Genomic DNA, 228185 nt, shown 5'->3' with positions numbered 1-228185 from the left:
CCTGGTGAAAAAAGTCGAAGCCGCGCAAGCGAACAAAGACAAAAAGCCGGTCAAAACCTGGTCGCGCCGCTCGACGATCACCCCGGACTTCATCGGTCTGACGATCGCCGTCCACAACGGTAAAGTGCACGTGCCGGTGTACGTGTCCGAGAACATGGTGGGTCACAAGCTGGGCGAATTCGCCCTGACCCGCACGTTCAAGGGCCACGCCGCTGACAAGAAGGCGAAGAAATAATGGAAACTAAAGCTATCCTCAAAGGCGTCCGCCTGTCGGAACAGAAAGGCCGCCTCGTCGCCGATCTGATCCGCGGCAAGAAAGTCGACGCCGCGCTGAACATCCTGCAGTTCAGCCCGAAAAAAGGCGCGACCATCATCAAGAAAGTGCTGGAGTCCGCAATCGCGAACGCCGAGCACAACGATGGTGCCGACATCGACGAACTGAAAGTCGTTCAGATCTATGTCGAAAAGGGCCCGATCCTCAAGCGCTTTACGGCACGTGCCAAAGGCCGCGGTGATCGCATTTCGAAACAATCCTGTCACATCTTCGTGACTGTCGGTAACTAAGGAGTCACACGATGGGTCAGAAAATCCACCCAACCGGCTTCCGCCTGGCGGTCACCCGTAACTGGGCATCGCGCTGGTACGCTGGCAACGGCAACTTCGCCGACATGCTGAAGGAAGACCTGGAAGCCCGCGCTTTCCTGAAGAAGAAACTGAAGAACGCCTCCGTCGGCCGCATCGTCATCGAGCGTCCGGCCAAGAACGCGCGCTTCACGATCTACTCGTCGCGTCCGGGCGTCGTCATCGGCAAGAAGGGCGAAGACATCGAAGTCCTGAAGTCGTCGCTGACGAAGATCATGGGCGTGCCGGTGCACGTCAATATCGAAGAAATCCGCAAGCCGGAAATCGACTCGCAGCTGATCGCCGATTCGATCGCCCAGCAGCTCGAAAAGCGCATCATGTTCCGCCGCGCGATGAAGCGCGCCATGCAGAACGCCATGCGTCTGGGCGCCGTCGGCATCAAGATCATGTCGTCGGGCCGCCTGAACGGCATCGAGATCGCACGTACCGAATGGTACCGCGAAGGCCGTGTGCCCCTGCACACCCTGCGCGCCGACATCGACTACGGCACCAGCGAAGCCTCGACCACGTACGGCATCATCGGCGTGAAAGTCTGGGTTTACAAGGGTGACCGTTCGCCGACCGGCGAAGCACCGGTGATCGACGTTCCGGCCGACGAGAAAAAGCCGCGCGGTCCGCGTCGTGACGACGGCAAACCGGCTGGCCGTGGCCGCCCGGGCGCCAAGCCAGGTACCGCACCCGCAGGCCGCCGTGCTGCCAAGCCGGCCGCTGAGAAAGCAGGAGAATAAGCATGCTGCAGCCATCCCGCAGAAAGTATCGTAAAGAGCAGAAAGGCCGCAACACCGGCATTTCGCACACCCGCGGCACCGCGGTCTCGTTCGGCGAATTCGGTCTGAAGGCAGTTGCCCGCGGCCGTATCACCGCACGCCAGATCGAAGCTGCACGTCGTGCCATGACCCGTCACATCAAGCGTGGCGGCCGTATCTGGATCCGTATCTTCCCGGACAAGCCGATCTCGAACAAGCCGGCTGAAGTCCGTATGGGTAACGGTAAAGGTAATCCGGAGTACTACGTGGCCGAGATCCAGCCGGGCAAGGTCCTGTACGAAATGGACGGCGTCGCTGAAGAACTGGCGCGCGAAGCCTTCCGTCTGGCTGCCGCCAAACTGCCGCTGGCTACGACGTTCGTCGTGCGTCAAGTCGGTCAATAACAGGAGTTAAGAATGAAAGCAACGGAACTCCGCGGCAAGGACCAGGCAGCTCTGCAACAAGAGCTGAATGAGCTGCTGAAGGCACAGTTCGGCCTGCGCATGCAAATCGCTACGCAGCAACTGACGAACACCGCCCAGCTCAAGAAGGTGCGCCGCGATATCGCGCGTGTCAAGACTGTGATGAACCAGAAGGAAGCCAAATGAACGACACCACTAAAACGGCGCTGAAGCGTACGCTGGTCGGCAAAGTCGTGTCCGACAAGATGGACAAGACGGTGACCGTGCTGATCGAACGTCACGTCAAGCACCCGCTGTACGGCAAGATCATCGTGCGCTCGAACAAGTATCACGCGCACGACGAGACCAACCAGGCGAAGATCGGCGACACCGTCGAGATCGCGGAAGGTCGCCCGATCTCGAAGACGAAGGCTTGGACCCTGACCAAAGTTCTGCAGGTCGCTCCGGTTCTGTAATGCCTGAGGGGGTGTTGTTACAACGCCTCTAAAATTTGTCTTGCGTGGCCCGCTGGTATGTGGAATACTAGCGGGCTTCGTTCATGTGTTGCCGCAGTTTGTCCTTCGGTAACTGCGGCCTGCAACGAACATTGGAAAGTCCAATCACCCAAACGTACGCGCTTGCAATGAGTGCGGACGGCGGGACCAAGACTGACCGCAGGCCTACGGTTTTCCGTGGGGTTTCTTCGGCTTAAGTTGGGAAAGAAAATATCATGATTCAAACCGAAAGCCGGCTCGAAGTGGCCGACAATACCGGTGCAAAAGAAGTTCTGTGCATCAAGGTATTGGGCGGCTCCAAGCGCCGTTACGCCAGCATTGGCGACGTGATCAAGGTCACCGTGAAGCAAGCTGCTCCGCGCGGCCGCGTCAAGAAGGGTGAAATCTACAACGCCGTGGTCGTGCGTACCGCTAAAGGTGTGCGCCGCCAGGACGGCTCCCTGGTGAAGTTCGACGGCAATGCCGCCGTCCTGCTGAACAGCAAGCTGGAGCCGATCGGTACCCGCATCTTCGGACCGGTGACGCGCGAACTGCGTACCGAGAAGTTCATGAAGATCGTGTCCCTGGCACCTGAAGTTCTGTAAGGGAGCAGCAATGGATAAGATTCGTAAAAACGACGAAGTCATCGTTCTGGCCGGTAAAGACAAAGGCAAGCGCGGTGTCGTTCAGCAGCGCGTAGATGCTGAGCACGTCATCGTCGAAGGCGTGAACCTGGCCAAGAAGGCCGTCAAGCCGAACCCGATGACCGGCGTAACTGGTGGTATCGTCGACAAGACCATGCCGATTCACGTGTCGAACGTCGCGCTGTTTAACGCAGCGACCGGCAAGGCTGATCGCGTTGGCTTCAAAGAAGTGGATGGCAAAAAAGTCCGCGTCTTCAAGTCGAACGGCGAAGTAGTGAAAGGGTAATGAGAAATGGCCCGTCTCCAACAAGTTTATAAAGACAAAGTCGTTGCCGAACTGACCGAAAAATTCGGTTACAAGTCGGTGATGGAAGTGCCGCGCCTGACCAAGATCACCCTGAACATGGGTCTGTCGGAAGCTGTCGCCGACAAGAAGATCATCGAGCACGCAACCGGCGACCTGACGAAGATCGCTGGCCAGAAGCCGGTCGTGACCAAGGCTCGCAAGGCAATCGCAGGTTTCAAGATCCGCGAAGGCTACCCGATCGGCACGATGGTGACCCTGCGTGGCGCCCGCATGTACGAATTCCTGGACCGTTTCATCACCGTGGCCCTGCCGCGCGTGCGTGACTTCCGTGGCGTCAGCGGCAAATCGTTCGATGGTCGCGGCAACTACAACATCGGCGTCAAAGAGCAGATCATCTTCCCGGAAATCGATTACGACAAGATCGATGCGCTGCGTGGCATGAACATCTCGATCACCACGACCGCTAAGACCGACGAAGAAGCCAAAGCGCTGCTCGCCGCATTCAAATTCCCGTTCCGGAACTAAGAACATGGCAAAACTTGCACTGATTAACCGCGAACAGAAGCGTGCAGACCTGGTGGAGAAATTCGCCGCAAAGCGTGCCGCTCTGAAAGCAATCATCGACGACCAGTCGAAGACCGAAGAAGAGCGTTACGAAGCACGCCTGAAGCTGCAGGCCCTGCCGCGTAACTCGGCGCCGACTCGCCAGCGTAACCGCTGCGCCATGACCGGCCGTCCCCGTGGCACTTTCCGTAAATTCGGTCTGGCCCGTACCAAACTCCGCGAATTCGCCATGAAAGGCGAAATCCCGGGTATGACCAAAGCTAGCTGGTAATAGGAGAACAAGCAATGAGTATGAGCGATCCTATCGCCGATATGCTGACCCGTATTCGCAACGCGCAAGGCGTGCAGAAGACCACCGTCGAAATGCCGTCGTCGAAGCTGAAGGTTGCGATTGCCAACGTCCTGAAGGATGAGGGTTACATCGAAGATTACGCCGTGTCCACCGAAGGTGGCAAGGCTGAACTGAAAATCGGTTTGAAGTACTACGTCGGCCGTCCGGTCATCGAGCGCATCGAGCGCGTCTCCCGTCCTGGCCTGCGCATCTACAAGGGCAAAGACGAGATCCCTCAGGTCATGAACGGCCTGGGCGTGGCGATCGTCTCGACCCCGAAGGGTGTGATGACCGACCGCAAAGCACGCGCTACCGGTGTCGGTGGCGAAGTGATTTGCTACGTGGCTTAAGGAGTAGACGATGTCTCGAGTAGCTAAGATGCCAATCGCCGTCCCGGCCGGTACCGATGTCGCGATCAACGCGTCGTCGATCACCGTCAAGGGCCCGCTGGGCACCCTGACCCAGCCGCTGAACGGTCTGGTCAAAGTGGAAAACAACAACGGCACGCTGTCGTTCGACGTGATCGACGATTCCCGCGAATCGAACGCCATGTCGGGCACCCTGCGTGCTCTGGTGAACAACATGGTGACCGGTGTCACCAAAGGTTTCGAAAAGCGCCTGACCCTGGTCGGCGTGGGTTACAAGGCCGCCGTGCAAGGCAACGCCCTGAACCTGTCGCTGGGCTTCTCGCACCCTGTGCTGCACGCGATGCCGGAAGGCGTCACCGCAGCGACCCCGACCCCGACCGAGATCCTGATCAAGGGTATCGACCGTCAAAAGGTCGGCCAGGTTGCCGCAGAAGTGCGCGCTTACCGCTCGCCTGAGCCGTACAAAGGCAAGGGTGTCCGTTATGCGGACGAAGTGGTGAAGCTTAAAGAAACCAAGAAGAAATAATCGGAGCTGACGATGGACAAGAAAGAATCGCGTCTGCGTCGCGGACGCCAAACCCGCATCAAGATCGCGCAGTTGGGCGTGAACCGCCTGTCGGTGCACCGCACCAACCTGCACATCTATGCGAACCTGATCAGCCCGGATGCGAAGGTCCTGGTTTCGGCTTCGACGCTGGAAGCAGAAGTGCGCGCCGAGCTGGGCGGCAAGTCGGGTGCGGGCGGCAACGCCGCTGCAGCCGCACTGGTTGGCAAGCGCGTCGCAGAAAAAGCACTGAAAGCAGGGATCACCGAAGTCGCATTCGACCGTTCGGGTTTCCGTTACCACGGCCGTGTGAAGGCGCTGGCAGAAGCCGCGCGCGAAGCTGGTCTGAAGTTCTAAGGAAGAATCGTCATGGCAAAAATGCAAGCGAAAATGGCAAGCGACAAGCCGGATGATGGCATGCGCGAGAAAATGATCGCGATCAACCGCGTGACCAAAGTGGTCAAGGGTGGTCGTATCATGGGTTTTGCAGCGCTGACCGTTGTCGGTGACGGCGATGGCCGCATCGGCATGGGCAAAGGCAAGTCGAAGGAAGTTCCGGTCGGCGTGCAGAAAGCGATGGAAGAAGCCCGCCGCAACCTGATCAAGGTGCCCCTCAAGAACGGCACGCTGCAGCACAGCGTCACCGGCCGCCACGGCGCGTCGTACGTGATGATGTCGCCGGCCAAGCCGGGTACCGGCGTGATCGCAGGCGGCGCAATGCGCGCAATCTTCGAAGTCATGGGCGTGACCGACGTCGTCGCCAAGTCGACCGGTTCGTCGAACCCGTACAACCTGGTTCGCGCGACCCTCGACGGTCTGGCAAAAATGAGCACTCCGGCCGACATCGCTGCCAAGCGCGGCAAGTCGGTGGAAGAGATCCTGGGTTAAGGGGAACAATTATGGCAAACACCATCAAAGTCAAGCTGGTCAAAGGCCTGATCGGTACCCGCCAGGATCACCGCGCCACCGTGCGCGGTCTGGGTCTGCGTCGTGTCAACTCGGTTTCCGAGCTGCAGGACACCCCGGCGATCCGCGGCATGATCAACAAGGTCAACTACCTCGTGAAAATTGTCGACTAAGCTGCGGCTTGGTCAACGGAGAAAATAATGCAACTCAATACCATCCAACCCGCTGAAGGCGCGAAACACGCCAAGCGCCGCGTCGGTCGCGGTATCGGCTCGGGCCTGGGCAAGACCGCCGGCCGCGGCCACAAGGGTCAGAAATCGCGTTCGGGCGGCTTCCACAAAGTCGGCTTCGAAGGCGGTCAGATGCCTCTGCAGCGCCGTCTGCCGAAGCGCGGCTTCAAGTCGCTGAACGCTACGTTCAAGGCTGAAGTGCGTCTGTCGGACCTGAACAACCTGGCCGTCGCCGACGTCGACGTCCTGGTGCTCAAGCAAGCCGGCGTGCTGCCGGTCGTCGCTCGCGACGTGCGCGTGATCCTGTCGGGCGAAATCACCAAAGCGGTGAACCTGAAAGGCATCAAGGCAACCGCTGGCGCGAAAGCAGCGATCGAAGCAGCTGGCGGCTCGGTCGCCTAAACGCGACCGCTGCCTGATCGGAGCAAAAATTGGCGACTAATTCACAACTTGGTAAAAGTGCTGCATCCGGTTTCCCCTGGGGCCGGTTGTGGTTCTTGCTTGGCGCATTGGTCGTGTACCGTATCGGAGCTCATATCCCGGTCCCCGGGATTGATCCGGTCGCCATGGCCCAGCTGTTCAAGCAGAACGAGGGCGGCATCCTCGGCATGTTCAACATGTTCTCCGGTGGTGCCCTGTCTCGTTTTGCCGTGTTCGCACTTGGCATCACGCCGTACATTTCGGCTTCGATCATCATGCAGCTGGTGTCGATCGTCTCGCCGCAGATGGAGGCACTGAAGAAAGAGGGCGAGGCCGGCCGCCGCAAGATCACCCAGTACACCCGTTACTTCACGGTCGTGCTGGCTCTGTTCCAGGCGTTCGGTATCGCCGTCGCGCTCGAGGCGCAGCAAGGCCTCGTGCTCGATCCGGGCATCGGCTTCCGCTTCGTGACCGTCGTGACCCTGCTGACCGGCACCATGTTCCTCATGTGGCTGGGCGAGCAGATCACCGAGCGTGGTCTTGGCAACGGTATCTCGATCATCATTTTTGCCGGTATCGCAGCTGGTCTGCCGGGCGCGCTGAGTGGCTTGTTCACTCTGGTGTCGAACGGTTCGATCGGTAGCTTCTCCGCGATCATCATCGTGATTCTGGTAGCCCTGGTGACTTACGCTGTCGTGTTCGTCGAACGCGGCCAGCGCAAGATCCTGGTGAATTACGCGAAACGCCAGGTCGGTAACAAGATTTATGGTGGCCAGACGAGCCACCTGCCGCTGAAGCTGAATATGGCTGGTGTGATCCCGCCGATCTTCGCTTCGTCGATCATCCTGTTCCCGGCCACGATCGTCGACTGGTTTACGCGTGGTAAAGATGTCAATAATCCGTTCGTCGGGTTCTTGAAAGATCTCGCTGCCTCGCTGAGCCCAGGCGAACCGATCCACGCGTTGCTGTATGCGGTGGCCATCGTGTTCTTCTGCTTCTTCTACACGGCGCTGGTATTCAACAGCAAGGAAACGGCGGACAACTTGAAGAAGAGCGGCGCGTTTGTACCGGGCATCCGTCCGGGCGAGCAGACCGCACGCTACATCGACAAGATCCTGATGCGCCTGACCCTGGCCGGTGCGGTCTATATCACGCTGGTTTGCCTGGTGCCGGAGTTCTTCCAGAGCCAGTGGAAAGTTCCTTTCTACTTCGGCGGAACCTCGCTCCTGATCATCGTGGTCGTCACGATGGATTTCATGGCGCAGGTGCAGAACTACGTCATGTCGCAGCAATATGAGTCGCTGCTGCGCAAGGCTAATTTCAAGGGCGGGATGCCGTCGCGTTAAGCGGCGGGCGCCCCCAGGAGTGAATAGACCGAATGGCAAAAGACGACGTCATCCAAATGCAAGGGGAGATTCTCGAGAATCTCCCGAACGCGACCTTTCGCGTGAAGCTGGAAAACGGGCACGTGGTGCTTGGACATATCTCGGGTAAAATGCGAATGAATTACATCCGCATTCTTCCGGGTGACAAGGTAACGGTGGAACTGACCCCTTACGACTTGTCCCGGGCCCGCATCGTGTTCCGCACCAAGTAAAACTAATCAAGTTATCGAATCTGGAAGAGAGTGCAAAATGAAAGTTAACGCTTCAGTCAAGCGGATCTGCCGCAACTGCAAGATCATCAAGCGCAAGGGCGTGGTCCGTGTGATCTGCGTCGAGCCGCGTCACAAGCAGCGTCAAGGTTAATACGAGGAATATCGAATGGCACGTATTGCAGGGGTCAACGTCCCCAATCACCAGCACACCGTCATCGGCCTGACGGCGATCTATGGTATCGGCCGTACCCGCTCGAAGCAGATCTGCGAATCGACCGGCGTTGCGACCAACAAGAAGGTCAAGGACCTGGACGACAACGAGCTGGAAAAGCTGCGTGACGCAGTCGGCAAGTTCGTGGTCGAGGGCGACCTGCGCCGTGAGCTGTCCATGAGCATCAAGCGTCTGATGGACCTGGGCTGCTACCGCGGTATGCGTCACCGCAAGGGCCTGCCGGTCCGCGGTCAACGCACCCGTACCAATGCACGTACCCGCAAGGGCCCGCGCAAGGCAGCTCAATCGCTCAAGAAATAATCTAGGAACTGACCATGGCTAAGCAACAAAGCTCGGCGGCTGCAGCCCGCATCCGCAAGAAAGTCAAAAAGAACGTCGCCGAAGGCATCGCACACGTCCACGCATCGTTCAACAACACCATCATCACGATCACCGATCGTCAGGGCAACGCCCTGTCGTGGGCGACGTCCGGCGGCGCAGGCTTCAAGGGTTCGCGTAAATCGACCCCGTTTGCGGCTCAGGTCGCAGCTGAAGCTGCAGGCAAGGTCGCTCAGGAATACGGCGTGAAGAACCTGGAAGTGCGCATCAAGGGCCCGGGCCCGGGCCGTGAATCGGCTGTGCGCGCGCTGAACAACCTGGGTATCAAGATCACCGAGATCCAGGACGTGACGCCGGTTCCGCACAACGGCTGCCGTCCGCCGAAGCGTCGTCGTATCTAATGTTGCCCGGGCGGTTCGCCGCCTGTCGCAGCATTGATGCGCCACACGCCGTGGTGTAAAGAATCGCCGGTGCAGTTAACCCCGAAATGGGTTATACTGCCCGGCTATTGTCGCCTCGGGCCGTCCTGGCCATGAGGTTTTTGTAAGCCACGTCCGGTCTCATCGAAGAACTGGACTAGCGCCTGTTGTAGCACTGGCTACATCCGGGGTGTGATCATTCAAACAAAGGAAGTTTAACGTGGCACGTTATATCGGACCTAAAGCAAAACTGTCGCGCCGTGAAGGCACCGACCTGTTCCTGAAGAGCGCACGCCGCTCGCTCGACTCCAAGTGCAAACTGGACGTCAAACCTGGCCAGCACGGCGTCAAGTCGGGCCAGCGTACGTCGGACTACGGCAACCAGCTGCGCGAAAAGCAGAAGGTCAAGCGTATCTACGGCGTGCTGGAGCGTCAGTTCCGCCGCTACTTCGCCGAAGCGTCGCGCCGCAAGGGCAACACCGGTGAGACCCTGCTGAAGCTGCTGGAATCGCGTCTGGACAACGTCGTCTACCGCATGGGCTTCGGCTCGACCCGCGCTGAAGCACGTCAGCTGGTCAGCCACAAGGCCCTGACCGTGAACGGCAACGTCGTGAACATCGCGTCGTACCAGGTCAAGACCGGCGACGTCGTCGCTGTCCGCGAAAAGGCCAAGAAGCAGACCCGTATCGTCGAAGCCCTGTCGCTGGCCGAGCAAGTTGGTTTCCCGAGCTGGGTGTCGGTTGACGCCAAGAAGATGGAAGCAACCTTCCGCGCCTATCCGGAGCGTAACGAGATCGCTGCCGACGTCAACGAAGCGCTGATCGTCGAACTGTACTCGCGTTAATCGACTTTGGCGCGGTCATCCCGCGCCGAAGTCGTCCCCGCGAAAGCGGGGATCCATGCTGAGGCTCTCGAGCCGGCGACGTATGGATTCCCGCTTTCGCGGGAATGACGGGCAACACCGAATTCGCCATACCGCCTGCTCGAAGAAGCAGGCGTTTCTACTACTGATGCCATCAGCCTTATCGGTGTAACGAGCCGAGGGTATTGAAGAGGACACTCATGCAAAATAGTTTGTTGAAGCCACGTATTATCGATGTCGAAACGCTCGGCGCCGGCCACGCGAAAGTCGTGATGGAACCGTTCGAACGTGGTTATGGCCACACGCTGGGTAACGCGCTGCGCCGCGTCCTGCTGTCGTCGATGATCGGCTACGCGCCGACCGAAGTGACGATCGCCGGCGTCGTGCACGAGTACTCGTCGCTGGACGGTGTGCAGGAAGACGTTGTCGACCTGCTGCTGAACCTGAAGGGCGTCGTGTTCAAGGTGCACAACCGTGACTCCGTGACGCTGACCCTGAAGAAGGAAGGCGAAGGCCCGGTCCTGGCATCGGACATCGACCTGCCGCATGACGTGGAACTGATCAACCCGGAACACGTGATCGCCCATCTGACCGCCGGCGGCAAGCTGGACATGCAGATCAAGGTCGAAAAAGGCCGCGGCTATGTGCCGGGTAACGTGCGCCGCCTGTCGGAAGACACGAACAAGACCATCGGCCGCATCATCCTGGACGCATCGTTCTCGCCGGTCCGCCGCGTGTCGTACGCCGTGGAATCGGCCCGTGTCGAACAGCGTACCGACCTCGACAAGCTGATCATCAACATCGAGACCAACGGCGTCATCACGCCGGAAGAAGCGATCCGCCAGTCGGCCCGCGTCCTGGTCGACCAGTTGAACGTGTTCGCCGCCCTGGAAGGCACGGAAGCCGCCGCCGAAGCACCGTCGCGTGCTCCGCTGGTCGATCCGATCCTGCTGCGTCCGGTCGACGACCTGGAGCTGACCGTCCGTTCGGCAAACTGCCTGAAGGCCGAGAACATCTACTACATCGGCGACCTGATCCAGCGTTCGGAAAACGAACTGCTGAAGACGCCGAACCTGGGCCGCAAGTCGCTGAACGAGATCAAGGAAGTCCTGGCTTCCCGTGGTCTGACCCTGGGCATGAAGCTGGAAAACTGGCCGCCCGCAGGTCTGGAAAAGTAATCGGGGGGGATCCCGATAAACCTACTGCGCGTGCACATTTTCGTCCTGCGATGCTCGCCGTACCGTAAGTACGGCTGTGCTTCTCGAACGAAACTGAGCCCGCTCGCTACGGTTTCTCGGGACCCTGATGCTGTAGTGGTCTGCTGAAGTTTGTAGTTGCTGTACCGTCTGAGACATGTTGTACCAGACGTTTTCGATCTGAACCGGCCCGCGCCTTAATGAAGGCGATCGAAGAGCTCGGATTTAAACTTAACTCGAAAGGAAATACCATGCGTCACCGTCACGGCCTTCGCAAGCTGAACCGTACCTCGTCCCACCGCCTCGCCATGCTGCGCAACATGACCGTTTCGCTGCTGCGTCACGAAGCGATCAAGACCACCCTGCCGAAAGCCAAGGAACTGCGCAAAGTCGTCGAGCCGATCATCACCCTGGGCAAGAGCGACACCCTGGCCAACAAGCGCCTGGCATTCGCCCGCCTGCGTGACCGCGAAATCGTCCAGAAGCTGTTCGCCGAAATCGGCCCGCGCTACAACGCGCGTCCGGGCGGCTACATCCGCATCCTGAAGATGGGCTTCCGCGTTGGCGACAACGCCCCGATGGCCTTCGTCGAGCTGGTCGACCGTCCGGAAGTCACCTCGGCTGAAGACGCGCCGACCGCCGAGTAATCGCGGTTCAAGCATCATGAAAAACCAGGCTGCGGCCTGGTTTTTTTTCGCCCGCAGCGAACGACGCGCACCCGGTGTACCATGCTGATGCGTTGAACCAATATTCCGACCATGTCCCGATCTTTTTCCCTGTCGATAGCGCGACTGCTGGCCGCATGGCTGTTGGCCTGCCTCGCCTTCGTCCCGCCCGCCCACGCCGACGACGACTTCCTGCCGCCTGAACAGGCATTCAAGTTCTCCGCGCGCATGCTTGATGCGCACACGGTCGTCGTCAATTACGCGATCGCCGACGGCTACTACATGTACCGCGAGCGCTTCCGTTTCAACGCGACAGGCGCGAAGCTGGGCGAGCCCGTCATCCCGCCGGGCAAGATCAAGTACGACGATACGTTCCAGAAGAACGTCGAGACCTATCACAACGGCGTCGAGATCCGCATCCCGGTCGACGCCACCGGCCCGTTCACGCTGACGGCCACTGGCCAGGGCTGCGCCGACAAGGGCCTGTGCTATCCGCCGCAGGATGCATCGGTCCAGCTCACGCCGGGTGCCGGCGGCACCGAACCGCAGATGAGTGTCGCGCCGGGGCAGGGCGGCGGCGGTTTTAATTTCCCTGGACAGGCTGCCCAGCCTGCGCCGCAGGTCGACACCCCGGCCGCGCCCGCACCCAGCGCGCCCGTGAAACCGGCCGCACCGTCCGAACTGTCCGGCATCGCGTCCCTGCTGCAGGGCGGCCGCCTGCTGGCCATCGTCCCCGCGTTCATCCTGCTGGGCCTGGGCCTCGCGTTCACGCCGTGCGTGCTGCCGATGGTGCCGATCCTGTCGTCGATCATCGTGGGTGAAGGAAAAGAAGTGCACCGCACGCGCGGCTTCGTGCTGTCGCTCGCGTACTCGTTCGGGATGGCGATCGTCTACACGGCGCTGGGCGTGGCGGCCGGCCTGCTGGGCGAAGGCCTGGCGGCGGCGCTGCAGAACCCGTGGGTGCTGGGCGGCTTCGCGCTGCTCATCGTCGTGATGGCGTTGTCGATGTTCGACGTCTACCAGTTGCAGGTTCCCGCAGCGCTGCAGACGCGGCTGTCCAGCGCCTCGGGCCGCCAGTCGTCCGGCAAGCTCGCCGGCGTGTTCGTGATGGGCGCCATTTCCGCGCTGATCGTCGGCCCGTGCGTGGCCGCGCCGCTGGCGGGTGCGCTCGTATACATCAGCCAGACGCGCGATGTCGTCATCGGCGGCGCCGCGCTGTTCGCGATGGCGATCGGCATGAGCGTTCCGTTGCTGCTCGTGGGCGTGTCGGCGGGCTCGCTGCTGCCGCGCGCCGGGTTGTGGATGGAATCGGTGAAGCGCTTCTTCGGCGTGCTGATGCTGGCGATGGCCTTGTGGATGGCCGCGCCCGTGTTGCCGGGCATCGTGCAGATGATCCTGTGGGCGGCGCTGCTGCTGGGCTATGGGTTCTATCTGCTGCGCGGCCTGCGCGGACACTGGGCCGGACTCGCGCTCGGCGGCGCGTGCGTCGTGCTGGGCGCCACGCAACTGGTCGGCGTGGCCAGCGGTGCACGCGATCCGCTCGCGCCGCTGGCCCGCTTCACGGGCGGCGCGCCCGCGCAGCCGCTCGCGTTCACGCGTATCAAGACCGTCGACCAGCTCGACGCGGCGCTGGCCGCGACCGGCGGCCGCACGGCGATGCTCGACTTTTACGCGGACTGGTGCGTGTCGTGCAAGGAAATGGAAAAGCTGACCTTCGTCGATCCCGCCGTCAAGGCGCGGCTGGCGAACACGGTGCTGCTGCAGGTGGACGTGACGGCCAACGATGCGGATGACCGGGCGATGCTCAAGCGCTTCGGGCTGTTCGGACCGCCGGGCATCATCCTGTTCGACAAGCAGGGCAAAGAGATTCCTGATAGCCGGGTGATCGGCTATCAGGATGCGAACAAGTTCCTCGGGTCGCTCGGCCGGCTGCAGTAATCAACGTCGCCCCTGGACTGGCCGTCCGCCTTGGCAGGGGCCCAAGTTCGTGGCTCAGCCGGAAACTTGGGTTCCCGCCTGCGCGGGAACGACGGTCTTGAGGGATCAACCCTGCGCGGTGTTGCCGCGCTGCTGCCAGCCACGATGCCCACCGTGGCCGCGGCCAAAATGCGCCGCCTTCTCGTCGAACGTCTTCTTCTGGTCCGCGCTCAGGACCGAGTAGAAGGTGCTCAGCGACGCCTGGCGCTGTTCCAGGGCGGCCGTGCGCTGCTTCTGGCGCTCGATCATCTTCGCCATGCGTTCCGGCGCCGTCAGGTTGGCCCAGGCGGCGCGGTCGTGCTGCTGGCGCGCCGGCGGCTGCATCGAGGTCACGAACGCGTTCCAGGCGTTTTCCTGGGCCGGCGTGATCTTCAGCGCGTCATGCAGCTTGGCGATGCGCTGGGCGCGGAATTGCGCGCGCTGTTCCGGGGTCAGTTTCTGGTGCTGCATGCCGTGGCGGGCCTGCGGTGCGGCCTGGTCCGTCGTCTGTGCATGCGCGCCCAGTGCGGCAGCGCCGAGAGTCAGCGCGGACAGGGCGGCGAGGAGGTGTTTGCGATAGGTTTTCATCTCAGGTTCCTAGTAGGGGTTAAAGTTGGCAAACGGCCAAACGTTGTCATCATGCTCCGATCTGCGTGCATCGCGTCGTCTTCGCACGGTTCCCATCATGGGCGCAAGATGTAAGCGCAGCGTTTCCCGTCTCTCGTTCTTTGTATCAATTTGTTTCCCTGGAAGATCCATATACAAGCCGATACAAAGTCACTGTTCAGGGCCGGGACAAGTCGCGATAATGGCGACATGGACAATCCATCTACCATCCTGATCGTCGACGACGACCGCGATATCCGATCGCTGCTGGCCGATTACCTGGAAGCGAACGGCTACCGCGCGCTTGCCGCGGCCGACGGCACCGCCATGTGGAAACTCCTGGACGAGTCGCGCCCGGACCTGATCGTGCTCGACCTCAACCTGCCGGGCGACGACGGCCTCACGCTGTGCCGCAAGCTGCGCGCGCATTCGACCATGCCCGTCATCATGCTCACGGCCCGCAGCGAGCCGCTGGACCGCATCCTCGGCCTCGAAATGGGCGCGGACGACTACCTGCCGAAGCCGTTCGAGCCGCGCGAACTGCTCGCGCGCATCCGCAGTGTGCTGCGCCGCAGCCACGCGATGCCGCCGAACTCGCAGGCCGAGAACGTGCAGCAGATGAAATTCTCGGGCTGGACGCTCGACCTCACCGCGCGCCACCTCGTCAATCCGCAGGGCGTGATCATCATGCTGTCCGGCGCCGAGTTCCGCCTGCTGCGCGTCTTCCTGGAGCACCCGAACCGCGTGCTGAACCGCGACCAGCTGCTGAACCTCACGCAGGGCCGCGATGCCGACCCGTTCGACCGCTCGATCGACATCCAGATCAGCCGCCTGCGCCAGAAGCTGGGCGAGGATGCGCGCATGCCCCAGATCATCAAGACCGTCCGCAACGGCGGCTACGTGCTGGCCGGCCAGGTCACCGTGGAGCCGGGCGCGTGAGAGCTTTCCTCGGCTCGATGACGGGCCGCGTGTTTGCCACCCTGCTGCTGGGCATCCTGCTCACGGCCGCGCTGACCCAGTTGCTGGCCGACGCCGAGCGCGCGCGCGTCATCGACGAGTTCCGCGACCTGCACAACCTCGACCGGGCCGAGCAGCTCATCATGGCCACCGAGATCGTTCCCGAGTCCGCGCGCAAGGCCTACCTCGACGTGGCCAACCGTCCCGGCATGCAGCTCGCCGACGTCGAGACCCACCCGGCCGCGCTCGCCCCGGCCAATTCCGAATTCACCCAGGCGCTCGCCGCGCGCATGGGCAAAGGCTATGCGATGCGGTCGCTGGCCACGCGTCCGGCCGCGTGCGCGACGGCGCGCGAACAGCCCGTCGTGTTCGGCCTGCTGCGCATGAAGTGGCGCGGCACGTGCGAGAGCATCGCCGTGCGCCTGCGCGACGGCGACGATCTCGTGTTGTCCGTGCTGCCGCCGCGCTCGGCCACGTCGCCGCAACGCACCGACTACACGTGGACGATCTCGATGTTCCTCGTCAGCGTCGCCTTCCTTGCCTACCTCGTGGCGCGCATGACGACGCGGCCGCTGAAGCAGCTGGCGCAGGCGGCGAAAGACCTCGGCAACGACATCAACCACCCGCCGCTCGACCTCACGGGCGCCGACGAGATCCGCCAGGCCAGTGCCGCCTTCAACGCGATGCAGGCGCGCATCCGCCAGTACATCTTCCAGCGCACGCAGATGCTGGCCGCCATCACGCACGACCTGCAGACGCCGCTCACGCGCATGCGCCTGCGCCTGGAAAAGGTCAGCGAGCCCGAGCTGCAGGAGCGCCTGATCGGCGACCTGTCCGCGATGCAGGCGATGGTGCGCGAAGGCCTCGACCTGGCGCGCAGCATGGACACGAACGAAGCCATGCAGATGCTGGATCTCGACTCGCTGCTGGATTCCGTCGTCGCCGACGCGGCCGAGAGCTGCCAGCGCGTGACCCTGACGGGCCACGCCGGCATGGCGCTGCTGGGCCGGCCGATGGACCTGCGCCGCTGCCTCGTCAACCTGATCGACAACGCCGTCAAGTACGGCCACGCGGCCAAGGTGAGCGTCGACCGCATCAATGGCGCGGCGCGCATTCGCATCCGCGACGCCGGCCCCGGCATTCCGGGCGCCGAGCTGGCGCGCGTGTTCGACCCGTTCTACCGGGTGGAAACGTCGCGCTCGCGCGAATCGGGCGGGACCGGGCTCGGTCTCACGATCGCCCGCAACATCGCCGAGCAGCACGGCGGCAGCATCAGCCTCGCCAACCATCCGGAAGGCGGGCTCGAAGCGACTTTGATGTTGCCGGAATTTTATCCCGGCAAATAAGCACGCTGAAAAATCGCACGGGCAGAAACATTGCTGTTACACCCGTGTGGGACAATCTCTGGAGAGGTCCCGGTCTCGCGGCCGGCGTCATCCTCATCGCATAAAAATATTACAAGAGAGAGGCCGCGCCAAGCGGCACAGGGAGTGGAATGAAAACCAAGAATATCGCGATCGTCGTCGGCGTTGTCGTTGCCGTCGGCGCGGGTACATGGATCCTGAACCATGGGTCCGATTCGCATGCCGACGGGGCCGCCGCCCCGGGCGGCAAGGGTAAAGGTGCGCAGCCGCCGGCCGTCGTCAACGTCGTGGCGCCGCAACGCCAGGACGTGGCCGTCGTGCAGCAGGCCAACGGCACCGTGACGCCGATCCGCACCGTCGACCTGCACCCGCAGACGACCGCCACCATCCGGCAAGTCCACATCAAGGAAGGCCAGTTCGTCAAACAGGGCGAACTGATGTTCTCGCTGGACGACCGCGAAGACCGCGCCAACCTCGACAAGGCCCAGGCCCAGGTCGAACGCGACCGCGCGTCGCTGGCCGACCTCGAACGCCAGTTCAAGCGCAGCCAGGACTTGTTCGCCCAGCACTTCATCGCGCAGAGCGCCGTCGACACGCTGCGCGCCCAGGTCGACCAGGCCCGCGCCACGCTGCAGGCCGACATCGCGGCCGCGCGCGCGAGCAGCGTCACGACGAGCTACACCGCGATCCGCGCGCCGATGTCCGGCCGCGTGGGCGGCATCAACGTCTATCCGGGCAGCCTCGTGCAGCCGGCGACGTCGCTGACGACGGTCACCCAGCTCGACCCGATCACCGTCGCGTTCACCTTGCCGGAATCCAGCCTGCCGTCGCTGCTGGCGGCGCAGAAGCGGGGCAAGGTCGAGGTCGAGGCGCTGCCCGGCGCCGACCTGGCGCCCGTGAAGGGCACGCTCAGCTTCGTCGACAACACGGTCGACCCGCAAGCCGGCACGATCAAGGTGAAGGCCGAGTTCGACAACCGCGAGACGACGCTGTGGCCCGGCCAGTACGTGAACACGAAGGTCATCGTGCAGACCTTGAAGGATGCCGTCGTGATCCCGCAGAACGCCATCATCACCAATGCCCAGGGCACGTTCGTGTACGTGCTCGAGAAGGATCATTCGGCCCGCCTCGTGCCGGTGCACCGCGTGTACGGTGCGGGCGTGGATGCGGCCGTCAGCGGCCTCGCGGGCAGCGAGCAGGTCATCACCGACGGCAAGCAGAACGTGCGCCCGGGTGCGAAGGTGCGCCTGGCGTCCGAAATGGGCAAAGGTAAAGACGTCCACGTCGCCGACAAGGGCTGAACACGATGAACCTGTCCGAACTGTGCATCCGCCGGCCCGTGATGGTCGTGCTGCTGTCGATCAGCCTGATCCTGGTCGGCATCCTGGCGTATTCCCACATCCCCGTCGCGGCGCTGCCCAGCTATAACACGCCCGTCATCAACGTCAACGCCAACCTGGACGGCGCCAGCCCCGAGACGATGGCCTCGTCCGTCGCGCTGCCGCTCGAAAAGCAGTTCTCGACGATCGCCGGCATCAACCTGATCACGTCGACGAGCACGCAGGGCAGCACGTCGCTCACGCTGGAATTCGACCCGTCGATCGACGTCAACGCGGCCGCCGTCGACGTCCAGGCCGCGCTGCTCGCCGCCCAGCGCCAGCTGCCGCAGGAAATGACGACGCTGCCGTCGTACCGCAAGGTCAACCCGGCCGACGCGCCCGTGCTGTTCATGACGATGACGTCGCCGTCGATGAATCTGTCGGAGCTGAACGACTACGCGGAAAACCTCGTGTCGCCCGCGATCTCCACGTTGCCGGGCGTGGCCCAGGTGTCCGTCAACGGCGGCAAGCGCTTCGCCGTGCGCGTGCGCGCGAAGACAGACCTCATGAATGCCCGCAATATCACGATGGACGAGCTGGCGACGGCGCTGCGCTCGTCCAACTCGAACTCGGCGCTGGGCATCCTGGACGGCCCGCAGCAGACGCTGACCATCCAGGGCCCCGCCCAGATGATGAAGGCGGCCGACTTCGAGAACCTGATCGTCGCCACGCGCGACGGCCTGCCGGTGCGCCTGCGCGACGTGGCGACCGTCGAGGACAGCTACCAGTCGACCCGGGCCTTCGGCGCCTACAACGGCGAGCGCGCCATCGTGCTGCTCGTGCAGCGCCAGCCGAACGCGAACACGGTCGAAGTGGTGGACGGCGTGCGCCGTCTGCTGCCGCGCTTCCAGTCGCAGCTCCCGAGCTCCATCAAGATCAACCTCGTCAACGACCGCTCCGTCTCGATCCGCGAGGCGATCCACGACGTGAACTTCACGCTGGCGCTGACGGTGGGCCTCGTCGTGCTCGTGATCTTCCTGTTCCTGCACCGCGCGTCGGCCACGTTCATTCCCGCGGTCACGATGCCCATCTCGCTGCTGGGGGCGCTGGCGCTGCTGTTCTGGCTCGGCTACAGCCTCGACAATATTTCTCTGCTGGGCATCACGCTCGCCGTGGGCCTCGTCGTCGACGATGCCATCGTCGTGCTGGAAAACATCGTGCGCCACATCGAGATGGGCAAGAAGCCGATGCGCGCCGCGCTCGACGGCTCGCGCGAGATGGGTTTTACCATCGTCTCGATCTCCGTGTCGCTGATCGCCGTGTTCATCCCGATCTTCTTCATGCCGGGCGTGATCGGCCTGCTGTTCCACGAATTCGCCGTCATCGTCGGCCTCGCGATCCTCGTGTCGGCCGCCGTGTCGCTGACGCTCGTGCCGATGCTGGCGTCGCGCCTTTTGCCGGCGCATGGCCACGACCACACGGAAGAGAAGAGTTTCATCGGCCGCCATTTCGAACGGGGTTTTACCGCGCTGCGCAATGCCTATGAAAAAACGCTCGACGTGGCGCTGAAGCACCGCTTCGTCGTGCTGCTCGTCGCGTTCGGCACGTTCGCGCTGACCGTCGTGCTGTACACGACAATCCCGAAAGGCTTCTTCCCCGAAGAAGACATCGGCCAGCTGCGCGTGACGACCGAGGCCGCCGAGGACATCTCGTCGTCCGCGCTGGTCGTGCTGCAGACGAAGGTGGCGGAAGTGATCCAGGCCGATCCGGCCGTGCAGGACGTCACGTCCTTTACCGGCGGCGGCAACAACGGCCGCATGTTCATCGTGCTGAAACCCCGCGACCAGCGCGACAAGATGCCGCAGGTGGTCGACCGCCTGCGCAAGTCGCTGCGCGGGATCGCCGGCGTCAACGTCTACATGGCGCCCGTGCAGAACCTGCAGCTGGGCGGCCGCCAGAGCAAGAGCCGCTACCAGTACACGTTGCAGAGCGTGTCCGGCGCGGACATCGGCCAGTGGGCCAACGAGTACCAGGAACGCATGCGCAACAACCCGCTGTTCCGCGACGTGACGAGCGATACCCAGGACAAGGGCTTGCAGGCCAAGCTCGACATCGACCGCGACAAGGCGAATCTGCTGGGCGTGCAGCTGGGCGACATCCGCACGGCGCTGTACGCGGCGTTCGGCGAGCGCCAGGTGTCGACGATTTATTCCAGCGCGGCCAGCTATTACGTGATCCTGGAAACGGCCAACGAGGACCGCCAGTTCGAGGACGCGCTGTCGCGCCTGTCGGTGCGCAGCAAGACGGGCCAGCTCGTGCAGCTCTCGAGCGTGGCGACCGTCAAGCGCACGGTCGGCCCCATCGCCGTCAACCACCAGGGTCAGCTGCAGGCGATCACCCTGTCGTTCAACCTCGCGCCGGACGCGCCGCTGGGCGACGCCACGGCCGCCATCGAGCAGATGGGCCGCGACATGAAGCTGCCTGCGTCCATCATCACGAAATACGGCGGCGACGCGGCCGTGTTCCAGGATTCGCAGTCGAGCCAGCTGATCCTGATCGTCGCGGCGGTCGGCGTGATCTACGTGCTGCTGGGCGTGCTGTACGAGAGCTTCATCCACCCGATCACGATCCTGGCCGGCCTGCCGTCCGCTGCGGTGGGCGCGCTGCTGACCCTGCGCCTGTTCAACCTGGACCTGACGATGATCGCCATCATCGGCATCCTGATGCTGATCGGTATCGTGAAGAAGAACGCGATCATGATGATCGACTTCGCCCTCGACGCCCAGCGCAACCACGGTATGGCGCCGGAGCAGGCGATCCGCGAGGCGTGCATCCTGCGCTTCCGCCCGATCATGATGACGACCTTGGCCGCGCTGATGGGCGCGCTGCCGATCGCCCTGGGCCTGGGTGCCGGCGCCGAGCTGCGCCAGCCGCTGGGCCTCGCGGTGTGCGGCGGCCTGATCTTCTCGCAAGTCATCACCCTGTACATCACGCCCGTGATTTATTTGTACCTCGACAAGTACAGCGGCACGGGGCCGATGACGGATGCGCAGCTCGTCGATGTGGAGCAGGGGCGGAAAGTGGTATTGACGAAGGTGGCGTAAAACGTCGCCCCCGCGTAGGCGGGGGTCTTTCTTGAGAGTAAGGTTGATACACACTGTAACAACCATTAAGCTACCCAGCTTGTACTCTCATTACAGAACCTTAACACCGCGTGCGCGGGCTACCCAAACGGGTTAGACTGCGCCTCGTCAATATCTTTTATTTGTCCTCCGACCGGAGGCGTTCATTATCTTGCGTGACCATTCCCATATCCCGCTGGAAGACAGCGATGTCTGTGCACATTGCGGCCAGCCGCTGCCCGGACGGAACGTGGTCGTCTATGGAGAAAAGGGTCCGAACCGCACGGGTATCGCGGTCACGATCGGCCTGCACCTGCTGCTCGTGGCCATCTACCTGCTGCAGCCCAAGACCGAGCATCATGCCCCGCCGAAGTCCGGCGAAGCCGTCGTCTGGCTGCCGCCGGTGAAGCCGAACAAGCCCGCCGCCAAGCCGGCCGAGCAGGCGCCGAAGAAAACCGCCGAGGCGGCACCGCCGAAGTTCACGCCGCGGCAGATCCCGATGCCGCGCCTGCCGAACACGATCACCGTGCCGGACGTCAAGCCGGTCGAGGAAAAACCGGCGCCACAGCCGCCGAAGGAAGAGGCCAAGGCGCCGCCGCAGGAAGTCGACATGCAGGCCTACATCGAGGCCCAGCGCAAGCGCCGCGGCGCCCCGGCGCAGACGGACCAGGCCGAGGAAAGCGAAGCCGCGCGCGGCACGCGCAACGCGCTCGCCAACATCGCCGCCATCAACGGCCGCGGCGGCCAGGATCCGAACGAGACGGGCGGTGTGTTCAGCGTCTCGAACAAGACGTTCAGCAGGGCGGACCTGAAATTCCGCGGCTGGAACCCGAACTTCAAGCGCCGCTGGCTGACGGCCGTGACGGTCGAGCGCGGCAGCGATCCGGATATCGAGACCGCGATCGTCAAGAAGATGATCGAGCTGATCCGCAAGGAAAAGACCGGCGACTTCGAGTGGGATTCGCACCGCCTGAACCGCGTCGTGACCCTGTCGGCGCGGCCGCAGGATACGGACGAACTGATGGCCTTCCTGTACAAGGAAATGTTCCCGGAATACAAACCGCCACGATAGTTCGTAGTGGAAATCCGAGAGACTTCAGCGATTTCCTTATTGCTACACTGAGCCCTGGACTGTCCACGGGGGTGGCATGAGCAATGCGTTGGTGAGCCTGGCGTGCCTGGTCGGCATGTGCGGGCCGGGTTCGACGAGTTTCGATCAATTGCCGTTGGATCAGGCCATTGCCTACAAATTCGGCAACGGCAGCCGGACCGTGGCGATCTTTTCCGACGTCGATTGCGCGCCCTGCCGCACGATGCACCGGGAAATCGAAAAACTGGACGACACGACCGTGTACGTCTTCGTCTACCCGCTGCTGTCCGGCGGGCAGAACCAGGCGTTGCTGGAGCATATCTGGTGCGCGCCCGACCGGCGCGATGCCCTCGATCGCGCGATGACGGGACAAACCGTGGCGGACGCATCCTGCGATGCGCCGGTCAGGAAGAACCTCGGTACCGGACTGGCGCTGGGCATCAAGTCCGTGCCCGCCATGATCGCGCCCAACGGGAAGATCAAGTACGGCGGACAGACGAGCGAGGAGCTGGCGCGCTGGATCGCCGCGAACCAGAAAGCCCGCTGATTTACGCCGCAGCCTTCAGGCGCCGCGCCACGTCCATCGCGAAATAGGTGAGCACCCCATCCGCGCCGGCGCGCTTGAACGACATCATCGTCTCCATGATGACCTTGTCCGGATCGAGCCAGCCGTTCTGGAACGCGGCCTGCAGCATCGCGTACTCGCCGCTGACCTGGTAGGCGAAGGTCGGCACCTTGAACTCGTCCTTCACGCGGCGCACGACGTCCAGGTACGGCATGCCCGGCTTGACCATCACCATGTCCGCGCCTTCCGCGATGTCCAGCGCCACTTCGCGCAGGGCTTCGTCGCTGTTGGCCGGGTCCATCTGGTACGTGTTCTTGTCGGCCTTGCCCAGGTTGGCGGCCGAGCCCACGGCTTCGCGGAACGGGCCGTAGTAGCCGGACGCGTACTTGGCCGAATAGGCCATGATGCGCGTGTGGATCAGTTCCTTTTCTTCCAGCGCCATGCGGATCGCGCCGATGCGGCCGTCCATCATGTCCGACGGGGCGACGACGTCGACGCCGGCCTCGGCCTGGGCCAGCGCCTGGCGCGTCAGCATCGCGATCGTCTTTTCGTTGACGATGTAGCCGTTCTCGTCCGGCAGGCCATCCTGTCCATGGGTCGTGTACGGGTCGAGCGCGACGTCCGTCATGATGCCCAGCTGCGGGAAGTGGCGCTTCAGTTCGCGCACGGCGCGCGGCACGAGGCCGTCCGGGTTCGTCGCTTCGACGCCGTCATAGGTCTTGAGCGACGCCTCGATGACGGGGAACAGCGCGAGCACGGGGATGCCCAGCGCGACCGCTTCCTCGGCCACCTTCAGCAGCAGGTCGACCGACAGGCGCTCCACGCCCGGCATCGACGCGACCTGCTGGCGCTGGTTCTGGCCGTCGAGGATGAACACGGGATAGATCAGGTCGGAGGCGGTGACGACGTTCTCGCGCATCAGGGCGCGCGAGAACGGGTCGCGGCGCATGCGGCGCATGCGCACGGCGGGGTATTGCGAAGGCGTGATGATCGGCATGTCGGTTCCTGAGTCAGTTGTCAGTATCGGCCGGAGGCGTGTCTTCTTCCAGGCCGAGCAGTTCGATGATCTTGTCGTTGGCTTCCTCGATGCCGATGCGCTTCAGGGCCGAGAACAGCTGGACGGTGAACGGAAAGCCGTTGCCTTCCTCGTCGACATAGCTGTCCAGCACTTGTTGCGCCTGGCGCAAGGCGTTGACGGATTCGTTGCGGTTGAGCTTGTCGACCTTTGTGAGGATGCAGTGGATCGGCTTGCCCGTCGGGGCGAACCATTCCAGCATCTGGATGTCGAGGTCGGTGAACGGGCGGCGCGAATCCATGATCAGGACGAGCGCGGCCAGTTGTTCGCGCCGCTGCACGTAGTCGCCCAGGAGCCTTTGCCAGTGCAGCTTGGCATCGCCCGACACTTCCGCGTAGCCGTAGCCCGGCAGGTCGACGAGCAGGCCTTCGATTTCCTCGACCTTGGTCGGATCCTTGCGGTGCATGGCGACGTGCGCCCCGCCGATCGAGAAGAAATTGATATGCTGCGTGCGGCCGGGCGTCTTGGACGCGAAGGCGAGACCCTTCTGGTTTGTCAGGATATTAATCGCCGTCGATTTGCCCGCATTGGACCGGCCGGCGAAGGCGATTTCCGGCACCTGGGTCTTGGGAAGATCCCGCAACTGGTTGACGGTCGTGAAGAAGCGGGCTTGCCAGAGTTTGGACATGAGGGAAGTGGAGCGAAAAAGACAACGAAGGTGAGGGCAGGAAACTAAGGCTATTGTACAATAGGGAGTTACCTGCCGCCGGCGAGCCTGAAGGCTGCACTGTCGGCGCGTGGGGGCACGAGCATGACCGCTGCACTGCAACTGCAAGTTTATCTTTGACTTTTTCAGGGTGCTTGAATGAATCGTGTGTTCCAACCGGCCGCTTGCGCGGCGATCGTGAAGTCCTTGCTGGCCAGTTTCCTCATCGTGGGCAGCGCTCTTGCAGCGGACGCGGCCCACGCGCCCCCGGCCGCCGCCAAGGCCGATCCGGCCAAGGGCGGTTCCCTCTACGACACCGGCGACAATGCCCGCGGCCTGCCGGCCTGCGCGTCGTGCCACGGCGCCGGCGGCAATTCGACCATCAACACGAACCCCAGGCTGGCCGGCCAGGTCGGCGCTTACCTGCACAAGCAACTCGTCGACTTCACGACGCCGGCCCGCAACCAGCCCGTGATGACGACGTACGCCAAGATGCTGAGCGAGGACGAAAAGAAGAATATTGCCGCCTACCTCGCCACGCAGCAGCCCAAACAGGGCGCCGCGCGCAACAAGGACATGCTCGAACTGGGCCGCAAGATCTATCGTGGCGGCATCGCAGACCGCGGCGTGGCCGCCTGCGCGAGCTGCCACGGCGCCACCGGTTCCGGCATCCCGGCCCAGTATCCGCGCGTGGCGGGCCAGTACCAGGATTACACCGTCGCCCAGCTGCAGGCGTTCAAAGCGGGTACGCGCAGCAACAGCCCGCAGATGGCGACCTTGGCCAAGCGGTTGTCGGACGAAGAAATGAAGGCAGTGGCGGACTATATCGCCGGCTTGAAGTGATACCCGGTACAAGCCGGTCAGAGTAAATAGAGCCGAATAATCGGCCTACAATAAAAACAGGAAACAACAGGGAAGGGCGACCGCGCAAGCGGGGCGCCCTTTTGTTGTATCCTCAATGAATGTTGTATCTAGAGTGAAAGTCGATGAGTACCACCGGAATTGAACTGAAGACGCGCCGGCGCGGCGTGGCGGAAGCAGTCGAATTGCTGTCCTCGATGCGTTTCGCAATCACCCTGCTGGTCATGATTGCGATCGCCGCCATCATCGGTACCATCATGCAGCAGGACAAGGCAATGTCGGACTACGTGAACCAGTTCGGTCCGTTCTGGTTTGAGGTGTTCCGCAAGCTCAGCCTGTACACCGTCTATTCAGCTTGGTGGTTCCTGCTGATCCTCGCGTTCCTGATCGTGTCCACGAGCCTGTGCATCGCGCGCAACGCGCCCAAGTTCATCCGCGACATGCGGAGCTGGCGCGATTCCGTGCGCGAAGAATCGCTGCGCAATTTCCACCACCGGGGCGAATGGACGGCGCCGCTGGACATGGTCCCGCTCGCACAGCAGACGGCGTCCCGTCTCGTCGACGCCGGCTACAAGACAAAGATGGTCGACAAGGCGGGCGGCGTGCTCGTCGCTGCGAAAAAGGGCGCCGGCAACAAGTTCGGCTACATCTTCGCGCACACGGCCATCATCGTGATCCTGCTGGGCGGCCTGCTCGATTCGAACTTGCCTATCCGCTTCCAGCAATGGTTCATGGGCAAGACGCCGTATGCCGGCACGGGCCTCATCTCCGCCATCCCGGCGCAGCACCGCCTGGGCCTCGGCAACCCGACCTTCCGCGGCAACACGATGATTCCCGAAGGCCAGGCCAGCGACACCGCGCTGCTCCAGCAGGCCGACGGCGTGCTCGTGCAGGATCTGCCGTTCACCATCGAGCTGCGCAAATTCATCATCGACTTTTACTCGACGGGCATGCCGAAGCTGTTCGCCAGCGAAGTCGTGATCCGCGACCACGAGACGGGCAAGACCTTCCCTGCCACCATCAAGGTCAACCAGCCGCTGATCTACCGCGGCATCGCCGTCTACCAGTCCAGCTTCGAGGATGGCGGCAGCAAGCTCAAGCTGACGGGCTGGCCCATGACGGGCACGGGCAATAAATCGTTCGCCTTCGAGGGCGAAGTCGGCAATGCGACCGAGCTGAAGCAGGGCGCCGATGTTTACTCGGTCGAGTGGTCGGGGTTCCGTCCGTTCAACGTCGAGAACACGAGCCAGAACAACGATGCGCGTGCCGTCACCAAAGGCAAGAGCCTCGAGGAACAGTTCGCCCAGACCTTGTCCCAGCACTCGGGCTCGGCCGCGAAGAACGTGGGCAACAAGGACCTGAAAAACGTCGGCCCCAGCGTGCAATACAAGCTGCGCGACAAGACCGGACAGGCGCGCGAATACCTGAACTACATGCAGCCCGTCACGCTGGAAGGCCATGAAGTATTCCTGGCCGGCGTGCGCAGCAATCCGTCCGACCAGTTCAGTTTCCTGCGCATCCCCGCCGACGACGACCACGGCCTGGGCGAGTGGATGCGCCTGCGTGCCGCGCTCGCGGACCCGTCGCTCCGTGAAGAAGCGGCCCGCCGCTATGCCGCGCGCGCGCTGCCGCCGGGCGACGCGAGCGGGGCGTTGTCGGCGCAGTTGCAGGAATCGGCCGCCAAGACGCTCGCCATCTTCGCGGGCGACGGCAACCAGGGCGGCTATCTGGCCGTCTCAAAATTCCTCGAGCGCATCCCCGCCGCGGAACAGGAAAAGGCGGCCACCGTGTTCATGAAGATGCTCAACGGCGCCATGTGGGAGCTGTGGCAGGCCGCGCGTGCGCGCGACGGCATGGCACCCGCCACGCCGACCGAGGCCCACGGCCGCTTCCTGCAGCAGGCGACGAACGCATTGTCCGACAGCTTTTTCTACGGCGCCCCCGTGTTCCTCGCGCTGGACGATTTCAAGGAAGTGAAGGCGTCCGTGCTGCAGGTGACGCGCTCGCCCGGCAAGAAAGTGGTCTACGTGGGCTGCCTGTTGCTGGTGCTGGGCATCTTCTCGATGTTCTATATCCGCGAGCGCCGCGTCTGGGTCTGGGTGAAACCGGCGCCGGACGGCGGCGCGCACGCGCTGATGGCGATGAGCACGCAGCGCAAGACGCTCGATTTCGAGCGCGAATTCGAAGACTTGAAGACCAAATTGCCGCAATCGGCGTAAGCTAGCAGAGCAAGGAAACAGGAGACACCCATGGACATTTCATCCGCATCGCAAGCGCAGGGCGCGGCGTACACCCGCCCGCCGGGCTTCTTCAAGCGCCTCACGGCCATCGACTGGCTGTTCGGCGCCGGCCTCCTGGCCGCCGCGCTCTACGCTTTGAGCCGCTTCGGCGCCTACATGGACATCTACGAGCAGGCGATTCTTATCCTGGCCGCGCCGGTGTTCGCCTTCGTCGGCTGGACCTTCAAGCCGGTACGCTGGCTGATGCCGCTCGTCGCGCTGCTGGCGCTGTGGGCGGTGCAGCTGTACGGCGGCTCGCTCGATGCGGCCAACCAGAAATTCTTCCTGAAATACATGCTGTCGAGCCAGTCCGCGATCCTGTGGATGAGTGCGCTGTTCGTGTTCTCGACCGTGTTCTACTGGCTCGGTCTGCTCACGCGTTCGCCGTTCGGCGGCAGCGTCGGCTCCAAGCTGTGCTGGGCCGCAGTCGTGCTCGGCTTCACGGGCATGATGGTGCGCTGGTACGAGTCCTACCTGATCGGCACGGACGTCGGCCACATCCCCGTGTCGAACCTGTACGAAGTGTTCATCCTGTTCTCGATGATCACGGCGACGTTCTACCTGTACTACGAACAGCGTTACCAGACGCGCCAGCTGGGCCCGTTCGTGCTGCTCGTGATCTCGGCCGCCGTCGGCTTCCTGCTGTGGTACACGGTCGCGCGCGACGCCGCCGAGATCCAGCCGCTCGTGCCCGCGCTGCAGAGCTGGTGGATGAAGATCCACGTGCCGGCGAACTTCATCGGCTACGGCACGTTCGCGCTGGCCGCGATGGTCGGATCGGCCTATCTGCTGAAGTCGCACGGTATCCTGGCCGACCGCCTGCCGGCGCTGGAAGTGCTGGACGACGTGATGTACAAGGCGATCTCCGTCGGCTTCGCGTTCTTCACCGTTGCCACCATCCTGGGCGCCCTGTGGGCGGCCGAGGCGTGGGGCGGCTACTGGTCGTGGGACCCGAAGGAAACGTGGGCGCTGATCGTCTGGCTGAACTACGCGGCCTGGCTGCACATGCGTTTGATGTCCGGCCTGCGCGGCCGCGCGGCGGCGTGGTGGGCGCTGATCGGCCTCGTCGTGACGACGTTCGCCTTCCTGGGCGTGAACATGTTCCTGTCGGGGCTGCACTCGTACGGCAAGCTGTAATGTGTTCGATTATGTCGGTGGGCGGCAATTGGTAACAAATCGCCGCCCGGACGACCCTGCGGCGGCAGATGGTGTAACGTTGATATGTCGCGAGAAACATTACATACAGCCGGAGCCGCCATGTTGATCAGAAAAAATCCGAACGGCATCGATTTGCCGTTCCCGTCCGAAATCACGCCGCGCGAGGTCTATGAAGGCCGGCGCGCCTTCCTCGCCAAGGTCGCGGCGTCGGCCGTCGTCGGCTCGTCGCTGTGGGAAATGGCCACGCGCGAAGCCTTCGCCCAGGGCACGGTGCAAAAGCTGCCGGCCACGCGCAACCCGGCGTTCTCGACGAACGAGAAGCAGACCTCGTTCGACGACGCGACCCACTACAACAACTTCTACGAATTCGGCACGGACAAGGCCGATCCGGCCGCGAACGCGCACACTTTGAAGACGCGCCCGTGGACCGTGCAGATCGAAGGCGAAGTCAAGAAACCGCAGACGATCGACCTCGACCGCCTGGTAAAACTGGCGCCGCTGGAAGAGCGGATCTACCGCCTGCGCTGCGTCGAGGGCTGGTCGATGGTGATTCCGTGGGTCGGCTATTCGCTGTCGAGCCTGATCCGCCAGGTCGAACCGACGAGCAACGCGAAATACATCGAATTCACGAGCCTGGCCGACCGCAGCCAGATGCCGGGCGTTAAAAGCCGCGTGCTCGAATGGCCGTACGTGGAAGGCTTGCGCATGGACGAAGCCATGCATCCGCTGACGCTCCTCACCGTTGGCATGTACGGCCAGGTGCTGCCGAACCAGAACGGCGCGCCCGTGCGCATCGTCGTGCCGTGGAAATACGGCTTCAAGTCGGCGAAATCCATCGTCAAGATCCGCTTCCTGCGCGAGCAGCCGCGTACGGCGTGGAACGGCATCGCGCCCGACGAATACGGCTTTTATTCGAACGTGAACCCGAACGTCGACCACCCTCGCTGGTCGCAGGCGACGGAGCGCCGCATCGGCGAGGGCGGCCTGTTCACACCCAAGCGCAAGACGCTGCTGTTCAACGGCTATAACGAGGTCGCCTCGCTGTACACGGGCATGGATCTCAAGAAGTTGTATTGAGCGGGGGCTGAGATGGCTTTCAACCCGACGCCGACCCAGTTCAAGGCCCTGAAGGCCGTCCTGTTCATGCTGGCGCTGCTGCCGTTCCTGCGCATGGCGTGGCTGACGGCGGCCGGGGTGCCCGTCGATCCGGTCGAATTCCTCACGCACGGCAGCGGCGACTGGGCCCTGTACCTGCTGTGCGCGACGCTCGCCGTCACGCCGCTGCGCCGCCTGACGGGCTGGAACTGGCTCGTTCGACTGCGGCGCATGGTCGGGCTGTTTACCTTCTTCTACGCCTTCATGCACTTCATGACGTTCCTGTGGTTCGACCATTTCTTCGACGTGGCCGCCATGTGGAAGGATGTGCTGAAGCGCCCGTTCATCACGGTGGGCTTTGCCGCCTTCGTGCTGCTGATCCCGCTCGCGGCGACGAGCACGAACGGGATGATCAAGCGCCTCGGCCGCAACTGGGCCCGGCTGCACAAGGTGATCTACGCGATCGCGCCGCTGGCGATCCTGCACTACTGGTGGATGAAGGCGGGCAAGCACAACTTCGAGCAGCCCATCGTGTGGGGCAGCATCGTCGGCGTGCTCCTGCTGTTGCGCGTCTGGTGGAGCCTCAGCCGTCCGCGCACCGAAAAACGTGTCACCACGGCTTCCGTGCGATCATGACGACATGAAGTGGCCCCTTGCGCTGGTGATCGTCGTGGTACTGGCCCTCGTGCTCGTTTTTGGCATGGGGCGGCCGCGCTATGGCCTGCTCGAACGCTGTCTCGACCTGGGCGGTCGCTGGAACGAGCAGGCTGCCGCGTGTGCGGCGCAGATGTGGCCGGATGACCGGTCAAGAAGACGCGAGTGAGTGATTGATGCCGGGGGCATCAATCCCGAAGCCCGGGGCATCAATCAAACCTCGTCACGGTTACGTGACGATGCTTTCTAACGCGAACAGGTCCGCCGGGTTTTCACGCTTGCGGATCACATGCGCCTGGTCCCCGTCGACGAGCACCTCGGCCGCGCGGCCGCGCGTGTTGTAGTTCGATGCCATCGTGAAGCCGTAGGCACCGGCCGCCATCATGGCCAGCACGTCGCCCGGCTCGACGGCCAGCGCGCGGTCGCGGGCGAGCCAGTCGCCCGATTCGCACACGGGGCCGACGAGGTCATAGGTCACCGCATCGCCGGCGCGCTGCACGACCGGCTTGACGTCCATCCAGGCCTGGTACAGCGTGGGACGGGCCATGTCGTTCATGGCGGCATCGACGACGCAGAAATTCTTTTCCTCGCCCGGCTTCAGGAATTCCACCGACATCAGCAGCACGCCCGTGTTGCCGACGATCGAGCGGCCCGGCTCGAAGATCACCTTGATCGGTTGGCCGCCGTGCTTTTCCGCGCGCCACGCGTCCACGCGCGCGAACACGCGCTCGACGTAGTGCGCGATCGGCACCGGCGAGTCCTCGCCCGTGCCGTAGTCGATGCCCAGGCCGCCGCCCACGTCCAGGTGGTGGATGTGGATGCCTTCGCCCGCGAGCGTGTCGATCAGTTCGATCAGCTTGTCCAGCGCTTCCAGCAGCGGCGCGTCGTCCAGCAGCTGCGAGCCGATGTGGCAGTCGATGCCGACGACGTCCAGGTGCGGCAGCTTCGCCGCGGTGCGGTAGGTGTCCAGCGCGTCCGAGAACGCGACGCCGAACTTGCTGGCCTTCAGGCCGGTGGCGATGTACGGGTGGGTTTTCGGGTCGACGTTCGGGTTCACGCGCAGCGAGATGGGCGCGCGCTTGCCCATGCGGCCCGCGACCTCGTTGATGCGGTGCAGCTCGGGAATCGACTCGACGTTGAAGCACAGGATGCCTTTCTCCAGCGCCAGCGCGATCTCCGCCGCGGTCTTGCCGACGCCCGAGAAGATCACCTTGCCCGGGTCGCCGCCGGCCGCGATCACGCGCAGCAGCTCGCCGCCCGACACGATGTCGAAGCCTGCGCCTTCCCGGGCCAGCAGGTCGAGGATGGCCAGGTTGGAGTTCGCCTTCATCGCATAGCAGACCAGCGCGTCGCGGCCCGCGCACGGGCGCGCGTAGCCGGCGAAGTTTTCCAGCAGCTGGGCTTTCGAGTAGACGTAGGTCGGGGTGCCGTGTTCGGTGGCAATTTGGGACAGGGGAACGCGTTCGGCGTGCAGGACGCCGTCTTGGTAGGTGAAGTGCGACATGGATGTGCTTACTGTTGGCTGGCCGGCGAAGGCTGGTTCGGGGCTTGCGTATTGTTGGCGTTGGAGTCGCCGACGGGCATCGTCACGCCGGCAGCGGGGGCCGGCGGCGTGAGCTGGGTCGCCGCGGCGGGCGTATTCGTCGTGCCGGCCGGTGCCGCGCTGGTGTTCGCGGCAGGGGTACGGGTGGGCGGCTTGGGCATGTAGAGCGGACCGGTCTGGCCGCAGGCCGACAGCGCCATCAGGGTCGCCAGGCTTGTCAGGAGCGCAAATGGGGACTTCACGATTAGAATCACGGTTTGATTAGCAGACCTTGGAGTGTAGCATGACCGAATCCGAATTCTTGGCCCTGGCCGAGTCCACCCTGAACGACATCGAGCAGGCGTTCGACCGCCTGTTCGAGCAGGATATCGTCGACGTCGAGTGCAAGCGCAGCGGCAACGTGCTCGAGATCGAGTTCGTCGACAACGGCTCGAAGATCATCGTCAACAGCCAGGCGCCGTTGCAGGAAATGTGGATCGCGGCCCGCGCCGGCGGCTTCCACTACAAGCGCGTGGGCGACGAGTGGCGCAATACGCGCGACGACACGGAGTTCTTCACGTCGCTGTCGGATTTCGCCACCCAGCAGGGCGGCGCGCCGGTCAAGCTGAAGTAAGGCGGGCGGCGGCGCCCTTCGTCAGAACAACTCGTTGCGCACGGCGTCGCGCGACTTCTGCTCGGCCGCCGGGGCCACCGGCCCCACGTCGAGTGACTGCACGCCCGTGCCCGGCGGATTCTCGGCGTAATAGAACTCGTCGCCGTACTGCACGAGGCCCGGCGGCACCGGACGATCGAGCACCGGTTCGGACTTGAGCGCCTTCTGCATGAAGCCGATCCAGATCGGCAGCGCCAGGCCACCGCCCGTTTCCTTGTTGCCCAGGTTGCGCGGCTGGTCGTAGCCGATCCACGCGATGCCGACCAGGTGCGGCTGGTAGCCCGCGAACCAGGCGTCGATCGAATCGTTCGTCGTCCCCGTCTTGCCGGCGATGTCCGTGCGCTTCAGCACCTGCGACGCCTTGGCGGCCGTGCCGTAGCGGGCCACGTCCTTCAGCATGCTGTCCATCAGCCACGCGTTGCGCTCGTCGATGACGCGGTTGGCGTCGACGCCGGCGCGGTCCGGACGCGCTTCCGACAGCACCTTGCCGTCCGCATCCGTCACCTTCGAGATGATGTAGGGGCTGATGCGGTAGCCGCCGTTGGCGAACACGGAATAGGCGCCGGCCATCTGCAGCGGCGTCGTCGCACCGGCGCCCAGCGCGAGCGTCAGGTACGGCGGGTTCTTGTCCGGATCGAAGCCGAAGCGCGTCGCGTATTCCTGGCCGTAGCGGGCGCCGATCTTGTTCAGGATGCGGATCGAGATCATGTTCTTCGACTTGGTCAGGCCGCGCCGCATCGTCATCGGGCCTTCGTACTTGTTGTCGTAGTTTTTCGGTTCCCACGCCTGGCCGCCCGTCGCACCCGCGTCGAACGAGATCGGCGCGTCGTTGATCAGGGTGGCGGGCGAGAAGCCGCGCTCCAGCGACGCCGAATAGATGAACGGCTTGAACGACGATCCCGGCTGGCGCCACGCCTGCGTCACGTGATTGAACTTGCTGCGGTTGAAGTCGAAGCCGCCCACCAGCGCGCGGATCGCGCCGTCGTCCGGGGTCACCGCGATGAAGGCGGATTCCACTTCCGGCAGCTGCGTGATGTTCCACGACGAGCCGCCGTCCTGCGTCACGCGGATGACGGCGCCGCGGCGCACGCGCCGGGTCTCGGCCGCCTTCGGCGACAGCCAGTCCCTGGCGAACGCCAGGCCGGCGCCCGTGATGGTGATCTCTTCGCCCGACGCCAGCACGGCCTTCACCTGCGTGGGCGACGCCTGCAGCACGATGGCGGCGACGATGTCGTCCGAATCCGGATGCTCGGCCAGTTCCGCCTCGATGGCTTCGTCGGCTTCGCCCTTGGCGGACGGGATCTCGATGTATTTTTCCGGGCCGCGATACGGGTGGCGGCGCTCGTAATCCATCACGCCGCGGCGCAGCGCGAGGTAGGCGGCGTCCTGGTCGGCCTTGGTGATCGTCGTGAACACGTTCAGGCCGCGCGTATAGGTGTCTTCCTTGAACTGTTCGTACACGAGCTGGCGCGCCATCTCGGCCACGTATTCGGCATGCACGCCGAACGCCGTGCTGTCCGTCTTGATCTTGAGTTCCTCGTTCTTCGCCTGTTCGTACTGGGCGTCGGTGATGTAGCGCAGGTCGTGCATGCGCTGCAGGATGTACTGCTGGCGCATGCGCGCGCGCTTCGGATTGACGACCGGGTTGTACGCGGACGGCGCCTTGGGCAGGCCGGCCAGCATCGCCGCTTCCGCGACCGAGATGTCTTTCAGATCCTTGCCGAAGTAGATCTGCGCGGCCGACGAGAAGCCGAACGCGCGCTGGCCCAGGTAGATCTGGTTCATGTAGACCTCGAGGATCTGGTCCTTGGTGAGGTTCTTCTCGATCTTGTACGCCAGGAGCGCCTCGTACGCCTTGCGCTTGAGGGTCTGCTCGGACGACAGGAAGAAGTTGCGGGCCACCTGCTGGGTGATGGTCGACGCGCCCTGGCGCGCGCCGCCGGTCGCGTTGTGCACGGCCGCGCGCAGGATGCCCCAGTAGTCCACGCCGCCGTGTTCATAGAAACGGTCGTCCTCGATGGACAGCACGGCCTTCTTCATCACGTCCGGGATGTCCTTGAAGTGGACGAGGGTGCGGCGCTCCTCGCCGAACTCGCCGATCAGGACGTTATCGGCCGTGAAGATCCGCAACGGCATCTTGGGCCGGTAGTCGGTCAGGGTGTCGAGGGCGGGCAGGTTCGGGTAGGCCATCGCCAGCGCGAACACGACCACCAGCACCCCGCAGACGGCCAAACCGGCCAGGGCGGCGAGGATGGTCAGGAGGATGCGCTTGGGTGTGTGCTTCGGCGTAGGAGACTGCGGGGCGGGGCTGCCCCCGTGTTGGGATGCTTTCATGCGTAATGTCGGTCGCTTTATTGATCCATTTCATTATAAGTCACGCTTGTATCTGAGGCACGGCTAGACAAGTGAACAATAGGTGTGAAAAGAGCGGCAAGATTGATTGATATCAGAGCGAAAACAGTGTCGTTTTCCCGCTGCGCGCTATTATGTTCCCGTGTAGAAATTTCTTGTCCTCATACATCAGTATTGCTACGATTCAATACGGTGCCTGATATATGTGCACTTTATTTCTACCATTTCAATCGTTCCCCAAGCGGGCGTTCAAAGAAGCAGCAGAGAGGGAGTGCGCTCGTGATCAGTCTAGGTTCCTTGTTCGGACAGAAGAGCCCGCCGTTGGTCGGGCTCGATATCAGTACGTCCGGCGTGCGCCTGGTCGAGTTGTCGGACAGCGGCAAGGGTGAGTTGCGGCTGGAGCGCCATGCGGCGGAACCGCTGCCGCGCGGTGCCGTCGTCGACGGCAACATCGAGAACATCGAGGCGGTGTCGGACGCGGTGCGCCGCGTCGTACAGAAGAGCGGCACCCGCATCAAGCACGTGGCGCTCGGCATGCCGCCGGCCGCCGTCATCACCAAGAAGATCATCCTGCCGGCCGGCTTGCCGGAAGACCAGCTCGAAGTGCAGGTCGAGTCCGAGGCCAGCCAGTACATTCCGTTCGCGCTGGACGAGGTCAGCCTCGACTTCGACGTGATCGGCCCGGTCGCCAATTCGGTGGAGGACATGGAAGTCATGCTGGCCGCCGCGCGCCGCGAAAAGGTCGAGGACCGCGTCGCCATCGCCGAGGCGGCCGGCCTCACGGCCACCGTGATGGACATCGAATCGTACGCCGCCCGCGCCGCGCTGCAGCGCCTCCTCGACAACGACAAGGGCCCGAAGGACCGCATCGTCGCGCTGTTCCAGATCGGCGCCAACGCCACCCACGTCTCTGTGCTGCAGAACGGCGAGACCGTCTACGAGCGCGAGCAGCCGTTCGGGGGCGTGCAGCTCACGCAGGACATCGTGCGCGCCTATGGCCTCTCGTTCGAGGATGCGGAAACGCGCAAGAAATCGGGCGACCTGCCGGACAACTATCGCGCCGACCTGCTGGCGCCCTGGCTGGAAAACGCCGCGCTGGAAGTCACGCGCGCGATCCAGTTCTTCTACACGTCGACGCCGTACACGCGCATCGACCAGATCGTCCTGGCCGGCGGCAGCACCCAGTTGCCCGGCCTGCCCGACATCATCGCGGGCCGCACGCGCATTGCAACAAGCGTCGTGGCGCCGTTCTTCGGCATGCAGCTGGGCCCCGCCGTGCGCGAGCAGCAGCTGCGCACGGACGCCCCCGGCTATCTCGTCGCCTGCGGCCTGGCACTGCGGAGGTTCGGCTGATGATCCGCATTAACCTGCTCCCGCACCGGGAAGCGAAGCGCAAGCAGAAACAGACCGCGTTCGTCGCGCTGATGGCGCTGGGTGGCCTGGCCGGCGTCGCGCTCGTGCTGCTCGTGGGCGCGTACAACGCGAGCCGCATCGCGACGCAGAACGAACGCAACCTGGTGCTCAAGAACGCCAACGCGGAACTGGACAAGAAGATCAGCAAGATCGCCAGCCTGAAGGCCGAGATCGAGGCGCTGAAGGCGCGCCAGCAGGCCGTCGAAGACTTGCAGGGCGACCGCAACCAGCCCGTGTACCTGCTCGACGAACTGGTGCGCCAGACGCCGGAAGGCGTGTACCTGAAGAGCTTCAAGCAGGATGGCCAGCGCGTGCTGCTGAATGGCTACGCGCAGTCGCAGGAGCGCGTGGCGGAGCTGCTGCGCAACCTGTCCGGCAGTTCGCCGTGGCTGGAGCGCCCGGACCTGACCGAGGTGCGCGCGGTCCCGCTCGCGCAGAGCAAGACCGGTCGCAAGGTCGTCGAATTCACGTTGAACGTCGCCATCAAGCGCGCCCGTGTGGATGAAGACGATGCCAAGCCGTCGACGACCAAACCAGGCGGCACCAAGTCATGAACATCGATCTGAAACAGTCTTTCGCCGACCTGGCATCCCAGTTCGAGGGCCTGCAGGGACGCCATCCCGGCCTGTGGCCGCTGGCGCCGCGCTTGTTGTGCGCGGCCGGCGTGATGGCGGCCGTCCTCGGCCTCGGCTACTTCTTTTACTGGAGTGGCCAGTTCGAGGAACAGGACGTCCTGGCCGCGCAGGAACTCAAGCTGCGCGACGACTACAAGGCCAAGATGGCGCAGGCGATCAACCTGGACGCGCTGGAAGCCCAGCAGCAGCAGGTGAACCGCTACGTCGAACGTCTCGAGAAGCAGTTGCCGAGCAAGGCCGAGATGGCCGCGCTGCTGTCCGACATCAACCAGGCCGGTATCGGCCGCGGCCTGCAGTTCGAACTGTTCAAGCCGGGCCAGGTCGTCGTCAAGGATTACTACGCCGAGCTGCCGATCGACATCAAGGTCACGGGCCACTACCACGACATCGGCGAATTCGCGGCCGACATGGCCAAGATGCCCCGCATCGTCACCCTGAACAACCTGGCGCTCACCGCCGGCAAGGACGGCACGCTGTCGCTGGACGCCATCGCCAAGACCTTCCGCTACCTCGACCAGGAAGAACTGGACGCGCAGGCCAAGGCCCGCAAGGCGAAGAAGAACGCCAAGAAGGAGAAGGCATGAGCGCGCGCATCGCGATCGGCGCCCTGATGGCGACCACACTGCTGGCCGGCTGCGGCGATTCCGACGTGCGCGAGGTGCGCGACTGGATGGAGCAGGTCAAGCGCGACACGCGGCCCGCCGTGAAGCCACTGCCCGAGCCCAAGGATTTTCTGCCTTACGCGTATGGCGCGAAGGATGCCGTCGACCCGTTCGAACCGAGCAAGCTGCTGGGCGAACTGGCCCGCGCCGCCGCGACCTCGAACAACCCCAACCAGCCCGACCTGCAGCGCCCGCGCGAACTGCTGGAGACCTTCCCGCTCGACACCATGCAAATGGTCGGCATGATGGAGAAGGGCGGCACGCGCTACGCGCTGCTGCAGGTCGAACGCTCGCTGCACCAGGTGAAAGCCGGCCAGCGCATCGGCCAGAACTTCGGCGTCGTGACGCACGTGAGCGAGGACGCCGTCGACATCCGCGAAGTGGTGCAGGACGCGGCCGGCGAATGGACGCAACGCGTGACGAAGCTGGAGCTGCAAACCAAGGAGAACCGTAAATGACCCGATTCCTTTCCGCCGCAGGCGGCATGCTGCTGGCACTGGCCACGGTCTGCGCCTGGGCCCAGGACAACGCGATCGAGTCGATCAGCGCCAACCAGCAGGGCGGCGACGTCGTCATCCGCGTGGGCATGAAGGCGCCGCCGAAGCAGCTGCCGATTGGCTTTTCGATCACCAGTCCGGCCCGCATCGCGCTCGATTTCGGCGCCACCGCCAACGCCACCGGCAAGACTGTCCAGGACATCAACCTGGGCGACGTGCGCGGCGTGAACGTCGTGCAGGCGGGCGAACGCACGCGCCTCGTGCTGAACCTCAAGCGCGTGCTGGGCTACGCCGCCGTCATCGACGGCAAGGACGTCGTCGTCACCGTCGAAGGCTCGGGCGCGCCCGCGCGTGCCGCCGACGCGTCCGGCCAGCCGGTCCGCGCGGCGACCGTCGCACCGGCCAGCGTGCCGCTGCTGCGCGACCTCGATTTCCGCCGCGGCACCAATGGCGAAGGCCGCATCGTCGTCGACCTGCCGAACGGCCAGGTCGCCGTCGACGTGCGCCAGGTCGGCCCCCAGATCCTCGTCGATTTCCTCAAGACCGGCGTGCCGCCCACCCTGCGCCGCCGCCTGGACGTGACCGACTTCGGCACGCCCGTGTCGCGCATCACGACGACGCCGCACGGCGAGAACACGCACATGGTCGTCGAGGCCCACGGCAACTGGGAGCAGACCGTCTACCAGAGCGACACCCAGCTCGTCATCGACGTCAAGCCCGTCAAGGAAGATCCGAACCGGCCGGCCGGCGGCGCAGGCGGCGCGAGCTACCGCGGCGAGAAGCTGTCGTTCAACTTCCAGAACGTCGAGGTGCGCCAGGCATTGCAGGCGATCGCCGACATCTCGGGCCTGAACATCATCACGAGCGACTCCGTCACCGGCAACCTCACGCTGCGCCTGAAGGACGTGCCGTGGGACCAGGCGCTGGACGTCGTCCTGCAGGCCAAGGGCCTCGACATGCGCAAGAACGGCAACGTGTTGTGGATCGCGCCGAAGGAAGAACTGCTGACCAAGGAAAAACTGGAGCTCGAGCAGAAGGCCCAGATCTCCGACCTGGAACCGCTGCGCTCCGAGATCTTCCAGCTGAACTACCAGAAGGCGGACGCGTTCCGCACCGTGTTCGGCCTGGATGCGGGCGGCGGCGGCAGCAGTGACGGCGGCGGCAAGAACCGCGTGCTGTCCAAGCGCGGCAGCGCCATCATCGACCCGCGCACGAACCAGTTGTTCGTGACCGACATCGCGTCGAAGATCGAGGACATCCGCAAGCTGATCCAGAAGACCGACATCGCGACCAAGCAGGTGCTCGTCGAAGCGCGCCTCGTGGAAGCGAACGACGGCTTCTCGCGCAACCTCGGCGCCAAGCTCGGTTTCGCCGACCTGCGCAACCTGCGCGGCGGCGACTCGGGCTACCAGGTCAGCGGCAACCAGCGCGTGGCCATCGGCGGCAACATGACGGGCGTGGGCCAGATCACGGGCCAGACACCGGACAAGGGCGACGGCTACACCAACAGCACCCTCGTGAACCTGCCGGCGTCCGGCATCAACGGCACGAACGCGCCGTCGATCGCGTTCTCGCTGTTCTCGTCGGCCGCGAACCGCTTCCTCAACCTGGAGCTGTCCGCGCTGGAAGCGGACGGCAAGGGCAAGATCATCTCCAGCCCGCGTGTGGTCACCGAGGACAACGTCCCGGCCATCATCGAGCAGGGTGTCGAGCTGCCGTACCAGCAGGCCACGAGCAGCGGCGCCACGTCGGTCACGTTCAAGAAGGCGAACCTGAAGCTGGAAGTCACGCCGCAGATCACGCCGGACGGCAACGTCGTGCTGGACGTGGACGTGGCCAAGGATTCGAAGGGCGAGTCGACCGCGTCGGGCTTCGCCATCAACACGCAGCACGTGAAGACCAAGGTGATGGTCGAGAACGGCGGCACGGTGGTCCTGGGCGGCATCTACCAGATGACCGAGACCCGCAGCGACAACAAGGTGCCGCTGATCGGCGACATCCCGGTCGTGGGCAACCTGTTCAAGTCGACGTCGCGCGAGCACAGCAAGACCGAGCTGCTCGTCTTCATCACGCCGAAGATCGTGGCCGAGCGCCTGCAGAACGGGCATTGACAGAGTAAATAACAAGACAACAAGAAGCAAAGACATGAACCACTTCAAGAATGAATCCGCGGCGCGCCATGGCGTGCGCGTAGCCGGCCTGCTGATGGCCATGGTGCTGACCGCGTGCGGCGGCGGCGGCGGCAATCCGGGCGCGACGACGGGATCGACCGGTTCCGGCGGCAGCGGCACCGGCACCGGCGGTACGACGACGCCCGCGGCGCCGACCGTCTCCGTGGGCTTCACGAACGCGGCCGGCGCGTCGAGCAATGCGCTGACCGGCGCCACGCCGCTGACCGTCAAGGCGACCGTGCTGGACGCGAACAAGAAACCCGTACCGAACGCGATCGTCACCTTCGCCACCGACAACGCGCTGGCCGTGTTCTCGCCGACGGCGGGCACCGCGCTTACCGACGTCAACGGCGTCGCCATGGTCAGCATGCGCGCCGCGAGCCTGGCCGCGGGCGGTGCGGGCACCGTGACCGCCACGTCGGACGTGGCCGGCACGACCGCGAGCGGCACGGCGAACTATTCCGTCGGCGCCACCACGCTGACCTTCGGCACGCTGTCCGCCAGCCCGGCCAATATTCAGGCGTACGGGTCGACCGTGCTGTCGGTCGACGTGCTGAACGGCACCAGCAAGTACACCGAACAGCAGGTCAACGTGAGCTTCAGCTCGGCCTGCGTCACGGCCGGCAAGGCGACGCTGGCCGCGACCGTGCCGACCAATAACGGCACCGTGCAGACGGTCTACCGCGACAAGGGCTGCGCCAACAACGACACCATCACCGTGTCCGCCGCCGGCGTCTCCCGGTCGGCATCGGCCACGCTGACGATCGCGCCGCCGGCCGCCGCGTCGGTGCAGTTCGTGGGCGCGACGCCGACCACCCAGTCGATCGTCGTGCGCGGCAACGGCGGCAACGGCCGCACCGAGACCGCGATCCTGACGTACAAGGTCGTCGACATCTTCGGCAACCCGCTGGCCGGCCAGCGCGTGGATTTCACGCCCGTTCCCGCGGGCGCCGACGTCGTCATCAACAAGGCGAGCGACACGACCGACGCCACCGGCAGCGTGGTCACGACGGTCAACTCGGGCGCGACGCCGATGTCGTTCCGTGTCCAGGCCACGCTGAAGGGCACCGGCACCAACGGCGGTCCGGACATCTCGACCCTGTCCGATTCGATCGTCGTGACGACCGGCCTGCCGGCGCAGCGCGCGTTCTCGCTGAGCTCGGGCTCGTTCAACGTCGAGGGCTGGAGCGTGGACAACCCGGCCGCCACGACCGTGCAGGTGATGGTGGCCGATGCCTTCGGCAATCCGGTCCCGGACGGCACGCCGGTCGTGTTCCAGACGAACATGGGCGCCATCGGCTCGTCCGACAAGGGCGGCTGCAACACCGTCAACGGCGTGTGCTCGGTGGCGTTCCGCACCCAGGCGCCGCGCGTGGCGATCCCGGGCACGCCGCACACGCCGTGCAACGCCGTCACGCCGGACGCGACGCGCCCCGGCCTGGCCACGATCTGCGCCAGCTCGACGGACGGCACCAATACGGTCTACGCCCGCACCGCGATCTTCATGAGCGGCAGCGCCGTCAAATCCGTCTACATGGACGGCAGCGCCACGCCGCTCGCGGGCGGCACGGTCGACCTGGGCACGCTCCCGTCCAGCGCGACCAAGAGCTTCCGGCTGCAGTTCAACGACGTGAACAACAACCCGATGCCGGCCAATTCCACGGTCGCGATCACGAGCATGCTGAACGGCACCGCCGCGCCGGTCGTTCCCGCCACGGTGCCGAACGTCGCGCCGCACACGAACAGTGCCGTCGACGATCCGACCGGCCTGACGGTGGGCAGCATCGCGCAGGGCTACACGCACCTGTTCAGCGTCGGCAGCACGAACCCGACCAATTGCACGGGTCCGTCCACGGCCACCTTCAACGTCACGGTCACGACGCCCGCTGGCTCCGTAACCAGTATTCCGTTTAAACTGTCGTTCACCTGCCCATAAGTTTTCTTAAGGGATGCCCGATTGCAACAAAGCGGCCAGGGATTACCTGGCCGTTTTTATTTGAACGCGTACACGTGTCTGACTGTAAGAACAACAACATCTTCCTCGTCGGCCTGATGGGGGCCGGCAAGACCACCATCGGCCGCCTGCTGGCGCGGCGCCTGGACATGACCTTCATCGATTCCGACCATGAGATCGAAGCGCGTACGGGCGCCACGATTCCATGGATCTTCGAGATCGAGGGCGAGGCCAGCTTCCGCCGCCGCGAAGCCGACGTGATCCGCGAACTCACCGCGCAGAACGGCATCGTGCTGGCGACCGGTGGCGGCGCCGTGCTGAACGCGACCAGCCGCGCGCTGCTGGCGGAGCGGGGCACCGTGATCTACCTGCGCGCGAGCGTCTCCAGCATCCTGGCGCGCACGGCGCACGACAAGAACCGCCCGCTGCTGCAGACGGCCGACCCGCGCAAGAAGCTGGAAGACCTGACCGCGCAGCGCGAGCCGCTGTACCGCGAGATCGCCGACATGGTCATCGACACGGGCCGACCTAACGTACAATCGATGGTTCAGACAATCCTGGACCAGCTCGAGGCGGACAACGCCGCACGCGAGCTGGCCAACGCAAAGACGACAATGAACGAACAGGCATGCATCTCTCTTAACGTCGAGCTGGGCGACCGCAGCTATCCGATCGCGATCGGCCGCGGCCTGCTGGACGATACTTCCCTTTTGAACCGCCACATCGGCGGCAGCGGCAAGGTGGCCATCGTCACCAACACGACGGTCGCGCCGCTGTACCTGGACAAGGTTGCCGCCCCGCTGCGCGCGGCCGGGCGCGAGGTCGTGCCCATCATCCTGCGCGACGGCGAAGAGTTCAAGAACTGGGAGAGCCTGAACGAGGTGTTCGACGCGCTGCTGGCGAATAAATGCGACCGCAAGACGACGCTCGTGGCGCTGGGCGGCGGCGTGATCGGCGACATGACCGGTTTCGCGGCCGCGACCTACATGCGCGGCGTGCCGTTCGTGCAGATCCCGACCACCTTGCTGGCGCAGGTCGATTCCTCCGTGGGCGGCAAGACGGGCATCAACCACCCGCTGGGCAAGAACATGATCGGCGCGTTCTACCAGCCGCGCGCCGTGATCGCGGACACCGCCACGCTCGACACGCTGCCGGACCGCGAACTGTCGGCCGGCCTCGCGGAAGTCATCAAGCACGGCGCCATCCTCGACGCCGGTTTCTTCGACTGGATCGAGGCGAACATCGAGAAACTGGTGGCACGCGACCACGCGGCCCTCGCGCACGCGATCGCGCGCTCGTGCGAGATCAAGGCGGACGTCGTCGCCCGCGACGAGCGCGAAGGCGGCCTGCGCGCGGTGCTGAACTTCGGCCACACGTTCGGCCACGCCATCGAAGCGGGCCTGGGCTATGGCGCCTGGCTGCACGGCGAAGCCGTCGGCTGCGGCATGGTGATGGCGGCCGACCTGTCGCGCCGTTTGAACCTCATCGACGACGCCGCGGTCGACCGCGTGCGCGCGCTGGTGAAGGCGGCCGGGCTGCCGGTCGTCGCGCCGGACCTGGGCAACGAGCGCTGGATCGAGCTGATGGAAGTCGACAAGAAGAACGAGGGCGGCGCCATCAAGTTCATCCTCCTGAAACCGCTGGGCAGCCCGAGCATCACCAATGCCCCGCGCGAGTTGTTGGACGCTACGCTGGAGACCTGTACGAAATGATCGACTTCGACGCCCACCTGGCTCCTTACGCGGCGCAGTCGTCGAAGAGCCGTGGGCGTCGCCATCCGGAACCGTCGCCGGGCTCGCGCAGCGAATTCCAGCGCGACCGCGACCGCATCATCCACTCGACCGCGTTCCGCCGGCTCGAATACAAGACCCAGGTCTTCCTCAATCACGAGGGAGATTTATTCCGCACCCGCCTCACGCACTCGATCGAAGTCGCGCAGATCGCGCGCACCCTGGCGCGCAGCCTGCGCCTGAACGAAGACCTCGTCGAAGCGACCGCGCTCGCGCACGACCTCGGCCACACGCCATTCGGCCACGTCGGCCAGGACGTGCTGAACGACTGCATGAAGGACTACGGCGGCTTCGAGCACAACCTGCAAAGCCTGCGCGTCGTCGACCATCTCGAAGAACACTACGGCGCTTTCGACGGCCTGAACCTCACGTTCGAGACCCGCGAAGGCATCCTGAAACACTGCTCGCTGACGAATGCGCGCCAGCTGGGAGAACTCGGCCAGCGCTTCATCGACAGGACGCAACCGAGCCTGGAAGCGCAGCTGACGAACCTGGCCGACGAAATCGCGTACAACAACCACGACATCGACGACGGCCTGCGTTCGGGCCTGCTCACGATGAAGCAGATGGAAGAGGTGGACCTGTTCGCCCGCCTGCACCGCGAAGTGGTCCAGCAATACCCCGGCCTGCAGGGACGGCGCGAGCTGTACGAGACGATCCGCCTGATGATCACGGCGATGACGGCCGACCTGGCTGCGACGTCGGCCGAGCTGCTGGCCGACGCGGCGCCGCAAAGCATCGAGGACGTGCGCGCCGGTCCGCCTCTGATCCGCTTCTCGCAGAAGATGCGCGAGGAGACGACGGCGCTGAAGCGCTTCCTGCACGCGAATCTGTACCGTCACTACCAGGTGAACCGCATGCGCGTGAAGGCGAGCCGCATCGTGCACGAGCTGTTCGACGCCTTCATGACCGATCCCGTGCTGCTGCCGCCGGATTACCAGGTGGACTCCGGCGACACGATGAAGCAGGCCCGCAAGATTGCGGATTACATTGCGGGGATGACGGACCGGTACGCCATCAAGGAACACCGGCGCATCTATTCGCTCGATACGTTCTGATTCTTATTCTCCGCGCGCGAACACGCGCAGGCGGTGGCCGTCCGGATCGGCCGCGGTGAACGTGTAACCGAAATCCACCTTGGTCGGGGCCTGCAGGATGCGCAGTCCGGCCTCGCGCCACTTGCCGTGCAGCGCATCGACCTGCGCATCGTCGGGCACCCGGAATGCGAGCTCACTGCCGCTGCCGTGGAAGTCGGCGGCCGGCACCGCATCGGACTTCGCCCACAGGCCCAGCATGCGGCCATTCTCCAGCGGAAACAGCACGAACGTGGGCGAGCTCTCGACGTGCTGCGCGTCCAGCAGCTTGCCATACAGGCGCGCGCTGGCCTGCGGATCGGCGACGTAGAGGATGGTGTAGGTCGGGGTCAGCATGGTAGTTCTCCTTCGGTGGTTGACAGTGCGGCCAGTCTAGGCCGGACCACTGTCAATTCCTGTCAGGAGAACAACGACGGCGCCGCCAATTGCCCCAGCAGCTTCTTGATCGGCGCCGGCAGCGGCGCGGCCGCGATGGTCGCCAGGTCCCACCACACGTGGCCCGGCGGCGTCTCGGTGCGCGCGGCCACGGCGATACGGTAGGGCTGGATGTGCAGGCGGTAGTGCGTGAACCCATGCACCAGCGGCAGCAATGCCTCGACTTCCGCCACCGTGCCGAACTCGCCGGCGGCGCCGGCCAGCGTCGCCGTCGACACGTCGTCCGCCTCATCCAGCGCCACGTGGCCGTCGTATTCCGGCAGCGACAGCAGGCCGCCCCAGATGCCGGAATCCGGCCGTTGCTGCAGCAGCACCTGGCCGTTGTCGACGACGGCCAGCATCAGCGCGCGCCGCTCCGGCGTCGCCTTCTTCGGCTTCGGCACGGGCAGCACGGACGTGCGGTCGGTGGCGAAGGCCACGCAGCGATCGCGCAGCGGGCAGCGGTCGCAATCCGGTTTGCCGCGCGTGCACAGCGTGGCGCCCAGGTCCATCAACCCCTGCGTATAGGCTTCGATGCCGTCGCCTTCCGGCAGCAGCGCGTCGGCGCGGCGCCACAGCGCGTCTTCCACCGGCTTGATGCCCGGGTATTCGTCGATGCCGAACACGCGCGCGAACACGCGCTTGACGTTGCCGTCGAGGATGGCCGCGCGCGCGCCGGCTGAAAACGCGGCGATGGCGGCGGCCGTCGAGCGGCCGATGCCGGGCAGGTCGGCCAGCAGCGCCGGGTCGCTGGGGAACACGCCGCCGTAATCCGCGACGACGCGCTTGGCGCACGCGTGCAGGTTGCGTGCCCGCGTGTAGTAACCGAGACCGCTCCAGTGCGCCATCACGTCTTCCGCCGGCGCGGCGGCGAGGTCGTGCACGGTCGGGAAGCGCTCGAGGAAGCGCGCGTAATAGCTCAGCACCGCCGTCACCTGCGTCTGCTGCAGCATGATTTCGGAGAGCCAGATGCGGTAGGCGTCGCGCGTGTTCTGCCAGGGCAGGGCGTGGCGGCCGTGGGCGCGCTGCCAGTCGATGACGGCGCGCGAGAAGCTCGGGTCGGACAGGATTTCGGTGTCGGTGCTGCGTTTCATCTATCAAGCTGCTCGCAATTCGGGCAGGTCGGCGCGCAGCGCGTCGGCGACGACGCCGGACAGGTTCGCGAGTCGCGCCTTGACCTGCTCCAGGTCGTGTTGGGCCGCCTCGAAGGCGGCGATTTTCTGTTCCAGGCTGTCGGTGGCTTCCAGGATGCGCTGGATCGATGCCTGGCGGTGGCGCAGCTGGTCGCGGTGCTGGCGGATCTGCGCTTCCAGCGGCGCCATGATCACCTTCAGCCACGCCTCGGCATCGCCGTTGGCTTCGCGGAACGCGAATTTGATGCGCGACGCGATCGTGTCGAAGAAGCGTTCGAGGAGTGTCCCGCGGCTGGTGATGAGCAGGGTCGCCGTGCCGAACTGCTTCACGTAGATGGCCTCGATGGCGTCGATCTCGCGGCGGTAGCGTTCCAGCGACAGCGCGGCCGGCAGCGCCAGCGCGAGTCCGTGCTCGGTGGAGAAGCGCCGCACCATCGTCTCCATCATCGCCGCGATCTCGGCGATCTTTGCCTCGGCCGCAACCAGGCTCGCGCGCACCTGGTCGAAGAACGTGCGCACCGGCGCGCGCATGCCGGTCGAAAAGCGCGCGGCTTCCATCGCGGCGCGCACGGCGTCGACGCGGTCCTGCACGACGTCCATGCCGATGGTCGAGTACAGCTCCGTCGACAGCGTGGTGAATACGGCGCGCGTGCCCTGCAGCTTGAACAGGCTGGCGTCGAACTCCTTCTTTTCCATCTCGACGCGGCGCACCATGTGGGCGATCACGCCCTGGTTCTTGCCGCGCAGGCTTTGCAGTTCCTGCAGCTGTTCGACGAGGTCGCGCCCGCGCGCGCCGAGCAATGCGGACTGGGCGCCCGTCAACGTCGCGAGGTCGTCCTGCAACTGCCGGCGCAGGATGTCCTGGCGCGCCGGGATCAGTTCGTGGAACAGCGCCGATTCCAGCGCGCCCACGCGGCTCTTTTCGAACAGGCCGAGATCGCCCGTGATCTTGCCGACGAGGGCCTTTTGCGCGGACACCGGGAACACCTGCGTATCCGCCACGCCCAGCAGGCGCGCGGCGTCGTGCTGCTGGCGTGCGATGGCGTCGTCGTTGTCCTGCGGCGTCCTCAGTTCGTCCCACAGCGCATCGATCTTGTTCAGCACGACGATCCGGCCAGCGCCGCCGCCAATATGCGTGCGCCACACGTCGATGTCGCTCTTCGTGACGCCCGTCTCGGCGGCCAGGATGAACAGCACGGCGTGCGCGTTCGGGATCAGGTTCAAGGTGAGTTCAGGCTCCGTGCCGATCGCGTTCAGGCCCGGCGTGTCGAGGATCACGAGGCCCTGCTTGAGCAGCGGATGCGGCACGTTGATCAGCGCATGGCGCCAGCGCGGGATCTCCACGAGGCCGTCCGCGCCGAGGGTCGCCGCAAGATCGGGGTCGTCCGGATCGTACAGGCCGTAGCGCTGCGCTTCGCCCGGCGTGACGCGGCGCGTGAGGCTCACCTGCAGGAAGGTCTCGTGCATGCGCTCCGGCGCGGACAGGTCGAGCGGCAGCACGGTCCAGGCGTCGGGCACGTCGCGGTAATCGCCCGTCGCGAGGCGCTCGGCGCGCGTCTCGATCGGGAGCAGGCGAATGCTCGGGACGATGGCCGGCTCCCACGCGAATTCGGTCGGGCACATCGTCGTACGGCCGGGGCTCGACGGCACGATGCGCTGGCCGTAGTCGGCAAAGAAGATGGCGTTGATCAGCTCGGATTTACCGCGCGAGAACTCGGCCACGAACGCGACCGACAGCCGGTCGTCGCGCAACCGCGCGAGCGCACGCGTGACGCGCTGTTCCGCCGCCCCGTCCAGCAGCTCGGCCTCCTGGGCCCAGCCGCGATACTCTTCCAGCGCCTGGGCGACCTGCGCGCGCCAGTTCGCGTACTGTTGCAAATCCTGCATATCGTATGTCCCGCGCTCGTCGATGACCTTACCGCTGGCAGACCGCGCAGTAGAACGTGGACCGCTGGCCCTGCTTGATCTGGCGGACCGGCGTGCCACAGTTGCGGCAAGGAACTCCTGCACGATCATAGACGAAATATGTCTGCTGGAAATAGCCCGATTGACCATTTACGGCAATAAAGTCACGCAGCGTGCTGCCGCCTTGCACGATGGCGGCGGCGAGGATGTCGCGGATCGCCTCGGCCAGCTTGTCGTAGCGGGCGCGGCTGATCTTGCCGGCGGCCGTCTTCGGGTTGATGCCGGCACGAAACAGGCTCTCGCACGCATAGATATTGCCGACGCCGACGACGATGTCGCCCGCCAGCAGCACCTGCTTGATCGGGGCGCTGCGGTTTCTCGTCGCCTGGTGGAGCAGGGCGCCGGAGAACTTGTCTTCGAGCGGTTCGACACCCAGGCCGCGCAGCAGCACGTGCTGTTCCAGCTCGCCGTCGTCGTGACCATGCCAGAGGACGGCGCCGAAGCGGCGCGGGTCGTGCAGGCGCAGGATCCTCCGGCCTTCCGGGCCGCGTACGACGAGGTCGAAGTGGTCGTGCTTTTTCAAGTCGACGCCTTCCGGCAGCACGCGCAAATGGCCCGACATGCCCAGATGGACGATCAAGGTGCCATGTTCGAATGTCAGCAGCAGGTATTTGCCGCGGCGACCCGTGCCGAGGATGCGGCGGCCCGCGAGCAGCTCGCGCAAATTCGGGGGAAACGGCCAGCGCAGGCCTTCGCGGCGCAGCACGACGTCTTCGACGATGCGGTCTTCTAGATGCGGGGCAACACCCCGCCGGGTGACTTCGACTTCTGGTAATTCAGGCATGAATGATTGACAACGTGAGAGGAATGTAAATTCGTGTTGCAGTGGCGCACGCGCGGCGGGTGCATGGCGTAGAATCGGACAATCTCGACGACGTGGGACTTGCCTTGAAAAACGCTTTCGCCATTGTAACCCTCTCCGCACTGCTGTCGGCCTGCGCTGTGGCTCCCAAGCAGCAGCAACCGGCCCAGGACCTGTCCGACCAGCCGCTCGCCGCCGCCGAAGCCCGGAACCATCCCGACCAGGCCAAGGAAGGCGAACAGGCTGAAAAGCTCCCCAACGTCGAGATGACCCCGGCCATGATGGCCCAGCTCATGCAGGCCGAGATGGCATACAAGAACGGGGACTGGCAAGGCCCGTACCTGACGATGATGAGCCTGGCCCAGCAGACGAAGGACCCGCGCCTGGCCAAACGCGCCGCCGAGATGGCGCTGTCCGCCAAGCAGGCCGACGACGCGCTCGCCGCCGTGAAGCTGTGGCGCCAGTACGCACCGGACTCCGATGAGGCCAGCCAGTACTATCTGGGGTTGGTCATCCTCTCTGACAACCTCGGCGAGGCCGAAAGTATCTTGAAACAGCGTCTGGCGGACGCGACCCCGGCCGCGCGCGGCCTCGTCATGTTCCAGATGCAGCAATTGCTGCTGCGCGCCAAGGACAAGGAAGCCGCCGGCGCCATGCTCGAGCGCCTCGTCGCGCCGTACGGCAACCTGATGGAAACGCACGTCGTGCTGGCCCAGGCCGCGCTGGCGCGCAACGACAAGGCGGCCGCAAAGCGCGAGGCGCAGACCGCCCTGCAACTGAAACCCGATTCCGAGATCGCTGCGCTGACCGCGGCCCAGGTGAGCGAGGACGAAGGCGGTGCCATCAAGGTGCTGAAGGATTTCCTTGCCGCCCACCCGGAGGCGCGCGAAGTCCGTTCGGCGTATGCGCGCCTGCTCGTCAACGAAAAGCAGTACGAGGCCGCGCGCCAGGAATTCCTCACGCTCGACAAGGCCCAGCCCGACAATCCGGGCACCCTGTACGCGCTCGGCATCCTGTCGATGCAGATGAACGACCGTCCGGCCGCCGAAAAATATTTCAGCCGCTTCGTGGACCTGATGGACAAGGCGCCGGAAGACGAGCGTGATCCGTCCAAGGCCGTGATGATCCTGTCCCAGATCGCCGAGGAGCGGGGCGATTACAAGGCCGCGGCCGACTGGCTCGACCGGCTCGACACCGAGGACCCGAAGGTCCAGTTCGGCGCCGAGCTGCGCCGCGCCCAACTGACCGCGAAGCAGGGCGACGTCGCCGGCGCGCGCAAGCTGCTGGGCACCCTGAAAACGGACGACAAGACGGAACAGGCGCAGATCGTGCTCGTCGAAGCGCAAATCCTGCGGGACGCGGGCCAGCCCAAGGAGGCGTTCAAGCTGATGGAGCAGGGCGTCAAGCGCTTCCCGGACAATATGGATTTCCTGTACGACTATGCCCTGATGGCCGAAAAGATGGGCAAGACGGCCGTGATGGAAAAGTCGCTACGTAAAGTGATCGCCAAGTCGCCGGACAATATGCAGGCCTATAACGCACTCGGCTATTCGCTTGCCGACCGCAACGTCCGCCTGAAGGAAGCCCATCAACTGATTGCCAAGGCCCTGAAAATGGCGCCGGGCGACCCGTTCATCCTCGACAGCATGGGCTGGGTGAACTATCGCCTCGGTAAGCTGGACGAGGCCGAAACCCATCTGCGCAAGGCTTATACGCTGCGCAACGATCCGGAAATCGCCGTTCACCTGGGCGAAGTGCTGTGGAAGAAGGGCCAGAAGGAAGATGCCCGCAAGCTGTGGCGCGAAGCGCAGGCGAAGGATCCGAAGAACGATGCGCTCAAGAGCACACTCGCGCGGCTCCATCAGACTCTGTGAAATAATGACAATGACGGACGCTGCGGCGTCCGTCGGTTTATTGACCTGTTCATTCCATGCCGATGCCCGCACTTTCCCGTTTCATTCTCGCCGCCGCCTGCGCCGCTGGCTTTACCTCTTTGCTGGCCGGCTGCGCCACCACCGCCAGCGTCCCGCTGGCCAACCCGACCGCCCAGGTGGGCGCCTATCGCGACACCATCGACCTGAACGGCCGCCTGGCCGCGAATTATCAGAAAGATGGCCAGCCGCAATCGATCAACGGCAATTTCACGTGGGTGCAGCGCCCCGGCCGCATCGACGTGTCCCTGTTCACGCCGCTGGGCCAGACCGCCGCCGAGATTACCGTCACGCCCGACGCCGCGACATTAAAACAGTCCGGCCGCGAGCCGCGCGTGGAAAAGGACATCGATACGCTGACGGCGAAGTCGCTCGGCTGGATCTTGCCCGTGAGCGGCCTGCGCGACTGGCTGCAGGGTTATGCCGTCGATGCGGCCGGCAAGCGTTTTACGGCGTCGCCCGCGCACGACAGCGTCGTCACGAATGATGGTTGGCGCCTGCGCTTCGTGGAATGGCAGAACGGCCCGGGCGGCACCCCGATGCCGCGCCGCATCGATGCCGAGCGCAGCACGACGGCCGTCGGCGATGCGCTGACGATCCGCATCGTCATCGATCCGGTGGCGTGACATGGCAGCGACGTCTCTGCACAACTGCCCGGCGCCGGCCAAGCTGAACCTGTTCCTGCACGTCGTGGGCCGCCGGCCCGACGGCTTTCACCTGCTGCAATCCGTTTTTCAACTGATCGACCGCAGCGACACGCTGCACTTCGACTTGCGCAGCGACGACCGCATCGTGCGCACGACGGATGTGCCCGGTGTGCCGGAAGAGCAGGACCTGATCGTCCGTGCGCTGCGTGCGTTGCAGGCGACATACCAGCGCCGTCACGGCCGCCTGCCGCCGGGTATCGATGTCGCCGTCGAAAAACGCCTGCCGATGGGTGGCGGGCTCGGCGGTGGCTCGTCCGATGCGGCCACGGCGCTGATGGCGGCCAATCATTTATGGCAGGCCGGCCTGACGGATGCCGAGCTGATCACGCTGGGCGTGCCGCTGGGCGCCGACATCCCGTTTTTCCTGTTCGGCGAGACGGCCTTCGCCGAAGGTGTGGGCGAGGCATTGGAGGCCGTGCCGGGGCCGGATTGCTGGTATGTCGTCATCGAACCGGGCGTGTCCGTGCCCACCGTTGCAATTTTTACGGCCCCCGATTTGACAAGAAACACGAAAGCCATCACAATATCGGACTTTTCCAGGCGACATGTCGAGTCGAGTGATTTGATAGGCTTCGGGAAAAATGATTTGCAGGACGTGGCAGCCCGCTTGTTCCCGCCGGTAGCAGAGGCGATCGAATGGTTGGGTGGTTACGGAGCGGCCAGGATGACTGGTTCGGGATCGTGCGTGTTTTGCGCATTTTCCACAGAGCAGGAAGCTGAACAGGTACTGAAGCATGTGCCGACCCGGTGGAGAGCGTGGAAAGCGAAAGCGCTGCAGCGACATCCGATGAAAATCGCTCTTGCAAATCAATGAGTTGTAGAATAAAATTTTGCCTGTCGACGCATTCGGCGATATAATAATCGAGTGCAGCGACAAGCTGTAAGTTTCAGTGTAGGGGAATCGCCAAGCTGGTTAAGGCACCGGATTTTGATTCCGGCATACCAAGGTTCGAATCCTTGTTCCCCTGCCAAAGTTTCTTTGCCTGAGCTGACGATGACGAGTGCTCCAGCAGGCAGATAAAAATGGAGCCGCCAATGAGCGGCTCATTTTTTTTTGTGGTTCAGCGTTAATCATCCGACGATTAGCTGCTTTTCAAGTTCTTTCAACGCTTCTTACATCTCTGGGACTCCCATGGCTTACGAAAACCTGATGGTTTTTACCGGCAATGCCAATCCGGCGCTAGCAGAAGGGGTCGCAAAAAACCTCGGCATTCCTCTCGGCAAAGCCGTGGTCTCGAAGTTCTCCGACGGCGAAGTCATGGTCGAAATCAACGAGAACGTTCGTGGCAAGGACGTCTTCGTTCTGCAATCGACCTGCGCTCCCACCAATGACAGCCTGATGGAAATCATGCTGATGGTCGACGCTCTCAAGCGCGCATCGGCAGGCCGCATCACCGCGGCGATTCCTTATTTCGGCTATGCCCGCCAGGATCGCCGTCCGCGTTCCGCGCGTGTCGCGATCTCGGCCAAGGTCGTCGCGAACATGCTGCAGGAAGCCGGCGTCGAGCGCGTCCTGATCATGGACCTGCACGCCGACCAGATCCAGGGCTTCTTCGACATCCCGGTCGACAACATCTACGCGTCGCCGCTGCTGCTGGGTGACCTGCAGAAGCGCAACTACGACGACCTGCTCGTCGTGTCGCCGGACGTCGGCGGCGTGGTGCGTGCCCGTGCGCTGGCCAAGCGCCTCGGCTGCGACCTGGCGATCATCGACAAGCGTCGCCCGAAGGCGAACGTGTCGGAAGTCATGAACATCATCGGTGAAGTCGAAGGCCGCAACTGCGTGATCATGGACGACATGGTCGACACCGCAGGCACGCTGACCAAGGCTGCCGAAGTCCTGAAAGAGCGTGGCGCGAAGAAAGTCGTCGCGTACTGCACGCACCCGGTGCTGTCCGGCCCGGCCATCGAGCGCATCTCGAACTCGCCGCTGGACGAACTGGTCGTCACCGACACGATCCCGCTGAGCCCGGCTGGCCAGGCTTGCGGCAAGATCCGCCAGCTGACCTGCGCACCGCTGCTGGCCGAAACGTTCAAGCGTATCGTCAAGGGCGACTCGGTCATCTCGCTGTTCGTCGACTGATCGAACCAAGGTTGCAAGCGCGGCGCGCCTGGCTGAAAAGCCGGCGCGCCGTTGACGTATCAAAGGTTTACGGAATTTCTTGAGCGTGCGCAAGTGCGCTCTTTACCGATGCCCCTGGTCGCGGGGGCGTCACAATCCGGGTCACCGGGCCGGCACACCCCGGCATTCGGACCCACACTTTGGAGTAACACCATGAAAGTAGTCGCATTTGCACGTACTCAGCAGGGGACCGGAGCGAGCCGCCGCCTGCGCAACGCCGGCCAGACCCCGGGCATCATCTACGGTGGCGCCGCTGCCCCGGAACTGATCGCCCTGGATGGCAACGCGTTGTACCACGCGCTCAAGAAAGAAGCTTTCCACGGTTCGATCCTGGATCTGGAACTGGACGGCAAGGCGCAGAAAGTCCTGCTGCGCGACTTCCAGATGCACGCATACAAGCAACTGGTCCTGCACGCTGACTTCCAGCGCGTCGACGCATCGCAGCCGATCCACGCCAAGGTCGCCCTGCACTTCGTCAACGCCGAGATCTCGCCGGCAGTCAAGCTGAGCGGCGCCATCGTGTCGCACGTGCTGAACGAACTGGACGTGTCCTGCCTGCCGGGCCAACTGCCGGAATTCATCACCGTCGACCTGTCGACGCTGGAAGCCGGCCAGTCGGTCCACGTGTCGCAGCTGACCCTGCCGGAAGGCGTGACCGTGGTTGCCCACGGCAAGGACCAGACCGTCGCCACCTCGTCGATCCCGCGCGGTGCCGCAACGGCCGAAGCCGCTGCAGAGTAATTTTTACTCCGCATCACAAAACCCGTCGCGACGCGAGTCCGGCGGGTTTTTTGTTTTTCAGATCAAACCCAGCGTCAGCGCCTTGAGCGTGGCCGCGGCCCGCGTCGAGCACTCCAGCTTGCGGAAAATGCTTTCCACGTGCGTGCGTACCGTCGACGGACTGATCTGCATGACCCGTGCCGCTTCCTTGTTGCTTTCGCCCAGGCTGATGCGGCGCAGGACTTCGGTTTCGCGGTCCGATAGCAGGTTCTTGCGGGCGGGCGCTGCGGGGGCAGGGCCGCCGGCCGCCGGGACGCCGGCCGCCGGGACGCCGGCCGCATCGATGACGTAGCGCACGGCGTTCGTATCGAAGCTTTGTGCCTGTTCCGCCAGCACACGTGCAGCCTCATCGGGCACATACGCCGGACGCCAGGGCCGCGGCATGCACAACGCCACGTACGCGCACGCGGCCGCCAGCAGACGGTGTGGCAGGCCGAGCGCATCGGCGTCCAGGTTGCGGAAATAGCCGCTGCCGTCCAGCCGTTCGTAGGCGTGCGACGCCAGTGCCGCTTCCAGACGCAAGGTCGGGATCTGGACCCCGGCCCGCGCGGTCCAGTACGGCACCAGCCGGATCTTTTCCCAATCGGCGGCGCTGAGCTTGCCTTCCCGTTCCCATATCGTGTTCGACACCGCCGCGCGGCCCATGCCGTGGATGAGGGCGGCGCGTCCGAGACATTGCTGCTGGGCCGGGGACAGGTCGGCGCGGATGGCAGCCGCTTCCACCAGCTCGGCCACGCGGCGCGAATAGCCCGCCAGCCACGGCAGCTTCAACTCCATCATGTCGGCCACGATGGACAGCGGCACGTGCCGCGCCAGCAGCGGGTCGACGGCAGCGGGCGCCGGCGTGTCCAGTTCGTCCAGCCACGCCTGCGCATGATCGGCAAGCAGGCGCGCGAGCGGCGCCGGGTATTTGCGGTCGGCCATCCGGGCGATCATCTGCAACGCCTCATCGAAGCCATGCGTGCGCGCGAGGATCTCGAGGTCGCCAGCGAGACTCGTGTAGAAGACGACGGTCGGGATGGCCGACCCGCGCAGCCGTTCCGGCAAGCCATTGCCGTCGTAATGTTCCCAGACGTGGCGCAGCCCGGCCTCGACTTCCGCCGGCAGGCCCAGCAGGCCGGCGATGTCGCCCGACACTTCGCAGTGGATGCGCGCGAGCGGCGTCACGCTTTGCACCGTCAGCGGATTGTCCGCCGGCAGCGTCTGCGTGAGCATGGCGTCGCGGCCGCCGACGTCGTCGCCGAGCAGGGTCGCGAAGCCGGAGGCGTTCGCCGTGCAGCCGGACCAGCGCAGCAGGGCGACGAGCCGCGCGTGGCAGCAGCCATCCGGCGAAGCGCCGTCGGCCTGCGCGAGGCGCGCCGCGAGCCGTGCGGCGCGAATGGAGCCATCGGTGGGCTGGCCCATGGACAGGTCGCCGACGAGGGCCAGGGCCTGGACGGCGTCTTCGACGGTGACGGTGTTGTCGATTTGCATCCCGGTACTGTAACGACGATGGCGTATGGCGGCAAGCGCCGGGTCGGTCGTTCAACCGATACCGCGCGTCGGGCGGTCTCTCTACACTGGCTTCCATCGACACCCCAACAACGAACCACCCAAAGGAGCCATCATGAAAGCATCGATCACCACCATCGTCCGCAACGTCGCCGCCGCCGCTGCCATCGCCGCCGCCGGCACCAGTGTCGCCCAGGCCGCCACGGCCGCCGAGCAGCCGTCCGTCGTCATCGTCCACGGCGCCTTCGCCGACGGTTCCGACTGGGCCAAGGTGATCCCGCTGCTGCAGGCCAAGGGCGTCAAGGTCACGGCCGTGCAGAACAGCCTGACCTCGCTGGCCGACGACGTCGCCGCCACGAAGCGCGCGATCGACAACCAGCCGGGCAAGGTCGTGCTGGTCGGCCATTCCTGGGGCGGCACCGTGATCACGGAAGCGGGCGCGGGCGATAAAGTGGCCAGCCTCGTGTACGTCGCGGCCTTCGCGCCGGACGCCGGCCAGGCTACCGCCGACCTCGGCAAGGACCTGCCGCCGGCACCCGGCATCACCAAGCTGACGGTCGACAAGGCCGGTTTCGCCAGCCTGTCGCCGGCCGTGCTGAAGGAAGATTTCGCCCAGGACGTGCCCGCCGCGCAGGCCGCCGTGATGGCCGCGACGCAGGGCCCGATCGCCGTGAAAGCGTTCGGCGAGAAGACAACCGTCGCCGCCTGGAAAAACCACCCGAGCTGGTACATCGTCAGCAAGAACGACCGCATGATCCAGCCGGACCTGGAACGCCGTTTCGCGAAGGCCATCGGCGCGAAAACGACCGAACTGCCGACCAGCCACGTGCCGCAGCAGTCGCGTCCGGCGGACGTCGCCAAGGTGATCCTGGATGCTGTCGCCGCGAGCAAATAAGGGTAACGCGGCCGTGCTTTAGACTGCACGGCCGCGTTTTACGGGATAATCGAGCTTTACGCTCGATTATTTCGTTTTATATGCACATCCGCCTGATCGTCGGCCTCGGCAACCCCGGCCCGGAATACGAACAAACCCGTCACAACGCCGGCTTCTGGCTCGTCGACAACCTTGCCAACTCCTTGCCCGGTTGCCACTTGCAGCGCGAATCGCGCTTCAACGCCATGGTCGCCAAGACATCGATCTCGGGCAAGGACGTCTGGCTGCTCGAGCCGCTGACCTTCATGAACCGCTCCGGCCAGTCCGTCGGCGGTCTGGCGCGCTTCTTCAAGATCGGACCGGAAGAGATCCTCGTCGTACATGATGAACTCGACCTGCCGCCCGGCGCGGCCAAGCTGAAGCGTGGCGGTTCCTCGGGTGGCCACAACGGCCTGAAGGACATCACGGCCGCGCTCGGCACACAGGATTACTGGCGCCTGCGCCTGGGCATCGGCCATCCGCGCACGCTGAGCCTGCAGCAGGCCGTCGCCGACTTCGTGCTCCATCGTCCCCGCCGCGAAGAGCAGACCCTGATCGAGGAAGCCATCGATAAAAGCCTGCGCATCATTCCGATGGTGTGCGAAGGCAAGATGAATGCTGCGACCATGCAGCTGCACACGGACTAAGTTCGACTCTCAGATGAGCCCGCGCGCCAGCGCCTTCAGCGTGGCAGCCGGGCGCGAGCCCGATTCCAGTTTCTGGAAGATATTGTCGACGTGCATGCGGACGCTCGCCGGCGTGATGCGCATGGCGCGGGCCGCTTCCCGGCTCGTTTCGCCCTGAGTGATGTGGCGCAGTACCTCGAGTTCCCGGTCTGACAGCAGACGGTCGCGCACGGGCCGTGGCTTCTCCGCGCCGCGCGCCGCCGCGAGGACGGCTTCCACCGCCTGCCGGTCGAAGCGTCCGGCTGCCGCCTGTGCCGTCATCAAGGTGGACGCGGCCGCCTCCCCGTGTGCAGGACGCCACGGCCGCGGCGAACACAGCGAGACGAACGCGGCGGCCGCACCGAGCAGCCGTTCCTGCATGCCCAGCGCTTCGCCGCGCGCCTTGCGGAAATAACCGCTGCCGTCGAGGCGCTCGTACATGAAGGACGCGAGCGTGGCCTCGTTCTGGATCGCCGGGATTTGCGTGCCCGCGCGTGCCGTCCAGAACGGCACTTTGCGGACCTGGTCCCAGTCGTCCGCATCGAGCTTGCCTGGCCGCTCCCACACGACGTTCGGTATGGCCACCTTGCCGATGCCGTGCAGCAGCGCGGCCCGCACCAGCGGACTTTCTTCCAGCGCCATCATGCCGGCCAGCGACGCGCTGCGCCGCGCCAGCGCGGCCACGCGGCGCGAATAGCCTGTGAGCCACGGCAGTTTCAGTTCGATGACGTCGGCCACGATGGACAATGGCACGCGCCGGTCGTGACCGGGATAATTGGCGGCGCAGGAAGGTTCTTCCAGCATGTTGAGCCAGTCCTGCGCATGCGGCGACAGTCTCTGCACGAGCGTCGCCGGATATTTCACGCCGGCGCGCTCGCCGATCAGGCGCAGGGCGCCGTCGGTGCCATGCGCGGGCGCGAGCACTTCCAGGTCACCGGCCAGGCGCACATAGAACACGGCGCGCGGAATGTTCGGGGCAAACAGCACGTCCTGCATGTCGCCGCGGTGGTGGCTGCCGAACAGGTGGCGCAGGCTGTTCTCGACGTCTCCCGGCAACCCGAGCAGCACGGCAATATCGCCCGCCACTTCGCACTGCATCTGCGCCAGCGGCATCACGTTGGCGAACGTGAGGCCCGCGTGGCCGGACAATGTCCGGGTCACCATCGCATGGCGGCCCCTGACGTCATCGCCCAGCAGGTGCGCGAACCCGGCCGCCGTCGCCGTGCTGCCCGACCAGCGCAGCAGCGCCACCAATCTCGTGCTCGTGCACGCATCGGCACCGTCGCCGTTTTCTTCCGCCAGCCGTGCGGCGAGGCGTGCCGTGCGGATGGAGTGATCCGGCGGCAGACCCATCGACAGGTCGCCGACCATGGCCAGCACCTGCACGGCGTCTTCGACGGTAATGGTTTCATCGGGTTGCATGGCACTAATGTAACGGCCATTGCCCTGGCGTACAAGGCGCGCGAACTGTCGTGTGCGCGTGTCTGGCGCAGGACGTAAAAAAGCCCGCTCAAGCGGGCCTTTGGTGCAGCAGAGGCGGGATCGATCAGATCGCGCGGATATTGCTCGCTTTATCGCCCTTGGGGCTGGGCGCGCGTTCGAAAGAGACGCGCTGGTTTTCGGACAGGCTTTTGAAGCCTTCCGACTGGATGTCCTTGAAGTGCGCGAACAGATCGTCGCCGCCTGCGTCAGGCGAGATGAAGCCGAAGCCCTTGGAGTCGTTGAACCATTTCACGGTGCCGGTTTGCGTAGCCATGTAGATACCTTCAGTAGATGTTAAGGGCGAAATGCCCGATGCACATCACGAACAAGAGAGGTGTAACCGAGGGGTATCAGACAGGAATGCCCGGACGGGCGAGACGGGAAAGAAACCAACAATAACGACGACTTGACGAGGTGCCCGATGAAATATACAGGGGTTGTGCGGAATCACCTAAGCATTTCGGATTTATTTTATGGGGTGGTACGAATAACTATTCACATCGACATGCAATTGAAAATCAGACGTTACCGCCCAGACGACCGAAAAGCCGTGCTGGCGGCATTTCGCTCCAACGTGCCGGATCACTTTCCGGCGACGGAAGAATCATGGCTGCGTTCCGCGCTGGACGACCCGGACGGTCCGCTGTTCGTAGTCGTGGAGGCGGGTGAGATCGTCGGCTTCGGCGGCTACGAATTGTCCGAGTTCTACGACCTCGGCACGCTCGTGTTCGGCCTCGTGCGGGCCGACCGCCACGGCACGGGCATCGGCCGTGCGCTGCTGGCCTATCGCCTGCTGCACATGGCCGGACGCAAGCTGCGGCCCCGCTACGTGACGGTCGATACGCATCCGCACACGGCCGGCTTTTTCAAACGCTGCGGCTTCGTCGAGATCGCCCGCTGGCCCGGCGGCTACCGCTCGGGCCGGGATCGCGTCGACTTGCGCTTCGATCTCACGGACGAGGCCGTGGCCGGGTTGCGTGCGCGTGGGTGGCGGGATGCGTTTGCCTAAGGTGACGCGGCTGCGCAGGTCGCGCCGGATGCGTTCCAGTGCCGGCTGCATGGCGCGATAGTCCTCCGGCGTGCAGGTCGCGCGGCCGTGGCGGAATGTGAGGCGGCGTTTGACCAGCACACCATCGCTTTCGCGCGTGTAGGTTGCGCGATAGAAGATGCCGCCGGTAATCACGCTGGCCGTCCCGGGCAGAGATGTGAACCGCAGGCCCGCGGGCAGGCGCAGCCGGGTCTCGTCCCCGGCGTCGATGGCCGGGCAGACGAAGTCGTGGTGCCGGTCGCGTTCCTGCGTCAGGCCGGCCATGGCGGCGTCCACGGCGCTCCAGGCCGGGTGGTGCGTTGCCAGTGTCCGGCCCGTGCGCATATGACCGATGACGTCGGTACCGGACAGCGTCAGCGTGTCGTTGTCATTCGCTAGCTTCACATCGCGCAGCAAGGGGCTTGTGCGCAATGGTTCGGCCAGCGCGCCGGACACGGTCCGGTCCACGTTGAAGTCGACGTGCCCATCCTGCCCGACGTCGACCGTGGCCACCGCGCGCACCTTCTGCGGCTGCAGCACGGGCGTCATCGCGAACGTCCCGCTCCTGAGCAGCAGCACGGGCTTGCCCAGCAGGGCGGGCGGCAAATAGCCCGCCTGGACGGATGCGGCGGCCGGGTCGACGAACAGGTCCAGCGCCGGCACGTACAGGATCATGTGGTCGAGGACGGCCAGCACGGGCGCGTCCGGCAGCCGGTAGGCATTGCCGCCGTTGACGAGAGCCGGCGTACTGTCGATGCCGATGGCCGCCAGCATGGCTTGCAGCTGTGTGGCGTGGTCCTTGGCGTCGCCGTGGCGGCCATTTTTGCGCACCCAGTCGGACAGGGCCAGCACGCGGGCGCGCGTGCCGGGCAATGCGGAGGTCAACTGGTGTGCCAGCGTCGCGATGGCCGGGGAGGGCAGGCGCTTGGCGGACATGGCGTCGCGTACGGCGGCGGCGAGCGCCGGGTAATCGGCAATGGTGGACACCGCCAGGCGGTGCCCGTCGTCGAGCACGCTGACGGCACCGGCCTCGACACGTATCTCACTCCCGTTCACGTAGCGCCATTGGTAGCGTCGCCGGCCCGGAGGACTGTCCGCCGGTATCGGTACGAAGCCGACGGCATCCGCGTGCAGCGGCAGCGCTGCCGGCATGTCGTAGATCAGCGTGGTGTTCCTGTGGAAGTGAACAGGCATGACCGCCACGTCTTCGAAGTGCCCGGACAACGGCGGTACGCGACGGCGGATGACGTAGTGCGCGACCAGCTGGTCGCCCATCGCCGCATCGGGGAACACGACGGTTCTTGTGTGCGCGTCTTGCGGCACGGGAATGCGCCGCCCGTCGGGCTTTTGCGTGTATGCGTCTACCGTCGGGAGCTCGTCGAGCGCCTTGTCGTAGGGGATGATGAACCGGTTCTGGTCCTGCGGGGCGTGCGAACCGGCGATGGTACGCACGTCGTCCACGGTGAGCCGGTAGGTGCCGTCCTGCTCGACGAGGTAGTGGCGCACATGGCGCTCGACGATGATGGACGCATCAATGCCCGTGCCAGTCCGAGCATGGCCAATCGGCGCCAGCAGCGTGACGATCATGAGCATTAGCAGGGCACAATATCTACTGATCATGCTGGCTCCAGTCAGGACGACCGGACCATGTTACGGAGCAGGACACGTCAACCCTTGAGCCCACGCAATCGTGCTCTTCCTGCGATAATTTCGCGATGACTGCACTGACTTTCCACGCGGGCCCGCTGGCCCTGGCCCGGATCCGCACGCATGGTTTGCGGGCGGAAGACATCGCCGTCGTGCCCGCCGCAGCCGGCGGACCGAAGGGCCTCGTGTTCCGCGCCCTCGACCAGTGGGTGTTCGGCGAGTGGTTCCCGCGCGCGCCGCGCGAGCGCGTGCTGATCGGCTCGTCGATCGGCGCCTGGCGCATGGCCGCCGCCTGCCAGCGCGATCCGGTCAAGGCGTTCGCACGCCTGGGTGAGCTCTACAGTGGCCAGCGCTATACGAGCACGAAGCCGTCGCAGGACCAGATCGATGCCGTCGTGCAGGGCCTGCTGAACGAATTCGTGCGGGGTCACGAGGACGACATCGTCAACCACCCTTACTACCGCCTGCACGTGCTGACGGTGCGCGGGAAGCGTGCCCTCGCGGCGCCGCGCCACCGTCATGCCGAGATGCGCGGATTCGCGGCGGCCGCGCTGCACAACCTCTTTTCGCGCGACAAGCTGGCACACCTGATGGACCGCGTCGTGCTCGGCGACGGCCGCGCACACACGCCCTGGCTGCGCGACCGCTTCGACAGCTTCGCCACGCATTTCTCGCCGCTCACGCCGGAGAATCTCGCGGCCGGCCTGCTGGCCTCGGGCACGTTACCCATGCTGATGAAGCCCGTGCGCGACATCGCCGGCGCACCGCCCGGCCACTACTGGGATGGCGGCATCATCGACTACAACCTGGCGCTGCCGTATTCCCGGGTGGCTGAGCAGGCGTCCGGCGACATCGTGCTGTATCCGCATTTCTCCGAGCACATCGTGCCGGGCTGGCTGGACAAGGCGCTGCCGTGGCGCCGCGCCGCCCGCGGGCCGAATCGCGGCTGGCTGGACAACGTGCTGATCGTGGCGCCGAGCCATGACTTTCTTGACAAGATGCCGCGCGGAAAAATCATCGACCGCAGCGATTTCAAGTTTTATGGGCTGGATCACGATGCCCGTATCCGTGCCTGGCGGCAGGCGATGGACGAGGGCGAGCGGCTGCAGGATGCCTTCACAGCATTTGTGAACAAACCGGATCTTGCACGGATTCGTCCGCTTTAAGCGACGTAAACTGGCCAGTTCGCGGCCTGTTTGCGGTCTTTGCAGGCAAGCGGAGGTACAATACGGGGTTTCGTAAATTCGACCCCTGAAAGCTTCCCATGAGTCTCAAATGCGGCATCGTCGGCCTGCCCAACGTCGGCAAGTCCACCCTGTTCAACGCCCTGACCAAGGCCGGCATCCCGGCTGAAAACTACCCGTTCTGCACCATCGAGCCGAACGTCGGCGTCGTCGAGGTGCCGGATCCGCGCATCGACCAGCTGTCGGCCATCGTGAAGCCGGAGCGCGTCGTCAAGGCCATCGTCGAGTTCGTCGACATCGCGGGCCTCGTGGCCGGCGCGTCGAAGGGCGAGGGCCTGGGCAACCAGTTCCTGTCGCACATCCGCGAGACGGACGCCATCGTCAACGTCGTGCGCTGCTTCGAAGACCCGAACGTCATCCACGTGGCCGGCAAGGTCAGCCCGATCGACGACATCGAAGTCATCCAGACCGAACTGGCACTGGCCGACATGGGCACCGCCGAGAAAGCCCTGCACCGCGAGCAGAAAAAGGCGCGTGCCGGCGACAAGGACGCGATCAAGCTGGTCGCGATCCTGGAAAAGCTGCTGCCGCACCTGAACGAAGGCCAGCCCGCACGCACGCTGGGCCTGGACGCCGACCAGATGGAACTGATCAAGCCGCTGTGCCTGATCACGGCGAAACCGGCCATGTTCGTGGCCAACGTCTCCGAGAGCGGTTTCAAGGACAATCCGCTGCTGGACCTGCTGACGGAATTCGCCAACAAGCAGAACGCGCCAATCGTCGCGATCTCCGCCGCCATCGAATCGGAAATCGCCAACCTGGACGACGCCGACAAGCTGGAATTCCTGGCCGACCTGGGCATGGAAGAGCCGGGCCTCGACCGCCTGATCCGCGCCGCCTTCAAGCTGCTGGGCCTGCAAACCTATTTCACGGCCGGCGTGAAGGAAGTGCGCGCCTGGACCGTCCCGATCGGCGCTACCGCCCCGCAGGCGGCCGGCGTGATCCACACGGACTTCGAACGCGGCTTCATCCGCGCGCAGACCATTTCCTTCGACGACTACATCACCTACAAGGGTGAAGCGGGCGCCAAGGAAGCGGGCAAGATGCGTGCGGAAGGCAAGGAATATATCGTTAAGGATGGGGATGTGTTGAACTTCCTGTTCAACGTGTAAGCATAGGTAGGAATCCAGTGGATTCCTGCGTCGGCGCTGATGACTTATTCCAAACCCTGGAAAAGCTACGAGGAGCAACTCGATCAACTTGTTTCTCGTGGCATGCTTGTCGGTGATCGTGCGCTGGCGCTTGATTACCTCGAGCGTATCGGCTACTACCGGCTGAGTGGTTACTGGTTTGCGTTTCGTGAGCGAAGCGGACCTTTGATCCTGCTTGGGGAAGACTGTCGAAAGCCTAAGAAAGTAAAGATCGAGACTTTGCTCTTCGATCAGTTCAAACCGGGCGCCACATTTCAGAACGCAGTTGATCTCTACGTGTTCGACAAGCAGTTGCGCTTACTCGCACTGGACGCGCTTGAGCGTATCGAAGTTGCTTTACGCGTTGACGTGTCCCATGTGCTTGGTCGGCTCGACAGGTTTGCCTATCTTAAGCCCGAGTACTTTCATGAGGACTTCAGTAGCAAACTGGATAAGAGTAGTGGCCTAACGCGACACCATGAGTGGCTCGGAAAGCATGCGCAACTGATCAACCGTTCGAAGGAAGAATTCGTCCGCCACAACAAGGAAAAATACGGATTGCCGTTGGCAATGTGGGTGGCATGCGAGGTATGGGATTTCGGTACGATGTCGACGTTGTTCCACGGAATGCGTGAAACTGAGCAGGATGCGATTGCCGGACAATATGGAATCAGTAACGGACGTATTTTCGCCACCTGGCTACGCAGTCTGAATTATCTGCGCAACGTATGCGCCCACCACAGCCGGTTATGGAATCGTAATATCGTCGATCAACCACGATTGCCCGCGACAACAGAACAGCCTTGGGTGATGTCGTTCGAGACGGACCAGCATGTCCGGGCCCGGTGTTTTTTGCTGCTGAGGATCACACGGCACTTAATGCGCGTCATCAACCCGCGTTCCAGCTGGCCGGAACGGATGAGAGCACATCTTCGCGCCTTCCCGAACTTATCTCATCTAGGACTCAACCTGGCGGGGATGGGTGTTCCGGAAGGTTGGGAAGCGGACTGGTAAAGTAGAAATAAAAAACCCTTCAGCAGCTTTCCCACCGAAGTGGAATCACCGAGAAGGGCCGTGTTATCTACAATTTTAACGAAAGTTGACGGCACGGTCAACTTCGACTCCGGATCCCGTCAGCTCAGCCTCTCCGCCAGATCCTGCGCCAACCCACACATGGTCAAAGTCGGATTCCACGACCCCGACGTCGGAAACAGCCCACCCCCGGTGACATAGACATTCCTGACCCCATGCGGCCGATAATCCAGCCCGACGACGGACGTGGCCGGATCCTCCCCGATCCACAACGACGACGCCTCGTGCACGATGATCGGCAGGCGGATCTGCTGCTTGCCCGGCCGGCGCGTCTGCCAGAAGCCCTGTTCCGGCGCGCCGCCTTCGATCCAGTATTCGATCTCGGGCGTCGCACCGCTGCCCCGGCTGGCCAGGGCGGCGATGGTCTGGTAGGTGGCTTCGTCCAGCACGTCCCACAGATGCTGTTCGCGCGGGCCGGCCTGCAGTTGCACGGTGATGTTCGTCGTCGGGTCGGGGCCGCCGTTCGGGCGGATCCAGTTGTCGGGATTGTTCTCGCCGACCTCGCCCAAGGTGGCGCACACGAACACGACATAGTCTTCCGAACCGGTCAGCTGCGCCATCGACGCGACGGCTGCGGCGTCCGGCGCCTCGTACGCGATGGTGGCGGCGTCGCCGGCCGGGTCGCTGGAGGCAAAGGCACTCACCTGCACGTGGTATTGCAGGCCCTGCTCATCCTTCCCGTGCAGGTATTGCGCGCCCAGTTCCAGCGCAGCGAGATCCTTGAACGCCGACCGTTTGACGCGCGCGATCACGTGCGACATGAAGTGGCCCGTGTAGCGCTTGCCGATGTTCGGCAGCTGGTCGCCGAAGGAGTTCATCAGCAGGGTCGCCGGCGGGATCGTCCCCATCGCCAGCACGATGCGCACATTGCCCACGCTTAGCGGGCCGCGGCTCGTGTAGAGCGCGGTGACAGTGCCCTGGCCGTCGTGCAGCAGCCGCTGGACGATGCACTGGTCGACGAGCGCCAGTTCCTGGCCGTGGCCATGGTCCGCGAGGGCCTGCTGGCGCTGCTGAAGGCCGAGCAGGGCGCCGACCGTCGAGTACTTGTAGAACTTCACACCTTGCCATTCGCTGTGGCCGACGGCCATCGGTGCCGGGAACGCGCCTTCGGCCGACGGCACGAAGCGCTTGAAGTTCTCGCGCAGGTTGGTGTCGAGCTGGCGCTGCAGGCTGCCATAGACGGTGTCGTCGATGCGGTCCGCCGTCGTCACGTGCAGGAAGGCGCGGGCACTGTCCCAGAAGCCAGGCTTGCGCGTGACGTCGACGAGCGCCTGCGGCCAGTCGCGCATCAGGTCCGGTTCCGGTGCCGGGCACCAGGCGCTCCAGTAGGTCGAGCGCCCGCCCAGCACGGGGATGTAGCCGGCCTGGAAGAACTTCGAGCCGGTCGTGGCCATCGCCGTGCTGCGCGTCCACGGATACGTCGTGCAGGGCGAGCTGGTGGCCTGGAAGGCCGCCGGCAGCATCTGGTAATGCACGGGCAGCCAGTAGCCGCCGCGCTCCAGCACGAGGATGCGCGCCTGCGGATTGCGCGCCAGCACGCGGTCGATGAATGCGACGGCGGTGGGGCCCGTACCGATGACGATGAAGTCGTACGGCGTCGCTTGCGCCTGCGCCCAGTCGGTCGTGAAGAAGGCGCTGGTCGCGATGCGGTCGGCGTCCGCCGTCTGCGGGCCCGGCACCGGGTAACCTTCGCTGATCCCGGCCGGCATGGCGCCCGCTTTCGTATAAAAGCGTTTGTAGTTGGTTGACATGGGGCCTCCTCTTATTTGCCCGCGCGCGGCGCGAGCGGCTTGCCGCGGAGGTCGAAACCGGCGAGACGGTGCGCCTTGCCGGTCGTTGCGGTGGACCACAGCGGGAGGGATTTGAAGGTCAGCACCATGTCGAAGTCGGCGGCGACGCTGCCGGCGTCCATCGGCACGTTGCCCTTGCGGTTCTGGAACCATTTCAGCCATTCCACCGAACCGGGGGGCGGCGACAGGAAGGCGGTATCGCTACCCTCGACCGGTACGGGGGCTTTCTTGTCCTTGGTCGACAGCGAGGGCAGCAGCCAGTGCGGCATGTCGTTGGCCTTCACGTTCCACTGGGCGGTGCTGTGACAGCCCATGCACGAGGAGTCCTGCGCATTCTTCACGATCTTCTGCTGGCCGCTTGCATCCTTGTAGCCGATGTCGTTCATGGCGCCGTCGTTCGGACCGGACAGGCGGTTGCCCCAGCCGAGCGTGGCGCTGCCGTACGCGGGCGCGGCCGGGTTGTTCCAGTTCTGCAGCAGGGGCGCGGCCGGGTTGACCGTACTGTTGGCCTGCGGGTCGTTACCCCATTGCGCGCCGAGCACGACCATCTGGTCCCAGATGCCGTTCGGGCCGGGCTTGGCGTTCTTGTCGTACACGAGTGTCGTGAAGACCCAGCCGGTGTCCGGGGCGGACTGGCTGTCCTTGACGATGATGTCGAACTGCATCAGGTACGTGTTCGTCACCTTCGGCGGCGGGGCGTCGTTGGGGTTGGGGTTGGCTGTGGCGTTGGTCGAGATGTACAGCGGCCAGGCCTGGGTGCCGGCCATCACGGGCCACACATCCGGCCCGGCGGTGACGAACGCGGCCTTGATGATCAGCGAACCTTCCGCGAACTGGGTGCTGGTGGGCGTGACGTTCGGCTTCATGCCGCCACCCGCCGTCCAGATGTGGTTCAGGGTCTGGGCGGCGACCTTGTCGTAGTAGGTCAGCACGTATGTCGTGATCGGCCGCTTCAGGCCGCTGGCGGCGAAGAGCGAGGCGTCCAGCGGGTTCGTGCCGACGTACATGCCGTGGATGGCTTCGCGTCCGCCGTACCTGAGGGCCGGTGAGGCACTGCCCAGCCATGGTTCGTTGTACCAGCCGCGCGCGGCGGCGTCCCAGTGCGTGTAGTCGAACAGCAGGGTCCGCATATCCTTGCCGACCGCCTCCTTCAGCGCCTGGGCGTACACGCTCGCGTTCTGGAGCGTGATCTGGCCGTTCTGGATGGCGTCGCGCCAGGGCATGGCCGGTGTTGCGGCCTTGGCGGGGTACGCGTGGCTGAGCTTGAACAACGGGCCGTTGTACTGGCTGGCCGGCGGCAGTGCGCCGTTGTTGTCCGCGTACGGTGTCGCGACCGGTGCGGCCGTCGCGGCCAGCGGGATCAGGCACAGGGCCAGGCTGAAGTATCCGGGTTTCATGCGATGCGTCCCCTTTCGTCGGTGGTTTGATTGCTTTGGGAAACTAACGCGCCGCAGGTGCCATAACTTTGAAGGAGCGCAAGAATTCCAATAATCAACACTGACGGAGGGCATTGCCATGCCGTCGGTTCGGATTTATCTGATTCCGATGTAGGCGACCACCGAGAAAACCACCGCGACGCATCGGCTTGCATGATTATCGTTATGTAATCAAGACGACATACTCGTCCACTATTCTCCCGGGCATTGCAATTTACTTCCTGGAGAGTTGACGCATGAACCCGAATCCCGACGTGTCCCGCCGCCGCCTGCTTCGCCTGATGGGCGCCACCCCGATGCTGCCGCTGGGCGCCGGCGGCGTGGCCGCTCTGCTGGCCGGCTGCGGCGGCGGCAGCGACAATGACACCCCGACGACCACCGCGCCGACGACGCCGGCCGTGACCCTCGCCAGCGTGTCGTTCGGTTCGATGACGGCGCCGACCCTGGCTGCCGCCGCGGCGATGGCGACGACGTCCGTCGGCTCGACGATGACGGTCAATTTCAGCGACAGCAGCAAGCTCGATTTCAAGCTGTCGTATCAACCGTTTTTCATCACGGGCGACATGGTCCCGAACGGCAGCGGCGGCACCATCCTCGCCGGCGGCTACTACGACATCAACAACAAGGCTATCGTCGACACCACCGTCGCCGGCAAGGAGCGCCAGTTCTTCTCGGACTCGCCGGACGGCACGTCGCTGCTGACGGTGCCGAACGCGAATGTGGCCGGCGTGAAGGGCAATCCGGTGTTCGCCGTCGTGCAGTTCGAGTACACGACGTGGGCGCAGGACGGCAAGACGGACATGTACGGCAAGCTGCCGTCGCCGATCGCCGTACTGACCCTCGACCAGGACAAGACCACCGGCAAGCTGACGCTCGTGAAGTACCACAACGTCGATACGTCCAGCGTCAACGGCCTGTGGATCACGTGCGGCGCCAGCCTGTCGCCGTGGGGCACGCACCTGTCGAGCGAGGAGTACGAGCCGAACGCCTACCTCGCGGCCACCGACGCGCAATTCAAGGCCTTCAGCAAGAACCTGTACGGCGACGAGACGAAGGCGAACCCGTACAACTACGGCCACCTGCCGGAAGTGACGGTCAACACGGACGGCACGGCGTCGATCAAGAAGCACTACTGCCTGGGCCGCATCTCGCACGAGCTGGTGCAGGTGATGCCGGACAACCGCACCGTGATCATGGGCGACGACGCCACCAACAGCGGCTACTTCGTGTTCGTGGCCGATAAAGAGAAAGACCTGTCCGCGGGCACGCTGTACGTGGCCAAGGTCGGCACCGGCTTCTCGCTGGACCCGGCCGCCGCCGCCGCACCGCTCACGTGGATCAAGCTCGGCGCCGCCACGAGCGCCGAGATCCGCTCGCTGGCCGCGTCGCTGAAACCGGCCGACATCATGGACGTCAAGACGACCGACCCGGCGGATGCGACCTACACGAAGGTCACCGCCAACGGCCGCGTCGAGTGGATCAAGGTGAAGGCCGGCATGGAAAAGGCGGCCGCGTTCCTGGAGACGCACCGCTACGCCGCCCTCGTCGGCGCGTCGATGGGCTTCACGAAGATGGAAGGCACCACCGTCAACATCAAGGACAAGATCGCCTACTCGGCCCTGCAGAACTGCCAGAGCTCGATGGTGGCCGGACACGCGCTGAACGTGCCGGGCAACGGCATCTCGATCCCGAAGGCGCTGAACGCGGGTGCTGTCATGATGCTGAACCTGAAGGGCGGCCAGAAGGACACGGCCGGCAATGCCATCAACAGCGAGTGGATGCCGGCGGATACGAAGCCGCTGCTGGTCGGCGAGGACATCGCCGCCGACGCCCTCGGCAACACGGCGAACCCGGACAAGGTGGGCAACCCGGACAACCTGAAGTTCTCGGAGAAGATGCGCACGCTGTTCATCGGCGAAGACAGCAGCCAGCACGTGAACAACTTCCTGTGGGCGTACAACGTCGACACGAAGCAGCTCGCGCGCCTGCTGTCCGTGCCGGCCGGCGGCGAGTCGACGGGCCTGCATGCCGTCGACGACGTCAACGGCTGGACCTACATCATGAGCAACTTCCAGCATCCCGGCGACTGGGGTGGCATCCACGCCAACGTCAAGGGCACGCTGGATCCGCTCATCAAGGCCAATTACAAGGACAAGTTCGGTGCGGCGGTCGGGTACCTGACCGGTGAGCTGGCGCAGTTCAAGCTGGCCAAGGCGTAACCGTAGACCGCTAACTGTTGAACCGTCATCCCCGCGAAGGCGGGGATCCAAGTTGAGTGTGCGGCCACGCAGCCAGAAATTGGGCCCCCGCCTTCGCGGGGGCGACGTTCCGGGGCCGCAGGCCGCTCAAAACAGCGCCACGAACTCCCGCGCCGCGGAATACTGATCCGGCGCCTGCACCACACTGCTGATCGCCGCGACCATATCGGCCCCGCGCGACACGAGCGGCCGCGCGTTCGCCGCCGTCATTCCGCCGATGACGACCACCGGCACGCACAGGCTGGCCTTGGCCTGCAGGACGATGTCCGGCGGCGTCGTCACCGCATACTTCTTCACGAGCGACGGGTAAAATCCGCCGAACGCGACATAGCTCGCGCCCGCGCCCTGCGCGCGGCGCGCCAGTTCCAGGTCGCCGTAGCACGACGCGCCCACGATCTTGTCCGGGCCGACGAGGCCGCGCACGGCCGCCACCGGTGCATCGAGGCCGCCCACGTGGATGCCGTCCGCATCGAGCTCCGTGCACAACATCACGTGGTCGTTGATGATCAGCGGCCGGCCGTTGCGGCGGCACAGCGCGAGCAGGGCGGATGCCTGTTCGCGGCGCAGCTCAGGTCCCGCATCCTTGTGGCGGTACTGGATCAGCGCGGCGCCGGCGCGCAGCGCCTGTTCCGTCACCTCCAGCAGGCGGTCGGTGTCGTCCCAGTTCGGGGTCACCAGGTACAAACCTCGCATTTTTGTTCTCCTATGGATAGATGCGGCGCGGGATGCGCTGGCCCGGCGCGATGGCGTAGGCATGCGCGAGCGTCCGGTCGCAGTAGCGCTGGCCCAGTTCGAGCGCCTGCGCCATCGTGTCGCCCAGCGCCAGGCGCGCCGCGATGCTCGATGCGAGCGTGCAGCCGCTGCCGTGGAATTCGCCGCGCAGCCGCGGCCAGCGCCATTCGCGCGCGCCGGCGGCCGAGAGCCAGCGGTTGACGACATCGACACCGTCGGCGTGGCCGCCCGTAACCAGCACGTGAGGGCAGGGCAGGTCGGCCCCCGTCGTGGAGATGCCCAGCGCCGCCGCTTCCGGCAGGTTCGGCACGACCAGCGTCGTCACGGCCAGCAGCGGCGCCAGCGCGGCCAGCGCATCGCCGCGCGCCAGGCTGTCGCCGCGGCCGCTGGCCAGCACCGGGTCGAGGACGACCGGCAGCCCGGCCCGGCGCACGCGCAGCATGCGCACGATGCCGGCGATGGCTTCCGCGTTTTCCCGGTTGCCGGGGATGCCGATCTTCACCGCGTGGATGGGCATCGTGTCGGCCAGCACGGCGGCCTGGCGCAGCAGCAGGCCCGCGTCGACGGGCACCACTTCGCGCACGGCGTTGTTGTCCTGGACCGTCAGCGCCGTCACGAGCGGCAGCGCGTGCGCGCCCTGGGCCGAAATCGCTTCGATGTCGGCCTGGATGCCGGCGCCGCCCGACGGATCGAGGCCGGCGCACACGAGGACGCAGGGCCGCAGGGCCGCGTCCATCAGATCCGGCCCGCCATCGGCGACGACGGCGACGCCGCGAACTTGCGCGGCATGCGGCCGGCGAGATACGCTTCGCGGCCCGCTTCCACGGCGAGACGCATCGCACCGGCCATGCGCACGGGATCCTTGGCGCCGGCGATGGCGCTGTTCATCAGCACGCCGTCGCAGCCCAGTTCCATCGCGATGGCCGCATCCGACGCCGTGCCGACGCCCGCGTCGACGATCACCGGTACCTGCGTCTGCTCGATGATCAGCGACAGGTTCCACGGATTCAGGATGCCCATGCCGGAACCGATCAGCGACGCGAGCGGCATGATCGCGGCGCAGCCGATGTCTTCCAGCATGCGTGCCTGGATCGGGTCGTCGCTGCAATAGACCATCACGTCGAAGCCGTCGCGCACCAGTTCGCGCGCGGCGATCAGCGTCTCCGGCATGTTCGGGAACAGCGTCTTCTCGTCGCCCAGCACTTCCAGCTTGACGAGCTTGTGGCCGTTCAGCAGTTCGCGCGCCAGCTGCAAGGTGTACACGGCGTCGTTCGCGTTGTAGCAGCCCGCCGTGTTGGGCAGGATGGTCCAGCGCGACGGCGGCACCACGTCGAGCAGGTTCGGTTCGTTCGCGTTCTGGCCGATGTTCACGCGGCGGATCGCCACCGTGATGATGTCGGCGCCCGATGCTTCGGTCGCTGCGCGGGTCTGTTCCAGGTCGCGGTATTTGCCGCTGCCCACCAGCAGGCGCGAGTTGTATGCCTTGCCGGCGATGACCAAAGGCCGGTCCGCTTGGGTCGTACTTGTCATGTTGTGCTCCGTATCGTTGAGGATCAGCCGCCGCCGATGGCGCGCACCACGTCCACGCGGTCGCGCGCCTGCAAGGGCGTGTCGCGCCAGCGCTCGCGCGGGACGACCTGGCGGTTCACGGCCAGCGCGAGCTTCTGTCCCGCGAGGCCCAGCGATTCCACGAGGTCGTGCAGGCTGGCCTGCGCCGGCAGCGTGTGCGCGGCGCCGTTCAGTTCGATCTCGACCATCCCCTTATTCCTTGTGATACAGCTCGGCGCCACGCTTCATGAACTCGACGGCCTTCACCTGCATGCCCTGTTCCAGCGCGGCGTTCGCGGCGATGCCCTGGCCGGCCGCGTAGTCGCGCACTTCCTGCGTGATCTTCATCGAGCAGAAGTGAGGACCGCACATCGAGCAGAAGTGCGCCACCTTGGCGGAATCCTTGGGCAGGGTCTCGTCGTGGAAGGAACGCGCCTTGTCCGGGTCGAGGCCCAGGTTGAACTGGTCTTCCCAGCGGAATTCGAAGCGGGCTTTCGACAGCGCGTTGTCGCGGATCTGCGCGCCCGGATGGCCCTTGGCCAGGTCGGCCGCGTGCGCCGCGATCTTGTACGTGATGATGCCGTCCTTGACGTCGTCCTTGTCGGGCAGGCCCAGGTGCTCCTTCGGCGTGACGTAGCACAGCATCGCCGTGCCGTACCAGCCGATGTTGGCCGCGCCGATGCCGGACGTGATGTGGTCGTAGCCCGGTGCGATGTCGGTGGTCAGGGGCCCCAGCGTGTAGAACGGCGCCTCGTGGCACTGCTCCAGCTGCAGGTCCATGTTTTCCTTGATGAGCTGCAGCGGCACATGGCCCGGACCCTCGATCATCACCTGCACGTCGTGCTTCCACGCGATCTGCGTCAGCTCGCCGAGCGTCTTCAGTTCGGACAGTTGCGCTTCGTCGTTGGCGTCGTAGATCGAGCCGGGGCGCAGCCCGTCGCCCAGGCTGAACGCGACGTCGTACGCCTTCATGATCTCGCAGATCTCTTCGAAACGCGTGTACAGGAACGATTCCTTGTGGTGGGCGAGGCACCACTTGGCCATGATCGAGCCGCCGCGCGAGACGATGCCCGTCAGGCGGTTCGCCGTCATCGGCACGTAGGCCAGACGCACGCCGGCGTGGATGGTGAAGTAGTCGACGCCTTGCTCCGCCTGCTCGATCAGCGTGTCGCGGTAGATTTCCCAGGTCAGGTCCTCGGCCTTGCCGTTCACCTTTTCCAGCGCCTGGTACAGCGGCACCGTGCCGATGGGGACGGGGCTGTTCCGGATGATCCATTCGCGCGTCTCGTGGATATGCTTGCCGGTCGACAGGTCCATCACGGTGTCGCCGCCCCAGCGCGTGGCCCACGTCATCTTCTCGACTTCCTCGCCGATCGACGACGTCACGGCCGAGTTGCCGATGTTCGCGTTGATCTTCACGAGGAAGTTGCGGCCGATGATCATCGGTTCCGATTCCGGGTGGTTGATGTTGTTCGGCAGGATGGCACGGCCCTTCGCGATCTCCTCGCGCACGAATTCGGGCGTGATCTCGCGCGGGATGCTGGCGCCGAACGACTGGCCCGGATGCTGGCGGCCGATCATCTGCGCCATGCGCTTGCCCGTGGGGCCGGCAGCTTCCATGGCGGCGAGGTACTCCTGGCGGCGCAGGTTTTCGCGGATGGCGACGTATTCCATCTCGGGCGTGATGATGCCCTGGCGCGCGTAATGCATCTGCGTGACGTTGCGCCCAAGCACGGCGCGGCGCGGCTTGCGCTGCAGATTGAAACGCAGCTCGGCCAGCTTCGGGTCGCTCAGGCGTTCGACGCCGTAGTGCGACGACGGGCCGGCCAGTTCTTCGGTGTCGCCGCGCTCGCGGATCCAGTCGGCGCGCAGCGCGGGCAAGCCCGAGCGGATGTCGATGGCGGCGTCCGGATCGGTGTACGGGCCGGACGTGTCGTAGACCCACACCGGCGGGTTCGGTTCATGGCCGAAGGACGCGGGCGTGTCGGACTGGGTGATCTCGCGCATCGGCACGCGGATGTCCGGGCGGCTGCCCGTCACGTAGACCTTGCGGGAATTGGGCAGCGGCGCGACAGCGGCGGCGTCGACGGTGGCGCTGGCGGAGAGGAATTTCGGATCGGCGTTCAAGTGTACTCCTTGTTGGTCACTGAAGATCGGCGATCCAGCTTAAGGAGTACGAAGATGCGTAGTGCGAACGAACGTGCACGTAGACTTTTCGAGCTTCCCTTCGCTGGCATTATCCAGATCAGGTTCGGAGGGTATTTCTCACCCACGCCATCGATGACGGCGCAGGACCCCTAGCATTGGTGTCGTTTCGTGCAGGCCACGAAACGACGGGACGGAGTGTACGCGGGTTTTTTGGGATTGGCAAACAGGAACCGCGGTGTGGATTGGTGCATACTATCGGCCTGTCTCTCCAGATCCCATCAGAACGAACCGATCCATGGCCCTGCTCACCCATCTGCTCCTGTACCCGATCAAATCCTGCGCCGGCATCGCCGTCCGGTCCGCCACCGTGCTCGAATCCGGTCTGTTCGCACTGGGCGTGCACGACCGCGAATGGATGCTGGTGACGGAAGACGGCCAGTTCCTCACGCAGCGCGAGCATCCGCGCATGTCGCTGATCCGGCCGCTGCCGGACGGCGCCGCGCTGCGCGTCCATGGGCCCGGCATGGATCCGCTGGTGCTGCCGCTCGCCTGGGACGAGTCCGCGCCGAAACGCACGGTGAAGATCTGGGACGACACGGTGGACGCCGCCGATTGCGGCGACGCGGCGGCCGACTGGTTTTCAAACGCGGTGCAAGCCCCGTGCCGCCTCGTGCGTTTCCACCGCGACGTCGTGCGCCCGACGAGCACCAAGTGGACGGATGGCGTGGAAGCGCAGACGCGCTTCGCCGACGGGTATCCGCTGCTGCTGATCGGCCAGGCGTCGCTGGACGACCTGAATGCGCGCCTCGTCGCGGCCGGCCGCCATACGCTGCCGATGGACCGCTTCCGCCCGAATCTCGTCGTCGACGGCCTCGATGCCTGCGAAGAGGATTTCCTGGCGACGCTCACGATCGGCGACCTGGCGATCCGTCCCGTGAAGCCGTGCGCGCGCTGCCCGATCCCGTCCATCGACCAGGCGACGGGTGTCCGCGGACCGGATCCGCTCGACATCCTGCAGACCTACCGCGCCAATCCGCGCATGGAAGGTGCCGTGTGCCTGGGCATGAATTGCATCGTGACGTCGGGGGCCGGCCGCGAGCTGCATCTCGGGCAGGAATTGACGACCGAGATCGCCTTTTAATCGAACGTCGCCAGCATCTCGAACGGGTAAATGCCCCGCCGATGCCCATCGCTGAACGTCAGGTTCAGCGCATAGGCACCGACAGGTTCGATGGCGGCCAGGCGCACGCCGGCATCTTCCCGGATGTCGATCCCGGCCCGCCGCTGCGCACGGCATTCGGAACACGGACACAGGGCGCGCAGCCGCGCGTGCGTGACGCTGGCGCTGCGGCCGTCCGGCCAGTGCAGCGCCAGCACGCCCTGCGCGGCGTGGTTCTCGATGGTCTCCGGCAGCGCCGTCATGCCTGCGCCCCGATCTGCTGGAGCGCGAGCCGCACCGACTTGCGCACTTCCGGATCCGGGTCGCTTTCCGCCGCGCGCAACGCGGGCAGGGCGGCCGGCGAGCCGATTTCGCCCAGCGCCAGCGCCGCTTCCTTCCTCAAATTGCTGATCGTGTGCGTGAGCGCGGCGGTCAAGCCGGGCAGCGCATCGATGTTGCGCAGGCGGCCCAGGCTGCGGGCGGCGCGCAGGCGCACCTGCCAGTAGGCGTCGTCCAGCGCGGCGATGAGGGCCGGCGCCGCGTCGCGCAGGCGCAGCTTGCCGAGCGTCGTCGCCGCTTCCTCGCGCACCTGCCAGGCCTGGTCGGACAGGGCAGCGAGCAGGGCGACCAGTACGGCCGGCGTCTCTTCGGCAAAGCCCAGCGCACCCGCGGCGGCGCGCCGGACTTCCGGCACCGGGTCCTGGATCGCCAGCCGCGTCAGTGCATCGACTCCATCGAGACGTTTCAGGTAACCCAGCACGGTCACCGCTTCGCGCCGCACGAGCGGGTCGGCATCGCCGAGTGCCGCCAGCGCGGGCGCAAAACTGTCCGGCACGCGCAGCTCGCGCACGCCGCGCAGCGCGGCCGCGCGCACGAACGGATCGTCGGTCGCGATGAACGGCAGCAGTTCCTGCGCCGATTCCGGCAGCTTCAGTTCGGAGAGGCTCTGGGCCGCGGCGGCGCGCACGTCGGCATCCTCGTCCGACAGCAGGCGCGCAAGGCCGCGCACGGTCGCCGGCGACTCGAAGGCTTCCAGCGCCCGTGCGGCTTCCGTGCGCACGACGGCGGCATCGTCGCCGAGCGCGGCCAGCAGCAGCGGCACGTGGGCATCGCCGTCCAGGTCGGCCAGGTCCATCAAGGCGATGCGCCGCACCGTGGCGTCATCGTCCTGCAGGCGTTCGGCCAGTTCGGCGAGTTCGGGGTCGTCGTAAAAATCGGAAGTCACGGTATGTCCTTGCATGGCAGAGTTCAGAGAGGGCCCAGTGGGCTCAGGCGTGCGAGCGGCGTGATGCTGGCCTGCGGGTGCAGCAGGTCCAGGCAGTGGCGCTTCAGGCGCGTGAAGTGGCTCGACGTCATGACGTCGGGATGGCGCGGGCGTTCGAAGTCGAGGCGGATCTCGTCGATGATGCGGCCTGGCCGCGGGCTCATCACGAGGATGCGGTCGGCGAGGAACAGCGCTTCGTCGATGTCGTGCGTGATGAAGATGATCGTCGTGTTCACGCGCGCCCACACGTCCAGCAGCAGTTCCTGCATTTTCAGGCGCGTCTGCGCGTCGAGTGCGCCGAACGGTTCGTCCATCAGCATCACGCGCGGATGGTTGATCAACACGCGCGCGATTTCGACGCGCTGCTGCATGCCGCCCGACAGCTGGATCGGGTAGCGGTCCTCGAAGCCGGCAAGGCCCACGAGGCCCAGCAGCTCGCGCGCCCGTTCGCGCCGCTCGTGCCGGCCCACGCCCTGCATCTTGAGACCGAAGGCGACGTTGTCGAGCACCTTCTTCCACGGGAACAGCGTGTGCTGCTGGAAGACGAGGCCGCGGTCCGGATGCGGCCCGGCGACGGGCGCGCCGTCGACGTGGATGCTGCCGCGGCTCGGCGTCCAGTGGCCGGCCAGCGCGCCGAGCAGGGTCGACTTGCCGCAGCCCGAGGGACCCAGCACGCACACGAATTCGCCCGGTGCGATGGACAGCGACACGTCCTGCACGGCGTCGAACGCCTGCGATCCCTCGCCGAGGCGGATGCCGAGTTTGTCGATCTCGATGGCGCCGCCCTGCGCGAGTTGCGCGCGCTCGAAGTTGGTGGTCTGGTTCATCGTTTTTTCCTCTGCATGTGGTACCAGGGCATGGCGAGATCGCCGATCTTTTTCACGAGCGCGCTGCTGCCCATGCCGATGACGCCGATGAACAGCATGCCGACGACGATGTCCGGATAGTTCTGGATCGTGTACGCGGCCCACGTGTAATAGCCGATGCCGAACTGGCCGGAGATCATCTCCGCCGTCACGAGGCAGAACCATGCCGTGCCCATGCCGATCGACAGGCCCGTGACGATGTTCGGTGCGGCCGCCGGCAGGATCACTTCCGAGAAGATGGTCCAGCGGCCGGCGCCGAGGCTGCGCGACGACGCGACCAGGCGCGGGTCGGCGCCTTCCACGCCGTGGACCGTGTTCAGGAGAATCGGGAACAGCGCACCGATGAACGTGATGAACACCATCGACAATTCCGATGACGGGAACATCAGGATCGCCAGCGGGATCCACGCGACGGCCGGGATCGGGCGCAACATTTCCAGCGGCGGCAGCAGCACGTCTTCCAGCACGCGCGAACGGCCGATGAACAGACCGAGCCCGATGCCGACGATGCCCGCCGCCACGAAGCCGGCGAACACGCGCCACACGCTGGCCTTCAGGTGCAGCGCCAGCTTGGGCGATTCGAGCAGGGTCGTCGCGGCGTCCAGCACGTCCTTCGGCGACGGCACGTTCTGGAACGTGATCAGGCCGAGGTCGAGGTGGTGCATTGAAGCCCACTGCCAGGCCGCCACGCAGGCGACGAGCGACAGTGCGCGCAGCAGCAGGCGGCCCGCGCGGCGCAGCAGGGCCGGGTCGAGTGTGCGAGGGGCGGTTGTGTCCATTGAGGCTCCTGGGTTACTGGAATAGGAACGCTGCGTTTGAACGTCGTTCCCGCGGAGGCGGGAACCCAATTTCTTCGACTACGGCCGCAAAACTTGGATCCCCGCCTGCGCGGGGATGACGAATCATCCGCTAACGGGTATTGGCATCAGATCGATTTCCCGCCCTTGAGCGTATCGAAGTCGACGACTTTCCCTTTGACCTTCGCCGCCTGCGTCTGCGCATCCGCCTTCAGCAGATAGGCGCTGACGTCCTTGCCGTCGGCCGCGACGACGAACCACGCGTCGCCCGCCAGCAGTTTCAGGCCCGAGCCCTGGTCGTGGGCATACACGGTACGTACCTTCTTGCCTGCCTGTTCCAGTTTGCGCAGTTCGGCGATGGCGGTGGTGGCGCTCGCGTAGTGGCGCACGAGCGGCTCGCCCTGGACCCAGATCTGCGTGAGGTGGCGGAAGTCCGCGATCGGCTTGCCCGTTACCGCATCCTTCGCCTTCAGCGGCAGCTTCTCGTAGTTCTTCAACTGCATGTCGTAGTCCAGGCCCGCCTGTTTGAACGCGGTGCGGAGGTACGAGTCGTCGATGAAGCTGTTGACGTCGATGTCGGAATCCGTGCGCTTCAGAAGCCGCAGGGTCTCGATCGACGTTTTCACGGCCTGGCGGTATTCCGGCTTCCACGTGAAGTCGCGCGTTTGCAGGCCCACCGGGCCGTGGAACAGGTAGTTCACTTCCGCTTCGATGCCCGTCACTTTCGCGATCAGCTCACTGTATTTTTCCGGCTCGGCCGCGATCAGGCGGTCCGCTTCGATGGCGGCGCGCAGGTAGGCGACGACGATTTCCGGGTACTTCTTCGCATAGGCCGCGTCGACGAGGCTGCCGTGCATCGTCGGCGCCTGGGCCTGCGAGCCGTCGTAGATCTTGCGGGCGAAGCCGCGGTGCGGGAACAGTTCGGCGAACGGGACGAAGTCGGCGTGCGCGTCGACCTTGTTGCTTTGCAGGGCGGAGCCGGCGACTTCCGGGGCCTGCGTCGTGATGTTCACGTCCTTTTCCGGATCCCAGCCTTGCGCCTTCACGGCGCGCAGCAGCATGCCGTGGGCGGTGGAGGCGAACGGCACGGAGATCGTCTTGCCCTTCAGTTCCGCCAGCGATTGCACGGGCGAGTTCTTCGGCACGACGATGCCGTTGCCGGAACCGAGCGTGCTGCCCGACAGGACGGTGATGAAGATGCTCTTCTTGCCCGCCTTGGCGTGCGCGGCGCCGTTGAAGGAGCCGGGGAAGTCGGCCATCGAGCCGAGGTCCAGCTTGCCGGCCACCATCTCGTTCGTCAGCGGTGCGCCCGACGTGAAGTTCTTCCACTCGATGTCGTACTTGACGTCCTTGTACTTGCCGTCGTGCGGCAGGTATTTTTCCAGCAGGTGCAGCTCGCGGATCAGCAGGCCGCCGGTGGCGCAGTTGATGGTCGTGTCCTGCGTGCCGATGGCGACACGGATGGTTTCGGCCGCGTTGGCGGAACCGAAGGCGAGCAGCAGGGACAGGGCAAGGAATTTCATTTATTGTTCTCCGTTGGATGGTTCAGCGCAGCAGTTATCGAAGCAAATAAGGGATATCGACGTGGACGGCACCCGTGGGGCAATCCTTCTCGCACGGCATGCAGTACCAGCATTCGTCGAACTTCATGTAGGCCTTGCCCTTGACCATGTCGATGGCCAGCACGTCGAGGGGGCACACGTCCACGCACACGGTGCAGCCCTTGTGTGCGATGCATTTGTCTTCGTCGACGGTGACGGGGACGCTGGTGATGTTGATGGTGGTCGGCATGAGGTTCTCCTGGTCAGGCCGCGAGGGCTTCGGTCTTGTGCACGCGCAGGCGGCGGTAGGCGTCCTTCTCGTTGTCGTCGAGCGGAACGATGTACGGGGCGATCGGGCGCTTGAAGCAGGTCATCTCGCCATCCTGCTTCTTGAGCTGCACGTGCACGAACCAGTCGGCATCGTTGCGCTGCGGGTAGTCGACGCGGTTGTGGTACAGGCCCCAGCGGCTCTCCGTGCGGTACAGCGACGCGCGCGCGGCCATCTCGGCGCAGTCGCGGATCGCGTGGATCTCCATCGCGCGCATCAACTCGTGCGGATTCCTCGCCTGGAGGCGATCCAGGTCGGCGCGGATCATCTCGAAGCGCTGCAGGCCGATCTCCATCTTGCGCGTCACCTTCGGCGGCTGCAGGTAGTCGTTGACCATGCGGCGCAGCTTGTACTCGACCTGGTTCGGCGGCAGCCCGTCCTCGCGCGCCAGCGGTGCCCACACGCGCTCGCGCTCAAGCGCGACCTGGGCCTCGTCGACGGCGGGCAGCTCGTGCGCCGCGCAGTACGCGGCCGCGCTCTCGCCGGCCAGGCGGCCGTAGACGAAGGCGCCCAGCATGTAGTTATGCGGGACGCAGGCGAGGTCGCCGGCCGCGTGCAGGCCGGGCACCGTCGTGCGCGCATGCTCGTCGACCCACACGCCGGACGCCGAGTGACCGCTGCACAGGCCGATCTCGGAAATGTGCATCTCGACCATCTGCTCGCGGTAGTCCGTGCCGCGGCCTTCGTGGAAGCGGCCGCGGCTCGGGCGCTCGTTCGTGTGCAGGATCGTCTCGATGGTCTGGATGGTTTCCTCGGCCAGATGGTTCATCTTGAGGAAGACGGGGCCGTTGCCGCCCTGGAGTTCGTCGTAGAACTCCTGCATCATCTGGCCGCTCCAGTAATCGCATTCGATGAAGCGCTCGCCCTTCGCATTGGTCGTGTGGCCGCCGAACGGGCCGGTGACGTACGCGCAGGCGGGGCCGTTGTAATCCTTGATCAGCGGGTTGATCTGGAAGCATTCGATGCCGGACAGCTCGGCGCCCGCGTGGTAGGCCATGCTGTAGCCGTCGCCCGCGTTGGTCGCGTTTTCGTAGGTGCCGAACAGATAGCCCGACGCCGGCAGGCCGAGACGGCCGGCGGCGCCCGTCGCCAGCACGACGGACTTTGCGCGGATCACGTGGAAGTCGCCCGTGCGGCAGTCGAAGGCCATCGCGCCCGCGATGGAACCATCTTCGGCCGTCAGCAGGCGGGTGGCGACGAGGCGATTGGTGATCTCGACGCGTGCCCGTTTCAGGCGGCGGTACAGCACCTTCTTGATGTCGTGGCCCTCGGGCATCGGCAGCACATAGGTGCCCATGTGGTGGACCTTGCGCATCGCGTAGTCGCCCGTCTCGTCCTTCTCGAACTTCACGCCCCAGCTGTCCAGCTCCTGGATCATCGCGTAGCTGTTCTGCGCATACGCCATCACGGTGGCCTGGTTGACGATGCCGTCGTTGGCGATGGTGATCTCCTTGACGTACTGTTCCGGCGTCGCGAAGCCCGGCACGACGGCGTTGTTGAGGCCGTCCATGCCCATCGAGATGGCGCCGCTGCGCTTGACGTTGGCCTTTTCCAGCAACAGCACGCGCAGCTGCGGGTTCGCTTCCTTGGCTTTCACGGCGGCCATCGGGCCGGCCGTGCCGCCGCCGATCACGAGCACGTCGACGGTTTGAATATGCGTTTCCATATCGGGTTCCTGGTTCAAAAATGGGTGTCAGGGGTGGCGCGGCAGGCGCAGGGCGTACTGGAAGGCTTCGCCGCGGACGTACAGGTATTCGAAGTCGAGCGGCACGCCGTCCGCCGTCCACGTGAGGCGCTCGATGCGCAGCAGCGCGGCACCCGGTTCCACGCGCAGCGCCTGCGCCAGCGCGACATCCGCGTTGATGGCACCGATCTGGATGTCTGCGTGGCCCAGCGTGATGCCATAGTCGGCTTCCAGGATCAGGAAGATGTCGCGCTCCGCGAGATTCTCGCCGCGCAGGCGCTCGCCGATCGCGGGCGGCAGGTACGTGATCTCGAACGACACCGGCTCGCGGTCGAGCCAGCGCACGCGGTGGATCTCCGTCACCGGCGCGCCCGGCGCCACGCGCAGCCGCGCCGCCACAAGGGGCGATGCCTCGACGAGCGCGTGCTTCACGACGCGGTTGACGATCCGGTGGCCCTTGCGCGACATCGCTTCGCCGAAGCCTTCCAGCCGCGCCAGTTCCTGGCTCGGGCGGGTCTCCGCGACGAACGTCCCCTTGCCGGGCACCTTGACGATCACGCCTTCCTTCTGCAGGTCGCCCAGCGCCTGGCGCACGGTGATGCGGCTCACGCCGAGGAGGGTGCCGATCTCGCTTTCGGACGGCAGCCGGGCCTGCGGGGCGTAGGTGCCGTCGACGATGCGTTCGCGCAGCCGTTCACGGACTTGCGAATACAGCGGGATGGCGGATGGTTCGATGGCGCGTAAGGTGGCGATGGTCATGGTCTGGTATGTCCTGTCATGACAAGTCATGATTGCAAGGATGGTATCGACGAGCACTCCCCGCTGGAACGAATGGTTTCGCGCTTGTTAATTTGGAAAACGCCTGAGTCGGTGGGCGTATATCGATATGCGGCGGATGCGTTAGACTGCGCGGATGCATTCCCTGATCGTCCTGCTCCATGGCGTAGGCCAAACTCCCGCCGACATGGCGCCGCTGGCCGACCTGGTCACCGCGCACGACCCGCAAGCGCGCGTCGTCGCGCCGCCCGCCGCCCACCCCTGCGACCGCGGCGGCGCGGGTTTCCAATGGATGTCCGTCGCCGGCATCACGGAAGAAAACCGTCCGGGCCGCATCCGCGCCGCGCTGCCGGCATTCGTCGCGACCATCGAAGACTTACAGCGCACGCATGGCGTGGGCGCGGAACAGACGGTGCTGGCGGGCTTTTCGCAAGGCGCGATCATGGCGCTGGCCGCATGCCAGGACCGCTATCTGGCGCGCCACGTCGTCGCCATCGCGGGACGCTGCGCGCCGCTGCCGGACGTTTGGGAGCGGCGCACGGCCGTCACGCTCGTGCACGGCCGCATGGACCGGACGGTGCCCGTGCAGCACAGCGAACGGATGTTCGAGCGCCTCGCCGCGCTCGGGGCGGACGTGCGGCTGGACCTCGTGCCGCGTGCCGTCCACCTGCTGGCATCGCCGCTGCTGGAACGGGCCCGGGACGCGGTGCACGCAACAACAAGATGACATCTTGGCAATGTTGTTGGCCTTACCTCATCATTTTCGTTTTCAAGCCGCGTAAGTTCGCGTAAATTAGGGTTTCTTGCTGAAGGGGAACCACACATGCACGAGCGCGGCGCCAGTGTGCGCGAACTCATCGCCGAGAACGAGGCCTTGCGCCGCCAGTTGGCCAGCCTGATGGACCAGGCCGAGGGCAACCACGCCATCATGATGCGGCACCAGGCGTTCGACCTGGAAATCGTCGGCGCAAGCACCTTCACAGAACTGGTCGGTACCATCTTCCGCCTGCTGCCCGTGGTCTCCGACCTCGACGCCGTCACCCTGTCGCTCGTCGACACGGGCGCCGACATCTATACCGTCATGCACAAGCTGGGCGTGGATTTCGAGGCGTTCCCCAATCTGCTGTTCCATGAAAACGCCGACGGACTCGGCTACGACCTGTCCGCCGGCCGCACGCCGAAACCGCGGATGTTACCGTTCGACGCGGCCACGCAACGTCACGCCTTTCCGCATCCTCCGGCGGGCCTGGCCAGCGTGGCGATGGTGCCGCTGCTGCGGAATAAACGGCTGATCGGCAGCCTGAACCTGGGCAGCCGCGACCCGGGCCGCTTCACGCCGCTGCTCGGGACGGACTTCGTCGAGCACATGGCGTCGATCATCGCGATCTGCCTGGAGAACGTGATCAGCAACGAGATGCTGAAGTACATCGGCCTGACCGATGCGCTGACGGGCGTCTACAACCGCCGCTACATGGACCGCCGCATCGTCGAGGAGATTTCCCGGGCGCGGCGCCAGGCGTACCGGCTGTCGTGCATGTACATCGACATCGACTGGTTCAAGCAGGTCAACGACACGTACGGCCACCTGGCCGGCGACGACGTGCTGCGCGAAGTCGCGGCGCGTATCAAGGCGGAGCTGCGCATGACGGATGCGCTGGGCCGCTTCGGCGGCGAGGAATTCGTCGTGCTGCTGATCGATGCGGACCTGGGCAGCGCGAGCATGGTCGCCCAGCGCATCCGCGCCAGCGTGGCGGAGAAGCCGTTCGTGATGCCTGAAGGGGAGACGCTGGCCGTGTCGGTGTCGATCGGCGTGGCGACCCTCGACGATTTCGAGCGGGACCATGCGATCGAGGGCGTGGCGCAGCAGCTCGTCGCGCAGGCCGACCAGGCGCTCTATCAAGCCAAGGAAGGTGGACGCAACCGCGTCGTCGCCCGGGCTTGATACGCTTGACCGTTACAGTCCGACGGGAACAGCGATCCTGCCTTCCAGATAAAACACACACGCGCCTTCCAGCTCGACACGGTCTCCGACCAGCCGGCACGTCAGTTCGCCACCCCGCGGTGACGCCTGGAATGCGCGCAGTTCACGCTTTCCCAAACGTGTACTCCAGTACGGCGCAAGTCCGCAGTGCGCTCCGCCGGTCACCGGGTCTTCCGGTATGCCTTTGGTTGGAGCGAAATATCGGCTCACACAATCCCATCGCTGGTCTCCCTGCGCGGTGACGACGACGCCGGGGCGGTCGAGCCGTGCGATCGCAGTCATGTCGGGTGCCAGGCTGCGTACCGCCGCCATCTCGCGCAGTACTGCGATGTAATTAAAACCGTCGTCGAGTGTCTCCACCGGCTCGATGCCCAATGCTTCCGCCAACCCCTCCGGAACTGGTATCGATCGCGGCACACGCACCGGAAAATTCATCACGTACCGTTCGCCCAGGCGCTTCACGGTCAGGGGCCCGCTCGCCGAATCGAACGTCACCGTCGTGCGTCCCGGCTGCAGCCGCTCCATTACAACCGCGGCGCTGGCAAGCGTCGCATGGCCACACAGCGGGACCTCGACCGTAGGCGTGAACCAGCGCAGGCGGTAATTGCCATTGTCCGGGACCAGGAAGGCAGTTTCGGGGACGTTGTTTTCGGCAGCAATCCGATGCAGCAGCCCATCGTCCGGAAACGTCTCCATCAAGATCACGGCAGCCGGGTTTCCCCAAATAGCTGGCTGGTGAATGTGTCGACTTGGAAGATTGGCAAACTCATGACTGACCTGTTCATACGCTCGAGAGATAACGGCGCGCGCCAGCCACCGCGCGCAGGCGTTCGTCAAGATAGGTGCTCACGCGGGGATGCTGGCTGATGGCGACGTTGAAGCGGATGTGCTGGTCGGGCGTGTCGTTGGCCGAGAACGCGGCGCCGCGCATCATCACGATCTTGTTGCGGTAGGCGTCCTGCACCAGCAAGTCGACGTCCAGCCCTTCGGGCATGGTGCCCCACAAGAAAATGCCTGCGTCGCCGGGCTGCTCGAACAGCACGCCGGCCGCGCTCAGTTGCCGGGTGCTGGCGTTGCGCGCCGCCATGATCTTGCGTTGCAGCCGCTCCAGGTGCTTGCGCAGGTTGCCGGCCTTGAGCACTTCCAGCAGAACGTATTCGTTCAACGCCGGTAACGTCATGATGGCGTGGATCTTGGTTCGCATTAACAGCTTCAGCAAGGCGGGCGCCGCCGCCAGGTAGCCCATGCGCAGGGCCGGGCTCAGCGCCTTGCACAGGCTGGAGTAGTAAATCACACCATCCAGCCCGGACAGCGATGCCAGCCGCGTGCTGTGGCCATGCTGGAAATGGCCGTGCACGTCGTCTTCGGCGATCAGGAAGCCGTACTGCTGCGCCATGATCAGCACCTTGTGCAGATTGGTGGCGCTGCTGCTCCACCCGGTGGGATTGTGCAAAGCCGTTTGCACGAACAGCAGGCGCGGACGGTGGGCGCGGCAGGCAGCTTCCAGTTCGTCGAGGTCGAGGCCATCGGGGCGGCGCTTGATGGGCACCAGGCGCACGCCGTCCTGGCGCAGCCGGCCGAACATCAGGAAGTATCCCGGATCCTCGACCAGCACCGTATCGCCGGGCTGTAGAAAGGTGCGGCAGATCAGGTCGATTGCATGGGTGCCGCCGAAGGTGGTGAGGACGTGGCTGGCGTCCGCAGCGATGCCGATGCCGCGCAACAGCAACGCGATCTGCTCGCGCAGTTCGGCCAGCCCTTGCGGCGGACAGCGCGAGGCCATGCCGGCCGCGCTGCGCGCCAGGCCACGTTGCACGGCGGCCGCCGGCAGCGCGTCCTGCAGCCAGGTGGGCGGCAAGGCGCCGCTGCTGGCCAGCAGCACGCCCGGCCGCTGGTCGTTGGCCTGCTGGATCAGCCAGACCGGCTCCTGCTCCTGGCCCGCCTCGAGCGCAACCTCGTCGGGAACGGCGCGGCCGGCGTCGGCCGGTGCGCGGACGAAGAAGCCCGCGGTGCCGTGCGTATCGATGACGCCTGCGGCCACCAGCCTGTCGTAAGCCATCACCACGGTGTTGGTGCTGACCGAGAGCTGCGTGGCGAGCTGGCGGATCGACGGCAGCCTGGTCCCGCCAGGCAGGACGCGTTGCGCGATCTGCTGGCGCAATGCGGCCTCGATCTGCTCGAACAGGGCGATGGGTGAGGAGCGGTCGATGGGGAACATCGTGGGAGTCTAGCGTAAACACATCACGGCGAGGACCACCAGGATGGTCCCCATCGCCAGGTTGAAGATGCGCTGGCTGCGGGACGCCTTCAGCACGCTGCGGATCGAGACGCCGAACAGCGCCCACATGACGCTGCACGGCATGCCCACCATGGTGCCGATCATGGACACCAGCAGCGCGCTGGCGAGCATGTTGCTCTGCGCAGGCATGAAGACCGATGCGATGGTGATCGCCTTGAGCCAGCTCTTGGGGTTCAGCGCCTGGAACAGCGCCGCCTGCGTAAAGGACACGGGCTTCGGTGCGCCGGTGCCTGCCACCGAGGCGCCGGCAAGCTTCCAGGCCAGGAACATCAGGTACAGCGCACCCGCGATCCGCAGTACCTGCTGCGCCATCGGGTACGCGACGAACAGGCTGCCCAGCCCCGCGCACACGAGCATGGTCTGCACAAAGATACCGGCCTGGATGCCGAGGATAACCGGCAGCGCACCGCGATAGCCGAAACTGGCGCCCGTGGTGGCAAGCATGACGTTGTTCGGCCCGGGCGTGGCGGACATCACAAGGCAATAGCTCATCAGAGGCAGGAGTTCGGTCATGGCAGGCAGTCCCAACGTGGAGAAGGCCCCAGTCTAGAAGCACGGCACGGCAGGGACAAGGCACAAGGCGCCCCGTACAGGCACATGCTGTATCAGTCGAGCGGCTGCTACAGTCAGCGCAGCAACCGTCCCTCGGCGCGCGTGACCGCGTTGCCCGTTCCCCGCAGGACCACCACATCCCCCGCCCGCAATTCCGTCTCCGGCGTCGGCTCGATACGGTCGCTCCCGCGCCGCACGGCCGTGACTTCGGCGCCCACTTCGTCCAGCTCCAGCTCCGCGATGCAGCGCCCGACGGCGCCGGCGTCGTCGCGCAGGGTCACCGAATGCAGGCGCACGTAGTTGTGTTCCGTGCCGTCCGCGATGTCGCTGGCGCCATGGAAGAAGCCGCGCAGCGACGCGTAGCGCTCGTCGCGCGCGGCCTGCACGCGGTGCACGACGCGGCGCAGCGGCACGCCCATCACGACCAGCGCGTGCGAGGCCAGCATCAGGCTCGATTCCAGCGCTTCCGGCACGACCTCGGTGGCGCCGGCTTTTTTCAGCACGTCGAGTTCCGTGTCGTCGTGGGCGCGCACGATGACGGGCAGCTTCGGCGCCAGCTCGTGCACGAGGTGCAGCACCTTGACCGCGAGGCGGGTGTCCGCGAACGTGATCACGAGGGCGCTGGCGCGGTTGATGCCGGCCGCGATCAGCGCTTCGCGGCGCGTACAGTCGCCGTACGAGACGTTGATGCCGGCCGTGCGCGCTTCCTGCACCCGCTCGGGGTCGAGGTCGAGCGCGTACCACGGCAGCTTTTCTTCCGACAGCAGGGTGGCCAGCGACTGGCCGCTGCGGCCGAAGCCGGCGATGATCACGTGCTTCTGGGTGGCCATCGTGCGGCTCGCGATCTGCGTCAGCTGCAGCGATTGCAGCATCCATTCGTTGGTCGCCACCTTCATCACGAGCTTGTCCATGTTCGCGATGACGAACGGCGCGACCAGCATCGACAACACCATCGACGCGAGCACGAGCTGGATGATGAACGGGGCGATCAGGTGCGAACCCGATGCGAGGCTCAGCAGCACGAAGCCGAATTCGCCGGCCTGCGCGAGCGCGAGGCCCGTGCGCATGGCGACGCCGTCGGTGGAGCCGAACGCCTTGGCCAGCAGCGCGATCAGCGCGAATTTCAGCATCACGGGCACGGCCAGCAGGAGCAGGACGACCCACCAGTTCTCGAGCACGAGCTGCACGTTCAGCAGCATGCCGATGGTGATGAAGAAGAGGCCCAGCAGCACGTCGCGGAACGGCTTGATGTCCTCTTCCACTTGATGCTTGTAGGGCGTCTCGGAGATCAGCATGCCGGCCACGAACGCGCCCAGCGCCATCGACAGGCCCGCGTGTTCCGTGATCGCGGCCGCGCCCAGGGTCACGAGCAGCAGGTTCAGCATGAACAGTTCCTGTGAGCGGCGCTTGACGACGATGTTGAACCACTTGCGCATCAGCTTCTGGCCGAAGAACAGCAGCAGCGCCAGCACGGCGGCGGCCTTGATGCCGGCCCACGCGAGCGTCATCGCGAGTTCCTCGGCCGGTTTCGCCAGCGACGGGATCAGGATCAGCAGCGGCACGACGGCGAGGTCCTGGAACAGCAGGATGCCGATGATGCGGCGTCCATGTTCGCTTTCCAGTTCCAGCCGTTCCGTCAGGAGCTTCGAGACGATGGCCGTCGACGACATCGCCAGCGCCCCGCCCAGCGCCAGCGCGGCCTGCCAGCCGATCTGCATCGAGGGCGGCAGGTAGCGCGTCCACAGCGACACGAGCACCGTCACGACGATCGTCAGCACGACCTGCGCGAGCCCGAGCCCGAACACGATGCGGCGCATGGCGCGCAGCTGGGCCAGCGAGAATTCCAGCCCGATGGAGAACATGAGGAAGACGACGCCGAATTCGGCCAGGGCCTGCGTCGTAGTGCCGTTGTCGGCGAGGGCCAGCGCGTGGGGGCCGATCAGCACGCCGACGGCGAGATAGCCCAGCATCGGCGGCAGGTGCAGCATGCGGAACGCGACGACGCCGAGGACCGCGCTGCCCAGCAAAAGCAGAGTGAGTTCGAGGCCTGAGGTCATGTGGCGCGACGGCGAGGTCCCGTAAATATGTTGTTTGTTACGTCTGGCAAGTTTTTTGCTTTCCCAATTCGGATATACTTTGTCTATGAGTGTAACCGATGAAAAAATAATGCTGACAAGTTTTAACGAGGCCCAGGCCCAGCGGGCGCTGGAACTGGCCCGCGAGGCGCTGGATATCGAAGGCGAGGCGATCCGCAAGCTGTCCGCGCGCCTCGGCCGCGACGACAGCGTGCCGCGCGCCGTCGCGCTGATGATGGCGTGCAAAGGCCGCGTCGTCGTGTCGGGCATGGGCAAGTCGGGCCACATCGGCCGCAAGATCGCCGCGACGCTGGCCTCGACCGGCACCCCGGCACTGTTCCTGCACCCGGGCGAAGCCGCGCACGGCGACCTCGGCATGGTGACGGCGCAGGACGTGCTGATCGCCATCTCGTATTCCGGCGAAAGCAGCGAACTGGCCATCGTGATCCCGGCCGTCAAGCGCATGAACGTGCCCGTCATCGCCATCACGGGCAAGCCCGAATCGAGCCTGGCCCTGGCGGCGGACGTGCACCTGGACGTGGCCGTCGAGAAGGAAGCCTGCCCGCTGAACCTGGCGCCGACCGCCAGCACCACCGCGACCCTCGCGCTGGGCGATGCGCTGGCCGTCGCGCTGCTCGAACTGCGCGGCTTCAAATCGGACGATTTCGCACGCTCGCATCCGGGCGGCGCGCTCGGACGCCGCCTGCTCACGCACGTGCGCGACGTGATGCGCAGCGGCGACGCGGTGCCGAAGGTGAAACCGGACGCGCTCCTCACGGACGCGCTGCTGGAAATCTCGCACAAGGGCATGGGCATGACGGCCATCGTCGACGATGCCGGCCGCCCCGTCGGCGTGTTCACGGACGGCGACCTGCGCCGCCTGATCGAAAAAGCCCAGGATTTCAGCAAGCTCGTGATCCGCGACGTGATGCATCCGAATCCGCGCCGCGTGCATCCGGAACAGCTGGCGGTGGATGCCGTCGCCGTGATGGAAGAATTCCGCATCAACCAGATGCTCGTCACCGATGCGGACGGCGTGCTGGTGGGCGCACTGCACATCCACGACCTCACGCGCGCCAAGGTGATCTGATGGTGACTCCGCTGGCACACATGGAGCGCGCGGCGCGCGTGAAAGTCATGATCTTCGACGTCGACGGCGTCCTCACCGACGGCAGCCTGACCTATGGCCCGGACGGCGAAGTCACGAAGACGTTCTACGTGCTGGACGGCCTCGGCATCCAGCTGCTGAACCGCACCGGCGTACAGACGGCGATCATCAGCGCGCGCACGTCGCCCATCGTCATCAAGCGAGCTAGCGATCTCGGGATCACGCACGTGTTCCAGGGGCAGCACGACAAGCGCCTCGCGTTCGCCGAGCTGTTGAACAAGACCGGCGTGACGGCGGAGGAGTGCGGCTACATCGGCGACGACGTGATCGACCTGCCGCTGTTTACACGTGTGGGCTTTGCGGTGACGGTGCCGAGCGGGCATCCGGAAGTGCAGTACCGCGCCCATTATGTGACGAAGAACCCGGGCGGCCGCGGCGCCGTGCGCGAAGTCTGCGACATGGTGATGCGTGCCCAGGGCACCTACGAACAGGCGCTCGCGCCTTACTTCGGATAAGAGAAACCATGGCTCCCGCAAGCTACAAGCGTACCGCGCACCGCTGGCGCCTGCTGCTCCTGATGCTGTTCGCCGTGTTTTGCGCGTTCGGCAGCTTCTGGCTCGTGCAGGTGATGCAGGGCGATGAGAACGCGGCGGGCTTCAATGCCGGCAACGAGCCGGACTACATCGTCGACAACTTCAGCTGGGTGCGCATGTCGGAGGCCGGCAAGCCGCGCTACGTGATCTCGGGCGAACGCCTGACGCACCGCCCGGTCGACAATACGGCGCTCGTCGACAAGCCGGTCGTGCAGAGTCTCACCGACGAGCATCCGCCGATGACGATGACGTCCAACAGCGCGCTCGTGAGCCAGAACCAGAACCAGATCGACCTGACGGGCAACGTCGACATCCGGCGTCCGGCCGCCCCGGGTGCGGAGCCGATGCGGATCCGCACCGAGGTGTTGACGATCCTGCCGGACGACGAGATCGCGAAGACCGACAAGCCGGTCCACATGACGCTCGGCGCCGCATCGGTCGACGCGGTGGGCATGGTGGCCAACAACGCCACGCAGCAGATCGCGCTGGGTGGCCGCGGCAAGATGACCTATCCGCCACGCCAGTCGCGCGCAAGCCCTCAGGCAAGCCATTAGAGAGGACAATCGAATGAAAAAAATACTCGCCGCCGCCATCTTCCTGCTGGTGCCGCTGGCTGCCTCGGCCGAAAAGGCGGACGCGCTCAAGCCCGTCGACATTGCGTTCGACAACGCCAACGTCGACCAGGTGACGCAGAATTACGTCGCCACCGGCAACGTCATCATCACGCGCGGCACCATGATCCTGAAATCCGACCGCGCCGAGGTCAAGGTAGCGCCGGACGGTTGGCGCACCTTCATCCTCACGGCCAATCCCGGCAAGCTCGCGACCTTCCGCCAGAAGCGCGACGGCGGCCCCGACCTGTGGGGCGAAGGCCAGGCCCAGCGCATCGAATACGACGAGCGCAGCGACCTCGTGAAGCTGTTCTCGAAGGCCGTCATCCGCCAGCTCGAGGGCAAGAAGGTCACGCAGGAGATGGCCAGCGAATTCATTTCCTACGACAACCGCAACGAGAAGCTGCTTGGCCTGAACGACGCCAACGGCACGGACAAGCCGGGCAACGGCCGCGGCAGCATCACGCTGCAGCCGCGCCGCGCGACGGCGGCACCGGCCCCCGCTCCGGCAGGCAAGCAATGACGGAGGCGCGCACGATGGAAGCAGGGACGCAGGCGCCGCCGGCCGAATGCGGCGGCAGCACGCTCGTCGTCAAGGGGCTGCAGAAGAGCTATGGCAAGCGCCTCGTCGTCCGTGACGTGTCGCTGCAGGTCGCATGCGGCGAGGTCGTCGGCCTGCTGGGTCCGAACGGCGCGGGCAAGACGACGTCGTTCTACATGATCGTGGGCCTCGTGCCGTCGGACGCCGGCAGCATCGACATCAACGGCACCGACATCACGAGCCTGCCGATCCACCGGCGCGCGCTGCTGGGTCTGTCGTACCTGCCGCAGGAAGCGTCGGTGTTCCGCAAGCTGACGGTGGAAGAGAACATCCGCGCCGTGCTGGAATTGCAGCGCGAGAACGGCAAGCCGCTCACCAAGGCGCGCATCACCGAACGTCTCGACGAGCTGCTGGCCGAGCTGCAGATCGAGAAGCTGCGCGAGAGTCCGGCGCTGTCGCTGTCCGGTGGCGAACGCCGCCGTGTGGAGATCGCGCGCGCGCTCGCGACCAATCCGCGCTTCGTGCTGCTGGACGAACCGTTCGCCGGCGTGGATCCAATTGCCGTCATCGAGATCCAACGTATCGTGCGCTTCCTGAAGGAGCGCGGCATCGGCGTGCTGATCACGGACCACAATGTGCGCGAGACGCTGGGCATCTGCGACCGCGCCTACATCATCAACCAGGGGGCGGTGCTGGCATCCGGCCGACCCGACGACATCATCGCCAACGAATCGGTGCGCCGCGTCTACCTGGGCGAACACTTCCGAATGTAGTCATGAAACAGACGCTGCAACTCAAGACCTCACAGCACCTTGCACTGACGCCGCAACTGCAGCAGTCGATCCGCCTGCTGCAGCTGTCCACGCTCGAGCTCCACCAGGAAATCGAGCAGGTCCTGAGCGAGAATCCGCTGCTCGAACGGCTCGACGATCCGCTCGACCGCTCCGTGCGCCTGCTGGCGGACGGTGCCATAAATAACGCCACCATCGGCGCGCCGGCGTCATCGCAGGCGGGCGAGGCGCCCGCCGCCCAGGGCAACGGCGAAGAAGGCGGCAGTGCGCCCGCCGAGAGCGGCAATGGCGAAGGCGGTGACGCCGGCGGCGACAGCGGAGAAGGTGGCGGCGAAGGCGGCGAGGACTGGGGCGAATACGGCCGCAGCGGCAGCGGCGGCGGCGAGGAGGAGGACGGCCGCCCGCAGCTGGAGGCGAGCCCCGTCACCCTGCGCGAACATTTGATGGAACAGGTGCGCATGACGTGCTGCGCGGCGCGCGACTGCGCGCTCGTGGAGCTCGTCGTCGATGCGCTCGACGACAACGGCTATCTGGAAGAACCGCTGGAAGACATCCACGCGCGCCTGCCGGAAGAACTGGAAATCGAGTTCGAGGAATTGCGCACGGCGCTCGCTCTCGTGCAAAGCATGGACCCGCCCGGCGTGGGCGCGCGCAGCGCGGCCGAATGCCTGGCCCTGCAGATCCGCCGCATGCCCGGTGTGCCGATGGTCACGCGGCGCATGGCGCTCGTCATCGTCGAAAAATACCTGACGTGGTTCGCGCAGCGCGAATTCAACAAGCTGAAGAAGGCGCTCGATTGCGACGACGAAGACCTGCGCGAAGCCCAGGCCGTCATCCGCCAGTGCAATCCGCATCCGGGCGCGGCGTTCGCGTCGGACGTGTCGGACTTCGTGGTTCCCGACGTGATCGTGCGCCGCGCCAAGGATGGCTGGAGCGTGCAACTGAATCCGGAAGTGATGCCGCGCCTGCGCGTGAACAGCCTGTACGCCTCGCTGATGAAGCAGGGCAAATCGGAAACGCAGATGAACGCGCAGTTGCAGGAAGCCAAGTGGCTCATCAAGAACATGCGCCAGCGCTTCGACACGATCCTCCGTGTAGCTCAGGCAATTGTCGATCGCCAGCGCAACTTTTTTTCCCATGGCGCAGTCGCGATGCGGCCCCTTGTTTTACGTGAGATAGCTGATACACTAGGTCTACACGAGAGCACAATTTCTCGAGTCACAACTCAGAAATATATGCTGACCCCGCACGGCATGTTCGAGTTGAAGTATTTCTTCGGGAGTCACGTTGCCACCGAAGCGGGAGGCGAAGCATCGTCGACGGCAATACGGGCACTCATCGTTCAACTGACAGGAGCAGAAGACCCCAAGAACCCTTTATCCGACAGCAAGATCGCGGAGATGCTAGGGGAACAGGGAATGGTTATCGCGCGACGCACGGTTGCGAAGTACCGTGAGGCGCTGAAGATCCCACCCGTTAGTCTCCGCAAATCCCTGTAGCAAAGCTCTTGCAACACCACTGGCCCATTGCGCCGGATGCGCGCACTTGACGGCAGTGCATCTTCAAAGGAGTGTGTATGAATCTCACAATCAGCGGACATCATCTCGATGTAACTCCAGCCATCCGAGAATACGTACAGAACAAGCTCGAACGCATCACCCGTCATTTCGATCAAGTGATCGACTCCCACGTCATCCTCTGCATCGACAATCTCACCGAGAAAGAAAAACGCCAGAAAGCCGAGATCAACCTGCGCCTCGCGGGCAAGATCGTCCATGTCGCCAGTGCCGCGCACGACCTATACGCCGCGATCGACATGTTGATGGACCGCCTGGACCGCCAGGTCGTCAAATACAAGCAAATGCTCAAGGATCATGACAACGCGTGTATCAAGCGCATGTCCGAGGGTGGGGAGGAAGAGCCCGCCGCGGCGTGATGCCACGCGTGCAGTAGCACCAGAAACGAAGGGCGCATCGGCGCCCTTTTCGTTTTTATGGGCGCTACAATGTCGGTCTGATTATTTCAATAACAACGAGACATGACCGACTACGTTTTATCGCGGGTCGCCAACCGCACCGGCATCATCACCCTGGACCGCCCGAAGGCATTGAACTCGCTGTCGCTGGACATGGTCCGCGCGCTCACCGCCACGCTGCTCGCCTGGCGCATCGATGCCGGCATCGACGCCGTCGTCATCAAGAGCAGCAGCGACAAGGCCTTGTGCGCCGGCGGCGACATCCGCTTTTTCCACGAAGCGGGCAGGGCCACGCCGCAGACGGGCAGCCCGCTGCTGGAAGATTTTTTCACCGAGGAATACGCGCTCAATCACCTCATTCACTTTTATCCGAAGCCGTTCATCTCCCTGATGGACGGCGTCGTGATGGGCGGCGGCATGGGCATCGCGCAGGGCGGGCCGGACTGCGGCCTGCGCATCGTGACGGAGCGCTCGAAGATCGCCATGCCTGAAGTGAACATCGGCCTGTTCCCGGACGTGGGCGGCAGCCATTTTCTTTCGCATGCACCGGGCCGCCTGGGCCACTACCTCGGCGTGACGGGCGTGACCATCGGCGCGGCGGACGCGATCTACGTCGGTCTCGCCGACGTGTTCGTGCCAGGCGCGCAGCTGGATGCGCTGCGCGCGCTGATCGAGACGACGCCGGGCGCGGAGCTGCCCGCCGCGATCCGCGCGTTCGCCGCGCCGTTCTCTGCCGGCGCCAGCGAACTGGAAGCGCAGCGCGAGGCGATCGACCGCCACTTCGGCGCGGACTCCGTCGCGGCCGTGATGGCGTCGCTGGAGACGGATGCGGGCCCGTTCGCGCAAAAGGCGCTGGCCACGATGCGCCAGCGCTCGCCGCTGATGATGTCCGTGACGCGCGAGATGCTCGTGCGCGGTGGGAGTCTTGGCGTGGCGGACTGCCTGCGCATGGAGCGCTCGCTCGTGCGCCGCACGTTCGAACACGGCGAAGTGCTCGAAGGCGTGCGCGCGCTCGTGATCGACAAGGACAATGCGCCGCGGTGGAATCCGCCCACGCTCGATGCGGTCACGCCGGAGATGGTCGCCTGGTTCTTCGCGCCTGTCTGGCCCGATCACGCGCATCCACTGCGTGACCTGTAACTGAGTTGTGATCTCGCTGCGTTTCGAATCCGAGCTGGCCGCCGCGCCGGACACGGTGTGGCGCCGGGTCACGTCCGTCGAGGGCATCGCCGACGAGATGGCGCCGCTGCTGCGCATGACGTTCCCGCGCGGGATACGTGCGCTGCCTCTGGACGCCTTCGTGCCGGGACAGCGTCTGTGCCGCAGTTGGCTGCTGTTGCTGCGCGTGCTCCCCATCGACCGGAGCGACCTCACGCTCGTCGAACTGGAGCCGGGCCGGCGCTTCCTCGAACGCTCGCCGATGCTGTCGATGGCGTTCTGGCAGCACGAACGCATCGTCGCGCCGTCCGCGCGGGGCACCACCGTCGTCGACAACCTGATGTTCCGTCCGCGCCTGCTGCCGCGCGCGCTCGTGCGCGCGGGCGTGGCGCTGTTCTTCCGCCATCGCCACGCGCGGCTGCGCCGGCACTTCGGCAAAGGAGCCAAATGAAAACACCCACCGCCTGGAAGACACGCCTGGCCGGCTACCGCTGGACGCGCCAGGACATCGGTTGTTCGGAAGCGGACGTGTTCCGCCTCGACGCACCGGATCGCCCCGTGCTGTTCGCGAAATTCGAACCGGCCGGGTCGCTGGCCGAATTGCGCGACGAAGGGGAGAGGCTGCGCTGGCTGGCCGGCACCGGCATGCCGTGCGCGCCGGTGCTCGATGCCGCGTCGGAGGACGGGACGGACTGGCTGCTGCTGGGCGCCGTGCCGGGGCGCGACCTGCTGGCCGCCGGGCTGGCGCCGCGTGTGACTGTCGAACGGCTTGCGGGCGCGTTGCGCGCGCTGCATGCGCTCGATCCGGCTGCGTGTCCGTTCGACCACCGCGCGGCGCGGCGCATCGAACGCGCCCGGGCGCGGATGGAGGCAGGGCTGGTGGACGAGGACGATCTCGACGACGAACACCAGGGCTTGGCGCCCGCCGCGCTGTTCGCCCGCCTCGCCGCGCAGGCACCGCGCAGCGAAGACCTGGTCGTCACGCATGGCGACGCGTGCCTGCCGAACCTGATCGTCGACGATGCGGGTCGCACCGGCTGGATCGATTGCGGCCGCCTGGGCGTGGCGGACCGCTGGCAGGACCTGGCGCTGGCCACGCGCGACATCGCGGAGGAATTGGGAGAGGAGTGGGTCGAGCCGTTCCTGGCCGCGTACGGCGCGACGTTCGATGCTGCGAAGAGCAGCTTCTACCGGCTGCTCGACGAGTTCTTCTGATTTCGGCGGATCACGGCTGCTCGCGGTGGCGCACGACGACGCGTTCCGTTTCGCCGAAATACGCGCCGAGCCGCTCCGCCATGTACACGGAGCGGTGCTGGCCGCCCGTGCAGCCGACGGCCACGGTGAGATAGCTGCGGTTGTCCTTCTTGAACGACGGCAGCCACTTGGCGATGAACGCGCGGATGTCGGACAGCAGCTCGGCCGCCTGCGGCTGGGCGTCGAGGAAGGCGATCACGGGCGCGTCCTTGCCGTTCAGCGGACGCAAGGTGAGGTCGTAATACGGGTTCGGCACGGCGCGCACGTCGAACACGAAGTCGGCGTCGAGCGGCACGCCGCGCTTGAACGCGAACGATTCGAAATACAGGGTCAGCGGCGCGTAGGTGACCTCGGCCAGTTCCTTGACCCAGGCGCGCAGCTTGTTGGCCGACAGTTCCGACGTGTCGATCACGTGGCCCATCTTCTCGATCTGTCCGAGGCGGTCGCGTTCTTCCGAAATGCATTCGATCAGCGTGCGGCGCGACGCCGGGTTCTCGCCCGGACGCAGTTCGTGCGACAGCGGGTGGCTGCGGCGCGTCTCGGAAAAACGGGCGACGAGCGAGTGCGTGCTGGCGGTCAGGAAGATCACCTTCACCTGGTGGCCTTCTTCCCGCAGCGCGGCAACCGTCGTCGGCAGCTCGGCCAGCGATTCGGCGCTGCGCGCGTCGACGGCGACGGCGATGCGTCTGGTTTCGTCGCCCTCGATGCTGCCGACGAGGGCAGGCAGCAGGGCAGGGGGCAGGTTGTCGACGCAGTAGTAGCCAGCGTCTTCGAGGACGTTCAGGGCGACGGATTTACCGGAGCCCGAGATACCGGTGATGAGTAGGATGCGCATGCGGCGATGATAGCATTGGCAAGTCTTTGCCGCATCGCACAAGGCTTATGGATGAGGTATTTGCAACAGCCTCAGTCGCTGGACATGGCCTGCCGCTGCCTTTCCATGAACTCCTGCAGCGTATCGATCCCGCGCAGCTGCAGGATCGTATTGCGCACCGCAGCTTCCAGCAGCACCGCGATGTTGCGGCCGGCCGCGACGGGAATCACGACTTTGCGGATCGGCAGGCCCAGCACGTCCTCGGTGGGGAAGTGGAAGGGCAGGCGTTCGACTTCTTCGTCCAGCGCGCCGCGCTTGACGAGGTGGACGATCAGTTTCAAGCGCATCTTGCGGCGCACGGCCGTCTCGCCGAAGATCGCCTTGATGTCGAGGAGGCCCAGGCCGCGCACTTCAAGCAGGTTCTGCAGCAGCGGCGGGCAGCGGCCTTCGATCATGTTCGGGGCGATGCGCGAGAATTCCACGGCGTCGTCGGCCACGAGGCCGTGCGAGCGCGAGATCAGTTCCAGGCCCAGCTCGCTCTTGCCCAGGCCCGAGTCGCCCGTGATCAGGACACCGACACCCAGCACGTCCATGAACACGCCGTGCATGATGACGCGCTGCGCCAGCTTCTTCGACAGGTAGACGCGCAGGTAGTCGATGACCTGCGCGGCCGGCAGCGGCGTCGAGAACAGCGGGATGTTCTGCTCGTCGCAGATGGCGAGGATGTCCGGCGGGGTATCGAGGCCCTGCGCGATGAACAGCGCCGGCGGACCGCCCGCGATCAGTTCGCCGATCAGATGGCTGCGCGAGCCGGATTTCAGGCGCTGGTAGTAATTCAGTTCCTGGTGACCGAACACCTGCATGCGGCCCGGGTGGATCAGGTTCAGGTGGCCGACCTGGTCCGCGGCGGAGACGGCGTCGCCGGAAATCTGGCGTTCTCCGCCCGGGAATCCGGCGAACCAGCCCAGTTGCAGGCTGTCGCGGTTGTCGTCGTACAGCCGTTGGATGGTCAGCGGGGTCTGCAGCATGGTCGCTTTCGCAGGGTCAGCCGAGGGCCTGCAGGCTCGGTTGCCAGTTGATGATGCGTTCGTACACGGACTTTGGATCCGTGTCCGTGCTCAAGGCCGTGCGGATCGCCTCGTCCGAGAACAGTTCCGCGATCTCCGACAGGATTTCCAGGTGCTGTTGCGTGACGTGGTCCGGGATCAGCAGGAAAAAGAGCAGTTTCACGGGCTGGCCGTCCGGCGATTCGAACGGAATCGGCTCGGCCAGGCGCACGAACGCGGCCAGCGGCGATTTGAGGCTTTTGCTGCCCTTGATGCGACCGTGCGGCACGGCGACGCCGTGACCGAGACCCGTCGACCCGAGACGCTCGCGCGCGAACAGGTTGTCCGACACGGTGGAGCGGGCGATGCCGCAGTTGTTCTCGAAGATCAGGCCGGCCTGCTCGAAGGCGCGCTTTTTGCTCGACACTTCGATGTCCAGCTGCACGTTCTCGAGCGAGAGGATTTTGCTTAGATTAGTCATAACACGCTTCTATTGCGGTGCACCCTGGGGTGCTTGCGAGCGGGAATTATAGGCCTGTTTTATGGCCGTGTAATTCGATTTTGCACGCCGTCCGGTACCTGTGTGATCCCTGCCGCAAACCTTTGCGTAAAGACCTCGCACCCGACAAAGGGGCGTGCGCAATTTCCGCCACGAAATCCCGGGATTCACGCATGAAACGTCTTCCCGGGCCCTCTTTTACCGATTTTTCTAGCGCTAAGTTGCCGTTTCACACATCCGAGAATATCGTGAAGGATGTCGCCGGAAACGTACACTGTAGATGGGGACGAACGACCAAAAATCACCCATCCGCACTGTTTATTGACGCGCGGTGCGCAAATTCGGCGGTTTGCCGGTGCTGAAATTGGCGCGCCACGGATTGATGTCCAGGCCGCCGCGCCGGGTGTAGCGGGCGTACACGGCCAGCTTGTGCGGTTTGCATTGGCGCAGGATGTCCGTGAAGATGCGCTCGACACATTGCTCGTGGAACTCGTTGTGCTCACGGAAACCGATCAGGTAGCGCAGCAGGCTTTCCTGGTCGATCTGTGGACCGGCATAGCGGATCTGCACGCTGCCCCAGTCCGGCTGGCCGGTGACGAGGCAGTTCGATTTGAGCAGGTGCGACACGAGGGTTTCCTCGACCGCGGCTTCTTCGTGGTTGGCCTTGAGGAGTTCCGGCGACGGACTGTAATTGTCGATCTCGACGTCGAGGCGGTCGATCAGGAGGCCGTCCAGCTCGCCCATTTTGAGCTTGTCGAAGTCCTCGGGCAGGGTCAGCGCCGCATGCACGGGCGCACCCACCGCGTTCGACAGGTCTTCGCGCAGCAGGGCCAGCAGGGCGTCCGTGTTGGCCAGCCGGGTCTGGTTGAACGAATTCAGGTAAAGCTTGAAGGATTTCGATTCGACGATGTTGGGCGAATCGGCCGGCACCGTGAAGGTCGCGATGGCAACCTGGGGCTTGCCGCGCATGTTCAGCCACGACAGCTCGTAGGCGTTCCAGATGTCGACGCCGAAGAAGGGTAGCGTGCCCGTCAGGCCGAGCTCGTCGCGCTTGTGCTGGCGCGGGATGGGAAACAGCAGCTCCGGCGCGTATTCGGTCTGGTAGGCCGAGTTTTTGCCAAGAGGCGATTGTTCAGGGGTATTGGTCATGGTGTGTTCTCGATGCCGGGCGTGCTCGTGACGGTGCCGGTCCGGCGGCGGCAAAGCGGCGTATCGTACACCTTTCCGAGATTGGATGCGCGCCCAGTTAACGCATGCATTACGGGTACATCACCGTGGGCACGTTTCATTTGGGGCCCCCGGCCCCAAATGCCCACCCTACGATATCGTTTGCCGTAGGGTGGGGTGCTTGATGCCGGGGGCATCAAGCACGAGCCCCACCAGGCATCACAGGAACAGCTTGTAGACCGGATTCGCGCTCTCGTCCCAATGACGATAACCGAGCGTCGCGAGGAACTCGCGGAACTCGTCCATCTCGCCCGACGGCACCTGCAGGCCGACGAGGATGCGACCCACGTCGCCGCCCTGGTTCCGGTAGTGGAACAGCGAGATGTTCCAGTTCGGCGCCAGGGTGTCGAGGAAGCGCATCAGCGCGCCCGGACGTTCCGGGAATTCGAAGCGGTACAGCAGTTCGTCGTGCGCGAGCCCGCTCTTGCCGCCGACGAGGTGGCGCACGTGCTGCTTGGCCAGTTCGTCATGCGTGAGGTCGAGGGTGCGGAAGCCGTGCTCCTCGAACGTGCGCGCGACGGTGCCCGACTCGCTGCGGCTGCCGATCTGCACGCCGACGAAGACGTGCGCCTCGCGCTCGTCGCTGATGCGGTAGTTGAACTCGGTGACATTGCGCGGGCCGATCAGCGCGCAGAAGCGCTTGAAGCTGCCGCGCTGCTCGGGGATCGTCACGGCGAACACGGCTTCGCGTGCCTCGCCCAGTTCGGCGCGCTCGGCGACGAAGCGCAGGCGGTCGAAGTTCATGTTCGCGCCGGACGGCACGGCGACGAGCGTCTCGCCACGGATCGGATTCTTCGTCATCAGTGACCGTTCCACGTACGCCTTGGCACCCGCGACGGCCAGCGCGCCGGACGGCTCGACGATGCTGCGCGTGTCGGTGAACACGTCCTTGATGGCGGCGCAGATCGCGTCGTTGTCGACGATGATGATTTCATCGACCAGTTGCTGGCACAGGCGGAACGTCTCGGAACCCACGAGGCGCACGGCGGTGCCGTCCGCGAACAGGCCGACGTCCGACAGGGTCACGCGCTCGCCGGCCTTGAGGCTGCGTGCCATCGCGTCCGAATCGTTCGTCTGCACGCCGATGATCTTGATGTCCGGGCGGATCTGTTTTACATAGGCGGCCACGCCGCTGATCAGGCCACCGCCGCCGATCGCGAGGAAGATCGCGTGGATCGGCGCCGAATGCTGGCGCAGGATCTCGACGCCGATGGTGCCCTGGCCGGCGATGACGTCCGGATCGTCGAACGGGTGCACGAACGCCAGCTTCTGTTCCTTTTCCAGCATCTGCGCATGGTTGAACGCATCCGTGTACGACTCGCCGTGCAGGACGACTTCCACGTTGCTGCCGCCGAACGCGCGCACCGCATCCACCTTCACGCTGGGCGTGGTGGTCGGCATGACGATCACGGCGCGGCAGTTCAGGCGGGCCGCCGACATGGCGACACCCTGCGCGTGGTTACCCGCCGACGCGCAAATCACGCCGCGTTTCAGTTGCGACTCCGACAGGTTGGCCATCTTGTTGTAGGCGCCGCGCAGCTTGAAGCTGAACACGCTCTGCATGTCCTCGCGCTTCAGGTAAATCTTGTTGTCGGTGCGCTTCGACAGGCTGGGGGCGTACTCCAGCGGGGTTTCGACGGCCACGTCGTAGACGCGCGCGGTGAGGATTTTCTTGAGGTAGTCGGTAGTCATGATCGTTGCGGGCTGTTCTGGGTTCCGGGGCGACGCTGACTGTCCTGCTTGGTGGGTAACCGAGGCGAGCAGTGCGGCAACCTGGCTTGGTAGAGCCTGGCGTACCGTGTCGTTGCGAGGTGTTGCTCCTCATTATAATGTACTCAACTTATCCTTCCGCCGTCCATTCTTTCCTGCCGATGATCGAATCCGCCGTCCTGTGGCTGCTGAAATTCCTCGCCGTGCCCACCGTCGGGCTCACGTCGGTATTCCTCATCGCCTTCGTTTCCGCGACCCTGCTGCCGCTCGGTTCCGAGCCGGCCGTGTTCGCCGTCGTGAAAGCGAATCCCGCGATGTTCTGGCCCACGGTCCTCGTCGCCACCCTGGGCAACACGCTGGGCGGCATCGTCGACTACTGGATCGGCTACCGCGCCAAGGTCGCCTTCGCGAAGGAGCGCTCGTCGCGCTGGTTCCACTGGCTCAAACGCTATGGGGCGAAGACGATGCTGCTGTCCTGGGTGCCGGGCATCGGCGACCCGCTGTGCACCCTGGCCGGCTGGCTGCACCTGCCGTTCTGGCCCAGCGTGATCTATATGGCGATCGGCAAGTTCGGGCGGTACGTCTTCATGACCGTCACGCTGTTGTACATCCCGAACGGGTGGTGGAAGTGGCTGGGGAGACAACGGGCAGAATCTTCGGGTGATGATGGCTTGCCCATGAAATTGACTGGCATTTATCTTTACCCCGATCTGGTCGAGTACAGGTCCGACGCGGCGCTGGCATTCAGGAATCAAACGCGGTTTCTTTGCAATTATGTGCAAAGACATCTGGCCGCACGAAAGTTGCATGCCGAAGGTTTCAACAGGATTTGTGTGGTCTGCAAGAGTGCCCCGGCAGAGCTGACATACAAGAACACGTCGAATGCACTGACAGCGGAAGTGCAGTTCGATATTGCAGAGTACGCAACAGTCGCGGACGAGCGACTGCCGGAGTATTTCATTGGATTGCTCGAAGCGGGCATCGCCAAGTGCAGCAAGGATCAGCATGTTCCCGCAGAGTACTTTCACGACGCGATCCAGTCGTTCAGGGCTGAACATTACAGGAACGAGTGGGTTTTCCTGGAGAAGACGTTTCGTGCCGAAGGCGTGAAATGTAGGTTGAAGTGCAAGCTTGATCGTTCGTACTTTCGGCTGACACTGGAGATCGATCGCCGCGGGCACATCATTTTTTCCCAGGAGATCCTGAGAACCTTGCCTGACGAGGTGATGTACGCGCATCGATTCAAGGACATCAAACTTGATGGAGAGACCCTGGTTGTCCAGGACAAGTTTGGCAACGCCCTCGCGACGGTCCCCATCCGGCGTGGATAAGATGCCTGTTCTTTCATCACGCCGAGCTTTCGCCGGAAAATCTTGCATTCAGCCAAAACAAATTTGAGCGGAAGCGTCGTTTTCCGTCCGTTTCTGCTTCTCCACCGTTGCAAAAATTATTCCTTCCCCAGCGTGGTGCATCGCAATAAGCTAGAATAGAGAGTCCTACGCGTCAGTACGACAGTCGATCTCCCCATGAACGCTCCTGCCAATATCCACGCCCTGCTCGAAGAAAACGCGCCCATCCGGCTGCGCGAAATCCCCTATAACTACACGTCGTTCTCCGATCGCGAGATCGTGATCCGTCTGCTGGGCGAGTCATCGTGGCAGTTGCTGGATGAATTGCGCGGTGCCCGCCAGACCGGGCGCTCGGCCCGCATGCTGTACGAAGTCCTGGGCGACATCTGGGTCGTGCGCCGCAATCCGTACCTCCAGGACGACCTGCTGGACAATCCGAAGCGTCGCGCCAAGCTGATCGAAGCGCTTCATCACCGCCTGGCGGAAGTCGACAAGCGCCGCCTGACCGTCGATGCGGGCGAGTCCGATCCGGCCACTGCAAGCCGCCGCAGCGCCGCCGTCGAGCAGCTGCTCGTCGCCGCGCGCAAGGCCGTCGACGACTTCGGCCGCGAGTTCGCGGACACCTACGACCTGCGCAAGCGCGCCAAGGCCGTGCTGGGCCGCTACACCGATAAACGCAACATCCGCTTCGACGGCATGCACCGCACGTCGCACGTGACGGACGCCACCGACTGGCGCGTCGAATACCCGTTCCTCGTGCTGCTGCCGGATTCGGAAGACGAGATGGCCGGCCTGGTGAAAGGCTGCATCGAACTCGGACTGACCATCATCCCGCGCGGCGGCGGCACCGGCTACACGGGCGGTGCGATTCCGCTGTCGCCGATGTCGGCCGTGATCAACACGGAAAAGCTGCTGCAGATGGGCGAGGTCGAGATGACGCGCCTGCCGGGCGTCGACCGCGAGTACGCGACGATCTTCACGGGCGCCGGCGTCGTCACGCAGCGCGTGTCGCAGGCGGCCGAGAAGGCCGGCTTCGTGTTCGCCGTCGACCCGACGTCCGCGCACGCTTCCTGCATCGGCGGGAACATCGCGATGAACGCGGGCGGCAAGAAGGCCGTCCTGTGGGGCACCGCGCTGGACAATCTTGCGTCGTGGCGCATGGTCGACCCGAACGGCGACTGGCTCGACGTCACGCGCGTCGACCACAACCTGGGCAAGATCCACGACGCGCCCGTCGCCACGTTCAAGCTCGAATGGACGCACCCGTCGGAAAAGGGCGCGCCGAAAGGCCAGCCGTTCCGCACCGAGACGCTGGCCATCGAAGGCCGCCGCTTCCGCAAGGAAGGCCTCGGCAAGGACGTCACCGACAAATTCCTCGCGGGCCTGCCGGGCATCCAGAAAGAGGGCACCGATGGCCTGATTACGTCGTCGCGCTGGATCCTGCACAAGATGCCGAAGTTCACGCGCACCGTCGCGCTGGAATTCTTCGGCCAGGCGCGCGACGCGATCCCGTCGATCGTCGAGATCAAGGATTACCTCGACAGCCTGCCGAAGAGCGGCAAGCCGGAATTCGCCAGCCTGCGCCTCGCGGGCCTGGAACACCTGGACGAGCGCTACCTGCGCGCCGTCGGCTATGCGACGAAATCCAAGCGCGGCACCCTGCCGAAGATGGCGCTGTTCGGCGACATCGTCGGCGACGACGAGAACGCCGTCGCGCTGGCCACGTCGGAAGTCGTGCGTCTCGCGAACACGCGCGTGGGCGAAGGCTTCGTCGCCGTCAGCCCGGAAGCCCGTAAAAAATTCTGGCTCGACCGCTCGCGCACGGCCGCCATCGCGCGCCATACGAACGCTTTCAAGATCAACGAAGACGTCGTCATTCCGCTGAACCGCATGGGCGAGTACACGGACGGCATCGAGCGCATCAACGTCGAACTGTCGATCAAGAACAAGCTGCAGCTCGTCGAAGAATTGCATGCCTACTTCGCGTCCGGGAACCTGGAAGTGACGAAGGCGGACGACGCCACCGGCGAAGGCGTGTCGAAGGAAGAGATCCTCGGCGACCGTCCACAGCAGGGCGACGATCTGCTGGCCCGCGTATCCGCGCGCTGGACGTGGATCCTGGCGAACCTCGACCAGCCGCTGGGCGCCGTGCTGGATAAACTGGCCGACGTCGGCCTCGACGGCCTCACCGGCACGTTCCAGGCGCGCCTCGCGCAGCAGCCGGACGCGAAGCTGTTCGACGTCGTGCAGGACCATACCGTGCGCGTCTCGTGGAAGCAGGAGATCCGCGCGCCGCTGCGCCAGATCTTCAACGGTGCGGCCTACGAACCGATTCTCGCCGAAGCCACCGCGATCCACAAGCGCGTGCTGCGTTCGCGCGTGTTCGTCGCGCTGCACATGCACGCCGGCGACGGCAACGTGCACACGAACCTGCCCGTGAACTCGGACGACTACGCGATGCTGCAGGATGCGCACAAGGCCGTCGAGCGCATCATGAAGCTGGCGCGTTCGCTGGACGGCGTCATCTCGGGCGAACACGGCATCGGCATCACGAAGCTGGAATTCCTCACCGAGGACGAGATCCGCGACTTCCGCGACTATAAAAAACGCGTGGACCCGGAAGGCCGCTTCAACAAGGGCAAGCTGCTGAACAGCGACACCGCGTACGCCGACCTGCGCAACGCGTACACGCCGTCGTTCGGCCTGATGGGCCACGAGTCGCTGATCATGCAGCAGAGCGACATCGGCGAGATCGCCAACAGCGTGAAGGACTGCCTGCGCTGCGGCAAGTGCAAGCCCGTGTGCACGACGCACGTGCCGCAATCGAACCTGCTGTACTCGCCGCGCGACAAGATCCTCGCGACGTCCGCGCTGATCGAAGCGTTCCTGTACGAAGAGCAGACGCGCCGCGGCGTGTCGATCCGCCACTGGGAAGAATTCGAGGACGTGTCCGACCACTGCACCGTGTGCCACAAGTGCGTGACGCCGTGCCCGGTCAACATCGACTTCGGCGACGTCTCGATGAACATGCGTAACCTGCTGCGCAAGATGGACAAGCGCAGCTTCAAGCCGGCCCAGCGCGCGGGCATGTTCTTCCTGAACGCGACCGATCCGACGACGATCAACGCGATGCGCAAGGGGATGATCGACTGGGGCTACAAGGCCCAGCGCCTCGGCGCGACCGTGCTGAAGGCCGTCGCGAAGGAACAGACGAAGGCACCGCCTCCGACGACCGGCAAGGCGCCGATCCGCGAGCAGGTGATCCACTTCGTGAACAAGAAGATGCCGGGCAACCTGCCGAAGAAGACGGCGCGCGCGCTGCTGGACATCGAGGACGACAAGATCATCCCGATCATCCGTAACCCGAAGGTGACGAACGCCGATACGGAAGCCGTGTTCTACTTCCCGGGCTGCGGCTCCGAGCGCCTGTTCTCGCAGGTGGGCCTGGCCACGCAGGCGATGCTGTGGGAAGTGGGCGTGCAGACCGTGCTGCCGCCGGGTTACCTGTGCTGCGGCTATCCGCAGCGCGGCGCCGGCCAGTACGACAAGGCCGACAAGATGGTGACGGATAACCGCGTGCTGTTCCATCGCATGGCCAACACGCTGAACTACCTCGACATCAAGACGGTCGTGGTGTCGTGCGGCACCTGCTACGACTCGCTGGCGAACTACGAGTTCGACAAGATCTTCCCGGGCTGCCGCCTCATCGACATCCACGAATACCTGATGGAGAAGGGCGTCAAGCTGGAAGGCGTCACCGGTACGCGCTACATGTACCACGACCCGTGCCATACGCCGATGAAGCTGCAGGATTCGGTGAAGACCGTGAACGCGCTCGTGCAGACCGTCGACAACGTCAAGATCGAAAAGAACGACCGCTGCTGCGGCGAGTCGGGCACGTTCGCCGTGAGCCGTCCGGACATCTCGACCCAGGTCCGCTTCCGCAAGGAGCAGGAAATGGTGAAAGGTGCCGACAAGCTGCGCGAAGACGGGTTCAAGGGCGACGTCAAGATCCTGACGAGCTGCCCGTCCTGCCTGCAGGGCCTGTCGCGCTACAACGACGATTCGGGCACCACGGCCGACTACATCGTCGTCGAGATGGCGCGCCACCTGCTGGGCGAGAACTGGTTGCCGAACTACGTCGCCAACGCCAACAACGGCGGCATCGAGCGGGTGCTCGTATGATGGGTTGCGAGTTGTGCGAGTTGGCGGTGCCGACGGTTGTCGATAACGACAAGTTCGCCGTCATTCTCGTCGACGATGCCAACTACCCCGGCTTCGCGCGCGTGATCTGGATGGATCATGTGCGCGAGGTGAGCGACCTGGCGGACGAGGATCGCCTGCTGCTGAACGACGCGGTGTACAAGCTGGAACTCGCCGTGCGCGAGGTGATGCAGCCGCTGAAGGTCAATGTCGCCAGCCTCGGCAATGTGGTGCCGCACCTGCACTGGCACGTGATCCCGCGCTACGCCGACGACGCGCACTTCCCCGCGCCCGTGTGGGCGCAGGCGCAGCGCACGACGGACGAGGCGGTGCTGGTCGCGCGCCGGGCGCGGGTGCCGCAACTGGCGGAGGCGATCGCACGCAGGTTCACCGACCGCTAAAATATGTACCGCCGTCATTCCCGCGAAAGCGGGAATCCATGCAGAGTATCTTCGATCAGCTCATTATGGATTCCCGCGTGCGCGGGAATGACGTTCTTGCTTTGCTACTGAACGGACCCCATCATGCCCACCCCCACCAACCTGACCATCCGCCAGCAATCGAAGATCCTCGAAATCGCCTTCGACGACGGCGCCGCGTTCTCCATTCCGTTCGAGCTGATGCGCGTGTACTCGCCATCGGCCGAAGTGAAGGGCCACGGCCCGGGCCAGGAAGTGCTGCAGGTCGGCAAGCGCGACGTGGGCATCCGCGGCGTCGAGCCGGTCGGGAACTATGGCGTCAAGCCGCTGTTCACGGACGGCCACGAGTCCGGCATTTTCACGTGGGATTACCTGTACAAGCTGGGTAACGAGCACGACGCCCTGTGGCAGGATTACCTGAGCCGCCTGCATGCGGCGGGGTATGAAGGCGACAGCGGCCGCGAGGCGAGCGCCGTGCCGGCGGCCGGGCCGAAGGGTGGCGGTTGCGGCAGCGGCGGGGGCTGCAGCCACTAATTGTAGCCACGAATGAAAAAAGCGCCGGTGTACCACACGGCGCTTTTTTCTTTGCCAGCCTGGTGGGCCGGCGTAATCCTGTCTGCGGTCCCGGTCGGGAATTATTGCGGCTGGATGTTTGCTGCCTGCTTGCCCTTCGGGCCGGAGGTCACGTCGAACGTGACGCGCTGGTTTTCCGCCAGCGATTTGAAGCCGGCCGAATTGATGGCCGAGAAGTGTGCGAACAGATCGTCGCCACCATCGTCAGGTTTGATGAAGCCAAAGCCTTTTGCGTCGTTGAACCATTTCACGGTGCCAGTCGCCATATTTCTCTCTCTCAAGAAGATTTTTTTTAAACAGTAATGAGTTGTCGCCGGCAGCACATGGTTAAGCGATAAAACATCCCTGTTCCAGACTGTGCGCAAGCGAAATCCATTATAAGCAGAGTTTTAACAATTGGGATGCACGATTGTTATCGTGTGTGGTAAAGCCGACATTAACGTCGCCGCAAACGTTTTCATCGCGTCCGCCCGGGTAAGCCATCTTTAAGCCGGGCGAGACACCCCGGCTTGTATAATGTGGCAAGACTAAACGGCTTGCTACTATGACCAACACCACCCATTTCGGCTACAAGACCGTCTCGGAAGACGAGAAGGTCCACGAGGTAGCCAAGGTATTCCACTCGGTCGCGTCCAAATACGACGTGATGAACGACCTGATGTCCGCCGGCCTGCACCGCGTGTGGAAGGCGTTCACCATCGCCCAGGCCGGCATCCGTCCCGGCTTCAAGGTGCTCGACATCGCGGGCGGCACGGGCGACCTGTCGAAGGCGTTTGCCAAGGCGGCGGGGCCGAGTGGCGAGGTCTGGCTCACGGACATCAACGAGTCGATGCTGCGCGTGGGCCGCGATCGTCTATTGAACAAAGGTCTTGTCACCCCCACATTACTCTGTGACGCGGAAAAACTGCCGTTCCCGGACAATTATTTCGATCGGGTCAGCGTGGCCTTTGGCCTGCGCAACATGACGCACAAGGATCAGGCACTGGCGGAAATGCGCCGGGTGCTCAAGCCGGGCGGCAAGTTGCTGGTGCTGGAGTTTTCGAAAGTGGCGGCGCCGCTGCAAAAGCCGTACGACGTGTACTCGTTCTCGGTGCTGCCGTGGCTGGGCCAGCGCATCGCCAACGATGCGGAAAGCTACCGGTATCTGGCGGAATCGATCCGCATGCATCCGGACCAGGAAACGCTGAAGGCCATGATGGAAACGGCGGGCCTGGAAAGAGTGCAGTACTACAACCTGACGGCCGGTGTGGCCGCACTGCACACCGGCATCAAACTTTGAGGTGAGCTGATGAAAAAGTTTTTGGCCAGCATGATGATCGCGCTGATGACGCTGTCCAGCGTCGCCGATGCGCGCCCGGTCGGCGGTGGCCGTTCCTTCGGCCGCCAGTCGCAGTCCGTGAGCCGCATGCGTGCTCCGGCGCCGGCACCGGCTCCCACGCCTGCCCAGCAGCCGTCGTACCAGCGTCCGGCTCCGGCCCCGATGGCGCCGGCCCAGGTGCCGCAGAAGCGGCCGAGCATGTGGAAAGGCGTGCTGGGCGGGGCGTTGCTGGGACTCGGCCTGGGCGCGCTGTTCTCGCACTTCGGCATCGGCGGCGCGATGGCCAGCGCCCTGTCGTCGATCCTGATGATCCTGCTGCTCGTGTTCGCCGTGATGTTCATCATCCGCATGTTCCGCCGCAAGGACACGCCGGCCAACCCGACTTTTACGGGTTTTAACCAGAATCCCGTGCCGGCCTCGGCCACGCCTGAAATCGGTTCCGGCCTGAACAATGCCTATGCCGGCAACCAGGGCGGCTTCCAGTCGGGCTTCTCGAACGCGCCGTCCCTCGACAAGGCCGCGCCCGCGCACGAGCAGTGGGGCGTGCCGGCCGGGTTCGACACGGAAGCGTTCCTGCGCCACGCCAGGTCCTCGTTCATCCGCATGCAAGCGGCCTGGGACCGCGGCGACCTGGCCGACCTGCGCGAATTCACGTCGCCCGAGGTGTACGCCGAACTGTCGCTGCAGATCCAGGAGCGGGGCGGCCAGCCGGACTATACGGAAGTCGTCAGCATCGATTCGCAGCTGCTGGGCATCGAGACGACCGACCGCGATTACCTGGCGAGCGTCCAGTTCAACGGCATGATCCGCAACGCGCCGGGCGCGGCGCCGGAACCGTTCGTCGAAGTCTGGAACCTGGCGAAGCCGCTGGCCGGCAATGGCGGCTGGGTCCTGGCGGGCATTCAGCAGATCACTTAAAATTTTCGCAAGAAAAGTTCCGTGCTCCGGGGTTTATGCTCTGGTGAACTGGTAAGATCGAAACCGCCCGACCTATGCCGGGCGGTTTTATTTTGTGAACACCAAACACGTCATGTCTTCGACTCCCTCTTTCCTGTCGCCCTCGGCCCCGGCCGTAGCGACGATCAACCACCTGCTGGCACAGGAAGCATGGGCGCGCGACGCGTTGATGCGCCATGCCGGCAAGACCGCCGTCATCGATACCGGACATCTCGCCCTGCGCATGCGCGTGGCGCGCGACGGCATGCTCGAGACGGCGGGCGTCGACGACGCGGCCAGCGTCACCATCCACGTCAAGCTGTCCGACCTGCCGCTGATCCTGCAGAACCGCGACCGCGCGTTTTCGTACGTACGCATCGAGGGTGATGCCGAGTTCGCCAACACGATCTCGCAATTGTCCAAGGGCCTGCGCTGGGATGCCGAGCACGACCTCGAGCGGGTGGTCGGGCCGATCGGCGCCGTGTGCCTGGCCGGCGGCGCGCGTTCCGCGATGACGGGCGCGGCCACGGCCGGACGCCGGCTCGCGGAAAACGTCGCCGAATTCCTGCTGGAAGAACGCCGCGTGCTCGTGCGCCCGGCCACTGTCGATCATTTCGCCGACGACGTCGGCCGCCTGCGCGACGACGTCGAGCGCACGGCCAAGCGCATCGCCAAACTGGAGCAGAAGCTCGCTGCACGCAGCATCGCTCCCGTTCCGACGACCCCTGACACGCCTTCGGACCACTGATGATCCTGAAATTCCTGCGCCTGCTGAAGATCTTCACCGTCATCGTCAAATATGGCCTGGACGAGATCGCGATTTCCGGCCTGCACGTACCCCGCACCGCCCGCCTGATCAATACCGTCTTCTTCTGGCGCCGCATCACGTCGCCGCGCGCGATCCGCCTGCGTCTCGCGCTGGAAGAGCTGGGCCCGATCTTCGTGAAATTCGGCCAGGTGCTGTCGACCCGGCCCGACCTGATGCCGCCGGACATCGTGGCCGAGCTGTCGCTGTTGCAGGACCGCGTGCCGCCGTTCCCTTCCGACCTGGCCGTCGCCCAGATCACGCGGTCCCTCGGCGCCTCACCCGAGACATTGTTCGCTTCGTTCGAGCGCACGCCGGTCGCATCCGCATCGATCGCCCAGGTGCACTTTGCCGAGCTCAAGAATGGTAAGCAGGTCGCGGTGAAAGTGCTGCGTCCGGGCATGAAGACCACGATCGACGAAGACATTGCCCTGATGCAGATGGCCGCCAGTCTCATCGAAAAGGTGTGGGCCGACAGCCGCCGCTTGAAGCCGCGCGAGGTCGTGGCCGAGTTCGATAAATACCTGCACGACGAGCTCGACCTGATGCGCGAGGCCGCCAATGCGAGCCAGCTGCGCCGCAATTTTGCGAATTCCGATTTGCTGATGGTGCCGGAGATGTACTGGGACTATTGCTCCAGCAGCGTGATCGTGATGGAGCGCATGAACGGCATCCCGATCTCGCAGACGGACCGTCTCGTCGCGGCCGGCGTCGACCTCAAGAAATTGTCCAGCGATGGCGTCGAAATCTTCTTCACGCAAGTCTTCCGCGACGGGTTTTTTCACGCGGACATGCACCCGGGTAATATCCTCGTGTCGATCGATCCTGACACGTTCGGGCGCTACATCGCGCTGGACTTCGGCATCGTCGGCACGCTGAACGATTTCGACAAGGACTACCTGTCGCAGAACTTCCTCGCGTTCTTCCGTCGCGACTACAAGCGCGTGGCCGAGGCGCACATCGAATCGGGCTGGGCGCCGCGCGAGACCCGCGTCGACGAACTGGAAGCCGCCGTGCGCGCCACGTGCGAGCCGATCTTCGACCGTCCCCTGAAAGACATTTCCTTCGGTCAGGTGCTGCTGCGCCTGTTCCAGACGTCGCGCCGCTTCAACGTCGAAGTGCAGCCGCAACTCGTGCTGTTGCAGAAGACGATGCTGAACATCGAAGGCCTGGGCCGCCAGCTCGACCCGGACCTCGACCTGTGGAAGACCGCGAAACCGTACCTGGAGCGCTGGATGGCCGAGCAGGTCGGCTGGCGCGCCTTTGTCGACCACTTGCGCGACGAGGCGCCCCGTTACGCGGCGATCTTTCCGCAACTGCCGCGCCTGGCGCACCAGGTGCTGGAAAGGCATGCGCATCGCGAGATCGACCAGGACGCCGTCATGGCCATGCTGCTGGTCGAGCAGCGCCGCACGAACCGTCTCTTGATGTTCGTCGCGTGCGTGACGGGCGTGCTGGCCGTGCTCGTCGTCGGCATGCATCTCGCGGACCACTGGAACTGGGGCCTGTAATGGCCTTGGCACCGGATTTCGCCAGCCGCGATCCGCTGTCGCCGCAATTCTGGGACGAGCGCTTTGAGCGCAGTTTCACGCCGTGGGAGCGGGGCGGGGTGTCGCTGGCGTTGCGTCGGTTCGTGGCCTCTTCTCAGCCACGCGTCGTGCTGGTGCCGGGCTGCGGCTCCGCGCACGAACTGAAACTGATGTGCGAGGCCGGCTGGGACGCTACCGCCATCGATTTCTCGCCCGAAGCCGTCGCCCGCGCCCGCGCGCTGGCCGGGCCGTGGGCGGACCGCATCCGGCAAGCCGATTTCTTTGCGTATGCACCGGAGAAGCCGCTGGACCTCGTCTACGAGCAGGCGTTCCTGTGCGCGTTGCCGCATGCACGACGACCGGACATGGCACGGCGCTGGGCGGAGCTGCTGGGGCAGGGTGGTCTGCTGGCCGGTTATTTTTATTTCGACGAGGCGCCGAAGGGGCCGCCGTTCGGCATCACGCGTGAGGAACTGGATGGCTTGTTGAAGCCCGCGTTCGAGTGCGTGGCCGATGAGGCCGTCGAGGATTCGATTCCCGTGTTCGCCGGCAAGGAACGCTGGATGATCTGGCAACGCCGATAAAAGAAAAGGGCCCGCAAGCGGGCCCCGATTTGAAGTGCTTTTCTTCGGTATTGCGGCGGGCCGGAAGCCGGTCGCGCAAACTTCTGTTTCTTAATCCTTGCGCAGCATTGCTGCTAAGAATGCTATTTAATCAGTTAAGTTGATGTTCGGCAAACAGAACCAATCGTGCGCTGACGAAAAACAACACTGTTTCCACAGTGCAGCAAGTCGGCCAGGCGTCCATCTGCTCCGTAAAAGCTTTATAATTCAGGGTTTTGATGATTTTTGCGGAGTATTCAGATGCCGATTTACGCCTACCGCTGCGATGAATGCGGTTTTGCCAAGGATGTGCTGCAAAAGATTTCCGATCCGGTTCTGACCGTTTGCCCGTCGTGCGGCAAGTCATCGTTCAAGAAGCAAGTCACCGCCGCCGGTTTCCAGTTGAAAGGTACCGGCTGGTACGTGACCGACTTCCGCGGTGGCTCTGCGCCGGCAACCGGCACGGCACCAGCGACGTCGTCCGACGGTAGCACGGGCGGCACAAGCAGCGCGGGCAGCACCGACGCGTCGCCCGCATCGGCGCCCGCCGCCGCGCCGGCGAAGGACAGCAGCAGTACCTGACCGCGGCGCCGGCCCATCGCGGCCGGCGCATAATGAGCACCCGACAAATCATCGGACGAGATCCGTCACGACAATCGATGCGTAAATATTTCATCACAGGCGCGCTGGTCCTGGTTCCCCTGGCGATCACCGCCTGGGTGCTGAACTTCGTGATCAGCACGCTGGACCAGTCGCTCGTACTCGTGCCGAGCGAGTGGCAGCCGCGCACCTACATCCCGGGCCTGGGCGCCATCATCACGCTGGCGATCGTGTTCCTGACCGGCGTGCTGACCAATAACCTGGTCGGCAAATGGTTCGTGCGCATGTGGGAGCGGCTGCTGCAGCGCATCCCCGTCGTGAATTCGGTGTACGGCAGCGTCAAGCAGGTGTCGGACACGCTGTTCTCGTCCTCGGGCAACGCGTTCCGCAAGGCCGTGCTGATCCCGTACCCGCACGAGAATTCGTACACGATCGCCTTCCTGACCGGCGTGCCGGGCGGCGACGTCAAGAATCACCTGGTGGGCGAGTACGTGAGCGTGTACGTGCCGACCACGCCCAACCCGACGTCCGGCTTTTTCCTGATGATGGAACGGAGCCGCGTCGTCGAGCTGGACATGACGGTCGACGCGGCCCTCAAGTACATCGTCTCGATGGGCGTCGTGGCGCCGGCGGCGCCGGCCGACGCGGTCGCAGAGGCGCAGGCCGCCGCCACCGCGGAATAGAACCAACAAGGCAGCAAAGAATCCAGGGCCGGCCAAGAGCAGGCCCACCGAATCAACCAACCAGGATCGAAAAACTATGTCCTCCATGCGTACTCACTACTGCGGCCTCGTGACCGAAGAGCTGCTGGGCCAAACCGTCAGCCTGTGCGGCTGGGTGCACCGTCGTCGCGACCACGGCGGCGTGATCTTCATCGACCTGCGCGATCGCGAAGGTCTCGTGCAGGTCGTCTGCCACCCCGACAATGCGGAGGTCTTCAAGGTCGCCGAGCACGTGCGCAACGAGTACTGCCTGCGCGTGACGGGTACCGTCGTGAACCGCCTGGAGGGCACTGCCAACGCCAACCTGAAGTCGGGCAAGATCGAGATCAACACCACCAGGCTGGAAGTGCTGAACGCTTCGGTGCCGGTCCCGTTCCAGCTGGACGACGACAACCTGTCGGAAACCACGCGCCTGACGCACCGCGTGCTCGACCTGCGCCGCCAGCAGATGCAGCACAACCTGCGACTGCGCTACAAGGTGTCGATGGAAGTGCGCAAGTACCTGGACAACCTGGGCTTCATCGACATCGAGACCCCGATGCTGACCAAGTCCACGCCGGAAGGCGCGCGCGACTACCTGGTGCCGTCGCGCGTCAACCCGGGCAACTTCTTCGCGCTGCCGCAGTCGCCGCAGCTGTTCAAGCAGCTGCTGATGGTCGCCAACTTCGACCGCTACTACCAGATCACCAAGTGCTTCCGCGACGAAGACCTGCGCGCCGACCGCCAGCCGGAATTCACCCAGATCGACTGCGAAACGTCGTTCCTGACCGAGCAGGAAATCCGTGACCTGTTCGAAGACATGATGCGCGTGGTCTTCAAGAACGCCGCCGGCATCGACCTGCCGAATCCGTTCCCGGTGATGGACTTCGCCACCGCCATGGGCTCCTACGGCTCGGACAAGCCGGACATGCGCGTGAAACTGCAGTTCACCGAACTGACGGAGCTGATGAAGACCGTCGAATTCAAGGTCTTCAACAACGCCGCCAACATGGCGGGCGGCCGCGTCATCGGCCTGCGCGTGCCGCAGGGCGGTTCGATGCCGCGTTCGGAAATCGACGCGTACACGCAATTCGTCGGCATCTACGGCGCCAAGGGCCTCGCCTACATCAAGGTCAACGAGAAGGCCAAGGGCCGCGACGGCCTGCAATCGCCGATCGTGAAAAACATCTCGGACGACGTCCTGGCCAAGGTGCTGGAACTGACCGGCGCCGAAGACGGCGACCTGATCTTCTTCGGTGCCGATAAAGCCAAGGTCGTGAACGACTCGATGGGCGCGCTGCGCGTGAAGATCGGCCACTCGGAATTCGGCAAGAAGGCCGGCCTGTTCGACGACGTCTGGGCGCCGCTGTGGGTCATCGACTTCCCGATGTTCGAGTACGACGAAGACGGCGACCGCTGGAACGCGACGCACCACCCGTTCACGGCACCGAAGGACGGCCACGAAGACATGCTCGAGACGAACCCGGGCGCCTGCATCGCCAAGGCCTACGACATGGTCCTGAACGGCTGGGAACTGGGCGGCGGCTCGATCCGTATCCACCGCGAAGAAGTCCAGAGCAAGGTGTTCCGCGCGCTGAAGATCGATGCGGAAGAAGCGCAGCTGAAGTTCGGTTTCCTGCTCGACGCCCTGCAATACGGCGCCCCGCCGCACGGCGGCCTGGCGTTCGGCCTGGACCGCCTGATCACGCTGATGACCGGCTCCGAGTCGATCCGCGACGTGATCGCGTTCCCGAAGACGCAGCGCGCGCAGGATCTGCTGACCAACGCGCCGTCGGAAGTCGACGAGAAGCAGCTGAAAGAGCTGCATATCCGCCTGCGTAACGAGCCGAAAGTGGCGTAATCAATCCAAAGACGTGAATTATAAAGGGCTCCTGTTATGGGTTAACGGGAGCCCTTTTTTGTTGAGTGGTTAGCTTTGCAGTTTCGGTAATTTGTATTTTTAGTTTTTATTTGATGAGATGAAGACTGGGCGAGACAATTTTCCAAAGCCTGTGATCTCGAAACTCGAGAGGCGAGTTAACGGGCATTGCTCTAATCCTGAATGCAGAGTATCCACTTCTGGCCCAACTCTGTCTCCAGCGGGCGCAAATTGCATTGGGATTGCGGCTCATATTGCTGCTGCCTCGAAGGGAGGGCCGAGATATGACGAAAATCAATCTCCTGATGAACGCAAATCGATACTAAACGCAATTTGGCTCTGCGTTAATTGCTCTACTTTAATCGATAGGGATGAGGCGAAATATACCGTTGGGCTTTTGAAGTCATGGAAAGCGCAGGCTGAGCAGGATGCGCTTGATGAGTTGGGAGTCAGTCCGATACCGCGAAGAACACACGATGCTTTAAAGGCAGTTGTTATGGGGGGTATCGCTAAAAAGAGCATACCTAGCGCCGTAGGGGAAATTTGTCGATTATCTGCAGAAGAATTAAAGCGGATAGATCCGCGATTTGGTGTTGATGTTGAATTCAAATCCGGTCAAACAATCTACACATTCTCTGCTTGGCAGGATGTCATATGTCAAGCTACAGTAATCGAACATTTTGGTGAAGAATTTCAAAAGAAGTACACTGACCTAATCGAACACGGAACTGCACTGGAAATTGACTCGGCTGCGATACGCTTAACAGGTTCGCCCCTTTTTGATCTACATAACGGCTGTAATGGCAATCTTGTTATTGAAACTGCAAAGAAGAAGGTTGCGGTTTGCAAGTTGTCTATCGGCGATGACGACGCGACACGTGTATTGCTCGACGACGTCAAGGGATTTTTGATAGGTGGTGCGAAATCAGTAACGTTCGTTGGTGACACATTTGAAGGTTACCTTACGTTTAAGATGACCGTAGACTTTACTCAGGATACAAGGAAAAAATCTACGGTAACATTGGAGCATCATTATTCGCTGTGGAGTGGTAAGCTGCTATCTCAGCTTCCATTTTTTTCTCGAATATATAAATTCTATGAGGCTGCTGCAAGCGGAGCTCCTGTTCGGGTAATACTTGAGGTGGATGGGGATGAGGTAATAAAAGGCGAGAGCGCGGAATTTATAAAAGCGTCAGATGCTCAGTCAATATTTGCGATGCTACGATATATACGCAATGCGAGGGGCGTGTTGAAATTTCTTGGCGTAGATGTAAACTTTGTCGACGGTTTGCGAATCTCAGGCGATCAGATAAAGGAAATCGAATATCTTTATAATGTGTTTGTCGAGCTGCCAAAGCGGAAAGGAAGGAAGGTAGGGGGAATAACGGTAACATTCGAAGCACTCCCCTCAGGGGCAGCTGACTATAGGGAGAAGATTCTTGGTGAATATGCTCCACTTCAATTGCAGCAACAATTTGGGTCGCTGATAAATATTTTTGGTAGTCAATTCGCGCTTCCACTAATTCTTCTCGACTATTCGGCTATGAAGGCCGTAAAAATTGTTGAGAATCAATCTGGACAGGTTGATGTAGAATTTATCCCGAACGATGAATGTATAGTACATGTCAATCCTGTTAGGATAAATTAATTGCATAAGATTCCCCAATCGGTCCTTGTCGTTATCCACACCGCCGACCTGGACGTGCTCCTGATCGAACGCGCCGACCGACCCGGCTTCTGGCAATCCGTCACCGGGTCCCTCGACCATCCCGACGAACCGCTGCTGGAAACGGCCACGCGCGAACTGTTCGAGGAAACGGGCATTGTCGCCGACGGCGACAAGATCGTCCTCGTCGACTGGCATCTGTCGAACATCTACGAGATCTACCAGACCTGGCGCCACCGCTACGCGCCCGGCGTCACCCACAACACGGAACACGTGTTCTCCGTCTGCGTCCCGCGCGACATCCCGATCACCCTCGCGCCGCGCGAGCACTTGCAATATGCATGGCTGCCGTTGTTGGAAGCGGCAGATCGGTGCTTCTCTGCGTCGAACGCGGAAGCGATCCTGCAATTACCCCGTCACGTGGGCGACAAGTAAACAATCGTCCATTTCAACCGTGCGCGGCGGAAACTGTGCTATTTTGCCTTGCCTTATAGCAACCGAGTCCCGATCACCCCCGCATGCGCAGCGCAAGACATCTGAAGTTCGTCGCCCTGGCCGTCTTCATCGTCATGGTCCTGATCGCGGCGGTGCCGTTCTGGCTGAACCGCTCCGTCAACGATCTGCTGGCGCAATCGCGCGCCGAACTGCTCGCGCAGCAGCGCCTCGATGACATCCTGACCGCCATGCGCGACGCCGAGACGGCGCAGCGCGGCTTCGTCATCACCGGCAACGATGTTTTCCTCGAACCGTACGAACGGATCCGGGGCACGCTGCCCGCGGCGCTGCGCGACGCGAAGGACAAGGCGCGCACGGATGCCGAGCGCGCCACCGCGTGGCGCATCGCGCGCTTGGCCGAACTGAAGCTGGCCGAAGTCGAGGAGATCATCCAGCTCCGCCGCCGTGCGGGGTTCGACGCGACGGAGCGCGCCGTCAGCACCCTGCGCGGCAAGCAGTACATGGACGACCTGCGCCGCCTGGTCGCCGAAGAGGATGCGCGGAGCAGGGTGCGGCACGACGCTCTGCAGGCCGACCTGCTGGCCCGTTCGAACCGGTCGTTCGTCGTGAGCGTCGCCGCCACCGTCTTCGATATCCTGGTGCTGGGGGCGCTCCTGCTGATCGTGATGCGCATGCTGCGCGCGCGCCGCGTCATCGCCGGGCAGCTGGAAGCGCAGGCCGGCCAGCTCGCGGAGGCCGTCGCCCTGACGACGCGCCACAACCGCGAACTGAAGCAGGTCGCCGAACTGCTGCGCGCCGTGGAGGCCGTGCCGTCGGTCCCCGACGCGGCACCCGTGATCGCGCGCTCGCTGCCGAAACTCTTGCCCGGCGTGTCCGGCACGCTGTTCCTGCTGCGCGACGAGGACGACCACATGCTGGACCTGCATACGCAATGGGGCACGCCGTCCGAACAGCCGCCCGAGATCGGGATCGAGTCGTGCTGGTCGCTGCGCCATGGGGCACGCTACCGCACGGCGGGCCCCAACGACCTGCCGTGCGCACACTACCGCAAGCCGGCGGATGAGGCCTCCGGGCGCCTGTGCGTTCCGCTCGTGACGCACGATGAACTGGTCGGCATGCTGCACCTCGAGGGCCTCGCCGCCGGGGCGGACTACGAAGAACAGGAGCGCCTCGCGGTGACGGTCGCCGAGCAGCTCGCGCTGGCGCTGGGCAATGCGCGCCTGCGCGAATCGCTGCGCCGCCAGTCGGTGCTCGATCCGCTCACGGGCCTGTTCAACCGGCGCCATTTCGACGCCGCGCTGAAACGCGAACTGGCCCGGGCGCGCCGCAAGAACGTGCCCGTCAGTCTCGTGCTGGTCGACATCGACCATTTCAAACGTGTCAACGACGACTACGGCCACGCCGTCGGCGACGCCGTGCTGCGCACCATCGCGCAACAGCTCCGTCTGGGCATCCGCGAAGGCGACATCGCGTGCCGCTACGGCGGCGAGGAGATGGTACTCTTGCTTCCGGAATGCGCGGCGGCGGACGCGGGCACGCGCGCGGAGGCGATCCGCATCGCGCTGGCCGCCATCGCGCCGCATCCCCAGGGCGAGGGACCGGAACGCGTGACGGCGTCGTTCGGCGTCGCGGCTTATCCGGCCCATGCCCAGGATGCCGAGGCGCTGTTCTGGGCGGCCGACAAGGCGCTGTACCGTGCCAAGCAGCAGGGCCGCAACCGGGTGGTGACGGGGGCCTGATTGTGGCGGCGCCGCCGGGATTGTGTCATCAATTCCACATGGCAACAAATGTTTCTTGACCGAAATGGCTGGGAATTGATACTTTCGGTCTTGAAGGAGGCGCATATTCATGGCCGATACAGTCACCATCCCAATCGACCAGGTCCAGATCGGCCTGTATGTCTACCTGGACCTGAAATGGTTCCAGCATCCGTTCGCGTTCAGCCATTTCAAGGTCAAGACCGAGGACCAGCTGCGCATCCTGCGCGGCCTGGGCCTGGCCACGGTCCGCGTCGATCCCGCGCTCAGCGACGTGCCGGTGCCCACGGCGGCAGCGGCGTCCGCGCCGGCGCAGCCCGTCCCGGCAGCGGTGTCGCCGGAGTCGCGTGCCGAGTCGCCGGTCATGGCGGCGAAACGGGAGATGATGGAACGCATCCGCGAACAGCGCGAGAACGCGGCGCGTGTCGAGCAGGCGTTCGTGAACACGGCGCGTGCCATCCGCGACATCGACCGCAACCTGTTTTCCCAGCCGGCCGAGACGGTCCGCGTGGCCGGCAAGCTGATCGGCCAGATCACGGATTCGATCCTGTCCGCGCCCGAGCTGGCGATCAACCTGATGGGCGACAAGCTGGGCGGCGAGGAAATCTATGTCCACTCGCTCAACGTCACGATGCTGTCGATGATGATCGCGCGCGACATCAAGCTGCCGCACGAGGTGGCGAGCGTGCTGGGCATGGGCGCGCTGTTCCACGACGTCGGGACGAAGAATATTCCCGACAAGGTGCTGAACAAGCTCGATGCGTATAACCACGCCGAGCAGGCGCTGGTCGAAACGCACAGCCACGGCGGTTTCGAGATCGCCCAGAAGCTGGGCCTCGCGGCACCGGCGCTGGCCATCATCCGCGACCACCACGAGATGTTCGACGGCAGCGGCTATCCGCGCCACCTGCAGGGGGAGGCGATCAACATCCTCGCGCGTATCGTCGCGATCGCGAACCATTACGACGAATTGTGCAATCCGCGCAATCCGGCCGAATCGCTCACGCCGCACGAGGCCCTGTCGCTGATGTTCGCCAAGATGCGCAGCCGGTTCGACCCGAAGCTGCTGCAGGTGTTCATCCGCTGCCTCGGCGTGTACCCGCCGGGCACGATCGTCCAGCTGGCCAACGGCGTCGTCGGCATGTGCGTCAACGTCAACACCGCCAAGCCGACCAGGCCGCAGGTCATGATCTACGAGGCCAGCGTGCCGCGCGAGGAGGCGATCGTCGTCAACCTCGATACGCAGCCGGACCTGAACATCGTGAAGTCGATCCGCCCGTCGCAGGTGCCCAAGGACATCTACAACTACCTCAGCCCGCGCAAGCGCGTCAGCTACTACTTCGACGCCGGCGATCCGGCGCGGAGGAGCCAGCCATGAACCTGCACCAGCAGATGGTCGACCACAGTCCGCACATGATGATGCTGGTCGATCCGGCCGACCTGCGCATCCTCGTCGCCAACCGCATGGTCGAACAGACGCTCGGTTACGCGGCCGCGCAGTTGCGCGACATGGTCATCACCGACATCGAAAGCTCGCTGCAGGACGTGTTCTATTGGGAGGACGTGCGCGGCGGCCAGTATCTCGACGTCGAGGCGCAGGAAGGCGAGTACCTGCGCGCCGATGCGTCGATGCTGACGGTGATGAAGTCCGTGCGCGTGATCCACGAAGGCGACCGCCCGCTGCTGCTCGTGCGCGCGCAGGACTGCCGCCATGAGCGCCAGGTCGAGGCCCTGCTCGAACAGACCCTGGCCCAGTTGCGCACGACGCTGGAATCCACCGCGGACGGCATCCTCGTGATCGACTGGCATGGCAAGATCACGAGCATGAACCGGCTGTTCTCGGCGATGTGGGGCATCCCGGCCGCGCTGCTGGAGGCGGGCGACGACGACGGCATCATCGAATACATCGCGGGCCAGGTGGAGCAGGGCGACCTGATCCGCACCCGGCTGCGGCAGGTGGCCGATACGACCGAGACCCAGGACCTGTTCCGCCTGACGAACGGCCGCTTCTTCGAATGCCGCTCGCGCCCCAGTTCCTGGGCGAGCGCATCATCGGGCGGGTGTTCGGCTACACCGACGTCACCGAGCGCCACCGGGCCGAGGAAGCGCTGCGCGAGTCGCGCGACCAGCTCGAATCGAAGGTGCGCGAACGCACCCGCGACCTGCAGGAAGCGAATGCGACCCTGGAAAAGGAAAAGGCGCGCCAGGCGGAGCTGATCAAGAAGCTGGGCGAGGCCCAGAGCCAGCTGCTGCAGTCGGAGAAGATGGCGTCGATCGGCGTGCTGGCGGCCGGCGTCGCGCACGAGATCAACAATCCGATCGGCTTCGTCAATTCGAACCTGGGCAGCCTGCAGCGATATGCGCAAGGCATGCTCCGGCTGCTCGACAGCTACGCGGCGCTGGAAGGATCGTTCAGCCCCGAAGACCGTGCCGACATCGCACGGGTGAAGGACGAAGTCGACGCCGAGTACCTGCGCGAGGACCTGGAGCCGCTGCTGCGCGAATCGCTCGACGGCATCGACCGTGTGCGCCGCATCGTGCAGGACATGAAGGATTTCTCGCACGTCGACGGCGGCGACCTGCAGTACGCCGACCTCGAAGCGGGCCTGAACAGCACCTTGAACGTGGTCTGGAACGAGATCAAGTACAAGGCCGAGGTGACCAAGGAGTACGGAAGCATCCCGCAGATCGAGTGCTACCCGTCGCAACTGAACCAGGTCTTCATGAACCTGCTGGTCAATGCGGCGCATGCGATCGAGAAGCACGGCCGCATCACCCTGCGCACGGCCCACGACGAGAAGCACGTGTGGATCGAAGTGGAGGACACCGGCACCGGCATCCCCGAGGACCGGCTGGGGCGCATCTTCGAGCCCTTCTTCACGACCAAGCCGGTGGGTAAAGGCACCGGCCTCGGCCTGTCGCTGTCGTACGGGATCGTGCAGAAGCACGGCGGCCGCTTCGAGGTGCACAGCGAAGTGGGCGTGGGCACCCGCTTCCGCGTCGTCCTGCCGCGCTTCCGGCCGGTGCCCGAGGCGGGCGTCGTCATCTAGCCGCCGCAGTTCCCGCAGTTTCATATGCGCGAAATCTTTTAACGAAAACGGCATATCAAAACGTAAAAGCATTCGTTCCGCATCGATGAGGGCAGCAGTAGCCTGTGTCCATCTCATCGACCCGGAACGACCATGACTGTTCTCCTGCTGGGCGGAAGCCCATCCTCTCCCTCGACGACATGGCGCCTGCAGCAACTGGTGGGTGAACGCCTGGCCGCGCTGGGCCATCGCACGGGCGCGCTGCAGGTGCGCGAGCTGCCCGCGCTGGCGCTGCTGCGCGCCGACGTCAGGGACCCGGCCATCGCGGACGCCGTCGCCCGCGTGCGCGACGCCGATGCGATCGTCATCGGCACCCCTGTCTATAAAGCGTCCTTCAGCGGCGTATTGAAAGCGTTCCTCGACCTGCTGCCGCAGGACGGCCTGGCGGACAAGCTCGTGCTGCCGCTGGCCACCGGCGGCAGCCAGTCGCACATGCTGGCGCTCGATTACGCGCTGCGCCCCGTGCTCGCCTCGCTCGCGCCGCGCCACATCCTGCCCAGCATCTTCGCGACGTCGGAGCAGCTGCCGTGGGATCCGGAGCTGGGCCTGCGCCCGGCGCCGGCCATCGCCGTGCGCATTGCCGCCGGCGTCGCGCAGCTGCACGACGACTTGCAGCGCATTACACCGGCCGCCCACGTGCTCGCCGTCGCCGCCTGACCATCACGATAAAAAGGATCACCCCCCATGACCGATTCATTCGATGCCGGCACGCGGCGCGGCCAGCGCCGTCGTACGCTCGGCCTGTTGTTTGCGGCAGCCGTCGCCGCCCCGTTCGCCGATCTGCCGCAGGCCCAGGCCGCGGGCGCGCCGCGCGAGGTGCGCATCGGCTACCAGAAATACGGCACGCTCACGCTGCTGAAGGGCCGCGGCACGCTGGAAAAGCGCCTGGCCGAGAAGAACATCACGGTCAAATGGACCGAGTTCCCGGCCGGCCCCGCGCTGCTCGAAGGCCTGAACGTGGGCAGCATCGACTTCGGCACGGTCGGCGAAGCGCCGCCGATCTTCGCCCAGGCCGCGGGCGCGAACCTGGTCTACGTCGGCAACGAGCCGCCGTCGCCGGACTCCGAGGCGATCGTCGTGCCGAAGAATTCCCTACTACGCAGCGTGACGGAACTGAAAGGGAAAAAGGTCGCGCTCAACAAGGGCTCGAACGTGCACTACCTGCTCGTGAAGGCGCTGGAAAAGGCCGGCGTCGATTACCGCGCCATCCAGACCGTGTACCTGCCGCCAGCCGAGGCGCGCGCCGCGTTCGAGCGCGGCGCCGTGGACGCCTGGGTGATCTGGGACCCGTTCCTGGCCGCGGCCGAGAAGCAGCTGGGCGCGCGCGTGCTCGCCGATGGCAAGGGGCTCGCCGCCAACCACCAGTTCTACGTGGCCGCGCGCCCGTTCGCCGAGCAGTATGGCGACGTCGTGCGCACCGTGATCGACGAACTGGCCAAGGTCGACGAATGGGGCCGCACGCACCAGCAGGAAGTCGCGACCATCCTCGCGGCGCAGACGGGCCTGCCCGTGGACGTCGTGGCCCTCGCGGCGCGGCGCTACGCGTACGGCGTGCGCACGGTGACCCCGGACGTGCTGGCCGCGCAGCAGAAGATCGCGGACACGTTCCACAGCCTCAAATTGATCCCGAAACCGATCGTCGTGCGCGATGCGCAGCCGCCCGCCAACCTGCTCGCGAAGGAATAAGCAATGAGTACGCCGAACGTTTTCTGGTTCATCCCGACCCACGGCGACAGCCGCTATCTCGGCACCAGCAAGGGGGCCCGCCCCGTCGACGCCGACTACACGCGCCAGATCGCCGTGGCGGCCGACACGCTCGGCTACGACGGCGTGCTGCTGCCCACCGGGCGCTCGTGCGAGGATGCGTGGGTCGTCGCGTCGTCGCTGATCCACGCCACGCGCAAGCTGAAATTCCTCGTCGCGATCCGTCCCGGCCTGTCGACGCCGGGCCTCTCCGTGCGCATGGCGTCGACGTTCGACCGCCTGTCCAACGGCCGCCTCCTGATCAACGTCGTCACGGGCGGCGACCAGGCGGAGCTGGAAGCGGACGGCGTCTTTGCCGACCACGAGACGCGCTACGAGATCTCGGATGAATTCATCCGCATCTGGCGCGCCGCGCTGGCCGGGGAGGGCGGCGACGAGGGCTATCACTTCTCGGGCAAGCACCTGACGGTGAAAGGCGCGCGCACGCTCTATCCGCCCGTACAGAAGCCGTATCCGCCGCTGTACTTCGGCGGCTCGTCGGACGCGGCGCACGAACTGGCCGCCGAACAGATGGATGTCTACCTGACCTGGGGCGAGCCGCCGGCCGCCGTGGCCGCGAAGATCGCCGACATCCGCGCGCGCGCCGCGAAGCACGGCCGCACGGTGAAATTCGGCATCCGCCTGCACGTGATCGTGCGCGAGACGAACGAGGAAGCGTGGGCTGCGGCGGACAAGTTGATCAGCCATCTGGACGACGCCACCATCGCCAAGGCCCAGGCGGCGTTCGCGAAGATGGATTCGGTGGGCCAGCGCCGCATGGCCGCCCTGCACGGCGGCCGGCGCGACAAGCTGGAAGTGTCGCCCAACCTTTGGGCCGGCGTGGGCCTCGTGCGCGGCGGCGCGGGCACGGCGCTCGTGGGCGATCCCGAAACGGTGGCCGCGCGCATGCGCGAGTACCAGGACCTCGGCATCGAGACGTTCATCCTGTCCGGCTACCCGCACCTGGAAGAGTCGTACCGCTTCGCGGAACTCGTGTTCCCGCTGCTCGGCAAAGGCAAGGAGCACGGCGAGCATTCCATTACCGGTCCGTTCGGCGAGGTGATGGCCGTCGACATCCTGCCGAAGAAGGTGGCGTGATGCAGCGCGCGGTCCGGACCCTCCCGGCGTCCGCGCAGCCGCGCGGCGGCGCGTCGCTTGCACGCCTGCTCGCGCCGCTGGCGCCGTGGGCGCTGCCGGTCCTGTTGATCGTCGCATGGCAGGCCGCGTCGCGCACCGGCCTGCTGTCGACGCGCATCCTGCCCGAGCCGCTGGCCGTCGCGAAAGCGTTCGGTGACCTGGCCGTGTCCGGCGAGCTGTGGACGCATCTGCGCGTAAGCCTGTGGCGCGCGGCGGCCGGCTTCGGCCTCGGCGCCGCGCTGGGCCTCGCGCTGGGCCTCCTGAACGGCAGCAGCCGGCGCGCGGCCACCCTGCTCGACACGACGGTGCAGATGGTGCGCAACATCCCGGCGCTGGCGCTGATCCCGCTCGTGATCCTGTGGTTCGGCATCGACGAGGCCGCGAAACTGTTCCTGCTGTCCGTGGGCGTGTTCTTCCCCGTCTACCTGAATACATTCCATGGCATCCGTTCGGTGGACGCCGGCCTGATCGAGATGGCGCGCAGCTACGGCCTGTCCGGCTGGGCCCTGTACCGCGACGTGATCCTGCCCGGCGCGCTGCCTTCGATCCTCGTCGGCGTGCGCTTCTCGCTGGGTCTCGTGTGGGTGCTTCTCATCGTCGCCGAAACCATCTCTGCGCAGGCCGGCATCGGCTACATGACGATGAATGCGCGCGAATTCCTGCAAACCGACGTCGTGCTGGTCGGGGTGCTGCTGTACGCCCTGCTGGGCAAGGCTGCCGACCTGGCGGCGCGCGGCCTGGAACGCCGCTTCCTGCGCTGGAATCCCGCCTACCGCTGATCCTTCATGCCAAAAGACAATCAAGACATCCGGGTGGGTGCGCACCTCGACGTGCGCAGCCTGACCAAACGCTATGCCGGCCGCACCGTGCTCGATGCCGTCAACCTCAAGATCGAGCCGGGCGAATTCGTCGCCGTCGTGGGCCGCAGCGGCTGCGGCAAGAGTACGTTGCTGCGCGCGATCGCGGGCCTGGAACTTCCTGACGCCGGCCAGGTCAGAATCAGCGGTGGCGGGCAGAAGCCTGAAGTTCGCATGATGTTCCAGGACGCACGCCTGCTGCCGTGGAAGACCGTGCTGCAGAACGTGGCGCTGGGCCTGAAGGATGGCGAGGAGCGGGCCCGTGCGGCGCTGCAGAGCGTCGGCCTGCCGGATCGTGCGGACGACTGGCCGGCCGCGCTGTCCGGCGGCCAGCGCCAGCGCGTGGCCCTGGCGCGCGCGCTCGTGCACGAACCGCAGCTGTTGTTGCTGGACGAGCCCCTCGGGGCGCTCGACGCCCTCACACGCATCGAGATGCAGCAGCTGATCGAATCGCTGTGGACAGCGCGCGGCTTTACGGCCGTGCTCGTTACGCATGACGTGCAGGAAGCCGTGGTGCTGGCGGATCGCATCCTGCTGATCGAGCAGGGGCGGCTGGCGCTCGACCTGGACGTCGGCCTGGCGCGGCCGCGCGCGCGGGGCAGCGTGGAGTTCGGTGCGTTGGAGCAAAAGGTGCTGGATCGGGTGCTGCAAACCCATCAGGCATCGTGATTATTTGCGACCTTTGGTATGACCAATTGTCCTCGATTGTTACATCGGGCGTTTCCCCTTCATTGTATAAACGGAATTAAATTTACTCAAATTTGATGCACACAATACAATCGCTTGTTTGACAGCTAGAAATGATTTCATTAAGTTCCACAAGTCGTTTCTGGCGACTTTTCAATTTAGCAATGTCCAACAAAGGGAGGAATCATGAGCGAACGCAGACACGAGCAGAAGGTCAAAGACGTTGGCGTCGATAACGATTACCTGTGCATCGAGCTATTGAGCGGTCTCCGCCTGATGGGTCCGTTGCGCACCAACCCGGTCTACCGGGACCCCGTCATGCCACCTGAAGCGCGTCCTCTGCCGAACGGCGATTTCAGGCACGCCGCCGTAGCCCCCTGAGCAGTCCCCCAAGGCCCTTCCTGGCCAGAAGCCGGGGAGGGCTCCACGTTTTCACCCGGCGCACGATTGCGCTCCCCGCCCCGCAAAGGCACGGACTGATGGGGTTACAATGTTCCCATGAAAATCCGTGTTGCGACCTACAACATCCACAAGGGCGTCTCTTCCTTCCGTAGTACGCCGCGCGTGTTGGCGCTGAAAAAAGCCATCGGTGCCTTCGATGCGGACGTCGTGTTCCTGCAGGAGGTGCAGGGCCGGCACGACCGCTACCAGGCCCGCTACGGCGAAAAGGTACGCACTCCCCATCACCACTGGCCCGAGAAGGCCCAGCACGAATTCTTTGCGGGTGAAAACCTGCATGCCGCCTACGGTATGAATGCCGTGTACGACCACGGCCACCACGGCAATGCGCTGCTGTCCGGTTTTCCGATCTCGAACCAGAACAACCACGACGTCTCCGACCACGCCTACGAACAGCGCGGCATCCTGCACTGCGTGCTGGAGACGCCGTCCGGCAACGTCCACTGCTACGTCGTGCACCTGGGCCTGTTCGAAGTAAGCCGCCGGCGCCAGACCGAAGCGCTGGTCCAGTGCGTGCAGGACTCGGCACGCGCGGACGAGCCCGTCATCATCGCCGGCGACTTCAACGACTGGCGCAATACCCTGAGCGATTGCCTGCGCCTGAAACTGGGCGTGGTTGAGGTATTCGATGAACTGGAGCGGCCGGCGCGGCTCGGCGCGCGGATTGGTGATATCGTGCGCAATGCGGCCGGGCGCGAAAAACGCCTGGTGCCGGCGCGGACATTTCCTGCCGCGCTACCCTGGTTCCGGCTCGACCGGATCTATGTGCGCGGCTTCAAGGTCGAGCATGCCGAAGTGCTGCACGGCCCGCAGTGGGCGCGCCTGTCGGACCACGCACCGATCGTGGCCAACCTGCAGCTGGCATAGCGATGCGCACCGTTACCTATGTAGCCAACAACGACGTTACCCTCCTCGAAAGTGGCAGCACCTATTTCCCGGCGCTGCTGGCTGCCATCGACTCGGCCAAGCACGAGATCCTGTACGAGACCTATATCTATGCCGAGGACGACACGGCGCGCGCCGTCACCGACGCACTGATCCGTGCTGCGAAGCGCGGCGTCAAGGTGCGCGTGCTGGCCGACTGGTTCGGCACCGGCAACCGCGTCGCCTTGCGGCTGAAAGAGGAATTCTGCGCGGCCTGCGTGCACTACCGCATGTTCAATCCGTGGTTCAAGCGCGGCGCCGCGCGCAGCCACCGCAAGATCGCCGTGATGGACCGCCAGGTCGCGTTCGTCGGCGGCATCAACACGAACGACGACAACCTGCACGATTACGAGCCGCACGCGCCGCTGCCGGCACCCCGCTGGGATTTCGCCGTGCGCGTGCAAGGGCCGCTCGTCGCCGAAATCCACCGCGAAGCGCAGGCTCAGTGGACGCGCGCGGGCCATTTGCCGCTCGTTCGACGGATTAATTTGTTCCGGGAAATGCGCAAGCAGCCGGCCGCGCTGGGCGACCACCCAATGCGGGCGGCATTCGTCGTGCGCGACAACCTGCGCAACCGCCGCACGATCCAGCGCGCCTACCTGCAGGCGATCGGCCGCGCGCGCAAGCGGGTGCTGATGGCCACGCCGTATTTCGCGCCGGGCCGCAAGTTCCGTGAGGCACTGTGCCAGGCGGCGCGGCGCGGCGTCGACGTCTGCCTCATGATCGGCGTGGGCGAGTTCCGCATGCAGGATGCTGTCGCGTCGTCGTTCTACCCCCAGTTGCTGGCGGCGGGCGTCCGCATCGTCGAATACCGCAAGACGCAGTTGCACGCGAAGGTCTGCGTCGTGGACGACAACTGGGCCACGGTCGGGTCCAGCAATTGCGACGGGCTGTCGCTGTTCGTCAACCAGGAAGCGAATGTCGTCGTGCGCGATGCGCAATTTGCCGGTACGCTGGCCCGCCAGATCGAGCGGGGCGTGGCCGATGGCGTGCAGGTCTGCCTGGATGATTTGCGGCAACTTGGTTGGGTGCGCCGCTGCGGCCACGAAATGGCCTATCTTCTCTATAAAATGACCATGCGGGTCGTCGCGATCGGCTACGCATGATGGAAAGACGCTATGACGGACAATGACAACGTAAGGATCGACAAATGGCTGTGGGCCGCGCGCTTCTTCAAGACGCGCTCGCTGGCGGCGGATGCGGTCGACCGGGGCCGCGTGCGGATCGGCGGCGAGCCCGTCAAACCCGCCCGCTCCGTCAAGGTCGATGATAAGATTTTCATCGACAACGGTTCGAATCGCTGGGAAGTGGTCGTGCTGGGCCTGTCCGACAAACGGGGCCCGGCGCCTGTCGCCCAGGCGTTGTACCGCGAGACGGAAGAGAGCATCGTGCGCCGCGAAAACGACCAGGAAGCACGCCGTTTGTTCCCCGAACCGGGCAGCACGATCAAGGGCCGCCCGACCAAGCGCGACCGCCGCGCCATCACCCGTGCGGGCGGCTGACAACACACTAGAACGTCGCCTCTAAGTTCCCGTTTGACATTTCACGGCTGGTAGATAATAGTACGAGCGTTCGGATTTTTTCGGCTAGATTAAATCCTCTCTTACGCGAGGCATATTATTAATACGACAGCGAAAAGCATGAGCATGCGCAAGGGCGAGATGACGCGGGCCGCCATCCTCGATGTTGCGCTCGAGCTCGCCAGCCGCGACGGTCTGGAAGGCCTGACGATCGGCCTGCTGGCCGACCGCATGAACATGAGCAAATCGGGCGTCTTCGCGCACTTCGGGTCGCGCGAAGACCTGCAGATCGACGTGCTCAAGCTGTACCACCGCCGCTTCGAGCAGGAAGTCTTCTTCCCCAGCCTGAAGGAAGCCCGCGGCCTGCCGCGCCTGCAAGCGATGTTCAACCACTGGCTCAAGCGCGTGTCGGTGGAGATCGCGTCCGGCTGCATCTATATCAGTGGTGCCGTCGAATACGACGACCGTCCGGGCCCGATCCGCGAAGAACTCGTCGCCATGGTCCGCACGTGGCAGGGCGCCTTGCTGCGCTGCGCGCAACAGGCGATCGAATGCGGCGACCTGAAGCCGGGCACCGACCCGGAGCAACTCGTGTACGAGATGTATGGCCTCGTGCTGGCGGTGCACCACGATGCGCGCTTCCTGCGCATCCCGGGCGCCGTCGACCGCGCACACCGCGGCTTCGCGCGCCTGGTCGAAGATTACCGCAACCCCAACAAGCAAAGCAGCCAGGCGGATACCGTCCGCGCTCAGTAATTCAACACACAAAATATTTACCTGTCAGGAGAACACCATGGGTCAGTACGTCGCGCCACTTCGGGATATGCAGTTCGTTCTGCACGAGTTCCTCAACGTCACCGAAGAATTCAAGAACCTGCCGGCGTACCAGGAGATCGACGCCGACATCATCAACCAGGTGCTGGAAGAAGGCGCGAAATTCACGCAGGAAGTGCTGTTCCCGCTGAATCACAGCGGCGACCGCGAAGGCTGCCACTACGACGCCGCCACCAAGGCCGTCACCACGCCGAAGGGTTTCAAGGAAGCCTATAAACAGTACGTGGAAGGCGGCTGGGCCGCACTGGCCTGCGATCCCGAATACGGCGGCCAGGGCCTGCCGGTCTCGCTGAACAACTCGTTCTACGAGATGCTGAACTCCTCGAACCAGGCATGGACCATGTACCCGGGCCTGTCGCACGGCGCGTACGAGTGCCTGAAGGAACACGGCACCGACGACCAGAAGAAGTTCTACCTGCCGAAGCTCGTCTCGGGCGAATGGACCGGCACGATGTGCCTGACCGAAGCGCACTGCGGCACCGACCTGGGCCTGCTGCGCACGAAGGCCGAACCGCAGGCCGACGGCACGTACAGCATCACCGGCTCGAAGATCTTCATCTCGGCCGGCGAGCACGACATGTCGGAAAACATCGTCCACCTGGTGCTGGCCCGCCTGCCGGACGCACCGGAAGGCTCGAAAGGCATCTCGCTGTTCCTCGTGCCGAAGTTCCTGCCGAACGCCGACGGTTCGGTCGGTGCCCGCAACGGCATCACCTGCGGTGCCATCGAAGAGAAGATGGGCATCCACGGCAACTCGACCTGCCAGATGAACCTGGACGGCGCCATCGGCACGCTGATCGGCCAGCCGCACAAGGGCCTGAACGCGATGTTCGTGTTCATGAACGCCGCCCGCCTGGGCGTCGGCATGCAGTCGCTGGGCCTGACCGAAGTCGCGTACCAGAACGCGCTGGTCTATGCGAAAGACCGCATCCAGATGCGCAGCCTGTCGGGCCCGAAGGCACCGGACAAGCCGGCCGACCCGATCATCGTCCACCCGGACGTGCGCCGCATGCTGCTGACCGCCAAGGCTTATGCCGAAGGCGCGCGCGCCCTGACGTCGTACGTCGCGCTGCAGATCGACCGCGAACTGAACCACCCGGACGAAGAAGTCCGCAAGGAAGCCGCCGGCGAAGTCGCGCTCCTGACCCCGATCGTGAAGGCCTTCATCACCGACAACGGCTGGATCGCCACGTCGGAAGCGATGCAGGTGTACGGCGGCCACGGCTACATCGCCGAGTGGGGCATGGAGCAGTACGTGCGCGACGCCCGCATCAACATGATCTACGAAGGCACGAACACCGTGCAGTCGCTGGACCTGCTGGGTCGTAAGATCCTGATGGACAACGGCGCCAAGCTGCGCGCGTTCGGCGAGAAGGTCAAGGCGTTCGTCGAAGAGAACGGCCTGGACGAGCAGATGGCCGAATTCGTGAGCCCGCTGGGCGAACTGGGCGAGAAGGTCGGCAAGCTGACGATGGAAATCGGCATGAAGGCCTTCCAGAACCAGGACGAAGTGGGTGCCGCCGCCGTGCCTTACCTGCGCGTCGTGGGCCACATGGTGTTCTCGTACTTCTTCGCGCAGATGGCGAAGATCGCGCTGGCCAAGAAGGATTCGGGCGACAAGTTCTACGAATCGAAACTGGCGACCGCACGCTTCTACTTCGCCCGCCTGTACCCGGAAACCGCGATGCTGATCCGCCAGGCACGTTCGGGCGCAAGCAACCTGACGGCGCTGGACGCAGACCTGTTCTAAATCGCACCATCAAATCTACCCGTCGTCCCCGCGAAAGCGGGGACCCATACTGAAGAACCGAATTCGGAAGCCATGCATCAAGGCGAATCGACCGGTTTCCGAAGCTCAGCATGGGTTCCCGCCTCCGCGGGAACGACGACCTAACTAAGGATTACGAGAGATGACTAATTTCATCGTCAAGAAAGTCGCCGTGCTGGGCGCCGGCGTGATGGGCGCGCAGATCGCTGCGCACTGCGTCAACGCCAAGGTCCCGGTCGTGCTGTTCGACCTGCCGGCAAAAGAAGGCCCGAAAAACGGTATCGTTTTGAAGGCCATCGAGAACCTCAAAAAACTGTCGCCGGCACCGCTGGGCAACAAGGAAGACGCGGCGCTGATCGAAGCCGCCAACTACGAGGACAACCTCGACGTGCTGGCCGGCTGCGACCTGATCATCGAAGCCATCGCCGAGCGCATGGACTGGAAGCACGACCTGTACAAGAAGGTCGCACCGCACATCGGCGCGAACGCGATCTTCGCGTCGAACACGTCGGGCCTGTCGATCGAGAAGCTGGCCGAAGGCTTCGACGCCGAACTGAAGTCGCGCTTCTGCGGCGTGCACTTCTTCAACCCGCCGCGCTACATGCACCTGGTCGAACTGATCCCGACCGCCGCCACGAAGCCGGCAATCCTCGACCAGCTCGAGACCTTCCTGACGTCCGTGCTGGGCAAGGGCGTCGTGCGTGCGAAAGACACGCCGAACTTCATCGCCAACCGCGTCGGCATCTTCGGCATGCTGGCCACGATCCACGAAGCCGAGAAGTTCGGCCTGTCCGTGGACGTCGTCGACGACCTGACCGGTGCCAAGCTGGGCCGCGCCAAGTCGGGCACGTTCCGCACGGCGGACGTCGTCGGCCTGGACACGATGGGCCACGTCATCAAGACGATGCAGGACAACCTGCAGGACGACCCGTTCTTCAGCGTGTACAAGACGCCGGACGTGCTGGCCAAGCTGATCGAAAAGGGCGCGCTGGGCCAGAAGACGGGCGGCGGCTTCTATAAAAAGGTCGGCAAGGACATCCTGCGCCTGGACACCGCGACCGGCGAATACGTGCCGGGCGGCGCCAAGGCGGCCGACATCGTCGCGCGCATCCTGAAAGAGAAGGACCCGGTCAAGAAATTCAAGGCGATGCGCGAATCGACCAACCCGCAGGCGCAGTTCCTGTGGGCGATCTTCCGCGACGCCTTCCACTACATCGCGTTCCACCTGGACTCGATCGCCGACAACGCGCGCGACGTGGACTTCGCGATGCGCTGGGGCTTCGGCTGGAGCGTCGGCCCGTTCGAAACGTGGCAGGCCGCCGGCTGGAACACCATCGCCCAGTGGGTCAAGGAAGACATCGAAGCGGGCAAGGCCCTGACCGATGCACCGCTGCCGGCATGGGTGTTCAGCGCGCCGGTCGCGGAGAAGGGCGTGCACACGCCTGAAGGTTCGTACTCGGTCACGAAGAACGCCTATGTGCCGCGTTCCGACCTGCCGGTCTACGAGCGCCAGCAGTTCCGTGCGCCGGTCGTCGGTGCGGGCGGCGATGATCCGAAGACCGCCGGCACCACCGTGTTCGAGGACGATTCCGTGCGCCTGTGGCACTCGGGCGACGAGGTGCTGGTCATCTCGCTGAAGACGAAGATGCACGTGATCGGCGACGGCGTCATCAAGGGCATCCAGCGCGCGCTGGCCGAAGCCGAGAAGGGCTTCAAGGGCATCGTGATCTGGAATACCGATGCGGCCGACGGCGGCGCGTTCTCGGCCGGCGCCGACCTGCAATCGGCCCTGCCGGCCTTCATGGCGGGCGGCGCGAAAGCGATGGACCCGATCGTCAAGGAACTGCAGGACACGTTCATGGCGATGAAATACTCGAACATCCCGGTCGTGGCCGCGGTGGCGGGCCTGGCGCTGGGCGGCGGCTGCGAGATGGCGCTGCACGCATCGAAGCGCGTCGCCTCGATCGAGTCGTACATCGGCCTCGTGGAAGTGGGCGTCGGCCTGGTGCCGGCCGGCGGCGGCCTGAAGGAAGCGGCAGTGCGCGCGGCCAACGAAGCCAAGGGCAACGACATCCTGCAATTCCTGAAGACCGGCTTCACCAACGCGGCCACCGCGCAGGTGTCGAAATCGGCCCTGGAAGCGAAGGCGATGGGCTACCTGAAGGACGACGACATCATCGTCTTCAACCCGTACGAACTGCTGCACGTGGCGAAGGTCACCGCGCGCTCGATGTTCGACGCCGGCTACCGCGCACCGCTGCGCCGCCCGGTCACCGTCACCGGCCGCTACGGCTGGGGCACGATCCGCGGCCAGCTGGTCAACATGCGCGACGGCGGCTTCATCTCGGCCTATGACTACCAGCTGGGCGACACGATCGCGGAGATCGTCTCCGGTGGCGACATCGACCAGGGCAGCGTCGTGTCCGAGCAGTGGCTGCTCGACATGGAACGCAAGGCATTCGTCTCGCTGCTGAACAATCCGAAGACCCAGGAACGCATCATGGGCATGATGCAAAACGGTAAACCGGTACGTAACTGATCGCGGCGCGACACTAAGGACTACTGACATGAGCAAACAACTTCAAGACGCATACATCGTCGCAGCGACCCGCACCCCGATCGGCAAGGCGCCGCGCGGCTTCTTCAACAAGACCCGTCCGGACGACCTGCTGGTGGCCGCGATCCGCGGCGCGATGGCGGCCGTGCCGAACCTGGACCCGGCACTGATCGTCGACGCCATCGTCGGCTGCTCGTTCCCGGAAGCGGAGCAGGGCTTCAACGTGGCCCGTAACGCCGTCGTGCTGGCCGGCCTGCCGAACACGGTCGGCGGTGTGACCGTCAACCGTTACTGCGCCTCGGGCATCACTGCCCTGGCCATGGCCGCGGACCGCATCCGCGTCGGCGAGGCCGACGTGATGATCGCCGGCGGCGTCGAATCGATGTCGATGGTGCCGATGATGGGCCACCACCCGTCGATCAACATGGAGACGTTCAAGGACGAGAACGTGGGCCTGGCGTACGGCATGGGCCTGACGGCCGAGAAGGTCGCCGCCCAGTGGAAGGTGAGCCGCGAAGACCAGGACGCCTTCGGCCTGGAATCGCACCGCAAGGCCATCGCCGCCCAGCAGGCCGGCCTGTTCAAGGACGAGATCACCCCGGTGGAAATCGTCACCCGCACGCCGGACCTGGCGAGCGGCGAGATCAAGGTCAAGCGCCGCACCGTCGACCTGGACGAAGGCCCGCGCGCCGACGCCAGCATGGAAGGCATGGCGAAGCTGAAGCCGGTCTTCGCCGCCAAGGGCAGCGTGACGGCCGCGACGTCGTCGCAGATGTCGGACGGCGCCGGTGCGCTGATCGTCGTCAGCGAGAAGATCCTGCGCGAACACAACCTGACCCCGCTGGCCAAGTTCTCCTCGTTCGCCGTGCGCGGCGTGCCGCCGGAGATCATGGGCATCGGTCCGAAGGTCGCGATCCCGGCCGCGCTGGCCGCCGCCGGCATCACGCAGGACCAACTGGACTGGATCGAACTGAACGAAGCCTTCGCGGCACAGGCACTGGCCGTCATCCGCGACCTGGGCCTGGACACCAGCAAAGTGAACCCGATGGGCGGCGCGATCGCCCTGGGCCACCCGCTGGGCGCCACCGGCGCGATCCGTGCAGCCACGGTCGTGCACGCCCTGCGCCGTAACAACCTGAAGTACGGCATGGTCACCATGTGCGTCGGCGCCGGCATGGGCGCGGCGGGCATCATCGAACGCGTGTAATCCACACGACGTGAACGGAAGGGGCGCTGTGGCACAACCGCAGCGCCCTTTTTTATATGAACAAACGAGACACCCAATGGACATCCTGACCACCACCGCCGACGGCATCCTCACCCTCGAATTCAACCGCCCGGAACGCAAGAACGCCATCACGGGCGCCATGTACACCCTGCTGGCCGACGCCCTGCGCGCGGCCGACACCGACCCGCAGGTCCGCGCCATCCTCATCACCGGCAAGCCCGAGATCTTCACGGCCGGTAACGACCTGGAAGACTTTCTGCACAACGTGGGCCCCGGCTCGATGCTCGAATCCCGTCCCGTGTTCCAGTTCATGCAGGCGCTGGAAGGCTGCAGCAAGCCGGTGGTCGCGGCCGTCGCCGGTGCCGCCGTCGGCATCGGCACGACCCTGCTGATGCACTGCGACCTCGTCTACTGCGCCGACAACGCCAAGTTCTCGATGCCATTCTCGCAGCTGGGCCTGTGCCCCGAGTTCGCATCGTCGCTGCTCGTCGCGCAATCGGCCGGCTACACCCGCGCGGCGGAAAAGCTGATGCTGGGCGAAGCCTTCGGCGCGCAGGAAGCGTTCGAGATGGGCATCGTGGCCAAGGTGCTGCCGGCCGCCGAACTGCTGTCGTTCGCGCAGGGGCAGGCCGCCAAGCTGGTGAAACTGCCGGCCGCGTCGATCCGCACGACCAAGGCGCTCATGAAGCGGTCGCGCGCGGCGCTCGTGAAAGACACCATCGCGGCGGAGAACGAGCGGTTCAGTGCGATGCTGACCGGTGCCGAGGCCAAGGAAGCCTTTACGGCGTTCTTCGAAAAGCGCAAGCCGGATTTTTCGAAGTTCGATTAAACGGCTGTCAACCGTCGGTCGAGACCGAGACCTCTTCCCAGGCATCGAGTTCGCGCCCGAGGTCGGCCAGCTTGCCCCGCACCAGTTGCAGCGCGTCGCTGCCGAGCAGCAGGTGCGTCGGCGGCGCGTCTGCCTCGATCACGGCCAGTATCGCGCGCGCCGCCCTGGCCGGATCGCCCGGCTGCCTGCCGCTCTTTTCCTCGCGCGCCTTGCGCACCGGGTCGAACTGCGCGTCGTAGTCGGCAATCGAACGCGCGGTACGCTGCATCGAGCGGCCAGCCCAATCGGTGCGGAACGAGCCCGGTGCGATCGCGGTGACGGCGATGCCGAACGGCTGGACTTCCCTGGCGAGCGTGTCCGAGATGCCTTCCAGCGCGAATTTGCTGCCGCAGTAGTAGGCGATGCCGGGCATCGTGATGTAGCCGCCCATCGACGTGATGTTGACGATATGGCCGCGCCGGCGGGCGCGCATGAACGGCAGCACGGCTTTCATCATGGCGACCGGCCCGAAGACGTTGACGTCGAACTGGCGGCGCATATCGGACAGCGGCGATTCTTCCAGGATGCCTTCATGCCCGTAGCCGGCGTTGTTGACGAGGACATCGACGGCGCCGACGTTCGCTTCGATGTCCGCGACGACGCCGTCGATCGCATCGAATTGCGTCACGTCGAGGATGCGCGCGTGGGCGCGCGCCGGGCACATTGCCGCGAACGCTTCCGCGGCCTGCGCGTTCCTGACCGTCCCCACCACGCGGTGACCGTCGGCCAGGGCTTGTTGCGCAAGGGCGCGGCCGAAGCCGCTGCTGACGCCGGTGATCAGCAGGAGTTTATGGGTTGCCATGTCTTCTTTCCTGAATCGATGAAAGCTGCATGGTATTCTTCGCGAGATGACCCAATAAGCCCAATTCGACTGTTTATCTTGCCTAAAACTATGGATGACGGCGGCGATCCATCCGGCCACGCGCAGCGGCGCATGGTCGAGCTGCTGCGCGCATTGGCGCCCAACGAGGGCTACAACCTCACGGCGCTGCCTACCGTGCGGATCCTGCGTTCCGACCGCGCGTTGACGCGCACGCCGGTGCTCTACGATCCCGGTATCGTGATCGTCGGCCAGGGCCGCAAGCGCGGCTACTTCGGCGACAGACTGTACGTCTACGATGCGCAGCATTACCTGGCGGTCTCCGTTCCCGTGCCGTTCGACATGGAGACGGAGGCGACGCCGGCGCAGCCGTTGCTCGCGCTGTACCTGCATCTCGATTTCGCCGTCGCCGCGGACCTGATGCTGCACATCGACCGCCACGCCCTGGCCGAACCTGCCCAGGCGCCGCAGAGCATGTTGTCGAGTCCCATCGATGCGGACATGCGTGGCTCGGTACTGCGGTTCCTGGAAGCCTTGAACCGGCCGCTGGAGGCGGCCGTACTGGGACCGGGCCTGCTGCGCGAACTGTATTTCCGGGTGCTCACCGGCGCGCAGGGACGCTCGATGCGCGAGGCGCTCGCGCTGAAAGGCCAGTACGGCAAGATCGGCCGGGCGTTGCGCCGCATCCATGCCGGTTACGCGGAAGCGCTCGACCTGGCGCAGCTGGCGCGGGAAGCAGGCATGAGCATTCCGGCCTTCCACAGCCACTTCAAGGCGATCACGCAGACGTCCCCCATGCAGTACCTGAAATCGACGCGGCTGCACCAGGCCCGCCTGCTGATGGTACGCAGCGACCTGACCGCGGAAGCGGCGTGCCATGCGGTGGGCTATACGAGTCCATCGCAGTTCAGCCGCGAGTTCCGGCGGCTGTTCGGCTTGACCCCGGCAGCGGAGGCAAGGCGGATGCGGGCGACCTTTGCCATTCCGCCGGCGTTTCCCGGCGCCGGGTTTGTCTCGTCACACTGAAATCATGAACCTGCACCGTCTCGACCTCGTCTCTCTTTCCCTGTTCAGCCACGTCGTCCGCTCCGGCAGCATCAGCAAGGGGGCCTTGCTCGCCAATCTCGCCGTCGGGGCGGCGAGCAAGCGGATCACCGACCTGGAGGCCGCCGTCGGCGCCGCGCTGTTCGAGCGCCATTCGCGCGGCATCACGCCCACCGCGGCCGGCCTCGCGCTGGCCCGGCACGCGCAGCGCATCCTCGGCGACGTGAACCTCCTGGCGGCCGAGCTGCACGACCACGCCAGCGGCATCGTCGGCGTGGCGCGCCTGTGGGCCAATACCTCCGCCATCACCCAGTTCCTGCCGGCCGACATCGCCGCCTTCGCCAAGGCCAATCCGGCGATCCGGATCGAGCTCGCTGAACTCAACAGCAACGAGATCGTGCTGGGCGTGCTCGAAGGCCGCGCCGACATCGGCATCTTCGCCGACCGCACCCCCGCCCTCGGCCTGCACCTGATGCCGTATCGCGAAGACCGCCTCGTGCTCGTCGTCCCGGCCGGCCATGCGCTCGCGCGCCGGCGCAGCCTGGGCTTCGAGGAGGCGGCGGATTTCGACGTCGTCAGCCTGTCGCAGGGCACGTCGCTGGCGCAGCGCCTGCAGGTCGAGACGGAAGCGATGGGCCGGCGCCTGCGCGTGCGCATTCAGGTGCGCAGCTTCGATGCGATGTGCCAGATGGTGGCGGCCGGCCTCGGCGTCGCGGTGCTCCCCGCCGATGCCGTGCGCGCGCTCGTGCGCTCGCTGAACCTGCGCCAGATCCCGCTGACGGATGCGTGGGCGCGGCGCCAGCTCCTGATCGGCGTGCGCGACCTGGAAACCCTGCCGCGCCACGCGCGCCTGCTCGTCGACCATCTGGGCGCCGGCACCTAGCACGGGCGAGCTTTCGCGAAACGCGAAAGCGGGGTTCACACCTTGGTCATTCCGCGCCTGGGGGAGTGCTGCCAGAATTCCATCATCACGCCACCAAGAGCGTGCGGGTCATTCGACACTTATCCATCCGGAGACAACAATGAACAAGATTCTTTCCGCCTCGGCCGGCGCGGCCGACGCCGCCGTGCCGGACATGGCGCGGATCGTGGCGAAGGTGGCATGGCGCATCATGCCCCTCATCATGATCTGCTACCTGTTCGCCTTTTTCGACCGCATCAACATCAGCTTCGCCAAGTTCGCACTGCAGAGCAGCCTGTCGCTGTCCGACACGGCGTACGGCCTCGGGGCCGGCCTGTTCTCGGTCGGCTACGTCCTGTTCGAAGTCCCCAGCAACATGATGCTGTACAAGGTCGGCGCGCGGCGCTGGATCGCGCGCATCATGGTCTCGTGGGGCATCGCCACCGCGCTGATGGCGCTGGTGCAGAACGAATGGCAGTTCTACGTGCTGTACTTCCTCACGCTGTGGTTCCCGACCGCCTACCGCGGCCGCATCACCTCGATGCTGTTCCTGGCCTCGGCATTCTCCGGCCTCGTCGGCGCGCCCGCCGCCGGCCTCGTGCTGGCCCACTTGGACGGCGTGCTGGGCATGTCCGGCTGGCACTGGCTGTTCCTCGTGGGCGGCCTGCCTTGCATCGGCCTCGGCGCCATCGTGTTCCTCGTGCTGAAGGACCGCGTCGAGGACGCATCCTGGCTGGCCCCGCAGGAACGCGCGCTGCTGGCCACGCGCATCGCCGAACAGAACCGCCAGATTGGCAGCCACTCGCTGGTGGGCGCCCTCAAGACGCCGGGGTTCTTCACGCTGGGCCTCGTCTATTTCCTGATCCAGGTGAGCTCCTACGGCCTGAACTTCTGGGCGCCGCACATGATCCGCAGCGCCGGCACGACGAGCCCGACGACCATCGGCCTGCTCACGGCGGTGCCCTACCTGTGCGGTGCGATCGCGATGGTGACCGTGGGCCGGCTGTCGGACGCCAGCGGCGAGCGCACGAAGTTCGTGATCGGCCTCGTGCTGCTGGGCGCGGTGGGCTTTTGCGGCGCCGGCCTGTTCGACCACCAGCCGGGCCTGCTGGTCGCGGCACTGGCCGTGATGGGTGCGGGTGTGGTAGCGTCGATCCCCGCGTTCTGGGCGCTGCCGCCGAAACTGGTGACGGGCGCCGGCGCGGCGGGCGGCATCGCGCTGATCAATACGCTGGGGCAGTTGGGCGGCATCGTCAGCCCGGTGATGGTGGGACGCATCAAGGACGTCACCGGCAGCACGACGCCCGCCCTGTACGTGATCGCGGCGCTGGGCGTGGTCTGTGCCGGTGTGCTGGCGTTCGGCCTGCCCGAACGGCTGCGCCAGCGCGAACAATCTGCAAACTGACGAGGACAAGATGAGCATGACGGCCGCACACACGATGTCCGCCAACGCCCTGCAGGGCGTGCGCGTGATCGAGATGGGACAATTGATCGCCGGCCCGTTCGCCGGCAAGACGCTGGGCGATTTCGGCGCCGACGTGATCAAGATCGAGGCACCGGGCGCGGGCGACCCGCTGCGCAACTGGCGCATGATGAAGGACGGTACCTCCGTCTGGTGGCAGGTCCAGTCGCGCAACAAGCGCTCGCTCGCCCTCGACCTGAGAAGCGAGGAGGGGCAGGATATCGCGCGCAAGCTGATCGCCGAAGCCGACGTGCTCGTCGAGAACTTCCGTCCCGGCACCCTGGAAAGCTGGGGCATGGGGTGGGACGTGCTGTCCGAGCTGAATCCGGGCCTCGTCATGCTGCGCATTTCCGGCTACGGCCAGACGGGGCCGTACCGCGACCTGCCGGGCTTCGGCGCGATCGGCGAAGCGATGGGCGGCCTGCGTCACCTGACCGGCGAGCCGGGGCGCGTACCGGTGCGCTGCGGCATCTCGATCGGCGACACCCTGGCCGCGCTGCACGGCACCATCGGCGTGCTGACGGCGCTGTACCACCGCAAGGTCAACGGCGGCAAAGGGCAGGTGATCGACGTCGCGCTGCACGAAGCCGTGTTCAACGTGATGGAAAGTCTCATTCCCGAATACAGCGCGTTCGGCGCCGTGCGCGAGGCCGCCGGCAGCGCGTTACCGGGCATCGCCCCGTCGAACGCCTACCGGTGCGTCGACGGCTACGTGCTCGTCGCGGGCAACGGCGACAGCATCTTCAAGCGCTTGATGCAGGCCATCGGCCGGCCCGACCTGGGCGACGCGACTGACCTCGCGAACAATGCGGGCCGCGTCGCGCGCGTGGACGAGATCGATGCGGCCATCGGCGCGTGGACGGCGGAGCGGACCGTGGCGGACGTCCTGGACGTGCTGGGCGCGGCGAAAGTCCCGGCCGGCAAGGTCTACACGGCGAAGGACATTGCCGAAGACCCGCACTACCGGGCGCGCGACATGATCCTGACGCAGCAGACGAGAGAAGGCTACGAGGTGGAAGTGCCCGGCATCGTGCCGAAGCTGATGGGCACGCCGGGCAGCGTGCGCTCGGCGGCGCCGCGGCTGGGCGAGGACACGGATGCCGTCCTGCGCGAGATCGGCCTCACCGAAGACCAGATCACGGCGCTGCGCGCGCGCAAGGTGGTGGCGTGAGCGCCTGGAACGGCGCCGGTCGCCGCATCCACATCCAGGAAGTCGGCCTGCGCGACGGCCTGCAGGCCGAGTGCCGCTTCGTGCCGACGGCCGACAAGATCGCCCTGGCCGACCTGCTGTCGGGCGCGGGTCTCGCCAAGCTCGAAGTCAGCTCCTTCGTGTCGCCGAAGGCCGTGCCCGTGCTGGCGGATGCGGCCGACGTATTCGCCGGCATCGCGCGCGCACCGGGCGTCGTGTACAGCGCCCTCGTGCCGAACGTGCGCGGGGCCGAGCGTGCCGTCGCGGCCGGTGTCGGCGAGATGAATCTCGTCATGTCGGCCAGCGAAAGCCACAACCTGTCCAACCTGCGCATGACGCGTGCACAATCCTTCGCGGGACTGGCCGACGTCGCGGCACTGGCGCGGCGCCACGGCATCGCCGTCAACGTGTCGCTGTCGTGCAGCTTCGGCTGCCCGATGGAAGGCGACGTGCCGCAGCAGGACGTGCTGGACTGGTGCGCCCGCTTCGTCGACGAACTCGGCGTGCACGGCATCACGCTGTGCGACACCACCGGCATGGCGTATCCCACCCAGGTGCGCGCGCTCACGGAAGCGGTACGCGCGTGCTGGCCCGGCACCGAACTCACACTGCACTTCCACAACACGCGCGGCATGGGCCTCGCGAACGTGCTGGCCGCCATCGACGCGGGTGCCGACCGCTTCGACGCCTCCCTCGGCGGCATCGGCGGCTGTCCGTATGCGCCCGGCGCCACCGGCAATGTGTGCACGGAGGAGGTCGTGCATGCGCTCGAGCTGATGGGCTACGACACGGGCGTCGACCTGGCCCTGTTGCTGCAGGCGGCTGTCCGCCTGCAGGACCTCGTCGGCCACGAGGTGCCCAGCCAGATCGTCAAGGCCGGCCGCAGGCTGGATCTGCACCCACAGCCGGCTGCCTGAGCGTACCGGTCAGCGTATCCATCAGCGTATCTCGCAGCGCGCAATCTCCGTCCGCCCGTGTCCGGCCACGATCCCGCTGCCATACACGGGCAGGTCGAGATAGGCCCGTTCCGTCGCGCGCACGGCAAGCACATACGCCTGGCGCCCCGTCTTGTGGCGCAGGACGACGTGCGCGACATAGGCGGGCGCCAGCACGCGCTGCGTCTTACGCTTGCCCAGGTCGAGGTAGCCGAACTGCAGGGTCGCCGATTCCACCAAGTCGCCCGCGACCTCTTTCTGGCCGAGCAAGGTGGCCAGTTGCGCCACGATCTGGCGCGCACCCGTTTGCGGTTCGATGATGGCGGCGCGGTCCAGCACTTCGCCGTTGGCTGGGCGCACCTGCACCGACAGCGCGTCCAGCCGGCCGTCGCCCGCGAGCCGCAGCGCGACGGATGCGGCACCCAGCACCGGGATGCCGCCCGCGACCTGGCGCCAGGCGCCGAGGGCGCGGAACAGCGTCGCTGCGGATGTCTTGCCGGCCGGGTCGGCGCCCTGGCCCAGCGTGCGGAACAGGCGCTCGAAGCGCAGCTCTCCGTTCGGGCCGGCCCAGTCGGACAGGGTCAATTTGCGCGCGCGTTCCTCGACGAGGCGTTGCAGGACGGCGCGCTCGGCGTCATGCTCGAATGCTGCTTCCGCCGGGCCAAGGCCGGAGACGTAGCGCAGGGCGCCGGACGCGTGGTAGACCATGGCGCGCGCGCCGTCCGGCAGGTGGATCACCGTGTGGTCGTCGCGCTGTTGCCAGGCGCCGCCATTGTCGTGCGGGCAGTCGCCGTGTTCCTGGAGCAGGGTGACGAAGCGGCGGGCGCGTGCCTGCAATTGTTCCCGCGTCGGTGACTGCAGCAGGAGGATGTCGGCCTGTTCGGGAATGCGCGCGTTGGCGCAGGCGCCGGCCAGCTTGTGCAGCAGGGTGTGGTCGCTCATCGTTCAGCCCTCCGTCCAGGTCCACAGCAGGCAGGCCTGCCGGGCAGGCGGCAGGTCCGGGGTCACGGTGCCGTGGCCCCACAGGTGATCGCGGTTGATGGCGCTGAGATCCCAGCGGATCGCGCCACCGTTCCAGGTGGCGGCATCGCCCACGCACACCGTGATCGGGTGGTTGTCGACCCACCAGTCCGAGACGCCGTCGTGCCAGGCGTGCGCCACCGTGTCGCCGTGCACGAGGTTGTCGCCCACGTCCTCGCCGCATTCGTCCGTCGTGATGCCGTCCCACATCAGGTCCCAGGCGCCGCAATAGATGTGCATGCGCGCGAAGATGTTCCACAGGCCCGCGACGGTGGGCAGCGCCGCCGTGTCGCACGAATACGCCATCACCCATTCGTTGTTCCAGTCCTCGCCCAGTTGCCAGCGCGCCGAATTGGCGAGCCATTCCGTGGCGGGCGTGTCGTACAACAGCACGACGTGGCCGGCGTCGTCGTGGTTGCCGTGGGTTTCGATCCAGAACAGGTCGACGTCGTCGACCCAATGGCGGTCGTCGCCGCCCTGGTCGCTGTCGCGGATGTCCGTCTCCCAGACATCCGTGTTGGCCCAGTAGAACGCGCGCGTGTGGCCGGCGCCGCGCAGTTTATTGTCCAGGCCGTTACTTCGATTGAACGTGTACGTGAGGTCCCCCGCCGTGTCCACGTGCGCCGCACGCGCATGGCTGAAGTAGCGGATCGCCTCGACACCGAACCGTGCCATTTCTGTCTCCTTGGAAATGCCGCTTGCATGAATGCGCGGGCAGCACCCGTACGGTAGCGGCGCATGGCCGGTCTCGGCCTGTTCTGCCTCAGGCGTGCTTGCACACCGGCTTGATCCAACGCGGGTACGGGAGCGCCGATTCGTGTGTCGACCTCAAAGGCGATGCGCTACAGTAAGAAGATGGGATGACAGGAGAATTCGATGGAATGTGAAATCAAACTGGCCGTGGACGCGACGAGCGCCGCGCAGTTGAAAAAATCCGCCGTGCTGCGCGAGCACGCCGTATCGAAGCCGCGCGATCAGGAGCACGTCGACCGCTATTTCGATACCGGCGCTTTCGACTTGTGGAAGCACGGCTTCGCCCTGCGCGTGCGCAGCGCCGGCGAGCGTCATGTGCAGACCCTGAAGGGCGGCGGCAGCGCCGTGGCCGGGCTGCACCGGAGGACCGAGCTGGAAGCCGAAATCCAGTCCGAGGTGCCCGACCACGACCTGTTCGACCGCCAGCTGCGTGAAGCGTTGCCCGACCTGGCCCACAGCCTGGACGGCCAGCAGCTCGCGCCCGAGCCGGTCTTCGTCAACCGCACGAAGCGCACGACGTGGATGCTGGCCCTGCCGGACGGCACGCACGTCGAGTGCGCGCTGGACGTGGGCGAGCTGCAGCATGGCGAGCGCAAGACGCAAGTGCGCGAGCTGGAGCTGGAAGTGAAGGATGGCGATCCGGCCTGCCTGTACGAACTGGCGCAGCGGGTGCACGAGGCGACGCCCGTGCGCATCGAGAACGTCAGCAAGGCCGAGCGCGGCTATGCGCTGGCGATCGAGGACAAGGCGCACGCCGTCAAGGCCACGCCGGTGACGGTCAGGCGCAAGGCCACGCTGGGCGAGGCGCTGGGCGGCATCCTGCAGAACTGCCTGCAGCAGATGCAGGCCAACGAGCGGGGCGTGCTGGCGGGCGACGTCGAGAGCCTGCACCAGATGCGCGTCGGCCTGCGCCGCCTGCGCGCGGCCCAGGACATGGTCGACGGGCTCGTGGCGCTGCCGGAACCGCTGGCGGCCGATATCGACTGGCTCGCCGGCGAACTGGGCGACGCGCGCAACTGGGACGTGTTCCTCGACGCCGTGCTGCCCGGCCTGCCGCTGACGGAGGCGCAGAAACCGTCGATGGCGCGCGTGGAGGTCGCGGCGCGCGAAGAAGCGGAGCGTCATCGGGCGCGCGTGCGCTCGGCCGTCGGCAGCCCGCGCTACACGACCCTGATGCTGGCGCTGGGCGGCTGGATCGCGGGCAAGGGCTGGCAGAACACGGCCTTGCCGGCCGACCCGCTCGACCAGAAGATCGCGAAGGCCGCGCCGAAGCTCGTGCAGCACGCGGCCGCGCGCGTGCGCAAGCGCGCCCGCGGCTACGACCTGAAACGGCCGGAGTGCCTGCACAAGGTGCGCATCGCGGCCAAGAAGGAACGCTATGCGCGCGAGTTCTTCGCCGCGCTGTCGCACGACCGCAAGGCGACCCGGCGGCACGATCTCTTGAGCGGCATGCAGGACGAGCTGGGCGAGATCAACGATGCCTTCGTCGCGCGCGAACTGGTCGCGCAGCTGCGTGACCGCGTGCCGCAGGAGGCGGGACTGCTCGGCTTCATCGAAGGCGTGCTGGCCGCGCGTGCCCTCGATGCGATGCCGCGCGCGCGCCGCCACGTCAAGGGCCGGCTGCGCGCCAAGGCGGGCTTCTAGAATTGGTGCCGGTATGTTTCCCGACCGCCGGCGCCGGTAGGGCGGCCGAGCCGCCATGTGCTCTCTTCCCTGGGAGCGATGCGTATTCTGACGCCGGATTGTGACGTGATCGTTACGGCGCAGCGGTCGCCGCCAGCGGCGCTCCGCTCCAGCGGCGCAACAGGGCCGCGAGCGTGGACGAACGCTTGTCCTCGGGCGTCAGTACCGCCACCGCGGTCTGCAGGGCCTTGTCGTCGCGCGTGCCGAACGTGCGCGTCGACTCCAGCGGTTCGCGCTTCGCCTCGAGCGTCGTGTCCAGCGGCTGCGTCGCGGGCAGGTGTTTCGCCAGGTCGGCCTCGCGCAGCAGCAGGTCGTCGTCGGCCGCCGCCGCGGGCGTCACGACGATGTCGGGCGTGATGCCGCGCGCCTGGATCTCGTGGCCGTTCGGCGTGAAGTAGCGCGCCACGGTGAACTTGATGCCGCTGTCCTCGTCCAGCCCGATGACCGACTGGATCGACCCCTTGCCGAACGTGCGCGTGCCGATGACGGTGGCGCGGTGCTGGTCCTGCAGGGCACCCGTGACGAGTTCCGCAGCCGACGCGGACGCGCCGTTCACGAGCACCGTCAGCGGCACGGTGCGCGTCCACGCGGGCAGGCCGGCCAGCACGTCGGGCTGGCCCTGCTGGCGGTAATAGCGCTCGTCGACCGTGACGGTGGCATTGGCGCCCGGTTCGCGCCCGCGCGCCGAGAACAACACGGTGCCCGGCTGCAGGAAGGCGCCGGCGACCGCGACACCCGTCGCCACGAGGCCGCCCGGATCGTTGCGCAGGTCCAGGATCAGGCCGCGCGGCGTCTCCAGTGTTTTCAGCGCCGCCGCCAGGTCGGCCGCCGTGGCGCCGCCGAATTCCGAGATGCGGATCCACGCGAGGCCCGGCGCCGCCATCTTCACGCGCACGGTGTCGTTGTGCAGGTCGGCGCGCGTGATGCGCAGCGTCTCGACCTTGTTGCGGCGTGCGATGCCGACGGCGACCACCGTCCCGGGCGCGCCGTGCATGCGCCGCGCGACGTCGTCGTTGGCCATCGCGGCGACGGGTGCGCCATCCACGGAGACGATCGTGTCGCCCGCCCGGATGCCGGCACGTTCGGCCGGCGAGCCCTCGGTGGCGGAGACGACGCGCAGCTGGTTGCGGTCGCCTTCGACCTCGATGCCGATGCCCACGTACTCGCCGCTGTTCTCGCGTCCGACGTCGCGCATGGCGTCCTTGTCCAGGTAGCGCGAGTGCGCGTCGAGGGCGGCCAGCATGCCGGACAGGGCGCCGTCGAACAACGCCTTGTCGTCGGCCTCGCCGACGTAGTTCTGCTTCACCAGGGCATAGACCTCCAGCAGACGTTCCACCTGCGCCTGCGGCAGCTTCAGGGAAGGCTTGGCCGTGTCGTCGGCGTGGGCAAGGGGCGCGCAGGCCAGGGAGAGGGCGCCGAGGACGGCGAGCGCGGTGCGTTTCATGGTGATCCTTTCGTCGATTCGTTCCCGAGATTCTGGCTTGCGGGGGTGTTAAGCGCGGTTAAAGAGGGGTAAATCGGCGTTAAGGCGTTGTAAGCGATTGCTGTCGTTTTTGCCCGTATTGACGCCCGCTTTTTTCTTTTCCTGATGGCAAAAAGCACAGATAATCGATGCTTTGCGCCCCAGGAGAACGCCATGCAGGACCACGACGACTACCCCGCCAGCCCTGCGCGCCGCCGCATCTTCCAGGCCGCGGCCGCCGTGGGCCTGTCGGCATCGATCGCCCCGGCCGCCGACGCGAAGCCCGCTGCCAGGGCGGTCAAACCGACCGCCGGCTCGCTGGACGCCAAGCTGAAGGCGCACGTCAAGAACGTCGTCGTGATCTACCTGGAGAACCGCAGCTTCAACAACCTGTTCGCGGACTTTCCCGGCCTCGCGCACCCGCTGCCGGCGAACGCCGTTCCGCAGAAGGACCGCGACGGCAGCGTCCTCCCGGAATTGCCGAAGATCTGGGGCGGCATGGTGCCGGCACGCCAGAACATCGGCGGCAAGGATTACCTGATCAGGGAAGACGACATCCAGCACCTGCCGAACGCGCCGTTCAAGCTGACGGACGCCGCGGGCAAGCCGCTGCCGGAAGCGATCATCACGCGCGACCTGTGGCATCTGTTCTACCAGAACCAGATGCAGATCAACGGCGGCAAGAACGACGGCTTCGTGGCGTGGGGCGACAACGGCGCGCTGACGATGGGGCATTACGGCGAGACGTCGAAGAACCTGGGCCTGTGGCAGATCGCGCGCGAATTCACCTTGTGCGACAACTTCTTCATGGGCGCGTTCGGCGGCTCGTACCTGAACCACCAGTTCCTGATCAGCGGCCGCGTGCCGGAATTCTTCGATGCGGCGTCCACCCCGGCCGCGAAGAAGATCGCCGTGCTGGAAGACGGCCCGACGGGCTATCGTCTCGCGCTGGCGCCGGATTCGCCGAAGTCGGCGCTGGAGGGCAAGCCGAAGTTCGTCAACAACGGCGCGATCACGCCGGACGGCTACGCGGTCAACACGATGGCGCCGCCGTTCCAGCCGAGCTGGGTGCGTCCGGCGCCGGGCGGCGATGCGCACCTGGCCGATCCGCACGACCCGGCCGTGCTGCCGCCGCAGACCTATCAAACGATTGGCGACCTGCTGTCCGAAAAGGGCGTCGGCTGGGCGTGGTATGCGGGTGCGTGGCAGGCGGCGCTGGACGGCCGCGGCGAAGGCGAGCGCCCGAACTTCCAGTTCCACCACCAGCCGCTCAATTACTTCAAGCAGTTCGGACCGGGCACCGCGGCGCGCGCCGAGCACCTGCGCGACGGCGGCATGGGCGACAGCCCGATCTCCAACAAATTCATCGCCGACGCCATCGCAGGCCGGCTGCCCGCCGTTTGCTTCTACAAGCCGCAGGGGAATTTGAACCTGCACGCGGGCTATTCGGACGTCGAATCCGGCGATGCCCACGTGGCCAACGTGATCGAGCACCTCAAGAAATCGCCGCAGTGGAAGGACATGGTCGTCGTCGTCACTTTCGACGAGAACGGCGGCTGGTGGGACCACGTCGCGCCGCCGCAGGGCGACCGCTGGGGCCCCGGCTCGCGCATCCCGGCCATCGTCATCTCGCCGTACGCGAAGAAGGGCGCCGTCGACCACAATTTCTACGACACGACGTCGATCCTGCGCTTCATCACGCGCCTGCACGGCCTGCCGCTGCTGGAAGGCCTGGCCGCGCGCAACGCGGCGTTCGCGGCGCGCGGGGCGCGTCCGCCAGGCGACCTGACGGGCGCGCTGAGCTTCCGCTGACCGTCAGAAGCGGTGCTGCATGCCGGCGACGATGCTGCGCTGCGTGCTGCCGAAGCCGGCTTCGTCGCGCGCGAGGCTCACGAGCTGGCCGTGCCGTGCCTTCGCATACGCCCCCGTCAGATACAGGTCCGTCCGCTTCGACAGTGCGTAGCGAAGGCGCCCTACGATCATGACCGGGTCGGCGTCGGTCCCGCGCGGGACGTTCCTCACGTCCTGGTAGTAGACGGCGCCGGTCGCGGTCAGCCCTGGTGTGACGAGGTAGTTGGCACCGCCCCAGTACAGGCGCGCACGCACGTCCGGTCCAGGCGCCGATGGATCGAGCCGGTAGTCGCGCATCGCGGCCTGCAGCTTCAGGCGGCCCGTGTCGACCAGCGCGCCCAGATGCCAGACCGTCGCGACGTCGCTCCGGTTTCCTTTCACCCGTTCGTACGTCGCCACGACGGACACCGGCCCGGCCGCATAATTCGCGGCCACCGCACCCTTGGCGCCGTCGCCCGTCGCCGCCTGCTCGCCCGCGCCGTAGCTGGCGCCGACACTCAGGTTGCCGACCTTGCCTGCGTACTTGACCATGTTGTCGAACGCCAGCGTCATGCCGTACTTGCTGGCGCCGCTCGCATTGCCGGCGGGCGCCCAAGAATACATCGGCGCATAGCCCATCGGGTCGTAGGGCAGCACGAAGTCGTAGACTGTCGTGAATGCGCGGCCGAGCAGCAGCGTGCCCCAGCGTCCCGTCAGGCCGACGGTGGCCTGGCGCTTGAACAGCGGGTTGTCGGCGACGCCCGTGTCGGCCGCGATGCCCATCTCAAGTTGAAACAAGGCTTTCGTGCCGCCGCCGAGGTCTTCGCTGCCGAGGAAGCCGAGGCGCGACGTGTTCATGCCGCCCGAATTCACGCGCAGCGTATTGCCGCCGTTCGGCGCCAGGTTCGAGGTCCAGCCGGCGTTCATGTCGACGAGGCCGTAGACGGTTACGTTCGACTGGGCCTGCGCGCCGGCGCAGACGGCCAGGCACCACGCCAGGTGCAATGGCGATGCTTTCATGTTGTCTCCAATGATTGTTGTAGTGTGCGTGGGCGTGCGCCGCCCCGGCCCCCACGCGATGCGAGGGCCTGTTACAGCAGGGGGAGGGAACCGCTCAGCGGTCGACGATCTGTTTCGGCACGAAGGCCAGCATGCAGGCGCCCACCAGCAGGACGCTCGACGTGAGCATCAGGCCCGCGCCCTGCTTGCCGGTGACGTCGTTCAGCCAGCCGACGAGGGACGGGGAAAAGAAGCCGGCCAGGTTGGCGATGCAGTTGATGGTGGCGATGCCCGCCGCCGCCGTCATGCCGCCGAGGAAGGCGGTGGGCAAGGTCCAGAACTGCGACGTGCAACCGATCGCGCCGGCCGCGGCAAGGCTCAGCAGCACGAGCGCCATACCGACGCCGTCCGTGTACGGCAGGGCGAACAGCGCGGCCGCCGCCACCAGCATCGGCACGCCGGTGTGCAGGCGGCGTGCCTTGGTGCGGTCGGAGCTGCGGCCGATCAGGGGCAGGCAGGCGAGGGCCACCAGATACGGGATCGCCGCCAGCAGGCCGACGGTGCCGGCGCCGCTGACACCCGCGTTCCTGACGATGGCCGGCAGCCAGAACGTGATGCCGTACTGGCCCATCACGATGCAGAAGTAGATCGCGGTGAGCAGCCACAAACGGCGGTCGGACAGGAACGCGGCGGCCGAGTGGTGCGCGACCTTGTCGCCGTTCTCGCTGGCGAGATTGCGCTGCAGGACGGCCTTTTCGTCCGGCGCGAGCCAGCGGGCCGCGTCGATGCTGTCGTCCAGGTAGAACAGGATCGCGACGCCCAGTAGCAGCGAGGGCAGCGCCTCCAGCGCGAACAGCCACTGCCAGCCGCGCAGGCCGTGCACGCCGGAGAAGGTCTCGAGGATCCAGCCGGACAGCGGCGCGCCGACGATGCTCGCGAGCGGGATCGCCATGAAGAACAGCGCCATCACCTTGGCGCGGCGCGCCTGCGGGAACCAGTAGGTGATGTACAGGATGACACCCGGCGCGAAACCCGCTTCGGCGACGCCGAGCAGGAAGCGCATGACGTAGAACGCCGTGGGTGAGCCCACGACGCTGAAGCTGGCCGAGATGACGGCCCAGGTGATCATGATGCGCGCCAGCCAGCGGCGCGCGCCGAAGCGGTGCAGGATCAGGTTGCTGGGTACCTCGAACAGGAAGTAGCCGAGGAAGAAGATGCCGGCGCCGAGGCCGTAGACCGTGTCGCTCCAGCGCAGGTCGCTCAGCATCTGCAGCTTGGCGAAGCCGACGTTCACGCGGTCGAGGTAGGCTGCCAGGTAGCACAGCATGAGGAAGGGGACGAGCCGGCGCGTGACTTTCGCGTAGGCGCGCGTTTCGAGGTCGGTGGCGGCGGCCGCCAGGGCGGCCGGCGATGTGACGCTAGAAGTTTTCATCCGTGTCTCCAGATCGTTCTCATTGTGTCACGCGGCCGCCGGAAGTCTTGGTGCCTCCTGTGCGCGGCCGCGCGTGCGGCGGCTGTCAGCGCAGCCAGGACTTGATGCTGGCGGCCATCGCCTGCGTCGAGATGCCGTAGCGGTCGTGCAGCGTCGGCAGCGCGCCGGCGTCGAGGAAGGCATCCGGCAGCGCGATCTGGCGGAATGCCGGTGCCACGCCCGCGCGCAGCAGCGTGCCCGCGACCGCTTCGCCGAGCCCGCCCACGACGGAATGGTTCTCGGCCACGACGACCAGCCGGCCGCTGCGCTTCGCTTCGCGGATGATCGCTTCCTCATCCAGCGGCTTGATGGTGGGCGTGTGCAGCACGGCCACGCCGACGTTGTCCGCCTTCAGCGCCTCGGCCACTTCCAGCGCGCGCATCGTCATGATGCCACTGGAGATCACGAGCACGTCGCGGCCGTCGCGCAGCAGTTTCGCCTTGCCGAGTTCGAACTTGTAGTCGTACTCGTCCAGCACGAGCGGCACCTTGCCGCGCAGCAGGCGCATGTAGACGGGGCCCTGGTGCGCCGCGATCGCGGTCACGGCCTGCTCAGTGTCGAGCGCGTCGCACGGGTCGACGATGGTGAGTCCCGGCACGCCGCGGAAGATGGCGATGTCCTCGGTCGCCTGGTGGCTGGGGCCGTAGCCCGTCGTCAGGCCCGGCAGCGCGCAGGCGATCTTGACGTTCAGGTTTTCTTCCGCGATGACCTGGTGGATGAAGTCGTAGGCGCGGCGCGACGCGAACACGGCGTAGGTGGTGACGAACGGCGTAAAGCCTTCCTTGGCCATGCCGCCGGCGGCACCCATCAGCAGCTGCTCCGCCATGCCCATCTGAAAGAAGCGTTCCGGATAGGCCTGCGCGAACAGGTGCAGGTCGGTGTACTTGGCGAGGTCGGCGCTCATGCCGACGATGTCCTTGCGGTCGCGCGCCAGTGCCACCAGCGCGTTGCCGAACGGGGCGCTCTGCGTGCGCTGGCCTTCGGCGGCGATGGAGGCGATCATCGCCGACGTGGTCAGGCGCGGTTTGTTCGGGGTTGCGGTGCTCATGACTGGTCTCCTGCGTGGCGGGCGTCGAGGATGGCGATGGCCTGCTGCCATTCGTCGGCTTCGACGCGGATGAAATGGTTCTTGTCGCGTTGTTCGAGGAATGGCACCCCGCTGCCCATCAGCGTGTCGAACAGGATCACGCGCGGCTGCGCCTTCGGATGATTGCGCGCGGCATCGAAGGCGGCCAGCACGGCGCCGATGTCGTTGCCGTCGGCGCGCTGCACGAACCAGCCGAACGATTCCCACTTCTGCACGAGCGGCTCGAAGCCGAGGATTTTCGTCGACGGGCCGTCCGCCTGCTGGTTGTTGATGTCGACGAGCGTGATGAGGTTGCCGAGGCCGAAGTGGGCCGCGGACAGCGCCGCTTCCCACGTCGAGCCTTCGTCGAGCTCGCCGTCGGACATCGAGTTGTAGACGAACGCCGGATTGTTCTTCTGGCGCAGGCCCAGCGCCATGCCGACGGCGATCGTGAGGCCCTGGCCCAGCGAGCCGCCGGAGATTTCCATGCCGGGCGTGTAGGTGGCCATGCCGGACATCGGCAGGCGGCTGTCGTCGCTGCCGTAGGTCTCGAGTTCCTCTTCCGGCAGGATGCCCGCTTCCAGCAGCGCGGCGTACAGCGCGATCGCATAATGGCCGTGCGACAGCAGGAATCGGTCACGGCCTTCCCATTCCGGCGCTTCCGGCCGATAATGCAGCGCGTGCCGGTAAGCGACGGCGAGGATGTCGGCCATGCCGAGCGCCTGCCCGACATAGCCCTGGCCCTGGACCTCGCCCATGCGCAGGGCGTAGCGGCGGATGCGGTAGGCCGCGCTCTTCAGGGCGGCGTGCGGATGTTCCATTGGTGTCTCCGGTTGCGGTTGTTCGAATGGGTCCAGTGTAGGAAGGGCCGTCCCGACCGTATAGCGAGTAATTCTTGGCGATAGATGAAACCAGTTCAGCGATACCGCGCGTTGCGCAAGGCTTCACTCAAGGGACTGCAGGCGTTCGAGGCGGCCTACATGCACCGGTCGTTCGCGGCGGCCGCGCAGGAACTGTCGATCACGTCGTCCGCCGTCAGCCATTCGATCCAGACCTTGGAAGAGGCGCTGGGCACCCTGCTGTTCGAACGCGCGCGGCGCGGCGTCGTACCCACGGCGGAAGGGGCGCGCCTGTATGACGTGATCCGGCGTTCGTTCGCCGACATCGACGACGAGCTGCGCACGATCCTCGACCGCAGCAGCCGCCAGCAGGTGGTGACGATCCAGTGCGCGCCCAGCTACGCCGCGATCTGGATCATGCCGCGCCTGCCCGCGTTCCTGCGCGCCCATCCCGAGATCGACGTGCGGCTGTGGGCCGTGCACCAGGCGCCGGATTTTTCCAGCAGCGGCGTCGACGTGGCGGTGACGTATGGGCGGCCGCCGGCATCGACGGGCGTGCACATCGAGCCGATTTCGGAGAGCGAACGCTATGTGCCGGTGTGCAGTCCCGGGCTCGTGGAGGGCTGGACGCTGCCTTTGCCGCCGGGCGACATCGAGAATTTCTACCTGATCCAGAACGACGTCTCGCTGACGTCGTGGGACGACTGGATCGCGCGCTTCGCGCCGGATTGCGGCAGCCCCGTGCGGGGCCTGCGCCTGGACCGCGCCTTCATGACGCTCAGCGCGGCGGAAAACGGACTCGGCATGTGCATCGAGAGCACGGTGCTCGTGCACGATTACCTGCGGCAGGGGAAGCTGGTGTGCCCGTTCGGCGAACTCGCCATCGAGGCGACCGCGCACCACCTGGTCGTCCCGAAGAGCCGGGAAGGGTTGCAGGGGGTGCGGACGGTCGTGGAGTGGATCCGGGGATTCGCTGACTTCAGTGAATGAGCATGCCGCCGTTGACGTCCAGCGTGATGCCGGTGCAGTAGGCGGACAAATCGCTGGCGAGGAACACGACGGCCCCGGCGATGTCGCTCGCACGGCCCAGGCGCGCCAGCGGGATGTCGCTGGCGATCTCGCCTTTTCTCTCTTCCGTCAGCTTGCCCTTGATGATGTCGGTGGCGATCAGGCCCGGCGTGATCGCGTTGACGCGGATGCCGTCCGGGCCGAATTCGCGCGCCATCGCCCGGGTCAGGCCCAGCACGCCGGCCTTCGCGGCCGAGTAATGCGGGCCGCCGAGAATGCCGCCGCCGCGCTGCGCCGACACGGATGACGTGTTGACGATGCTGCCGCTCTGCTGCTGCTGCATGGCGGGCAGCACGGCCTGCGACATCAGCAGCGTGCCGCGCAGGCTCACGTCCAGCACGGCGTCGTAGTCGGCCGCGGAGATGTCGAGCGTCTTGCGCGGCTGGGTGATGCCGGCATTGTTGAACAGGATGTCGATGCGGCCGTAGCGCTCCAGCACGGCGCGGGCGGCGGCGTCGCATTGCACCTTGTCCGTGATGTCGGCCGCGAGGCCGAGGTGGCCCGCGCCCAGTTCCGCGGCCGCGCCGGCCGGATTGGCGCCGGGCAGGTCGAGGATGACGACGCGGGCGCCGTGTTCGGCCAGCATGCGCGCCGTTGCAAAACCGAGGCCGTTGACGCCGGCGCCGCCCGTGACGATCGCCACGCGTTCCTTGAGTAACATGTTCCGTCTCCTGAAAGTGTCGTTGGTGACGCCATGTTCGCGGATGGCCGCCGGCCGGACAAACGAGGAAATCTCAGCGCCGGGCGAAATGAATTCATGTCAGCCATTGCATGCAAGTCATCATGAAAAATGCGCATATCGATAAAACTTTCCTGTTGGCTAACGCGCGCTGTTCAAGAAAACACGGCGATACACTTTGCCACGGCCGTTGTCATTCCAACACGAGCTTGCGCACTGCGGCCCCCGCCAGGCGCCAACTTCATAACAGAGTTCAGGAGAGCGAAACATGCAGAACAAGAACACCTTGAAAGGGCTGCTGGCCGTGTCGGCAGTGGCCGCCATGTTCACTGCCGTCGGCGTCCACGCCCAGACGGCGGCGGTCAGCCAGACCCCGAGCCAGACGGGTACCAGCAGCACCCCCGGCAAACAGAACACCTCGGGTAAAACCACCCGCGAGGGCACCATCGACAACACCAACAGCACGGGCATGGAAAACCGCGCCAACCAGACCGGCGCGGCCGGCATGACCGGTCATGGCGCCGCGGGCATGTTGGGCCAGTCCTCGACCAGCTCGAGCATGGGCGCCAGTGGTGCCGGCCAGGCCGCAGCGGGTGCGCCAGCCAGCGGCGCCAAGCTGAGCGCGTCCGACGAGAAAGCCGTCAAGGACATGGCGATGGCAGACATGGCTGAAGTCGAGACCGGCAAGCTGGCCCTGAGCAAGAGCCAGAACGCCGACGTGAAAGCCTTCGCCCAGCAGATGGTCGACGACCACGGCCAGGCACTGTCTAAGGTGCAGGCGCTGGCTCAGGCGCGCGGCGTGACCCTGCCGACCGAGCTGGACGCCAAGCACAAGGCGATGTCCGCCAAGCTGGAAAAACTGAGCGGCGACGCGTTCGACAAGGCCTACATGGCAGGCGCCGGCGTGAAGGACCACAAGGACACCAAGGCCAAGCTGACCAGCGACGCCAAGAAGATCAAGGATCCGGACGTGAAGGCGCTCGCCGACCAGCACATGCCGGTCGTCGAGCAGCACCTGAAGTCGGCCCAGCAGATGCACATGGCTAAATCCGGAACGACTTCCGGTAAATAAGCCGACACACGGCACTACGCCATCGCAGCCAGCACGCGCGCCCGCTCGTCGGGCGTGCGGTTCTGGCTCATCTTGAATTTCGCTTCGAGGCGCTCGATCGCGATCTCGATGCCGACGGTCGTCCGCACGATCCTGTCGATGAACTCGCGCGGCGCGTCCTCTACCTTCCACCCGTCGCGCGCATCTTCATGGCGCCCCGTCAGCCGCGTCATCTGGCCGAGAATCCACGCCGGATCGTCGATCGCGCGCAGCCGTCCGTGCGCATGGACGACCTGGTAATTCCACGTCGGCACCACGCGTCCCCCGGCCGTCTCGACGTCGTACAGCAGCGGCGACACATAGCTGGACGCGCCCTGGAACAGCACGAGCACCGATGCATCGTCCGCCCGCCAGATCGGATTCGCGCGTGCCACGTGGGCACGCAGCAGGCCGTGCGGCGCCGCGTCGGTGGGCGCCGCCAGCTCGAACGGGATGTGGTCTCCTTCCAGCCCGCCTGGGCCGAGGCGCACGAGCGCGCCCAGCGGATTGGCGGCGATGAGGTCCAGCATGTCGGCCTGGTCGGCCACGGCAAACTGCGTCGGCACGTACATTATTCGTAGCCCTCCACGACAACGTCTCCCTTCAGCGAATTGGCGATGTAGCAGCGCGCGTGCGCTTCGTGATGCAGTTCGGCCAGCGCGGCGCGGTCGGGCTGCCGCTCTCCGTCGAACGCGATGACGGGATCGAGCACGATGCGGGTGATGGCCGGGCGTCCGTCCGGACCGGTATCGAGCAGGCCGACGGCGTGATCGAGGTAGCGGTCGACGACGTAGCCGCGCGCGGCCGCGAGCGACAGGAAGAACAGCATGTGGCAGCTGGCGGCCGCCGCGACGAGGGCCTCTTCCGGATCGACGGCGGCCGGGTCGGACAGCGGCACGGGCACGGACAATGGCGACGACGAGGCCGGCACGTCGATGCCGCCGTCGAAGTGCCAGCGGTGCGCGCGGCTGTAGCGCAGGTCGGTGAAGGCCTGGTCGCCGCGCTGCCAGGCCAGGGTGGCTTCGAATCGTTTCATCATGTCTCCGTGTGCGAACGAGCCTTCATCTTAAGTTCAAGGATGGCTTGCTCAAATGACCAATTAGCGTGAAGATGACAGTACCAATTCCATCGCATCGACATGCACGTCCACGACATCCTCGCCGCCGCCACGCTCGAGCGCGACACGGCCACGCCCCTGTTCCGCCAGCTGTACGTCCATTTGAAGGACGCGATCCTCGACGGCCGCATCGCCGCCGGCGTGCGCCTGCCCGCCACGCGCACCCTGTGCGGCCTGTTGAACGTGTCGCGCCAGACCGTGCTGGCCGCGTACGAGCAGTTGATGGCCGAGGGCTATTTGCAGGGCACGGTGGGGAAGGGCACGTTCGTCAGCGCGTCGCTGCCGGCCGGTGCGCGCGCGGGCGACGCCGCCGCGGCGCCGATGGTGCGGCCGCTGTCGGCGCGCGGAGAGCTCATCGCGGGCGGCATGGCGCGCGTGCTGCATCACGCGGGGCCGCTGCGGGCCTTCCGTGCCAGCATGCCGGGGCTGGACCTGTTCCCGTTCGACGTCTGGCGCCGGCTGGAAGCGCGGCACTGGCGCCATTCGACCGGGGCGCTCGGCTACGGTCCCGGCGCCGGGTACGCGCCGCTGCGCGAGCTGCTGTGCGCCTATTTGCAGGCGTCGCGTGGCGTGCAGTGCACGCCGGACCAGGTGGTGATCACGTCCGGTTCGCAGCAGGCGCTGTACCTGCTGGCCCAGTTGCTGCTCGCGCCGGGCGAAGCGATGTGGATCGAATCGCCCGGCTACCAGGGCGCGGTGGCACCGTTCACGGTGGCCGGTGCGCGCGTCTGTCCCGTGCCCGTCGACGACGAGGGCATGGACGTCGCGTACGCGGCCCGGCACTACCCTGATGCGCGCCTCGCGTTCGCGACGCCGTCGCACCAGCTGCCGCTGGGCGTGACCATGAGCCTGCGCCGCCGCCTCGAACTGCTGCGCTGGGCCGAGGCGAACCGCGCATGGATCGTCGAGGACGATTACGACAGCGAATACCGTCACACCGGGCCGCCGCTCGCGTCGCTGCAAAGCATGGACCGCGCGGGCTGCGTGATCTACGTCGGCACCTTGTCGAAGGTGCTGTTTCCCGCGCTGCGCCTGGGCTACGTCGTGGCGCCGCCTGCGCTGGCTGCCGCGCTGGCGCGCGCAAAAGCCGTCGTCGACCGCCACAGCCCCATCGTGCCGCAGGCGACGCTGGCCGACTTCATCGCCGGCGGCCACTTCGCGCGCCACATCCGCCGCACCCGCGACGCGTATGGCGAGCGCCGCCAAGCCCTCGTCGATGCGCTCGATGCGCGCCTGAAAGGCCGGCTGCGCCAGGGCCCGTCGGACGCGGGCCTGGACCTGTGCGTGCATTTCACGGAGCGGCTGGACGAGGAGACGGTCGCGCATCACGCCCGCGATCTCGGCGTGGACGTGCGCACGCTGGGCTATTACACGAATCCGCAGGCGGGTGCCGCTTGCGCCATCGATCCCGGGCTGCTGCTGGGCTTTTCCGCGTTCACGCCGGACGTGATCCGTGCCGGCGTGGCCGACCTGGAACAAGCCATCGAGCGGGCATCAGTGTGACAGCAGCCAGGCACTCATGTCGACCGCATCCCGCTCGGACACCCCCAGCACGGGCATCGCAGTGCGCGGGTCGATGGCCTGCGGGTTGCGGATCCAGCGCACGAGGTTCGCCTGGTTGTTCGGCAGCGTGCCCGCGATGACGGGGCGCTTGGCCATCTCTTCGAGCGGCCGCCCCACGTAGACCTTCGATCCGGTCACGCCCGGGATCATGTGGCATGCGCGGCAGCCGTATTGCGCGAGGGCGATGCGGCCGCGCGCCGCGTCCCCCTGCAGGCCGGCGGGCGCGCGGTTGGCATCGCCGCAGCCGGCGAGCAGGAGCGCTGCCAGTACCAGAGCAAGCCGGTTCATTTTTTCGCCTCCGCCGTCATCGTCCGGTAATCGTCCGCGCTCAGCGTGGGCAGCTGCATGATGAAGGCCACGCTGGCCCAGAGTTCGTCCTCGCTCAGGTGGTATTCCCAGCCCGGCATGCCGCTCATCTTGATGCCGTGGCGCGTGATCCAGTACACCTCGCGCGGCTTCCAGTGGCGCGTCGCGTCCACCAGCGGACCGGGCACCGGCTGCATGCTCAGGCCATGCTTGGCGGGCGCCGTGCCGGGACCGCCGTGGCACTGGGCACAGTTGTCGCGGTAGACGATCGCGCCGCGCAGCACCTGCTCGTGGTTGCCCAGCGCGGGTTCGGCCACGCTCTTCGCATGGCGCCGCACCGAGTAATGCATACCTTGTTCGAGCATGCTGTAGATGAACGGGAAGTGCTGCGTGGTGGCGCCGATGTCGTACCAGCCGGCGCGCAGCACGATGAAGCCCCGAGCGCGGCGACCGTCCCCGATCCGAGCAGGGTAGCGATGACGGTCATCATGATCAGGCGGGTGCGCGTGGCGGGCATGCGAGTGTCCCAAACGAATCGTGTTAAAAAAAATGCATCGTCTCCGGTATTATAAAAGCCAACTCAACGTCGTGGATTCAACCGTGCCAACCTCCCTGTCACGCTCTTCCATCGCCTGCGCCGCGCTCGTATTGACGTGTGCGGGGCTGCTCGCCGGTTGTGGCGACGACGACTTCCGCAAGCCGTACATCGGCGGCGATGCGAAGATCGGCAAGCAGCTGGTCACGCAATACCAGTGCGGCGCGTGCCACAAGATCCCGGACGTCCCGGGCGCGGGCGGCGAGGCCGGCCCGGACCTGGAAAAGTTCGGGCGCCTCAGCTACATCGCCGGCGGCATCCCCAACGTGCCGCCGCGCCTCGTGGCGTGGCTGCTGGATCCGCCCGCCCTCAAGCCCGGCACGATCATGCCGAACATGGGCATGACGGAACAGGAGGCCAAACACATGGCCGCCTATTTGTACACATTGCGATGAATGGGACGCTGCAATCCGTCCTCCACCCGGCCGGCGCCGACGCCGCCGTCATCAGACAGTTCGCGTGGGTCCTGTTCGGGGCCGCCACCGTCATCTTCGTCGCCGTGATGGCGCTGATGGCGCTCAGCCTGCGCAACAACGCACGGCCGTTGCGGCCCGGCCTGTGGATCGCGGGAGCCGGCGTCGCGTTTCCCGTGCTCGTGCTGTCGGCGCTGCTCACGTGGAGCACGTGGCGCAGCGCGCAGCTCGTGCCGCAAAGCTCGCAGGCCGCGCTGTCGATCTCCGTCACGGCGCGCATGTGGTGGTGGGAAGTGCGCTACCGCGATCCGTCCGGCGGGCGCGAGATCGTCACCGCCAACGAGATCCACGTCCCGGTCGGGCAGGCCGTGTACGTGGGCCTGAACGCGGCCGATGTGATCCACAGCCTGTGGGTGCCGTCGTTGTCCGGCAAGCGCGACATGATCCCCGGACGCGTCACCGGCCTCACCTTGCGCGCCGACCGGCCCGGCGTCTACCGCGGCCAGTGCGCGGAATTCTGCGGCGCCCAGCATGCGAACATGGCCCTGCACGTGGTGGCGCTGACACCCGAGGCGTTCCGCGACTGGCTGCGGCGACAGGCACTGCCGGCACGCGAGCCGCAGGGCGCGCTGCTGGAACGGGGCCGCGCCGCCTTCCTCGAACAGCGCTGCCAGACGTGCCACACCATCCGCGGCGTGGCCGAGACGGCGCGCCTCGGGCCCGACCTGACGCACGTCGGCAGCCGCGCGCACATCGGCGCCGGTCTGCTGCGCACCCACCAGAGCACGCTCGCCGGCTGGATCGCGGACCCGCAGGCCGTCAAGCCGGGCGTGTTCATGCCCGCCGCCGCCGGCACCGACGGCGACACGCTGCGCGCGCTGGCGGCCTATCTCGAGCACCTGCAATGACGGCCCGGGACAACGACCTCGCGCGGTTGGAAGACGTCTGGCGCACGCAGCGCGGCTGGCGCTTTTTCTCGTCCGTGAACAACACGAACATCGGCCTGCTGTACATCGGCACGGCGCTGCTGTTCTTCATTCTCGCCGGCGTGCTGGGCCTCCTGATGCGTGTGCAACTGGCCGTGCCGGGCAATGGCTTCCTCGGCGCGGAAACGTACAACCAGGTCTTCACGATGCACGGTTCGGTGATGATGTTCCTGTTCGCGATCCCGATCGTGGAAGCCATCGCCGTGTACCTGCTGCCGAACATGCTGGGGGCGCGCGACCTGCCGTTCCCGCGCCTGTCCGCGTACGCATATTGGGCGTACGCAATTGGCGGCCTCGCCTTCTTCTGCACCTTGTTCGTCGGCCTCGCACCGGACGGCGGCTGGTTCATGTACCCGCCGCTGACAGGCCTGAAATATTCGCCGGGCCTCAACGCCGACTTCTGGCTGCTGGGCATTGGCTTCATCGAGATCTCGGCGATCGCCGGCGCCATCGAACTGATCGTCGGCATCCTCTTTACACGCGCGCCGGGCATGACCCTGGGCCGCATGCCGGTGTATGCCTGGGCCATGCTGGTCGTGGGCGTGATGATCGTGTTCGCGTTCCCCGCCGTGATCGCGGGCACCGCATTGCTGGAGCTGGAGCGCGCGTTCGACTGGCCGTTCTTCCTCGCCGACCGCGGCGGCGATCCGCTGCTGTGGCAGCACCTGTTCTGGTTCTTCGGCCACCCCGAGGTCTACATCATCTTTCTACCGGCCGCCGGCATGGTGTCGACGATCGTGCCGACCCTCGCCGCCACGCCGCTCGTCGCGCGCCGCGCCATCATCGCGGCCCTCGTCGGCGTGGGCGTGTTCAGCTTCGGCCTGTGGGCGCACCATATGTTCACGGCGGGCCTCGGCACGCTGGAGATGGGGTTCGTGTCCGCGGCCAGCATGGCGGTGGCGGTGCCCACCGCGATCCAGGTGTTCGCGTGGATCGCCACGCTGTGGAAGGGCAAAGTCAAGGCGAACGCGCCCACGCTGTTCCTGCTCGGCTTCATGGCGATCTTCGTGCTGGGCGGGCTGACCGGGGTGATGGTCGCCGTGATCCCGTTCGACTGGCAGGTGCACGACACCTATTTCGTCGTCGCGCACTTCCACTACGTGCTGATCGGCGGGATGGTGTTCCCCGTGTTCGCCGCGCTGTACTACTGGCTCCCGCTCGTGAACGGCAACCGATTATCGGAAGGGCTCGCGCGCTGGGTGTTCGGCCTGATGTTCGTCGGGTTCAATGTCGCGTTCTTCCCGATGCACGTGACCGGCCTGCTCGGCATGCCGCGCCGCGTCTACACGTATGCGGCGGACCTCGGATGGAATGGCCTGAACATGCTGTCGACGGTGGGCGCGTTCACGTTCGCGCTTGGCGTCGTGCTGTTCGCGTGGGATGCGTGGCGTGCGTTGCGCCAGCCGGAACGCCCCGTCGGCAACCCGTGGAATGCGTCCACCCTCGAATGGCTGCCGTCCGAGGACTACGGCAACCGCAGCATCCCGCGCATCGACTCGATCGACCCGCTGTGGGACCGTCCGGAACTCGTACGCGACGTGGAGGAGGGCCGCCACTACCTGCCGCGCACGGCGACGGGTGCGCGCGAGACCATCGCCACGAGTCCCGTCGCGGCGACCCCGCGCTACGTCCTCATCCTGCCCGGCGACAGCTGGCTGCCCTTGATCGCCGCCGCCGGCACGGCCGGCTTCTTCCTGCTGCTGACCGTGAAGCTGAACGTGCTCGCCTGGATCTGCGGCGTGACGGCCATCGCGGCGGTGCTGGGCTGGATGTGGCAGGCGGACCGCGAGAACGCGCACGCCGACGTCGACATCGGCCACGGCGAACGCATCCCGGTCGGCGCCACAGGCACGGCATCGCACGCGTGGTGGGCCGCCATCGTGATGCTCGTCGTGGACCTCAGCATCTTCGCGTGCTTCGCGTTCGCCTACGTGCACGTGACGATGCGCCTGACAGTGTGCCCGCCGCCCGGCGCCACGCTGCCGTCGCAGGACGTGGCGCTGGCCTCCGCCGGCCTGCTGGTGCTGGGATCACTGCTCGTGTGGTTCGCGACGCTCGCCGTCGCCACGCGGCGCCTGCCGTGGCTCGTGCTCGCCGCGCTGGGCTGCGTGCTCGCATCGTGTGCGCTCGACGTGCGCGGCCTGTTCGATGCCGGACTGGATCCGACTGCCACCGCATGGGCCGCGGCCGTCGCCGCGCTCGCGTCCTACCAGGGACTGCATGTCGCGACGCTCGCCGTGCTGGCGCCGTATCTCGCCGCGCGCGCGTGGTGCGGGCTGCTGGGGGAGCGCAGCCGCGCATCGCTCGACACCATTGCGCTCGTGTGGCACATGACCACGTTGCAGGGCATCGCCGGGATGCTCGTCGTGCGGCTCGTGCCGTTGGTGATGACGTGACCATGGCGATGCTGCGCACCCGCGAATCGTTCTGGCGCCGCCTGCTGGCGGGGACGCTGCCGCTGCTCGTGTGGAGTCTGCACTTCGCCTTCACCTACGGCCTCGCGGCGGCCCAGTGCACGCCGGCCGGCATGCGTCCCGGCGGGCCGGACCGCGTGCTGCTCGGGGCCGTCACCCTCGGCGCCATCGGCGCGTGCGCGTGGCTCGCGTGGCGTGCGCGCGGGGTGCCCCGGCGCGACGACGCCGGCCTGCTCGACTGGGCCCGCCTCGTGCTGGCCGTGCTGGCCCTCGTGGCGGTGGCGTGGACGGGCGTGCCGCTACTGTTGGTAGCCGGCTGCGCCTGAATGCCATATTTACATCTGCTGTAAAGAAATTACAACCATCGTTCCATGAATGGCAATCAATGCCCTTCATTTGGCTCATCTGTGCCGAAAATGATCGCGTTCTAAAACTGCTGTCAACCATTTTGGGCAAGATTTAATGCAAAAAAATTTAGGTTTCTTATTAACGACGAGCACGTCAAATGGCGTATAGTGCCCGATTCGTGGGGGAAAAATCCTCACGAAACTAACTAAATAAGAACCGCGCGCGGCCCCGATGCCGTGACGACGAGTTCGAATACATGTCCTAAAACTAGTAAGAACGTGCACAATCATGAGTATTGTCGACGTCGATGTCCTGCTCGAGGATTTGGAGGAGGCCGCCCTTGCGGACCGAATCTCGAGTATGACCCCGCATTCCTGGAGCTCGAGCAGAGTGCGCTCGGCAAGCCAGAAGTCCAGTATGGGGACACGATCGTCCCCGCCGTCCCCCTGAATGGAAGCAAGTCAAGAAGCAGGCCCTCGAGCTGCTCGGCCGCACGCGTGACCTGCGCGTGGCGATGCCGCTCGTGCGTGCGCTGCTGGCGCTGCACGCCATGCCCGGCTTCGCCGACGGCGTGCGCCTGCTCGAACGTCTCGTGGGCGAGCGCTGGGACGGCGTCCATCCGGAACTCGATCCGGACGACGACAACGATCCCACCTTGCGCATCAATTGCCTGGCCCAGTTGACCGACCCGGCGACGACCCTGCGCGAGCTGCGCGAGACCGCCTTCGTCATGCTGCCCGGCCTCGGACCCCTGACCCTGCGCGTGCTGGAGCAGGCGCACGGCGAGGCACCCGTCCCGGACGGGCAGACCGCGCTGGCGCCCGAATCGATCGACGCCGCGCTGGCCGACGTGTCCGATGACGCGATGCAGGTGGCCACCAGCGCCGTCAACGGTGCGTTGGACAGCATCGTCAGCCTGGAGGCCGCGCTCGCGCACCACGTGGGCAGCACGCAGTCCCTGAACCTCACGCCGCTCACGCGCCAGCTGCGCCGCATGGCCGACCTGCTGGCCAGCCGTGTGCAGGCCGCGCCCGAGGCCCCGGACGCCGCACCCGACGGTGACGCCGCCGCGGCGCAGGCTGGCGGCACGGCCGCACCGCGCGCCGCCGGCATCACGGGCGACGTGACCAGCCGCGCCGACGTGGTCCGCATGATCGACAAGATTCTCGCTTACTACCAGCGCTACGAGCCGTCGAGCCCCGTGCCGATGCTGCTGGAGCGGGCCAAGCAGCTCGCGCCGATGACCTTCATGGAAGTCATGGAGAACTTGGCGCCGGACAGCTTGCAGCAGTTGTACGTGATCCGTGGACCCCAGCCGGGCGAGTCCAACGGGTCGGACGATTATTGAAATTCAGGCCGGTAGCAGTTCAATCTAGGAGGAGTAAACCGTGGGCAAAGAAAGTAGCCAGAAGTTCATCGCACGCAATCGCGCGCCGCGCGTGCAGATCGAGTACGACGTCGAAGTGTACGGCGCCGAGAAGAAGGTGCAGCTGCCGTTCGTGATGGGCGTCCTGGCCGACCTGTCGGGCCAGTCGGCCGAGCCGCTGGCGCCGGTCGCGGAGCGCAAGTTCCTCGAGATCGACGTCGACAACTTCGACGAGCGCCTGAAGGCCATGAAGCCGCGCGTCGCGGTGCAGGTGCCGAACACGCTGACGGGCGAGGGCAACCTGGCCGTCGACATGACCTTCGAAAGCATGGACGACTTCACCCCGGCCGCCGTCGCGCGCAAGGTGGATTCGCTGAACAAGCTGCTCGAGGCGCGCGGCCAGCTGGCCAACCTGATGACCTACATGGACGGCAAGACCGGCGCGGAAGAGCTGATCTCCAAGCTGCTCGCCGAACCGGCGCTGATGCAGGCGCTGACGTCCGCACCGAAGCCCACCGAATAAAGAAAGACGGGAGAACGACATGTCCGAAGCGTTAGCACAAAGCCAGCAGGAGTCGGGTACGCTCGAGATGAGCGACTTCGGCGCGCTGCTGCAGAAGGAATTCAAGCCGCAATCCGACAAGGCCAAGGAATCGGTCGAAGTCGCGGTGCGCACGCTGGCCGAGCAGGCGCTCGCCGGCACCAACCTGATCACCAGCGACGTGCTGGGCACGATCCAGGGCCTGATCGCCGCGCTCGACAAGAAGCTCACGGAGCAGGTCAACCTGATCATGCACACCGAGGAGTTCCAGAAGGTCGAAAGCGCCTGGCGCGGCCTGCACTACCTGGTGAACAACACCGAAACCGACGAGATGCTCAAGATCCGCGTGATGAACATCTCGAAGAACGACCTGGGCAAGACGCTCAAGAAGTTCAAGGGCACGGCCTGGGACCAGAGCCCGATCTTCAAGAAGATGTACGAGGAAGAATTCGGCCAGTTCGGCGGTGAGCCGTTCGGCTCCATCGTCGCCGACTACTACTTCGACAACAGCGCGCCGGACGTCGAGCTGCTGTCGTCGATGGCCAAGGTCGCCGCCGCCGCGCACGCGCCGTTCATCGCGGCCGCCGCGCCGTCCGTCATGCTGATGGAGTCGTGGAACGAGCTGGCCAATCCGCGCGACCTGACCAAGATCTTCCAGACCCCGGAACACGCCGCATGGCGTTCGTTCCGCGAGTCCGAGGATTCGCGCTACGTCGGCCTGACCATGCCGCGCTTCCTGGCGCGCCAGCCGTACGGCGCCAAGAGCAACCCGGTCGAGGAATTCGACTTCGAGGAAGACACCAGTGCGGAAGGCAGCAAGAACTACACGTGGGCCAACTCGTCCTACGCGATGGCCGTCAACATCAACCGCTCGTTCAAGGAATACGGCTGGTGCTCGCGCATTCGCGGCATCGAGTCCGGCGGCGCGGTCGAAGGCCTGCCGGTGCATGCCTTCCCGACCGATGATGGCGGCGTCGACATGCAGTGCCCGACCGAGATCGCAATCTCGGACCGCCGCGAGGCGGAACTGGCGGCCAACGGCTTCATGCCGCTGGTGCACAAGAAGAACACGGACTTCGCCGCCTTCATCGGCGCGCAGTCGCTGCACAAGCCGGCCGAGTACGACGATCCGGACGCCAGCGCCAACGCCGCCCTGGCCGCGCGCCTGCCGTACCTGTTCGCGACCTGCCGTTTCGCGCACTACCTGAAGTGCATCGTGCGCGACAAGCTCGGTTCGTTCAAGGAGCGCGACGAGATGGAGCGCTGGCTGACCAAGTGGATCATGCAGTACGTGGACGGCGATCCGGGCAGCTCCAGCGAAGCGACCAAGGCCCAGAAACCGCTGGCCGCCGCCGAAGTGGTGCTGGAAGAAGTCGAAGGCAACCCGGGCTACTACACGTCCAAGTTCTTCCTGCGCCCGCACTACCAGCTGGAAGGCCTGACCGTGTCGCTGCGCCTCGTGTCGAAACTGCCGTCGGCAAAGGCTTGAGCCGTTTTTGAAGTCCCGCGCGGGTCGCGTGCCCGCGCGTATTCGGAAGTACAACCAACTAGGAGAATAAGACATGGCATTGGATATGTTCATCAACATGGGCGACAAGATCAAGGGCGAGTCGCGTGACAAGGTCCAGGGTCCGAAGGGCGACATCGACGTGCTGGCGTGGAGCTGGGGCATGAGCCAGTCGGGCACCACCCACATGGGCGGTGGCGGCGGCGCCGGCAAGGCCAACTTCCAGGACATCTCGTTCACGAAGTACATCGACAGCTCGTCGAACGCGCTGATGACCGCCCTGGCCAAGGGTTCGCACATTGCCAAGTGCGTGCTGATGGTGCGTAAAGCCGGCGAAGGCCAGCAGAAATACATCGTGATCACCATGGAAGAAGTGCTGGTCACCTCGATCTCGACCGGCGGCAGCGGCGGCGAGGACCGCCTGACCGAGAACGTCACGCTGAACTTCGCCAAGGTGACCTTCGCCTACACCCCGCAGGACAGCAAGGGCACGGTCGCAGGCGACAAGACTTTTGTCTGGAACATCGCAGAAAACGCCGACGCCTGATCGAGCAGCCGCGCATGGCTTGCCGCCGCCGTTCGCGCGGCCGGCAAGCCGGTTACAGAATTTTTAAAGGGGACGAGCGATGCTTGCGCAACAGCTGATTCGTGATGGAGACCTGGCCGGCGCGCTCGCCGCGCTGCAGGATGCGGTGCGCAAGAACAGCGCCGACCCGAAACTGCGCGTGTTCCTGTTCCAGCTGTTGTCCGTGCTGGGCCAGTGGAACCGCGCCCTGACGCAGCTGAACGTCGCGGGCGAAATGGATGCCGGCGCGCTGCCGATGGTGCAGACCTATCGCGAGGCGATCCAGTGCGAGGCCTTGCGCGCCGAGATCTTTGCCGGCCGCCGCGCCCCCGTGATCTTCGGCGAGCCGCAGCCGTGGATGGCCCAGCTGGCCGAAGCCCTGAAGCTGGACGCCACCGATCCGGACGCCGCCGCCGCACTGCGCGCCGCCGCGTTCGACGCCGCGCCCGCGTCGCCCGGCACCCTCGACGGCACGCGCTTCGACTGGCTGGCCGATGCCGACGGCCGCCTCGGCCCCGTGCTGGAAGTGATCGTCAACGGCCGCTACGTGTGGGTGCCGTTCATGCGCATCGCGCGCATCGAGATCGACCCGCCGGCCGACCTGCGCGACGCCGTCTGGACGGCCGCCACCTTCACCTGGACCAACGGCGCCCAGGCCGTCGGGCTGATCCCGACCCGTTACCCGGGCAGCGTCGACGCCGGTGACGACGCGCTCAAGCTCGCACGCAAGACCGAGTGGACGGGCGAGTTCCCGCTCGGCCAGCGCATGTTCACGAACGGTAGCGACGACTTCCCATTGATGGACGCGCGCCTGATCGAATTCGACAGCACCGAACATGGCTGAACTGGCACCGCGCGAGCGCCTGCAACCTTCGCTGCTCGACCGCCTCACCGACGATGAACCCGACCAGGAGGTCGAGTCGCGCGAACGGCGCGTGCTGTCGGTGCGCGGCCTGCGCGAAGGCGTGCTGCGCGACCTCGCGTGGCTGCTGAACACGACCAACCTGCTGTCGGTCTCCGACGTGCCGCGCCTGCCGCACCTGGCGAACTCCGTCCTCAACTACGGCATGCCGGACATGTCCGGTGCGTCGCTGGCCAACATGAGCGCGGCCGACCTGGAGCGCGCGATCCGCCAGGCCATCTGGGATTTCGAACCGCGCCTGATCCGCTCGTCCGTCACCGTCAAGGTCGTGCCGCAGCAGGAATCGATCAGCAAGATCATGTTCGAGATCCAGGCCGACATGTGGGCCCAACCGTATCCCGAGCGCCTGTTCCTCAAGACCGAGCTCGATCTCGATCTTGCCCAGATCAGCCTCACCGAATTCTCCAGCACACGGACATGACCAACCCACGCCTGCTTCGCTACTACAGCCAGGAGCTGCAGCACCTGCGCGAGATGGGCGGCGAATTCGCGGTCCAGTACCCGAAGATCGCCGGCCGCCTCGGCCTGGAAGGCTTCGAGTGCGCCGACCCGTACGTCGAGCGCCTGCTGGAGGGTTTCGCCTTCATGGCCGCACGCGTGCAGATAAAGATCGACGCCGAGTTCCCGCGTTTTACCCAGCACCTGTCCGAGCTGGTCTACCCGCACTTCCTCGCGCCGACGCCGTCGATGGCGATCGTGCAGCTGCAGCCCGACCTCGGCAACCCCGCGCTGAACGCGGGCTACCGCATTCCGCGCGGCGCGGCGATGCGCAGTGTCCTCGGCAAGGACGACGCCACGGCCTGCGAGTACCGCACGGCGCACGACGTCACCCTGTGGCCGATCGAACTCGTCGAAGCGAAGTTCTTCACGCACGGCGGCGCCATCGCCGGCGTCGAGGCCAGGCTGCCGGCGGGCGTGAAGGCGGGCCTGCGCCTGCGCCTGCGCACGACCAACGGCATGCCGTTCTCGAAACTCGGACTGGACCGCCTCACGCTGCACTTGCGCGGCAGCGACGAGATGCCGGGCCAGATCTACGAAAGGCTGCTGGGCGGCGTCCTCGGCGTGCTCGCGCTGCCGGGCAGCCGGCAGGGCCGCCACACGCTGCTGCCGAAGACGGCGCTGCGCCCGCGCGGTTTCGCCGAGGAGGACGCGCTGCTGCCCAGCGGCCAGCGCAGCTTCCAGGGCTACCGCCTGCTGCAGGAATACTTCGCGTTCGCGCAGCGCTTCCTGTTCGTCGAGCTGGCGGACCTGGGCCCGGCGGTGGCGGCGTGCGCGGAAACAGAGCTCGAAATCATCGTGCTGCTGGCGCGCGGCGACGCGCGCCTGGAACAGTCGCTCGACCACACGAATTTCGCGCTGAACTGCACGCCCGTCGTGAATTTGTTCCAGCGCCGCGCCGACCGCATCAACCTGACCGGCGACCAGTTCGAATACCACGTGCTGCCCGATCGCACGCGGCCCATGGATTTCGAGGTGCACCAGATCGAGAGCGTGACGGGCTACGGTACCGGCACCGACGCCGAACAGGAATTCCACCCGCTGTACAGCGCGCGCGACCTGGGCGCCGCGGCCGTCGCGGGCGAGGCCTATTACCAGATCCGGCGCGAGCCGCGGCTGCTGTCGCAACGCCAGCGCCAGCGCGGCCCGCGCTCCTCGTACGTCGGCTCCGAGACGTTCATCACGCTCGTCGACGCGCAGGAAGCGCCGTACCGCCACAACCTGCGCCAGCTCGGCCTCGTCGTGTGGTGCACGAACCGCGACCTGCCGCTGACGATGTCGCTCGGCGTCGGCAAGACGGATTTCATCCTGGAGCAGGGCGGACCGGTGCAATCGGTACGCGTGCTGGGCGGCCCGAGCCAGCCTTTCCCGTCGTTCGCCGAAGGCGGCATGGCGTGGCGCCTCATCAACCAGCTGTCGCTGAACTACCTGTCGCTGGCAGACACCGACCCGGACCAGGGTGCGCGCGCGCTGCGCGAACTGCTCGCGCTGTACTGCCATCCGCTCGACGCGGCAAGCCAGCGCCAGGTGGAAGGCGTGCGCTCGGTCTCGTCGAAACCGGTCACGCGGCGCATGCCCGCGCCGGGGCCGATCACGTTCGGGCGCGGCCTGGAGATCACGGTGACGATGGACGACGGCGCGTTCGAAGGCGCCGGCGCGTTCGTGCTGGGCGGGGTGCTCAGCCACTTCTTCACGCAATACGTGTCGATCAATTCGTTCACGGAGACCGTCGTGCGCACCGTCGGCCGCGGCGAGATCATGCGCTGGAATGCAGCGGGGGGCGCATGCGCGATCCTGTAGACGTCGAACGCAGCCTGCAAGAAGACGGAACAGGCATGGACTTCTTCCAGGCCCTGCGCCTGCTGGAGAACGCGCACCCGGACAAGCCCCGCATCGGCGCATCGCTGCGTCCGCGCGACGACGCCGTGCGCTTCGGCCGCGACCCGTCGCTCAATTTCGAGCCCGGCGCGCTGGCCGGTTTCACGCCGGCCGAAGGCGATGCGCGCGCGCGCCTGGCGGTGAACTTCCTCGGCCTGTTCGGCCCCAACGGCCCGCTGCCGCTGCACCTGACGGAGTATGCGCGCGACCGCGCCCGCAATCACAACGACCCGACGCTGGTCGCGTTCCTGGACGTGTTCCACCACCGCATGGTGTCGCTGTTCTATCGCGCGCGCGCCGCGGCCGACCCGGCCATCAGCCTGGACCGCCCGGACAGCGACCGCTTCGCCGATTACGTGGGCAGCCTGTTCGGCATCGGTGCGCCGGCCCTGCGTGGGCGCGACGAGATCGGCGACTTCGCCAAGCTGCACTTCGCCGGCCTGATGGCCAACCAGCGCCGCCCGGCCGCGGGCCTCGTGACGATCCTGCGCGCGTATTTCAAGCTGCCCGTCGAACTCGAACAATTCGTCGGCCACTGGATGAAGATCCCGCTGGACGGCCAGACCCGTATCGGCATGGAAGACCGCGGCAACCGCCTCGGCACGTCGGCCGTGCTGGGCACGAAGGTGTGGGATTGCCAGCACAAGTTCCGGCTCGTGATCGGCCCGCTCGATTACGAGGACTACGAGCGCATGCTGCCCGGCGGCGCCAGCATGACACGCGTCGTCGACTGGGTGAAGAGCTACGCCGGCACGGTGCTCGACTGGGACGTGCGCCTCGTGCTCAAGCGTCCCGACGTTCCACCCCTGAAGCTGGGCGCGCGCCGCCTCGGCTGGACCACTTATCTCGCGAGCGGCCCGGCCGCGCGCGATGCCCGTCAACTCTTGATCAACCCGACCGCCCGCCAGGGCTGACCCCACGCGAAAGAACCGATCATGGCCGAAATCTCCCGTGTCGCACTGTTTGGAAAACTCAACGCGCTGTGCTATCGCGCGATCGAAAGCAGCACGGTGTTCTGCAAGCTGCGCGGCAATCCGTATGTGGAGATGGTCCACTGGGTGCACCAGATCCTGCAACTGCAGGACTCCGACCTGCACCGCATCATCCGCCACTACGAACTGGACGCCGCCGTGCTCGCGCGCGACGTGACGGCCGCGCTGGACCGCCTGCCGCGCGGCGCCACGTCGGTGACGGACCTGTCGTCGCAGCTGGAAGAAACGGTGGAGCGCGCGTGGGTGTTCGGCACGCTGATGTTCGGCGAATCGTCGGTGCGCAGCGGCCACCTCGTGTTCGGCATGCTGAAGACGTCCAACCTGCGCAACGCGCTGTACGCGATCAGCCGCCAGTTCGAGCGCGTCAAGGCCGATGACCTGTCCGACCGCTTCGCCACCTTGCTGAAGGAGTCGCCGGAAGCGAAGATGGCGGCCAGCGACGGCTTCCAGGCCGCGGCGCCCGGCGAGACATCCGGTGCGATTGCCCCGGCGCAGATGGGCAAGCAGGAAGCGCTGAAGAAATTCACGGTCGACCTGACGGAACAGGCGAGAAGCGGCAAGATGGACCCGATCGTGGGCCGCGACGACGAGATCCGGCAGATGGTCGACATCCTGATGCGCCGCCGCCAGAACAACCCGATCATGATCGGCGAGGCCGGCGTCGGCAAGACGGCCGTCGTGGAAGGTTTTGCGCAGCGCATCGCGCGCGGCGACGTGCCGCCCGCACTGAAAGAGGTGCAGCTGCTGGCGCTGGACGTGGGCCTGCTGCAGGCCGGCGCCAGCATGAAGGGCGAGTTCGAACAGCGCCTGCGTTCCGTCATCGACGAGGTGCAGGCCAGCGAGAAGCCCATCATCCTGTTCATCGACGAGACCCACACGCTCGTCGGTGCAGGCGGCGCGGCCGGTACGGGCGATGCGGCCAACCTGCTCAAGCCGGCCCTGGCGCGCGGCACGCTCCGCACGATCGGCGCGACCACGTTTGCCGAGTACAAGAAGCACATCGAAAAGGACCCGGCGCTGACCCGCCGCTTCCAGAGCATCCAGGTCGACGAGCCGAGCGAAGAGCGCGCGATCCGCATGATGCGCGGCGTGGCGTCGACGATGGAAAAGCACCACCAGGTGCAGATCCTCGACGAGGCGCTGGAAGCGGCCGTGCGCCTGTCGCACCGCTACATCCCGGCGCGCCAGCTGCCCGATAAATCCGTGAGCCTGATCGACACCGCCTGCGCGCGCGTGGCCGTGAGCCTGCACGCGACGCCGGCCGAGGTGGACGACAGCCGCAAGCGTATCGACGCGCTGAACGTCGAGATGGACATCATCCGCCGCGAAGGCGCGATCAGCATCGAAGTCGGCGCACGCGCTCATGAAACGGAGATCGCGCTGGCGGCCGAGAAGGAACGCCTGGCGGGCCTGGAGCAGCGCTGGAACGACGAGCGCGCGCTCGTCGACGAACTGCTGTCGCTGCGGGCGCAGCTGCGCGACGGTGCGCAGCCGGTCGAAGGCACCGGGTCGAAGCTCGAAACGGCAGCCGCGGAACCGGCGGCCAACGAGGCCGAACGCACCGCATTGAAGGAACAGCTGCAGGCCGTGCAGGCGAAGCTGACCGCGCTGCAGGGCGAGACCCCGCTGATCCTGCCGACCGTCGACTACCAGGCCGTGGCGGCCGTCGTCGGCGACTGGACCGGCATCCCCGTCGGCCGCATGGCGAAGAACGAGATGGAGACGATCCTGAATATCGCCTCCACGCTGAGCCAGCGCGTGATCGGCCAGGACCATGCGATGGAGATGATCGCCAAGCGCATCCAGACCTCGCGCGCTGGCCTGGACAACCCGAACAAGCCGATCGGCGTGTTCATGCTGGCCGGTACGTCCGGCGTCGGCAAGACGGAAACGGCGCTGGCGCTGGCCGAAGCCCTGTACGGCGGCGAGCAGAACCTCATCACCATCAATATGAGCGAGTACCAGGAAGCGCACACGGTGTCGACGCTGAAAGGCGCGCCGCCGGGCTACGTGGGCTATGGCGAAGGCGGCGTGCTGACGGAGGCCGTGCGCCGCCGGCCATATTCCGTCGTGCTCCTCGACGAAGTGGAAAAGGCGCACCCGGACGTGCACGAGATGTTCTTCCAGGTGTTCGACAAGGGCTTCATGGAAGACGGCGAGGGCCGCTTCATCGACTTCAAGAACACGCTGATCATCCTGACGACGAACGCGGGCACGGACCTGATCGCGGGCCTGTGCAAGGACCCGGACCTGATGCCGGATCCGGACGGCATGGCCAGCGCGCTGCGGGCGCCGCTGCTGAAGGTGTTCCCGCCGGCGCTGCTGGGCCGCATCGTGACGATCCCGTACTACCCGCTGTCGGACGACATGCTGGGCAAGATCGTCAAGCTGCAGCTGAACCGCATCAAGAAGCGCGTGGAAGCGCGCTACAAGATCCCGTTCGAATACGGCGACGACGTCGTCAAGCTCGTGGTCTCGCGCTGCACCGAGAGCGAGTCGGGCGGCCGCATGATCGACGCGATCCTTACCAACACGATGCTGCCGGACGTGTCGCGCACGTTCCTCGACCGGATGATGAAGGGCGAGGCGATCGAGCGCGTGCGGGTCCTGGTCAAGGACGGCCAGTTCGACTACGAATTTTAACGGGACGGAGGAGAATCGAATGATCAAGTACAGCGACCTTGGCGCGCACCGCAGGCTGAATGAGATCGTCATGGCCGGCAGCCACGATGCCGGCATCACGGGAGGCGACAAGAACGCGCAGACGCAAACGCTCGATATCGGCCAACAGGCCCGGGCGGGCGTGCGCTTCTTCGACCTGCGCATCGCGGCGTTCGCGACCAACCAGCTGGAACACGGCGTCAAGAAAGTCGAGATGCGTGCGTTCCACGCCGACGGCATGCTGCACAAGGTGGAAAACAAGACGCGCGGCGTGGTCGGCGCCACCGGCACGACCGTGCTCGAGCGCTCGAAGCTGAAAGGCGGTACAGACAAGGGCCTGGGCCTGGCCGAAATGCTGGATGACGCCTACGACTTCGTGTCGAGCGCCGATTTTTCGGGCGAATTCCTGATCCTGAAATTCGACAAGTGCACGAACTGGAAGCTGATCGCCGGCATGTGCCAGGCCAGGTTGGGCCAGAAGCTGTACACCGGCGGCGGCAACCTGAATACCAAGACGCTGGCCCAACTCGCCGGCAAGGTGATCGTCGCCTTCATGCCGGAAGGGTATGCGCAGCTGGACGTCAACGAGCGCGTGGGCATCACGCCCATCAAGAACCTGTACAAACCGCCCGCGAACTACGATCCGGCCGTCGCGGGCCTGCAGTACTGGGGCGCCGGCGGCACGAATCCGATGAACGGCAAGACCCAGAAGGGGAAAATGCAGGAGAACATCTCGAACCAGTCGAAGATCATGCGGACGGCGACCATGGGCGTGAAGGTCAAGAAGCATTTCCAGTTCGCGCGTTCGGTCGAATACCGGAACGGCGCGGCGAGCCCGCACGCCATGGGCATGATGTACTGGACGACGACCGGCCTGCTCGCCAGCATCAAGTCCCGCAACGACAACCTGTGGACCGCAAAGAACCGCATGGGTCTGAGCGAGATGTGGCTGAACATGTTCATGGATTTCGCGGAATACCTGCAGAACGCGCTGCCGGACAACATCAACCTGGCCTCGTACTCGTCGGGAGGCACGCTCAAGATGTTCATGCCCAACATCGTGATGATCGACTTCGCCGACGACGACAAGTGCCAGTACATCTACGACCTGAACAACCTCGCAGCCGTGCAACTGGCCGCGGTGACGCGCGCGATCGAGCAGGGCGACGAGGTCGGGTAAGCCGTCATGATCGTGAACCGCTTCGTCCCCGTGACCTGCGTGGTCTGCGGCGACCGCATCCCACCGCACGTGTCGGGCGGAGCGGTGCGCCAGGGCGGCCCTTACCCCAGCTGCGCGGCGGCGGCGTGCCGGATGGTCGTCGGCCGCCGCGCCGGGATGGGCGATGCCGCCTTCGCGCCTTACCTGGCGCGGCAGGCGGCGCAGGTGCGGGAACGGCGTGCGACCGTCGCGGACGTGCAGGCGCAGGACCATGACCGGCAGCTTGAAAACGCCGCGGCGTGGTCGTACCTGGCGCGCCGGGTGGGCGACGCTGCGGATCCGAACGGGGGCCTGCGCATCGCGCTGCCATCGGGGCCACGCCGCACGCGCGCGCTGGCCGAGCGGCGCCGCGCGGGTTACCGCCGGCGCCTGATGGACTTGGTTTCCCAGGCCCGTGACGCGGTCGAGGAAGTGCTGGCGGACGACACGGAACACGCGGTATCGACGCTGCCCGGCCGCCTGTGCGGCCTATGCCGCGGCGGCTGCTGCACCCGCGGCGGCGACCATGCGTACCTGACGGCGGGAACGCTGCGCGCCTATATGCGCCGGCATCCCGAGATGACCGATGTCGAGGTCGTCGAGCGCTATGTGGCCAGCCTGCCGCCGGCGAGCCAGGCCGGATCGTGCATCAACCACACGCCCGCCGGCTGCGCGCTGCCGCGCGACATGCGCAGCGCGACCTGCAACGCCTACGCGTGCGAGTCGCTGGCGCGGCTGCTCGACGCGCAGCGTGGCGATCCCGCCCCGCGCGTCGTGCTGGTCGTCCAGCGCAGCAAGGACAAATGGACGCATGCGGGGAAGGACGTCGATGACCGGATGGTCGGGATCGCGAGCCTGACCGAAGCAGGCACGCGGCGCTTCCGTATGCCCGCCAAACACGTTGCAACTTCAGATGGCATCCGCCATACTGATCGTTGCGCTCGAGATTGAACCAGCGGCGCTGCCACAGGAAGAAGTCATGCCAAACCAAGTCTCCATGGGCGCCATGATGACGTGCACCTTCGGCGCCGCGCCATCCTCGCTGGTGGTCCTCCCGAAGAACAAGGTGCTGGCCGAGGGCCCGCCCGCCGCCAACATCATGGACCACGTCCCGCTCGTGAACATCATGCCGTTCGGGATGTGTCAGTCGCCCGCCAATCCGACGGTGGCTGCGGCCACCGCTGCGGCGCTGGGCGTGCTCACGCCCATGCCGTGCGTGCCGGCGACGTCCGCGCCCTGGGTGCCCGGCGCGCCCACGGTCCTCATCGCCAACATGCCGGCGCTCGACAACGTCTCCAAGTGCATGTGCAACTGGGGCGGCGTGATCGGCTTCACGAATGCCGGCACCGTCAAGACCATGATTCCTTAACCGTCCGTCGCCGCATGCCCATCCTGCCCACCCAGACCCACCGCGAAGCCGCCGTCAAGACCATCCTCGGCGGCGACGATCTGCTGTTCAAGCGCATGCAGTGCAGCGAGGCGCTGGGCCGCCTGTCGGAGTTCCGCATCGAGCTGGCGTCCGAACTCGTCGACATCAAGATCGCCGACGTCCTCGGCACCGGCATGACCGTGAGCCTCGACCTGCCGCAGGGCGGCAAGCGCCACTTCCACGGCATCGTGACGCGCTTTGCCTACCAGGGCTGGCGCGACGGCAAGCCGTCCTACCTCGCCATCGTGCGTCCGGCCTTGTGGCTGCTGACGCGTTCGACCAACTGCCGCATCTTCCAGGAAAAGAGCGCGCTCGACATCCTCAGGGACGTCATCGGCGAGTACGGCGGGGCGATCGCACTGGACGACGGCATGCTGTCCGCGACGCCGGCGCAGCGCGAATACTGCGTCCAGTACCGCGAGTCCGACTTCGATTTCGTCTGCCGCCTGCTGGAAGAAGAGGGCATCTATTTCTACTTCAGGCACGCGGACGGCGAGCACACGATGGTGCTGGCCGACGGCTATGGCGCGCACGCGACGGTGAGCGGTTACGACAGCATCCCGTTCCGCGATGAGGAAAAGGCGCGCGACGCCCTGGAAGAAGCCGTGACGCGCCTGCATCCGGGCGGCGAGATCCAGCCGAGCGCGATGGCACTGAACGACTTCGACTTCGAGAAGGCGTCGTCCAGCATCAGTGGCGGCCTGCGGGTCAAGGCCAGCATGCCCGCCCCGTTCGGGCAGCAGAGCTACGAACACTACGATTATCCCGGCCGCTACCATGTGGCGGACACCGGTACCGGCTTCGCGCGTGCGCGCATGGAAGCGTTGCACGGGCAGGGCGAGCGGATCGAGGGCGCAGCGAGTGCGCGCGGCCTGACGACGGGCGCGCTGTTCACGCTGGCCGACCATCCGCGCGACGACCAGAACCGCGTATTCCTGGTCACGTCGGCCGAGACGTCGATCACCGGCGTCGACTACCGTTCGGATGCCCGCAAGGAGGGCTGCAATGAGCGGCTCAAGTTCGAATGCAGCTTCCAGGCGATCGGCAAGGAGCACAGCTACCGCCCGCCGGCGACGGCGCGCAAGCCCATCGTGCAGGGACCGCAGACGGCGATGGTGGTCGGCAAGGCGGGCGAGGAGATCTGGACCGACAAGTACGGCCGCATCAAGGTGCAGTTCCACTGGGACCGCGACGGCAAGTCGGACGAGCAAAGCTCGTGCTGGGTGCGCGTGCAGCAGGGCTGGGCCGGCAAGGGCTGGGGCATGATGTTCGTGCCGCGCATCGGCATGGAAGTCGTCGTCAGCTTCCTCGAGGGCGACCCGGACCGGCCGCTCGTCACGGGTTGCGTCTACAACGGCGACGCCATGCCGCCGTACACGCTGCCGGCCGACCAGACCAAATCGACCATCAAGTCGAACACGTCCAAGGGCGGCAACGGCTTCAACGAGATCCGCTTCGAGGACAAGAAGGACAGCGAGGAGATCTTCGTCCAGGCCGAGAAGGATTTCAACCGCGTCGTGAAGAACAACGACACGCTGAAGGTCGGCTTCGAGAAGAAGGACAAGGGCGACCAGACCATCGAGATCGCCAACGACCAGAGCCTCGACGTGGGCAACGACCGCAAGGTGCACGTCAAGAACGACCAGACGGTCGCCATCGACAACAACCTGTCGACGACGGTCAAGAACGACGAGACGCGCAAGGTCGACAACAACCAGAGCGTCAAGGTGGGCAACAAGATCGTCATCGAGGCAAATACGTCGATCGAGCTGAAGGTCGGCGGCAGCAGCATCAAGATCGAAGCGGCCAAGATCACGATCAAGTCGCCGGAGATCGCGGTGCAGTCCGACGCGAACACGGAGATCAAGGCCGGCGCGATGATGCAGGTGAAGTCGGGTGCCGTGATGACCATCGAAGGCGCGCTCGTGAAGATCAATTGAGGCTGCCATGCGATTCCGACTTCTTTTTGCCTGCTTGATGCTTGTCCCGGTTGCGCTCCGCGCCGAAGAGACTCGCACCGTCCTGACCCTGGCCGACCAGCCGCTGCGCCTGATCCGCGGCGCGGCCGTGTACAAGGCCGCCAGCGGCGTCGCCGTGCAGAAGGACGACATCCTCGAGACGGAGGCCGCCGGCGCGCAGGTGGAAGCGGGCGCGGATGCGATCGTCGCGCTGGGCCCGCAGAGCCGTGTGCTCGTCGCGAACCTGGCGGCGGACGGCAAGTCGCCCGTCGAACTCGAGCTGCTGCAGGGCTGGGCCAAGGTGTATGCCAAGGGACGCCGCGCCAGCGTGGTCACGCCCGCGCTGCAGGTGACCGTCCCGACCGGCTCGACCATCGTGCATGCGGGCGACGGCATGGATGCCGTGTTCGCGGAAGAGGGTGAGCAGCAGGTCGCCAGGTCGGGAACGACATTGAAACTCGCCGCCGAACAATACGCCGGCATCGACACCAGCAAGCCGCAGCCGGTGGTTGGTCGCCCGCCGCGTGCCTTCGTGAGCGCAATGCCGCCGGCCTTCCGCGACCACCTGGCGCGCGTACCCGGCGTCAGGAACGCCGGCAAGGTGGCGCCCGTGAAGGAACGCGACGCCGCGTTTGCCGACGTGAACGACTGGCTGGCGTCCGCGCTGCCGGCGCGCCGGCGCTTCGTGGCGCGGTTCAAACCGCGCCTGGCCGACCCGGATTTCCGCAAGCAGCTCGACCGCGCACTCGGCCAGAGCCCCGACTGGAAGCCCGTGCTGTACCCGGCCCGTCGTCCGGACAATGGACTGTTCTGACGCCGCGCCAACCAGAATTCAATCAGGAGAACACATAACATGAAACTTTCGATCGCCGCCAAATTCAACCTGGTGTTCGTGTCGATCTTCGCCGTCGGCTTCCTCGCCGCCGGCGTCGTCGCGGACCGCCTGCTCAAGGAGAGCGCGCGCGAGGAAACCCTGCAGAACGCACGCCTGCTGCTGGAAGCGGCCAAGAGCGTGCGCGGCTACACCGCGAGCCAGATCCAGCCGCTGCTGAAGAACCAGATGAAGTTCGAGTTCCACCCGCAGTCGGTGCCGTCGTATTCGGCCGTCGAAAACCTCAACGTGATCCTGAAGTCGTACCCCGACTTTTCGTACAAGGAAGCGACGCTGAACCCGACCAACCTGCGCGACAAGGCGTCGGACTGGGAAGTGGACGTTGTGCAGACCCTGCGCAACAAGCCGGACATGAAGGAATTCGTCGGCGAGCGCGATACCGCGACGGGCCGCAGCCTGTATATCGCGCGCCCGCTGCAGATCAAGGATCCGGTCTGCCTGGGTTGCCACACGACGGCCGCCGAAGCGCCCAAGACCATGGTCGACATCTACGGCCCGAACAACGGCTTCGGCTGGAAGCTGAACGAAGTGGTGGGCGCGCAGGTGATCTCCGTGCCGATGACCGTGCCGCTGGCGCGCGCCAACTCGATTTTCAAAACGTTCATGGCGTCGCTGTTCGGCGTGTTCGTCGCCGTCTTCATCGCACTGAACGTGATGGTCCATTTGTTCGTCACGCGCCGCATCAAGCGCCTGGCGACTGTCGCCGACGACGTCAGCATGGGCAAGTTCGAGGCGGACGAATTCGACGTCAAGGGCAACGACGAGATCAGCGGCCTGGGTCGCTCGTTCAATCGCATGCGTACGAGCCTGAATAGCGCGCTGAAGATGCTGGAAGAGTAAGCAGGACAAAGTCAATGGCAACAATCGACAGGATAGGCAAGTACCGCATCGACGGCGTGCTGGGCAGCGGCGCCATGGGTGTGGTCTACAAGGCGTACGACGCCGACATCGCGCGCACGGTCGCGCTCAAGACGATCCGGCACGAGCTGCTGGACGGCCTGCAGGAAGCCGACATCGTCGCCCGCTTCCGCAACGAGGCGCAGGCGTCGGGGCGCCTCGTGCACCCGAACATCGTCGCCGTGTACGACTTCGGCGCGTACGCGGACACGACCTACATCGCGATGGAATACGTGGACGGCACGCCGCTGAACGCGTTCCTCGTCAAGGACGTGCCGATGGACCTCGCGGCCAGCATCACCTGCATCACGCAGCTGCTGCGCGCGCTTGACTACGCGCACACGCGCGGCGTCGTCCACCGCGACATCAAGCCGGCCAACATCCTCATCACGGGCGACGCGCAAGTCAAGATCACGGACTTCGGCATCGCCAAGATCGAGTCGTCGACCCTAACGCAGGTGGGCGCCGTGATCGGCACCCCGAGCTACATGTCGCCCGAACAGTTCAAGGGCGAGACCGTCGACGGCCGCTCCGACCTGTTCGCCGTCGGCATCGTGCTGTACCAGATGCTGACGGGCGTGCGGCCGTTCAGCGGGCCGGCATCGACCGTCATGCACCAGATCATCCACGAGATGCCGCCGCGCCCGAGCGAGCGCCAGCCGTCGCTGAATCCCGCGTTCGACGCGGTGCTCGCGAAGGCGATGGCCAAGCGCGTCGAGGACCGCTACCCCAGCGCACAAGCCTTCCTGGACGCGCTGAACGCCGCCTACATGCAGCAGACGGGCGGTGTGCCGCTCACCGACGAAGACAACGAGCGCACCGTGCTCGCGTTCCAGCGTCCGGTCGTGCCCGAGCCGGCGCGGCCCGCGCATCCCACCGGCGCGTCGCAGAGCATGCCCGCGACGGGCAGCGCCTCCAGCCTGACCAGCGCCCCGGAGTGGCTGCACAGCCTGGCCCCGGACCTGCAGACGGCGCTGTCGACGCAGATCGGCCCCGTCGCGAAACTGGTGCTCAAGAATGCGGCGCGCGACGCCGTCGACCTGGACGACCTGTGCAACCGGCTGCTGCCGCACATCGGTTCCGATGCGGGCCGCACGCAGTTCCAGGACAGCGTCCGCGACATCAAGAAGAAGCACGGCCTGTCCACGCTGGCCACGATGAGCGGCCGCAGCCAGGCCAGTGCGCCCAAGACGCAACTGACGCAGATGACGGGCATGCCCACGCTGCTGCAACTGAGCCCCGAGCAGATGGAAGCGGCGCAGATGAAGCTGGCCGTGTATGTCGGTCCGATCGCGAAGGTGCTCGCCAAGCGCGCATCGAAGATGACGGGGAACGCCGACGAGTTTTATCGCCTGCTGGCCGAAAACCTGCCCGACCCGCAGGAACGGGCGCGCTTTCTGAAGGACGTGGGGCGCAGTTGAGAGCCGACGTGCAAATGTATAATCGTTCGATTCACCCAGGACTCCAATGCCCATCACACTGAGCGTCTACATGTACCGCAATGCGGCGCCGGCACAGGCGCTGACGCGGCGCTTCGACCAGCTGGGCGGCGCCATCGGCCGGGCGCCCGGCAACGACCTGGTGCTCGACGATCCCGGCAAATACATCTCGCGCCTGCATGCGCGCGTCGAGTACCGCGACGACGCGTTCTGGCTCGTCGACGTCGGCAGCAACCCGAGCCTCGTCAACGACCGCCCCGTCGGCACCGGCCGTTCCGTGCAGCTGGAAGACGGCGACCGCGTCACCATCGGCGACTATCAACTGTTGGCCAGCGTGGAGAGCGAGGCGACGGCATTCATGCCCGCCGCGGCGCCGCAGCCTGTGCCGCCGTCGCCGCTGCAGGTTGCACCGCCACCACCCCCCGTCACGCCCGACCTGCCCATGAATCCGGACGACTCGCTGGCCAATGCCGGCATCCTGGACGTGGGCGGCGATCCGCTGAACCCGAGCTTCGATCCGCTGGGCCTGAATCTGTTCGGCAGCCCGGCGCCGGCCCCCGCGCCCGCGCCCAGCGTGCCGGCATGGCGCGGTGCCGAGAGCGATCACGTGCCGCCGGAGCAGTTGCCGTTTGCGGCGCCGCCCGCGCCCGCGCCCATGCCGAGCTTTGCGGCGCCGCATCCGCAGCCCGCAGCGGCGATGGCGATTCCGGACGATTACGATCCGCTGGCCGACTTCCTGCCGCCACGCGTGCAGGCGGCACCGGCACCGGCACCGGTGCCCGCACCGCTGCCGGTCGACCAGGCCGAAGCGACCGCGTTCGCGCCGAGCGCGCCGCCCGTGATGCCCGTACCTGCCGCGCCACCGCCTCCGCCTCCGCCTCCGGTGCAGGCCGCGCCGCGCGCCCCAGGCACCGCGGCGGCGGACGACCCCGTGATCCAGGCCCTGATGCGCGGCCTGGGCCTGTCGGAACTGAACACGAAGCGCAGCGCCGAGGAGATCGCGGAACTGGCCGGTGCCATGCTGCGCGAAGCGACGACCGGCACGATGGGCGTGCTGATGGGCCGCGCCATGACCAAGCGCGAGAGCCGCCTGGACATGACGATGATCTCGGCCGCCGCCAACAATCCCTTGAAATTCTTCCCGGACGCCGACAGCGCGCTGACGCAGATGATCAACGGGACGATGCCGGGCTATATGCAGCCGGCGCGCGCGTTCGCCAACGCGTTCGACGACCTGAAGGCGCACGAGCTGGCGATCATGGCCGGCATGCGCGCCGCGCTCGAAGGTGTGCTCGCCCGCTTCGACCCGGCCGCCATCGAGGCGCGGCTGCAGGTGCCGACCGTGATGGACAAGATGCTCGCGGCTAACCGCAAGGCCAAGATGTGGGACCGCATGGTCGAGCTGTACACGCAAATGGCCAGCGAGGCGGACAGCGATTTCCACCGCCTGTTCGGCGAAGCCTTCGGCAAGGCCTACGAGGAACAGATCGCGCGGCTGCGCCAGGCGCGCCGCTGACCTTCCATCAACCGATACTCCAACCACTGCCAACGAATGTCCTGGAATAGTAAAGTCATCTGGTCGGAGGGCATGCTGCTGCAGCCCCAGCACCTGCAACAGCACGACCGCTACCTGCACAGCGTGATCGAACACCGCGTCGCGGGCGTGCGCGCCTACGCGTGGGGTTTCACCAGGCTGGTCATCGACGAACAACTGCTTGCCCAGGGCAAGCTCGCGCTGCTGGCGGCGAGCGCCGTGCTCCCGGACGGCACGACCTTGAACCTGCCGCAGGACGACGCGCTGCCCGAGCCGCTCGACATCCCGGAGGATGCGCGCGATGCGCTGATCGTGCTGGCGCTGCCGCTGCGCCGCATGGGCATCGCGGAAACGGGCGACGACCCCGGCCCCGACAACTTCGCGCGCCATCGCCCCGTCGACTACGAGGCGATGGACAGCAATGGCCTCGACAACAGCGCGCTGATGCAGGTGGGCAGCCTGCGCCTGCGCGTCGCGCTGGAAAAGGACGTCGTCAACGCCTACACGACCCTGGGCATCGCGCGCGTGATCGAGCGGCGGCCGGACAACCGTGTCGTGCTCGATCCGGCGTATTGCCCGCCGTGCCTGGACTTCCGCGTCGCGCCGCGCCTGTCGGCCTTTGCCGATGAACTGGTCGGCCTGCTGAACCAGCGTGCGCAGGCGCTGGCGGGTCGATTGAGCCAGCCCGGTGTCGCCGGTGCCGCCGAGATCGCGGACTTCCTGATGCTGCAGCTCTTGAACCGCAGCCTGCCGCTGTTCGGCCACCTGGCCGGCATGACGGGCCTGCATCCGGAGCGGCTGTATGCGGAACTGGCGCAACTGGCCGGCGAACTGTCGACGTTCAGCCGCCCGGACAAGCGCGCCGCCACGTATCCCGTGTACCGCCACGACAAGCTCAATGAAAGCTTCGCGCCGCTGATCGAGGACGTGCGTGCGGCGCTGTCGCTCGTCGTCGACCCGCGCGCCGTCGCGCTCACGCTGGAAGAGCGCCAGTTCGGCATCCGCGTGGCCGTCGTGCCGGACAAGGAATTGCTGCGCACCGCGACGTTCGTGCTGGCGGTGAACGCGCACATGCCGCCGGAAGCCGTGCGCAGCGGCTTCCCTGCCATGGTCAAGATCGGGTCGATCGAAAAGATCCGCGACCTGGTCAACCTGCAGCTGCCGGGCATCGCCCTGCGCGCGCTGCCCGTGGCGCCGCGCCAGCTGCCGTTCCACGCCGGCTACACCTATTTTGAACTCGACAAGGCGGGCGAGCACTGGGCCCAGCTGCAGAATTCCGTCGGCTTCGCGATGCACATCCCGAACGAGTACCCGGGCCTGCAGATGGAGTTCTGGGCCATCCGCAAGTAACTGGAGGATCGCTTGAGCGAACCCACGAACCCCATGCAGGACCCCGACCGCACCGTGCTGGTGCCCGCACCCGGCGGGCGCCGCACGGCGCCCAGCCAACCGCCGGCTTCCGAGCCGCCGCGTCCTCAACCTTCCGGCGTGCCGGCGCAGCTGCACGGCGTGGGCCTGAATCCGCTCGTGCGCGCCGCGAATCCGCTGCTCGATCTCGTGCCGCCGCTGCGCCGCATGGCGTCGCATCCGGACGTCGAGGCGCTGCGCATGCAGCTGATTCAAGCGATCAAGACGTTCGAGACGGCCGCGAAGGCCGCGCATGTGAACCACGACCAGATCGCGGCCGCGCGTTATTCCCTGTGCACCCTGCTGGACGAGACCATCTCGTCGACGCCGTGGGGCGGCGGCGGCGTCTGGGCCAGCCGCAGCCTGCTCGTCGCGTTCCACAACGAGGCATTCGGCGGCGAGAAGTTCTTCCTGATCCTGCAAAAGCTGTCGCAGGCGCCCAAGGAAAACGTCGACGCGCTGGAGCTGATGTATCTGTGCCTCGCGCTCGGCCTCGAAGGGCGCTACCGCGTCATCGACAACGGCCGCAGCCAGCTGGACGCGCTGCGCGAACGCCTGCAGCAGCTGATCGCGCAGCAGAAGACACCCGTTGAAACCGAGCTGTCGCCGCACTGGAAGGGCGCCACGGGCAAGGGCGAACCGCTGTGGCGCATGGTCCCCGTGTGGATCATGGCCGCCGGCGCCGCCGTCATCCTGATCCTGCTGCAGCTCTTCCTCGGCCACCGGCTGGGCAATGCGTCCGATCCCGTGTTCGCGAACCTGCTGTCGCTGAAGACTGCACCGCCTGCGGCTGCGACACCCGCATCGCCGGCGCCGGTCGTGCCGCGCCTGGCCGGCTTCCTCGCGCCCGAGATCGCGCAGGGCCTCGTCACCGTCGTCGACAGCGCCGACCGCTCCGTCGTCACGCTGCGCGGCGACGGCGTGTTCGCATCGGGCAGCGGCGACGTCTCCGGTGCCTATCTCGGCCTGCTGGGCCGCATCGGCGACGCGCTGAAGACCGTGCCCGGCAAGGTGATCGTGGTAGGCCATACGGACAACACGAAGCCCGGCCTGTCGGCGCACTTCCCGTCCAACTACGAACTCTCGAAGGCCCGCGCCACCGCCGTGCGCGACCTGCTGGCCGAACGCGCCGGCCCCGAAGCGCGCTACAGCGTGGAAGGCCGCGGCGACTCGGAACCGCTCGCGTCGAACGACACGCCGGCCGGCCGCTCGCGCAACCGCCGCGTGGAGATCGTCCTGCTGACGCCTGCGACGGCACCTTGATCCCGATACGGAATTCGCAATGAAAAAGTTCTTCACCTGGCTGATCAAGCCCGCCGTGCTGGCCTTCCTGGGCGCGCTGCTGCTCGCGCTGGTCATCTGGTTCGAGTTACCGCTGGTGTCCTACGACGGCCACTATCCGTTCGCATCGGAGACGGTGCGCTGGACCTTCATCCTCATCGTCTTCGCGCTGTGGGCCGGCTGGCTGGGCTGGCGCTGGTTCAAGGCATGGCGTGCCAATCGCGAACTGATGAAGAGCGTGGCCGGCGAGGACTCCCAGCCGGCGCCCGCGCCCGAGGAGGGCGCCGCCGAAGTCGCGCAGCTGAACAAACGCATGCAGGACGCGATCGCGATCCTGAAGAAGGCGAAGACCGGCGGCAAGGGCGGCCTGTACCAGCTGCCGTGGTATATGTTCATCGGCGCGCCGGGCAGCGGCAAGACGACGGCGCTGACGCAGTCCGGCCTGAAATTCCCGCTCGCCGACGCGCTGGGCAAAGGTGCGATCGGCGGCGTGGGCGGCACGCGCAACTGCGACTGGTGGTTCACGGACGACGCCGTGCTGCTCGATACGGCCGGCCGCTACACGACGCAGGACAGCAACGCCCGCGCCGACAAGGCCGCATGGACGGGCTTCCTGCAACTGCTGAAAAAATACCGCCGTCGCCGTCCCATCAACGGCGTGATCGTCACCATCCCGGTGAGCGATCTCCTGCAGGACACGGAAGCGGGCCGGCAAGCGCAGGCCCAGGCGATCCGCGACCGCCTCAAGGAATTGCATGATCAACTCGGCGTGCGCTTCCCGGTCTACGTGCTCGTGACGAAGTGCGACCTGCTGGGCGGCTTCGTCGAATTCTTCGATGCGCTGGGCCGCGAAGAGCGCGCGCAGGTGTGGGGCATGACGTTCCCGCTGCAGGACGGGATGGATGGCGACGCCGCGCTGGCCGCGTTCCCGGCCGAATTCGAACAACTGGAAAAGCGCCTGCAGGAACGCGTGCTCGCGCGCATGCAGCAGGAGCGCGACCCGCACAAGCGCGCGCTCGTCTACAGCTTCCCGCAGCAGTTCGCGGGCATCGAGGACGTGTTGAAACGCTTCCTGGACGACGTATTCGCATCGAACCGCTACGAACGCCAGGCGCTGCTGCGCGGCGTCTACTTCAGCAGCGGCACGCAGGAAGGCAGCCCGCTGGACCGTGTGATGAGCGCGATGGCCGCGTCGTTCGGCCTGGAGCGCCAGGCGCTGGCGCCGAACGCCGCCAGCGGCCGCAGCTACTTCATCACGCATCTGCTGCAGCAGGTGATCTTCCCCGAGGCCGAGCTGGCCGGCGTGAACCACGCGCTGGAGAAGCGCCGGCGCATGATCCAGTGGGGTACCGTTGCTGCCATCGGCATCGCGTTCGTGCTGCTGGGTGCCGGCATGATCACGAGCTATGTGCGCAACCGCGCGTACGTCGCGGACATGGAAGCGAAATCGGCGGACATCGCGAAGCAGGTGGCCGCGTTGCCCGCGCAGGGATCGACGGTGCAGCTGCTGCCCGTGCTGGACGCGCTGCGCACGCTGCCGGGCGGCTACGACGACCGCGACAAGGGCGCGCCGCTCTTGAACCGCTTCGGCCTGTACCAGGGCGACAAGCTGGGCGAAGCCGCGCGCATCGCCTACCGCAAGGTGCTGCAGGACACGCTGCTGCCGCGCCTGCAGCAGCGCATGGAAGACCAGCTGCGCAGAAGCGCGGCCAACAGCCCCGAGTACCTGTACGAAGTCCTGCGCGTCTACTTGATGCTGGGCGACGCGAGCCACTTCGACGCCGAATCCGTCGCCGCCTGGGCCGCGCTGGACGATGCGCGCAACCTGAAGGATGCCAGCGACGACCAGAAAGGGGCACTGGCCGCGCACGAGCTGGCGCTGATGGAAAACTTCCGCAGTGGCCAGGCGATGCCGCGACTCGATCCGCAACTGATCAGCGACACGCGTCTCACGCTCGCGCGCATGCCGCTCGAACAGCGCGTCTACAACCGCCTGAAACGCCAGCTGATGCGCGAGAAGCTGCCGGAGTTCAGCCCCGCCAGCGCGGGCGGACGCGAAGCCGCGAACGTCTTCGTGCGCAAGAGCGGAGAGCCGATCACGCGCGGCGTGAACGGCATGTTCTCGCCCGCCGGCTATGCGAAGTTCCTCGAGATGAGCAACGAAGCCGTCGACGACGTCGAGAAGGAACGCTGGGTGCTGGCGCAGCAGGAAGCGACGCAGGCCGGCAATCGCGACCAGGTCCGCCAGGCCGTGCTGCGCCTGTACTACGACGACTACATCGCGCAATGGGATGCGCTGCTGGCCGACGTGAGCCTGCGTCCGTTCGGCACGCTGGAGCAGGGCGCGCGCATCACCAATCTGCTGTCCGGCGCGGACTCGCCGATGCGTAAATTTCTCGTCGCGGCCAGCAAGGAGACGACGCTCGGCGGGACCAAGGCGCCGCTTGCGGCATCCGTCACGGCTGCCGTCAAGGGCAAGCTGGACGCGTACAAGAAGAAGCTGGAAAACGCGATGGCGAGCACGGACGATGCCGCACCGGCCGCACCCGTCAAGGCCGCGAATCCGGTCGACGCCCACTTCGAAGACCTGCACAAGATGACGGCGGGGACGCCGTCGCCGCTGGACCAGTCGCTGGGCATGCTGAAGGACGTCGCGGTCTACCTGGACAGCGCCGCCGCCGCCAAGCGCACGGGCGCGCCGCCGCCACCGGGCGACGCGCTCGCGAAAGTCAAACTGGAAGCGGACGGCAAACCGGCCCCGTTGGGTACGATGCTGAAGTCGATCGACAACGGCGGCGCAGGGCTCACGTCCGGCAGCGAACGCGAACGCCTGAACGCCTTGTGGACCGCGGGCCCGGCGCAGTTCTGCCGCCAGGCCGTCGCGGGCCGCTACCCGATCGTGAAATCCGCCGCGCAGGACGTCACCGCCGACGACTTCGGCCGCATGTTCGCGCCGGGTGGCCTGATCGACGACTTCTTCGCGAAGAACCTCGCGCAGTACGTCGACATGGGCGGCGCCCAATGGCGCTGGCGCGCGACCGCGAACGACGGCACGCTGGGCATCCCGCAATCCACGCTGGACGAATTCCAGCGCGCTGCAAAAATCCGCGATGCGTTCTTCGCGAACGGCGGCCGCCAGGCATCGATGCGCTTCGACCTGAAGCCGGTGTCGCTCGATCCTTCGATTACCAAATTCGTGCTCGACATCGACGGGCAGGCGTTGACCGCCGCGCCGGGCGCGCTGACGCCGGCGTCGTTCCAGCTGCCGAGCGGGAAGGGCAGCGGGCAGGTCAAGCTGGACATGACGCCCGCGAGTGCGCACGGCTCCTTACACACGGAAGGCCCGTGGGCGTGGTTCCGCATGCTCGACAAGGCGACCGTGGCGCCCACGGCGCAGGGCGAGCGCTACAACGTGACGTTCGACGCGGACGGCCGCAAGGCCGCGCTGGAGCTGACCGCGAGCAGCGTCGTCAACCCGTTCCGCCGCGCCGTGCTGGAACAGTTCCGCTGCGTGGACAAGCTGTGACCGGGTACTTCGGCAAGGTCTCCACCCTGGGCGACTTCGTGTCGCGCGGGCTGCCCGATGGGCTGGTAGCGGCCTGGGATGCGTGGCTGCAGCAGTGCATTCATGCGAGCCGGCAGCAGTTGGGGGAGCAGTGGTTGAATCACTATCTCACCAGTCCGGTGTGGCGGTTTGCGATTGCGCCCGGAATTCTCGGACCGGAAGGACTGGGCGGCGTGATGATGCCCAGCGTGGATCGCGTCGGGCGCTACTTCCCGTTGATGATCGGGGCCGTCGGCGCGCCGCCGTTGCTGGACTGGTTTCACAAGCATGCGGCCTGGTATGACGCGATCGAGGATCTGGCGCGGGCATCGCTGGATTCCGCGTTCAGGCTGGCGCAGTTCGATGGGATGCCGGAGCCGGCGTTGATCGATGCCGCACAGGCCGCGCCCGTCGGCGGGGCGTGGCGGTTTGCGCTGGACCAGGACGTCGGCGAACGCGTCGCCGCGGTGGCGTTGCGGGGGCACAGTTTGTGGTGGACCGACGGGGCGCCTGGGGTTGCGCCGTCGATGCTCATGTGTGCCGGGCTGCCGGGGGCGCAGCGGTTTACGGCGATGCTGGATGCGCGTTAGTGCGGATCGAAGCAAAATACGTCTTAGATGGTGCGTGCCAAGGGCCGCAATCGGCCAGAAGCAGACGTAGGCGACCCTCAGGACAACCCGACCTCGGACTCATTGGAGTATTTGTATGGATCAAGTCCAAACTTTCCTCTGCGCGGCTGCGAATGTGGAAGTCCCGGCCTACCTCGTTCTTACCCAAAAGACTTACACCGTAACCGCACCCGGAAACGACGGTTGGTACGCCGAGAAAGACGGCTTGCGCTTTCAGGCCGAAAACTTGATAGAGCTGCTTGGTCTTGTCAGCATGTATGAGGCGCGTGGTCCCAACTGGGCAGCTGCAGACCAAGAGATTAACGACTTCTTGGCGAAATACGATCACTAAACTCCTGTGTCCGCTTCGGGTCGGTCTCTGTCGTACACTGGACGGCAACAGCCGGCCAGGAGTAGACATTGCCCTGATGTGAATTTCTCGAAGATGTCATTGGCGAACGCCATTTATGACTTATACAGACCAGCTTGAGCAAGAATGGATCAGGTCGTTGATTTGCGAAGCGGAGCGCGACCTTGTGTTCCTTTGCCATATCACTACAAGTAGCTTCGGTGGGCCGACATACGCAAAGGATGAGCTTCCCTTGGCGATCGGGCGAGTTTCAGGTTCGCTTATCAAGTCAGGATGTACGGTTGGCTTTGGAAATCCCGACGATAAAACATGGCAACCCGAGGCAGACTTAATTAACGCTGAAGACCCAGGTGCAGAGATTACAGCTAGGTGGCTTTCAGATCCAGAGCAAGTAGAGTTCCTTGTTTTCGCACGTCGACATGGCTGTTGAGATTGGACGAAGGCGAAGGTTTGCTTCGAGGTGGTTGCAGACGTTCGTGACACTTCACGAGATTTTTCGATGTAGCAAGGTGCTATGCTGTCCCGACAGTCTGCAACTGGCCAAAAGCGATCGTCCACTTATCCTGTTGCGAGCCTTATCATGAAACTGGTTAGCCGTCTCGTCAGCCCATACTTTCCGTTTTCGGGGCCACTATCCCGGTCAGAAAAGCGTCTATCTACAGGCTCCCATCGCGGTACATAGTCTGTCCGGTCAGCACGACAACGTCTGGTATCGGGATTACGGTTGAGCCCTACATCGTGTTACATGCGCCAATATCAGCTGTGGAACTAAGTAGGGCTATCAGTCAAGCACTGGAGAGATCGCATAATGGCGTCGCCCATCCTCTAAATTGGAAGGAATTAGCTGCCTCGAGATTGGCGGCTACGGTCGTCAAAAGCGAAGCGACATTTCAGAAGCAGACGTCACTAGTTTCCTTGATCTCTGACGGTAACACTGTGACCTTCACACCGCATCGAAACGGCAGCGCAACCGGAGACGACAAGGGTTTCCACCCAATTCATGAGTGTGGAGGTGCGGGTGAAACTGCCGGCTCAAGAAAATTTTGGCGAGACTGCCCTTTGGGTCTTTGAACGTTGTATTTAACTTGGACTACGAAGTCCACTCCATGTAGCTGCTGCCTGTCGTAACAGTCCGTGAACTTTGCAACCAAGCAAGCTGGTATGCTGGGTCCAACGGCCTAGATCGGCCAATAGCGGTCGTTCGAATCGCTGCCATATCTAGGTACCGTCATGAACCTTCGACCTTCAAACGTTCCGCTTCAACTACATCACCTGATTGCTCTCGCTGAAAAATACGGAATCGCTGATGACCGGGCACGGGAATGCCTCATCGACAACTGCTCGCAAGACGAGAGGCGCTCATTGAAGGAAGCTGTCGAAAGATGCGACGACGAGTTTGACTGTTGGCTTGCGGGACCAGAGGCGGAAGGCCCCGAATACACGAACGAGTACATCGCTTTTAGCGCGCTTCGAATGGCGGCCGAGTTCGCTTAGCCAGCTTTAGCTACGTCCGCTATGGGTCGGAATCTGCCTTACACGAAGCGGCCGCGAAGGGGAAAGAGCAGACTTGCGGTGATTTTGTTCAGCGAAAAATAGCTTGTGACCATCCGTGCATTTTTACTGTCTCGGATGCCGTAGACTGTTGATATGACACTACAAAGCCAACTACGCATCGCGAACGCTCTCATGGTCGTCGGCATTGTGCCGCTACTGCTGGGCATCGCGTGGATCTTTTCTGTCATTGCCTATGCGAAGGAGCATAAAGGGCAAATGGGAGGGTCAGATGCATTCCTGATGATTGGTGTGCTTTTTGTGACCTATGTACTTGCGTTGCTCGTGAGTGGTTCTAGCGCTCTGTGGTCGGCTCATCTGGAAAGGCGTAATACTGGAACACAAGCTCCTGCTTCCAAAGTTGTCCGACGCAGTGTCTATGTGATTTTGATTGCGCCGTTCCTCTGGTATCTATGGATTACTTTCTCTCTTTTATAATTTGACCATGGTTTTGCGATAGCTGTGAGACTTCTTCTATCGGCCAGGAGCGGTCGTTGGCGGTGTAGCGAAAACAATAAGGTGGTGAGCGAAATGAGCATGCTTGCGGTAGTGGGTCTTTTGATTCTGCTGTCGATACTCTGGCTAAGGTTCGGAACTAGCATTCCCAAGGGATATCAATTTCGAAAGTGCCAGGGTGCACAGTGGCGTAGAGCATTTCCACAAGCTACTAAGGAGGACATAAGAGAGTTCCTCTTGCTCTTCGTTGCCGCTTTTGCCTTTCGGGACAGTGAGAAATTAAAGTTCAGCCCTGACGATCGGATCTGGGAAATCTATCGCGACTTGTACCCCAACCGTTGGGTCGCGGACGCGTTGGAAATTGAGACATTGACCGATGACCTCAAAGCTAAACACGGAATCGCGCTCGGCGAAATTTGGACTGAAAAACTGACGTTAGGTGAGTTGTTTGCTCGCTTACAGAACGCACGCATCTAACTATCAGCCCTCGTCACGACCGTCCCCTACGGGTCGGCTACTGCCGTACAATGAACGGCCGAGTTCGGCCAAGAGCGGACATGGGCCGACCGTTTAAACATTGTTGATAGACCTACTCTGCGCATAAAAATGAAAATTCAAAGTTGGTCGCTTATAGCTGGCGCGGCCGCGTTTGGAATCTACGCAGTTGTTATGGCTGCAACGTCTGGCTTTGGGCTGCCGGCCGCCTTTTTTTCAGTCCTTATCGCTTTCGTTGCAGGATGCTTCCAAGCAGACGCAACCCGATTCTTTGCAGGCTTGACGCTGGCCTTGTGTTGCTGGACTGGCTTAGGTTTAGTTGTAGGGACAGCGTCTGAACGCTTATCGGCAATTGTTCTCGTGCCAGTCGTACTAACAATGGCGTTTGGACTTGGAGCGATAGCATTTTTCGCCGGATACCTGACGCGCCGGATCGCTAAGACGTTGAAGTCATAGCTCGAACGTCTGCAATGGGTCGGAAGCGGACGTCGTTGTAGGCCCGCATTCGGCCAACAGCGGACCTACGTGGAGCATGGATCAGTTTGTGAACTCAGCCATAACCGCATCGCTATGAACCCATCCTTGCACATTGCCGCTAACGGGCACCTGAATCTCGATTTCGGCGATTACGATTCCGTGGCATACCAGCAGGCATGCGCTAAACTCGAAAACGAACTCGGGTTTGCTAGACATGGCGGCATCGTCGCCGGACTCGATGAAGGAGTATGCCCGTCGTTCTTACGTGCCGAGCTTGAGATTTCCGCCGGTTGGGATAACTGGAGCGGTAGTTATCTGCTCGCGAATTCAGATGCAGGCGACGCGATACTGCGGCGTTTGTACGCCGAACTTCAGTAGGAATTGTGTGACCAAGCCACGTTCGTTAGAGCTTACTTGGGACGGCAGCCAACGTGTGTATTGGGTCGACAGCAGTCATACACTGAGCGGCAGCAACGGGCTAGGAGAAGACGTAGAAGAGCAAGGAAACCAATGATTTATCTCGACTGTTCAGGCGTGCATTTTGGGTCGCAGCTAGACGAGAAGCATCTGTTTGAATGGGCGCTGGAGATTCCTGGCGTTCTTCGGTGGGAACAAGATACCTTGGTGGTGAGAACGAACCTGTCGCAGCCGTCCCTCAGAGACCTGTTAGCTTTGTTCAGCCGCTATCAAATACCGATGGCTCAACTTGCTCAGTTCCGAACGACCAGGAACGAAGGCTGGTTTGCCGCACCACAGATGTACTGGCATACGCGCGTGTTCGGTAAGCCCAGCCGCTAACAGCATTGCTGCCCAAGGTCCGCCTTGGATCGGCTACCGCTATCTGTTACGCCCTTGTGCGTGTTCACTTTTGCAAACTGCTATGCTGATGACAGGCAGGCCCGGCCAGAAACGGACTTCGTCCAGGTTGTCCGCTTGAACCTCGGCTCTTGAAATAACGCTCATCGACAGAGAACGAAAGAGCCTCGCACCGCCGGGCAAAGACAGCACACTTTCAACGAGGCCTTTATGACGACATTCGAGAACCGCCCAAACACCGCCCTGCTCATCGTCGACGTGCAGCGGGACGTGGTCGCCCAGGCGCACGCCCGCGATGCGGTCGTCGCGAACATCAACCAGCTGGTCGCCAAGGCGCGCGCCGCGGGCGTTCCGGTGATCTGGGTTCAACATGCGGACGACGGCCTGGTGCGCGGCACGGAGGGCTGGGAGCTGGTGCCCGAGCTTCATCCCGCGCCGGACGATGCACGGATCGACAAGGCCTACGGCGACGCCTTCGAAGATACCGTACTGGCCGAGCACCTGGCGGGGCTGCGGGTGGGCAGATTGTTCGTGGCAGGTGCCGAGACCGATGCCTGCATCCGCTCGACGATCCATGGCGCCTTTACGCGCGGGTACGACGTCATCCTCGTCAGCGATGCCCACACGACAGGCGACAAGACCGAATGGGGCGCACCGGAACCCGCCAGCGCACACGAACCTGTACTGGAGCTACCACACTGGCCCCGGCCGCAGCGCGGGAATCGTGAAGACGGCCGACGTGGATTTCCAGGCGCCCAGCCGCTAGGCCGCCCGCCATTTCCGGTACTCGGCGTTAGCCGTTGGCGAAGGCACGCAATATAATTCGGAACGGCTGGAGCAGTCGGCATGCGTCCCCGGATCAATATTGGAGAATTGATGTTTGCACGCGGTTTAGTATCCACATCCATCGCCATGCTCGCCATGGCGTCCACCACCGCCATGGCCCAGCCGGCAGCCGACAGCGCCTGGGATGCCGGCGCACGCGCCGCGGACAAGGCGTATTGGGAAGCCTACAATCGCGCCGACCCGGACGCCATGAATGCCTGGCTCGCACAGGACGTCGAGTTTTATCACGATCGTGGCGGCAAGCTGATCGGCAAGAAGGCGCTGTCCGCGGTAAACGACGGCATGAAGAGCGCGCCGGTCAAATTGCGCCGTGAAGCCATACCGGGAACGATCCGCTTCTTCCCGATGCGCCATGGCGAGACGCTGTATGGCGCCATGGTGACCGGCGAGCATAAGTTCTATGCACGGCCGGCGGGTGCGCCGGAGACGCTTGCGGGCCACGCGAACTTTACGCACTTGATGCTCTTGCAAGGAAAGCAGTGGCGGATCTCGCGCATTTTCAGTTACGAGCACGTCGACGCGCCCGCCAAGTAAAAGGAGTCATGGAATGAACGACCGCACGGCCCAGGGCCTGCCGGCCCCCTTGCTGGCCGAACTGCAAGCCCGCTTCGGCGCCCGTTTCTCGACCGCCGCCGCGGTCCGCGACCAGCACGGCCGCGACGAGTCCGCGTTCGTGGACGTGAATCCTCCGGACGCCGTGGTGTTCGCCGAGGACGTCGAAGATGTCCAGGCGCTGCTCGCCCTGGCCAACAAGCACGCGGTCCCCGTGATCCCGTTCGGCGCGGGGTCGTCGCTGGAAGGTCATCTGCTGGCGGTACGGGGCGGCATCAGCCTGGACGTGAGCCGCATGAACCGTGTGCTTGCCATCGACACGGCAGACATGACGGCGACGGTGCAGCCGGGTGTGACGAGGATGCAGCTGAACCAGGCGCTCAAGGGCACCGGATTGTTCTTCCCCGTGGATCCGGGCGCGGATGCGTCGATCGGCGGCATGTGCGCCACGCGTGCCAGCGGCACCAATGCCGTGCGCTACGGCACGATGCGCGAGAACGTGCTCGCGCTGCAGGTCGTCACGGCCGCCGGCGAGATCGTGCATACCGGGACGCGTGCGCGCAAGAGCAGTGCGGGCTACGACCTGACCCGGCTGATGGTGGGCAGCGAAGGCACGCTCGGCGTGTTCACCGAGATCGTCGTGCGCCTGCACCCGCTGCCGGAAGCGCAGTCGGCGGCCGTGTGTTCGTTCCCGGGTATCGCCGAAGCTGTCGGTGCCGCGATCGACGTGGTCCAATCCGGCATCCCGATCGCGCGCATGGAACTGCTCGACGCGCATGCCGTGCGGATGGTGAACCGGTACAGCAAGCTGGATCTGCGCGAAGGACCGATGCTGCTGATGGAATTCCACGGCACACCGGCCTCCGTGCGCGAACAGGCGGAATCGGTCGAGGCCTTGACTGCGGAACACGGCGGCGCGGCGTTCGCCTGGGCGACCGACGCCGAAGCGCGGTCGCGTCTCTGGACAGCGCGCCATCACGCCTATTTCGCGGCCATCGCCTCGATCCCCGGCTGCCGCGCGATCAGCACCGACACCTGCGTGCCGATCAGCCGCCTGGCGGAATGCCTGCTCGAGTCGGTGCGCGAAGCGGACGAGATGGGTATGCCGTACTACCTGGTCGGGCATGTCGGCGACGGCAATTTCCATTTCGGCTACCTGATCGATCCGCACCAGCCGGAGCAACGCGAACGCGCGGAATTGCTCAACGCCCGGCTGGTGGCCCGTGCGATCCGCCTCGATGGCACGTGCTCGGGCGAGCACGGCATCGGCATGCACAAGATGGATTTCCTGGTGCAGGAAGCCGGGCTGCCCGCGGTGGAACTGATGCGGGCCATCAAGCGGGTATTCGATCCGCAGGACATCCTCAACCCCGGCAAGGTGCTGTGGGGCGCGGACGCACAGGGCGCGTTGCGGCGCAGCTGGGCGCCCGACCTGCCGGCTTAGAACTCGTAGGCGCCGATATCGATCGCCGCGCCGCGGGGGCGGGCCACCAGCATCAGGTCGACGCGCGGTGCCGAGGTCGACGTACCGCGGTCGATCGCCGGCGAGCTGCTCGACAGGCGATAGTTGCCGGTGCCGTTGGCCTGGTAGGCCACGAACAGCGGGTCCGACGAAATGGTGCCGCTGACGCTGCCCGCCACGCGCATGCTGGTGCCGCTTTTTGCCACCAGGTTGTTCACATAGCGGTTGTTACCGGCCATCTTGCCCAGTTCGACGATGCCGTAGGTCGTGTTGTCATACACGACATTGTTGGCAACGTAGTTGTTGGCTGAACCCGTGGTCGTGCCGGCATCGCCCTGGCCCAACAGGATACCGTCCTTGGTGTGGAAGACCGTGTTGTTGACGATCGTCGACGCGGTCGCGCCGTGCCACTGCTGGATGCCGGCCATGGCAACACCCGAGACGAGGTTGTTGGTGACGACATTGTTCGCGTTCGCGATGTAGATGCCTTGCACCGTGTTGCATCGGCCGATCATCGAGGCACCGATGTTGCGCACCACGTTGCGGTCGATGACGACACCGCCGACCGGGCCGTAGGTATCGATGGCGGCGCCGCCGCTGCCGTTGCAACCGCCGCTGATGGTCAGGTCATGGACGAAGTTGTTGGTCATCGTGAGGTTTGCGCCGGCGGCCAGGATGCCGTGACGGCCCGATCCGGAGATGTCGAAACCATCGATATCGACATAGCTGCCGCGCGAGTCCCACGTGATGCCGGTGCCCGACACGATGATTTTCGCGCCCCATTTCACGTCCGAGACGAATTTGATGCGGGCGGTTGCGGTACCGCTCTTGCTCGTTTTGATGCCGGCGTTATCCAGCGAGGGCGCGGAGACCCGGTACGTGCCTGCGGCGACGTGGATGATGGTACCGGCGCTTGCGAGAGCATCGGCACGCGCGATCGTCTTCACCGGCGCGGCTTGCGTGCCCGGGTTCGAGTCGGAACCGGTCGTGGAGACATACAAGTCTTTGGCGACGGCGGAAGCCATCGGGGCCGCTGCGAGCAGCACGACGGCGCCGCAGGACAGGAGAACGTTTGCACGGATGTTCGAAGCGAAAGTAGCAGATTTTTTCATCAGGAGTGGCTTGGCTCAAGCGAGTGAATGAGTAGCTTTGAGCCAGGGAAACTTCCTAAGTTCACTTTTTTAAGCGAAAAATTTCTGCGGCGTATCAATCCTTCAAGAAAGGAGGGCGGCCGTCATGCCGTCCGTGGCAATGCCACCCTGAACACGGTCCCCTTGCCGAGTTCGCTTTTTACGTCGATCGTGCCCTGATGCCCCTGCACGATCCCGTACACGATCGACAGACCAAGCCCGGTCCCTTTGCCAACGGGCTTGGTGGTAAAGAAGGGTTCGAAAATATGATCGAGATGCGCGGGCGCGATCCCGCTGCCGTTGTCCTCGATCTCGACCCAGACGACCTTGTCGTCGTAGCCGGTGCGGACCACGATGGTGCCCTTGCCCTCGATCGCATGCGCCGCATTGATGAGCAGGTTCAGGAACACCTGGTTGATCTGCGAAGGCAGGCAATACAGCCCGGGGACGCCGGCATATTCCTTGACGACGTCCGCCTTGTACTTGATTTCGTTCCAGGCCACGTTCAGGGTGCTGTTCAATCCCTGTTCGAGGTCGGCCATTTCCTTTTCCGTGCCGCCGGGCCGGGAAAAATCCTTCAGGTTCTGCACGATGTGTTTGACACGCTGCAGACCTTCCCGGGATTCGACGAACAGGGCGTCGAGGTCCTGGCGGATATCGTCCAGGCCGATGTCCTGCTTCATGAAGGCGACCGGTGCGCGGGCATCGCCCGGCAATAAGCCTTCGACGCCTTCGAATGCGCTGATGAGCTTCAGGATATCTTTTGCGTCGCGTTCGAGCGCGCCGAAGTTCGAACTGATGAACGCGAGCGGATTGTTGATCTCGTGGGCGACACCGGCGGCCAGCAGGCCGATCGACGCCATCTTTTCGGACTGCAGCAACTGGCCCTGCATGTCGCTCAGCTTGCGGATCAGGATTTGCTGGTGTTCCTTTTCGGCCTCCAGCCGGGCATTGGCCACTTCCAGCGCCTGGGTGCGCTCGCGCAGGTGCTCTTCCATGAGCTTGCGCTGCGTGACGTCGTAGCCGATGCCGACGATGCCGTTCACCGCGCCGTCTTCGCCGCGCAGCAGCACCTTGGTCGTGACGGTCCAGCCCAATTCGCCTGTGTCCTGGTCCTCGACCAGTTCCTCGTAATCGAACAGCGACCGGCCCGAGTCCATGACCTGCTTTTCGTCGGCGAAGTATTTGGCCGCCAGCTCGGCCGGGAAGAAATCGTAGTCGGTCTTGCCGATCAGTTGCGGGGGCGTCTCGACGCCGGCCAGCCGGGCCATGCGGTTATTCCCGAACAGGAAGCGGCTGTCGCGGTCCTTGGCGTAGATCCGGAATGGGATGTTGTCGACGAGGGTGTGCAGCAGCGTTTGTTCGAATGCCAGCCCCGCCGACTGTTCCCGCAGGGCCGTATTCATCAGCGCGATTGACGCCGACGTGGCAAGGATGTCGAGCAGGGCGGCGTCGCTCGTCTGCGCATGTTCCAGCACGACCATGCCGTCGCCGACGGCGAAACTCGTCGTGTCTCCGATACAGGCGGTCTCGCCCGCGGCCACCCAGTATCCACGCTCGGCGCCGCACAGCGACACCGCAATGGCCACCGTTTCCTGCCGCAGCGTCTCCACACTGGCGGTTGCGGCGAGACGACGTAATCCTTGCGCCAGCGCGTCGAGTGCCGGCGCTTCGGATTTGCTCTCGGAGAAATTTAGTTTCGACATGGTAATTTATTCTTGCAGGTTCCTCCCCGTAATTACAAATGGTTTCGACGCAATGGGACAAATAGCCACACTCGTCCGTCAAATCGATGACGATCTGTTCACACCTCGGCCGTGACCGCGTCGGCGTCTTGCTGGCGCCGGCCGGCGGCCCGTTTGACCCAGTAATCGGCACGCTCGATGCCCAGCGCGGCGGGATCGAACTCGGGCTCCTTGCCGGCCGCGCGCTGCGCTTCGTAGTCGCGCAGGCATTTGAAGGCGACGTTACGCAGCAGCAGGATCGCGGCGATGTTCAGCCAGGCCATCAGGCCGACGCCCAGGTCGCCCAGCGCCCAGGCCACGTCGGCCGTCTTCACCGAGCCGTACACGGTCGCGCCGATCATGCAGACCTTGAGCACGAGCGTCATCCACGGACGGTGCACCGTGCGGTTGATATAGGCGATGTTGGTTTCGGCGATGTAGTAATAGGCAACGATCGTCGTGAAGGCGAAGAACAGCAGGGCGAGCGCGACGAACAGCGAGCCGAAGCCCGGCATGACGTTTTCCAGCGCGGTCTGCACGTAGCCCGGGCCCGAGGCGACGCCGTGGACGCCCGTGTGGATCGCGGTGCCGTCCGGCCCTTCGACGTTGTACTGGCCGGTGATCAGCAGCATGAAGGCCGTCGCCGAGCACACGAACAGCGTGTCGATGTAGACCGAGAAGCCTTGCACGAGGCCCTGCTTGGCCGGATGGCTGACTTCCGCGGCGGACGACGCGTGCGGTCCGGTGCCCTGGCCCGCTTCGTTCGAATACACGCCGCGCTTGACGCCCCATTGGATCGCCATGCCGACGATGGCGCCGAAGCCGGCGTCCAGGCCGAAGGCCGAGCTGAAGATCAACGTGAGCACGCCCGGCAGCGCCTGCCAGTTCAGGAAGATGATGACGCAGGCGACGATGATGTACGCGAGGGCCATGAACGGCACGACGATTTCGGCGAAGTGGGCGATGCGCTTGACGCCGCCGAAGATGATGAAGCCGAGCGCGATGGCGAGCAGCGCGGCGGTGACGTTGGCGTCGATGCCGGTGGCGTTGCGCAGGCCTTCCGCGATCGAATTCGCCTGCACGCCCGGCAGCAGCACGCCGGTGGCGAAGATGGTGACGACGGCGAAGATCCAGGCATACCACTTCATGCCCAGGCCCTTCTCGATGTAGAACGCGGGGCCGCCGCGGAACTCGCGGTGGATCTGCTCCTTGTAGACCTGGCCGAGCGTGGACTCGACGAACGCCGAGCTGGCGCCCAGGAAGGCCACGGCCCACATCCAGAATACGGCACCCGGACCGCCGAACGTGATGGCCGTGGCGACGCCCGCGATGTTGCCGGTGCCGACGCGGCCGGCCAGCGTCATGGCCAGCGCCTGGAACGACGACACGCCTTCGGCCGAGCTTTTCCCTTCCATCATGAGGCGCACCATCTCGCGTAGATGGCGCAGCTGCAGGAAGCGCGAGCGCACCGAAAAATACAGGCCGGCGCCCAGGCACAGGGCGATCAGGGCCGGGCTCCACACGATGCCGTTGATGGCGTTCACCAGGTCGTTCATTGCTTGCGTCTCCAGTAGGGGATCAGAGGAAGTGCAGGGCCGCCACCGCGATCAGCGTGGGCGGTGTTGCGGCGGCGAGCAGCCCGAGGGGACTGATCGCACGGTCGGGAAAGCTGTCTCGCAAAATCGCGGCGCCGGCCGGATTGGGCGCATTGGCGATCAGGGTCAGGCCACCGCCCGCGACCGCGCCGCCGACGAGGGCGGTCTTGTACGCGAGGCTGAGGCCGGGCACCTGGGCGCCGAGGTAGGTGAGGGCGGCATTGTCGGTGATGGCCGTGAGCGCGGTGGTCCCGAAGAACACGGCGTCGGCGCTCATGCTCGTCAACAGCGGCGCAAGCCACCAGGCCTGCAGGCCGCCCAGCACGACGAGGCCGGCCAGGAAGAAGGCGACGAGCAGCGCCTCGCGCAGGATCAGGTTGTCCTGGTAGCGCTGGTAGGCGGCCGTGAAGCCGAGGAAGAACAGGAAGATGCCCATGAAGACTTGCGGATGATGGGCGAAGACGACGATCAGCACGAGGAACAGCAGGTGCATCGCGATGACCGGCAGCGGCACGGGATCGGCCGCGGTATCCGGGGTGTCGCCCAGCGCGACGAACTGGCGCCGGAACACGACGAGCAGCAGGATCGTGTTGGCCGCCACGGCCAGCGCGGATTTCCAGCCGAAGGTGGCAAGCATGAAGCCGAGGTCCCAGCCCCACGTGGACGCGACCATCAGCACGGGCGGCGCGGCGAACGGCGTCAGGGTGCCGCCGATGGAGACGTTGACGAACAGGACGCCGAGGATGGCGTACTTCAGGCGCGGGGCCGTGTCGTGTGCTCCCGTATTGCGGGCGAACACGCTGTCGCGCAGCAGCAGCGCGGCCAGGGTCATCGCGGCCGGTTCGGTGATGAAGGCGCCCAGCAGCGGCACGAGCGACAGCACGACGAAGCACAGGGCCATCGTCCGCGGCAGCGGCAGCAGGCGCGCGCCGGTGCGCACGAGCAGGTGGGCGAAGGCCAGGATCGGCCGGCTCCCCGCGACGACCATGATCGCGAACACGAACATCGGCTCCGTAAAATTGCGCGACTCGAGATAGGCCACGGACTCATGGCGGCCGGCGCTGCCGAACATGAACAGCATGAGCACCATCGCCCAGAACCCGAACACGACTTCCACTTCGCCGAGCAGGTGCCAGATGCCGGCATGGCGCGGGTGCGTGTGCGCGAGGCGCTCGAAATACTTGACGGAGAAGGTGTGGAGGACGGCCACGCCGAACAGCGCGGCACCGATGATTTGCAGGGTCGTGGGTGTAAGCATGGGGTCGTAACAAGACCGCGTGGCGGCCCGACCAGCGCTATCACCTGCCGCGCCGACATGGCGCGAACACCCCTTATCGCACGAGTATAACGTACGGGCGGCGTACGCTCCATTGTAAAGATTGCACCGGTACTGTGACAGCGCTACCATTCCCTGAATAACAATCAGGAGACGCCATGACATACCCGTTTGCCCGGCTGACGGCCGTGCTGCATTTCGCTGTATTGACACTGGTGGCGTGCACCGCGCATGCCGCCGACCCTGTGGATGTCCAGCTGGCCGGCCAGCCATCGAAAGCGTCCCACGCCAGCAGCCTGATGGCGCCGACCCAGAACATCTACGCCCGCAGCCACGTAAGCCTGGACGGCCGCTGGAGCTACATCATCGATCCGTACGAGAACGGCTACTACGACTACCGCCACATGCCGTTCGACCAGTCGGACAGCGGCAAGGGCGGCTTCTACGACGACCGCAAGCCGAAGGACAAGACGGAGTGGGTCGAGTACGACTTCGACCACGCACCCACGATGAAGGTGCCGGGCGACTGGAACTCGCAGGCGGAAAAGCTGCAGCTGTACGAGGGCACTGTGTGGCTGCGCCAGACGTTCCAGGCCGATCCGAAGCCGGGCAAGCATTACGCGCTGTACTTCGGCGCCGTCAACTACGAGGCGCACGTCTACCTGAACGGTAAAAAACTCGGCATGCACAAGGGCGGCTTCACGCCGTTCCAGTTCGACGTGACGGACAAGCTGGCGAAAGGCCGCAACGTCGTCGTTGTCAAGGCCGACAACACGCGCCACCAGGACGAGATCCCGACCGTGAACACGGACTGGTGGAACTACGGCGGCATCACGCGCGACGTGCTGCTGGCCGAGCTCCCCGCCACCTGGATCGCCGACTACAAGGTGCAGCTGGCGAAGGGCGACGCCCGCCGCATCGAAGGTTTCATTCAAATGGCGGGCGAAGCGAAGGCGCAGCAGGTGACCGTCAGCATCCCCGAAGCGGGCATCAAGACCACCGTGCGCACGGATGCGAACGGCCGCGCGGCGCTGAACTTCCCCGTCAACAAACTGACGTACTGGTCGCCCGAACAGCCCAAGCTGTACACGGTGGAACTCAGTGGCGGCGGCGACAAGGTGGTCGACCGCATCGGCTTCCGCACGATCGAGACGCGCGGCCGGGACATCCTCTTGAATGGCAAGTCCGTGTTCCTGCGCGGGATCTCGATGCATGAAGAGAACCCGCTGATCCCGGGCCGTCCGCGCGGTGCGGGCGACATGCGCATGCTGCTGCAGTGGGCCAAGGAGATGAACTGCAACTACGTGCGGCTCGCGCACTACCCGCACAGCGAAGAGATGATCCGCCTGGCCGACGAGATGGGCCTGATGGTGTGGGCGGAAGTGCCCGTGTACTGGACGATCTCGTGGACGAATCCCGACACCTACGCCAACGCGAACGCGCAGCTGACGGACCTCGTCACGCGCGACAAGAACCGCGCCAGCGTCGTCGTCTGGTCGGTGGGGAACGAGACGCCGATCGGCGGCCCGCGCAACACCTTTATGAGCAATCTCGCCAGGACCGCGCGGTCGCTGGACGATACGCGCCTCGTGGCGGCCGCGCTGGAAATCCACCGCAAGGGCAGCGACATCACGGTGGAGGACCCTCTCGCGGACTACCTCGACCTCGCCAGCTTCAACGAATACGCCGGCTGGTACTGGGCCAGCAACGCGGAGATGCTGAATTACCGCTTCGACGTCCGCTACAACAAGCCGGTCGTGGTGACGGAATTCGGCGCCGAGGCGCTGGGCGGTTACCACGCCGACGCCGACACGCGCTGGAGCGAGGAATACCAGGACACCTTGTATCGCAACCAGTTCAAGATGCTGTCCGCGATCCCGGGCCTGCGCGGGATGACGCCGTGGGTGCTCGTCGACTTTCGCTCGCCGCGCCGCCAGCACCCGTACTACCAGGACTTCTGGAACCGCAAGGGCCTGGTCACGGACGCCGGCAAGAAGAAGCTCGCGTTCTGGACCATGAAGCAGTTCTACGACGACGTGCAGCGGCGCTACGACACGCCGGCCACACGCTGACGGCCGGCGCCGGTTAAAGCACGATGTCGGCCGCGCCGAGCGTGGTCACGCCCGTCAACTGGATCGCGAATTCGGCGTCGGCGTCGGCATCGACATTCCCGTACAGTACGCCGTTGGCGAATTTCAGCTGCCCCGCCTTGGTGAAGGCGGCCGTGGCGGCAATGATTTCCGTGAACGCGTCGTTGGCCGTGGTCGCGGTATTCGCGTCGAGCGTGGACAGGTCGATCTTGTCCTGCCCGGCCGTGAAGTCGCCGATCACATCCCACGTGGCGCTCGTCGTGCCCATTTCGGACAGCGCGTTGAAATCGAAGACGTCCTTGCCGGCGTCTCCCTTCAACGTATCCTTGCCCGCGCCGCCAATCAGGATGTCGTCCCCGGCACCGCCGGACAAACTGTCGGCACCGGCACCGCCATCCAGGACGTTGTTGCCGGCGTTGCCCGTGAGCGTGTTGGCCAGCTCGTTACCCGTGCCATTGATTGTCGCGGAACCGTTCAGGTAGAGTTTTTCCTGGTAGCTGCCCAGGGTGCGGCTCACCGTGGCGATCACGACATCCACGCCGCCACGCGTGGCGTCGCTGGATTCCACGATGACGTCGCCGGCATTGTCGACATAATAGGTGTCGTTGCCGAGGCCACCGGACAAGGTGTCGGCACCGGCACCCCCGTCGAGCACGTTGGCGCCGCTGTTGCCCGTCAGTTTGTCGTTGTAGCGGGAGCCCGAGACGTTTTCGATATTCGAGACCCGGTCGGCGCCGGAGATGCCGCTGGCGACGGACTCGCCGGAGGCGTTCGTCAGCGACAGGTCGAGCGTCACGCCCGTGGTGCCGGTCGTCGTGGCATAGGCATACGAGAGGGTATCCGTGCCGGCGCCGCCATTGATGACGTTCGCCCCGGCACCCGCGTAGATGATGTTGTTCAGGGCATTGCCCGTGCCGTTGATCGCGGCGGACGAATCGAGACGCAGGTTTTCGACGTTGTCGGGCAGGACGTACGATACCGTGCTGACCGCAAGATCGGTGCCGCCGCCGACCGCCTCGAGGATGACGTCGGCGGTATTGCCGATCTGGTAGGTGTCGTTGCCCATGCCATAGTGCAGGACCCTGCCTTGCGCCGGATCGTCGTCGAGGATCGTCGCCACGGCCTGGTTATCCGCCAGCACGGCATTGACCGGCGACGACAGGTTCAGCGCGAAGCTCTCCAGCGTTTCGGTGCTGCTGTCGTTGACCAGGGTGATGCGCACGGTCTGCGTGGTCACGCCCGGCGCGAACGACAGCGTGCCGCTGCTGAAGGCATAGTCCGAATAGCCCGTGGTGAGACCGTCGGCCCGGTAGTTGACGCTGACCTGCGCGCTGCCCGGCGCGTCCAGCACGACGACGAAGTCCGCATAATCGTCGCCTTCGCTGACCTTGATGTCCGCCACGCTGATGGATGGCTTGGCGCTGGCCACCTGGTCGTTGTGGCCGATCAGGGCGGTACCGGTGCCGTCGCCGATCCGCACCATGCCGGCGCCGCTGCCGGACAGGGCACTCAGGTTCAGGTGGAAGACTTCGTCCGATTCGAGCAGGGCGTCGTCCGCGATGTTGACGGACACGTGCTGCACCACCTGGCCTGCGACGAAGGTGACGGTACCGCTGGCCGCCGTGTAGTCGGTGCCCGCCGTCGCGCTGCCGTTGGCCGTGGCATAGGCCACCGTGACATTGTTCGACACGGCCTTGTCCAGCACGATGTCGAAGGTCGCGAGGCCGGCCTTTTCGTCGACGACGACGTCGCGAACGGACACGCTGGCCTTGCTGACGGTATCTGCGAACGCGTCGTTGTCGACGATCGTCGCCACGGCCTGGTTATCGGCCAGCACGGCGTTGACGGGCGAGGACAGGTTCAGTGCGAAGCTCTCCGTCATCTCGGCGCTGGTATCGTTGATCAACGCCACGCGCACGGTCTGCGTCGTCACGCCCGGCGCGAACGACAGCGTGCCGCTGGCGAATTCGTAATCCGAATAGCCCGTGGTGAGACCGTCGAGGCGGTAGTTGACGCTGACTTGCGTCGTGCCCGGCGCGTTCAGTTCGACCGTGAACTCGGCGTAGTCGTCGCCTTCGCCGACGGTGATGTCCGACACGCTGATCGAAGGCGTCGCGACGGCCGCCTGGTCGTTGTGGCCGATCAGGGCGGTGCCGGTGCCGTCGCCGATCTGTGCCATGGTCGCGCCGCTGCCGGTGACGGCGCCCAGGTTCAGCTGGAAGACTTCGTCCGATTCGAGCGTGGCATCGTCCGCGATGTTGACGGTCACGTGCTGCACCGTCTGGCCTGCGACGAAGCTGACGGTGCCGCTGGCCGCCGTGTAGTCGGTGCCCGCTGCCGCGCTGCCGTTGGCTGTCGAGTAGGCCACCGTGAAGTTGTTCGAGACGGCCTTGTCCAGCACGATGTCGAAAGTCGCGAGGCCGGCTTTCTCGTCGATGACGACGTCGTGCACGGACACGCTGGCCTTGCTGCCGGTGTCCGCGAACGTGTCGTTGTCGATGATCGTCGCCACGGCCTGGTTATCGGCCAGCACGGCATTGACCGGCGACGACAGGTTCAGGGCGAAGCTTTTCGGCGTTTCGGCGCTGGTGTCGTTGACCAGCGCGACACGCACGGTCTGCGTGGTCACGCCTGGCGCGAACGACAGCGTGCCGTTCACGAAGCTGTAATCCGAGTAGCCCGTGGTGAGGCCGTCGATGCGGTAGTTGACGCTGACCTGCGTCGTGCCCGGCGCGTTCAGCGCGACCACGAATTCCGCGTAGCCGTCCGCTTCGCTGACGGTGATGTTCGAGGTGGTGATGGATGGCTTGGCGATGGCCGTCTGGTCGTTGTGGCCGATCAGGGCGGTACCGGTGCCGTCCCCGACCTGGACCATGCTTGCGGCGTTGCCCGTGATGGCCCCCAGGTTCAGCTGGAAGACTTCGTCCGATTCTGGCGTGGCATCGTCCGCGATGTTGACGGTCACGTGCTGCACCACCTGGCCTGCGACGAAGCTGACCGTGCCGCTGGCCGCCGTGTAGTCGGTGCCCGCTGCCGCGCTGCCGTTGGCCGTGGCATAGGCCACCGTGAAGTTGTTCGACACGGCCTTGTCCAGCACGATGTCGAAGGTCGCGAGGCCGGCCTTTTCGTCGACGACGACGTCGCGAACGGACACGCTGGCCTTGCTGCCCGTGTCTGCGAACGTGTCGTTGTCGACGATCGTCGCCACGGCCTGGTTATCGGCCAGCACCGCGTTGACGGGCGAGGACAGGTTCAGCGCGAAGCTTTTCAGCGTCTCGGCGCCCGTGTCTTCGGGCAGGGCGATGCGCACGGTCTGCGTGGTCACGCCCGGCGCGAACGACAGCGTGCCGCTGGAGAAATCGTAATCCGAATAGCCCGCGGTAAGGCCGTCGACGCGGTAGTTGACGGTGACCTGCGTCGTGCCCGGCGCGTTCAGCTCGACCGTGAACTCCGCATAGCCGTCCCCTTCGCCGACCGTGATGTCTGTCACGCTGATCGAAGGCGTCGCGCTGGCCACCTGGTCGTTGTGGCCGATCAGGGCGGTACCAGTGCCGTCGCCGATCTGCACCATGGTGGCGCCGCTGCCGGTGACGGCACCCAGGTTCAGGTGGAACAGCTCGTCCTGTTCGGCCGCCGTGTCGTCCGCGATGGCGATGGCTACGTGCTGCACGGTCTGGCCTGCGACGAAGCTGACGGTACCGCTGGCCGCCGTGTAGTCGGTGCCCGCCGTCGCGCTGCCGTTGGCCGTCGAGTAGGCCACCGTGAAGTTGCTTGTCACAGCCTTGTCCAGCACGATGTCGAAGGTCGCGAGGCCAGCTTTCTCGTCGATGACGACGTCGCGTACGGACACGCTGGCCTTGCTGCCGGTGTCCGCGAGCGTGTCGTTGTCGACGATTGTCGCCACGGCCTGGTTATCGGCCAGCACGGCATTGACCGGAGACGAGAGGTTCAGCGCGAAGCTTTCCAGCGTTTCGGCGCCGATGTCGCTGGACAGCGCGACACGCACGGTCTGGGTGGTCACGCCCGGTGCGAACGACAGCGTGCCGCTCACGTAGCCGTAATCCGAATAGCCCGTGGTGAGATCGTCGACGCGGTAGTTGACGCTGACCGGCGTCGTGCCCGGGGCATCCAGCTTCACCACGAACTCGACGTAGTTGTCCGCTTCGCCGACCATGATGTCCGAGGCGCTGATGGACGGTTTGGCGAGGGCCGCCTGGTCGCTGCGGCCGATCAGGGCGGATCCCATGCCGTCGCCGAGCTGCACCACGCCGGCGGCGTTGCCCGCGATGGCGCCCAGGTTCAGGTGGAAGACTTCGTTCGGTTCGATCGCGGCATCGTCCGCGATATTGACGGTCACGTGCTTGACCGTCTGGCCGGCGGCGAAGGTGACGGTGCCGCTGGCAGTCGTGTAATCGGCACCGGCCGTTGCGTTGCCGTCGGCGGTACTGTAGCCCACCGTGAAACTGCTCGATGCGGCCTTGTCGAGCACGATGTCGAAGGTCGCGCTGCCGGCTTTTTCATCGACCACCACGTCGAGTACGGAAATGTTGGCCTTGCTGGTCGTACTCGCCGCCGTATCGTTGTCGATGATAGTGGCGATGGCCTGGTTATCGCCAAGGACGGCATTGACCGGCGAGGACAGGTTCAGGGCAAGGCTTTCCGGTGTTTCGACGTTGACGTCATTGGCCAATGCGACGCGCAGGGTTTGCGTGGTCACGCCCGGCGCGAATGACAGGGTACCGCTGGAATAAGTGTAATCCGAATATCCTGCGGTAATGCCGTCGATACGATAGTTCACGCTGACCTGCAAGGTACTCGGCGCATTCAGTTTGACCACGAAATCCGCATAGCCATCCGCTTCGCTGACCGTGATGTCACGGCTGGTGATAAACATCGCCATTAATTTTTCCTGTCCTGTTTTATTTAATGAATGAACAACCCCAATAAATGGATGTTAACACGGTGAAATTGTGCCCGTTACCCTCTCGCAAGCGAGGGTGCGGTGGGAATTCATATTTATCCCGGAGAGGGAAAGCTTTTATTTCCGGATATTTGTGCCACATTCTCACTGATTATTCCAATTTACCTGTCAATTCGATAATCGGGACGTGTTTGTCGCTCCAAATGGAATGGGAAACGCGTTTTTAAAAGCGAATAAATCACCAAAATTCACAAGAATGTGAACGATTCAAAATTTGTAACGATGCAACACTGTTTTGAATAGCGGTCAGTCCGGCAGGACAATGCCCGAACACGCTACGCAGATCGCGATGAGCCGGTCCTGCAGCGCCGCATCCTGCACCTGCGGGTTCGGCCTCATCGGCTTCAGGTGGTAGAAGTAGCGGCCCGTCACCCGTGCCGCCGGATCGTCGCTCACCGCGAGCCACGCTTGCGTGCGGTGCGCCTGGTCCATGTCGTCCGGCGCGCCCGGGCCGCCCATGCGCGTGGGCACCCAACCGGGTTCGAGCGCGTTGGACAGCACACCAGGCCAGCGGCGCGCGATGGCGAAGGCCAGCATCGCGTCGTGCAGCTTGCTCTCCGCGTACGCGTTCGATCCGTTCCAGCGGCGTTTCTGCCACAGGATGTCGTCCAGGTGGGCGTCTGCGTGGTGATGCATGCCGGAGCTCAGGTAGACGAGCCGTGCCGGCTTGTCGATCAGCGCCGTCAGCACGTAGGCCGACAGCGTGTTGACGGCGAAGACGTGCGGCAGGCCGTCCGCCGTCAGGTGGTGGTCTTCGCGGTAGCCGACGGCGGCGTTGTGGATGACGGCGTCGACCTGCCCGAGGTCGTTGACGCGCGCCGCGACGGTGCGCATGCCGGCGACCGTCTCGAGGTCGCCTTCGACGACCGCTTCGGCCTGTGGTAATGCTGCACGCGCCTGCGCGGCGCGCGCGCCATCGCGGGCGTGCAGGACGACGCGGTGGCCTTGCGCGGCCAGCAGTTCGCCGGCCATCAGGCCGAGGCCCGTGGACGAGCCGGAAATGAAGATGCGTGCCATGTGTTTCTCCTTTCGAATATCGAGTGTAGGTCGTGCTCACGCGAGGCGTCGCACGAGGACGGCGCCGGCCAGCGCGCAGGCGGCGCCGAGCAGGTAGACGGCCCCATAGCCGAAGCGGCCCGCCACGATGCCGGCGGCCGGGCCGGCGAGGCCGTAGGCAATGTCGAGGAACGCGACGAACGCGCCCATCGCGCTGCCGCGGTTGGCCGGCGGCACGCGCTTCAGCGCTTCCACGCCGAGGGCCGGGAACACGAGCGCGCAGCCCAGGCCCGTGACGAGTGCGCCCGCCAATGCCGCCGCTTCGGTCGGCGCCTGCCACAGCATGACCTGGCCGACGGCTTCGACGGCGAGCGACCACAGGGCCACGCGGTAGCCGCCCACGCGGTCCGGCAGGTGGCCGAGGACGAGGCGCACGGCGATGAAGCCGGTGCCAAACGCGGTCATCACGAGCCCCGCGTGCCCCCAGCCGCGCAGCGCGAAGTACAGCGAGGCGAATGCCGTCAGGCCCGCGATGCCGGCACCGGACAGCATCAGGCCCGCGCCCTCGCGCCAGATCTGGCCCAGCACGCGGTGGAACGGCAGCCGAGGCCCGGCCGCCATTGCGTACGGCCGCGCACCGAGTGCGATGGCGCCACCCAGCAGCGGAGACAGCACGCAGGCGAGCATCGTGGCGCCCGCACCGGAGCGCGTGAACAGTGCCATGCCGGCCGGTGCGCCAACGGCCAGCGCGGCGAAGATGGCGATCCCCGTCCACGACATCGACATGCCGGCGCACTGCGGCCCGACCGATGCGATCGACCACGCCACGCAGCCCGTGACGAACTGGCTTTCGCCGAACCCCGCGGCCAGGCGGCCCGCGACGAGGATCGCCAGGCTGGCGCCGGCAGACAGCCCGGGCAAGGTCGCGACCAGGTACAGCAGCCCGCCGAGCGCCCACCATAGCGCGCCCTGCAGCGCGGCGCGGCGGCCGCCGTGCACGTCGGCGACGCGGCCGGCGTAACCCCGCGTGACCACGGTCGCGAGAAACTGGATGCCGATGGCCAGCCCGACGACGGCGCTGCCGAAGCCGAGACTGTCGTGGATGAACAAGGGCACGACAGGCAGCGGCAGGCCGACGGCCAGGCAGCCGCAGAACAGCGCGGCGATGACGGCCGGCACCGGGCGGTCGCGGTATGACGATGACATCGACAACGTCTCAGAGGCCGACATGCATGCCTCCCGCGGCCAGCAGGTAGTCGCGCGACGCCGTGACGTCGGCGGCGAGGCGGTCCAGGTCGACGCCGGGCAGGGTACCGTTCCGCTTGCGCAGCCGGCCCGCGACCATCACCATGTCCACGTCCGACCGCTCGACGGCCTGCACGATGGTGCCGATGGCATGCGTCAGCGGGAACACGGCGGCGCCGTTCGTGCGCACCATGATGATGTTGGCCTGCTTGCCCGGCGCGAGCGTGCCGATCGTGCGTTCCAGGCCGGCGGTGCGGGCGCCGTTGACCGTCGCCGCTTCCAGCACGGCGCGCACGGTGATCGGGGCCGGCACGTCCTGCTCGCCCCGGGAACGGCGGTTGCGCATGGCGGCGCGCTGCTGGTGGAACAGGGCGTGCATCTCGCCGAACATGTCGCTGCCGAAGGCGGTGTCGAGGTCGATGCCGAGCGCCGGAGACAGGCCGTGGTCGACGGCGCGCTGGTACGCGAAGCTGTCGTCGTCGAAGCCGAACAGCGCGTCCGAGCGCGGGTTGACGGTGACGTTGGCGCCGGCGTCCGCGAGCCGACGCCACGTCGTCTCCGGCAGCCGCGTGCAGTGGTTGAAGATGTTGTGCGGGCCGAGGATGCCGGGTTCGGAAAACTCGGGGCCGAGCGTGGCGAGGTCGCCGATGAATTCCGTCAGGATGCGCATGTCGAGGCGGCGCGCCGCCTGCCACCATGCGAGATTGAACTGGCCGAACAGGCCCACGCGTACGAGGCTGTCATCTGCGTTCCAGGTGCGCGCGAGGCGTTCCAGGTCGCCCGGCAGGTGCGCGCTCGATGCGCCCTTGTCCATCGCCGGGCCGACCATGTGCAGCGCGCGGATGCCGCTTGCGGCGAGCGCGTCGAGGGCGGCGTCCGTGTGGTCCGGGCTGCGCGAACTGTGGCAGGCGTCGACGATCGTCGTGATGCCCGCGTCGAGCGACGCGATGGCCGTCAGGTGCGTGGACAGATACATGTCGCGCGGACGGTAGTGCTTGCCCAGCGTCTCGGCGACGACGCCGATGTAGGCGAACAGGTCGTCCACGTCGGGCATCAGCCGGCGCAGGGCGCCCAGCCACGCGTGGTGGTGCGCGTCGACGAGGCCGGGCAGCACGATGCAGCCGGTGGCGTCGATGATCTCGGCGTCCCCGGCCGGCAGCGAGGGCGCGATGGCGGCGATGCGGTCGCCTTCGACGAGCACGTCGCCGGTCGCGAGGTCGGGGACGGCGGCGTCCATCGTCACGATGGTGCCGTTCTTGAAGAGGATGGGGCGGGTCATGTCGGTCTCCCTGGTTGGGCCGCGACCGGGATGGCGCGGCGTCCACGACAAGATAGGGGAGTGCCCACTTTTGATTAAGATGGTGGCATGCAAATCATTTGTGACAAAATTCAAAGGTGACCCATGGACGGGAGATTGCTGGCGGAGATGAGCGTGCTGGCGGCCGTCGTCGAGACGGGCAGTTTTACGCGCGCGGCGGAGGTGCTGGGGTTGTCGGCTTCGGGCGTGAGCCGCTCGGTGGCGCGGCTGGAAGCGAAGATCGGCGTGCGGCTGCTGGAACGGACGACGCGCGCGCTGCGCCTGACAGGCGAGGGTACGCGCCTGTACGAACTGGCGGCGCCGCACCTGTCGGGCATCGAGGAAGCGGCGGACGCGGTCGCGGGCGCTGCGGCACAGGTGCGCGGCGTGCTGCGCGTCAGCCTGAATCCGCTGTTCGTGCGCTACGTGCTGGCGCCGCGGCTGCCCGAATTCCTCGCGCGCTATCCGGAGCTGGAAATCAGGATGGTGCCGGTACCGGATGCGGCCGACCTGGTGGCGGAAGGCGTCGACGTCGCGGTGCGCTTCGGACCGCAGCCGGCATCGAGCATGTCGTCGCGGCTGCTGCTGAACACCCGCGTGCTGACGGTGGCGGCACCCGCCTACCTGAAGCGCCACGGCCGGCCGAAGGTGCCGCAGGACCTGGCGAAACATGAGTGCCTCCAGTACATCAACCCGCAGGACGGGCGCGTGTTCGATTGGGAGTTCCACCGCGGGAAAGAGGTGCTCGTCGTCGAGACGCGCGGCCGGCTGACGCTGACGGACGGCGATGCGCTCGTGCGCGCGTGCGTGGCCGGGGCGGGCGTCGCGCAGATGCTGGCGCTGGGCTTCGAATCCCTGATCACGGGCGGCGCCCTCGTCGACCTGTTCCCCGACTGGCCGGACGAGCGATTTCCCCTGTACGCGATCCGGCCGTCGCGGCGCCTGCCGCCGGCGGCCGTCGAAGCCTTCCTCGATTTCTGCACGGAGATCTGCCGGCATCACGCGTGACTGGTGCGTTGCGGGCAACACGGTGCGCCCGCGCGCGTGGCTTCTGGCACGCGGTCTTCCTCTCTACGATGCATCCATGCCCGACCCCCGGGCCTCTTTCAGGAGACCATGATGCTTACCGTAGATACGCCATTGCGCCCCGCCAGCCACGGGCCCGAAGAACTGGTGCCGTCCCGTTACGCGCTGAAGGTCGGCGACATCGACGTGATGGTGGTCAGCGACGGCGTGCTGCCGCTGCCCGCCGTGACGATGGCCACGAATGCCGATCCGGCCGAGCTGGCAGGCTGGCTGGATCACATGTTCCTGCCGCCGGATAAATTCGACTGGCCGCTGAACGTGCTCGTCGTGCGCAGCGGCGACCAGACCATCCTCGTCGACGCCGGGGTCGGCACGCAGTTTCCGGGCTTCCCGCGCGCCGGCCAGTTCCCGGCGCGGCTGGAGGCCATCGGCATCGATCTGGCATCCGTGACGGACATCGTGATCACCCACATGCACATGGACCACGTGGGCGGGCTGCTGGCGCCCGGCGTGAAGGAGAGACTGCGTCCGGACGTGCGCATCCACGTGACCGACGCCGAAGTGAAGTTCTGGGCGTCGCCCGATTTCTCGCTGACGGTCATGCCGGAAGCGGTGCCGCCCGTGCTGCGCTCGACCGCCGCGCGCTTCCTCGCCGAATACCGCGACCGGCTGCAGGTCTTCGAGGAGCGCCGCGAAGTCGCGCCCGGCGTGGTGGCCCGTCTGACGGGCGGCCACACGCCCGGCCACTGCGTGGTCGACCTGGCGTCCGGCGGCAAGCGATTGATGTTCGCCGGCGATGCCGTCTTCCCCGTCAACTTCGAACATCCCGGCTGGCAGAACGGTTTCGAACACGATCCCGAAGAAGCGGCCAAGGTGCGCGACCGTCTGTTCCGCGAGCTGATCGACGACGGCGGACTGCTGGTCGCGGCGCACCTGCCGTTCCCGTCCATCGGACGGGTGATGGCGGATGGCGACGCGTACCGTTACGTGCCGGTGTTCTGGGATTACTGACGCCTGCGCTCAGTCGCGGTCGGGCGCGCCCAGCGGGAATAGCGGGCGGTACGACCGCGCCTCGTCCACCGCGCGGGCGAACGACGGCCGCGCCAGCAGGCGCGCGCGGTAGGCGCGCAGGGTTGGGTAGCGTTCCGCGATCGGATGCGTCCAGTCCGCGTAGAACAGCGCGGGCGCGGCGGCGCAATCCGCCAGCGAGAACGTGTCGCCCGCTGTCCACGTGCGCCCGGCCAGGCAGCCTTCCAGCCAGCCGTAGGCGAGTTCCAGTTTTTCCGTCGCCGTCGCGACGGCGTCCGCGCGCTTGCCTGCATCGCCCGTGAGCGCACCGTTCACCGCGTGCTGGACCAGGTTCATCACGTGCAGGTCGAAGAAGCGGTCCATGAAACGGACGTCCAGCGCCGCGAGCGGATCGTCCGGCAGCAGGCGTACGGGCCCCGGATGCGTCAGGTGCAGGTATTCGATGATGATGCTCGTCTCGACGACGTTGCGCTCGCCGTCGACGAGCAGCGGGAACTTGCGCAGCGGCCAGCGCTGCAGCCATTGCGCCGCGTGCTGCGGCGTGTCCGGCCCGAGGCAGCGGAACTCGAAAGGCGTGTCGTTCTCGTACAGCGCGACGAGCACTTTCTGCGTGTACGAGGAGAAGGGATGTCCGTAGAGCGCGAGCGTCATGGGAGTTCTCAGCCGTTGCCCACGGCGCAGGGCATCCCGGGTTGGCGGGACGGATCGGAAGGCTGCGCCTTTTCCACGTAAAAGTCATAGACCTCGGACGCGCCCGTCGTCGGGCCCCAGTTGCGTGCCGTGGCGCGCATCTGCGCGCGCGTCGCGTTGCGGAATTCGTAGACGGCGAACAGCGTGACGGTATCGAAGGACTTGGCCGTGCTGTAGAGCACGTGGACCCGGGTGTCGTCGAGCAGGCCGGGGTTCGGTGGCGTGCCATCCGCAGGCCCGGGAATCGCGATGACGTCGCCCGGATTGTTGCGTGCCTTGACGCGGTCGAGCGGATAGCCCGACGGGCCGATGACGATGGAGTGCACGCCGCCGGCATCCTGCACGTTGGCGGAGACACCGAACGGTTCGTTGACGTAGACGCAGCGGTTGGCGGGCGCGGATGTGTTGGTCGTGACTTCCACCATCGGCGTGCCGACGCCGGGCGCCTGGTAGTGGACGCGGAAGCGCATCGTCGCGTTCGTCGTATCGGACAGGTCCGGCATGACCTGGCAGCCGCACAGCGCGATGGCCGGACACAACGCCAGCAGGGACCGTTTCATGTGAGACCTCCGGGGCGGTTCGATCGCTGTCCAGTATCTCCGGTGTGGTAACTTGTCGTCAATGCAAATGTGTATCACGGCAGGGTAAACATGACGGACTGGAAGCCGATTACAGAAGTCGAGTTATGGGACAAGATCATGGAGGCCGAGGGGCGGATGAGTCCTCGTGTGTTCCGCTTTTGGGAAGCCGTCAGGATCGTGCCGGAGAAGTGGCGCGAGGCGGCGTTCGGTGAGATGGACGGCGGATTCTGGGTCGTTGCGATCATCGGCCGCAAGGCGATCTGGTACAACGATATCGAAGACGGGTTTAATTGCTCGTCGTATTACGTGGTCGGGACGCTTGCCGAGTATTGGTGCAATCAGGACGGGCTCGAAATCGCCGTCCAGAACCTGTTGTCGACGATTGACACGGGACTCGATACGGTGCCGCGGCTCGGCCCGCCCGTTACCGGTCCGTATCAATCGAAATGAGGGCATGTTCACGAGTGATAAAGCGTGCACTTGTGACGTCATCCTTTCAGTATCATGAAGGATTACGTTACCGGTTTCATGCATGAATCGCCTGATCAACAGCCTGCCGTTTCTGCTTGCCGCACTGGCTTGCTCGTCGTCGTCGGCAGCCGACGTGTCCTGCGCACAGCAGATGGGCCAGCAACGCGCGACGCTGTTGGCCCGGCAGTGCCGGCAAGTCTCGCCGGCGACGCATCCGCCCTGTAACGCGGCCAACAGCTGTGCCATGATCGTCGACGAGTTCGAGCGGGGCTGCGACATGCTGGCGGGCGAGTCGTATCGCCCCCAGTTCTGCGGTACCAAAGAGCGCGCAGGGACTTTCCAGGGCTACCTGTTCTCAGGCGGCGGCAGCGATGCCGACCAACTGACGGTGCTGACCGACAAAGGCGAGCGGATCCACGCGTATTGCACCCAGCTTTGCGACGATCTGTTCAGCGAGCCCGACGACCATGACGTCGTCACATTGCGCAAGGAGCTGGTTGGCAGGCGGGTGGCGGTCGAGGTGGCGATCGAACGGAATGCCGGCCGTATCCCCGGGCCGGGCGACGGTGAGCGGATTCCCCTCGTTAAACACATCAAGTTGTTGAAATAAGAGGCCGTATGGATCATCAAGAATGGACTCCCGTTACCCACGAATCCTGCGACAACGTCCCGGGCCCTTTCTACCACGGCACCAGGACCCGTTTCCAGCCGGGCGACCTGCTGGTCCCGGGCTACGCCTCCAACTTCGAGGAAGGCCGCGTTTCGAACAACGTGTACTTCAGCGCCAACCTGGAAGCGGCGATCTGGGGTGCGGAATTGGCCACCGCGCTGGGCGGTGCCGAGGGGCGGGGCCACATCTATATCGTGGAACCCACGGGGACGTTCGAGGACGATCCGAACCTGACGAATAAACGCTTTCCCGGCAATCCCACGCGTTCGTACCGCACGCGGGCGCCGCTCAGGATCGTCGCGGAAGTGGAGGATTGGCAGGGGCATCCGCCGGAGGTCATCCGGCAGATGCTCGACCACCTGGACGAATTGCGGCGCGCGGGACGCGCCGTGATCGAAGACTGATCAGTTGCGCGTCCGCTTCTTCGCGCGGCGCGATGCCAGCAGTGCTGCCACGCCGGCGCCGGCCAGCCACAGCGTGCCCGGCTCCGGCACGTCGCCATGCGGCTTGACCGCGTTTTTACCTGGGTCATTGCCCGGATCGTTGGTCTGGCCGGGCTGGTCCGTCGGCAGCAGCGTGCCGGGGAGAGGGGACGGTTTCGAGCCGGGGCCGGTGTCGGTGCCCGGTTGCGTGCCGGTCGTTCCGTCCGTTGTGCCACCGGGCGTCGTGCCCCCTGTTTTGCCGGGATCGCCGCCGCCGGAACCGCCGGCGTCCGTGCCGGTCGACGTGCCGCCGCTGCCCGGCGTGCCGGTGCCCGAACTGCCGTCGGTGCCGGTCTGCGCGGTGTCGCTCGACACCTTGGCCAGCGCCGCCGGCAACGTGCCGCCATCCCAGATCGGGCCCATGCCGGCGCTGTGGATGCCGTTCGGTCCGAAGCTGGTGCGCGTGGGCCCCGTGCCGCCGGTCTGCGCGGTCTCGCCGCTGCCGAAGGTCTGCAACTGGTAGCCGTGGCCGGCCGGATTGGTGTCGGCCGCGTACCCGACCTGCTCCACCGTGCCTTCGTCTTCCTGGGCCTGTTCGACGGAAGAATCGAGTTCTTCCTCGCTCGGTCCCTTGGCTTCGACGGGCAGCTGGGGCACGTCCGAAATGCGGTTGCCGCAGCGCGTGCGGATCTCGTTCTGGCCGTCGGACAGCAGCGTCTCGCCCTGGGCCAGCTGGAGTTTCTTCGACGTCCAGAATACCTTGTCGCCCTTGCGGTACGAGACGTACACGGCGCGCGGCTTGTCGACGGTCCTGACGGTGGTGTTACCTGCCTCGAACGCCGAATAATGCTCCGCCACGACCTGGTCCACGGCGACGGCACGCGTGAGTTCCTGGCGGTTGAGGACGCCGCCGGGCACGATCGAATAGGGATAGACGCGGCGCGTCTTCTTCGTCTCCACCTGGGCCGCGGTGCGCAGGACGGCCGGCGCCGGCGTCGCGCTCGCGGCCGGTGCGTGCGCCTGTGCGGACAGCGCCGGCGCCGCGGACTCGCTCATCGCGAGCGCGTACAGGCCGGCGCACGCCGCGACGCCGAGCAGGCCGACGGCGGCCAGTCGTTGTTTCAGACGCGAACCTTTTCTGCTGCGGCGAATGTAGGCGCTGCGGTAGTCCATACGAGGTCCAGGAGGATGAAAGTAGGAGAGCTCCTACAGAGTATCATCTTTCCTCGTATCAAATCTACATTCTTCCAGAGAAATTCTATTTGCATAGTGCAAATAGAGACACTTCGCCGGTCAGCGTTCGACGAGCGCCAGTACGGCCGTGATGTTGTCACGGCTGCCGTGCGTCTTGGCGAGGGCGATCAGGTCGGCGCAGCAGTGCTCCAGCGTTTGCGCATGCGCGCCGGCCAGCACGCGTTCGATCGCGGCGTGCGGCGTGTTGCCGTACAAGCCGTCGCTGCACAGCAGGTACAGATCGCCGGGATGGGGTGTGCACGCCTTGACGTCGGGGGCGATCGCGGCCGTCGGGCCGATCGCCTGCAGCAGCAGGTTCCGCGGCGGGAAGTCGCCGGAGACGCCCGCTTCCAGCGCCTGCTGGTACATGGTCTGGTCGCGCGTGAGCACGGCCAGTTCGCCGTCGCGGTAGCGGTACAGGCGGCTGTCGCCGACGTGGAAGACGACGAGCGGGCCGTCCGGCAGGCTTTGCCAGAAGCCCGTCAGCGTGGTGCCCATGCCGCTGCCTTCCCCAAGCCCGTTGTGCACGTTGGCGCCGTACACGCGCGCATTGGCGGCGTCGACGGCTTCATGCACGGCCACGACGGCGGGCATGTGTTCGTCCTGCCAGGTCGCGTCCGGGTCGGCCGCATCGCCGGGAGACGATTTTTTCGGGTCGACGGCGCCCAGGGCGTCGCGCACGGTTTCCAGGGCCAGGCGCGCCGCGATTTCGCCGCCGTCATGACCGCCCATGCCGTCGGCGACGGCCACCAGGCGAAGCGCGGGATCGATGAGGAAGTTGTCTTCGTTGGACTGGCGCACGAGGCCGACGTCGGTCAGTCCGTACGCGCAGCCGAAGGCGAGGCGGTGGTAGATGCTCGGGGTTAGCTGCTTCCAGGGGCTCATCGAACGCGGTGGATATCAATACAGGTGCGGCATGCTAGCACGCTGCCCTGGAGGGTTGGCGATTTTCACGGCAGCCGCAGGACGCCGCTGACCGTGAAGCGGATCTCGCCCGGCCTGTCGCCCGGCGCCGTCTCGATGCGCAGGTCCGACAGGCCCTCGCGGTGGCTGCCCGCGACGAGCGCCGCGACGGTGTCCATCAGCCTGTCCGCACGCTCGGGCGGCAACGCCGCGGGTGCCGTGGCCGGGCCGAAGTACTGGTCGAGCAGCGCCGCGAAATCGCGCCGCGTCGTCACGCAGAACACGGGGCGCGATTGCGGGAACAGCATGGCGACGGCATTGTCCGCCCTGACTTGTTCCGGGTCGATGCAGACGACGTACAGCGCGTGGTCGTTGCGTTCCACCGGCAGCCACTGGCGCACTTCGGCGGCCGCGCGGTCCATGCCGTCGAGGAGTTCCGCCGGCACGCGCCGCCCGGGTGGAAGGCGAGATAAGGGACGGCGAAATGGTCCGCGAGTGCGCGGCCGACGACGGGCAGTTTCAACTTGAAGTCGTCGAGGAGCACGTCTTCCACGTCGCGGCCTTGCGCGCGCGCCTGTTCCACCGCCTGCTCGACCTGTTCGCGGCCCAGCGCCCGCGATCCCAATGCGCCGACGAATCCGGTGCGCTCGCGCTTTGCTTCCTGCCGGCGCTGGGCGAACGCGATGGCGAGCGTGTCGCACAGGTAGCGCGCGCCTTCGACGACCGTGCTGTCGAACGGGCCGCCGTGCAGGTTGTTGATCAATTGGAGGACGCCGATCACTTCGCGGTCGTGCATGATCGGGACGACGAGCATCTGCGTCGTGCGGTAGCCCGTGCGCCGGTCCACGCCCTGCTGGAAGCGCAGGTCGGCCGCGTAGCGCTGCAGTTCGGCCGCATCGTAGACGTCGTTCAGGTTGAGCAGCCGGCGCGCCAGCGCGGCGTAGCCGGCCACGCTTTGCGCGGAGATCGGCAGGCGCAGCTGGCGGAACGACGCCATCCCCGTCTTGATCTTGGAGACGAGGCTCGCCTTGTCCTCGCCGACCGTGTAGATCGTCAGGCGGTCCGCGCCGAACAGCGTGCAGATGCCTTCGGACAGGTCGAGCATGATCTCGTCGACGTTGCGCGTGGCGTGGATGCGCGTAGTGAGCTGCTGCAGGCGGCGGAAGAAGTCGCCGCGTCCAGCCACACTGCGTACGATGGTCGAATCGCTCATTTTCTTGTCATGGCCGCGTCATGGGCACGAGGCGCGTCGCGTCAATGTCTTCAACACGGGTCGCATCCGCATCGTCATGCGCATGGTGCACGATGTCGGCCGGAGAGCGCGGCGTGACGGTGTCCAGCGGCCGCCACGGCGAAGCCGCAAGCGTGTCGCCGTCGAGCGCGCGCCGCAGGTCGTCGCGGAACGCTTCGGCGCTGGGATATCGCTGTTCCGGGTGCTTGGCGAGGGCGCGCATCACGACGCGGTCGAAGGCCGGGCCGAGCAGGGGATTCAGCAGGGTCGGCGGGACCGGATGGTCGTGCAGGATCTTCTGCTGCACGGCGAACATGCCGGCGCCGCGGAACGGCCGCTCGTTGGTCAGGAACTGGTACAGGATGATCCCGACGGCGAAGATGTCGGACTGCGGGCCGACGGCCTGGCCCGTGATCTGTTCGGGCGACATGAA

The 228185-nt window shown here is 65.3% G+C and carries 216 protein-coding genes, 1 tRNA gene, 3 pseudogenes and 1 riboswitch (2 of these 221 running past the window's edge); of the genes and pseudogenes, 153 read left to right on the top strand and 67 right to left on the bottom strand.

All coding sequences use genetic code 11. The features are described 5' to 3' along the window. The 25 genes from rpsS to dsbD all read left to right on the top strand — a co-directional run. Positions 1 to 235, top strand: the 3' portion of a protein-coding gene (gene rpsS, locus P0M04_RS07120; protein ID WP_036240336.1) for a 30S ribosomal protein S19. The gene continues 41 nt to the left of window position 1, outside the view; only the last 235 of its 276 coding nucleotides appear in the window; its start codon lies off the left edge, out of view; the stop codon is at positions 233 to 235. Continuing rightward, complete coding sequence (gene rplV / locus P0M04_RS07115) at positions 232 to 564, top strand: 50S ribosomal protein L22 (RefSeq protein WP_179966292.1); 333 nt, start codon at positions 232 to 234, stop codon at positions 562 to 564. Before rpsS ends, rplV begins: the two co-directional genes overlap by 4 nt. An 11-nt stretch (positions 565 to 575) precedes the next feature. After that, positions 576 to 1370 carry a 30S ribosomal protein S3 gene (gene rpsC, locus P0M04_RS07110; protein WP_036240339.1) on the top strand — a complete coding sequence of 265 codons (795 nt, stop codon included), beginning with the start codon at positions 576 to 578 and terminating at the stop codon, positions 1368 to 1370. A 2-nt stretch (positions 1371 to 1372) separates the two neighbouring features. Then, positions 1373 to 1792, top strand: coding sequence for a 50S ribosomal protein L16 (gene rplP / locus P0M04_RS07105; protein WP_005663456.1), 420 nt, complete (start codon positions 1373 to 1375; stop codon positions 1790 to 1792). Between the two features lie 12 nt (positions 1793 to 1804). Next, on the top strand, positions 1805 to 1996 hold the full coding sequence (gene rpmC / locus P0M04_RS07100) for a 50S ribosomal protein L29 (RefSeq protein WP_036240341.1): 192 nt from the start codon (positions 1805 to 1807) through the stop codon (positions 1994 to 1996). Further along, on the top strand, positions 1993 to 2265 hold the full coding sequence (rpsQ, locus tag P0M04_RS07095) for a 30S ribosomal protein S17 (protein WP_036240344.1): 273 nt from the start codon (positions 1993 to 1995) through the stop codon (positions 2263 to 2265). The genes rpmC and rpsQ overlap by 4 nt, the downstream gene beginning before the upstream one ends. A 254-nt stretch (positions 2266 to 2519) precedes the next feature. Continuing rightward, on the top strand, positions 2520 to 2888 hold the full coding sequence (gene rplN / locus P0M04_RS07090; RefSeq protein WP_056126494.1) for a 50S ribosomal protein L14: 369 nt from the start codon (positions 2520 to 2522) through the stop codon (positions 2886 to 2888). 10 nt (positions 2889 to 2898) lie between these two features. Next, positions 2899 to 3213: a 50S ribosomal protein L24 gene (gene rplX / locus P0M04_RS07085; RefSeq protein WP_056449170.1), complete on the top strand. Its 315-nt coding sequence runs from the start codon at positions 2899 to 2901 to the stop codon at positions 3211 to 3213. Positions 3214 to 3219: 6 nt separating this feature from the next. Next, positions 3220 to 3759 carry a 50S ribosomal protein L5 gene (gene rplE, locus P0M04_RS07080; protein ID WP_036240349.1) on the top strand — a complete coding sequence of 180 codons (540 nt, stop codon included), beginning with the start codon at positions 3220 to 3222 and terminating at the stop codon, positions 3757 to 3759. Between the two features lie 4 nt (positions 3760 to 3763). Continuing rightward, positions 3764 to 4069 carry a 30S ribosomal protein S14 gene (gene rpsN / locus P0M04_RS07075; protein WP_036240351.1) on the top strand — a complete coding sequence of 102 codons (306 nt, stop codon included), beginning with the start codon at positions 3764 to 3766 and terminating at the stop codon, positions 4067 to 4069. A gap of 14 nt (positions 4070 to 4083) precedes the next feature. Continuing rightward, a complete protein-coding gene (gene rpsH, locus P0M04_RS07070; RefSeq protein WP_036240352.1) occupies positions 4084 to 4479 on the top strand; it encodes a 30S ribosomal protein S8 in 396 nt (131 codons plus the stop codon). A gap of 10 nt (positions 4480 to 4489) precedes the next feature. Continuing rightward, a complete protein-coding gene (rplF, locus tag P0M04_RS07065) occupies positions 4490 to 5023 on the top strand; it encodes a 50S ribosomal protein L6 (protein WP_036240354.1) in 534 nt (177 codons plus the stop codon). 12 nt (positions 5024 to 5035) lie between these two features. Next, positions 5036 to 5398, top strand: coding sequence for a 50S ribosomal protein L18 (rplR, locus tag P0M04_RS07060; protein ID WP_036240357.1), 363 nt, complete (start codon positions 5036 to 5038; stop codon positions 5396 to 5398). Positions 5399 to 5410: 12 nt separating this feature from the next. Further along, positions 5411 to 5929 (top strand): 30S ribosomal protein S5, encoded by a 519-nt coding sequence (gene rpsE, locus P0M04_RS07055; protein WP_036240359.1) that lies wholly within the window; start codon positions 5411 to 5413, stop codon positions 5927 to 5929. 11 nt (positions 5930 to 5940) lie between these two features. Continuing rightward, positions 5941 to 6120 (top strand): 50S ribosomal protein L30, encoded by a 180-nt coding sequence (gene rpmD, locus P0M04_RS07050; RefSeq protein WP_036240361.1) that lies wholly within the window; start codon positions 5941 to 5943, stop codon positions 6118 to 6120. A gap of 27 nt (positions 6121 to 6147) precedes the next feature. Next, a complete protein-coding gene (gene rplO / locus P0M04_RS07045; RefSeq protein ID WP_036240364.1) occupies positions 6148 to 6579 on the top strand; it encodes a 50S ribosomal protein L15 in 432 nt (143 codons plus the stop codon). A 29-nt stretch (positions 6580 to 6608) separates the two neighbouring features. Continuing rightward, positions 6609 to 7943, top strand: coding sequence for a preprotein translocase subunit SecY (gene secY, locus P0M04_RS07040; protein WP_259448222.1), 1335 nt, complete (start codon positions 6609 to 6611; stop codon positions 7941 to 7943). Positions 7944 to 7975: 32 nt separating this feature from the next. Then, entirely contained in the window at positions 7976 to 8194 is a 219-nt protein-coding gene (infA, locus tag P0M04_RS07035) for a translation initiation factor IF-1 (RefSeq protein WP_005663428.1), read from the top strand. A gap of 37 nt (positions 8195 to 8231) precedes the next feature. Further along, positions 8232 to 8345, top strand: coding sequence for a 50S ribosomal protein L36 (gene rpmJ, locus P0M04_RS07030; RefSeq protein WP_005663407.1), 114 nt, complete (start codon positions 8232 to 8234; stop codon positions 8343 to 8345). 15 nt (positions 8346 to 8360) lie between these two features. Then, positions 8361 to 8726: a 30S ribosomal protein S13 gene (gene rpsM / locus P0M04_RS07025; RefSeq protein ID WP_036240369.1), complete on the top strand. Its 366-nt coding sequence runs from the start codon at positions 8361 to 8363 to the stop codon at positions 8724 to 8726. A gap of 14 nt (positions 8727 to 8740) precedes the next feature. Continuing rightward, complete coding sequence (gene rpsK / locus P0M04_RS07020; RefSeq protein WP_036172227.1) at positions 8741 to 9145, top strand: 30S ribosomal protein S11; 405 nt, start codon at positions 8741 to 8743, stop codon at positions 9143 to 9145. A 238-nt stretch (positions 9146 to 9383) separates the two neighbouring features. Then, on the top strand, positions 9384 to 10007 hold the full coding sequence (gene rpsD, locus P0M04_RS07015) for a 30S ribosomal protein S4 (protein WP_166857994.1): 624 nt from the start codon (positions 9384 to 9386) through the stop codon (positions 10005 to 10007). A gap of 218 nt (positions 10008 to 10225) precedes the next feature. Further along, complete coding sequence (locus tag P0M04_RS07010) at positions 10226 to 11203, top strand: DNA-directed RNA polymerase subunit alpha (protein ID WP_036240374.1); 978 nt, start codon at positions 10226 to 10228, stop codon at positions 11201 to 11203. A 269-nt stretch (positions 11204 to 11472) separates the two neighbouring features. Then, positions 11473 to 11868: a 50S ribosomal protein L17 gene (gene rplQ / locus P0M04_RS07005; RefSeq protein WP_259448221.1), complete on the top strand. Its 396-nt coding sequence runs from the start codon at positions 11473 to 11475 to the stop codon at positions 11866 to 11868. Positions 11869 to 11979: 111 nt separating this feature from the next. Then, a complete protein-coding gene (gene dsbD, locus P0M04_RS07000) occupies positions 11980 to 13824 on the top strand; it encodes a protein-disulfide reductase DsbD (protein WP_259448220.1) in 1845 nt (614 codons plus the stop codon). A 105-nt stretch (positions 13825 to 13929) separates the two neighbouring features. On the opposite strand, the gene P0M04_RS06995 is transcribed toward dsbD, so the two are convergent. Beyond that, entirely contained in the window at positions 13930 to 14430 is a 501-nt protein-coding gene (locus P0M04_RS06995) for a Spy/CpxP family protein refolding chaperone (RefSeq protein WP_259448219.1), read from the bottom strand. A gap of 228 nt (positions 14431 to 14658) precedes the next feature. On the opposite strand from P0M04_RS06995, the gene P0M04_RS06990 reads away from it, so the two are divergent. The 6 genes from P0M04_RS06990 (at position 14659) to P0M04_RS06965 (ending at position 22847) form a co-directional block, all read left to right on the top strand. Continuing rightward, on the top strand, positions 14659 to 15387 hold the full coding sequence (locus P0M04_RS06990; RefSeq protein ID WP_259448218.1) for a response regulator: 729 nt from the start codon (positions 14659 to 14661) through the stop codon (positions 15385 to 15387). Continuing rightward, the gene (locus P0M04_RS06985; RefSeq protein WP_281042387.1) at positions 15384 to 16751 is read left to right on the top strand and encodes an ATP-binding protein; all 1368 of its coding nucleotides are present in this window, start codon (positions 15384 to 15386) and stop codon (positions 16749 to 16751) included. The genes P0M04_RS06990 and P0M04_RS06985 overlap by 4 nt, the downstream gene beginning before the upstream one ends. 149 nt (positions 16752 to 16900) lie before the next feature. After that, positions 16901 to 18070: an efflux RND transporter periplasmic adaptor subunit gene (locus P0M04_RS06980; RefSeq protein WP_259448217.1), complete on the top strand. Its 1170-nt coding sequence runs from the start codon at positions 16901 to 16903 to the stop codon at positions 18068 to 18070. Between the two features lie 5 nt (positions 18071 to 18075). After that, complete coding sequence (locus P0M04_RS06975; RefSeq protein ID WP_259448216.1) at positions 18076 to 21192, top strand: efflux RND transporter permease subunit; 3117 nt, start codon at positions 18076 to 18078, stop codon at positions 21190 to 21192. 190 nt (positions 21193 to 21382) lie between these two features. After that, a complete protein-coding gene (locus P0M04_RS06970) occupies positions 21383 to 22282 on the top strand; it encodes a cell envelope integrity TolA family protein (RefSeq protein WP_259448215.1) in 900 nt (299 codons plus the stop codon). Positions 22283 to 22358: 76 nt separating this feature from the next. After that, positions 22359 to 22847: a DsbC family protein gene (locus P0M04_RS06965; RefSeq protein WP_259448214.1), complete on the top strand. Its 489-nt coding sequence runs from the start codon at positions 22359 to 22361 to the stop codon at positions 22845 to 22847. A gap of 1 nt (position 22848) precedes the next feature. On the opposite strand, the gene hemB is transcribed toward P0M04_RS06965, so the two are convergent. After that, positions 22849 to 23862, bottom strand: coding sequence for a porphobilinogen synthase (gene hemB, locus P0M04_RS06960; protein ID WP_259448213.1), 1014 nt, complete (start codon positions 23860 to 23862; stop codon positions 22849 to 22851). A 13-nt stretch (positions 23863 to 23875) separates the two neighbouring features. Then, a complete protein-coding gene (yihA, locus tag P0M04_RS06955) occupies positions 23876 to 24568 on the bottom strand; it encodes a ribosome biogenesis GTP-binding protein YihA/YsxC (protein ID WP_259448212.1) in 693 nt (230 codons plus the stop codon). A gap of 177 nt (positions 24569 to 24745) precedes the next feature. Between yihA and P0M04_RS06950 the strand changes: the two genes are divergently transcribed. The 6 genes from P0M04_RS06950 (at position 24746) to P0M04_RS06925 (ending at position 30802) form a co-directional block, all read left to right on the top strand. Next, the gene (locus tag P0M04_RS06950; RefSeq protein WP_259448211.1) at positions 24746 to 25429 is read left to right on the top strand and encodes a c-type cytochrome; all 684 of its coding nucleotides are present in this window, start codon (positions 24746 to 24748) and stop codon (positions 25427 to 25429) included. Positions 25430 to 25572: 143 nt separating this feature from the next. Continuing rightward, positions 25573 to 27666, top strand: coding sequence for a cytochrome c biogenesis protein ResB (locus P0M04_RS06945; RefSeq protein ID WP_259448210.1), 2094 nt, complete (start codon positions 25573 to 25575; stop codon positions 27664 to 27666). Between the two features lie 30 nt (positions 27667 to 27696). Next, the gene (ccsB, locus tag P0M04_RS06940) at positions 27697 to 28863 is read left to right on the top strand and encodes a c-type cytochrome biogenesis protein CcsB (protein ID WP_259448209.1); all 1167 of its coding nucleotides are present in this window, start codon (positions 27697 to 27699) and stop codon (positions 28861 to 28863) included. A gap of 120 nt (positions 28864 to 28983) precedes the next feature. Beyond that, entirely contained in the window at positions 28984 to 29961 is a 978-nt protein-coding gene (gene msrP / locus P0M04_RS06935) for a protein-methionine-sulfoxide reductase catalytic subunit MsrP (protein ID WP_259448208.1), read from the top strand. A 12-nt stretch (positions 29962 to 29973) separates the two neighbouring features. After that, positions 29974 to 30615 carry a protein-methionine-sulfoxide reductase heme-binding subunit MsrQ gene (msrQ, locus tag P0M04_RS06930; RefSeq protein WP_259448207.1) on the top strand — a complete coding sequence of 214 codons (642 nt, stop codon included), beginning with the start codon at positions 29974 to 29976 and terminating at the stop codon, positions 30613 to 30615. Between the two features lie 4 nt (positions 30616 to 30619). Then, positions 30620 to 30802: a hypothetical protein gene (locus tag P0M04_RS06925; RefSeq protein ID WP_105378875.1), complete on the top strand. Its 183-nt coding sequence runs from the start codon at positions 30620 to 30622 to the stop codon at positions 30800 to 30802. A 60-nt stretch (positions 30803 to 30862) separates the two neighbouring features. Here the strand turns inward: P0M04_RS06925 and lysA are convergent, their stop codons facing one another. Together lysA and lptM are read right to left on the bottom strand one after the other, a co-directional pair. Then, positions 30863 to 32137: a diaminopimelate decarboxylase gene (gene lysA / locus P0M04_RS06920; RefSeq protein WP_259448206.1), complete on the bottom strand. Its 1275-nt coding sequence runs from the start codon at positions 32135 to 32137 to the stop codon at positions 30863 to 30865. Positions 32138 to 32145: 8 nt separating this feature from the next. Beyond that, on the bottom strand, positions 32146 to 32418 hold the full coding sequence (gene lptM, locus P0M04_RS06915) for an LPS translocon maturation chaperone LptM (RefSeq protein ID WP_259448205.1): 273 nt from the start codon (positions 32416 to 32418) through the stop codon (positions 32146 to 32148). A 41-nt stretch (positions 32419 to 32459) separates the two neighbouring features. Here lptM and cyaY point away from each other — a divergent pair, with 41 nt between their 5' ends. Further along, the gene (cyaY, locus tag P0M04_RS06910; RefSeq protein ID WP_259448204.1) at positions 32460 to 32789 is read left to right on the top strand and encodes an iron donor protein CyaY; all 330 of its coding nucleotides are present in this window, start codon (positions 32460 to 32462) and stop codon (positions 32787 to 32789) included. Positions 32790 to 32810: 21 nt separating this feature from the next. Here cyaY and P0M04_RS06905 read toward each other — a convergent pair whose 3' ends face one another. Next, complete coding sequence (locus tag P0M04_RS06905; RefSeq protein ID WP_259448203.1) at positions 32811 to 35162, bottom strand: penicillin-binding protein 1A; 2352 nt, start codon at positions 35160 to 35162, stop codon at positions 32811 to 32813. A gap of 297 nt (positions 35163 to 35459) precedes the next feature. On the opposite strand from P0M04_RS06905, the gene P0M04_RS06900 reads away from it, so the two are divergent. The 8 genes from P0M04_RS06900 (at position 35460) to P0M04_RS06865 (ending at position 45360) form a co-directional block, all read left to right on the top strand. Then, positions 35460 to 36533, top strand: coding sequence for a pilus assembly protein PilM (locus P0M04_RS06900; protein WP_259448202.1), 1074 nt, complete (start codon positions 35460 to 35462; stop codon positions 36531 to 36533). After that, on the top strand, positions 36533 to 37147 hold the full coding sequence (locus tag P0M04_RS06895; protein WP_259448201.1) for a PilN domain-containing protein: 615 nt from the start codon (positions 36533 to 36535) through the stop codon (positions 37145 to 37147). The genes P0M04_RS06900 and P0M04_RS06895 overlap by 1 nt, the downstream gene beginning before the upstream one ends. Beyond that, positions 37144 to 37812, top strand: coding sequence for a type IV pilus inner membrane component PilO (locus P0M04_RS06890; protein WP_259448200.1), 669 nt, complete (start codon positions 37144 to 37146; stop codon positions 37810 to 37812). Before P0M04_RS06895 ends, P0M04_RS06890 begins: the two co-directional genes overlap by 4 nt. Continuing rightward, the gene (locus P0M04_RS06885) at positions 37809 to 38348 is read left to right on the top strand and encodes a pilus assembly protein PilP (RefSeq protein ID WP_259448199.1); all 540 of its coding nucleotides are present in this window, start codon (positions 37809 to 37811) and stop codon (positions 38346 to 38348) included. Before P0M04_RS06890 ends, P0M04_RS06885 begins: the two co-directional genes overlap by 4 nt. Next, a complete protein-coding gene (locus P0M04_RS06880) occupies positions 38345 to 40498 on the top strand; it encodes a type IV pilus secretin PilQ (RefSeq protein ID WP_259448198.1) in 2154 nt (717 codons plus the stop codon). The genes P0M04_RS06885 and P0M04_RS06880 overlap by 4 nt, the downstream gene beginning before the upstream one ends. A 34-nt stretch (positions 40499 to 40532) precedes the next feature. Then, entirely contained in the window at positions 40533 to 42494 is a 1962-nt protein-coding gene (locus P0M04_RS06875) for an Ig-like domain-containing protein (RefSeq protein WP_259448197.1), read from the top strand. Between the two features lie 116 nt (positions 42495 to 42610). Then, entirely contained in the window at positions 42611 to 44224 is a 1614-nt protein-coding gene (aroKB, locus tag P0M04_RS06870) for a bifunctional shikimate kinase/3-dehydroquinate synthase AroKB (protein ID WP_281042449.1), read from the top strand. Then, entirely contained in the window at positions 44221 to 45360 is a 1140-nt protein-coding gene (locus P0M04_RS06865) for a deoxyguanosinetriphosphate triphosphohydrolase (protein WP_259448195.1), read from the top strand. The genes aroKB and P0M04_RS06865 overlap by 4 nt, the downstream gene beginning before the upstream one ends. Before the next feature lie 3 nt (positions 45361 to 45363). Here the strand turns inward: P0M04_RS06865 and P0M04_RS06860 are convergent, their stop codons facing one another. The 4 genes from P0M04_RS06860 to mutM form a co-directional block, all read right to left on the bottom strand. Further along, a complete protein-coding gene (locus tag P0M04_RS06860; RefSeq protein WP_259448194.1) occupies positions 45364 to 45732 on the bottom strand; it encodes a VOC family protein in 369 nt (122 codons plus the stop codon). Positions 45733 to 45794: 62 nt separating this feature from the next. Further along, positions 45795 to 46904 (bottom strand): A/G-specific adenine glycosylase, encoded by a 1110-nt coding sequence (gene mutY / locus P0M04_RS06855; RefSeq protein WP_259448193.1) that lies wholly within the window; start codon positions 46902 to 46904, stop codon positions 45795 to 45797. Between the two features lie 3 nt (positions 46905 to 46907). Beyond that, a complete protein-coding gene (locus P0M04_RS06850) occupies positions 46908 to 48830 on the bottom strand; it encodes a dynamin family protein (protein ID WP_259448192.1) in 1923 nt (640 codons plus the stop codon). 28 nt (positions 48831 to 48858) lie between these two features. Then, the gene (gene mutM / locus P0M04_RS06845; RefSeq protein ID WP_259448191.1) at positions 48859 to 49692 is read right to left on the bottom strand and encodes a bifunctional DNA-formamidopyrimidine glycosylase/DNA-(apurinic or apyrimidinic site) lyase; all 834 of its coding nucleotides are present in this window, start codon (positions 49690 to 49692) and stop codon (positions 48859 to 48861) included. A gap of 104 nt (positions 49693 to 49796) precedes the next feature. Here mutM and P0M04_RS06840 point away from each other — a divergent pair, with 104 nt between their 5' ends. The 6 genes from P0M04_RS06840 to P0M04_RS06815 all read left to right on the top strand — a co-directional run bounded on the left by P0M04_RS06840 (position 49797) and on the right by P0M04_RS06815 (position 55211). Further along, positions 49797 to 51584 carry a tetratricopeptide repeat protein gene (locus P0M04_RS06840; RefSeq protein ID WP_259448190.1) on the top strand — a complete coding sequence of 596 codons (1788 nt, stop codon included), beginning with the start codon at positions 49797 to 49799 and terminating at the stop codon, positions 51582 to 51584. Positions 51585 to 51646: 62 nt separating this feature from the next. Beyond that, positions 51647 to 52267 carry an outer membrane lipoprotein LolB gene (locus P0M04_RS06835; protein WP_259448189.1) on the top strand — a complete coding sequence of 207 codons (621 nt, stop codon included), beginning with the start codon at positions 51647 to 51649 and terminating at the stop codon, positions 52265 to 52267. Between the two features lies 1 nt (position 52268). Beyond that, the gene (ispE, locus tag P0M04_RS06830; RefSeq protein WP_259448188.1) at positions 52269 to 53162 is read left to right on the top strand and encodes a 4-(cytidine 5'-diphospho)-2-C-methyl-D-erythritol kinase; all 894 of its coding nucleotides are present in this window, start codon (positions 52269 to 52271) and stop codon (positions 53160 to 53162) included. Positions 53163 to 53242: 80 nt separating this feature from the next. Then, positions 53243 to 53319, top strand: a tRNA-Gln gene (locus tag P0M04_RS06825). A 161-nt stretch (positions 53320 to 53480) separates the two neighbouring features. Next, entirely contained in the window at positions 53481 to 54431 is a 951-nt protein-coding gene (locus P0M04_RS06820) for a ribose-phosphate pyrophosphokinase (RefSeq protein WP_105378856.1), read from the top strand. A gap of 192 nt (positions 54432 to 54623) precedes the next feature. Further along, positions 54624 to 55211, top strand: a complete 588-nt coding sequence (locus tag P0M04_RS06815) for a 50S ribosomal protein L25/general stress protein Ctc (RefSeq protein WP_259448187.1) — start codon at positions 54624 to 54626, stop codon at positions 55209 to 55211. Between the two features lie 57 nt (positions 55212 to 55268). Here the strand turns inward: P0M04_RS06815 and P0M04_RS06810 are convergent, their stop codons facing one another. Continuing rightward, entirely contained in the window at positions 55269 to 56723 is a 1455-nt protein-coding gene (locus tag P0M04_RS06810) for an HD domain-containing phosphohydrolase (protein ID WP_259448186.1), read from the bottom strand. Between the two features lie 133 nt (positions 56724 to 56856). Between P0M04_RS06810 and P0M04_RS06805 the strand changes: the two genes are divergently transcribed. Together P0M04_RS06805 and pth are read left to right on the top strand one after the other, a co-directional pair. Further along, positions 56857 to 57636 (top strand): alpha/beta fold hydrolase, encoded by a 780-nt coding sequence (locus P0M04_RS06805; protein WP_259448185.1) that lies wholly within the window; start codon positions 56857 to 56859, stop codon positions 57634 to 57636. A gap of 80 nt (positions 57637 to 57716) precedes the next feature. Further along, complete coding sequence (gene pth, locus P0M04_RS06800; RefSeq protein WP_259448184.1) at positions 57717 to 58301, top strand: aminoacyl-tRNA hydrolase; 585 nt, start codon at positions 57717 to 57719, stop codon at positions 58299 to 58301. Between the two features lie 9 nt (positions 58302 to 58310). Here pth and P0M04_RS06795 read toward each other — a convergent pair whose 3' ends face one another. Both P0M04_RS06795 and P0M04_RS06790 read right to left on the bottom strand, forming a co-directional pair. Beyond that, positions 58311 to 59741, bottom strand: coding sequence for an HD domain-containing phosphohydrolase (locus tag P0M04_RS06795; RefSeq protein WP_259448183.1), 1431 nt, complete (start codon positions 59739 to 59741; stop codon positions 58311 to 58313). A gap of 124 nt (positions 59742 to 59865) precedes the next feature. Beyond that, positions 59866 to 60075, bottom strand: a complete 210-nt coding sequence (locus P0M04_RS06790) for a cold-shock protein (protein WP_105378850.1) — start codon at positions 60073 to 60075, stop codon at positions 59866 to 59868. Between the two features lie 147 nt (positions 60076 to 60222). Between P0M04_RS06790 and P0M04_RS32865 the strand changes: the two genes are divergently transcribed. Then, positions 60223 to 60810: a GNAT family N-acetyltransferase gene (locus P0M04_RS32865; protein ID WP_371877266.1), complete on the top strand. Its 588-nt coding sequence runs from the start codon at positions 60223 to 60225 to the stop codon at positions 60808 to 60810. Positions 60811 to 61896: 1086 nt separating this feature from the next. Here the strand turns inward: P0M04_RS32865 and P0M04_RS32860 are convergent. Beyond that, positions 61897 to 62415: pseudogene (locus P0M04_RS32860) on the bottom strand (DUF3857 domain-containing transglutaminase family protein); the annotation flags it as partial. 128 nt (positions 62416 to 62543) lie between these two features. Here P0M04_RS32860 and P0M04_RS06780 point away from each other — a divergent pair. The 3 genes from P0M04_RS06780 (at position 62544) to P0M04_RS06770 (ending at position 65863) form a co-directional block, all read left to right on the top strand. After that, positions 62544 to 63641, top strand: a complete 1098-nt coding sequence (locus P0M04_RS06780) for a patatin-like phospholipase family protein (protein WP_259448181.1) — start codon at positions 62544 to 62546, stop codon at positions 63639 to 63641. Between the two features lie 98 nt (positions 63642 to 63739). After that, positions 63740 to 64831 (top strand): redox-regulated ATPase YchF, encoded by a 1092-nt coding sequence (ychF, locus tag P0M04_RS06775; RefSeq protein WP_259448180.1) that lies wholly within the window; start codon positions 63740 to 63742, stop codon positions 64829 to 64831. A 39-nt stretch (positions 64832 to 64870) separates the two neighbouring features. Continuing rightward, positions 64871 to 65863 carry an Abi family protein gene (locus tag P0M04_RS06770; RefSeq protein WP_259448179.1) on the top strand — a complete coding sequence of 331 codons (993 nt, stop codon included), beginning with the start codon at positions 64871 to 64873 and terminating at the stop codon, positions 65861 to 65863. A 119-nt stretch (positions 65864 to 65982) separates the two neighbouring features. On the opposite strand, the gene P0M04_RS06765 is transcribed toward P0M04_RS06770, so the two are convergent. Both P0M04_RS06765 and P0M04_RS06760 read right to left on the bottom strand, forming a co-directional pair. After that, a complete protein-coding gene (locus P0M04_RS06765; protein WP_259448178.1) occupies positions 65983 to 67692 on the bottom strand; it encodes a GMC oxidoreductase in 1710 nt (569 codons plus the stop codon). 11 nt (positions 67693 to 67703) lie between these two features. Then, positions 67704 to 69128, bottom strand: a complete 1425-nt coding sequence (locus P0M04_RS06760) for a hypothetical protein (protein WP_259448177.1) — start codon at positions 69126 to 69128, stop codon at positions 67704 to 67706. A 275-nt stretch (positions 69129 to 69403) separates the two neighbouring features. On the opposite strand from P0M04_RS06760, the gene P0M04_RS06755 reads away from it, so the two are divergent. After that, on the top strand, positions 69404 to 71386 hold the full coding sequence (locus P0M04_RS06755; RefSeq protein ID WP_259448176.1) for a PhoX family protein: 1983 nt from the start codon (positions 69404 to 69406) through the stop codon (positions 71384 to 71386). A 126-nt stretch (positions 71387 to 71512) separates the two neighbouring features. On the opposite strand, the gene thiE is transcribed toward P0M04_RS06755, so the two are convergent. The 5 genes from thiE to thiC are packed head-to-tail and all read right to left on the bottom strand — an operon-like array spanning position 71513 to position 75832. Then, positions 71513 to 72118 (bottom strand): thiamine phosphate synthase, encoded by a 606-nt coding sequence (thiE, locus tag P0M04_RS06750; RefSeq protein ID WP_259448175.1) that lies wholly within the window; start codon positions 72116 to 72118, stop codon positions 71513 to 71515. 10 nt (positions 72119 to 72128) lie between these two features. Then, positions 72129 to 72893: a bifunctional hydroxymethylpyrimidine kinase/phosphomethylpyrimidine kinase gene (gene thiD / locus P0M04_RS06745; RefSeq protein ID WP_259448174.1), complete on the bottom strand. Its 765-nt coding sequence runs from the start codon at positions 72891 to 72893 to the stop codon at positions 72129 to 72131. Further along, positions 72893 to 73687 (bottom strand): thiazole synthase, encoded by a 795-nt coding sequence (locus tag P0M04_RS06740; protein ID WP_259448173.1) that lies wholly within the window; start codon positions 73685 to 73687, stop codon positions 72893 to 72895. The genes thiD and P0M04_RS06740 overlap by 1 nt, the downstream gene beginning before the upstream one ends. Positions 73688 to 73710: 23 nt before the next feature. Continuing rightward, positions 73711 to 73914 (bottom strand): sulfur carrier protein ThiS, encoded by a 204-nt coding sequence (thiS, locus tag P0M04_RS06735; protein ID WP_105378838.1) that lies wholly within the window; start codon positions 73912 to 73914, stop codon positions 73711 to 73713. A 4-nt stretch (positions 73915 to 73918) separates the two neighbouring features. Continuing rightward, positions 73919 to 75832 (bottom strand): phosphomethylpyrimidine synthase ThiC, encoded by a 1914-nt coding sequence (thiC, locus tag P0M04_RS06730; protein WP_259448172.1) that lies wholly within the window; start codon positions 75830 to 75832, stop codon positions 73919 to 73921. 78 nt (positions 75833 to 75910) lie between these two features. After that, a riboswitch (TPP riboswitch) is annotated at positions 75911 to 76014 on the bottom strand. A gap of 134 nt (positions 76015 to 76148) precedes the next feature. Here thiC and P0M04_RS06725 point away from each other — a divergent pair. Further along, positions 76149 to 76994, top strand: coding sequence for an MOSC domain-containing protein (locus P0M04_RS06725; protein ID WP_259448171.1), 846 nt, complete (start codon positions 76149 to 76151; stop codon positions 76992 to 76994). On the opposite strand, the gene P0M04_RS06720 is transcribed toward P0M04_RS06725, so the two are convergent. From P0M04_RS06720 to P0M04_RS06685, 8 genes are all read right to left on the bottom strand, one after another. Further along, positions 76991 to 77275 carry a DUF971 domain-containing protein gene (locus P0M04_RS06720; protein ID WP_259448170.1) on the bottom strand — a complete coding sequence of 95 codons (285 nt, stop codon included), beginning with the start codon at positions 77273 to 77275 and terminating at the stop codon, positions 76991 to 76993. The two genes, P0M04_RS06725 and P0M04_RS06720, sit on opposite strands and share 4 nt — an antisense overlap. After that, positions 77272 to 78237, bottom strand: a complete 966-nt coding sequence (locus P0M04_RS06715; RefSeq protein ID WP_259448169.1) for a HEAT repeat domain-containing protein — start codon at positions 78235 to 78237, stop codon at positions 77272 to 77274. The genes P0M04_RS06720 and P0M04_RS06715 overlap by 4 nt, the downstream gene beginning before the upstream one ends. Before the next feature lie 23 nt (positions 78238 to 78260). Then, entirely contained in the window at positions 78261 to 79103 is an 843-nt protein-coding gene (locus tag P0M04_RS06710; protein ID WP_259448168.1) for an ABC transporter ATP-binding protein, read from the bottom strand. Beyond that, positions 79100 to 79921, bottom strand: coding sequence for an ABC transporter permease (locus tag P0M04_RS06705; RefSeq protein ID WP_259448167.1), 822 nt, complete (start codon positions 79919 to 79921; stop codon positions 79100 to 79102). The genes P0M04_RS06710 and P0M04_RS06705 overlap by 4 nt, the downstream gene beginning before the upstream one ends. Positions 79922 to 80067: 146 nt before the next feature. Then, positions 80068 to 81462: an ABC transporter substrate-binding protein gene (locus P0M04_RS06700; RefSeq protein WP_259448166.1), complete on the bottom strand. Its 1395-nt coding sequence runs from the start codon at positions 81460 to 81462 to the stop codon at positions 80068 to 80070. Positions 81463 to 81496: 34 nt separating this feature from the next. Then, complete coding sequence (locus tag P0M04_RS06695) at positions 81497 to 81730, bottom strand: 4Fe-4S dicluster domain-containing protein (protein WP_036238885.1); 234 nt, start codon at positions 81728 to 81730, stop codon at positions 81497 to 81499. Positions 81731 to 81743: 13 nt separating this feature from the next. Next, a complete protein-coding gene (locus P0M04_RS06690) occupies positions 81744 to 83474 on the bottom strand; it encodes a fumarate reductase/succinate dehydrogenase flavoprotein subunit (RefSeq protein WP_259448165.1) in 1731 nt (576 codons plus the stop codon). 27 nt (positions 83475 to 83501) lie between these two features. Next, positions 83502 to 84251 carry a GntR family transcriptional regulator gene (locus tag P0M04_RS06685; RefSeq protein ID WP_259448164.1) on the bottom strand — a complete coding sequence of 250 codons (750 nt, stop codon included), beginning with the start codon at positions 84249 to 84251 and terminating at the stop codon, positions 83502 to 83504. Positions 84252 to 84405: 154 nt separating this feature from the next. Here P0M04_RS06685 and P0M04_RS06680 point away from each other — a divergent pair, with 154 nt between their 5' ends. Together P0M04_RS06680 and P0M04_RS06675 are read left to right on the top strand one after the other, a co-directional pair. Then, the gene (locus P0M04_RS06680; RefSeq protein ID WP_259448163.1) at positions 84406 to 84996 is read left to right on the top strand and encodes a prolyl oligopeptidase family serine peptidase; all 591 of its coding nucleotides are present in this window, start codon (positions 84406 to 84408) and stop codon (positions 84994 to 84996) included. A gap of 96 nt (positions 84997 to 85092) precedes the next feature. Further along, positions 85093 to 86211 carry a GGDEF domain-containing protein gene (locus P0M04_RS06675; protein ID WP_259448162.1) on the top strand — a complete coding sequence of 373 codons (1119 nt, stop codon included), beginning with the start codon at positions 85093 to 85095 and terminating at the stop codon, positions 86209 to 86211. Positions 86212 to 86223: 12 nt separating this feature from the next. Here the strand turns inward: P0M04_RS06675 and P0M04_RS06670 are convergent, their stop codons facing one another. The 4 genes from P0M04_RS06670 to P0M04_RS06655 form a co-directional block, all read right to left on the bottom strand. After that, positions 86224 to 86946, bottom strand: coding sequence for a PhzF family phenazine biosynthesis protein (locus P0M04_RS06670; RefSeq protein WP_281042386.1), 723 nt, complete (start codon positions 86944 to 86946; stop codon positions 86224 to 86226). 85 nt (positions 86947 to 87031) lie between these two features. Further along, a complete protein-coding gene (locus P0M04_RS06665; RefSeq protein ID WP_259448160.1) occupies positions 87032 to 88468 on the bottom strand; it encodes an aminotransferase-like domain-containing protein in 1437 nt (478 codons plus the stop codon). A 9-nt stretch (positions 88469 to 88477) separates the two neighbouring features. Next, a complete protein-coding gene (locus tag P0M04_RS06660; protein WP_259448159.1) occupies positions 88478 to 89041 on the bottom strand; it encodes a LysE family translocator in 564 nt (187 codons plus the stop codon). A 134-nt stretch (positions 89042 to 89175) separates the two neighbouring features. Further along, a complete protein-coding gene (locus P0M04_RS06655; protein WP_259448158.1) occupies positions 89176 to 91158 on the bottom strand; it encodes a monovalent cation:proton antiporter family protein in 1983 nt (660 codons plus the stop codon). Positions 91159 to 91243: 85 nt separating this feature from the next. Between P0M04_RS06655 and P0M04_RS06650 the strand changes: the two genes are divergently transcribed. From P0M04_RS06650 to P0M04_RS06605, 10 genes are all read left to right on the top strand, one after another. After that, positions 91244 to 92266, top strand: coding sequence for a KpsF/GutQ family sugar-phosphate isomerase (locus P0M04_RS06650; protein ID WP_371877248.1), 1023 nt, complete (start codon positions 91244 to 91246; stop codon positions 92264 to 92266). Continuing rightward, positions 92266 to 92799 carry a KdsC family phosphatase gene (locus P0M04_RS06645; protein ID WP_259448156.1) on the top strand — a complete coding sequence of 178 codons (534 nt, stop codon included), beginning with the start codon at positions 92266 to 92268 and terminating at the stop codon, positions 92797 to 92799. The genes P0M04_RS06650 and P0M04_RS06645 overlap by 1 nt, the downstream gene beginning before the upstream one ends. Positions 92800 to 92807: 8 nt before the next feature. Next, positions 92808 to 93431, top strand: a complete 624-nt coding sequence (lptC, locus tag P0M04_RS06640) for an LPS export ABC transporter periplasmic protein LptC (RefSeq protein ID WP_259448155.1) — start codon at positions 92808 to 92810, stop codon at positions 93429 to 93431. A 13-nt stretch (positions 93432 to 93444) separates the two neighbouring features. Continuing rightward, a complete protein-coding gene (gene lptA, locus P0M04_RS06635) occupies positions 93445 to 94011 on the top strand; it encodes a lipopolysaccharide transport periplasmic protein LptA (RefSeq protein ID WP_259448154.1) in 567 nt (188 codons plus the stop codon). Then, positions 94008 to 94802, top strand: a complete 795-nt coding sequence (lptB, locus tag P0M04_RS06630; RefSeq protein ID WP_371877247.1) for an LPS export ABC transporter ATP-binding protein — start codon at positions 94008 to 94010, stop codon at positions 94800 to 94802. Before lptA ends, lptB begins: the two co-directional genes overlap by 4 nt. Before the next feature lie 2 nt (positions 94803 to 94804). Continuing rightward, positions 94805 to 96319 (top strand): RNA polymerase factor sigma-54, encoded by a 1515-nt coding sequence (locus P0M04_RS06625; protein ID WP_259448153.1) that lies wholly within the window; start codon positions 94805 to 94807, stop codon positions 96317 to 96319. A 77-nt stretch (positions 96320 to 96396) separates the two neighbouring features. Beyond that, the gene (hpf, locus tag P0M04_RS06620) at positions 96397 to 96756 is read left to right on the top strand and encodes a ribosome hibernation-promoting factor, HPF/YfiA family (protein WP_036238902.1); all 360 of its coding nucleotides are present in this window, start codon (positions 96397 to 96399) and stop codon (positions 96754 to 96756) included. 102 nt (positions 96757 to 96858) lie between these two features. Beyond that, the gene (locus tag P0M04_RS06615; RefSeq protein WP_259448152.1) at positions 96859 to 97935 is read left to right on the top strand and encodes an enoyl-CoA hydratase/isomerase family protein; all 1077 of its coding nucleotides are present in this window, start codon (positions 96859 to 96861) and stop codon (positions 97933 to 97935) included. 7 nt (positions 97936 to 97942) lie between these two features. After that, positions 97943 to 98404 (top strand): Rv1443c family protein, encoded by a 462-nt coding sequence (locus tag P0M04_RS06610; RefSeq protein ID WP_259448151.1) that lies wholly within the window; start codon positions 97943 to 97945, stop codon positions 98402 to 98404. After that, positions 98401 to 99168 (top strand): APH(3')-II family aminoglycoside O-phosphotransferase, encoded by a 768-nt coding sequence (locus tag P0M04_RS06605; RefSeq protein ID WP_259448150.1) that lies wholly within the window; start codon positions 98401 to 98403, stop codon positions 99166 to 99168. The genes P0M04_RS06610 and P0M04_RS06605 overlap by 4 nt, the downstream gene beginning before the upstream one ends. Before the next feature lie 10 nt (positions 99169 to 99178). On the opposite strand, the gene rapZ is transcribed toward P0M04_RS06605, so the two are convergent. From rapZ to ilvA, 5 genes are all read right to left on the bottom strand, one after another. After that, a complete protein-coding gene (gene rapZ, locus P0M04_RS06600; RefSeq protein WP_259448149.1) occupies positions 99179 to 100042 on the bottom strand; it encodes an RNase adapter RapZ in 864 nt (287 codons plus the stop codon). A 71-nt stretch (positions 100043 to 100113) separates the two neighbouring features. Beyond that, entirely contained in the window at positions 100114 to 101049 is a 936-nt protein-coding gene (gene hprK / locus P0M04_RS06595; RefSeq protein WP_036238906.1) for an HPr(Ser) kinase/phosphatase, read from the bottom strand. A 16-nt stretch (positions 101050 to 101065) separates the two neighbouring features. Further along, positions 101066 to 101548 carry a PTS sugar transporter subunit IIA gene (locus P0M04_RS06590; protein WP_259448148.1) on the bottom strand — a complete coding sequence of 161 codons (483 nt, stop codon included), beginning with the start codon at positions 101546 to 101548 and terminating at the stop codon, positions 101066 to 101068. A gap of 336 nt (positions 101549 to 101884) precedes the next feature. Continuing rightward, positions 101885 to 102715: an NADPH-dependent 7-cyano-7-deazaguanine reductase QueF gene (gene queF, locus P0M04_RS06585; protein ID WP_259448147.1), complete on the bottom strand. Its 831-nt coding sequence runs from the start codon at positions 102713 to 102715 to the stop codon at positions 101885 to 101887. A gap of 237 nt (positions 102716 to 102952) precedes the next feature. Further along, positions 102953 to 104485, bottom strand: a complete 1533-nt coding sequence (ilvA, locus tag P0M04_RS06580) for a threonine ammonia-lyase, biosynthetic (RefSeq protein WP_281042385.1) — start codon at positions 104483 to 104485, stop codon at positions 102953 to 102955. A gap of 179 nt (positions 104486 to 104664) precedes the next feature. On the opposite strand from ilvA, the pseudogene P0M04_RS06575 reads away from it, so the two are divergent. From P0M04_RS06575 to P0M04_RS06560, 4 genes and pseudogenes are all read left to right on the top strand, one after another. Then, positions 104665 to 105141 (top strand): annotated as a pseudogene (locus P0M04_RS06575) (YqaA family protein); the annotation flags it as partial. Positions 105142 to 106029: 888 nt separating this feature from the next. After that, a complete protein-coding gene (locus P0M04_RS06570; RefSeq protein WP_259448144.1) occupies positions 106030 to 110037 on the top strand; it encodes a DUF3683 domain-containing protein in 4008 nt (1335 codons plus the stop codon). Next, on the top strand, positions 110034 to 110456 hold the full coding sequence (locus P0M04_RS06565; RefSeq protein WP_371877245.1) for an HIT family protein: 423 nt from the start codon (positions 110034 to 110036) through the stop codon (positions 110454 to 110456). The genes P0M04_RS06570 and P0M04_RS06565 overlap by 4 nt, the downstream gene beginning before the upstream one ends. A gap of 123 nt (positions 110457 to 110579) precedes the next feature. Beyond that, positions 110580 to 111008, top strand: a complete 429-nt coding sequence (locus tag P0M04_RS06560) for a gamma-butyrobetaine hydroxylase family protein (RefSeq protein ID WP_259448143.1) — start codon at positions 110580 to 110582, stop codon at positions 111006 to 111008. 101 nt (positions 111009 to 111109) lie between these two features. On the opposite strand, the gene P0M04_RS06555 is transcribed toward P0M04_RS06560, so the two are convergent. Next, positions 111110 to 111313, bottom strand: coding sequence for a cold-shock protein (locus tag P0M04_RS06555; RefSeq protein WP_036238916.1), 204 nt, complete (start codon positions 111311 to 111313; stop codon positions 111110 to 111112). Positions 111314 to 111591: 278 nt separating this feature from the next. Between P0M04_RS06555 and ubiE the strand changes: the two genes are divergently transcribed. The 28 genes from ubiE to P0M04_RS06415 all read left to right on the top strand — a co-directional run bounded on the left by ubiE (position 111592) and on the right by P0M04_RS06415 (position 140928). Further along, entirely contained in the window at positions 111592 to 112326 is a 735-nt protein-coding gene (ubiE, locus tag P0M04_RS06550; protein ID WP_259448142.1) for a bifunctional demethylmenaquinone methyltransferase/2-methoxy-6-polyprenyl-1,4-benzoquinol methylase UbiE, read from the top strand. A 9-nt stretch (positions 112327 to 112335) separates the two neighbouring features. Next, positions 112336 to 113283, top strand: a complete 948-nt coding sequence (locus P0M04_RS06545; RefSeq protein ID WP_259448141.1) for a Tim44 domain-containing protein — start codon at positions 112336 to 112338, stop codon at positions 113281 to 113283. Between the two features lie 112 nt (positions 113284 to 113395). Next, a complete protein-coding gene (locus P0M04_RS06540; RefSeq protein WP_259448140.1) occupies positions 113396 to 114049 on the top strand; it encodes a ubiquinone biosynthesis accessory factor UbiJ in 654 nt (217 codons plus the stop codon). Beyond that, positions 114049 to 115617 (top strand): ubiquinone biosynthesis regulatory protein kinase UbiB, encoded by a 1569-nt coding sequence (gene ubiB / locus P0M04_RS06535; RefSeq protein ID WP_259448139.1) that lies wholly within the window; start codon positions 114049 to 114051, stop codon positions 115615 to 115617. Before P0M04_RS06540 ends, ubiB begins: the two co-directional genes overlap by 1 nt. Then, complete coding sequence (locus P0M04_RS06530; RefSeq protein ID WP_259448138.1) at positions 115617 to 116219, top strand: methyltransferase domain-containing protein; 603 nt, start codon at positions 115617 to 115619, stop codon at positions 116217 to 116219. The genes ubiB and P0M04_RS06530 overlap by 1 nt, the downstream gene beginning before the upstream one ends. Before the next feature lie 279 nt (positions 116220 to 116498). Further along, entirely contained in the window at positions 116499 to 116819 is a 321-nt protein-coding gene (locus P0M04_RS06525) for an FmdB family zinc ribbon protein (protein WP_259448137.1), read from the top strand. A 77-nt stretch (positions 116820 to 116896) separates the two neighbouring features. Beyond that, positions 116897 to 117520: a DUF502 domain-containing protein gene (locus P0M04_RS06520; protein WP_259448136.1), complete on the top strand. Its 624-nt coding sequence runs from the start codon at positions 116897 to 116899 to the stop codon at positions 117518 to 117520. 85 nt (positions 117521 to 117605) lie between these two features. Further along, a complete protein-coding gene (aspS, locus tag P0M04_RS06515) occupies positions 117606 to 119399 on the top strand; it encodes an aspartate--tRNA ligase (protein ID WP_259448135.1) in 1794 nt (597 codons plus the stop codon). Between the two features lie 151 nt (positions 119400 to 119550). Continuing rightward, positions 119551 to 121065, top strand: a complete 1515-nt coding sequence (locus P0M04_RS06510; RefSeq protein WP_259448134.1) for a hypothetical protein — start codon at positions 119551 to 119553, stop codon at positions 121063 to 121065. After that, positions 121066 to 121518 (top strand): dihydroneopterin triphosphate diphosphatase, encoded by a 453-nt coding sequence (gene nudB, locus P0M04_RS06505; protein WP_259448133.1) that lies wholly within the window; start codon positions 121066 to 121068, stop codon positions 121516 to 121518. Positions 121519 to 121601: 83 nt separating this feature from the next. Continuing rightward, positions 121602 to 123278, top strand: a complete 1677-nt coding sequence (locus tag P0M04_RS06500; RefSeq protein ID WP_259448132.1) for a diguanylate cyclase — start codon at positions 121602 to 121604, stop codon at positions 123276 to 123278. Positions 123279 to 123387: 109 nt separating this feature from the next. Continuing rightward, positions 123388 to 124674, top strand: a complete 1287-nt coding sequence (locus P0M04_RS06495; protein WP_259448131.1) for an HD-GYP domain-containing protein — start codon at positions 123388 to 123390, stop codon at positions 124672 to 124674. Further along, the gene (locus tag P0M04_RS06490) at positions 124671 to 125513 is read left to right on the top strand and encodes a PAS domain-containing protein (RefSeq protein ID WP_281042384.1); all 843 of its coding nucleotides are present in this window, start codon (positions 124671 to 124673) and stop codon (positions 125511 to 125513) included. Before P0M04_RS06495 ends, P0M04_RS06490 begins: the two co-directional genes overlap by 4 nt. Beyond that, positions 125438 to 126346 carry an ATP-binding protein gene (locus tag P0M04_RS06485; protein WP_281042383.1) on the top strand — a complete coding sequence of 303 codons (909 nt, stop codon included), beginning with the start codon at positions 125438 to 125440 and terminating at the stop codon, positions 126344 to 126346. Before P0M04_RS06490 ends, P0M04_RS06485 begins: the two co-directional genes overlap by 76 nt. Positions 126347 to 126478: 132 nt before the next feature. Beyond that, entirely contained in the window at positions 126479 to 127042 is a 564-nt protein-coding gene (gene ssuE / locus P0M04_RS06480; protein ID WP_259448129.1) for an NADPH-dependent FMN reductase, read from the top strand. Between the two features lie 27 nt (positions 127043 to 127069). Further along, positions 127070 to 128071, top strand: coding sequence for a sulfonate ABC transporter substrate-binding protein (locus P0M04_RS06475; RefSeq protein WP_259448128.1), 1002 nt, complete (start codon positions 127070 to 127072; stop codon positions 128069 to 128071). 3 nt (positions 128072 to 128074) lie between these two features. Next, a complete protein-coding gene (gene ssuD, locus P0M04_RS06470) occupies positions 128075 to 129226 on the top strand; it encodes an FMNH2-dependent alkanesulfonate monooxygenase (protein ID WP_259448127.1) in 1152 nt (383 codons plus the stop codon). After that, a complete protein-coding gene (gene ssuC, locus P0M04_RS06465; protein ID WP_259448126.1) occupies positions 129226 to 130044 on the top strand; it encodes an aliphatic sulfonate ABC transporter permease SsuC in 819 nt (272 codons plus the stop codon). Before ssuD ends, ssuC begins: the two co-directional genes overlap by 1 nt. A gap of 6 nt (positions 130045 to 130050) precedes the next feature. Further along, positions 130051 to 130791, top strand: coding sequence for an ATP-binding cassette domain-containing protein (locus tag P0M04_RS06460; RefSeq protein WP_259448125.1), 741 nt, complete (start codon positions 130051 to 130053; stop codon positions 130789 to 130791). Between the two features lie 204 nt (positions 130792 to 130995). Continuing rightward, complete coding sequence (locus P0M04_RS06455; protein ID WP_091664145.1) at positions 130996 to 131190, top strand: hypothetical protein; 195 nt, start codon at positions 130996 to 130998, stop codon at positions 131188 to 131190. 117 nt (positions 131191 to 131307) lie between these two features. Next, entirely contained in the window at positions 131308 to 132135 is an 828-nt protein-coding gene (locus tag P0M04_RS06450) for an endonuclease/exonuclease/phosphatase family protein (RefSeq protein WP_259448124.1), read from the top strand. A 2-nt stretch (positions 132136 to 132137) separates the two neighbouring features. Beyond that, positions 132138 to 133298 (top strand): cardiolipin synthase ClsB, encoded by a 1161-nt coding sequence (gene clsB / locus P0M04_RS06445; protein ID WP_259448123.1) that lies wholly within the window; start codon positions 132138 to 132140, stop codon positions 133296 to 133298. 12 nt (positions 133299 to 133310) lie between these two features. Continuing rightward, positions 133311 to 133694, top strand: a complete 384-nt coding sequence (locus tag P0M04_RS06440; protein WP_036236454.1) for an RNA-binding S4 domain-containing protein — start codon at positions 133311 to 133313, stop codon at positions 133692 to 133694. Positions 133695 to 133838: 144 nt separating this feature from the next. Further along, the gene (locus P0M04_RS06435; protein ID WP_105378908.1) at positions 133839 to 134468 is read left to right on the top strand and encodes a TetR/AcrR family transcriptional regulator; all 630 of its coding nucleotides are present in this window, start codon (positions 133839 to 133841) and stop codon (positions 134466 to 134468) included. 37 nt (positions 134469 to 134505) lie between these two features. Beyond that, positions 134506 to 136296, top strand: coding sequence for an acyl-CoA dehydrogenase C-terminal domain-containing protein (locus P0M04_RS06430; protein ID WP_259448122.1), 1791 nt, complete (start codon positions 134506 to 134508; stop codon positions 136294 to 136296). 160 nt (positions 136297 to 136456) lie between these two features. Next, positions 136457 to 138853 (top strand): 3-hydroxyacyl-CoA dehydrogenase/enoyl-CoA hydratase family protein, encoded by a 2397-nt coding sequence (locus P0M04_RS06425; protein WP_259448121.1) that lies wholly within the window; start codon positions 136457 to 136459, stop codon positions 138851 to 138853. Between the two features lie 28 nt (positions 138854 to 138881). Next, the gene (locus tag P0M04_RS06420; protein ID WP_259448120.1) at positions 138882 to 140078 is read left to right on the top strand and encodes an acetyl-CoA C-acyltransferase; all 1197 of its coding nucleotides are present in this window, start codon (positions 138882 to 138884) and stop codon (positions 140076 to 140078) included. 76 nt (positions 140079 to 140154) lie between these two features. After that, complete coding sequence (locus P0M04_RS06415; RefSeq protein ID WP_259448119.1) at positions 140155 to 140928, top strand: enoyl-CoA hydratase; 774 nt, start codon at positions 140155 to 140157, stop codon at positions 140926 to 140928. Positions 140929 to 140935: 7 nt separating this feature from the next. Here the strand turns inward: P0M04_RS06415 and P0M04_RS06410 are convergent, their stop codons facing one another. Next, positions 140936 to 141769: an oxidoreductase gene (locus P0M04_RS06410; RefSeq protein ID WP_259448118.1), complete on the bottom strand. Its 834-nt coding sequence runs from the start codon at positions 141767 to 141769 to the stop codon at positions 140936 to 140938. 132 nt (positions 141770 to 141901) lie between these two features. Here P0M04_RS06410 and P0M04_RS06405 point away from each other — a divergent pair, with 132 nt between their 5' ends. The 5 genes from P0M04_RS06405 (at position 141902) to P0M04_RS06385 (ending at position 147300) form a co-directional block, all read left to right on the top strand. Continuing rightward, positions 141902 to 142813, top strand: coding sequence for an AraC family transcriptional regulator (locus P0M04_RS06405; protein ID WP_259448494.1), 912 nt, complete (start codon positions 141902 to 141904; stop codon positions 142811 to 142813). A gap of 4 nt (positions 142814 to 142817) precedes the next feature. Continuing rightward, entirely contained in the window at positions 142818 to 143714 is an 897-nt protein-coding gene (locus tag P0M04_RS06400) for a LysR substrate-binding domain-containing protein (RefSeq protein ID WP_259448117.1), read from the top strand. A gap of 139 nt (positions 143715 to 143853) precedes the next feature. Beyond that, positions 143854 to 145137 carry an MFS transporter gene (locus P0M04_RS06395; protein ID WP_259448116.1) on the top strand — a complete coding sequence of 428 codons (1284 nt, stop codon included), beginning with the start codon at positions 143854 to 143856 and terminating at the stop codon, positions 145135 to 145137. Between the two features lie 16 nt (positions 145138 to 145153). Beyond that, entirely contained in the window at positions 145154 to 146365 is a 1212-nt protein-coding gene (locus P0M04_RS06390) for a CaiB/BaiF CoA transferase family protein (RefSeq protein ID WP_259448115.1), read from the top strand. Continuing rightward, complete coding sequence (locus P0M04_RS06385; RefSeq protein WP_259448114.1) at positions 146362 to 147300, top strand: hydroxymethylglutaryl-CoA lyase; 939 nt, start codon at positions 146362 to 146364, stop codon at positions 147298 to 147300. The genes P0M04_RS06390 and P0M04_RS06385 overlap by 4 nt, the downstream gene beginning before the upstream one ends. A 21-nt stretch (positions 147301 to 147321) precedes the next feature. On the opposite strand, the gene P0M04_RS06380 is transcribed toward P0M04_RS06385, so the two are convergent. Then, a complete protein-coding gene (locus tag P0M04_RS06380) occupies positions 147322 to 148260 on the bottom strand; it encodes a hypothetical protein (protein ID WP_259448113.1) in 939 nt (312 codons plus the stop codon). A 3-nt stretch (positions 148261 to 148263) separates the two neighbouring features. Next, positions 148264 to 149013 carry a DUF6345 domain-containing protein gene (locus tag P0M04_RS06375; RefSeq protein ID WP_259448112.1) on the bottom strand — a complete coding sequence of 250 codons (750 nt, stop codon included), beginning with the start codon at positions 149011 to 149013 and terminating at the stop codon, positions 148264 to 148266. A 201-nt stretch (positions 149014 to 149214) separates the two neighbouring features. On the opposite strand from P0M04_RS06375, the gene P0M04_RS06370 reads away from it, so the two are divergent. Beyond that, a complete protein-coding gene (locus tag P0M04_RS06370) occupies positions 149215 to 150735 on the top strand; it encodes a CYTH and CHAD domain-containing protein (protein ID WP_259448111.1) in 1521 nt (506 codons plus the stop codon). A 112-nt stretch (positions 150736 to 150847) separates the two neighbouring features. Here P0M04_RS06370 and P0M04_RS06365 read toward each other — a convergent pair whose 3' ends face one another. After that, the gene (locus tag P0M04_RS06365; protein WP_259448110.1) at positions 150848 to 152218 is read right to left on the bottom strand and encodes a S41 family peptidase; all 1371 of its coding nucleotides are present in this window, start codon (positions 152216 to 152218) and stop codon (positions 150848 to 150850) included. A gap of 192 nt (positions 152219 to 152410) precedes the next feature. Here P0M04_RS06365 and P0M04_RS06360 point away from each other — a divergent pair, with 192 nt between their 5' ends. Then, the gene (locus P0M04_RS06360) at positions 152411 to 154048 is read left to right on the top strand and encodes an acid phosphatase (protein ID WP_259448109.1); all 1638 of its coding nucleotides are present in this window, start codon (positions 152411 to 152413) and stop codon (positions 154046 to 154048) included. A 3-nt stretch (positions 154049 to 154051) separates the two neighbouring features. Here P0M04_RS06360 and P0M04_RS06355 read toward each other — a convergent pair whose 3' ends face one another. The 4 genes from P0M04_RS06355 to P0M04_RS06340 form a co-directional block, all read right to left on the bottom strand. Next, the gene (locus P0M04_RS06355; protein WP_259448108.1) at positions 154052 to 155086 is read right to left on the bottom strand and encodes a porin; all 1035 of its coding nucleotides are present in this window, start codon (positions 155084 to 155086) and stop codon (positions 154052 to 154054) included. A 94-nt stretch (positions 155087 to 155180) separates the two neighbouring features. After that, positions 155181 to 156497: an MFS transporter gene (locus P0M04_RS06350; protein ID WP_259448107.1), complete on the bottom strand. Its 1317-nt coding sequence runs from the start codon at positions 156495 to 156497 to the stop codon at positions 155181 to 155183. A gap of 85 nt (positions 156498 to 156582) precedes the next feature. After that, positions 156583 to 157584 (bottom strand): transketolase family protein, encoded by a 1002-nt coding sequence (locus P0M04_RS06345; RefSeq protein WP_259448106.1) that lies wholly within the window; start codon positions 157582 to 157584, stop codon positions 156583 to 156585. Further along, positions 157581 to 158423 (bottom strand): transketolase, encoded by an 843-nt coding sequence (locus P0M04_RS06340; RefSeq protein WP_259448105.1) that lies wholly within the window; start codon positions 158421 to 158423, stop codon positions 157581 to 157583. Before P0M04_RS06340 ends, P0M04_RS06345 begins: the two co-directional genes overlap by 4 nt. Positions 158424 to 158507: 84 nt before the next feature. Between P0M04_RS06340 and P0M04_RS06335 the strand changes: the two genes are divergently transcribed. Next, positions 158508 to 159431, top strand: coding sequence for a LysR substrate-binding domain-containing protein (locus P0M04_RS06335; RefSeq protein WP_259448104.1), 924 nt, complete (start codon positions 158508 to 158510; stop codon positions 159429 to 159431). On the opposite strand, the gene P0M04_RS06330 is transcribed toward P0M04_RS06335, so the two are convergent. After that, complete coding sequence (locus tag P0M04_RS06330; protein ID WP_259448103.1) at positions 159421 to 160170, bottom strand: SDR family NAD(P)-dependent oxidoreductase; 750 nt, start codon at positions 160168 to 160170, stop codon at positions 159421 to 159423. The two genes, P0M04_RS06335 and P0M04_RS06330, sit on opposite strands and share 11 nt — an antisense overlap. 286 nt (positions 160171 to 160456) lie before the next feature. Here P0M04_RS06330 and P0M04_RS06325 point away from each other — a divergent pair, with 286 nt between their 5' ends. Next, positions 160457 to 161260: a DUF4142 domain-containing protein gene (locus tag P0M04_RS06325; RefSeq protein ID WP_259448102.1), complete on the top strand. Its 804-nt coding sequence runs from the start codon at positions 160457 to 160459 to the stop codon at positions 161258 to 161260. A 14-nt stretch (positions 161261 to 161274) separates the two neighbouring features. Here the strand turns inward: P0M04_RS06325 and P0M04_RS06320 are convergent, their stop codons facing one another. Together P0M04_RS06320 and P0M04_RS06315 are read right to left on the bottom strand one after the other, a co-directional pair. After that, positions 161275 to 161850: an FMN-binding negative transcriptional regulator gene (locus tag P0M04_RS06320; protein ID WP_307727064.1), complete on the bottom strand. Its 576-nt coding sequence runs from the start codon at positions 161848 to 161850 to the stop codon at positions 161275 to 161277. Next, positions 161850 to 162314 (bottom strand): OsmC family protein, encoded by a 465-nt coding sequence (locus P0M04_RS06315; protein ID WP_259448100.1) that lies wholly within the window; start codon positions 162312 to 162314, stop codon positions 161850 to 161852. The genes P0M04_RS06320 and P0M04_RS06315 overlap by 1 nt, the downstream gene beginning before the upstream one ends. Positions 162315 to 162416: 102 nt before the next feature. Between P0M04_RS06315 and pdxR the strand changes: the two genes are divergently transcribed. After that, positions 162417 to 163898: a MocR-like pyridoxine biosynthesis transcription factor PdxR gene (gene pdxR, locus P0M04_RS06310; protein ID WP_259448099.1), complete on the top strand. Its 1482-nt coding sequence runs from the start codon at positions 162417 to 162419 to the stop codon at positions 163896 to 163898. On the opposite strand, the gene P0M04_RS06305 is transcribed toward pdxR, so the two are convergent. Together P0M04_RS06305 and P0M04_RS06300 are read right to left on the bottom strand one after the other, a co-directional pair. Further along, complete coding sequence (locus tag P0M04_RS06305) at positions 163890 to 164246, bottom strand: c-type cytochrome (protein ID WP_259448098.1); 357 nt, start codon at positions 164244 to 164246, stop codon at positions 163890 to 163892. The genes pdxR and P0M04_RS06305 overlap by 9 nt on opposite strands. Further along, the gene (locus P0M04_RS06300) at positions 164243 to 164692 is read right to left on the bottom strand and encodes a c-type cytochrome (protein ID WP_281042380.1); all 450 of its coding nucleotides are present in this window, start codon (positions 164690 to 164692) and stop codon (positions 164243 to 164245) included. Before P0M04_RS06300 ends, P0M04_RS06305 begins: the two co-directional genes overlap by 4 nt. Before the next feature lie 172 nt (positions 164693 to 164864). On the opposite strand from P0M04_RS06300, the gene P0M04_RS06295 reads away from it, so the two are divergent. The 33 genes from P0M04_RS06295 (at position 164865) to P0M04_RS06135 (ending at position 203144) form a co-directional block, all read left to right on the top strand. After that, positions 164865 to 165254: a c-type cytochrome gene (locus P0M04_RS06295; protein ID WP_259448096.1), complete on the top strand. Its 390-nt coding sequence runs from the start codon at positions 164865 to 164867 to the stop codon at positions 165252 to 165254. Further along, positions 165251 to 166180: a cytochrome c oxidase subunit II gene (locus P0M04_RS06290; RefSeq protein WP_259448095.1), complete on the top strand. Its 930-nt coding sequence runs from the start codon at positions 165251 to 165253 to the stop codon at positions 166178 to 166180. The genes P0M04_RS06295 and P0M04_RS06290 overlap by 4 nt, the downstream gene beginning before the upstream one ends. Next, a complete protein-coding gene (gene ctaD / locus P0M04_RS06285) occupies positions 166177 to 168654 on the top strand; it encodes a cytochrome c oxidase subunit I (protein WP_259448094.1) in 2478 nt (825 codons plus the stop codon). Before P0M04_RS06290 ends, ctaD begins: the two co-directional genes overlap by 4 nt. Positions 168655 to 168656: 2 nt before the next feature. Then, positions 168657 to 168998 carry a hypothetical protein gene (locus tag P0M04_RS06280; RefSeq protein ID WP_259448493.1) on the top strand — a complete coding sequence of 114 codons (342 nt, stop codon included), beginning with the start codon at positions 168657 to 168659 and terminating at the stop codon, positions 168996 to 168998. A 392-nt stretch (positions 168999 to 169390) separates the two neighbouring features. Next, positions 169391 to 170368, top strand: a complete 978-nt coding sequence (gene tssA, locus P0M04_RS06275; protein ID WP_281042448.1) for a type VI secretion system protein TssA — start codon at positions 169391 to 169393, stop codon at positions 170366 to 170368. A gap of 40 nt (positions 170369 to 170408) precedes the next feature. Next, entirely contained in the window at positions 170409 to 170909 is a 501-nt protein-coding gene (gene tssB / locus P0M04_RS06270) for a type VI secretion system contractile sheath small subunit (RefSeq protein WP_056126744.1), read from the top strand. A 19-nt stretch (positions 170910 to 170928) separates the two neighbouring features. Further along, positions 170929 to 172416, top strand: a complete 1488-nt coding sequence (tssC, locus tag P0M04_RS06265) for a type VI secretion system contractile sheath large subunit (protein ID WP_259448092.1) — start codon at positions 170929 to 170931, stop codon at positions 172414 to 172416. Between the two features lie 73 nt (positions 172417 to 172489). Continuing rightward, a complete protein-coding gene (locus P0M04_RS06260; protein WP_259448091.1) occupies positions 172490 to 172981 on the top strand; it encodes an Hcp family type VI secretion system effector in 492 nt (163 codons plus the stop codon). A gap of 79 nt (positions 172982 to 173060) precedes the next feature. Then, positions 173061 to 173843, top strand: coding sequence for a type VI secretion system accessory protein TagJ (locus P0M04_RS06255; protein WP_259448090.1), 783 nt, complete (start codon positions 173061 to 173063; stop codon positions 173841 to 173843). Then, positions 173836 to 174342, top strand: a complete 507-nt coding sequence (tssE, locus tag P0M04_RS06250) for a type VI secretion system baseplate subunit TssE (protein ID WP_259448089.1) — start codon at positions 173836 to 173838, stop codon at positions 174340 to 174342. Before P0M04_RS06255 ends, tssE begins: the two co-directional genes overlap by 8 nt. Beyond that, positions 174339 to 176219 carry a type VI secretion system baseplate subunit TssF gene (gene tssF, locus P0M04_RS06245; protein ID WP_259448088.1) on the top strand — a complete coding sequence of 627 codons (1881 nt, stop codon included), beginning with the start codon at positions 174339 to 174341 and terminating at the stop codon, positions 176217 to 176219. Before tssE ends, tssF begins: the two co-directional genes overlap by 4 nt. Beyond that, positions 176204 to 177211 (top strand): type VI secretion system baseplate subunit TssG, encoded by a 1008-nt coding sequence (tssG, locus tag P0M04_RS06240; protein ID WP_259448087.1) that lies wholly within the window; start codon positions 176204 to 176206, stop codon positions 177209 to 177211. Before tssF ends, tssG begins: the two co-directional genes overlap by 16 nt. A gap of 21 nt (positions 177212 to 177232) precedes the next feature. Continuing rightward, positions 177233 to 179932, top strand: coding sequence for a type VI secretion system ATPase TssH (tssH, locus tag P0M04_RS06235; protein WP_259448086.1), 2700 nt, complete (start codon positions 177233 to 177235; stop codon positions 179930 to 179932). Between the two features lie 19 nt (positions 179933 to 179951). Further along, positions 179952 to 181130, top strand: coding sequence for a PI-PLC domain-containing protein (locus P0M04_RS06230; RefSeq protein ID WP_259448085.1), 1179 nt, complete (start codon positions 179952 to 179954; stop codon positions 181128 to 181130). A gap of 69 nt (positions 181131 to 181199) precedes the next feature. After that, on the top strand, positions 181200 to 182099 hold the full coding sequence (locus tag P0M04_RS06225; protein ID WP_259448084.1) for a hypothetical protein: 900 nt from the start codon (positions 181200 to 181202) through the stop codon (positions 182097 to 182099). Between the two features lie 28 nt (positions 182100 to 182127). Beyond that, positions 182128 to 182517 (top strand): DUF4280 domain-containing protein, encoded by a 390-nt coding sequence (locus P0M04_RS06220; protein ID WP_259448083.1) that lies wholly within the window; start codon positions 182128 to 182130, stop codon positions 182515 to 182517. Between the two features lie 14 nt (positions 182518 to 182531). Further along, positions 182532 to 184517 carry a type VI secretion system Vgr family protein gene (locus P0M04_RS06215; RefSeq protein ID WP_259448082.1) on the top strand — a complete coding sequence of 662 codons (1986 nt, stop codon included), beginning with the start codon at positions 182532 to 182534 and terminating at the stop codon, positions 184515 to 184517. Between the two features lie 37 nt (positions 184518 to 184554). Further along, positions 184555 to 185349, top strand: a complete 795-nt coding sequence (locus P0M04_RS06210; RefSeq protein WP_259448081.1) for a hypothetical protein — start codon at positions 184555 to 184557, stop codon at positions 185347 to 185349. 39 nt (positions 185350 to 185388) lie between these two features. Beyond that, positions 185389 to 186267: a c-type heme family protein gene (locus tag P0M04_RS06205; protein ID WP_259448080.1), complete on the top strand. Its 879-nt coding sequence runs from the start codon at positions 185389 to 185391 to the stop codon at positions 186265 to 186267. A 14-nt stretch (positions 186268 to 186281) separates the two neighbouring features. Then, the gene (locus P0M04_RS06200; protein WP_259448079.1) at positions 186282 to 187745 is read left to right on the top strand and encodes a serine/threonine-protein kinase; all 1464 of its coding nucleotides are present in this window, start codon (positions 186282 to 186284) and stop codon (positions 187743 to 187745) included. A gap of 46 nt (positions 187746 to 187791) precedes the next feature. Continuing rightward, complete coding sequence (gene tagH, locus P0M04_RS06195; RefSeq protein WP_259448078.1) at positions 187792 to 189279, top strand: type VI secretion system-associated FHA domain protein TagH; 1488 nt, start codon at positions 187792 to 187794, stop codon at positions 189277 to 189279. A gap of 36 nt (positions 189280 to 189315) precedes the next feature. Further along, complete coding sequence (tssK, locus tag P0M04_RS06190) at positions 189316 to 190647, top strand: type VI secretion system baseplate subunit TssK (RefSeq protein WP_259448077.1); 1332 nt, start codon at positions 189316 to 189318, stop codon at positions 190645 to 190647. A 12-nt stretch (positions 190648 to 190659) separates the two neighbouring features. Beyond that, entirely contained in the window at positions 190660 to 191967 is a 1308-nt protein-coding gene (locus tag P0M04_RS06185) for a DotU family type VI secretion system protein (RefSeq protein ID WP_259448076.1), read from the top strand. A gap of 19 nt (positions 191968 to 191986) precedes the next feature. Beyond that, a complete protein-coding gene (tssM, locus tag P0M04_RS06180) occupies positions 191987 to 195511 on the top strand; it encodes a type VI secretion system membrane subunit TssM (RefSeq protein ID WP_259448075.1) in 3525 nt (1174 codons plus the stop codon). Beyond that, positions 195508 to 196119 carry a type VI secretion system-associated protein TagF gene (tagF, locus tag P0M04_RS06175; RefSeq protein WP_259448074.1) on the top strand — a complete coding sequence of 204 codons (612 nt, stop codon included), beginning with the start codon at positions 195508 to 195510 and terminating at the stop codon, positions 196117 to 196119. The genes tssM and tagF overlap by 4 nt, the downstream gene beginning before the upstream one ends. 115 nt (positions 196120 to 196234) lie before the next feature. After that, positions 196235 to 196489: a hypothetical protein gene (locus P0M04_RS06170; RefSeq protein WP_259448073.1), complete on the top strand. Its 255-nt coding sequence runs from the start codon at positions 196235 to 196237 to the stop codon at positions 196487 to 196489. A 1665-nt stretch (positions 196490 to 198154) separates the two neighbouring features. After that, positions 198155 to 198496 carry a hypothetical protein gene (locus tag P0M04_RS06165; RefSeq protein ID WP_259448072.1) on the top strand — a complete coding sequence of 114 codons (342 nt, stop codon included), beginning with the start codon at positions 198155 to 198157 and terminating at the stop codon, positions 198494 to 198496. 93 nt (positions 198497 to 198589) lie between these two features. Then, a complete protein-coding gene (locus tag P0M04_RS06160; RefSeq protein WP_259448071.1) occupies positions 198590 to 198991 on the top strand; it encodes a hypothetical protein in 402 nt (133 codons plus the stop codon). Positions 198992 to 199579: 588 nt separating this feature from the next. Further along, positions 199580 to 199864 (top strand): hypothetical protein, encoded by a 285-nt coding sequence (locus P0M04_RS06155; protein WP_259448070.1) that lies wholly within the window; start codon positions 199580 to 199582, stop codon positions 199862 to 199864. A gap of 132 nt (positions 199865 to 199996) precedes the next feature. Next, entirely contained in the window at positions 199997 to 200284 is a 288-nt protein-coding gene (locus P0M04_RS06150) for a hypothetical protein (RefSeq protein ID WP_259448069.1), read from the top strand. Positions 200285 to 200512: 228 nt separating this feature from the next. Continuing rightward, positions 200513 to 201124, top strand: coding sequence for a cysteine hydrolase family protein (locus tag P0M04_RS06145; protein ID WP_259448068.1), 612 nt, complete (start codon positions 200513 to 200515; stop codon positions 201122 to 201124). Between the two features lie 24 nt (positions 201125 to 201148). Then, positions 201149 to 201682, top strand: a complete 534-nt coding sequence (locus P0M04_RS06140; protein ID WP_259448067.1) for a nuclear transport factor 2 family protein — start codon at positions 201149 to 201151, stop codon at positions 201680 to 201682. Positions 201683 to 201695: 13 nt separating this feature from the next. Next, complete coding sequence (locus P0M04_RS06135) at positions 201696 to 203144, top strand: FAD-binding oxidoreductase (protein WP_259448066.1); 1449 nt, start codon at positions 201696 to 201698, stop codon at positions 203142 to 203144. Here the strand turns inward: P0M04_RS06135 and P0M04_RS06130 are convergent. The 4 genes from P0M04_RS06130 to P0M04_RS06115 form a co-directional block, all read right to left on the bottom strand. After that, positions 203141 to 204274 carry a right-handed parallel beta-helix repeat-containing protein gene (locus P0M04_RS06130; protein ID WP_259448065.1) on the bottom strand — a complete coding sequence of 378 codons (1134 nt, stop codon included), beginning with the start codon at positions 204272 to 204274 and terminating at the stop codon, positions 203141 to 203143. The two genes, P0M04_RS06135 and P0M04_RS06130, sit on opposite strands and share 4 nt — an antisense overlap. Before the next feature lie 122 nt (positions 204275 to 204396). Beyond that, positions 204397 to 205998 carry a PAS domain-containing sensor histidine kinase gene (locus P0M04_RS06125; RefSeq protein ID WP_259448064.1) on the bottom strand — a complete coding sequence of 534 codons (1602 nt, stop codon included), beginning with the start codon at positions 205996 to 205998 and terminating at the stop codon, positions 204397 to 204399. A 98-nt stretch (positions 205999 to 206096) separates the two neighbouring features. Then, positions 206097 to 207572, bottom strand: a complete 1476-nt coding sequence (locus P0M04_RS06120) for an alanine/glycine:cation symporter family protein (RefSeq protein ID WP_259448063.1) — start codon at positions 207570 to 207572, stop codon at positions 206097 to 206099. A gap of 22 nt (positions 207573 to 207594) precedes the next feature. Next, the gene (locus P0M04_RS06115) at positions 207595 to 208869 is read right to left on the bottom strand and encodes a putative Na+/H+ antiporter (protein ID WP_259448062.1); all 1275 of its coding nucleotides are present in this window, start codon (positions 208867 to 208869) and stop codon (positions 207595 to 207597) included. Between the two features lie 176 nt (positions 208870 to 209045). On the opposite strand from P0M04_RS06115, the gene P0M04_RS06110 reads away from it, so the two are divergent. Next, positions 209046 to 210959 (top strand): glycoside hydrolase family 2 protein, encoded by a 1914-nt coding sequence (locus P0M04_RS06110; protein ID WP_259448061.1) that lies wholly within the window; start codon positions 209046 to 209048, stop codon positions 210957 to 210959. Positions 210960 to 210972: 13 nt separating this feature from the next. On the opposite strand, the gene P0M04_RS06105 is transcribed toward P0M04_RS06110, so the two are convergent. The 4 genes from P0M04_RS06105 to P0M04_RS06090 all read right to left on the bottom strand — a co-directional run bounded on the left by P0M04_RS06105 (position 210973) and on the right by P0M04_RS06090 (position 219478). Further along, positions 210973 to 215877: a Calx-beta domain-containing protein gene (locus P0M04_RS06105; protein WP_259448060.1), complete on the bottom strand. Its 4905-nt coding sequence runs from the start codon at positions 215875 to 215877 to the stop codon at positions 210973 to 210975. A gap of 327 nt (positions 215878 to 216204) precedes the next feature. Beyond that, on the bottom strand, positions 216205 to 216975 hold the full coding sequence (locus tag P0M04_RS06100) for an SDR family NAD(P)-dependent oxidoreductase (RefSeq protein ID WP_259448059.1): 771 nt from the start codon (positions 216973 to 216975) through the stop codon (positions 216205 to 216207). A gap of 36 nt (positions 216976 to 217011) precedes the next feature. Beyond that, positions 217012 to 218160 carry an arabinose transporter gene (locus P0M04_RS06095; protein ID WP_259448058.1) on the bottom strand — a complete coding sequence of 383 codons (1149 nt, stop codon included), beginning with the start codon at positions 218158 to 218160 and terminating at the stop codon, positions 217012 to 217014. 10 nt (positions 218161 to 218170) lie between these two features. Beyond that, positions 218171 to 219478 carry an amidohydrolase family protein gene (locus P0M04_RS06090; protein ID WP_259448057.1) on the bottom strand — a complete coding sequence of 436 codons (1308 nt, stop codon included), beginning with the start codon at positions 219476 to 219478 and terminating at the stop codon, positions 218171 to 218173. Between the two features lie 123 nt (positions 219479 to 219601). Here P0M04_RS06090 and P0M04_RS06085 point away from each other — a divergent pair, with 123 nt between their 5' ends. Next, a complete protein-coding gene (locus P0M04_RS06085) occupies positions 219602 to 220504 on the top strand; it encodes a LysR family transcriptional regulator (RefSeq protein ID WP_259448056.1) in 903 nt (300 codons plus the stop codon). 108 nt (positions 220505 to 220612) lie between these two features. Beyond that, positions 220613 to 221533, top strand: a complete 921-nt coding sequence (locus P0M04_RS06080; protein ID WP_259448055.1) for an MBL fold metallo-hydrolase — start codon at positions 220613 to 220615, stop codon at positions 221531 to 221533. 9 nt (positions 221534 to 221542) lie between these two features. Here the strand turns inward: P0M04_RS06080 and P0M04_RS06075 are convergent, their stop codons facing one another. Together P0M04_RS06075 and P0M04_RS06070 are read right to left on the bottom strand one after the other, a co-directional pair. After that, complete coding sequence (locus P0M04_RS06075; protein ID WP_259448054.1) at positions 221543 to 222202, bottom strand: glutathione S-transferase family protein; 660 nt, start codon at positions 222200 to 222202, stop codon at positions 221543 to 221545. A gap of 8 nt (positions 222203 to 222210) precedes the next feature. Then, positions 222211 to 222801, bottom strand: a complete 591-nt coding sequence (locus tag P0M04_RS06070; protein ID WP_259448053.1) for a hypothetical protein — start codon at positions 222799 to 222801, stop codon at positions 222211 to 222213. Positions 222802 to 222891: 90 nt separating this feature from the next. Between P0M04_RS06070 and P0M04_RS06065 the strand changes: the two genes are divergently transcribed. The 3 genes from P0M04_RS06065 (at position 222892) to arr (ending at position 224367) form a co-directional block, all read left to right on the top strand. Continuing rightward, positions 222892 to 223272: a hypothetical protein gene (locus P0M04_RS06065; protein ID WP_259448052.1), complete on the top strand. Its 381-nt coding sequence runs from the start codon at positions 222892 to 222894 to the stop codon at positions 223270 to 223272. 82 nt (positions 223273 to 223354) lie between these two features. After that, on the top strand, positions 223355 to 223903 hold the full coding sequence (locus P0M04_RS06060; RefSeq protein WP_259448051.1) for a hypothetical protein: 549 nt from the start codon (positions 223355 to 223357) through the stop codon (positions 223901 to 223903). An 8-nt stretch (positions 223904 to 223911) separates the two neighbouring features. After that, positions 223912 to 224367: an NAD(+)--rifampin ADP-ribosyltransferase gene (gene arr / locus P0M04_RS06055; protein WP_259448050.1), complete on the top strand. Its 456-nt coding sequence runs from the start codon at positions 223912 to 223914 to the stop codon at positions 224365 to 224367. Here arr and P0M04_RS06050 read toward each other — a convergent pair whose 3' ends face one another. The 5 genes and pseudogenes from P0M04_RS06050 to P0M04_RS06030 all read right to left on the bottom strand — a co-directional run. Further along, positions 224368 to 225558, bottom strand: a complete 1191-nt coding sequence (locus P0M04_RS06050) for a PEP-CTERM sorting domain-containing protein (RefSeq protein WP_259448049.1) — start codon at positions 225556 to 225558, stop codon at positions 224368 to 224370. 120 nt (positions 225559 to 225678) lie between these two features. Next, a complete protein-coding gene (locus tag P0M04_RS06045; protein ID WP_259448048.1) occupies positions 225679 to 226503 on the bottom strand; it encodes a PP2C family protein-serine/threonine phosphatase in 825 nt (274 codons plus the stop codon). Between the two features lie 65 nt (positions 226504 to 226568). Further along, positions 226569 to 226943, bottom strand: a complete 375-nt coding sequence (locus P0M04_RS06040; RefSeq protein WP_281042379.1) for a GspE/PulE/PilB domain-containing protein — start codon at positions 226941 to 226943, stop codon at positions 226569 to 226571. 314 nt (positions 226944 to 227257) lie between these two features. Continuing rightward, a pseudogene (locus P0M04_RS06035) lies at positions 227258 to 227626 on the bottom strand (GAF domain-containing protein); the annotation flags it as partial. 115 nt (positions 227627 to 227741) lie between these two features. Continuing rightward, a protein-coding gene (locus P0M04_RS06030; RefSeq protein ID WP_259448046.1) for a serine/threonine-protein kinase crosses the window boundary here: on the bottom strand, positions 227742 to 228185 show its end. 555 nt of this gene lie beyond the right edge of the window; the window shows 444 of its 999 coding nt (coding positions 556–999); the start codon falls outside the window, past its right edge — the gene reads right to left on this strand; its stop codon occupies positions 227742 to 227744.

Source organism: Telluria mixta (assembly GCF_029223865.1).
Lineage (GTDB): Bacteria > Pseudomonadota > Gammaproteobacteria > Burkholderiales > Burkholderiaceae_D > Telluria > Telluria mixta.
Note: the sequence above shows the minus strand (reverse complement) of the source record. Positions and strands in the feature narration are given on the sequence as shown.

Bases quoted from the DNA above. Each gene is read 5' to 3' on its own strand.
- rpsC (WP_036240339.1), top strand. From the start codon at position 576: ATGGGTCAGAAAATCCACCCAACCGGCTTCCGCCTGGCGGTCACCCGT.
- rplP (WP_005663456.1), top strand. From the start codon at position 1,373: ATGCTGCAGCCATCCCGCAGAAAGTATCGTAAAGAGCAGAAAGGCCGC.
- rpmC (WP_036240341.1), top strand. From the start codon at position 1,805: ATGAAAGCAACGGAACTCCGCGGCAAGGACCAGGCAGCTCTGCAACAA.
- rpsQ (WP_036240344.1), top strand. From the start codon at position 1,993: ATGAACGACACCACTAAAACGGCGCTGAAGCGTACGCTGGTCGGCAAA.
- rplN (WP_056126494.1), top strand. From the start codon at position 2,520: ATGATTCAAACCGAAAGCCGGCTCGAAGTGGCCGACAATACCGGTGCA.
- rplX (WP_056449170.1), top strand. From the start codon at position 2,899: ATGGATAAGATTCGTAAAAACGACGAAGTCATCGTTCTGGCCGGTAAA.
- rplE (WP_036240349.1), top strand. From the start codon at position 3,220: ATGGCCCGTCTCCAACAAGTTTATAAAGACAAAGTCGTTGCCGAACTG.
- rpsN (WP_036240351.1), top strand. From the start codon at position 3,764: ATGGCAAAACTTGCACTGATTAACCGCGAACAGAAGCGTGCAGACCTG.
- rpsH (WP_036240352.1), top strand. From the start codon at position 4,084: ATGAGTATGAGCGATCCTATCGCCGATATGCTGACCCGTATTCGCAAC.
- rplF (WP_036240354.1), top strand. From the start codon at position 4,490: ATGTCTCGAGTAGCTAAGATGCCAATCGCCGTCCCGGCCGGTACCGAT.
- rplR (WP_036240357.1), top strand. From the start codon at position 5,036: ATGGACAAGAAAGAATCGCGTCTGCGTCGCGGACGCCAAACCCGCATC.
- rpsE (WP_036240359.1), top strand. From the start codon at position 5,411: ATGGCAAAAATGCAAGCGAAAATGGCAAGCGACAAGCCGGATGATGGC.
- rpmD (WP_036240361.1), top strand. From the start codon at position 5,941: ATGGCAAACACCATCAAAGTCAAGCTGGTCAAAGGCCTGATCGGTACC.
- rplO (WP_036240364.1), top strand. From the start codon at position 6,148: ATGCAACTCAATACCATCCAACCCGCTGAAGGCGCGAAACACGCCAAG.
- infA (WP_005663428.1), top strand. From the start codon at position 7,976: ATGGCAAAAGACGACGTCATCCAAATGCAAGGGGAGATTCTCGAGAAT.
- rpmJ (WP_005663407.1), top strand. From the start codon at position 8,232: ATGAAAGTTAACGCTTCAGTCAAGCGGATCTGCCGCAACTGCAAGATC.
- rpsM (WP_036240369.1), top strand. From the start codon at position 8,361: ATGGCACGTATTGCAGGGGTCAACGTCCCCAATCACCAGCACACCGTC.
- rpsK (WP_036172227.1), top strand. From the start codon at position 8,741: ATGGCTAAGCAACAAAGCTCGGCGGCTGCAGCCCGCATCCGCAAGAAA.
- P0M04_RS07010 (WP_036240374.1), top strand. From the start codon at position 10,226: ATGCAAAATAGTTTGTTGAAGCCACGTATTATCGATGTCGAAACGCTC.
- rplQ (WP_259448221.1), top strand. From the start codon at position 11,473: ATGCGTCACCGTCACGGCCTTCGCAAGCTGAACCGTACCTCGTCCCAC.
- dsbD (WP_259448220.1), top strand. From the start codon at position 11,980: ATGTCCCGATCTTTTTCCCTGTCGATAGCGCGACTGCTGGCCGCATGG.
- P0M04_RS06995 (WP_259448219.1), bottom strand. From the start codon at position 14,430: ATGAAAACCTATCGCAAACACCTCCTCGCCGCCCTGTCCGCGCTGACT.
- P0M04_RS06990 (WP_259448218.1), top strand. From the start codon at position 14,659: ATGGACAATCCATCTACCATCCTGATCGTCGACGACGACCGCGATATC.
- P0M04_RS06980 (WP_259448217.1), top strand. From the start codon at position 16,901: ATGAAAACCAAGAATATCGCGATCGTCGTCGGCGTTGTCGTTGCCGTC.
- P0M04_RS06975 (WP_259448216.1), top strand. From the start codon at position 18,076: ATGAACCTGTCCGAACTGTGCATCCGCCGGCCCGTGATGGTCGTGCTG.
- P0M04_RS06965 (WP_259448214.1), top strand. From the start codon at position 22,359: ATGAGCAATGCGTTGGTGAGCCTGGCGTGCCTGGTCGGCATGTGCGGG.
- hemB (WP_259448213.1), bottom strand. From the start codon at position 23,862: ATGCCGATCATCACGCCTTCGCAATACCCCGCCGTGCGCATGCGCCGC.
- yihA (WP_259448212.1), bottom strand. From the start codon at position 24,568: ATGTCCAAACTCTGGCAAGCCCGCTTCTTCACGACCGTCAACCAGTTG.
- P0M04_RS06950 (WP_259448211.1), top strand. From the start codon at position 24,746: ATGAATCGTGTGTTCCAACCGGCCGCTTGCGCGGCGATCGTGAAGTCC.
- P0M04_RS06945 (WP_259448210.1), top strand. From the start codon at position 25,573: ATGAGTACCACCGGAATTGAACTGAAGACGCGCCGGCGCGGCGTGGCG.
- ccsB (WP_259448209.1), top strand. From the start codon at position 27,697: ATGGACATTTCATCCGCATCGCAAGCGCAGGGCGCGGCGTACACCCGC.
- msrP (WP_259448208.1), top strand. From the start codon at position 28,984: ATGTTGATCAGAAAAAATCCGAACGGCATCGATTTGCCGTTCCCGTCC.
- msrQ (WP_259448207.1), top strand. From the start codon at position 29,974: ATGGCTTTCAACCCGACGCCGACCCAGTTCAAGGCCCTGAAGGCCGTC.
- P0M04_RS06925 (WP_105378875.1), top strand. From the start codon at position 30,620: ATGAAGTGGCCCCTTGCGCTGGTGATCGTCGTGGTACTGGCCCTCGTG.
- lysA (WP_259448206.1), bottom strand. From the start codon at position 32,137: ATGTCGCACTTCACCTACCAAGACGGCGTCCTGCACGCCGAACGCGTT.
- cyaY (WP_259448204.1), top strand. From the start codon at position 32,460: ATGACCGAATCCGAATTCTTGGCCCTGGCCGAGTCCACCCTGAACGAC.
- P0M04_RS06905 (WP_259448203.1), bottom strand. From the start codon at position 35,162: ATGAAAGCATCCCAACACGGGGGCAGCCCCGCCCCGCAGTCTCCTACG.
- P0M04_RS06895 (WP_259448201.1), top strand. From the start codon at position 36,533: ATGATCCGCATTAACCTGCTCCCGCACCGGGAAGCGAAGCGCAAGCAG.
- P0M04_RS06890 (WP_259448200.1), top strand. From the start codon at position 37,144: ATGAACATCGATCTGAAACAGTCTTTCGCCGACCTGGCATCCCAGTTC.
- P0M04_RS06885 (WP_259448199.1), top strand. From the start codon at position 37,809: ATGAGCGCGCGCATCGCGATCGGCGCCCTGATGGCGACCACACTGCTG.
- P0M04_RS06880 (WP_259448198.1), top strand. From the start codon at position 38,345: ATGACCCGATTCCTTTCCGCCGCAGGCGGCATGCTGCTGGCACTGGCC.
- P0M04_RS06875 (WP_259448197.1), top strand. From the start codon at position 40,533: ATGAACCACTTCAAGAATGAATCCGCGGCGCGCCATGGCGTGCGCGTA.
- aroKB (WP_281042449.1), top strand. From the start codon at position 42,611: ATGGGGGCCGGCAAGACCACCATCGGCCGCCTGCTGGCGCGGCGCCTG.
- P0M04_RS06865 (WP_259448195.1), top strand. From the start codon at position 44,221: ATGATCGACTTCGACGCCCACCTGGCTCCTTACGCGGCGCAGTCGTCG.
- P0M04_RS06860 (WP_259448194.1), bottom strand. From the start codon at position 45,732: ATGCTGACCCCGACCTACACCATCCTCTACGTCGCCGATCCGCAGGCC.
- mutY (WP_259448193.1), bottom strand. From the start codon at position 46,904: ATGAAACGCAGCACCGACACCGAAATCCTGTCCGACCCGAGCTTCTCG.
- P0M04_RS06850 (WP_259448192.1), bottom strand. From the start codon at position 48,830: ATGCAGGATTTGCAACAGTACGCGAACTGGCGCGCGCAGGTCGCCCAG.
- mutM (WP_259448191.1), bottom strand. From the start codon at position 49,692: ATGCCTGAATTACCAGAAGTCGAAGTCACCCGGCGGGGTGTTGCCCCG.
- P0M04_RS06835 (WP_259448189.1), top strand. From the start codon at position 51,647: ATGCCCGCACTTTCCCGTTTCATTCTCGCCGCCGCCTGCGCCGCTGGC.
- ispE (WP_259448188.1), top strand. From the start codon at position 52,269: ATGGCAGCGACGTCTCTGCACAACTGCCCGGCGCCGGCCAAGCTGAAC.
- P0M04_RS06820 (WP_105378856.1), top strand. From the start codon at position 53,481: ATGGCTTACGAAAACCTGATGGTTTTTACCGGCAATGCCAATCCGGCG.
- P0M04_RS06815 (WP_259448187.1), top strand. From the start codon at position 54,624: ATGAAAGTAGTCGCATTTGCACGTACTCAGCAGGGGACCGGAGCGAGC.
- P0M04_RS06810 (WP_259448186.1), bottom strand. From the start codon at position 56,723: ATGCAAATCGACAACACCGTCACCGTCGAAGACGCCGTCCAGGCCCTG.
- P0M04_RS06805 (WP_259448185.1), top strand. From the start codon at position 56,857: ATGAAAGCATCGATCACCACCATCGTCCGCAACGTCGCCGCCGCCGCT.
- pth (WP_259448184.1), top strand. From the start codon at position 57,717: ATGCACATCCGCCTGATCGTCGGCCTCGGCAACCCCGGCCCGGAATAC.
- P0M04_RS06795 (WP_259448183.1), bottom strand. From the start codon at position 59,741: ATGCAACCCGATGAAACCATTACCGTCGAAGACGCCGTGCAGGTGCTG.
- P0M04_RS06790 (WP_105378850.1), bottom strand. From the start codon at position 60,075: ATGGCTACGCAAACCGGCACCGTGAAATGGTTCAACGACTCCAAGGGC.
- P0M04_RS32865 (WP_371877266.1), top strand. From the start codon at position 60,223: ATGAAATATACAGGGGTTGTGCGGAATCACCTAAGCATTTCGGATTTA.
- P0M04_RS06780 (WP_259448181.1), top strand. From the start codon at position 62,544: ATGACTGCACTGACTTTCCACGCGGGCCCGCTGGCCCTGGCCCGGATC.
- ychF (WP_259448180.1), top strand. From the start codon at position 63,740: ATGAGTCTCAAATGCGGCATCGTCGGCCTGCCCAACGTCGGCAAGTCC.
- P0M04_RS06770 (WP_259448179.1), top strand. From the start codon at position 64,871: ATGACTTATTCCAAACCCTGGAAAAGCTACGAGGAGCAACTCGATCAA.
- P0M04_RS06765 (WP_259448178.1), bottom strand. From the start codon at position 67,692: ATGTCAACCAACTACAAACGCTTTTATACGAAAGCGGGCGCCATGCCG.
- P0M04_RS06760 (WP_259448177.1), bottom strand. From the start codon at position 69,128: ATGAAACCCGGATACTTCAGCCTGGCCCTGTGCCTGATCCCGCTGGCC.
- P0M04_RS06755 (WP_259448176.1), top strand. From the start codon at position 69,404: ATGAACCCGAATCCCGACGTGTCCCGCCGCCGCCTGCTTCGCCTGATG.
- thiE (WP_259448175.1), bottom strand. From the start codon at position 72,118: ATGCGAGGTTTGTACCTGGTGACCCCGAACTGGGACGACACCGACCGC.
- thiD (WP_259448174.1), bottom strand. From the start codon at position 72,893: ATGGACGCGGCCCTGCGGCCCTGCGTCCTCGTGTGCGCCGGCCTCGAT.
- P0M04_RS06740 (WP_259448173.1), bottom strand. From the start codon at position 73,687: ATGACAAGTACGACCCAAGCGGACCGGCCTTTGGTCATCGCCGGCAAG.
- thiS (WP_105378838.1), bottom strand. From the start codon at position 73,914: ATGGTCGAGATCGAACTGAACGGCGCCGCGCACACGCTGCCGGCGCAG.
- P0M04_RS06725 (WP_259448171.1), top strand. From the start codon at position 76,149: ATGGCCCTGCTCACCCATCTGCTCCTGTACCCGATCAAATCCTGCGCC.
- P0M04_RS06720 (WP_259448170.1), bottom strand. From the start codon at position 77,275: ATGACGGCGCTGCCGGAGACCATCGAGAACCACGCCGCGCAGGGCGTG.
- P0M04_RS06710 (WP_259448168.1), bottom strand. From the start codon at position 79,103: ATGAACCAGACCACCAACTTCGAGCGCGCGCAACTCGCGCAGGGCGGC.
- P0M04_RS06705 (WP_259448167.1), bottom strand. From the start codon at position 79,921: ATGGACACAACCGCCCCTCGCACACTCGACCCGGCCCTGCTGCGCCGC.
- P0M04_RS06700 (WP_259448166.1), bottom strand. From the start codon at position 81,462: ATGAAATTCCTTGCCCTGTCCCTGCTGCTCGCCTTCGGTTCCGCCAAC.
- P0M04_RS06695 (WP_036238885.1), bottom strand. From the start codon at position 81,730: ATGCCGACCACCATCAACATCACCAGCGTCCCCGTCACCGTCGACGAA.
- P0M04_RS06690 (WP_259448165.1), bottom strand. From the start codon at position 83,474: ATGGAAACGCATATTCAAACCGTCGACGTGCTCGTGATCGGCGGCGGC.
- P0M04_RS06685 (WP_259448164.1), bottom strand. From the start codon at position 84,251: ATGACCATCGCCACCTTACGCGCCATCGAACCATCCGCCATCCCGCTG.
- P0M04_RS06680 (WP_259448163.1), top strand. From the start codon at position 84,406: ATGCATTCCCTGATCGTCCTGCTCCATGGCGTAGGCCAAACTCCCGCC.
- P0M04_RS06675 (WP_259448162.1), top strand. From the start codon at position 85,093: ATGCACGAGCGCGGCGCCAGTGTGCGCGAACTCATCGCCGAGAACGAG.
- P0M04_RS06670 (WP_281042386.1), bottom strand. From the start codon at position 86,946: ATGGAGACGTTTCCGGACGATGGGCTGCTGCATCGGATTGCTGCCGAA.
- P0M04_RS06665 (WP_259448160.1), bottom strand. From the start codon at position 88,468: ATGTTCCCCATCGACCGCTCCTCACCCATCGCCCTGTTCGAGCAGATC.
- P0M04_RS06660 (WP_259448159.1), bottom strand. From the start codon at position 89,041: ATGAGCTATTGCCTTGTGATGTCCGCCACGCCCGGGCCGAACAACGTC.
- P0M04_RS06655 (WP_259448158.1), bottom strand. From the start codon at position 91,158: ATGACCTCAGGCCTCGAACTCACTCTGCTTTTGCTGGGCAGCGCGGTC.
- P0M04_RS06650 (WP_371877248.1), top strand. From the start codon at position 91,244: ATGAGTGTAACCGATGAAAAAATAATGCTGACAAGTTTTAACGAGGCC.
- P0M04_RS06645 (WP_259448156.1), top strand. From the start codon at position 92,266: ATGGTGACTCCGCTGGCACACATGGAGCGCGCGGCGCGCGTGAAAGTC.
- lptC (WP_259448155.1), top strand. From the start codon at position 92,808: ATGGCTCCCGCAAGCTACAAGCGTACCGCGCACCGCTGGCGCCTGCTG.
- lptA (WP_259448154.1), top strand. From the start codon at position 93,445: ATGAAAAAAATACTCGCCGCCGCCATCTTCCTGCTGGTGCCGCTGGCT.
- lptB (WP_371877247.1), top strand. From the start codon at position 94,008: ATGACGGAGGCGCGCACGATGGAAGCAGGGACGCAGGCGCCGCCGGCC.
- P0M04_RS06625 (WP_259448153.1), top strand. From the start codon at position 94,805: ATGAAACAGACGCTGCAACTCAAGACCTCACAGCACCTTGCACTGACG.
- hpf (WP_036238902.1), top strand. From the start codon at position 96,397: ATGAATCTCACAATCAGCGGACATCATCTCGATGTAACTCCAGCCATC.
- P0M04_RS06615 (WP_259448152.1), top strand. From the start codon at position 96,859: ATGACCGACTACGTTTTATCGCGGGTCGCCAACCGCACCGGCATCATC.
- P0M04_RS06605 (WP_259448150.1), top strand. From the start codon at position 98,401: ATGAAAACACCCACCGCCTGGAAGACACGCCTGGCCGGCTACCGCTGG.
- rapZ (WP_259448149.1), bottom strand. From the start codon at position 100,042: ATGCGCATCCTACTCATCACCGGTATCTCGGGCTCCGGTAAATCCGTC.
- hprK (WP_036238906.1), bottom strand. From the start codon at position 101,049: ATGCTGCAGACCCCGCTGACCATCCAACGGCTGTACGACGACAACCGC.
- P0M04_RS06590 (WP_259448148.1), bottom strand. From the start codon at position 101,548: ATGACTAATCTAAGCAAAATCCTCTCGCTCGAGAACGTGCAGCTGGAC.
- queF (WP_259448147.1), bottom strand. From the start codon at position 102,715: ATGACCAATACCCCTGAACAATCGCCTCTTGGCAAAAACTCGGCCTAC.
- ilvA (WP_281042385.1), bottom strand. From the start codon at position 104,485: ATGACTACCGACTACCTCAAGAAAATCCTCACCGCGCGCGTCTACGAC.
- P0M04_RS06570 (WP_259448144.1), top strand. From the start codon at position 106,030: ATGAACGCTCCTGCCAATATCCACGCCCTGCTCGAAGAAAACGCGCCC.
- P0M04_RS06565 (WP_371877245.1), top strand. From the start codon at position 110,034: ATGATGGGTTGCGAGTTGTGCGAGTTGGCGGTGCCGACGGTTGTCGAT.
- P0M04_RS06560 (WP_259448143.1), top strand. From the start codon at position 110,580: ATGCCCACCCCCACCAACCTGACCATCCGCCAGCAATCGAAGATCCTC.
- P0M04_RS06555 (WP_036238916.1), bottom strand. From the start codon at position 111,313: ATGGCGACTGGCACCGTGAAATGGTTCAACGACGCAAAAGGCTTTGGC.
- ubiE (WP_259448142.1), top strand. From the start codon at position 111,592: ATGACCAACACCACCCATTTCGGCTACAAGACCGTCTCGGAAGACGAG.
- P0M04_RS06545 (WP_259448141.1), top strand. From the start codon at position 112,336: ATGAAAAAGTTTTTGGCCAGCATGATGATCGCGCTGATGACGCTGTCC.
- P0M04_RS06540 (WP_259448140.1), top strand. From the start codon at position 113,396: ATGTCTTCGACTCCCTCTTTCCTGTCGCCCTCGGCCCCGGCCGTAGCG.
- ubiB (WP_259448139.1), top strand. From the start codon at position 114,049: ATGATCCTGAAATTCCTGCGCCTGCTGAAGATCTTCACCGTCATCGTC.
- P0M04_RS06530 (WP_259448138.1), top strand. From the start codon at position 115,617: ATGGCCTTGGCACCGGATTTCGCCAGCCGCGATCCGCTGTCGCCGCAA.
- P0M04_RS06525 (WP_259448137.1), top strand. From the start codon at position 116,499: ATGCCGATTTACGCCTACCGCTGCGATGAATGCGGTTTTGCCAAGGAT.
- P0M04_RS06520 (WP_259448136.1), top strand. From the start codon at position 116,897: ATGCGTAAATATTTCATCACAGGCGCGCTGGTCCTGGTTCCCCTGGCG.
- aspS (WP_259448135.1), top strand. From the start codon at position 117,606: ATGCGTACTCACTACTGCGGCCTCGTGACCGAAGAGCTGCTGGGCCAA.
- P0M04_RS06500 (WP_259448132.1), top strand. From the start codon at position 121,602: ATGCGCAGCGCAAGACATCTGAAGTTCGTCGCCCTGGCCGTCTTCATC.
- P0M04_RS06495 (WP_259448131.1), top strand. From the start codon at position 123,388: ATGGCCGATACAGTCACCATCCCAATCGACCAGGTCCAGATCGGCCTG.
- P0M04_RS06490 (WP_281042384.1), top strand. From the start codon at position 124,671: ATGAACCTGCACCAGCAGATGGTCGACCACAGTCCGCACATGATGATG.
- ssuE (WP_259448129.1), top strand. From the start codon at position 126,479: ATGACTGTTCTCCTGCTGGGCGGAAGCCCATCCTCTCCCTCGACGACA.
- P0M04_RS06475 (WP_259448128.1), top strand. From the start codon at position 127,070: ATGACCGATTCATTCGATGCCGGCACGCGGCGCGGCCAGCGCCGTCGT.
- ssuD (WP_259448127.1), top strand. From the start codon at position 128,075: ATGAGTACGCCGAACGTTTTCTGGTTCATCCCGACCCACGGCGACAGC.
- ssuC (WP_259448126.1), top strand. From the start codon at position 129,226: ATGCAGCGCGCGGTCCGGACCCTCCCGGCGTCCGCGCAGCCGCGCGGC.
- P0M04_RS06460 (WP_259448125.1), top strand. From the start codon at position 130,051: ATGCCAAAAGACAATCAAGACATCCGGGTGGGTGCGCACCTCGACGTG.
- P0M04_RS06455 (WP_091664145.1), top strand. From the start codon at position 130,996: ATGAGCGAACGCAGACACGAGCAGAAGGTCAAAGACGTTGGCGTCGAT.
- P0M04_RS06450 (WP_259448124.1), top strand. From the start codon at position 131,308: ATGAAAATCCGTGTTGCGACCTACAACATCCACAAGGGCGTCTCTTCC.
- clsB (WP_259448123.1), top strand. From the start codon at position 132,138: ATGCGCACCGTTACCTATGTAGCCAACAACGACGTTACCCTCCTCGAA.
- P0M04_RS06440 (WP_036236454.1), top strand. From the start codon at position 133,311: ATGACGGACAATGACAACGTAAGGATCGACAAATGGCTGTGGGCCGCG.
- P0M04_RS06435 (WP_105378908.1), top strand. From the start codon at position 133,839: ATGCGCAAGGGCGAGATGACGCGGGCCGCCATCCTCGATGTTGCGCTC.
- P0M04_RS06430 (WP_259448122.1), top strand. From the start codon at position 134,506: ATGGGTCAGTACGTCGCGCCACTTCGGGATATGCAGTTCGTTCTGCAC.
- P0M04_RS06425 (WP_259448121.1), top strand. From the start codon at position 136,457: ATGACTAATTTCATCGTCAAGAAAGTCGCCGTGCTGGGCGCCGGCGTG.
- P0M04_RS06420 (WP_259448120.1), top strand. From the start codon at position 138,882: ATGAGCAAACAACTTCAAGACGCATACATCGTCGCAGCGACCCGCACC.
- P0M04_RS06415 (WP_259448119.1), top strand. From the start codon at position 140,155: ATGGACATCCTGACCACCACCGCCGACGGCATCCTCACCCTCGAATTC.
- P0M04_RS06410 (WP_259448118.1), bottom strand. From the start codon at position 141,769: ATGGCAACCCATAAACTCCTGCTGATCACCGGCGTCAGCAGCGGCTTC.
- P0M04_RS06405 (WP_259448494.1), top strand. From the start codon at position 141,902: ATGGTCGAGCTGCTGCGCGCATTGGCGCCCAACGAGGGCTACAACCTC.
- P0M04_RS06400 (WP_259448117.1), top strand. From the start codon at position 142,818: ATGAACCTGCACCGTCTCGACCTCGTCTCTCTTTCCCTGTTCAGCCAC.
- P0M04_RS06395 (WP_259448116.1), top strand. From the start codon at position 143,854: ATGAACAAGATTCTTTCCGCCTCGGCCGGCGCGGCCGACGCCGCCGTG.
- P0M04_RS06390 (WP_259448115.1), top strand. From the start codon at position 145,154: ATGACGGCCGCACACACGATGTCCGCCAACGCCCTGCAGGGCGTGCGC.
- P0M04_RS06380 (WP_259448113.1), bottom strand. From the start codon at position 148,260: ATGAGCGACCACACCCTGCTGCACAAGCTGGCCGGCGCCTGCGCCAAC.
- P0M04_RS06375 (WP_259448112.1), bottom strand. From the start codon at position 149,013: ATGGCACGGTTCGGTGTCGAGGCGATCCGCTACTTCAGCCATGCGCGT.
- P0M04_RS06370 (WP_259448111.1), top strand. From the start codon at position 149,215: ATGGAATGTGAAATCAAACTGGCCGTGGACGCGACGAGCGCCGCGCAG.
- P0M04_RS06365 (WP_259448110.1), bottom strand. From the start codon at position 152,218: ATGAAACGCACCGCGCTCGCCGTCCTCGGCGCCCTCTCCCTGGCCTGC.
- P0M04_RS06360 (WP_259448109.1), top strand. From the start codon at position 152,411: ATGCAGGACCACGACGACTACCCCGCCAGCCCTGCGCGCCGCCGCATC.
- P0M04_RS06355 (WP_259448108.1), bottom strand. From the start codon at position 155,086: ATGAAAGCATCGCCATTGCACCTGGCGTGGTGCCTGGCCGTCTGCGCC.
- P0M04_RS06350 (WP_259448107.1), bottom strand. From the start codon at position 156,497: ATGAAAACTTCTAGCGTCACATCGCCGGCCGCCCTGGCGGCCGCCGCC.
- P0M04_RS06345 (WP_259448106.1), bottom strand. From the start codon at position 157,584: ATGAGCACCGCAACCCCGAACAAACCGCGCCTGACCACGTCGGCGATG.
- P0M04_RS06340 (WP_259448105.1), bottom strand. From the start codon at position 158,423: ATGGAACATCCGCACGCCGCCCTGAAGAGCGCGGCCTACCGCATCCGC.
- P0M04_RS06335 (WP_259448104.1), top strand. From the start codon at position 158,508: ATGAAACCAGTTCAGCGATACCGCGCGTTGCGCAAGGCTTCACTCAAG.
- P0M04_RS06330 (WP_259448103.1), bottom strand. From the start codon at position 160,170: ATGTTACTCAAGGAACGCGTGGCGATCGTCACGGGCGGCGCCGGCGTC.
- P0M04_RS06325 (WP_259448102.1), top strand. From the start codon at position 160,457: ATGCAGAACAAGAACACCTTGAAAGGGCTGCTGGCCGTGTCGGCAGTG.
- P0M04_RS06320 (WP_307727064.1), bottom strand. From the start codon at position 161,850: ATGTACGTGCCGACGCAGTTTGCCGTGGCCGACCAGGCCGACATGCTG.
- P0M04_RS06315 (WP_259448100.1), bottom strand. From the start codon at position 162,314: ATGAAACGATTCGAAGCCACCCTGGCCTGGCAGCGCGGCGACCAGGCC.
- pdxR (WP_259448099.1), top strand. From the start codon at position 162,417: ATGCACGTCCACGACATCCTCGCCGCCGCCACGCTCGAGCGCGACACG.
- P0M04_RS06305 (WP_259448098.1), bottom strand. From the start codon at position 164,246: ATGAACCGGCTTGCTCTGGTACTGGCAGCGCTCCTGCTCGCCGGCTGC.
- P0M04_RS06290 (WP_259448095.1), top strand. From the start codon at position 165,251: ATGAATGGGACGCTGCAATCCGTCCTCCACCCGGCCGGCGCCGACGCC.
- ctaD (WP_259448094.1), top strand. From the start codon at position 166,177: ATGACGGCCCGGGACAACGACCTCGCGCGGTTGGAAGACGTCTGGCGC.
- P0M04_RS06280 (WP_259448493.1), top strand. From the start codon at position 168,657: ATGGCGATGCTGCGCACCCGCGAATCGTTCTGGCGCCGCCTGCTGGCG.
- tssC (WP_259448092.1), top strand. From the start codon at position 170,929: ATGTCCGAAGCGTTAGCACAAAGCCAGCAGGAGTCGGGTACGCTCGAG.
- P0M04_RS06260 (WP_259448091.1), top strand. From the start codon at position 172,490: ATGGCATTGGATATGTTCATCAACATGGGCGACAAGATCAAGGGCGAG.
- P0M04_RS06255 (WP_259448090.1), top strand. From the start codon at position 173,061: ATGCTTGCGCAACAGCTGATTCGTGATGGAGACCTGGCCGGCGCGCTC.
- tssE (WP_259448089.1), top strand. From the start codon at position 173,836: ATGGCTGAACTGGCACCGCGCGAGCGCCTGCAACCTTCGCTGCTCGAC.
- tssF (WP_259448088.1), top strand. From the start codon at position 174,339: ATGACCAACCCACGCCTGCTTCGCTACTACAGCCAGGAGCTGCAGCAC.
- tssG (WP_259448087.1), top strand. From the start codon at position 176,204: ATGCGCGATCCTGTAGACGTCGAACGCAGCCTGCAAGAAGACGGAACA.
- tssH (WP_259448086.1), top strand. From the start codon at position 177,233: ATGGCCGAAATCTCCCGTGTCGCACTGTTTGGAAAACTCAACGCGCTG.
- P0M04_RS06230 (WP_259448085.1), top strand. From the start codon at position 179,952: ATGATCAAGTACAGCGACCTTGGCGCGCACCGCAGGCTGAATGAGATC.
- P0M04_RS06220 (WP_259448083.1), top strand. From the start codon at position 182,128: ATGCCAAACCAAGTCTCCATGGGCGCCATGATGACGTGCACCTTCGGC.
- P0M04_RS06215 (WP_259448082.1), top strand. From the start codon at position 182,532: ATGCCCATCCTGCCCACCCAGACCCACCGCGAAGCCGCCGTCAAGACC.
- P0M04_RS06210 (WP_259448081.1), top strand. From the start codon at position 184,555: ATGCTTGTCCCGGTTGCGCTCCGCGCCGAAGAGACTCGCACCGTCCTG.
- P0M04_RS06205 (WP_259448080.1), top strand. From the start codon at position 185,389: ATGAAACTTTCGATCGCCGCCAAATTCAACCTGGTGTTCGTGTCGATC.
- P0M04_RS06200 (WP_259448079.1), top strand. From the start codon at position 186,282: ATGGCAACAATCGACAGGATAGGCAAGTACCGCATCGACGGCGTGCTG.
- tagH (WP_259448078.1), top strand. From the start codon at position 187,792: ATGCCCATCACACTGAGCGTCTACATGTACCGCAATGCGGCGCCGGCA.
- tssK (WP_259448077.1), top strand. From the start codon at position 189,316: ATGTCCTGGAATAGTAAAGTCATCTGGTCGGAGGGCATGCTGCTGCAG.
- tssM (WP_259448075.1), top strand. From the start codon at position 191,987: ATGAAAAAGTTCTTCACCTGGCTGATCAAGCCCGCCGTGCTGGCCTTC.
- P0M04_RS06170 (WP_259448073.1), top strand. From the start codon at position 196,235: ATGGATCAAGTCCAAACTTTCCTCTGCGCGGCTGCGAATGTGGAAGTC.
- P0M04_RS06165 (WP_259448072.1), top strand. From the start codon at position 198,155: ATGACACTACAAAGCCAACTACGCATCGCGAACGCTCTCATGGTCGTC.
- P0M04_RS06160 (WP_259448071.1), top strand. From the start codon at position 198,590: ATGAGCATGCTTGCGGTAGTGGGTCTTTTGATTCTGCTGTCGATACTC.
- P0M04_RS06155 (WP_259448070.1), top strand. From the start codon at position 199,580: ATGAACCCATCCTTGCACATTGCCGCTAACGGGCACCTGAATCTCGAT.
- P0M04_RS06150 (WP_259448069.1), top strand. From the start codon at position 199,997: ATGATTTATCTCGACTGTTCAGGCGTGCATTTTGGGTCGCAGCTAGAC.
- P0M04_RS06145 (WP_259448068.1), top strand. From the start codon at position 200,513: ATGACGACATTCGAGAACCGCCCAAACACCGCCCTGCTCATCGTCGAC.
- P0M04_RS06140 (WP_259448067.1), top strand. From the start codon at position 201,149: ATGCGTCCCCGGATCAATATTGGAGAATTGATGTTTGCACGCGGTTTA.
- P0M04_RS06135 (WP_259448066.1), top strand. From the start codon at position 201,696: ATGAACGACCGCACGGCCCAGGGCCTGCCGGCCCCCTTGCTGGCCGAA.
- P0M04_RS06130 (WP_259448065.1), bottom strand. From the start codon at position 204,274: ATGAAAAAATCTGCTACTTTCGCTTCGAACATCCGTGCAAACGTTCTC.
- P0M04_RS06125 (WP_259448064.1), bottom strand. From the start codon at position 205,998: ATGTCGAAACTAAATTTCTCCGAGAGCAAATCCGAAGCGCCGGCACTC.
- P0M04_RS06120 (WP_259448063.1), bottom strand. From the start codon at position 207,572: ATGAACGACCTGGTGAACGCCATCAACGGCATCGTGTGGAGCCCGGCC.
- P0M04_RS06115 (WP_259448062.1), bottom strand. From the start codon at position 208,869: ATGCTTACACCCACGACCCTGCAAATCATCGGTGCCGCGCTGTTCGGC.
- P0M04_RS06110 (WP_259448061.1), top strand. From the start codon at position 209,046: ATGACATACCCGTTTGCCCGGCTGACGGCCGTGCTGCATTTCGCTGTA.
- P0M04_RS06105 (WP_259448060.1), bottom strand. From the start codon at position 215,877: ATGGCGATGTTTATCACCAGCCGTGACATCACGGTCAGCGAAGCGGAT.
- P0M04_RS06100 (WP_259448059.1), bottom strand. From the start codon at position 216,975: ATGGCACGCATCTTCATTTCCGGCTCGTCCACGGGCCTCGGCCTGATG.
- P0M04_RS06095 (WP_259448058.1), bottom strand. From the start codon at position 218,160: ATGTCATCGTCATACCGCGACCGCCCGGTGCCGGCCGTCATCGCCGCG.
- P0M04_RS06090 (WP_259448057.1), bottom strand. From the start codon at position 219,478: ATGACCCGCCCCATCCTCTTCAAGAACGGCACCATCGTGACGATGGAC.
- P0M04_RS06085 (WP_259448056.1), top strand. From the start codon at position 219,602: ATGGACGGGAGATTGCTGGCGGAGATGAGCGTGCTGGCGGCCGTCGTC.
- P0M04_RS06080 (WP_259448055.1), top strand. From the start codon at position 220,613: ATGATGCTTACCGTAGATACGCCATTGCGCCCCGCCAGCCACGGGCCC.
- P0M04_RS06075 (WP_259448054.1), bottom strand. From the start codon at position 222,202: ATGACGCTCGCGCTCTACGGACATCCCTTCTCCTCGTACACGCAGAAA.
- P0M04_RS06070 (WP_259448053.1), bottom strand. From the start codon at position 222,801: ATGAAACGGTCCCTGCTGGCGTTGTGTCCGGCCATCGCGCTGTGCGGC.
- P0M04_RS06065 (WP_259448052.1), top strand. From the start codon at position 222,892: ATGACGGACTGGAAGCCGATTACAGAAGTCGAGTTATGGGACAAGATC.
- P0M04_RS06060 (WP_259448051.1), top strand. From the start codon at position 223,355: ATGAATCGCCTGATCAACAGCCTGCCGTTTCTGCTTGCCGCACTGGCT.
- arr (WP_259448050.1), top strand. From the start codon at position 223,912: ATGGATCATCAAGAATGGACTCCCGTTACCCACGAATCCTGCGACAAC.
- P0M04_RS06050 (WP_259448049.1), bottom strand. From the start codon at position 225,558: ATGGACTACCGCAGCGCCTACATTCGCCGCAGCAGAAAAGGTTCGCGT.
- P0M04_RS06045 (WP_259448048.1), bottom strand. From the start codon at position 226,503: ATGAGCCCCTGGAAGCAGCTAACCCCGAGCATCTACCACCGCCTCGCC.
- P0M04_RS06040 (WP_281042379.1), bottom strand. From the start codon at position 226,943: ATGGACCGCGCGGCCGCCGAAGTGCGCCAGTGGCTGCCGGTGGAACGC.